The sequence below is a fragment of the Bacillus sp. FJAT-27001 genome (assembly GCF_019039175.1).
GTDB lineage: Bacteria > Bacillota > Bacilli > Bacillales > Bacillaceae > Bacillus > Bacillus velezensis.
The window spans coordinates 110,180-340,865 of record NZ_JAHOAA010000002.1; the positions used below are offsets into that span (position 1 = coordinate 110,180).

Sequence of the window (230,686 nt, forward strand, 5' to 3'; positions counted from 1 at the left end):
AACTGGAGCGGCGGGAGTCACTGGAGTGACCGGAGCCACAGGAGATATCGGTCCAACCGGAGCCACCGGAGCCACAGGATCTGGGCTATCAGAATATGCTTATGTGTACAATCTAAGTGCAGAAACGGTAGCTATAGAGGCTCCGGTAATTTTTGACTCAACTGGAATCACTACTGCTGGCATTACACATGCCCCTGGAACAGCTCAAATTATAGTAACCACTCCAGGAGATTACGAGGTCACTTTTTCAGTCTCGGGTGTAGAGCCTAACCAATTCACTTTATTTGTAAATGGAGGGCCGGTGACGAACACAGTTTACGGTTCAGGAGCTGGTACTCAACAGAACAATGGTCAGGCCATAATTACTCTAGCAGCAGGTGACATTCTTACTCTTGTAAATCATACTTCTGCAGCAGCAGTTACTCTTCAAACTTTAGCAGGGGGAACGCAAACAAACGTAAACGCTTCTATTGTTCTCAAAAAATTAAATTAGATAAGTGGTTTAAATCTCCATATTAAACAAGAAATGCGAATGACTTAAAAAAGCTTATAGAGCTTAATATACAGCTTTAGAAGGATGAAGAAATTTAAAATATAAGCAAACTCATCTAATTTTTTTATATAAGGTATTATGGTAATAGGTAATAAACAGGCAGGCGCTTTCCCGCAGGGGAGGGTGCTTTAAATTTAAGGACAAAAGCCTCCAACTGTTAAGCGAGTCAACACAGTAGGAGGCTTTTCTCTTATGGGTGGTACAGCAGCAGTATTCTCTTACAAATCAAATATTCCCAGAAAGTTATGGCAGTATTCGTCTCTCGAGTAATGAAAAAAGTTTTATGTTCTCTGTAAACTGCGTCCGGTAAATCTCGGGATAAACGATTGGCGGTTAACGACTGAGTACGGGGGCAGTTTAGAAAGAATATGATTGGAGGGATTACATAAAATAATTAGTCAAGCCTTAGAGGAATTAGGAAAGAATGTGAGGTGTGCGGCTGAAAGGGTGCCCAATCTCAACCCTGTTATTATCCATAAAAAAGACATGGCAGCGCAACTACAGGAATTCAGTTCGGATTTAGGCTTGTCAGCAGATCTCCATCATTGCCTAGATAAAAAGGTAAAGAACTTATTAACGGCGTATATGGCTCACAAACGGCATATGCAATCCATGATTCCTGACGGCATTTAGGGTTAAAACAAAAGCAAAGCGCGAATCTCTACTAAACAGTTACTTTAGGACTTCTCAAAAAGGAACTCCTATTAAAGGGAGCAGGGTTAATTTTCAAATTGTTTAAATAAAAGTAAAAATATAGTATGTTAGACCAGAAAACAAATGAAGGAGGATTTGTATGAGGTTGTTAAAAAACTCAATCTGTTTACTTGTCGCAACTCTATTGTTTGCTATTGGATTTTCGCCGCAAACGAAAGCAACACAAGAGCACTCGTTTGGATTAGCAAAACCAGTAACCTTTGAAGAAAAAGAAACTTTAACAGTAAATAAGAATGGAGTGGCTAAGAGCAATAATAATGGCCAGGCTTCCGTCATTAAGGAGGCACGACAACTTGCCAAACAGGATAGCCACAATGAAATAACCTATAAGAGCCCCTTAGCTAAAGAAGAAAACAACATTGTTAATGTGCCAGTCGTTGAGAAAAAAGAAGAGAAAGCGCACACTAAAGCAGCTAGCTTAGTTACGATGTCCTACACAACAATATATGACCCCAACAAAAAATCCACACAACCACAATTAAAATAGCAAGCATAGTTGGCGAAAAGCCTATAGTCATTGAAGCCAGAAACGATTTATATGAAAGTAACACTTATAGCGGAAAATATGGAAGGGTTTTTCTCCATAACAGAGAATTTTTAGGAAAAGACATTAAAGTAGGTAAATCATATTCAAAGTCGTATTATCCTAAAAAGACAAAGTTGATCCAAAGTGGAATTGGAGTTGATTCGATATTCACCATGTGCTTCCGCTAAAGTATGGGGAAAAAATAACTTTAATAATTTGTATCCTCTCCCTCGTGATATGCACCAAAATCTATTAAATCCTTGGTGGGATAAATATTAATAAGTAAGAGGTGGCTCAATGGCAGTTTTTGTTGAAAAAACGCTCCAAGGTCTAAAAGAATTAATTGATGAAAAAGGCCGCTTAAAAATTTTAGGGAATGAAGGAACTCTTTTAGAGACAGAATGTACTTTCTCTAAAGGTGCAACAGATCTGGAGATTGAGAGTTTTGAGAAGAAAATAAAAGTCTCACTTCCTGAAGATTATAAAACCTTTTTAAAATTGCATAACGGAGCCAGAATATTTGATTTGTTGATTTACGGTGAGAATGTGGGTGGGGGTTTGCATATTCTTAATTTAGAAGAGATTGAAAAGTATATGCAAAATGGTTTTTAGAGCCTCAGTTTATTCCTGTCGCACATCTGTTAGACGGATGTTATTTGTTAATTCACAAAACCAAAATGCCAGAGATCCAAACTATTTATGGTTCCGCGGATTTATTGAATATGAACCCATGAAACTTAATTTTGAGATATTTTTAGATAGGTATATTTTGTCTCAAGGATCAAGTTTTTGGGAATGGAATATCTATACTGCTGAGAATTATTATAGGACTCACCAGGGTGATGAGGATTAACCTTTCCTACAGTTGGGTTGGTTCATTTTTACTATTAGACTTCGATTTGAACTTTTAAAAATAGGTTTAATTTAGGAGACGAACCGATTAATTGGTGTATAGAGGATTTATAAAAAGCGCAGATACTCTGCGCTTTTTTATTTAAGTATTTTCCGAATCATTCGCAGCCCGTTTTTGGAAGAAGGATAACGGAAAGCGAAGTCGAAGCGGTTCGTTTGTTTGACGACGCTTTTTTTGTGCGTAAACGTGTTAAAGCTGTCAAATCCGTGATAGCTGCCGATGCCGCTTTCCCCGACGCCGCCGAATGGCAAATACGGCGTCGCAACATGCATTAACGTATCATTGATACAGCCTCCGCCAAACGACAGGTTCTCTAAAACAGCGCGCTCAGTTTCTTTGTTTGTGGTGAAGAGATACAGGGCGAGCGGCTTTGGGCGCGATTGGACTTTCTCGATGACTTCATCGATATCGCCGTATGTAAACAGCGGAAGAATCGGCCCGAAAATCTCCTCCTGCATCACTGGAGAGTCATCCCTCACTTGATCTAGAATCGTCGGCGCTATTTTGTGGTGATCAGGATTAAATTGTCCGCCTGTAAGCGGGACGCCATCATTCAGAAAGCTGAGCAGCCGCTGATAGTGGCGTTCACTGACGATTTTGCCGTACTGCGGATTTTGTTCAGGCTGAGGGCCGTAAAATTCGCTGATCGCACGCTTCATTTCTTCTGTGAGCTTCATTTTGATATCTTGGTGGACAAATAAATAATCCGGTGCGATGCAGGTTTGCCCTGCATTTGTAAATTTCCCGAAGATAATGCGTTTGGCGGCAAGCTGTATATCAGCATCCTTATGGACAATGCAGGGACTTTTGCCGCCGAGCTCCAAGGTAACGGGAATTAATTGTTTGGCGGCGGCCTCCATGACGATTTTTCCCACGGCAACGCTTCCAGTGAAGAAAATATAGTCAAAGGGCTGCTGTAATAACACAGTGCTGACGTCGGGCCCGCCCTCCGCCATAGCGACATAGTCACTAGGAAAAACGCTGCTGATGAGTTTGGAAAGAACAGCGGAAACCGCCGGCGTATATTCTGACGGTTTGAGAACGACCGTGTTTCCCGCTGCAATGGCTCCAATCAACGGAGAAAGCGCCAGCTGCAAGGGATAGTTCCAGGGCGCAATCACCAAAACGGTTCCATATGGCTCAGGGATAATTATGCTTTTCGAGCCTAGGTGAGTCAGAGGCGTTTTGACTCGTTTCGGTTTGACCCATTTTCCCAGCCGCTTCATCACAAAACTGATTTCCTCCAGTACAATTCCGATTTCTGTCGTGTACGACTCCTGTTCGGATTTGTGGAGATCCTGATAGAGAGCGGCTGTTATATCGGCTTCTTGTGTTTTGATGGCTTGTTTCAGCTTTTGCAGCATGTTCAGTCTCGATTCTAGCTGTCTCGTATGCCCCGCCGCAAAATAGGCTTTGTGTTTGCTGACGATAGAGGGGATGCTGTTCATTCAGTCGCTCCTTTTTTGTAAGGTATGATGATTCATTATGTAAAAAATCGCTTCTGCTTGTCAAATGGGTTTTTCTAATGTACATGTAGCTGAAAAGCCAGTTGGCACATAAAAAAAGCCCCTGTCCGGGGCTTTTTTTAATAAAGAGAGGGAGCATCTGTCCATTATTCTGACAGCCCAAAAGAAAAACCCCGGAAACATTGTCATCACAACATGTCCGGGGTTTAATCCAATGCTCTTTAAAGAGCGTTTTACTTAACGGGAGTAGAACTCAACGATAAGCGCTTCGTTAATTTCCGGAGCAAGCTCAGAGCGCTCTGGAAGACGAGTGAATGTACCTTCAAGCTTTTCAGCGTCGAAAGTAAGGTACTCAGGAACGAAGTTGTTTACTTCTACAGATTCTTTGATGATAGAAAGGTTTCTTGATTTTTCGCGAACACCGATTGTTTGACCAGGTTTTACTTGGTAAGACGGAATGTCAACGCGGCTTCCGTCAACAAGGATGTGACCGTGGTTAACTAATTGGCGAGCTTGACGGCGAGTGCGTGCAAGACCGAGCTTGTACACAACGTTATCAAGACGTGCATCTAAAAGAATCATGAAGTTTTCGCCGTGTTTACCAGTCATTTTTGCAGCTTTGTCAAACAATGTGCGGAATTGACGTTCGTTTACACCGTACATGTGACGAAGTTTTTGCTTTTCTTGCAATTGCAAACCGTATTCTGATAGTTTTTTACGCTGTCCCGGACCGTGGGGGCCTGGTGCGTAAGGGCGTTTTTCTAATTCTTTACCTGTACCGCTAAGAGAGATTCCTAAACGGCGAGACAGTTTCCAAGATGGACCTGTATAGCGAGCCATAATGTGACTCCTCCTTTGGTTTTATTTTGTGGAAAATAAAAACCGTCTGTTCGATCCGACCGTGCACATTTTGTTTTCATGTATCCTCGCTCCAGCAGCAGAGAGTTACACGATACACCTTAAAGCTAAGGAACAAAATGCAAACACAGAAGCTGAACAAAAAGGCTGCAATATTTCACACAAAGAACATTATATGATTTTTCCCCACCGCCGTCAACCATTTCTCCATGAAGAGTGCCGGTTTATGATATAATGTACAAAAATGAGTAGTACATGTTTAGGTGATAAAAATGAAAAAACAAACAATTGATGAAGTGACGGCCTTTCATCAGAAAATGCTTTCTTTTTTCTTAACGAAATCTGAATCCGTCTCATTATCCGACTCGCTGTTATGGCTGGCCTCAGCTCTAGAATCCTGCTTTACATCTCTTTCATTGACCCTTTCACCGGCAGAATCAACACGTTTCACCATAAAAACAGAAGATGAACCGCATTATGCTCCGCTGAAAGAGAGTGACGGCCGTTTTATGATCAGGAATCAGACCTCCGGCAGATCCTTTTATCTGTGCTCGGAAGGCGGGCTGCCGATCCCGGAATCATTGCCTGAGATCGTTACTCAGTTTATTAATCAATCTGTGAGACAAAGCGGGCTGTTTGACAAAACGAAGCATCAGCGGAAAATTCACAGAATGACAGAAATGTTCCATTCGCTTTTGGACCAAAATGAGGTTTTGGAAAAACTGCAGGCAAGTTTGAGTACGGCTTTCCGGTCTTTCCGTTTTTCACTGTTTATCACGCAGGATCAGGATACGGACAGACAGCTTCCCGCAAAAGAATTACATATGGACGGAAAAGATGCCGATCCGTCTGCCCTGAAGGTTTATTTATCGGGGAGACTGCTCAGAAAAGGCAGGTCATCTGCTTATCTGCCGATCAAAGGCCAGCAGGGGACTTACGGGGTTCTGAAGACGGAGGGGCTGCAGGATGCTGTTCTTTCGTGCAGTACTCTCAGTGAAATGCTGCTGCTTGCGGGCGCAGCGGGAAAAGCATTTGAAAATGCGCAGCTCTATGAGCAATCGAAGAAAAGCATTGCGAATCTGGAGCTCATTAATGAAACATCGCGCCAGCTGAATCAGCGCCTCAGACTCACTGATACGATGCGGGAGCTCGCCGCCATTATGACCCAATCGTTTCATGCGGAAGAAGTGGCTTTTTTTCATATTGATCATTTTGAGACGCAAAATCTGCTTCCGGGACATACCGCTTTTTTTAAGACAGAACGTGCGAACCCCTATATCAGCATTGTGAAAGAAAAGCTGTTCGAGGGAGAAAAGGGCGTGTTTATCGGCAGCGGAAAGACTGTATTCGGCGAAAACGGTTTCGGCTCGCTGATGGCGGTGCCGATGATCGAAAATGACACCGTCTTCGGGTTCGCGATTTTATTGAAAAAGGATTTGTATGCTTTTACGTTTGAAATGTATAAACTTTTTCAAGCGCTCATTCACCATGCGACATTGGCGGTTACGAACTCCATGCTGCGCGACAGGCTTGAGCATCTTGTTCAGACAGACCAGCTGACGGAGCTGTATTCAAGAACCTATCTGGATGAGAAAATTCAATACAGCATGAAAATTCATAAACGGGGTGTATTCATCCTCGTTGATATCGATAATTTCAAAAATATTAATGATACATACGGTCATCAAACGGGAGATTCGATCCTGATTCAGGTGGCCTCCGTTATGAAGAACCATATTCGTGAGCATGATGTCGCTGCGAGGTGGGGGGGCGAGGAGCTGGCTGTCTATCTGCCGAATATCAACGTGTCATCCGGAGAACGCATCGCTAAAAGGCTGGTTCGCGCCATCCGGGAAAATACCGAGCCGCGCGTGACGATTTCCTGCGGCGTTTCCTGCTGGTCAAAGACCGGCCCGATGCCGTTGAAATTGCTCGTTCAGCAAGCGGATGAGGCGCTTTATATCGCCAAACGGAACGGCAAAAACCGGCTGATCATCCATCAAAACAGCACGACGACATAAAAAAGGAGCCGACCTGCCGGCCGGGCTCCTTTTTTTATCCTAATCGTTTTTCAAGCGTTTCAACAAACTTTGCTAAATAGGTTTCATCCGTTTCATCAAAACGGTTTTTCACGGGGCTGTCAATGTCCAGCACACCGATCACTTCACCGTTTACGCGGATCGGGAGAACGATTTCTGACTGGGAAGCCGCGTCACAGGCGATATGTCCCGGGAACGCATTCACATCGGCAATCCGCTGCACGTCGCCATTAGAGTAGGCAGTGCCGCATACGCCTCTGCCGAACGGAATGCGCACACAGGCAGGAAGTCCTTGAAACGGTCCGAGCACGAGCTCGCCCTCTTTAGCGAAGTAAAACCCCGCCCAGTTGACTTCATGTAATGAATGGTATAAAAGCGCTGACGCATTCGCGTAATTTGCGATCGCATCCGTTTCATCTTCTGTCATGGCTTCGAGCTGTTTAAGCAGAAGCTGATAACTTTTTTCTTTATCTCCGGATTGTTTTTCGACATGAAACATGGAAAACCCTCACTTTTTCTATAATATCAAACAAAGTTCCGGCCGTTCTGCCGGCATTTGTCGAGAAGTTCTTACAGGAACGGCGCCTTTCTGCTTGAATTGTTACACATAAAGGGGTGAGCCGTATGAAAGTAAGCACCAAAGACAAAATTATTAACGCCGCTGTCCAGCTGTTTAACCAAAAAGGTTATTCCGGCACGTCCGTCCGTGAAATCGCAAAGTCAGCTGATGTAAATGTTGCGCACATCTCCTACTATTTTAAAGGGAAAGGCGGATTAATGGAACATTTAGTTTCCGAGTTTTACGAAGGCTATACTGAAGCGCTGGAAAAAGCCGCCGTCAGTATGAACGGTGAAGACGCGCAGGAACGCATCCTGCGGGTGATTTTCGATATTTTATCCTATCAGCACGATAACCGTCAATTAACGCGGTTTGTATACCGGGAAGTGACGATTGATTCCGTGCTTATCAGGGAAATTATGTCTACTTACTTAATGAAAGAAAAATATATTTTCCAGCTGGTGATTGAAGAAGGGCAGTCACGCCATAGACGGCTGACGCTGCCCGTGCCGCATTTTATTCTGCAATTGAAATCCCTCTTGATGATGCCGTATCTCCAGCCTCAATATATTACGGAGGTGCTCTATATGCAGCCTCATGAGCCGTACTTTTATAAAAGGTATTTTGAAGAGGTGAAGATCTGGATCGAAAGCGTGTTCCGACGGCCTGATGCGGCGCTTATGAAGTAATGATGTTTTTGTACGTTTCGTAGGAACTGCCGACATCTTCCGCTTGATGGGCGTCCGACCCGAATATGAGCGGGATTTTTTTTTGCTTCGCCGTCTCAGCCATCCAATCCTCCATGTATACTTCCCCGGCAAACTTCTTTCTGAGCCCGGATGTATTCACATCCAGCTCCATTCCGTGTTCTTTCACGGCGTCAAGACAGCGGGCCGCAAGCTCTCTTATTTGAGGTGACATGCTATAAGGGAAAAGGCGCACGAATTTTTTGACGAGCGTGATATGGCCGACCCGTTTTGGCTTAAAGGGGCCGAGCGGTGTTACAATGGAAGAATACACAGTTTCATAGTATTGTTCATATACGGCTTCAACGCTTCCGAAGCGGTCGGCAAGCTGCTGAAAGGCGTGCTCGTCAAAATCGAGGCATATATAAGACGGGCCGGTCTTCAAAAAATGAACGGATAAAATGCCGTCATCCAGTGAGGGGCCGTACGTGTTCAGAAACGCCGCAGTTTCCTCTTCATACCCTGTGATAAAATCGGTTTCTAGCCCAGTCAGAATGCTGATTTGTCCATCGTATTCCTTTTTCAGCTGTGACAGCCGCTCCAAATAAACCTCCATCTGTCTGAGATCCATCGCGCTGTCCTGAAGCGGTACGGGATCTTGAAATGACGGAGGAAGGGGGGCGTGCTCTGTAAATGTGATCGAGTCAAAGCCTCTTTCCAGGGCCTTTTCGACATATTGTTTCAGCGCATCCTTCGAGCCGTGAGGGCAAAAAGGGGTGTGGATATGAGCGTCTCGTTTTTCCATTTGTGTCACTCCATTAAAAAATTGCAGAATCCTGCCGAAATTATGCAAAAAGTTTTTGATTTCTGGTCAAAAAATGTTGGTTACATGGTATCATAATAACAATGAAAACGACAGATTTTCTCAATACATATATTGAAATCTTTCTGAATACATAAAACACCCTGACAGATTAAGAGAACAACAAGGGGGCTCATTATGGAGTTAGTCATCGGATTATTGGTTATACTGCTCGCGCTCTTTGCGGCGGGCTACTTTTTCAGGAAAAAAATTTATACGGAAATTGACCGGCTGGAGTCATGGAAGATTGAAATTTTAAACCGTTCGATAGTGGAAGAAATGTCCAAGATCAAACATCTGAAAATGACCGGAGAGACGGAAGAGTTCTTTGAAAGATGGCGCGAAGAGTGGGATGAAATTGTCACAGCCCATCTGCCGAAAGTAGAAGAGCTCCTTTATGATGCCGAAGAGAACGCCGACAAATATCGGTTTAAAAAAGCGAATCAGGTGCTTGTCCACATCGACGACCTCCTCACTGCTGCCGAATCAAATATAGAAGGCATACTGCGTGAGATCAGCGACCTTGTGACGAGCGAGGAAAAAAGCCGCGGAGAGATTGAACAGGTGCGTGAGCGGTATTCAAAAGCGCGGAAAAACCTTCTGGCGTACAGCCATCTCTACGGAGAGCTTTATAACAGCCTGGAGACGGATCTCGACGAAATCTGGAGCGGCATAAAAGAGTTCGAAGAAGAGACGGAAAGCGGCAATTACATCAAAGCGAGAAAAGTGCTGCTTGAACAGGACCGCAGACTGGATCAGCTTCAGACATACATAGATGACGTTCCGAAACTGCTTGCGGACTGTAAACAGACCGTGCCGAACCAAATTGCCAAGCTGAAAGACGGCTACCGGGAAATGACGGAAAAAGGCTACAAATTGGAGCATATTCAAATCGAAAAAGAGCTGGAGACCCTCACAAATCAATTGAAACGGGCCGAAAACGCGCTTTTAGAAGAATTGGATGTCGACGAAGCGTCCGCCATCCTTCAGCTGATTGATGAAACCATTCAATCGATGTATGAACAGCTGGAAGGCGAAGTGGAAGCCGGACAGTCCGTATTAAGCAAAATGCCTGAGCTGATCATCGCGTATGAGAAGCTTGAGGAAGAAAAAGACCGCACAAAAACCGAAACGGAGCTCGTCAAGGAAAGCTATCAGCTGACGGCGGGAGAAATCGGCAGACAGCATGCCTTCGAAAAACAGCTGGAAACGATCGGCCGGCTCCTTGAGCAGGCGAGAGAAAAGCTTGACGGCGAGCATGTAGCTTACTCGCTGCTGATTGAAGAAGTCGAGGCCATCGAAAAGCAGATGGAAGAGGCTCAGAAAGAACATGCCGAATACCGTGAAAATCTGCAGGCGCTCAGAAAAGAAGAACTGCAGGCGCGGGAAACGCTGATGCATCTTCGGAAAACCATTTCTGACACGGCCCGAATGCTGCAAAAAAGCAACGTGCCGGGAATTCCTGAACAAGTCAAGGACAAGCTCGAGACGGCAAATCATCATATAGAAGAAACCGTCAGCCAATTGGAAGAGCTGCCGCTGAACATGGAGGAAGCCGCCAAACATCTGGCTGAAGCCGAAAAGGTGGTTGAGGAAGTCAGTGAAGAGGCGGAAGATCTTGTGATTCAGGTGAAGCTGATTGAGCGGATCATCCAGTACGGCAACCGCTTCCGAAGCCAGAATCATATTTTATCCGAACAGCTGAAAGAAGCGGAACGGCTGTTTTATGCTTACCGCTATAATGAAGCTTATGAGATGGCGGCAGATGCTGTTGAAAAAGCAGCTCCCGGCGCCGTGAAAAAAATTAAAGCTGATCAATCTGCTTCATAGACGCATAAGCAAAAACTGCACCCTGATGGAAATCAGAGGTGCAGTTTTTTAGTTTCTCACGGAATATAAAAAGCGCCTGCGGCTGATATACATCAAACCGCAGGCGCTGAATGTTACGATTTTGCTTTATTTAATTCGATGGGCGGGCTGGTAAAAAATGTGATGATGCAGCCGATGATCGCTCCGGCAATGCCCGGAAGCACCCAGCCGATTCCCATGCTGTAAAGCGGAAGATTTGCGTTTAAGAATGAATCTAATGATCCGAGCGGAATGCCGGCTGCCTTCAAACCGTCCAGGATACTGAACAGCCCCGTTCCGATCAGGCAGGCGATATAGACTTCGCGTCTTTCCTTGAACATTTTATCAATAAAGGAAAGGACGATAATGACAATCGCCAGCGGGTAAATGGCTGATAAAATAGGAACTGAAAATGCAATAATTTCAGCAAGTCCGAAATTTGAAATCGCCAGGCTGAAGAGCGTGACAATCGTCACCACCATTTTGTATGATAAAGCGGGAATCAATTTTGAAAAATATTCGCCGCAAGATGTGACAAGCCCGATGCTTGTCGTTAAACACGCAACGGTGATGGCGGCGCCGAGAACGATGTTTCCCAGTGAACCGAACAGGTAATCAGATGAAGCTGATAAAATCTTTGCGCCTTCGCCGAGCGGCCCCACAGCGTCCGTGCTTGTCGCTCCCAAATAGGCCAAAGATAAATAAATGAATGTCAAACCTGCCGCTGCAATCAGACCCGCTTTAATACAAGCGGCGGCGAGCGCTTTACGCTGGGTGACGCCCCTGCTTTTAACAGCGTTGACGACAACGACGCCGAAGACGATTGAGGCGAGCGCATCCATTGTTTTATAGCCTTCCAAAAATCCTTTGAACACCGGCGTTCCGGAATATGCCTGATGTACGGCGCCCAGCCCGCCCATCGGAGTGACAATGGCTTTTACGACGATGATTAAAATAATACCGAATTTAATAGGAGTCAAAATCTTTCCGACTCTGTCCACGATTTTGGACGGGTTAAGAGCTAAATAATACGTAATAGAAAAAAAGATCAACGTGAAAACAAATAAAGATAATCTTTCCGGAATGCCGCTTAAAAACGGAACTGCACCGATTTCATATGAAACGGTTCCGGTTCTCGGAATCGCGAAAAGCGGCCCGATTGATAAATAAAGCACAACGGTGAAAATAGTCCCGAATACCGGATGAGCTTTATCGGCAAGCCCTTTCGCGTCTTTGCCCGTTAATGCGATGGCGATAATACCCAAAAGCGGCAGACCAACGCCGGTCAGTAAGAAACCGCCCATCGCTTTCCAGACATTATGCCCCGCCGCTTGCCCGAGCTCCGGCGGATATATCATATTTCCTGCCCCGAAAAAAAGTGCGAAAAGCATGAAACCGATAATAACGGTATCTTTGACAGGTAGTGAGTGTTTCATAAAAATCCTCCTAAATACTATGTTGAAATATTCTGTCAATTAATTGTCAGATAATATAACAAAACGAACATTACTTATTATATGGCAATGTACAGAGAAGTCAATACTCGATTTATTGCGAATTTATATTTACTTTTGTTATGGTAGCATAAATATCATACGATGTACCGTTTTCATTAAAGGAGTAAAAAAAATGATATATTTAGACAACAGCTCAACGACCGAGCCGTATGAAGAGGTATTGGATGTGTACAAACAGACGAGCAGCCGTTATTTCGGCAATCCTTCGTCTCTGCACCGGTTAGGAACTGAGACGGAACAGCTCCTTGAAGCGGCCGCTCAGCAAATAAAAAAAACCTTGCGTTTAAAAAATTATGATATTGTATTTACATCAGGCGCGACTGAAGCGAATAACGCTGCGTTAAAGGGAGCAGCCTGGGCAAACATGAGTAAAGGAAGACATATCATTGCTTCGGCGATTGAGCATCCTTCTGTGACGGAGACGCTTGATCAGCTGACAGAGCTGTTCGGCTTTGAAGTCACATATCTTCCGGCCGATCAAAACGGCTTCGTTTCTTTGAAAGACGTCAAATCGGCTATCAGGCCGGATACGATAATCGTCAGCGTCATGCATGTCAATAACGAAGTCGGCTCCATTCAGCCCGTAAAGGAAATCGGCGGGTTTTTAAAGCAGCACCGGAATATTCTGTTTCATGTTGATCATGTGCAGGGCATTCATAAAGTTCCCCTGTCTATAGAAGAAGCGGGCATTGACCTTTGCACCGTTTCAGGGCATAAGTTTCACGGCTTAAAAGGGACCGGAGCGCTTATCGTCAAAAAAGGAACGCGGCTCATTCCGCTTATAACAGGCGGCTCGCAGCAAAAAGGCGTCCGCGCCGGAACGGAACACACGGCAGGCGCCGTTTCCCTTGCGAAAGCGATCAATCTTTCCGCGCGTGACATGAACGAGCAGCTTTCTTCCGTGGAGGCTGCCAAGAATGCGCTCATGGAAAGGCTGAGCGGGACGGACGGGGTCGTCATCAACACCCCCGCTGAAAGCAGCGCGCCGCATATCATTAATTTTTCCGTTCCGGGCGTGAAGGCGGAAGTGCTGCTGCACATGCTTGAGGAAAAAGGAATATATGTCTCCACAACCGCGGCATGTTCGGCAAGAGAGCACAAACCGAGCCGTGTTCTTCTGCAAATGAATAAAGGCGAACAGATTGCATCAAGCAGCATAAGAGTCAGCCTGAACTTCAGCCATACGGCTGACATCACGGAGCCGTTTATGGCCGCGCTGGTGCCGGCTGTTCAAAAACTAAAAAAAATGATGAGGTAGCATATGAATTACGATCATATTTTAATCCGTTTTGGTGAAATATCCACAAAAGGAAAAAACAGACGCAGTTTTATTGAAAGATTAAAACAGAATATCCGCCTGGTATTAAAGGATTATAAAAAAGTAAAATACTTTTCAAACCGGGACCGGATGTCAATTACACTTAATGGAGAAAACCCGGAGGAAATTTGTTCCTTATTAAAGAATATATTCGGCATTCAAAGCTTTAGTCTCGCAATTAAATGCGAAAGCAAGCTGGAAGACATTAAAAAAACGGCTTTAGCCGCGATAGAAGGCGAATATAAACCGGGGAATACGTTTAAGGTCGAGACCAAACGGGCTTACAAACAGTTTGAATTAGATACGAATGCGATGAACGCTGAAATCGGCGGCCATATTTTGAAAAACACGGATGGATTAACCGTCGATGTGAAACATCCCGATATTCCGCTTCGGATTGAAATCAGGGAGGAAGCGACATTCCTGACGATTCGCAACGAAAAAGGCGCCGGAGGCCTTCCTGTCGGTTCCGCGGGTAAAGCGATGCTGATGCTTTCCGGCGGTTTTGACAGTCCGGTCGCCGGTTTTTACGCGATGAAACGGGGATTATCAGTTGAAGCCGTACATTTCTTCAGTCCGCCGTATACGAGTGAACGGGCAAAGCAGAAAGTCATGGATCTCGCGGGATGCCTCGCGAAGTTCGGCGGCAGTATGACACTTCATATCGTGCCGTTTACAAAGACGCAGGAACTCATCCAAAAACAAATCCCGGAGAACTATACGATGACGGCGACGCGGCGTCTTATGCTGCAAATCGCGGACAGAATCAGAGAAGAACGGAAAGCGCTCGCGATCATTACGGGAGAAAGCCTCGGGCAGGTAGCGAGCCAGACGCTTGAAAGCATGTATGCGATCAATGCGGTGACGGCAACGCCGATTTTGCGCCCTTTAATCGGAATGGACAAAACAGAAATCATCGAGAAATCAAAAGAAATCGGCACTTATGAAACAAGCATTCAGCCGTTTGAGGACTGCTGCACCATCTTTACGCCGCCAAGTCCGAAAACACGCCCGAAAAAAGAAAAAATCGAGCACTTCGAAAGCTTCGTTGATTTTGAACCGCTGATTGCAGAGGCGGCCGCCGGCATCGAAACCATCACTGTTTACTCAGAGCAGGAAGCTCACGATAAGTTTGCCGGCCTGTTTTAAAACTGTATACAATTACCAAAGTTTTTTTGAATGAAGACATGTGTTTTATCACATTCTATACTCACAAGGAGGTGATACACATGTCACAACAATCAAACAGCGGAAACAGCAACCAGCTTTTAGTGCCAGGCGCTGCTCAAGCTATCGACCAAATGAAGTATGAAATCGCTTCTGAATTCGGTGTAAACCTTGGACCGGAAACAACTTCTCGCGCCAACGGTTCTGTCGGTGGAGAAATCACAAAACGTCTTGTCTCTTTTGCTCAGCAAAGCATGGGCGGAAGCAGCCAGCAGCAGTTTTAATCACAACTTCACATAATGGCTAAGAGAGCGGGGAATTCCCCGCTCTTTTTTCATGAGTATAGATAGAAGGCGGGAAGCAATTTATGCATATTTTTATTGTAATGGCCTATGTTTATGTATAATGGGGAAAGAAAGTGAGGAGTTGTTCGTGTTAAAACGAGAAGATTTAATCGCCCCAAAGAACTATAACCTTGTAAATGAAATCGAAAAGTTCAGCCGTTCCAAAGAGAAGAACGCGCTTATTTGGGAAGATCAAACAGGCGGCAAGAAAGTCTGGACGTATGAAAAATTGATGGAAGAAACGAATAAAATCGGAGCCCGCCTGAAAGGTCTCGGATTTGAAAAAGGCGATAAGCTGATTGTCATGGTTCCGAGAGTGCTTGAAGCGTATGCCGTTTATTTAGCGATCTTAAAAGCGGGGATGGTCGTCATTCCTTGCTCGGAAATGCTGCGCGCCAAAGACCTTGAATACCGGATCAAACACGCCGAAGTGAAAGGCGCTATCGTTTATCCTTCATTTATAAACGCGTTTGACGAGGTGAATACCGAACAGCTGGTGACATTGTCAATCGGTGAAAATGATGCCGGCTGGAAAAACCTCCTAACGATTGAAGCGGATGGAGACAGTTTTCAAACAGCTGATACAACAAGAGAAGACATGGCGTTTTTGTCCTATACTTCAGGCACGACCGGCCAGCCTAAAGGCGTTGTACATACACACGGCTGGGCCTTTGCCCATTTAAAAACATCAGCCGGTGCATGGCTGGATATTTCTGAAGACGATACAGTGTGGGCCACCGCGGCGCCCGGCTGGCAGAAATGGGTGTGGAGCCCGCTGCTCGCAATTCTGGGAAGCGGCGCGACAGGAGTCATTTATCACGGCAGATTCAGCGCCAAGACGTATTTAGAGCTGCTGGAGCGCCATCAAGTAAATGTCTTCTGCTGTACCCCGACGGAATACCGCCTGATGGCAAAAGTGGAGGAGTTGGACAAATATGATCTTTCTGCCCTTCACAGCGCAGTTTCTGCGGGTGAGCCATTAAACCGGGAAGTCATTGACGTATTCCGGAAGCATTTCGGCATTAAAGTGAGAGACGGATACGGCCAAACGGAGAGCACCCTGTTAGTCGGCGTCCTGAAGGATATGGATATTAAGCCGGGAAGCATGGGCAAACCGACCCCTGGAAATCAAGTGGAGATTATAAACGATAAAGGCGAAATATGCGAAACAGGCGAAACGGGCGATATCGCCGTGCATCTGAGCACACCGGCCTTATTCAAGGAATATTATAAAGATCCCGAAAGAACGAAAAAGCAGATTCGCGGAGATTACTTTCTTACAGGAGACCGCGCGAAAAAAGACGAGGACGGCTACTTTTGGTTTGAGAGCCGCAATGATGACATCATCGTCAGCTCCGGATATACAATCGGGCCTTTTGAAGTAGAGGACGCGCTCGTGAAGCATCCGGAAGTGAAAGAATGTGCCGTCGTGGCGAGCCCGGATGAAATCAGAGGTTCAATCGTAAAAGCCTATGTCGTTTTACAAGACGATGAAAAGCGCAGTGATGAACTTGTCAAAGAACTGCAAAACCACGTAAAAACGATTACGGCGCCTTACAAATATCCGAGAGAAATTGAGTTTGTCGAAAGCCTGCCGAAAACGGCGTCCGCAAAAATCAGACGTGTGGAGCTGAGACAGCGTGAAGAACGGCTGAAGGCTGATAAAAAAGCATAATACAGGATAAAGGGTGAGCGGGGATGAAAGCGATTTGGCACGGCGGCACCATCTATACAATGCTGGACAAGAATCATGTCACTGAAGCCATTTATACCGAAGAAGGCGTCGTCAGGCAGACGGGCAGCTTCCGGGAGCTCCAAGGAACATACGGTTCGCCTGATACGGAGGAAATCGATTTACATGGGGCTGTCATGTTCCCGGGGTTTACGGACAGTCATATGCATTTAATCGGACACGGGGAAAAACAGCTTCGCCTCGATTTGTCGCAGCTGACGTCAAAAGAAGCGATACTGCGGGCCGCAAAAGAAGCAGAGCGTGAATTGGAAGATGGCGAATGGCTGATCGGCGAAGGCTGGGATGAAAATCTGTTTGAACAGCCGGATTACGTCACGAAGCATGACCTTGACCCGCTCTTTCCCGACCGCCCCGTCCTGCTGAAGCGGGTATGCCGGCACGCCGCGGCGGTTAATTCGGCCGCATTGCGCGCGGCGGGAATTACAAACGAAACACCTGATCCAAACGGCGGGATTATCGTCCGGGACGGCACCGGTCCGACAGGCCTCCTGCTGGATAAAGCCCAAGAGCTTGTGACACAGGCCCTGCCGCCCGTCTCACTTCACTATGTCAAACGCGCGCTTCAAACGGCGATTACGGACTGCTGGTCAAAAGGCCTGACCGGCGGGCATTCAGAAGATCTGGCATACTACGGAGACGCGTCCGTTCCCGTTGCCGCGTACGAGTCATTAACCGGCAGCGGCCTTTATCCTTTTCGCGCCCATCTGCTCGTACATCACGAAGCCGTCGACAGCTGGAGCGCTCTGGATAAATCGACCGGACCTTATTTGGAATACGGAGCGATGAAAATTTTTGCTGACGGTGCGCTCGGAGGCAGAACCGCTCTATTGAAAAAGCCTTACCATGATGATCCGTCTGTTTCCGGCGTTCAGGTGCATGATGACGAAACACTTGCCGCTCTTGTTTATAAAGCGAGAGAGAAAGGGATGGAGATCGCCGTGCACGCGATTGGCGACCTTGCATTTGAAAAGGTGCTGGATGTTATCGAAAGATACCCGGCAAAGCCCGGACAGCTAGACAGGCTCATTCATGCGCAAGTATTAGATGACGGATTGATTGAAAGAGCCGCCCGGCTGCCGATCGGACTTGATCTTCAGCCGCATTTTGTGGCCAGTGATTTTCCGTGGGTGATTGACAGGCTCGGAGAAGAGCGGATGAAAACGGCTTTCGCCTGGAAAACACTGCTGTCAAAAGGGCTGCTGTGCGCCGGAGGTTCAGATGCCCCGATTGAGCCGGCCGATCCGCTTCTGGGCATTCAATCGGCTGTGCTCCGTACAAGCAAACAGCACCCGGAAGGTCCGGCCTATTATGAAAAAGAGTGTCTGACCGTGTGCGAAGCCATTCAGCTTTACACGGAGGGAAGCGCGGCCATCATCCATAAAGAACATAGCCGCGGACGGATCGCCCCCGGCTATGATGCCGACTTTACCGTACTCAGCGGTGATCCGTTCAGGACGGACCCGAAAAAGCTTCATGAATTGGAAGCTGTCAAAACCGTCGTCGGCGGCCGTATCGTATATGAAAAAGAGGACAGGCAGTGATGCCCGTCCTCTTTTTTTATGATAAAAATGATCGCTTTACTTTTTCCCAGAAAGAATTGTCTTTCAGTTTCACCGTTTTGATTTTTTTATCGGATAGTCTAATCTCAACCTTTTTGACATTCCGCGTGCTGAGCGCTTCATTATCAAGCCCGATAATCGGATGCTCATTGCCGCCTTGCACCACCTGCAGTGTCAGCTTCCGGTCTGAGCTTAAAATAAACGGAGATCCGAGTGTACGGTATGTGTTGTTGTTCAACGACGCCAGTTCGGATACCTGCATGCAGGAAATCAAAGGATCAACAACGGCGCCTGAAACAGATTTATTGTAGGCAGTGCTGCCCGTCGGGGTGGAAATGATCATCCCGTCTCCTCTGAACGTCTCAAAATGAAGATCATCAATTAACACATCCATCACAAACGTTTTAATAATGCTTGAACGGATGGAAACCTCGTTTAAACAGTGAAAATGATTGCTGCCGTCCACCGTTACGTGAATGAGCGGGTATTTTCTGACCTCAAGCTGTTCCGCGGTCATGCTGGCCGCCATTTTTTCAGGATCATCGCTGTGAAAATCACAGTACAAATGGGCTTTCCCTTTTTTAGCGATGCCGACATACAGGCAGTCATCACGGAATCCGGTTTTTCTGACGGCTTGCAGAAATGAGCCGTCGCTGCCGATGCTGGCGATAATTCCGGCATCCTCCGGTTGAGCCGCAACTGTAAAACCGTGCGATTCAGCAAGCTGCTTCAAAGAGCTGACTTGTTCTTTTGTTTCGTTGTTTTGTTTGTGAAAAAAATAAACATTGCGGCGAAGATCGGTCATATCCCCATTCCCCTTTGCTGTCATATTTACGTTTTTCTCCCAGCAGGTATTGTGTTAAAATACCTGTGGCAATAGTGTAACATGTTTCCTGTTTATCCGTTAAGGGAAAGCGCTTCATGAAAAAAATGAATCTTTTTTTACGGGGGAACGTACGAATATTGACAGAAAAGGAGGAGAACAAATGAATGCAAAAAGATGGATTGCGCTCGTCATCGCGCTCGGCATTTTCGGCGTATCAGTCATTGCAAGTGTGACCGTCGGGGTGCTGAAGAATATCGGAGATACAGGGTCTGACTTTGCATCACTGACAGATGACACAGAGGAAGTGACGCTGGATAAGGGCAGCCCCGGCAGTAAAATCGCCGTGCTTGAAGTGGACGGCACGATTGAGGATAACGGCGGGTCCGCTGGCCTGCTCAGCTCAGGCGGGTATGATCACAGATTATTTTTAAAACAGGTTGAGCGTGCGAAAGAAGACAAAAGCGTCAAAGGAATTGTGCTGAAAATCAATTCCCCTGGCGGAGGCGTGTACGAAAGCGCGGAAATACATAAAAAACTGGAAGAACTAAAGAAAGAAACCAAGAAACCGATTTATGTATCCATGGGCTCCATGGCGGCATCGGGAGGCTACTATATTTCAACGGCCGCCGATAAAATCTATGCTTCACCGGAAACGCTCACGGGTTCACTGGGCGTCATCATGGAAAGCGTCAATTATTCCAAGCTCGCCGATGAACTCGGCATCAAGTTTGAAACCATTAAAAGCGGCGCGCATAAAGACATCATGTCCCCGACCCGCGACATGACGAAGGAAGAAAGAAAGATCATGCAGACAATGGTCAACGATTCTTATGAAGGATTTGTCAATGTCATTTCAAACGGCCGGCACATGTCAAAAGCGGATGTGAAAAAAATTGCCGACGGCCGTGTTTACGACGGCAGACAAGCGAAAAAAATCGGCCTCGTTGATGAGCTCGGTTTTTACGATGATACGATCAGCGCGATGAAAAAGGACCATAAAAATATGAAAAACGCTTCAGTCATCACATACGAGGAAGGATTCGGATTAGGCTCGCTCTTTTCCATGAGCGCAGCGAAAATGTTTAAAAGCGAAATTGATTTTCTGAATATGAAAGAACTCATTTCGCAATCCGGTTCGCCGCGGATGATGTATCTCTATGCAAAGTAGGGGGGAAGAAAGAATGGACGCGACTTACGAAGGCTTTCACGGCAAAGAAGAGGAAGCCGAACAACAGAGGGCGCCCGAGCAGGCATATGCGGGCTTTTGGATCAGGTTTTGGGCGTTTCTTCTTGATTGGCTGGTGGTCTGGGGACTTAACCATCTCATCGTTTCACCGATTTTCACGCTGATGAAGCTCCCGGCAACAAGCGGAATGTTTACAATCTCAGCTTATTCCGTCACAACCCTGATCGTCTACCTCGCCTATTTTGTGTTCATGACGAAATGGTTTCATCAGACACTCGGCAAGATGGTCTTCGGGTTAAAGGTCACTTCTTTGACGCCCGGAAAGCCGCTGACTTGGAGCACCGTCATTTTCAGAGAAGCGGTGGGGCGTTATATCGATAAAATCTGGATTCTCTATATCGTCATTGCGTTTACGCCCAAAAAGCAGGGCATTCATGATCTGATCGCCGACACAACGGTGATTCACGAAGCGCTGTACCGCAAATAAAAGCAGTAAACCCGGAATAAACGTCCGGGTTTATTTTTTTTGGTTTTGGCGATAATGCTGCTAAGGAAGTGAAGCTTATGGGATATGCCGCAGCAGCTGTTATTCTCATTCTCATTTTGGCCTGGCTGCTCATGAGGATGAAAATCCACCTGACTTTCGAATATCTTCACGATAAAGATAACGACAAACTGACGTTTAAAATCTCGGCCTTATACGGGCTGATCCGTATTAAAAAAACGCTGCCCGTCATTAAAGTAAACAGCGAAGACGCGTCAATTGATGTCAAACAGGACACAAAATCAGAAATGAAAGGTCAGAAAAAAGAGAAGAAAAAAATCACATATGAAGATGTCAAACAGAGCATTCACAGAATAGAAATGATTCTGCACCAAGTCTTTCAGATGCGCCAAATCGCCGCTTCATTTCTTGCGGGAGTCCGTGTTACGAAGTTCGAATGGGTGACGGTTATCGGAATAAAGGACGCCGCCGTTACTGGAATCGCCGCCGGCGGATTGTGGGCCGTAAAGGGAGGACTTACGGCGATGCTGTATGATCATCTGCGTTTCATACATAAACCGGTGTGCGAAGTCATTCCGTCTTTTCAAGTGCCTGCATCCAAGACGCATTTGCAGTGTATATTCTTTTTTCGTTTTGGACATCTTATAGGTGCAGCTTTCAAATTGCTCAAATACGGGCGGAACGGACTTTCTATCATACGAAAGAAACAGCCGGTTCCGGTTGCTTCAAAGAATGATTCATCAGTTTAAGGAGGAGCGCATATGGCAGACCATCCCATTCAAGGTTTAATGAAAACCGCTATGGAAAATTTAAAAGAAATGATTGACGTGAATACAATCATCGGCGATCCTGTTGAAACGCCTGACGGCAGCGTAATCTTAACGGTTTCAAAGGTCGGCTTCGGATTTGCGGCGGGCGGAAGCGAGTTTGGAGGAAAGCCGGCTGAAAAAAGAACCGATGATGATGAAAGAAAAGAGCAGAAGCTCCCGTTCGGCGGCGGAAGCGGCGGCGGAGTATCCATTACGCCGATTGCGTTTCTGATTGTCGGAACAAACGGCGTGCGCATGCTTCATTTAGACGAAAACACCCATCTGATTGATAAACTGTTAGACTCCGCGCCTCAAACGATTGAACGCATCCAGCATATGTTTAAAAAGAATGAAAAAGGCCGGAACCAAAAAAGAACGGATATCGATTTATAACAGAAAAGTTAACTGCCGCCCGCAGTTAGCTTTTTTTACGATGCGGCATAACCTTTGCAGTTTGCATAAAACTCGACTATGATAGAGCTATACATAGATAAAGGGAGGAATCAGAATGGCTGAAATTACATTTAAAGGCGGAGCCGTGACGCTGATCGGACAAGAAGTGAAACCGGGGGACCAAGCTCCTGACTTCACGGTTCTGACAAACGGATTAGAAGAGAAGACATTAGCAGATATGAAAGGGAAAGTAACGATCATATCCGTTATTCCTTCCATTGACACAGGCGTATGTGACGCGCAGACACGCCGCTTCAACGAAGAAGCCGCAAAACTCGGTGATGTGAACGTTTATACAATCAGCGCCGACCTTCCGTTTGCACAAGCGCGCTGGTGCGGAGCGAACGGAATTGATAAAGTTGAAACATTATCGGATCATAAAGAGATGTCATTTGGTGAAGCATTCGGTGTTTATATCAAAGAACTTCGTCTTTTGGCACGTTCCGTATTCGTCCTTGATCAGGACGGAAAAGTCGTTTACGCGGAATACGTAAGTGAAGCGACAAACCACCCGAATTATGAAAAGCCTATCGAAGCTGCAAAAGCGTTAATCAAGTAAAGAGAGAAAAAGAGCTCCGGGTGCTGCCGCGGAGCTCTTTTCATGGCAAGGAGGAAACAGCATGCAACACGACCATGTCGGTCAGATTTATGAACTTTTAGATGAAGCCGCCCAAGTGATAGCAGAAGGCCTTCAGATTTCTTATATTGAGGGGCTTGCGGAAGCGGGAGAAATGTATTTTCTTGAAAAGGCCGACCAGCTTCCGCTTCAGGAAAAGCAAACCGGCGAGCTTAACAGCCTGCTTGCGAAAGCAGACTTCAGAAAATGGGAGCATGAATGGATCCGCAAGGCGTTCCAGCTCGCCATTTTAAAAGGGCTGAAAGATAAGTCCCATCCGAACAGACAGATGACGCCTGATACGATCGGCATTTTCATCAGTTACCTCGTGAATAAATTTACGGGCGGCCGAAAAGGCCTGACATTGCTGGATCCCGCCTGCGGCACCGGAAATCTTCTGCTGACCGCGGCAAACCAGCTTTCGGACAAAGCGGCAAAAAGCTTCGGCATTGAAATCGACGATGTCCTTCTGAAGATCGCTTATGCTCAGGCGAATCTGCAGGAAAAAGAAATGGAGCTGTTCTGCCAGGACAGTCTTCAGCCGTTATTTATCGAACCGGCCGATGCGGTCATCTGCGATTTGCCGGTCGGCTACTATCCGAATGACGAAGGCGCTGAAGCGTTTGAGCTGAAAGCGGATGAAGGCCACTCTTTTGCTCACCACTTATTTATTGAGCAGAGCGTCAAACATACAAAACCGGGCGGATACTTATTTTTTATGATTCCGAACCATCTGTTTGACAGCGCGCAAAGCGATAAACTGAAGCGGTTTTTTGCGGAAAAAGTGTATATCAACGCCCTTCTTCAGCTGCCGGCTACTATGTTTAAAGACGAAGCGCAGGCAAAGAGCATTTTAATCTTGCAGAAAAAAGGCGAAGACGCAAAGCCGCCGAAACAAGCGCTTTTGGCGAATCTTCCTTCTTTTGCGAACCAGCAGGCGATGCGGGAGATGACGGCAAAATTGGATCAATGGATTCAAAAAGAAAAATAATGGCGAAAAAGCAGTGTGAGATGCAAAATCCCGCGCTGCTTTTGCTTTTTAAAATGAATGGAAATCAGGAAGATAACACAAATTAAGGAAAGAAAATAACATTCCGTAAGGCCGTGCCGTCCATTTGGCACAAATGAAATTTATCAGAAAATATCGACTTCATATTGTAAACGGTACCAATGTGGATGTTGACTTGAAATGCTGAGTTGACAATGTTTAAATGGAAAAGTCAGATATTTTTTGGACTGCAGTTATGGTCTGGGAAAAAAGAACGAACAAACGAAGAAGAATTTTGATAGGAGCGTCATTTATGTCTAAAATTATTGCAATTAACGCAGGAAGCTCATCTTTAAAATTTCAGTTATTCGAAATGCCTTCAGAAAAGGTGCTAACAAAAGGTTTAGTAGAACGGATCGGTATCGCCGACAGCGTTTTCACAATCTCTGTTAACGGCGAAAAAAATACAGAAGTGACAGATATTCCGGATCATGCGGTTGCGGTGAAGATGCTGCTTCACAAGCTGACTGAATTCGGTATTATAAAGGATTTAAATGAAATTGACGGAATCGGCCACCGTGTGGTTCACGGCGGAGAAAAATTCAGCGATTCTGTTTTGCTTACGGATGAAACAATCCGTGAGATTGAAGAGATTTCAGAACTAGCGCCGCTTCACAACCCGGCTAACATCGTCGGCATTAAAGCCTTTAAAGAAGTGCTTCCGAATGTGCCTGCGGTTGCAGTGTTTGATACGGCGTTCCACCAAACGATGCCTGAACAATCTTACCTGTACAGCCTACCGTACGAATACTACGAGAAATACGGCATTCGCAAATACGGTTTCCACGGCACATCTCATAAATACGTGACACAGCGCGCAGCTGAGCTTCTCGGCCGCCCGCTTGAAGATTTGCGTCTGATTTCCTGCCACCTCGGTAACGGCGCAAGTATCGCGGCGGTAGAAGGCGGAAAATCCATTGATACGTCAATGGGCTTCACACCGCTTGCGGGTGTTGCGATGGGAACACGTTCAGGAAACATCGACCCTGCATTGATTCCGTACATTATGGAAAAAACGGATCAGACGGCAGATGAAGTATTAAATACGTTAAATAAAAAGAGCGGACTGCTTGGCGTATCCGGTTTCTCCAGCGACCTTCGCGATATCGTGGAAGCTTCAAAAGAAGGAAACGAAAGAGCGGAAACGGCTCTTGAAGTGTTTGCAAGCAGAATCCATAAATACATCGGTTCTTACGCTGCGAGAATGAGCGGCGTTGACGCGATTATTTTCACTGCGGGTATCGGTGAAAACAGCGTTGAAGTCAGAGAACGCGTGCTTCGCGGCTTAGAATTCATGGGTGTATATTGGGATCCTGCGCTGAACAACGTGCGCGGCGAGGAAGCGTTTATCAGCTACCCTCACTCTCCTGTCAAAGTCATGATCATTCCGACTGACGAAGAGGTCATGATCGCACGCGACGTTGTCCGCCTTGCACAGTAATGATCAAAAAAAGCACATCCTTTTAGGGTGTGCTTTTTTATTGAATGCCCCAGGATCAAACGTTACGATATGTTTAATACATAAACGATGAGGTGAAGCAATGAGTGTGCATGAACATAAACAAGAAGCCCCGTCAGCCGTGCGCTGCAAGGTGATCACAGTCAGCGACACGAGAACGAAAGAAACCGACAAAAGCGGGCGCGTCATGATGGACTTCCTCAGGGAAGCGGGATTTGAAACGGTCGCTTATGACATTGTTAAAGATGAAAAAGATGAATTGCAGAAAGCCGTTTTATCCGGCTGTATGGATGAATATACAGATGCGGTGCTGTTAAACGGAGGGACGGGCATTGCCGAAAGGGATGTCACAATTGAAGCGGTCACGCCGCTGTTTTCAAAAGAACTTCCGGGATTCGGCGAGCTGTTCCGCATGCTGAGCTATACGGAGGACATCGGTTCCGCCGCCATTTTGTCCAGAGCGGCAGCGGGTGTGATCCAAAATACCGCAGTCTTCTGCACGCCCGGCTCCTCAGGCGCCGTAAAGCTTGCAATGAGTAAACTGATTATTCCTGAACTGCCCCATGTGCTCCGGGAAATCCGAAAAGATTTATAAATGTATAAAAAGGCTCTGCTCCGCTCAAAAAATTGGGTGGGGTTTTTTTTATAAAAGGCTTGAAAAAACAGAATTTACTTGTTACAGTGTATACATACAAAATGCATTTTTATTAATTAAAACTAATTTTTATACAAAAGGGAGCTTTTAACATGGCAGAACAAAAAAAGGTTGTATTGGCATACTCAGGAGGTCTTGATACTTCTGTAGCGATAAAATGGCTGCAAGAACAGGGATACGATGTTGTTGCCTGCTGCTTAGACGTAGGGGAAGGAAAGGATTTGGCATTCGTTCAGCAAAAAGCGCTGGAAGTAGGCGCCGTAAATTCCTATGTGATTGATGCGAAAGAAGAATTCGCCCGGGAGTACGCGCTCATTTCTATGCAGGCCCATACAATGTATGAAGGCAAGTATCCGCTCGTATCTGCACTATCCCGTCCGTTAATCGCGAAAAAACTCGTTGAAGTCGCGGAAAAGGAAAACGCGGTGGCCGTAGCGCACGGCTGCACGGGAAAAGGCAACGATCAGGTGCGTTTCGAAGTATCCATTAAATCATTAAATCCTGATCTGGAGGTCATTGCTCCGGTCCGTGAGTGGCAATGGTCGCGTGAAGAAGAAATTGAATATGCTGCAAGCCGCGGCATACCGATTCCGATCAATCTTGACAGCCCGTATTCCATCGACCAGAACCTATGGGGACGCGCCAATGAATGCGGTATATTAGAAGATCCGTGGGCGGCGCCGCCTGAAGGGGCATATGACCTGACAGCATCTCTTGAAAACACGCCGGACGTTCCGGAAATCATCGAAATCGCATTTGAAGCCGGTGTTCCGGTTTCAATCGACGGCGTAACCTATCCGCTCGCTGATTTAATTCTCAAGCTGAACGAGACTGCCGGAAAACACGGCATCGGCCGGATTGACCATGTGGAAAACCGCCTGGTCGGCATTAAGTCCCGTGAAGTTTATGAGTGCCCGGGCGCCATGACTTTGATTACGGCTCACAAAGAGCTTGAGGATCTGACTTTAGTGAAAGAAGTGGCCCATTTCAAACCGGCAATTGAACAAAAACTGTCTGAAATCATCTATAACGGTTTATGGTTCTCGCCGTTAAAAGACGCGCTGCTTGCATTCCTGAAAGAAACTCAAAAACACGTCACCGGCGTCGTACGCGTCAAGCTGTTTAAAGGCCATGCCATTGTAGAAGGACGTAAGTCGGAATATTCACTCTATGATGAAAAACTTGCGACATATACAAAAGACGATGCTTTTGACCATCACGCGGCAATCGGTTTCATTGAGCTTTGGGGGCTGCCGACAAAAGTAAACAGCATTGTGAAAAAGAAGGAGCAGATTGAAGCATGAAGAAGCTTTGGGGAGGCCGTTTTCAAAAAACACCGGAAAAGTGGGTCGATGAGTTCGGCGCATCCATCACGTTCGACCAAAACTTAGTCAAAGAGGATATTACAGGGTCTCTCGCTCATGCGGCAATGCTGAAAAAATGCGGCATTCTGACGGAAGAAGAAGAAGGCGCCATCCGACAGGGGCTGCAGACCCTCCTGCAAAAAGCAGAGGAAGGAACGCTTGAATTCTCTGTTGATTATGAAGATATCCATTTGAATATTGAAAAAATGCTGATCGAAGAAATCGGACCGCTAGGCGGCAAGCTCCATACCGGCAGAAGCCGGAATGACCAGGTGGCGACCGACATGCATTTGTATTTGAAAGATCATGTCTCACATATCATCGTGCTGATTGAACAGTTCCAAAAAGCGCTGATCGAAAAAGCGGAGGCCAATGTCGAGACCATTCTGCCGGGGTACACCCATTTGCAGCGGGCTCAGCCGATTTCTTTCGCCCACCATCTGCTTGCTTATTTTTGGATGCTTGAACGGGATAAAGAGCGTTTTCGCGATGCTATGAAGCGGATTAACATATCGCCGCTCGGATGCGGGGCGCTTGCCGGAACCACGTTTCCGATAGACCGTAACTATTCGGCGGAGCTGCTCGGTTTTGACTCCATTTATGAGAACAGTCTTGACGGAGTCAGTGACAGAGATTTTATTCTCGAGTTTTTAAGCGGCAGCAGCATGCTGATGATGCACCTTTCGCGTTTATCAGAAGAAATCATTCTATGGTGCTCGCAGGAATTCAGATTCATTGAACTGGATGATACGTATGCGACGGGAAGCAGCATGATGCCGCAGAAGAAAAACCCCGACATGGCGGAGCTGATCCGCGGTAAAACCGGACGCGTATACGGTGATATGATGGGGCTTTTCACGATTATGAAAGGGCTCCCGCTCGCTTACAACAAAGACCTGCAGGAAGATAAAGAAGGCATGTTTGACACGGTGAAAACCGTTGAAGGCAGCCTTCAGATTTTCACGGGCATGATTGAAACGATGAAAGTAAACAAAGACATCATGAAACAAGCGACAAAACAAGATTTTTCAAACGCGACGGAACTTGCCGATTATTTAGCTAAAAAAGGCATGCCGTTCAGAGAAGCGCATGAAGTGGTCGGCAAGCTTGTGTACAGATGCATTGAAAAAGGAATCTATTTAAGTGATATGGCATTTGAAGAATTCCTTCAAGCCAGCAGTCTCTTTGAAGAAGATATCTATACCGTGCTCGATCCGCATCATGCAGTTGAAAAAAGAATGAGCGCCGGCGGAACGGGTTTTCAGCAGGTAGAACAGGCGCTCGTAAAAGCAAAAGCCTGCGCCGGCATTTAATTTGCTGAAATTTCCTTCATATTTTCCCGGCATATCAGACACCCTACATCTATAAAGATGGGAGGTAGAAGGAATGCGCAAAGAACAAGACCGTTACATCTATGATGAAAAAGAAAGTGAAGAAACGGCCAGGCTCATCTCAGAGGCATACGAAAGCGGTTATGTCGGCATGGAGGAAGCCTCTGCTCCTTCAGAAAATTAAGCTGTCTGTAAAGACGGCTTTTTTTTTCGTGCGGACGAAGTGCAAAAAAGTGATATTGCCGTTTGTTTATAGTAAAGTAGAGGGAGAAACGTCTTGATTTTATTGAAGCGGCAACGTTGCCTGGGGAGGGTATTCAATGTGCGACATGCTCTAATCACTGCCGGTACAAAGGGATTGGGCCGAAAAGTGACTGAAATGCTTCTGGAAAAAGGCTTTTCTGTCACAGTGAATTACAGACAAGACGAAGAAGCGGTCGCCTGTCTGAAGGCGGATTATCCCGGGTGCCATGACAGATTGCAATTCGTTAAGGGCGATGTAACCCGGAAAGAAGATCTCATGCGGATCGCCGATGCAGCCCTTCAGCGGTTTGGAAGGATTGACATACTGATTAACAATGCCGGACCGTACATATTTGAGCGCAAAAAGCTTGCCGATTACTCCGATGACGAATGGTATGGCATGCTTGAAGGGAATTTAAGCGCCGTTTTCCATCTGTTTAAAGCGGTTATCCCGGTCATGAGACAGCAGCGGTTCGGCCGGATTATTACATACGGTTTTCAAGGAGCGGACCATGCCCCCGGCTGGCTTCACCGTTCCGCTTTCGGAGCGGCTAAAGTCGGATTGGCTTCGTTAACGAAAACCATTGCGATTGAAGAAGCTGAATCAGGCATTACGGCCAATATGGTCTGCCCGGGTGATATTGTAGGAGATATGAAAGAAGCGTCTATAGAGGAAGCAAGACGGAAAATCGGCAAAGAAAAGACGCCGATCGGCAGGTCCGGAACCGGAGAGGACATTGCGAGAATCATCGCCTTTTTATGTGAAGAAGATTCCGATCTTGTAACCGGAACGGTCATTGAAGCAACAGGCGGGCTGAATGTGATTAACAGGCATCAATCCCTGTAAGTTTTTTCGTTTGTCAAAAAGGGAACTTAATAAATATTAATTTTTTATGAGGTGAAAACGATGAAAGTGACTTATCACGGACATTCTGTCATTCAAGTGGAAACGAAAACCCATAACATTATTTTTGATCCGTTTCTGACCGGAAACAGTCTGACAAATTTGAAACCGGAAGAAGTGAAAGCTGATGTCATCCTGCTTACTCACGGACACAATGACCATGTCGGAGATACAGAGCAGATCGCTAAACAAAACGATGCGCTCGTCATTGCGCCGAATGAGCTGGCTGTTTATCTCGGCTTTAAAGGTTTAAAGGTCCACCCGATGCATATCGGCGGGGCGCGCCAATTTGATTTCGGTAAAGTGAAACTGACACAGGCATTCCACGGATCGGCGGTCACTGATGAAGAAAACAAAACCATTACGTACACGGGGATGCCGGCCGGGATTTTATTGACGATTGACGGCAAAACGATTTTCCACGCCGGGGACACGGCGCTGTTCTCTGATATGAAACTGATCGGGGAACTGAATCACATTGACTTGGCGTTTCTGCCGATCGGCGATAACTTTACCATGGGCCCTGAAGACGCGAAACTCGCGGCTGAATGGCTGAGAGCGAAACAGGTCGTTCCCGTTCATTACAATACATTTCCTGTCATTGAACAGGACCCTGACGCTTTCGCCGAAAGTCTGCCCGGAGGCGTCGGCAAAGTCATGGCGGTCGGCGAGACCATTGAGCTTGCCTGACATATGTGTCAAAGACCTTCTGAATCAAGCATTCAGAAGGTCTTTTTGTGATGCCGCCTTTTTTCGGGCGTCTCATTGCGAATGAATCCCCCGTACCCTTATAATAAAAGCAGAAGACTGTCCTTAGAGGTGAAACGCTTGGCAACAAAGCATGAACAAATCCTATCATACATAGATTCGCTTCCTGTCGGTGAAAAAATTTCGGTCAGAAGAATTGCGAAAGAAATGAAAGTCAGTGAAGGAACGGCTTACAGAGCCATTAAGGAAGCCGAGAACAAAGGATTCGTTTCCACTATTGAACGTGTGGGGACCATCCGGATTGAACAGAAGAAAAAAGAAAATATTGAAAAGCTGACATACGCCGAGGTCGTCAATGTGATAGACGGCCAGGTGCTCGGCGGAAAAGCCGGTCTGCATAAAACGTTGAATAAGTTTGTGATCGGCGCGATGGAGCTTGACGCGATGATGCGTTATACGGCGGCGGGGAACCTGTTAATCGTCGGGAACCGAATCAACGCCCACCGCCAGGCGCTTGAAGCGGGCGCGGCTGTTTTGGTAACGGGAGGGTTTAATACCGACGACAGCATTATCGAGCTGGCCGATATGCTTGAGCTTCCGATTCTCTCCACGAGTTACGATACCTTTACGGTAGCCGCGATGATCAACCGGGCGATCTATGATCAGCTCATAAAAAAAGAGATTGTGCTCGTGGAAGACATTTTGACGCCCGCAGATCGGACAGTGACGCTGTCCCCTAAGGATAAGCTGGAGAAATGGTACGAAAAAAACTATGAAACCGGACACGGCCGCTTCCCGGTGATCGATCAGCAGATGAAAATCCACGGAATCCTCACATCGAAAGATATCGCGGGGCATGACCGGTCAGTTCCTATTGAAAAAGTAATGACCAAAAACCCTGTCACGGTGATCGGGAAAACATCTGTCGCCTCAGCGGCTCAAATGATGGTTTGGGAAGGAATTGAAGTGCTTCCGGTGACAGACGGGCATCACAAACTGATCGGAATGATCAGCCGCCAGGATGTCTTAAAAGCGCTTCAAATGGTTCAAAAGCAGCCTCAGGTCGGGGAAAAGCTGGATGATATTGTTTCAAGGGGATTTAAAGAAGAGGAAGATGACAAAACGCCGGCCGTTTATCAATATGAAGTCACGCCGCAAATGACCAATCAGCTCGGCACGATTTCTTACGGGGTGTTTACGACGATTTTAACCCAGGCCGCCAGCCGATTTTTACGCTCCCGCAAACGCGGCGAGCTGGTCATTGAAAGCATTACAATTTTCTTCCTGAAGCCCGTACAGATGGAGTCGGTCATTGAAGTGAAACCGCGCATTTTAGAGGCGGGCCGGAAATTCGGGAAAATGGAAGTGGAAGTGTCAAGCCAAAGCGGCATCGTTTCAAAAGCGATGCTCATGGTGCAGCTGATGGAGAGAAGTTAAGGGACGCACCCGGGTCCCTTGGCATTCATTATGCGTGGTCCCTCTCCGCTTCCTTTGCATGGATGGGCTCATAATGCTTATAGGCTTTATACCCGGCCCATGCGCTGCCTGCTCCGATTAAAATGAAGACGCCGCCGATGACCAGGGTCAGGACGGAGTGAAACAGAATCATTTGGTTTACTCCGTACAAAAACACCAGCGCGCCTAATGCCATACTTGATTTAGCCGAAAAACATTCCTTCTCCAGCGCCCGTTTCGTCTGGATTCCTTTTACTTTGTAATACACGTAAAAGCAGGCAGAAAGCCCGATGAGAAAAACAAAAACCAGCATAAATGAAATCCTCCATTATATGAGTTTGCAAAACCGTTTATACCGTTGCTGAAAGATTTTCCTTTTCCATGGATAAAGAGTATGATTAAATGAATAAAAACGAAAAGGAGAAAACGATGAAATCCGAACTGATCAGAACCATATCATTATATGACACCATTATCTTACATAGACATGTGAGGCCTGACCCGGACGCCTACGGTTCACAGTGCGGCCTTACGGAAATCCTGCGGGAAACGTATCCCGAAAAAAATATTTTTGCCGTCGGACAGCCTGAGCCGTCCTTGTCTTTTTTATATTCCCTCGATAAGGTGGATGACGAAACCTATAAAGATGCTCTTGTCATCGTGTGCGACACCGCAAACCAAGGCAGGGTCGACGATCAGCGCTACCATTCCGGCGCAAAGCTCATGAAAATAGACCACCATCCAAATGAAGATCCGTATGGCGATCTGTTATGGGTCGATACGAATGCAAGCTCCGTAAGCGAAATGATCTATGAGCTGTACCTGGAAGGAAAGCAGCACGGCTGGAAACTGAATACGAAAGCAGCTGAGCTGATCTACGCGGGTATCGTCGGTGATACGGGGCGCTTCTTATTCCCGAACACCACAAAAAAGACATTAAAATACGCGGGAGAGCTCATTGAGTTCCCATTTTCATCGTCAGAGCTGTTCAATCAATTGTATGAAACAAAATTAAATGTGGTGAAGCTTAACGGCTTTATTTATCAAAATGTGTCACTGTCTGAAAACGGCGTCGCTTCCGTGTTCATTAAAAAAGACATTTTGGAGACATATGGAACCACCGCTTCTGAAGCGTCGCAGCTTGTCGGAACACTCGGAAATATTTCGGGTATCCGCGCTTGGGTGTTTTTCGTAGAAGAAGACGATCAAATCAGAGTCCGGTTCCGTTCAAAAGGTCCGGTCATCAACGGAATTGCCCGGAAATACAATGGCGGCGGACATCCGCTTGCGGCCGGCGCATCCATCTTCAGCTGGGATGAAACCGATCAGATTCTTGCTGATCTGGAAGAGGTATGTAACGAACACAAGTAGAGGGGAGACCCTCTTTCTTAGTGTTCATCTGTCACGGGGATGAACCAGCAGCCGAAATCAGTCAGGTCTTCGTAGACGCGGAGATTACAGATTTGGAGTTCTTTTTTTATGAGGGAAGCGAGTGTGTCTGTTTCTGCATATGCGGAATAGCCTTGTCTGATTCGGGCTGCATGATCTTTTGCCAAGCGTCGTTCACTAAAAACCTCCATTTTCCCTTCCTCCCTTCAGAATCATTGAAAATGTCTCATCTACAGTTTATAAAAAAGCGGAGAAAAAAGCGACAGATCTATGGAAAATTTTTAAAAATGACATAATTACGTCGCAAAAGAAATATGAATTTCGACAGACAATCTCGTATAAATCGTCAGTTCCTTTACTTCAGCTTTAAATTCCTTCTCATTTATGGTGTATATTTTGTTTTCGATCGTCCGTTTTAAAAGCTCCTTTGTTTTATACACGCTTTCAATATCTTTTGTGATGACTTCAGAAATATTATCTTTCACTTGTTCCTCAAATTTCATCTTGTCAGGCTGGGCGATTCTGTATTTTTCCCCATTGATCAGCTTCACATCAACACTTTGGATGAGAAGTCTTTGCTTATTATCCTCATTTAATTTATGAAGATCCTTCTGATAGATGGAGATTTGGTTTTTTAAATCCCGCGCGTGCTCACGCTGCTTTTCAATTAACGTCACTTGTTCTTCCTGAAACGTTCCGTATGTAAACAGAAAGAACAGCCAGCTGACGATGGCTCCGCACATCATTCCCGCGAAAAAACGCTGCCATCCCGGTTTTTTATAATACTCGGGAATTCTCATGATGACATATTCTCCTGGGTCAGCCATGAAATGATCAGCCAGCCGGTCTGCGCGCCGCCCATTGCTGAAATAATTAAAAGAAGCTGTTTGAAGATGTCGCGCGTGTTGCCTTCGAACAGCCCCCGCTCGAAACTGTATACCGCGTCAAATGTTCCCCCGATGGCCGCGACAAGCGCCCAGATCTTCAGTCTGTTCGCCAATTTTGTGATCGCCGTCAGCGGAGGCTCGCCTGATAAATAAGCTCCGAGGCCGCCGATCAGCGCGCCGCCGAGCAACACACCGAGGGCGATAAAATAACTGCTGATGAAATTCGCCATAAATCCGGCTTCCTGATCCATATATACACCACCTCACTTTTCTATCATATTGAGCGAAACGGACAAGTATGATGATGAGTCAAAAAAGAACATTTGTTTCTTAAGAAAACCCGTCTTATAATGTAGAAAGGCAAAATGAACGTATGGGAAAGGAGTGGCGGCATTGTCTTTTGTTCACCTGCAAGTACATAGCGGCTACAGTCTGTTAAACAGCGCCGCTTCTGTAAAAGAGCTTGTTACACAAGCGAAGGAACTCGGATATTCATCATTGGCGCTGACGGACGAAAATGTGATGTACGGCGCCATTGAGTTTTATAAAGCATGCAAATCAAACGGAATGAAGCCGATTATCGGTCTGACGGCTTCTATATACACGGACGATACGGAGCTTGAAGCACACCCGCTCATTCTTTTAGCAGAGACAAACACCGGATATCAGAACCTGGTGAAAATCTCAAGTGCGCTGCAATCCATGGCAAAGGGCGGCATGAAGCGAAAATGGATGAAGAGCTATCATGAGGGGCTGATCGCCATTACGCCCGGTGAAAACGGCTACATTGAAAGCCTGCTTCAAGCCGGGAAGTTTGAAGAAGCGGTCCGGGCTGCCGAAGGATTCCGGGAGCTGTTCGGAGACGGCCGTTTTTATTTAGGGTACCAGCCGTTTAAAGGACATGAGACGTTATCAGAAGAGATTCTCCGCCTGTCAGCCGAGACGGAAATCGCTGTCTGCGCTGCGGGGGATGTCCGATATATCAAGAAAGAAGATCAAGATGCGTACCGCTGTCTGTGCGCTATTAAAGCCGGAGAGAAGTGGGAGGATCAGAGCGGGAATCTGCCGGACTTATACTTGAGGACGCCTGAAGAAATGGCAGAGCTTTACACGCAGCATCCGGAAGCGATTGAAGCAGCCGCGCGTATCGCCCGGCAATGCCGGGTCGATGTCAGCCTCGGACAGACACAGCTTCCGTCTTTTCCGGCGCCGGACGGCAAATCAGCTGATGACTATTTAGCGGAGATCTGTCATGAGGGGCTGCGCCTCCGTTTCGGCACTCCTGATGAGCGCGCTGTCCGCCGGCTTGAATATGAGCTGGACGTCATCAGGCGCATGAAATTCAGTGATTATTTTCTCATCGTATGGGACTTTATGAAGTACGCGCATGAAAAGGGCATTGTGACAGGCCCGGGAAGGGGGTCCGCGGCAGGCTCGCTTGTCGCTTACTCCCTTTTCATTACCGACGTGGATCCGCTTAAACATTCTCTGCTGTTTGAGAGATTTCTTAATCCCGAGCGGATCAGCATGCCGGATATTGATATCGATTTCCCTGATACGAGAAGGGATGAGGTCATTCAGTATGTACAAAATAAGTACGGGGCCATGCACGTCGCCCAGATTATCACCTTCGGGACATTGGCCGCAAAGGCGGCGTTAAGGGATACCGGGAGAGTGTTCGGAATCAGCCCGAAAGAAGCCGACCAGCTTGCCCGCCTGATTCCGTCAAAACCGGGAATGACGCTTGAGGAAGCGAGGCGGCAGTCCGCTCAGCTGAACAGGAGGCTGTCCGAATCCGCCGTTCTTCATAAAGTGTTTCAGATCGCAAGGAAAATTGAAGGTCTTCCGCGGCACACGTCAACACACGCGGCGGGGGTCGTTCTCAGTAAAGAGCCGCTTTCGGAAGTTGTCCCTCTTCAAGAGGGGCATGACGGCGTGTATTTAACGCAGTATGCGATGGATCACTTGGAAGATCTCGGTCTTTTAAAAATGGACTTTTTAGGTTTGCGCAACCTGACGCTTATTGAATCCATTAAAACGATGATTGAAAAAGAGACGAATACGAAAATTGATTTTTCCGAGATTTCTTATCAGGATGAAAAAACGTTCTCACTATTGTCAAACGGTGATACGACGGGTATTTTCCAGCTGGAATCATCAGGAATGAGAAACGTGCTGAAGCGCCTGAAGCCGTCAAGACTGGAAGACATTGTCGCGGTTAACGCGCTTTACAGGCCGGGACCGATGGAAAATATTCCGTTATTTATCGATCGGAAGCACGGGCGGGCGCGTGTGGAAGTGCCGCACGAGGACGTACGAAATATTCTCAGTGACACTTACGGCGTCATCGTCTATCAAGAGCAGATTATGATGATCGCCTCGCGCATGGCAGGGTTTTCATTAGGTGAAGCGGATCTGCTCAGACGGGCTGTCAGCAAAAAGCAAAAGGACATTCTGGACAGAGAGCGAAGCCATTTTGTTGAAGGGTGCTTAAAAAAGGAGTATTCTGTAGTCACTGCAAACGAGGTCTACGATCTGATTGTAAAATTCGCTAACTACGGATTCAACAGAAGCCATGCTGTCGCATACAGCATGATCGGCTATCAGCTCGCCTATTTAAAAGCGCATTATCCGTTATATTTTATGTGCGGGCTGTTGACGAGCGTCATCGGCAATGAGGACAAAATATCGCAATATCTGCATGAAGCGAAGGGGAGCGGGATTCAAGTCCTTCCGCCGTCAATAAACAAAAGCGGTTTTCCGTTTGCGCCGGAAAACGGAGCCGTCAGATACAGTTTGCGGGCCGTTAAAAACGTAGGCGTCTCGGCAGTGAAAGATATTTATAAAGCAAGAACACATAAACCGTTCGAGGATCTTTTCGATTTCTGCTTTCGCGTACCTGCAAAAAGCGTGAATCGGAAAACCATCGAAGCCCTTATATTTTCTGGCGCCATGGACGAATTCAATCAAAATCGCGCCGCCTTGCTGGCCTCCGTTGATGTGGCTTTAGAGCACGCTGAACTTTTTCGTGCAGACGATGACCAAATGGGATTGTTTTTGGAAGAATCGTTCTCCATTAAGCCAAAATATGTAGAGGCTGAGGAATTTCCGCTCGTGGACAAGCTTCGGTTCGAAAAAGAAGCTCTCGGTGTTTATTTCTCAAGCCATCCTTTGTCTGCTTTCAGGGATCTCCTGAAAAAACGGGGGGCGAAAGCGATCACAGCAGCGCGGCAGATGCCGAAGGGGCAGCTGTCAATCGGCGCTTTGCTCGCGGGCATTAAAACGATTCGGACAAAGACAGGTCAGCATATGGCGTTTCTCACATTAAGCGATGAAACGGGAGAAATGGAAGCCGTCGTGTTTCCTGACCAATATAGAAGGCTGTCTCCGCTGTTAGAAGAAGGCGCGCTTTTATTCGCCGCCGGAAAAATGGAAGAGCGTCAGGAGAAGACACAATTCATCATGTCATCCGCCTCTCTTCTTGAGCAGACGGAGGCAGACAGAGCGCCGTCTGTTTACATCAAAATCGAAGGCAGCCGGCACAATCAGGAGTTTTTGGAAAAGATGAAGCGTATTTTACTGGAGCATAAAGGGGAAACCGGCGTTTATCTATATTATGAAAAAGACAAGCAGACGATCAGGCTGCCGGATACTTTTCATATTCAGGCGGACCATCAGGCGTTATACCGTTTAAAAGAGCTGCTGGGCCGCGAAAACGTCGTGTTAAAATAGTGGTAACAATAATCGTTTTGTTATACAATTGAAACAATTGTGCTATCTTATTTAAAGATTCTGAAATTTTTCACCTCCAGCGATTGTACCAGTCTATGCGGCAGAATATGTAACAAAGTACTTAAAAGGAGTGTTTAGAATGTCATTAAGAGAAGAAGCGTTACATTTACACAAAGTAAATCAAGGAAAGCTGGAATCAAAAGCAAAGGTAGAAGTCAGAAACGCAGACGACTTAAGCCTTGCATACTCTCCCGGAGTAGCTGAGCCTTGTAAAGAGATTTATGACGATAAAAACAAAGTATATGATTATACAATGAAGGGGAACATGGTAGCAGTCGTAACAGACGGATCAGCCGTTCTCGGACTCGGTAATATCGGGCCTGAAGCTTCACTTCCGGTCATGGAAGGGAAAGCGGTGCTGTTCAAAAGTTTCGCGGGTGTGGATGCATTCCCGATCGCGCTTGACACAAACGATGTGGACAAAATCATTGACACTGTGAAGCTGCTTGCACCGACATTCGGCGGAGTCAACCTTGAAGATATTGCGGCGCCGAACTGCTTCATTATCGAAGAGCGCCTGAAAAAAGAAACAAACATTCCGGTTTTCCACGATGATCAGCACGGCACTGCCATCGTAACCGTTGCCGGACTTGTAAACGCGCTGAAATTATCAGGAAAATCCATGTCATCCATTAAAGTTGTGGCAAACGGAGCGGGAGCGGCAGGCATCGCGATCATCAAGCTTCTTTACCATTTCGGCGTACGCAACATCGTAATGTGCGACTCTAAAGGGGCGATTTACGAAGGGCGTCCGGCCGGCATGAACGCAGTGAAAAACGAAGTGGCGAAGTTTACAAACCAAGACCGCAACGACGGTTCGCTTCAGGATGTCATTAAAGATGCAGACGTCTTTATCGGCGTATCAGTCGAAGGCGCGCTGACGAAAGAAATGGTGGAAAGCATGGCGAAAGATCCGATTATCTTCGCAATGGCCAACCCGAATCCGGAAATCATGCCTGAAGACGCGCGCGCAGCCGGCGCAAGCGTAATCGGAACAGGCCGTTCTGATTTCCCGAACCAGGTCAACAATGTTCTGGCATTCCCTGGAATTTTCCGCGGGGCGCTTGACGTTCGCGCGACTCACATCAACGAAGAAATGAAAATTGCTGCGGTTGAAGCGATTGCTTCCCTTGTTTCAGAGGAAGAATTAAGCGCTGATTATGTCATCCCGGCTCCATTTGACAAACGTGTGGCTCCTGCCGTTGCGAAAGCTGTTGCGAAAGCAGCGATGGAAACGGGCGTCGCCAGAATTACGGTCGATCCTGAGGAAGTGGCTGAAAAAACAAGACAGCTCACGGTTATCGGCGAATAATAACACAAAAATGAAATGGCAGCGCGTTGGAAAAAAACAACGCGCTGCTGTTCAATATACGGACTGCTGGCATTTTTTTAAGGGCAGGTCTTAAAAAAATTTCAGCAGAATCCTTATTTCTTTTGAAAACGCTGACAGATAAGGCTGAACAACGCTTTTTACGGTATGAAATCCGTCCGTTTCCGTCTGTTTTGCAGCAAAAAATGTCGAATGGAGGATGACACCGTTTGACAAAAAAAGTACAATAGTTTCGGTAAAGTTATTATTAAGTCTATCTAATCGGAAGACATGCAGTGAAGAGAACCCTTCACAAAAGGGAGGTAATCATTTGTTAAAGGATATATTCACAAAAAAGAAAAAATATGCTTCCGTGCCGTCTGAGCAGGCAAAACATGATGTTCCGGAAGGCATTATGACAAAGTGCTCCAAATGTAAAAAAATCATGCTCACAAAAGAGTTAGATAAAAACCTGCGCGTCTGCATGAACTGCGGGCACCATTTCCCGATGAATGCAAAGCAGCGCATTGAAAGCCTCCTGGATGAAGAGTCATTCGAAGAATTCAACCAGGGAATGATATCTGAAAACCCGCTCGGTTTCCCGGAATACTTAGAAAAAATCGAAAAAGACCGTGAGAAAACATCGCTGAATGAAGCGGTGGTTACCGGAAAAGGAACCATCAGCGGATTCCCGGCCGTGATCGCGATCATGGATTCAACATTCCGAATGGGCAGCATGGGTTCGGTTGTCGGCGAAAAAATCACGCTTGCAATTGAAAAAGCAAAAGAGGAAAAAGTCCCGTTTATCATCTTTACCGCTTCAGGCGGCGCACGTATGCAGGAGGGGGTCTTAAGCCTTATGCAAATGGCCAAGACAAGCTCTGCATTAAAACTGTTCAGTGAGGAGCAGGGACTGATTATTTCTGTCATGACCCATCCGACGACAGGCGGCGTATCGGCCAGTTTCGCGTCTCTCGGTGATTATAATTTCGCTGAACCGGGCGCCTTGATCGGATTTGCCGGAAGACGTATTATTGAACAGACGATCGGGGAAAAACTGCCGGAAGATTTCCAGACGGCGGAATTTTTATTAAAGCACGGCCAGCTTGATGCGGTGATTCACCGAAACGACATGAAAGACAAACTCGCATTTCTGCTGGACATGCACCAAACAGGAGGTGAGCATGAGTGGCTGCAAGATTAGAATTTGAAAAACCAGTGATTGAACTGCAGACGAAAATCGCCGAACTGAAAAAATTCACCCAAGATTCGGAGATGGATTTAAGCGCTGAAATCGCAAGGCTTGAAGACCGGCTCAGCAAGCTTCAGGATGAGATTTATAAAAACCTGAAGCCGTGGGACAGAGTGCAGATCGCACGCCTTCCCGACCGGCCGACGACGCTTGATTACATTCAATACCTGTTTACCGACTTTTTTGAGTGCCACGGAGACAGAACATACGGAGATGATGCGGCGATTGTCGGCGGAGTCGCCAAATATCACGGCATGCCGGTCACCGTTATCGGACATCAGCGCGGAAAAGACACGAAAGAAAACCTTGTCCGCAATTTCGGGATGCCTCACCCTGAGGGCTACCGCAAAGCGCTTCGTCTCATGAAGCAGGCGGATAAGTTCAACCGCCCGATTATCTGCTTCATCGACACGAAGGGAGCGTACCCGGGTAAAGCGGCGGAGGAGCGGGGACAAAGTGAAGCCATCGCCAAGAACCTGTTCGAGATGGCCGGCCTGACAGTGCCTGTCGTTTGTATCGTCATCGGGGAAGGCGGCAGCGGAGGCGCGCTTGCGTTAGGTGTGGGCAACCGCATGCTGATGCTTGAGAACTCGACGTATTCCGTTATTTCTCCTGAAGGAGCCGCATCCATTTTGTGGAAAGACTCCAGCCTTGCGAAAAAAGCGGCCGAAACCATGAAGATTACTGCGCCCGATTTATTAGAATTAGGAATTATTGATGATATGATTAAAGAAGTGAAGGGCGGAGCTCACCATGATATCAAGCAGCAGGCGGGCTACATTGACGGTATACTTAAAGAAACGTTAAAATCTCTTCTTCAATTGAACGCCGAAGAATTGATCTCACAGCGATATGAAAAATATAAAGCAATCGGGAAAGTTTCGGTTGAGGATCAATATATCGGGGTAAACTGAATAGACGTGAAGCCTATGGCTCACGTTTATTTTTTGTGATTTTTGTGATATTCCTTAAATTTTATTTAAAAACAATTTATTTAATTGTATAATAGGTAAGGTTTCATGGGAGCTCAGGCGTCCCTTTTCATTGTTTTAGGGCAATGATCATGATATGTTTAACATATATATGTTGCTGAGGTGAATAGGAAATGAAGCGTATAGGAGTTTTAACGAGCGGCGGGGATTCCCCGGGTATGAACGCTGCGGTGCGCGCGGTTGTGCGGAAAGCTATCTACCACGACGTCGAAGTGTACGGAATTTATAACGGTTATTCAGGATTAATCAGCGGAAAAATAGAGAAACTGGAGCTTGGTTCGGTCGGTGACATCATCCACCGCGGCGGAACAAAGCTGTATACGGCCAGATGTCCTGAATTCAAAACAGTTGAAGGCCGTGAAAAAGGAATCGAAAATTTAAAGAAACTCGGCATTGAAGGTCTTGTCGTCATCGGCGGAGACGGTTCATACATGGGTGCGAAAAAATTAACGGAACACGGGTTTCCGTGTGTAGGTGTACCGGGTACGATAGATAATGACATCCCGGGAACTGATTTTACGATCGGATTTGATACGGCGTTAAACACCGTAATTGATGCGATTGATAAAATCCGTGACACCGCTACGTCTCATGAGCGTACATACGTTATTGAAGTGATGGGGCGCCATGCGGGCGACATTGCTTTATGGGCAGGTCTTGCAGGCGGAGCGGAATCAATTTTAATTCCTGAAGCGGACTACGATATGCAGGAAATTATCGGCCGTTTGAAGAGAGGGCACGACCGCGGCAAAAAACACAGTATCATCATCGTTGCAGAAGGGGTAGGCAGCGGGGTTGAATTCGGAAAACGCATCGAAGAAGAAACGAACCTTGAAACACGGGTATCCGTTTTAGGGCACATCCAGCGCGGCGGATCTCCAAGCGCTTCTGACCGGGTTCTTGCAAGCCGCCTCGGCGCTTACGCGGTTGAGCTTCTGCTTAAAGGAAAAGGCGGACGCTGCGTAGGTATACAAAACAACAAGCTTGTAGACCATGATATTATAGAAATTTTAGAATCAAAACATACTGTTGAACCAAACATGTATCAGCTTTCAAAAGAACTGTCTATTTAAGGCGGAAGAAGCTGAAGATTTCAGAAGGAAGTGAACGAGTTGAAAAAAACAAAAATCGTTTGTACAATCGGTCCGGCCAGTGAAAGTGTAGAAATGCTGACAAAATTGATGGAAGCGGGTATGAACGTTGCTCGTCTGAATTTTTCACACGGTGATTTCGAAGAGCACGGCGCAAGAATCAAAAACATCAGAGAAGCAAGCAAAAAGCTCGGCAAAAACGTGGGGATTCTCCTCGATACGAAAGGTCCGGAAATCCGCACGCACGATATGGAAAACGGCGCGCTTGAGCTTCAGGCGGGAAATGAAATTATCGTTTCTACGAAACAGGTGCTGGGAACGCTTGAAAAATTCTCAGTTTCTTATGAAGGCCTGGCAGACGACGTGTCAGCAGGGTCTATCATCCTGTTGGATGACGGTTTAATCGGATTGGAAGTGCTAGAATCAAATCCGGAAAAACACGAAATCAAAACAAAAATCTTAAACAGCGGCACGCTGAAAAATAAAAAAGGCGTAAACGTTCCCGGCGTCAGCGTCAACCTTCCCGGAATTACTGAAAAAGACGCCAAAGACATCGTATTCGGTATCGAGCAAGGCGTTGATTTCATCGCTGCGTCATTTGTACGCCGTTCTACGGATGTCCTTGAAATCCGCGAACTGCTTGAAGAGCATAACGCGTCTGACATTCAAATCATTCCTAAGATCGAGAACCAGGAAGGCGTGGACAACCTGGACGCGATCCTGGAAGTATCTGACGGCTTAATGGTAGCGCGCGGAGACCTCGGCGTAGAGATTCCGGCCGAAGAAGTGCCGCTCGTGCAAAAAGAAATGATCAAAAAATGCAACGCGCTCGGCAAACCGGTTATTACTGCGACACAAATGCTTGACAGCATGCAGCGCAACCCTCGTCCGACACGTGCTGAAGCAAGTGACGTTGCCAACGCCATTTTCGACGGCACAGACGCTATCATGCTTTCCGGTGAGACGGCTGCGGGACAATATCCTGTCGAGGCGGTTCAAACAATGTTTAACATCGCCACACGCACGGAAGAATCTCTGAACTACAAAGAAATTCTGTCTAAACGCAGAGATCAGGTCGGCATGACGATTACCGATGCGATCGGCCAATCAGTTGCGCACACGGCGATCAATCTGAGTGCGGCAGCTATCGTTACCCCTACAGAAAGCGGCCATACGGCGCGTATGATCGCGAAATACCGTCCGCAGGCTCCGATTGTAGCCGTTACGGTTAATGAGTCTGTATCACGCAAACTCGGCCTTGTATTCGGTGTATTCCCGGCAAGCGGCCAAAACGCGAATTCAACCGATGAAATGCTTGAAGACGCGGTTCAAAAATCACTTGACAGCGGCATCGTGAAACGCGGTGATCTGATTGTCATTACAGCAGGTTCTGTCGGTGAATCAGGCACGACGAATCTGATGAAAGTCCACACTGTCGGCAGCGTTATCGCGAAAGGGCAAGGCATCGGACGCAAATCTGCATTCGGTCCGGTCGTTGTTGCAAAAAATGCGAAAGAAGCTGAACAAAAAATGACAGACGGCGCAGTATTGGTTGCTTCAAGCACTGACCGCGACATGATCGCTTCACTTGAAAAAGCATCAGCGCTCATCACTGAAGAAGGCGGTCTGACAAGCCATGCAGCCGTTGTCGGTTTAAGCTTGGGCATTCCGGTTATCGTCGGTCTGGAGAACGCAACTTCAGTTTTAACAGAAGGACAGGTTATCACAGTTGACGCTGCCCGCGGCGCTGTGTATGAAGGCCGCGCCAGCGTTCTTTAAACAGCTTTAAAAAAGAGAGGGGGGTTCTCCCTTCTCTTTTGTCTTTAGGTTGATTTTCCTATTCCCATGCGGGCGGTGACGCGCTTTTAGAAGGGCAGGAGGGCAGAAAAATGAGAGTGTTATTCTTACTGTTTATCGTGTGTCCGGCAATTGAAATCGGTTTGTTTCTGCTGGCGGGAAAATGGCTCGGTATTTTTCCGACCTTCCTTCTCATCATTTTGGCAGGCGTGTTAGGCGCCTTGGTGGCAAAAAGACAGGGAACCGATGTGTATCATCGGGTGATGCGCGACCTGCAGCACGGCAAAATGCCGGGGGAAGCGCTTCTTGACGGAATATGCGTCTTTTTTGGAGGCCTGCTTTTGATGCTTCCGGGTTTTCTGTCCGATATTGCAGGGGCCTGTCTTCTGATTCCGTTCACTCGGAACCGCATGAAGCCGCTTTTGTTCAAATGGCTGAGAGGAATGTCAAAAAACAAGCGGATCATTATCAAATAAAAACGGCAGCCTTCTTACAGGGCTGCTGTTTTTATTTGGACTGAACAGTAATATAGGCCCATATTTCTTTTAAAGCGCCCGTTGTGATAAAGGCCTGAATGAAAACGAGCAGCGCGGGCCCCGCAGCCAGTCCTAAAATTCCGAACAATTTAAAGCCGGCAAACAGAGCGATTAAGGTCGCAAGCGGATCAAGTCCGATTGACTTGCTTAAAATTTTCGGCTCCGTCAGCTGGCGCTGGATAAGAACCACAATATATAAAACACCGAGACCGATCGCTTGAGGAAGCTGACCGGCAATGGCCAAATACATAATCCAGGGAACAAAGACCGACCCGGCGCCGAGATACGGGAGCAGGTCCACCAGGCCGATAAAAAAGGCGATGGTTGCCGCATGCTCAATCCCTAAAAGAAAAAGTCCGATAAAGACAATGATCATCGTGAAAAGTATGAGCACGGCCTGCGCCTTAATGAAACCTGCCATCGCTTTTTTCAGCTCTCCCGATACGGCCTTGGCGTTTGCCGAAACCCGTTCCGGAAGAATGGAATAAAGCAGCGCCTTCAGCTTATGCCAGTCCTTTGTCATAAAAAAAGTCGCCAGCATTGCGAAAATGAAGACGGCAGCTGTATTGGGAAGGAAGGCAATCCATTTCGGCACCAGCTCCAAAAGATGTGAAAGCATCAGCCCCGCATTTTTAGCGGCTGTATCACCGAGGGTCTGAATATGCGTCACGATGGATGCCTGCTGATTGGTTTCAAGCCCGTTAAATAAGACGGTCAGCTCGTGGTACAATGGCTGAATGCGGGAAGTGAACAGCTCTTCGCAATACGTCATAAAGGCGCTGATATGGGGAGGGAGCGTTTTGGCCAGATAGGCGGTTCCCGAAATGATTTCCGCAACGAGAAATGTCGCCGCGCCGAGAAGAATAAGCAAAAAGAAGACCAGGACAATGACTGTATTGACTGACCGGGGCAGCCCCGTCAGTTTGTCCAGCCAGTCAACAACGGGAATGATCGCTGATGACAGAATAAGGGCGATCAGAAACGGATAAGTTAACGGAAATGAGGCGTAACCGGCCGCTAAAGCGCCGCCGGCCGCAGCGAGTACAAACAGCGCGCGGAAAAAAACAGTTGCATAGTGCGGATTCACATCGATCCTCCTCTCGATGGCACGTCCTATTACATTAGTTTATTCGTCAAAAAAAAGGATATGAATACAGATATGATGAAAGAGGGTGCTTTCAGGATGTTTACACAAGCGAATTTATTTTTACTATTATTGCTGGCCATCGCATTGATAGCCAAAAATCAGTCATTGCTTTTTGCCGTCGGCTTTCTCATTGTGATAAAAGCTGTCGGTCTTGATCAGAAACTATTTCCGGTTATTCAGTCAAAAGGCATCAACTGGGGGGTCACCGTCATTACAATCGCCGTTTTAGTGCCGATTGCCACAGGTGATATCGGTTTTAAACAGCTCGGAGAAGCGATGAAATCATATTATGCGTGGATCGCTCTCGGTGCCGGGATCGCGGTTGCCTTAATCGCCAAAAACGGTCTCACCTTATTGGAAAACGACCCTCATATTACAACGGCGCTGGTCATCGGCACGATACTTGCCGTCGCGCTTTTCGGAGGCGTCGCCGTAGGCCCGTTAATCGGCGCCGGAATCGCCTACTTGGCCATGCAAATCGTTAAAATATTCACTTCGTAAAGTAAAAAAGCGGCGTAAAGCTGCTTTTTTTGTGGAGAAAATTAGAGTTTGCACTTGCGCATTTTGTAGTTCAGACAAATGCCATTTACATTATTCCGATGAATGAAGCGGCTTACCATGTAACAAAGAGCTTCGGGATTGACGGCGCACATGGAGCGAAAACAGCGATTGCAGTAGATTAAAAGCTGATGGGATTTATGGGCCTGATACCAAAGCAAAACTTGAAGTGTTGTTAAAATAAGCGGAGACCCTTTCCTTCAATTTGAAAGTTTGTTAAATTTATAATGAGAATGAAAAAACACAATTCGGTTGGTAGTCCGGATGCATGATTTAAAATGTCAGTAACCTTCCCCTCCTCGGGATGTCCATCATTCTTCAGTAAATTTAGGAGGAGGGAATCGTTATGAAATTAACGGTTTACTACGATGGTCAGCTTTGGGTAGGAGTCATTGAAGTTGTGAATGACGGGAAATTAAGAGCAATTCGTCATTTGTTTGGACAAGAGCCAAAGGATTCAGAAATAATGCATTTTGTTAATAATCAACTTTTACAGACTCTCTCCCACACTGAACAAGAAGGGGTTTGTGTTAAAGCAAAATCTAAGAAATTAAACCCAAAAAGATTGCAACGACAAGCTTCTAAAGAGATGAAAAATATCGGGATATCAACTAAGGCACAAAAAGCGATAAAACAGGAGCTTGAAGCAAGAAAAGAAAAGAAAAAACAACTGAATAGAAAACAAAGAGAAAAAATAAAGGAACAAAAATATTTAATCAGAAAACAAAAAGCAAAAGAAAAGCATAGGGGAAAATAGTTGGAGAGCCCGATGAAGCCCTTCGATTGAAAAGTTGAGCGGCATCAGTTAGTTTCTTCGGACTGATTTAGAGAAAAAGAAGTATAAGTCAGAGCCCTTCTCGAGATGAGGAGGGTTTTTCTGCCATTTATTTAAATTCACTTATATCAGTAAATGAGTCAGTTTCAATTGATGAACGGTTTGATGAGGATATTTACAGCCCGAAAACAGCGCAAATGCAGTCAAACGATTCCAGTCCATGTGCGTGGAGCCAACTAAAACCAAGACATGGATTTCTGAAGCTGATCCGAACATTGATTCAGTCGAGTAAACAAAATAACCCTCTTCTCCGGTAAAGAAGGGGGTTAAATTTGCGGTGAAGTTGTCGCGCCTGTCCTTTTAAAGTCTCCTCCAAAACTCCCCCAAGTGAAAACATGAGAATACATGGTTTTACAAAGCGCCTGAAAGCAAGCGATTAAATTTATCAACGCAAAACCTTGATATATAGGGCTTTTAAAACATTTTTAGTTAAAAGTCTACAAATTAATCAGATTATTGTTTATAATAAGAATAGGCTTAAACTTAAATAAGCTTATAAGAATTTGTTATGTTCCTCTATAAGCATATCGGTTATGTAACCGCAATCAGTGAAATGTAAGCATTTTCTTGAAGGGGAAAGGGATTGTTTGCATGACTCATTTTAAGTAAGCCGTATGTTTTATATACTCTTTAAAGGGGAATTTTGATTGAAAAGGAGAGGTTGAATATGACAGCAACACGCGGTCTTGAAGGGGTTGTAGCAACAACATCATCTGTAAGCTCTATTATCGACGATACCCTTACATATGTAGGGTACGATATTGACGACTTGACAGAGAATGCAAGTTTTGAAGAAATCATTTATTTGCTGTGGCATCTGCGCCTGCCGAATAAAACGGAACTTGCTGAACTGAAAAAACAGCTTGCGAAAGAAGCTGCCGTTCCACAAGAAATCATTGAGCACTTCAAATCATATCCCCTCAATAACGTACATCCAATGGCTGCGCTCCGGACGGCGATTTCATTACTCGGTCTGACTGACAGTGAAGCCGATGTTATGAATCCGGAAGCGAACTACAGAAAAGCCATCCGTCTGCAGGCGAAAGTGCCGGGCATTGTCGCCGCTTTCTCAAGAATCCGCAAAGGACTTGATCCTGTTGAACCGAAGGAAGAGTACGGAATCGCGGAGAACTTCCTTTACACCTTAAACGGTGAAGAGCCTTCTCCGATCGAAGTGGAAGCGTTTAACAAAGCGCTCATTCTTCATGCGGATCATGAGCTGAACGCATCAACATTTACGGCGAGAGTATGTGTCGCCACCTTATCTGATATTTACTCAGGCATCACTGCCGCCATCGGCGCTTTAAAAGGACCGCTTCACGGCGGAGCCAATGAAGCCGTCATGAAAATGCTGACAGAAATCGGCGAAGTGGAAAACGCCGAGCCTTATATCCGCAGCAAAATGGAGAAAAAGGAAAAAGTAATGGGCTTCGGACACCGTGTGTATAAGCATGGAGACCCGCGCGCCAAACACTTAAAAGAAATGAGCAAACGCCTGACGAATCTGACGGGGGAAAGCAAATGGTATGAGATGTCAATCCGTGTCGAAGAAATCGTGACGTCGGAGAAAAAACTCCCGCCTAACGTTGATTTCTATTCCGCATCTGTATACCACAGTCTCGGCATTGATCACGATCTGTTCACGCCGATCTTTGCGGTCAGCAGAATGTCAGGATGGATCGCCCATATTCTTGAACAGTACGATAACAACCGCCTCATCCGCCCGCGCGCTGATTACACGGGTCCGGATAAGCAGACTTTTGTTCCGATTGATGAAAGAGCCTGATCAAACGGGAGGCTGGTGATTTTCATGTCGTTAGCCTCTTGTTAATCAAGCCCGGATTGGTTTACAATTTTGATAGAATCTTGAGAAAAGTCATTTTATTTTCTATACAAGAAAAATAAAATGTTTTCTAAATATGAATTACATACTGGGAGGTAATATTGTGTCACAAGGTGAAAAAATTACAGTCTCTAATGGAGTATTAAACGTACCAAATAATCCGATTATCCCGTTTATTGAAGGCGACGGCACAGGCCCTGATATTTGGAACGCCGCTTCTAAAGTATTGGAAGCCGCTGTTGAAAAAGCATATAAAGGCGAGAAAAAAATCACGTGGAAAGAAGTTTATGCCGGTGAAAAGGCTTATAATAAAACAGGTGAGTGGCTTCCTGCCGAAACGCTGGAAGACATCAGAGAGTACTTCATCGCCATCAAGGGTCCTCTGACGACACCGGTCGGCGGCGGTATCCGTTCTCTGAACGTGGCGCTCAGACAGGAGCTTGATTTGTTTACGTGCCTGCGCCCTGTCAGATATTTCACGGGAGTGCCTTCTCCGGTCAAACGACCTGAAGATACGGATATGGTCATTTTCCGCGAGAATACGGAAGATATTTATGCCGGAATTGAGTATGCGAAAGGTTCTGAAGAGGTTGAAAAGCTGATCAGCTTCCTGCAAAATGAAATGGGTGTTAACAAAATCCGTTTCCCTGAAACGTCAGGAATCGGCATCAAACCTGTTTCTGAAGAAGGCACAAGCCGCTTAGTCAGAGCTGCCATTGAGTATGCGATCGAAAACGGCCGTAAGTCTGTCACGCTTGTCCACAAAGGAAACATCATGAAGTTCACTGAAGGGGCATTTAAAAACTGGGGCTACGAGCTTGCCGAAAGAGAATACGGAGATAAAGTATTCACTTGGGCAGAATATGACCGCATTGTCGAAAAAGACGGAAAAGAAGCGGCTGATAAAGCGCAGAGCGACGCGGAAGCGGCAGGAAAAATCATCGTCAAAGACAGCATCGCTGATATTTTCCTTCAGCAGATCTTAACCCGTCCGAGCGAATTCGACGTCGTGGCGACAATGAACTTAAACGGAGACTATATCTCTGATGCGCTTGCCGCTCAGGTAGGCGGAATCGGAATCGCGCCGGGAGCGAACATCAACTATGAAACAGGGCATGCGATTTTCGAAGCGACTCACGGAACGGCTCCTAAATATGCCGGCCTTGACAAAGTCAACCCGTCATCCGTCATCCTTTCAGGAGTGCTTCTTCTTGAACACCTGAACTGGAATGAGGCTGCTGACTTGATCATTAAATCTATGGAAAAAACGATTGCTTCAAAAGTAGTAACGTACGATTTTGCTAGATTAATGGACGGCGCAACTGAAGTGAAATGTTCAGAGTTTGGTGAAGAGCTAATCAAAAACATGGACTGAACCTAAAGCAGACTTCTAATGAAGCCAAAAAAGGAGAAGAGAATCATGGGAAAAACACGCAGTAAAGTTTCTGTTATCGGAGCAGGATTTACGGGAGCGACAACAGCCTTTCTTACAGCTCAAAAAGAGCTTGCGGACGTTGTGCTCGTTGATATTCCGCAATTAGAAAACCCGACAAAAGGAAAAGCGCTAGACATGCTCGAAGCAAGTCCGGTCCAAGGATTTGACGCGAAAATCACAGGCACGTCCAACTACGAGGACACAGCCGGTTCTGATATCGTCGTCATCACAGCCGGAATTGCGAGAAAACCGGGCATGAGCCGTGATGATCTCGTATCTACAAACGAAAAAATCATGAGAAGCGTCACACGTGAGATCGTGAAATATTCTCCTGACTGCATTATCGTTGTATTGACAAACCCTGTTGATGCGATGACATATGCGGTGTACAAAGAATCAGGCTTCCCGAAAGAACGCGTCATCGGACAATCCGGAGTGCTTGACACTGCACGATTCAGAACATTCGTCGCTGAAGAATTAAACCTGTCTGTAAAAGATGTGACCGGTTTTGTTCTTGGCGGACACGGTGACGACATGGTTCCTCTCGTCCGTTATTCCTATGCGGGCGGCATTCCGCTTGAAACGCTTATCCCGAAAGACCGTCTTGATGCGATTGTAGAACGTACAAGAAAAGGCGGCGGGGAAATCGTCAACCTTCTCGGCAACGGAAGCGCCTACTACGCGCCTGCTGCATCACTGACTGAAATGGTAGAAGCCATTTTGAAAGATCAGCGCCGCGTGCTTCCGACCATCGCTTACTTAGAAGGCGAATACGGTCATGAAGGCATTTACTTAGGCGTACCGACGATTATCGGAGGAAACGGCCTAGAGCAAATCATCGAGCTTGAACTGACAGACTATGAAAAAGCGCAGCTGAGTAAATCAGTTGAATCTGTCAAAAATGTGATGAAAGTATTGTCATAAGAAAAAAGGGAAGGCTTCCGAATCAGAAGCCTTCCTCTTTTTACAATTAATGAAAGCGTTTTCTTTTTCCCTGAGCGATCCTTTCTCTGAAAATGATCAAAAAGGCGAATTGTCTGAACGGGCAGTATTGGATAAAATGAAATCATAAAGTGATATGCAGCACATAAAATAGAGAAAATTGGATGTCGGGGAAAATAGACAGCGGAGGGCGCAGCATGAACAAAAAAATTTTAGTTGTAGATGATGAACAATCTATCGTTACTCTTTTACAGTATAATCTGGAACGGTCCGGCTATGATGTCATTACCGCATCAGACGGAGAAGAGGCTCTGGAGCTGGCAGAGAATGAAAATCCGGATTTAATCGTACTGGATGTCATGCTGCCGAAAGTGGACGGAATCGACGTCTGTAAGCAGCTCAGACAGCAGAAAATGATGGTCCCGATCTTGATGCTGACAGCAAAAGATGAGGAGTTTGATAAAGTGCTGGGACTGGAGCTCGGAGCGGATGATTACATGACAAAGCCGTTCAGTCCGCGGGAAGTCACTGCGCGGGTGAAAGCCATTTTAAGAAGGGCTGACATTTCTTCGCTGTCACAAGGCAGAGAAGAGGAAAAGGACGGGCAGATCCTCATCGGCGAGCTGAAAATTCTTCCGGAGCATTACGAAGCGTACTTCAAGTCAGAACAGCTGGAATTGACGCCTAAAGAATTTGAACTGCTTCTGTATTTGGGAAAACATAAGGGAAGAGTGCTGACGAGAGATCTTCTGCTGAGCGCGGTCTGGAACTATGATTTTGCCGGGGACACCCGGATTGTTGACGTTCATATCAGTCATCTGCGCGACAAAATCGAATCAAACACCAAAAAACCCATCTATATTAAAACAATCAGAGGTTTGGGGTATAAACTGGAGGAGCCAAAAATGAATGAATAAAGTCCGTGTGCGTCTGTTCGCTTTACTCGTTGTATGTATCATATTGGTTTTCAGTGTTCTCGGCCTTTTTTTACAGCAGCTTATTTCTTCATCCGCTGAAGAAAGAACGGCGGATCAGCTGAAAAAGGAATCGGTATACATAGCGGGCCTTCTTGACGCCGGCAGAATCGGCAATAAAAGCAATGAAACGGTAATCCGTGACGCCGGCCGCACCCTCGGTATAAACGTCGCCGTGCTCAACGAGAAGGGTGACGCCGTATACCATTCCGGCAGTCGTGCTGATGATTCAGCCGTAAAGGAGTTCATTTCTCACAATAAAAGTGAGGAAGCCGTACAGTCGAAAAGCAAAGTCATCCGCGGCACTGCCGTAAAAAATGACGCCGGGAAAATTGCGGGGTATGTACTCGTTTCCTCTGAGATCAACGGCGGTTCAAGCGTTACCGGAGAAATGTGGGGCATGCTGGCAGCAAGTCTTTGTACCGCTTTTATCATTATCGTTTTCTTTTATACAAACATGACGTCCCGTTACAAAAAATCAATCGACGCCGCGACAAAAGTGGCGACGGAGCTGTCCAAGGGGAATTATGACGCCCGCTCCTACAGCGGTTACGCAAGGCGGTCGGACCGTCTCGGGCGTGCGATGAACAGCCTGGCGGTCGATTTAATGGAAATGACGAGAACGCAGGATATGCAGCGCGATCGTCTGTTAACCGTCATTGAAAATATCGGATCCGGTTTGATTTTAATAGACGGGAGAGGTTTTATCAATCTCGTGAACCGGTCATACACGAAGCAGTTTCATACAAAGCCTGAACGTCTGCTTCGGCGCCTTTACCATGATGCGTTTGAACATGAGGAGATCATTCGGCTTGTCGAAGACATTTTTATGACGGAGACGAAAAAATGCCAGCTGCTCAGACTTCCCATCAACATTGAGCGGCGCTACTTTGAAGTTGACGGCGTTCCGATCATGGGCCCTGACGATGAATGGAAGGGCATCGTCCTCGTCTTTCACGATATGACGGAAATTAAAAAATTGGAGCAGATGAGAAAGGACTTCGTCGCCAATGTCTCCCATGAACTGAAAACACCGATCACCTCGATTAAAGGCTTTACGGAAACACTGTTAGACGGAGCGATGAAAGACGAAAAGGCGCTTTCAGACTTTCTGTCTATCATTCTGAAAGAAAGTGAGCGGCTCCAATCTCTCGTGCAGGATTTACTGGATTTATCCAAGATGGAGCAGCAAAACTTTACGATGCGCGTAGAGTCCTTTGACGCCGCAAAAATCCTCCATGAAATCGAAGCCCTTTTACAGCATAAGGCTGAGGAAAAAGGCATCAGTTTTCAGCTCGATCTTCCGGAGGAGCCGATTTTTGTGATGGGTGATGTGCACAGGCTGAAGCAGGTATTCCTGAATCTGGCGAACAACGCTTTAACCTACACGCCTGAAAAAGGGACGGTGGCGATTTCGGTAAATGTGAAAGAAACCGCTGTCGATATCAAAGTGTCCGATACGGGAATCGGCATTCAGAAGGAAGAGATTCCGCGGATATTTGAGAGATTCTACCGCGTGGATAAAGACAGAAGCCGCAACTCGGGAGGAACCGGGCTCGGTCTTGCCATCGTAAAGCACTTAATAGAAGCCCATGAAGGTAAAATCGAGGTCACAAGCGAGCCGGGACAGGGGACTGTATTTACCGTGACGCTGAAGCGGCAGCCGGAAGCGTGATCAGCTTTACAAAGGATTAACAATTTCTTCATGACCTGTTAAACCTATCTTGTTAGGATGTAACAGAACCCCTTCATCCAAGGAGCCAATTTTGACGGCGGGAACGTGTTTTCTTGTTCCCGTCCTTTTTTGCGTTTTCACGGGGTTCGCTCATTTTCCTTTCAAATTGAACTTTGTTAAAATAAGAGAAGCTGTGAGATTAAAAAATAGAGGAATGACGAGCTTTTGCTCTTAGGAGGATATTGAATGACGGAACGAAAAAAATTAGTGCTTGTCGACGGAAACAGTCTGGCGTACCGAGCGTTTTTTGCATTGCCGCTTTTAAGCAATGAAAAAGGCATCCATACAAATGCCGTATACGGGTTTGCGATGATTTTAATGAAAATGCTGGAAGATGAAAAGCCGACCCACATGCTGGTGGCTTTTGATGCGGGGAAAACCACTTTCCGCCACAGCACGTTTAAAGAATATAAAGGCGGAAGACAAAAAACGCCGCCGGAGCTTTCAGAACAGATGCCGTTCATCCGCGAGCTCCTTGATGCCTATAACATCAGCCGCTACGAGCTTCCTGAATATGAAGCGGACGATATTATCGGCACCCTTGCTGTATCTGCTGAAAAAGAAGGCTTCGAAGTAAAGGTAGTTTCGGGGGACAAGGACTTAACCCAGCTTGCAACCGGGAAAACGACCGTTGCCATTACGAGAAAAGGCATTACTGACGTGGAAGATTACACGCCGGAGCACGTGCAAGAAAAGTACGGTCTGACCCCTTTGCAAATCATTGATATGAAGGGATTAATGGGGGATTCATCCGATAACATACCGGGCGTCCCCGGCGTCGGAGAAAAAACCGCGATTAAGCTCTTAAAGCAGTTCCATTCGGTTGAGAAACTGCTTGATTCCATTGATGAAGTCAGCGGAAAAAAATTAAAAGAAAAGCTTGAAGAATACAAGGAACAAGCCCTGATGAGCAAAGAGCTGGCGACGATTATGACAAATGCGCCGATTGAAGTCAAGCCCGAAGATTTAGGTTACCAAGGGTTTGACCGTGAACAAGTTGTTGCCATTTTTAAAGACCTGGGTTTTAATACGCTTCTTGAGCGGCTCGGTGAAGAAAGCGGGGAAACGGCGGAAGAAAATTTTGAAGACATCAATGTCGAAACGGCAGAAGAAATCACCGAAGATATGCTCGTTTCGCCGTCCGCTTTGGTCGTCGAACAAATCGGTGATAACTATCACGAAGAACCGATCCTCGGCTTTTCCATCGTGAATGAAACAGGTCTTTATTATATTCCGAAAGAAATCGCCATTCAGTCTGAAGCTTTTAAATCTTGGGCTGAAGATGAATCGATGAAAAAGTGGGTGTTCGACAGCAAACGTTCCGTCGTCGCTTTGCGCTGGCAGGGAATTGAGCTGAAGGGAACGGAATTTGACGCGCTTCTTGCTGCCTACATTATAAACCCGGGCAATTCGTACGACGATGTCGCGAGCGTAGCGAAAGAATACGGGCTGAATATCGTTTCAAAAGATGAAGCGGTATACGGAAAAGGCGCAAAGCGCGCCGTTCCGGCTGAAAAAGAGCTTGCCGATCATCTCGCGCGGAAAGCGTCTGCTGTTAACAGCCTCCGTGACAAACTGCTCGACGCTTTGGAAGAAAATAATCAGCTTGAATTATATGAAGATCTCGAACTCCCGCTTGCGCTTATTCTCGGAGAAATGGAATCAATGGGCGTCAAAGTGGATGTTGAAAGACTGAAGCGAATGGGCGAAGAGCTTAAGGCGAAGCTGAAAGAATATGAAGAAAAAATCCATGACATCGCCGGTGAGCCGTTTAACATCAATTCACCAAAACAGCTCGGCGTCATTCTGTTTGAAAAGCTCGGCCTGCCGCCAGTAAAGAAAACAAAAACAGGCTATTCCACTTCAGCTGATGTGCTTGAGAAGCTCGCAGACAAACATGATATCGTCGCGCACATTCTGCAATACAGACAAATCGGCAAGCTTCAATCGACTTATATAGAAGGGCTGCTGAAGGTCACGCGCAAGGATTCTCATAAGGTGCATACACGATTCAATCAGGCGTTGACTCAAACCGGACGCCTCAGCTCAACGGATCCGAACCTGCAAAATATTCCGATCCGGCTGGAGGAAGGGCGGAAAATCCGTCAGGCTTTCGTACCGTCCGAACCGGACTGGCTTATTTTCGCCGCCGATTATTCACAAATTGAATTAAGGGTGCTTGCGCATATTTCAAAAGATGAAAATCTGATCGAAGCGTTTACGAATGACATGGACATTCACACAAAAACCGCCATGGACGTATTTCATGTCAGTGAAGATGAAGTGACACAAGCGATGCGCCGCCAGGCAAAGGCCGTCAATTTCGGCATTGTTTACGGCATCAGTGATTACGGGCTGTCACAAAACCTCGGCATCACCCGGAAAGAAGCGGGCGCTTTTATAGACCGCTATTTGGAGAGCTTCCCGGGCGTCAAGGCGTATATGGAAGAGTCGGTGCAGGAAGCGAAGCAAAAAGGATATGTCACGACACTTATGCAGCGCCGCCGCTATATTCCTGAGCTGACCAGCCGCAACTTCAACCTGCGGAGCTTTGCGGAACGGACGGCCATGAATACGCCGATTCAGGGAAGCGCCGCCGATATTATTAAAAAAGCCATGATTGACATGGCAGCTGAGCTGAAAGAAAAAAACCTGAAGGCGCGACTGCTGCTTCAGGTGCACGATGAATTGATTTTTGAAGCGCCTAAGGAAGAAATTGAAATATTAGAGAAGCTGGTTCCTGAAGTGATGGAGCATGCTTTGGCATTAGACGTGCCGCTGAAGGCGGATTATGCTTCAGGGCCGTCTTGGTACGATGCAAAATAAACAGAGAAAAAGGAAGTGATGATTGTGCCGGAATTACCAGAAGTTGAAACGGTCCGGCGCACTCTGACCGGTCTTGTGAAGGGGAAAACGATTGAATCGGCGGATATCAGATGGCCGAATATCATCAAAAAACCCGCCGAGCCGGAGGAATTCGCGCGGCAGATTGCAGGAGAAACGATCCGATCCATCGGAAGAAGGGGAAAGTTTTTGCTTTTCCATCTGGATCATTATGTCATGGTGTCCCACCTGCGGATGGAGGGGAAATACGGTCTTCATCAGGCCGATGAGCCTGACGATAAACATGTGCACGTCGTGTTTCACATGACGGACGGAACACAGCTCCGCTACCGGGATGTCCGGAAATTCGGCACGATGCATTTGTTTGCGCCGGGAGAGGAATTGAATGCATTACCGCTTTCACAGCTCGGGCCCGAACCCGATGATGAAGCATTTACCGCTGCTTATTTAAAAGAGCGGCTTGTAAAAACGAACCGCGCGGTGAAAACAGCCCTGCTCGACCAAAAAGCGGTCGTCGGCCTCGGCAATATTTATGTCGATGAAGCTTTATTCCGGGCGCGTATTCATCCTGAGACAAAAGCGAACAGTCTGTCAGACGGGCAGATAAAAACGCTTCATACAGAAATTAAAGACACCCTTCAGGAAGCGATTGACGCGGGCGGGAGCACCGTCCGGTCTTATATCAATTCTCAAGGGGAGATCGGAATGTTTCAGCTCAAACATTACGTATACGGCAAAAAGGATGAACCGTGCAAAACGTGCGGCACGATGATTTCTAAAATCGTGGTCGGCGGAAGGGGTACGCATTTTTGCGCCCGCTGCCAAAAAAAATCATAAACTGAAGCGGTTCAAGCAGGCGGCAGCAGAATGACTTTTTTCTAACACAGTTGATGACCTTTCTCCATATATATATTGTGATTCACCCAATAGGCATATGTCACAATTGCCGATCAAGAGAAAGGGAGAAACGGATATGGAGATTGTTTCTTTGCTGCTTTTGGCTTTTGCTGTCAGCTTGGACAGTTTTTCAGTCGGGTTTACGTATGGTTTGAGAAAAATGAAAATCCCGTTCAAAGCGATTGCCGTGATCGCTTGCTGTTCAGCCTCTGTGATGTTTATATCCATGCTGATCGGCCATTTTCTGACAAAGATTTTTCCCGTATCCGTCACGGAAAAACTGGGCGGGCTGATCTTAATCGGAATCGGGGCATGGGTCATCTGGCAATTTTTTAAACCGGCTAAAGAGCCGGATTACTTATTGCATGAAAAAACGCTACTTAATCTTGAAGTGAAATCGCTCGGCATCGTCATTCATATTTTGAAAAAACCGACCAGCGCCGATATTGATCAATCCGGAACCATTAACGGAGTCGAGGCGCTTCTGCTCGGTATCGCCTTATCCATTGACGCGTTTGGCGCCGGGCTGGGAGCGGCCATTCTCGGCTTTTCTCCGGTTATGATGAGCGTGACTGTCGGGCTGATGAGCTCGCTGTTTGTTTCACTCGGCATAAACTCGGGGCATTTGCTTTCAAGATGGAATTGGATAGATAAAATGACATTTTTGCCGGGAGTCCTGCTGATTATCATCGGGATTTGGAAAATGTAAGAAGGAGTGGGCTTTTTGAGCTTGGTCATCGGTTTAACGGGAGGCATCGCAAGCGGCAAAAGCACGGTAGCGCGTATGCTGATCGACAAAAAAATAACAGTCATTGATGCGGATGTCATCGCAAAACAGGCGGTGGAAAAAGGAATGCCGGCTTACGGACAAATTGTGGAAGCATTCGGAAAAGACATCCTGCTGGAAAACGGCGATATTGACAGAAAAAAACTCGGTTCTATCGTTTTCACGGACGAACAGAAGCGTCTGATGCTGAATCAGATCGTTCATCCGGCGGTGCGTGCGGAAATGCTCAAACAGCGAGATGAAGCCGTTGCGAGAAAAGAGCGGTTCGTCGTTTTGGATATACCGCTTTTGTATGAAAGCGGGCTTGATTATCTTGTCGGCAAGGTGCTCGTCGTCACCGTACCGGCAGACATTCAGCTTAAACGGCTGATAGAGCGGAATTCCCTTACAGAAGAAGAAGCGATGAGCCGGATAACGTCGCAAATGCCTTTAGCGGATAAAACAAAAAAAGCTGACGCCGTCATTGATAACAGCGGCAGTCTTGAATATACAAAGCACCAGCTTGAGGAAGTATTGAGCGGCTGGGCATAAACAAACACCGTTCGGAAAGCCGAACGGTGTTTTTCTGGTTAAAAATCAAAATTGTCAGGATCAGGACCGACACGGAGATTTTCGTTCAGATCATCAATCCGCTTCATATCGTCAGCTGACAGTTCGAAATCAAAGACATTTGCATTTTCTTCAATACGGTGTTTTTTCGTTGATTTCGGAATGGTGATGACACCGTTTTGCAAATCCCAGCGCAAAATCACTTGGGCGGCTGATTTGCCGTACTTCTCAGCGATTTCCTGTAAGACGGTGTGATCAAGCAGCTGACCTTGCATCAATGGCGACCACGCTTCAAGCTGAATGCCTTGTTCAGTGCAGAAAGCAAGCAGTTCTTTCTGTGTCAGACGAGGATGGTACTCCACCTGGTTGATCATCGGCTTGATTTCCGTCTCTTTCATGAGATGTTTCAGATGGTGAATTTGGAAATTGCTGACCCCGATCGCCTTAATGCGTCCATCCCTGTAGAGGGTTTCGAGCGCCCGCCACGCATCGATGTACTTTCCTTCGACAGGCCAATGGATCAAATATAAATCCAAATAATCTAAACCGAGTTTTTCTAAGCTTGTGTCAAACGCTTTTAACGTTTCTTCATATCCTAAATCGGCATTCCACACTTTTGACGTGACAAAAATGTCTTCACGTTTTAATCCCGCTTCTTGCAGCCCTTGGCGGATGCCTTCGCCGACACCTTCTTCATTTCCGTAAATCGCGGCGGTATCAACGCTACGATAGCCGTGCACCAATGCCGTTTTCACCGCGTTGACGAGTTCCGCGCCTTCCTCTACTTTGAAAACTCCGATGCCGAACCAAGGCATCTCTACTCCGTTATGCAATGTTGCTTTTGCTTGTAAATGTGTTGTCATGTATATATTCCTCCTATTAGTTGTCTGTTGAAACAATCAAAATGCGCTGAAGAAAAACTCACCTCCTTTCAAGGGCAGTGCGATCCCGCTTTTCAAGCTTCCTGCTCCATCCGGTTAATACGACCGCGCTGAGCACCATCAGCGCCCCGATCCAAGCGGTATGAATGATTCCGATTGAGTCTGTAATGATTCCGCCGGCAAACGAGCCGATCGCGATTCCGGCATTAAATGCCGCGATATTTAAGGCTGATGCTGTATCAACGGCGCTTGGCGCAAAACGTTCACTCAGCATCACGACATATACCTGAAGCCCCGGCACATTCATAAACGCCAACAGCCCCATGAAAATAATGGTGATCAGCCCAGCTGTTTTAAACGGCGCGGTAAAAGTCAGAACAAACAGCACAGCAGCCTGGACAATGAACATATAAAACAAGGCTTTCAGCGGATTTCGGTTTGATAAACGGCCGCCAATCATGTTTCCGATGGCAATCGCAATTCCGTAAATGAGCAGGATGGCCGCGACGGTTTCTTTCTGAAAACCGGTTACCTCCTGAAGAAGCGGAGATAAATACGTAAACACGACAAACGTTCCGCCGTAGCCTAACGCGGTAATGATAAATAAAAGCAATAACCGGCCGTTTGTGACGAGTTTGACCTGCTCGGCAAATGCGGTTTTCGTCCCTTTGCGCAAATGTGACGGAACGAGAAGCGCGTTTGTGAGGAATGCGATGATTCCTACTGCCACAATGACGGCAAATGCGATTCTCCATCCGAATTGCTGGCCGAGATAGGTGCCGAATGGAACGCCGGTCACCGTAGCCACCGTCAGCCCCGTAAACATGATAGAAATCGCGCTTGCTCTTTTATGCTCCGGCACGATATTGGCGGCGATTGTTGCCCCGATTGACATGAAAATGCCATGGGAAAAAGCCGAAATGACCCGTGCCGCCAGTAAGACGCCGATTGAGGAAGCGCTCGCTGCGAGTGTATTTCCGGCGATAAAAATTAACATCACCCAGAGCAGCAGCGTTTTCCGCGACATGCCGGATGTGAGAGACGTTAAAACCGGCGCGCCGAATGTCACGCCCAGAGCATACATGGAAACGGTAAGTCCCGCCGTTGTCACAGGTATATGCAGATCTTGAGATATAAGCGGCAGCAGCCCGACGCTGATAAATTCGGTTGTGCCGATCGCAAAAGCGCTGACGGCTAATGCCAGCAGCGCTGGTAAATAGCTTTGGCGATGTGAAGACATCTGTTTTCCTCCTTGAACGATAATGTATGGTTGAAATGATGCCGGGTAAACGATATAAGTATAAGAGTACATTCCTTTTCAGCCGGCAAATGTCATTATGATCGATAGAAGTGTCATTGAAAAGAACGTACTTTTAAGTGCCATAGGCACTTTTTAGTTCCTATAGATGAGGAGGAATTACCGTTGCTGAAGAAAAAATACAATATATCCGTAGAGGCGGCGCTTGAAGTGATCGGCGGAAAATGGAAGTGTGTGATCCTCTGCCACCTCATGCGCGGAAAAAAACGGACAAGCGAATTGAAGCGGCTTATGCCGGACATCACCCAGAAGATGCTGACACAGCAATTGCGGGAGCTGGAAGCTGACGGCGTCATCAACCGGATCGTGTACAATCAGGTGCCGCCGAAAGTTGAATACGAGCTGAGTGAATACGGGCACAGTCTGGAAAGAATTTTAAACGCGCTGTGCGACTGGGGCGCGATGCATATTGCTAAACGGTACGGCGAGGTGTCTTCCGTTTTAGAGGACAGCATTTTAAATGACAAATTTAAAGAACCGGGACAAATATAAGAAAAAAGCAGGCAGCCTGAGACGCTGATCCTGCTTTTTTTATGGAAGAAAGATCATTTTATATGCAAAAAAACCGATTGAACAACATATTGATCGGTATAAGGGTGGATTTTTATCAAGTTGTACTGGCGGATTTCTTTTAATGTGTTATACTATATATAAATAAAGGTAAATTAGAGTGGCATATTAAAAAGGGGTGACCTGAGCATGAAGGTAAAAGTAGCAATCAACGGGTTTGGAAGAATCGGAAGAATGGTGTTCAGAAAAGCAATGGAAGATGATCAAATTCAAATAACAGCCATTAATGCAAGCTATCCCCCGGAAACGCTTGCTCATTTGATAAAGTATGACACAATTCACGGCAAATACGATCAAGAAGTTGAGACCTCCGACGACAGCCTGATCGTCAACGGAAAACATATTATGCTGTTCAATCGCCGGGACCCGAGAGAGCTTCCGTGGAAAGAATGCGGAATAGACATCGTCGTAGAGGCAACGGGGAAATTTAACTCAAAAGAAAAAGCGATGAGCCATATTGAAGCAGGGGCGAAAAAAGTCATTTTAACGGCTCCGGGCAAAAATGAAGACGTTACCATTGTCATGGGAGTAAATGAAGAGCAGTTCAATCCCGATGAACATGTCATTATTTCAAATGCATCCTGCACGACAAACTGTCTTGCGCCGGTCGTCAAAGTGCTTGATCAGGAATTCGGGATTGAAAGCGGCCTGATGACGACTGTTCACGCTTACACGAATGATCAAAAAAATATCGACAATCCGCATAAAGATCTGCGGAGGGCGAGAGCGTGCGGAGAATCCATCATTCCGACTTCTACTGGCGCCGCCAAAGCGCTGTCGCTCGTGCTGCCTCATTTGAAAGGAAAACTTCACGGTCTCGCTTTGCGTGTTCCCGTTCCGAATGTGTCATTAGTGGACCTTGTCTGCGATCTGAAAACAGATGTGTCGGCCGAGCAAGTGAACGCCGCTTTCCAAAGAGCCGCAAAAACGTCGATGTACGGAATTCTTGATTATTCGGATGAGCCGCTCGTTTCTTCGGATTATAATACGAATTCACACTCTGCGATCATCGACGGTCTGACAACGATGGTGATGGAAGACCGAAAAGTAAAGGTGCTCGCCTGGTATGACAATGAATGGGGATATTCCTGCCGGGTCGTTGATCTTATCCGTCACGTCGCCGCGCGAATGAAACACCCGTCAGCTGTGTAGACTAAAGATCATGGACATTTGTTAGAAAAAAACCCTTAACGGCATATTCGCAAAAAACACACCTTGCAAAATAAACTTAAACACAGTATACTATCTTTCGTGAACTTCTTGCTCGTGACTGCTTCGGAATTACTTAAAGGGTTAGGACCTCTCCGGACTAACTTTCCCCCGTGGTAAATGGCCGGGTCAGTTCTCGGAAATTCACTTTTTTAATTCTTGTTAAGGGGGGTCCATGATTATGGAAACAATGGGGCGTCACGTCATCTCCGAGCTGTGGGGATGCGATTTTGATAAGCTCAATGACATGGATTTTATTGAAAAAACGTTTGTAAATGCTGCTTTGAAATCAGGAGCTGAAGTGCGCGAGGTCGCATTTCACAAATTTGCACCGCAAGGCGTAAGCGGAGTCGTTATTATCTCTGAGTCACATTTAACGATTCACAGTTTTCCTGAACACGGATATGCAAGCATTGATGTTTATACTTGTGGAGACCTGGATCCTAATGTGGCTGCGGATTACATTGCGGACGCATTACATGCAGATACAAGAGAAAACATTGAAATACCGCGAGGAATGGGGCCTGTACAGATTAAACAGGCACAAGCGAAAGTACTGTAATTTTCAAAACGCAAACACAAGGGAGCTAAGCTGAAAAAGCCATTACGCGCTTTGAAGCTGATGCTCCTTTTCTAATGTAAAAAAACAGCATTGCTTTTTCTTTAAGCATTTTTTTTGTAAAATAGAAAAGATAAGGCCGGTCTATCGGCTCTCCCAACAAATAGGCTCATCCTAGAAACGTTGGCGGGCATTTACCGGAAGCTTGCGAACCGCATTACAGCAACGAAACAGATGGGAGCTGATCCAATTTGAAATGTCCTTCATGCCAGCACAACGGTTCCCGCGTACTTGATTCACGGCCTGCGGACGAAGGGAAATCAATCCGCAGAAGGCGGGAATGCGAAGCCTGCCATTACCGCTTCACTACATTTGAGAAGTTTGAAGAGATGCCTCTGATCGTCGTGAAAAAAGAAGGCGTCCGGGAAGAATTCAGCCGTGAAAAAATGCTGCGCGGGTTAATTAAAGCTTGTGAAAAAAGGCCCGTTCCTTTAAAAACATTGGAAGACATGTGCTTTGACATTGAAAAAGAGCTGAGAAACCAAGGTGTATCTGAAGTCAAAAGCGAACTTGTCGGAGAAATGGTAATGGACCGTCTGGCGAAAATCGATGAGGTGTCTTATGTCCGCTTTGCCTCCGTCTACCGGCAGTTTAAGGATATAAACGTGTTTATCGATGAATTGAAAGATTTAATAAAGAAAGAACGCTGAGAGAGCTAAGAGATTGTGTCTGGCTCTTTTCTCATGAGCAAAATTGGCATTTGATAGATCGCAGAAACGGTGTAAAATGAGAGTAGAAACATATCGGAAGGTTTGAGAATCATGGCTGACTATTGGAATGACGTATTACCTGTAGATCCTTATACGGTCAAAAGCCGTTCGCTTCTTCAGGATGTCGACAGACAGGTTTTGACACATCTGTACCAGCCGCTGATCGGTTCTTTTGCATTCTCCCTTTATATGAGCTTATGGGGGGAGCTTGAGCAGAACCGCTTGTGGGGAGCGGAATCCACGCACAGGCAGCTGATGGGCATGATGCAGTCAAATTTAAAAAAGATTCATCATGAACAGGGAAAGCTTGAAGGAATCGGGCTGCTGAAAGTGTATATCCGGGAGTCCGAGCAAAAAGAGCGGATGTTTATTTATGAGCTGCTGCCCCCGCTCAGACCGAATGATTTTTTTGAAGACGGCATGCTGAATGTCTTTCTTTATAACAGAGTCGGTAAAACGAAATACCAGCAGCTGAGACAATTTTACACGCACCCTTCCGTCGGCGCGGGCGCAAGGGAAATTACCCGTCCGTTTAATCACGCCTTTGCCTCTTTTCAGCCGAGTGAATGGAAAATGACGCCTGATATGGAAGAGGCGATGAAGCTCCCCGAGGACTATGAGACGGCGTCTGTCGGACAAGCGCCTTCCTATACGGTGACGGAAGAAGTATTTGATTTTGAGCTTTTCATGGCGGGACTGTCAGAAACGATGATACCGCGTAAATCAATCACGCAGGACGTGCGGGAGAGCATTAAAAAGCTTTCATATTTATACGGAATAGATCCTATCTCCATGCAGCACGTCGTCATGACCGCAATTAATGAACAGGATACGATAACGGCCGAAGCGCTGAGGAAAGCGGCCAGCGACTGGTACCAAATTGAAAGAAGCGGTAAGCTTCCGGAACTGATTGATAAAACACAGCCTGTCACTTTGAGAGAAAACCGGACGGAAAAGGACGATTCATTGAACGGCGAACTCATTGCACAGCTTGAGACCATATCACCGAGAAAGCTTCTTCAGGACATTGCGGACGGGACCGAGCCGTCAAAAGCCGACTTGCAGATTATCGCCGATATTATGTTCGAACAAAAGCTTGAGCCCGGCGTCACCAATGTGCTGATTTATTATGTCATGCTGAAAACGGATATGAAGCTGTCCAAAAACTATATCCAAAAAATCGCCGCCCACTGGGCCAGAAAGAAAGTCAAAACGGTACGGGAAGCAATGAAGCTCGCAATAGAAGAGCACAGGCAATATCTTGATTGGGCGGACGGCAAAACAAACGGCGCGGCGCGCGGTAAAAAAACCGTCCGGGAAGAAAAGCGCCCTGATTGGATGAAAGAAGAAGAAACCGGGAAGAAACAAGAACAGCCGGCTCTTTCCGCGCAGGATCTTGAAGAACAGAAGAAAAAAATGATGGAAGAAATGAAAAAACTGAAAAAATACTCTGCCTATTGAGACAGAGAAGCGGGGTGATATTGAATGGAACCGATCAGCCGATCCTTAGAAGGCGTGACGAAAAGACCTGACTTTCAAAAACGCCTGGAACGAATGCAGCAGCAAGTCATGGCCGACGAAGACGTCCAGGCTTTTTTGAAGGAACAGAAAGATGTAATCAATCAAAGCATGATTGACAGAGGGTTAAATAAACTGTACGAATTCGTTCAGCAAAGCAAACAGTGCGCCTTCTGTTCGAAAGACAGCCGGACGAACAGCCTGCTTGAAGGCTATCATCCGAAGCTTGTGATCAACGGGCGTTCCATCGATATTGAATATTACGAATGTCCGGAAAAGAGAAAGCTCGACCGCCAGAAAAGGCAAAAGTCCCTGATGAAGAGCATGTATATCCAGCAGGATCTTCTCGGCGCGACGTTTCAGCAGATCGACATTACCGATCCGAGCAGACTCGGCATCTTCCAGCATGTGACGGATTTTCTGAAGAGCTATAATGAAACGGGAAAAGGCAAAGGGCTGTACCTGTACGGAAAATTCGGAATCGGAAAGACATTTATTTTAGCCGCCATTGCCAACGAACTGGCGGAAAAAGAGTATTCATCAATGATCGTATATGTTCCCGAATTTGTCAGAGAGCTGAAAAACTCGCTCCAGGATCAGTCGTTGGAGGCGAAACTGAATATGGTAAAAACGACGCCCGTACTGATGCTTGATGACATCGGAGCGGAGTCAATGACAAGCTGGGTCAGAGATGAGGTCATCGGCACCGTGCTTCAGCACAGAATGAGCCAGCAGCTTCCCACTTTCTTCTCGTCTAATTTCTCACCTGACGAGCTGAAGCATCATTTTACGTATTCACAGCGGGGAGAAAAGGAAGAAGTAAAAGCGGCAAGACTGATGGAGCGGATTTTATATTTGGCTTCGCCCGTCCGTCTTGACGGGGAAAACCGCCGCCGTTCATGATGCCGGCGTCCAATGGGAAGGATTTGAGGGAATGAGGAATAAGAAGGCTGTCACTTGGGCTGCGGCTGCGGCGGGAGCGGGCCTTTTGCTGTGGGCAAACCGCAAATATCTGAATCTGTCGCCTAAGGAGATACGGCTGTGGGTGTTATCGTTCGGTGTTTTTGCGCCGCTTGTGTTTATCGGAATTTCCATCGTCAGGCCTTTTGTGCTGTTTCCCGTATCAATCGTTTCCGTCGCCGGAGGATTGGCGTTCGGCCCGTTTTTCGGCACCGTGTATACGCTGGCGGGCTCAATGGGCGCTGCCGCCGCGTCTTTTTTTGCGGCGGGGCTGTTTGCCTTTAATGAGAAAAGCCGTCATGGAAAAATGGAAGCCATTCAAAAGCAGATGAAAACCAATGGCTTCTTTTATATTTTTATCCTGCGTATTCTGCCTGTTAACTTTGATGTGATCAGCTATGCCGCGGGCCTATCGAAAGTCAGGCCGATGACGTATTTTTTGGCGACCGCAGCGGGCATCATTCCGGGGACGATCGTCCTGAATGTGCTCGGCGCGAGCTTTATGTCCGGAAATGTGCTGACCGTACTCGGCGTGATCTGTCTTTACATCGTATTTTTATCGCTTCCCGTTATATTTAAAAAGAAGGTGCGCCATTTGTTCGGCGGTGAAAGCTAACCTTTACGTCTATTTTAAAAACATCCCCCATATACTTGTAACAGATGCCGTAAGGGGGGACAAATATGCTTGAAGTGATCTTTGAAGATGACCATGATACCGCCGCTTTTTTACATCTCATTCAGCAATCGGACGACCGGAGACATTTTATTGTCCGTGAAGGCATAAAAAAAGTCGGAATCGCAAGGTCTGAAACGGCTTTTTGCGTTCAGCGCTTTATTGAGCCGATACTTGTCAGGTTTTTTTTGGAATGCAAAGAAGACGAGCATATGCTTTCGCTTATTGAGGATGCATACTGCTTCACCGATCAGGATGAACAGCAGCAAATCCTTCAGCTTGCACACAGCATTATGGAAGGAGAGCTTGATGATCATCCGTTCGAGCCGAAGAAAGAGCCGCGCACACAGTTTATTTCAGATGCGCTCCAGACGATTTCACTTGATGCGGGTGTTTTTTCCGTGCGTTCGTTTCAGACGTTCCGGCTCGGCAGGTATTATGAGCGGCTCAGAGAATACGCGGAGGCTGCGATAGATGAATATCGGATGGAACAGGAATATCAAAACTTTATCCAGTCTCTGAGAGATTATGTGACATCCAATCCGCCGCGGATGAAGAAAGTCCGCATCGTACATGACCAAGCTTTTACGCTGTGGGAGCTGCGCTATTTGTCAGAACGGGAACAGAAAAAATACATAGACAGACGGTTTGTGCGGGAGCACCCGATGTATATAGATTCCCATCTCCTTGCGCCGCTGATCTCCATTGCGCCTGAGACGGTAGAACTGTATACGGACAAACCGGAGCATATGATGTCCAGAACGATTCAAAACGTGTTTCAGGAGAGGGTGCGCCTTTTTCCGCTGGGCGCATTTGCAGCCGAGAAGACGGAAGGATAGCCGCACGGACGGCCTTGTGTAAGCGGCAGGGCTGTCTGTGCGAAATCAGACGGAAAACCGAGTTGCATTTTTCTCACAGACATTTTATAATACATAAAAGATTAATGATTGCTACACGTATTGATAAGGACATGAAGCATTGATACCGGCTTTATAAGAGAGGAGAGCCTAGGCTGAAAGCTTTCCAGCTATGGGTCATTGTCTTTACCGCCTTTGAACTTCAGCTGTGAACGCCGGAAGAAGCGCCAGTAATAGCTGACGGGAACTCCCGTTACAGAGTTTAGAGCCGCAGGTGCCGAAACAATCGGCCGCGCGGAAAAAAGGGTGGAACCACGATTCCGTTTATTTAACCTCGTCCCTTTCATAGGGGGCGGGGTTTTTGATTTGCATAAAAAAAGGAGTGACGAAGATGTCAGATATGATCAACATCACATTTCCGGACGGAGCGGTAAAGGAATTTCCGAAAGGAACAACAACAGAAGATATCGCGGCATCCATCAGTCCGGGATTAAAGAAAAAGTCTTTAGCCGGAAAACTGAACGGACAGGAAATTGATTTAAGAACACCGATTCAAGAGGATGGTGCCGTAGAAATCATTACAGAAGGCACAGAAGAAGGTTTGAACATCATGCGGCACAGCACGGCGCATTTATTGGCCCAGGCGATAAAACGCATTTATAAAGATGTGAAATTCGGAGTCGGCCCCGTCATTGAAAACGGGTTCTATTATGACATTGAAATGGAGCAGGCGCTGACGCCGGATGACCTTCCGAAGATTGAAAAAGAAATGAAACGCATCGTCGGTGAAAATCTGCCGATTATCCGAAAAGAAGTGAGCCGTGATGAAGCAAAAGCCATGTTTGCGGAAATCGGCGATAATCTGAAGCTTGAACTGCTGGATGCCATCCCTGAAGACGAAACGGTCTCCATTTATGAGCAGGGCGAATTTTTTGACCTGTGCCGCGGCGTGCACGTGCCGTCTACAGGCAAAATTAAAGAATTTAAGCTGCTGAGCCTTGCGGGCGCATACTGGCGCGGCGACAGCAAAAACCAAATGCTTCAGCGCATTTACGGCACGGCCTTCTTTAAAAAGGATGACTTGAAAGAGCATTTGCGGATGCTTGAAGAAGCGAAAGAGCGTGACCACCGAAAACTGGGCAAAGAATTAAAATTGTTCGCCAACTCTCAAAAAGTCGGACAAGGCCTGCCGCTCTGGCTGCCGAAAGGCGCAACCATCCGCCGCGTGATCGAGCGCTACATTGTGGATAAAGAGCTGAGCCTCGGTTATGAGCACGTCTATACGCCTGTTCTCGGAAGCAAAGACCTGTACGAAACATCGGGCCACTGGGAACATTATCAGGAAGGCATGTTCCCGCCGATGGAAATGGACAATGAAACACTCGTGCTCCGTCCGATGAACTGTCCTCACCATATGATGATTTACAAACAGGACATTCACAGCTACCGAGAGCTTCCGATCCGCATCGCAGAGCTGGGAACGATGCATCGTTATGAAATGTCCGGGGCGCTTTCAGGTCTTCAGCGCGTACGCGGCATGACGTTAAATGACGCGCACATTTTCGTCCGCCCTGACCAGATTAAAGAAGAATTCATCCGCACGGTCCGTTTGATTCAAGACGTATACGAAGACTTCGGCCTGAGTGATTACACATTCCGCCTGTCTTACCGCGATCCTGAAGACACGGAAAAATATTTTGATGATGATGAGATGTGGAACAAAGCGCAATCCATGCTGAAGGCGGCAATGGACGAAATCGGCCATGACTACTATGAAGCGGAAGGCGAAGCGGCGTTTTACGGCCCTAAGCTTGACGTGCAGGTGAAAACGGCGATCGGCAAAGAAGAGACATTGTCAACTGTACAGCTTGACTTCCTTCTTCCGGAACGCTTTGATCTCACTTACGTCGGAGAAGACGGCAAACAGCACCGTCCTGTCGTTATTCACCGCGGCGTCGTGTCAACGATGGAGCGTTTCGTTGCTTTCTTAATCGAAGAGCACAAAGGCGCCCTTCCGACATGGCTTGCGCCGGTGCAATTCCAAGTCATTCCTGTATCACCGTCCGTGCATCTTGATTATGCGAAAAAAGTGCAGGAGCGCCTGCAGCGTGAAGGCCTGCGTGTCGAGCTTGACAGCCGGGATGAGAAAATCGGCTATAAAATCCGTGAAGCGCAAATGCAAAAAATCCCGTACATGCTTGTGGTCGGTGACCAAGAAGCGGAAAACGGCGCGGTAAACGTCCGGAAATACGGCGAGCAGAAATCAGAAACCGTCTCATTGGACGATTTTGTGAAAAAGGCTGTAGCCGAAGCGAAAAAATAACCGGAAATACAAAAACCCCGTTCATTCAGAATGGGGTTTTTTTGCGTATAAAATTATCTTTCTTTTTGTTTCTCTATAATCGCAAACAGCTCGTGAAGATCGCTGATCACGTAATCAGGCGCAATGTCCGTATCATTTTTCTTTTGCGTCCGGTTTACCCAGACTGTCGTAATGCCTGCCCGTTTCGCTCCCAATATATCAGTATTGAGGTTATCTCCGACCATAATGGCGTCTTCTTTTTTCAGGTTCAGGAGGCCGAGGCAATGTTCGAATATGGAGGCGTCGGGTTTCCCTTTTCCGAAAGCGCCTGAGATGACGATTTCATTAAAATAAGGCGCGAGCTCAGGAACGCCGGCGAGTTTTTCTTTCTGCAGGCTGGGATCGCCGTTTGTCAGCAGAAGCAATTCATAAACACCTTTCAGCTTATCAAGCACCGCAAACGTTTCATCATACACGTACGGACGCTGTCTGCGTTCCGCCGCGAAAAACTCCGCCAAATATTCGCCGTAAGCCGCATCTTCTATACCGACGCTTTTTAAGCCGTTCGTCCAGGCGTTTCGTCTGTATTCCGGCGCTATCCGATTCAGCTGTTTAAATCCTTCGCTGACCGGCTCGGAAAAATTCGCCCATAATCCTTCAAACGGATTAATGCCGATCATGACCGTATAAGGATAGGTTTCGTATGACATATACAATTCCCGTGCCGCTTTCCGAACCGCATCTTCAAATGTATGCGGGTCAAGGCCATATTTTTTTTCCGCTTGTAAACATGTTTCCCTGAATGTTGTTCTGACGCTTTTTTCATCCCATAACAGTGTATCGTCCAAATCAAAAAATACGGCTTTCATGATCTTCTCCTCTTTGTTATATTCTGAAACTCTCTGCCGCAAGGCTCCCGTTTATTCTACAATAGATATATAGACTGTGAAAGATTTGTTTTCAGATGATTTGAAAAAAACAGGCAGGTTTGTGTCAGATTCTGTCTCAGGCTCTAAAACGTGATAAAATAAAATTTGAAAGAACAGGTGAAAAGTATGCTGCATTTGATCATCATGATGCTGGAAAGAGTCGGAATTATCGTCATATTGGGATTTGTTCTGGCTCATACCAGATTGTTCAGACAGGCGCTCCAGCAGCCTGAGAGCTATAAAGGCAAAGCGGTGCTGATTTCAATTTTCTCGCTGTTCAGTATCATCAGCAACTATACGGGAATAGAAATTCAGCGGAATACAATCATGAATAATGACTGGGTGTTTCAAATTAATCCGTCCGGTTCAATTGCCAATACAAGAATTATGGGCGTTGAAATCGGCGGACTCTTAGGCGGCCCGTATGTGGGGATCGGCGTCGGCATACTGGCCGGCCTGCATCGTTTATCACTCGGCGGCGCGACCGCAGTCAGCTGTGCCGTCTCATCCGTTTTAGCGGGCATTTTGTCCGGCTGGATCGGACGGTATTTCAGAAAACGCTATGCGATGCCGACACCGCGGGTGGCCGCGCTTGTCGGACTCGGAATGGAATCGCTGCAAATGCTGCTCATCCTCTTGATGGCCAAGCCGTTTTCTGATGCTTGGACGCTTGTGAGCATCATCGGCATCCCGATGATATTGGTAAACGGGTCAGGGACTTTTATTTTTCTTTCGATCATTCAGTCGATTATCCGGAAGGAAGAACGGGCGAGAGCCCTTGAAACCCACAGGGTGCTGATGATTGCCGATCAGACGCTTCCGTTTTTCCGCCAGGGGCTGAATGAAAGCTCATGCAAAAGCGTCGCCGCCATCATTCACAGGCAAACAGGAACGGACGCGGTATCGCTTACGGATAACGAAAAGATTTTGGCGCACGTCGGCGCGGGTGCCGACCATCATATTCCGTCTGAAAGCCTGATCACCGGATTGTCAAAACGCGTCATTAAAACGGGTCATATTATGAAAGCGACATCGAAGGAAGAAATTGAATGCACGCACGATCCCTGTCCGCTGCATGCGGCGATCGTATTGCCGCTGACGTCAAACGGCAAAACGATCGGGACGTTGAAAATGTACTTTAAAAGCCCGTCAGGTTTAAGCCGGGTTGAAGAAGAGCTTGCAGAAGGACTCGCCATGCTGTTTTCCACCCAGCTTGAACTCGGCGAGGCGGAACTGCAGAGCAAATTGCTGAAAGACGCAGAAATAAAGGCGCTTCAGGCACAGGTCAATCCGCATTTTCTGTTTAATGCGATCAATACGATTTCTGCTCTTTGCCGTACGGATGTGGAAAAAACCCGAAAGCTTCTGCTGCAGCTGAGCGTCTATTTCCGTTCCAATCTGCAGGGGGCAAGGCAGCTGCTCATCCCGCTTTCTAAAGAACTGAACCATCTGCAGGCGTATTTATCATTGGAGCAGGCCCGTTTTCCCGGGAAATATAAAATCAGTCTTGAAATCGAACGCGGTTTGGAGGACATCGAAATTCCTCCTTTTGTGCTGCAGATTCTCGTCGAAAATGCGCTCCGCCATGCATTTTCAAGAAAGCAGGACAGCTGTGCCGTCAATGTCAGCGTGGTATCCGCCGGTCAGTCGGTTTTAATGCGGGTTGGAGATAACGGGCGGGGAATTGATCCGGAATTGCTGTCCGTGCTCGGAAACCGTCCGCTCCCGTCTAAAGAAGGGACGGGAACCGCGCTTTACAATTTAAATCAGCGGCTGATCGGGCTGTTCGGCCCCAAAGCAGCCCTGCGATTGGAAAGTGAGGCCGGCAAAGGTACGGACGTATCTTTTGAGCTGCCTTTGAAACTGATGACTAAAGGAGAAGAACATGCTGAAGGTGTTAATCGTTGATGATGAAATGCTGGCAAGAGATGAATTAGCTTATTTGCTGAAACGGACGAATGAAGTAAGTGACATAAACGAAGCTGAAAATATTGAATCCGCTTTTGACAGTATGATGGATCAAAAACCGGATCTGCTGTTTTTGGACGTTGATTTGTCAGGAGAAAACGGATTTGACATTGCCAAACGGCTGAAAAACATGAAAAATCCGCCGGCCGTCGTTTTTGCGACGGCGTATGACCAATTTGCTTTAAAAGCCTTTGAAGTCGACGCGCTCGATTATTTAACGAAGCCTTTTGATGAAGAAAGAGTGCGCCAGACGATCAGAAAGTTTAAAAGAGTGAAGCGGGACAGGGCAGGAGCCGTCTCAGAGCAGCCGTCCGCAGCCGGAGCGCATAAACTGGCTGTATCAGCCGGTGAATCTATTGTCATTTTAGATACGAAGGACATTATTTTCGCCGGCATGGAGGACGGACACGTTTCCGTTAAAACGTTTGCCGCGTCTTATTCCGTTCATGAAACTTTGGCGGTCATTGAGAAAAAACTGCCTGATACGGGTTTCTTGAGAGTGCACCGCGCGTTCATCGTGAATACGGAGCATATTACGGAAATTCATCCGTGGTTTAATTCGACGTACAATCTTATCTTAAAAGACGGCTCTAAAATTCCCGTCAGCCGTACATACGCCAAGGACTTAAAAAAGCTGCTTCATATTATATGAGGCGGCTTTTGCATTTCAGCAGCCGTTTTTTGCATTTCAGAATGAATATTCAGCCGTTTGTTATGAAAGCGCTTTAAAAGTCGATTTCTTTTTTATAATGGACCTAACAAAGAGAAAGAGGTGAAGAAAATGAGTGCGAAAAAAGTGTACGGATTTCTGACACAAGCATTTATTTTTGCCGTGATTATGCTCATATCTAATGGGATTGCAGCGATTGTCCCCATTCCTATACCCGCTTCCGTAGTAGGTTTGGTGTTATTATTTGTCCTCTTATGCCTGAAAGTGATTAAGCTTGAACAAGTAGAAACGCTGGGAACATCATTAACGTCACTGATCGGATTTTTATTTGTCCCGTCGGGCATCTCCGTGATGAATTCACTTGGCGTCATGCAGCAGTACGGCGTGCAGATCGCACTCGTCATCTTACTCGCTACCATCATTCTGTTAGGGGCGACGGGCCTTTTTTCTCAGCTGATCTTGTCTGTCAGCCAAAAACGTCAGAAGGCAGCTCCTGAAAAACAAACGGTGCGCCGTTCCAATCAGGAAAAAGAACTTGTGCAGCATTAGGAGGGAAATCGGATGAGTCCATATTTCGGTATTGTCGTTTCACTTGCGGCCTTTGGCATCGGCACGTATTTATTTAAAAAAACGAGAGGCTTTTTCCTCTTCACCCCGCTGTTTGTCGCGATGGTGCTTGGAATCCTTTTTCTGAAGCTCGGCGGTTTTTCATATGAAGATTATAAAAGCGGGGGAGACATTATTAAATTCTTCCTGGAGCCCGCGACGATCGCTTTTGCGATCCCTTTATACAAACAGCGTGACAAACTGAAAAAATACTGGTGGCAGATCATGTCTTCTATCATTGTCGGCTCTATCTGCTCAGTCACGATTGTCTATTTGATCGCAAAAGGCATTCATCTTGACGCGGCCGTTATGAAAAGCATGCTTCCGCAGGCGGCGACAACGGCAATTGCCCTTCCGCTGTCAAAAGGAATCGGAGGCATCACCGACATCACCGCTTTCGCCGTTATTTTCAACGCCGTTATCGTCTATGCTCTGGGCGCTCTATTCTTAAAATTGTTTAAAGTGAAACACCCAATCTCTAAGGGACTGGCTCTCGGCACATCCGGACACGCACTCGGTGTTGCGGTCGGTATTGAGATGGGGGAAGTAGAAGCGGCAATGGCAAGTATCGCGGTTGTCGTCGTAGGAGTGGTGACGGTGCTGGTCATTCCGGTATTCGTTCAGCTCATCGGAGGATAAACCCGGGTCATAGACCCGGGTTTTTTTATTGTGTTGGCACGTCCGCGTGCGGCAAAGAACGAAATTTCACATTTTTCCTTGCGCTCGCCCCGGCATCGTGTTAAAATGAAAAAGTTGATCCGGAGAAGTCATTCTTGACTAATGATCCGGTATTGTGTAGAATAGTTATTGAATTGAATATAAATCACAAGCAGAGGCACCCGCTTCTCACCTGATTGACACATTCATGTAGTTGGCAGGTTGACCGTACATTTTTATTTATGCAGATGTTCGTAGTGTGGGTGTGTTGTCATGCCCGCACTTTTTGTTTGCCTGCAGAATGCAGTCAACAAGCGTTGTGAATCAATTCGAAGAAACTATGGAGGTGGCTCATTATTAGCAAAGATCAATTGGTTAATGAGGGTATCCGTGCACGTGAAGTTCGTCTGATCGGACAAAATGGCGATCAGCTCGGCATCAAGTCCCGTCAGGAAGCACTTGAAATCGCCGGCCGCGCAAATCTTGACCTTGTGTTAGTTGCAGCAAATGCAAAACCGCCTGTCTGCCGCATCATGGACTACGGTAAGTTCAGATTCGAGCAGCAGAAAAAGGACAAAGAAGCACGCAAAAATCAAAAAATCATTAACTTAAAAGAAGTTAGATTAAGTCCGACGATCGATGAGCATGACTTTAACACGAAATTGCGCAATGCGATTAAATTCCTTGAAAAAGGCGATAAAGTGAAAGCTTCTATCCGCTTTAAAGGGCGCGCAATCACTCATAAAGAAATCGGCCAGCGCGTATTGGACCGTTTCTCTGAAGCATGTGCGGAAGTTGCGACAGTCGAAACAAAACCAAAAATGGACGGCCGCAGCATGTTCTTAATGCTCGCGCCGAAAAACGAAAAGCAATAAGGAGGAAATCCCATGCCAAAAATGAAAACTCACCGCGGATCTGCTAAACGTTTTAAAAAGACAGGTTCTGGGAAGTTAAAACGTTCTCATGCATACACAAGTCACTTATTCGCCAACAAATCCCAAAAGCAAAAGCGTAAGCTTCGCAAGGGTGCTATTGTGAGCGCAGGAGACTTCAAACGCATTAAACAACAGCTTGCCAACATCAAGTAATCGGACAAGGAACAATTAGGAGGGAAATCTAATGCCAAGAGTAAAAGGCGGAACTGTTACACGTAAGCGTCGTAAAAAGGTTCTTAAATTAGCAAAAGGTTATTTCGGTTCAAAACATACATTATACAAAGTAGCAAACCAGCAGGTCATGAAATCAGGAAACTATGCATTCCGTGACCGCCGTCAGAAAAAACGTGATTTCCGTAAGCTTTGGATCACTCGTATCAACGCTGCTGCACGTATGAACGGTCTTTCTTACAGCCGTTTAATGCACGGTCTTAAGCTTTCAGGCATCGAAGTAAACCGCAAAATGCTTGCTGATCTTGCTGTAAACGATCTTACTGCTTTCAATCAGCTTGCCGATGCTGCTAAAGCTCAGTTAGACAAGTAAGTTGAAAAAGCCGCTCTCTTTCCGGGAGCGGTTTTTTTACGTAAAGGGTGACAATCATGGCTCTCCTCATTTACGCCGTGTTGATAAACGGATACGGCTTTTGGATCATGGGCGCTGATAAAAGAAGAGCAAAGGCGCACAGGTGGAGAATATCAGAGAAACGAATATGGCTCACAGCCGCCATGTTCGGCTCACTCGGCGTATGGATCGGCATGCGCACCTTCAGGCATAAAACGAAACACAAATCCTTTTTATACGGGGTGCCGCTGCTTTTTCTCACTGAAGCCGCCCTTGTGCTGATGTATTTGGTGTATAAAACATAAAAAGCAGGAGAGCTTATCGCTCGCCTGCTTTTTTCGCTTTTTTGATGGGCTGGTCCCAATCAATCTTGCAATTCGGATACCGCTCCAATACCTTTTTTTCGACTTCTTCAAAATCACCTGCAGAAAAGCGGTTCAGCTTTTCCGGATTTTCGGTCCATACAAATATCGTATGAATAAACAGCGGATGATCTTTGGAAGGGATATGCTTTTCTCCTTCAAAGAGCACTCCTTTATAAGTAAGCTGGAGATTTTTTCGCGTGTTTTTCTGTTCGTCAATAAAATAAAAATTCTCTTTTGATTGCGCCAGTCTGAGCCTTCTTTTCGGGTTTGCGTAGAATTTGACGCCCATGTAAATAAAATAAATAAGAAGTGCAAGCAAGACAATCCTCAATACTGTAATGGCCATATGTGTGAAGGCACCTCCTCACCTTTGTCATGATCTGATGTAATACGAAAAACAAAACAAAAGGTTTCATTTTTTTAAAAGAAATAGATAAAAACATTTACCCGTTTTTCAGGCGAATTAATCGTATGCTTCAGCATTGGTTTTGTATAATAAGAAGGGTAGTGAAAAAAAGGAGGTTTATTGATGACAAAATTAGATGAAACGCTCACCATGCTGAAAGCGTTAACGGATGCAAAAGGGATACCGGGAAATGAGAGAGAAGTAAGACAAGTGATGAAATCATACATAGAACCATTTGCCGATGATGTCACAACAGACCGGCTGGGAAGCTTAATCGCCAAAAAAACCGGCAAAGAAAACGGTCCGAAAATCATGATCTCAGGGCATTTAGACGAAGTCGGTTTTATGGTGACGCAAATCACTGATAAAGGCTTTCTCCGCTTTCAAACCGTCGGCGGCTGGTGGTCTCAGGTCATGCTGGCCCAGCGCGTCACCGTCGTGACAAAAAAAGGGGACATCACGGGGATCATCGGTTCGAAACCGCCTCACATTCTGCCTCCTGACGCCAGAAAAAAAGCCGCCGATATTAAAGAGATGTTCATCGATATCGGGGCGTCCAGCCGTGAAGAAGCAATGGAATGGGGCGTTCTTCCGGGTGACCAGATTGTGCCGTATTTTGAATTTACAGTGATGAACAATGAAAAACATTTATTGGCGAAAGCATGGGACAACCGTATCGGCTGCGCGATTGCCATCGATGTATTAAAAAATCTGAAAAACAGTGATCACCCGAATGAAGTATACGGGGTCGGAACGGTTCAGGAAGAAGTCGGGCTTCGCGGGGCGAAAACAGCGGCACATACGATTCAGCCTGATATCGCGTTCGGTGTGGATGTCGGAATTGCCGGAGATACACCGGGAATTTCTGAAAAAGAGGCGCAAAGCAAAATCGGCGAAGGGCCGCAAATTATTCTGTATGACGCGTCAATGGTATCTCACAAAGGGCTGCGCGACCTTGTCGTGAACACGGCGGAAGAAGCGGGAATTCCGTATCAATTCGATTCCATTGCCGGAGGGGGCACGGATTCAGGTTCCATTCATTTAACCGCAAACGGAGTGCCAGCGCTGTCCATTACGATCGCGACGCGCTACATTCACACTCATGCCGCTATTTTGCATCGGGATGATTATGAGAATACGGTAAAATTGATCACAGAAGTGATTAAAAAATTAGACCGGGAAACGGTTGACCGTATTACTTATCAATAAAGATACGGAAGAATCTGCTTTTTTTAAGCAGATTCTTTTTTTTGTCTGTACAAATATAAGCCATGCGTCTACAATAAGAGAAGACATAGAAAAATCTGACAACATGTTTTTGAAAGCGCTTTAAAAAAAGGGGGAGGGTTTACAAATGAAAAACAGATTCAGACGCATGATCCGCTTTTCATGCGCAGCCGTTACAGCCGGTCTGCTGCTGATGTCTTCATCTCCGGCATCTGCCGCGTTTTGGGGGGCATCAAATGAATTGCTTCACGATCCGACAATGGCGAAGGAAGGAAACACGTGGTACGCTTTCGGAACCGGTTTGGAAGGGGAGAGGGGGCTTCGCGTCTTAAAGGCGGGCAGCGGCGGCGTATGGACCGTTCAGAAATCAATCTTTACTTCCCCGCTGTCATGGTGGGGCAATTATGTGCCGAATTACGGGCTGAATCAATGGGCCCCCGATGTTCAATATTTTAACGGAAAGTATTGGCTGTATTATGCCGTTTCTTCATTCGGCAAAAATACCTCCGCGATCGGTCTTGCATCATCTACAAGCCTCAGTTCGGGAAACTGGAAGGACGAAGGGCTCGTCATCCGTTCAACAAGCGCCGATAACTACAATGCAATTGATCCGGAGCTGACAATTGATAAAGACGGAAACCCTTGGCTTGCCTTCGGTTCTTTTTGGAGCGGCATTAAGCTGACAAAGCTTGATAAAAATACAATGAAACCGACGGGATCACTTTATTCCATCGCTGCCAGACCGAATAACGGCGGAGCTTTGGAAGCGCCGGCCATCACCTACCAGAACGGCTACTATTACTTAATGGTGTCGTTTGATAAATGCTGTTCAGGCGTGAATAGTACGTACAAAATCGCTTATGGAAGATCCAAAAGCATCACCGGACCATATCTCGATAAAACCGGGAAAAGCATGTCAGAAGGCGGAGGGACGATTCTTGACTCCGGCAATGACCGCTGGAAAGGCCCGGGCGGTCAAGACATTGTGAACGGGAATATTTTAGTGCGTCATGCGTATGATGCCGAAAACAGCGGAATTCCGAAGATGCTCATCAATGATATCGATTGGAGTTCAGGCTGGCCTTCCTATTAATTGATCAGCCGGGCATGTGTGTCCGGCTTTTTTACTTGCAATAAAAGATTGACAGTTTGATTCCTCCTTAACTATAATAAAATTGTTCGTACAAATAAAAGGATAAGAGTTTTGTGGTTTATATTCATACGTATATTTTTAAAAATGCAAGCGCTTTATTTTGATAGGAAGGGGAAATGAATGTGCTTCAGAACAAAGAATATGAATTTTGGTTTGTAACGGGAAGCCAGCACTTATACGGAGAGGAAACGCTGCAGCTTGTCAATAAACACGCAAAGGGAATATGTGACGGCCTCAGCGGGGTGTCATCAAGATACAAGATCAGGCATAAACCGGTTGTCACGTCATCTGAAACGATCAGAGAGGTTTTGCGGGAAGCGCAGTATCAAGAAAACTGTGCCGGGGTCGTGACATGGATGCATACATTTTCCCCTGCGAAAATGTGGATTGAAGGTCTTTCCGCTTTTCAAAAGCCGATGCTTCATCTTCATACCCAGTATCATCGCGACATCCCGTGGGAAACGATTGATATGGACTTTATGAACAGCAACCAATCCGCTCACGGAGACCGGGAATACGGATATATCCAGTCAAGAATGGGGCAGACGAGAAAAGTCATCGTAGGCTATTGGGATGATGAGGAAGTCAAACATGACATTTCGCAATGGATGAACACGGCTGCCGCCTGGAATGAAAGCAGGAATATTAAAGTAGCCCGGTTCGGCGACAATATGCGGAATGTGGCGGTCACTGACGGAGACAAAGTCGGCGCCCACATCCAATTCGGCTGGCAGGTTGACGGGTACGGAATCGGCGATCTTACCGAGGTGATGAACAACGTCACCGACGCAGAAATTGAGGCGCTTTATGAGGAATACGACAAATTGTATGTCATCAGCGGCGAAACAAAACGGGATGAAGCAAAAGTTGCTTCCATTAAAGAACAGGCGAAAATTGAACTCGGATTAACGGCCTTTCTCGAACGGGGCGGATATACAGCGTTTTCGACCTCCTTTGAAGTTTTGCACGGAATGAAGCAGCTTCCGGGTCTTGCCGTTCAGCGTCTCATGGAGAAAGGTTACGGATTTGCCGGCGAAGGCGATTGGAAAACGGCTGCCCTTGTGCGAATGATGAAAATAATGGCGGACGGAGAACAAACCTCCTTCATGGAAGATTATACGTACCATTTTGAACCGGGGCGTGCGATGATTCTCGGATCACATATGCTTGAAGTATGTCCGACGATCGCCCTTGATCAGCCGAAAATCGAAGTCCATCCTCTCTCAATCGGAGGGAAGGAAGATCCGGCCCGGTTGGTCTTTAACGGAATCGGCGGTTCAGCCATCATCGCCAGCATCATTGATATCGGCGGGCGATTCCGTCTCATTCTGAATGAAGCGGAAGGCAGGGAAATTGATCATGATATGCCGAATCTCCCTGTGGCGCGGGTGCTGTGGAAGCCGGAGCCATCGCTGAAAACAGCTGCAGAAGCATGGATTTTGGCGGGAGGCGCCCACCATACTTGTATGTCCTTCCGGCTTACGGCTGAACAGATGCTTGACTGGGCTGAGATGGCAGGCATTGAAAGCATCTTTATTTCCCGCAATACCGAAATACATGAGCTGAAAAAAGAGCTGAAATGGAATGACGTATTATACCGGCTGGGAGGGAATTGATATGGCGTATACGATTGGTGTTGATTTCGGCACATTGTCCGGCCGGGCGGTGCTTGTCAATGTCCGCACGGGCGAAGAAATCGCGTCTGCGGTAAAAGAATATACTCATGCCGTCATCGACCGCACGCTGCCGAAGACGGGTGAAAAACTCCCTCGGGACTGGGCGCTTCAGCATCCTGCCGATTATATCGAAGTTCTGGAAACGGCGATTCCGAACCTGCTTCAAGAGGCGGGCGCTGATCCAAAAGACGTGATCGGCATAGGAATTGATTTTACCGCCTGCACGATTTTGCCGATAGACGGTGCGGGGCAGCCGCTTTGTATGCTGCCGGAATTTGAACGGGAGCCCCACAGTTATGTGAAGCTGTGGAAGCATCATGCGGCTCAAAAACATGCAGACCGTTTGAACACGATTGCCGAAGACACAAAAGAAACATTCCTTAAAAGATACGGCGGTAAAATTTCTTCTGAATGGATGATCCCGAAAATCATGCAAATCGCGGAAGAAGCGCCGCATATATACAAGGCGGCAGATCGGATTGTGGAAGCGGCAGACTGGATCGTCTATCAATTGTGCGGTTCATTGAAGCGAAGCAACTGCACGGCCGGCTACAAAGCAATCTGGAATGAGGAGACGGGGTATCCGCCGGATCATTTTTTTGAAAAGCTCAACCCGTTAATGAAAACGATTACAAAAGATAAATTAAGCGGCACCATTTATTCAGTCGGGGAAAAGGCAGGAGGTTTGACCGAAAAAATGGCGGAGCTGACCGGGCTTCTGCCGGGGACGGCCGTTGCCGTCGCCAATGTCGACGCCCACGTGTCAGTGCCCGCGGTCGGTATTACAGAGCCGGGGAAAATGCTGATGATTATGGGAACGTCTACCTGCCATGTGCTGCTCGGCGAGGAAGAACATATCGTCCCCGGTATGTGCGGGGTCGTCAATAACGGCATCTTGCCCGGATATGCGGGATATGAAGCGGGACAGTCCTGTGTCGGCGACCACTTTGAATGGTTCGTCAAAACGTGCGTTCCGAGAGACTATGAGAAGGAAGCTGAGGATAAACACATAGACATTCACGAGCTGCTCAGCAAAAAAGCAGCTGAACTTGTTCCGGGGGAAAGCGGCCTTCTCGCGCTTGACTGGTGGAACGGAAACCGGTCAACCTTGGTGGACGCCGATTTGACGGGCATGATGCTCGGCATGACGCTGCACACGAAGCCGGAAGAAATCTACAGGGCATTGATTGAAGCGACGGCGTTCGGAACGAGGATGATTATCGAAACGTTTCGGGAAAACGGCGTTCCGGTCGAGGAGCTTTACGCAGCCGGAGGAATCGCCGAAAAAAATCCGTTTGTCATGCAGATTTATGCAGACGTCACAAATATGGACATTCAATTATCCGGGTCTCCGCAGGCGCCGGCACTGGGCTCCGCGATTTTCGGAGCGCTCGCCGCGGGACGGGAAAACGGGGGATACTCCAATATTGCTGAAGCATGTGCGCATATGGGGAAATTAAAAGACGGCTCTTATGTCCCGGATCGAAAAAGAGCTGAGATTTATGACAGCTTATATGCGGAATATAAAGAGCTCGTTCACTACTTCGGCAAAGAAAACAATGTCATGAAACGCCTGAAAGCCATTAAAAACCGTGATTTTGCGAAAGGGGGGAGCCGCCATGCTTGAAGCGTTAAAAGAAGAAGTGCTCGCCGCCAATCTGAAGCTTGAGGAACATAACCTTGTCACGTTTACATGGGGGAATGTCAGCGGCATTGACAGAGAGAGCGGGAGAATCGTCATTAAACCGAGCGGTGTCGATTACAGTGAGCTGACCGCTGACAAACTGGTCGTCCTGAATGAGGACGGAGACATTCTCGAAGGCTCGCTGAAACCGTCTTCTGACACGCCGACCCATCTTTATCTGTATAAAGCGTTTCCGGCTATCGGCGGAATCGTTCATACGCACTCCCGCTGGGCGACGAGCTGGGCGCAGTCCGGAAGAGACATACCCGCTCTCGGAACGACTCACGCGGATTACTTTGAAAGCGCTATACCTTGCACGAGGGAAATGTATGAAGAAGAAATTGTGAAAGAATACGAATATCATACAGGCAAAGTCATAGCCGAAACTTTTCAAAACGAACCGTATGAACAAAATCCGGGTGTCCTCGTCCACAGCCACGGCCCGTTCTGCTGGGGAACGGACGCGCTGAATGCCCTGCATAACGCCGTTGTGCTCGAAACGGTAGCGGAAATGGCCTACCATTCGCTTATGCTGAACAAACAGCTCAGTCCGATCGACAGAGTGCTGCATGATAAGCATTTTTACAGAAAACACGGGGCGAATGCTTATTATGGCCAAACTTGACGCAGCCGGGTTTCTGATTGATTTAGACGGAACCGTATTCAGGGGGCGGGAGCTGATTGACGGCGCAAAAGAAGCCGTTCATACCCTTCAGTCACTGGGCAAAGCCGTTGTCTTTTTAAGCAACCGCGGCAATCTATCAAGAGCAATGTGCCGAAAGAAACTGCTGGGTGCCGGTATCCGCACGGATGAACGGAGCATCGTGCTGTCCTCCAGTGTGACGGCATCATTTTTAAAGAAGCATTATCCTTTGTCAAAGGCGTGGGTGTTAGGAGAAAAAGGGCTGACTGATGAACTCGCTTTAGCGGGTGTCGCCCTGGCGCAAAACCCGCAGGCGGCAGACTGGCTTGTCATCTCCCTGCATGAAACCGTCACCTATGAGGATCTGAATCTCGCTTTTAAGGCGGCTTCCTCCGGCGCGCGCATCATCGCCACGAACCGGGACCGCTCCTTTCCGAATGAAGGCGGCCATGCCATGGACGTCGCGGGAATGATCGGGGCCATTGAAGCATCCGCCGGAGCAAAAACGGAGCTTGTCATCGGCAAACCGTCTTGGCTGATGGCTGAGGCGGCATGTGAAGCGCTCGGACTTCCCCCTGAGGAATGCGCCATTATCGGAGACAGCCTCGAATCAGATATCGCAATGGGCAGCCTGTACGGGATGAAAAGCGTATTGGTTCTGACGGGGTCGGCCAAACTTGGGGAGCCCCGTCTATATGAACCTGACATCGTCCTTGATTCTATTAAAGACCTGACAGAATTAGCGAAGGAGGGAATCCTTTTATGAAACGTTCTCCTGAGGACATTCAATCCGAGTTTGACAAGGAAGGGGCCAGCCGCTCACCGATTCAAATAGAAGATATCGTGATCGGGGCGAATGCAAAAGAAGAGCTTCTCAGATTTCTGCAAAAAAAATGCTGGAATCATCCGGTCATCGTCTGTGACCGGAACACGTACGAGGCGGCGGGGCGTCTGCTTGCGGACGAATTGAGGGCAGGCGGGATCAAAGCGTCAAAAGTCATTATTCCGGAGCATGAAGCCGGGGCCGCCGCGGCTGATGAGAGGACATTGGTCTATACGCTGATCAATCTCGCGGAAGAGACGGATGTCATCATTGCGGCCGGTTCAGGAACGATTCACGACATTACGCGGTTTGCCGCCTGCCAGCGCGGATTGCCGTTTATCTCATTCCCCACCGCTCCGTCAGTCGACGGTTTTACGTCGGCGGGAGCGCCGCTCATATTAAACGGAATCAAAACGACGATTCAAACGAAAGCGCCGATCGCCTTATTTGCGGATACGAATGTATTAAAAGAAGCGCCCCGTTCAATGACAGCCGCGGGCTTCGGAGACATGCTCGGAAAAATAACATCGCTGGCAGATTGGGAGATTTCCCGCAGGCTTGCGGGTGAGCCGTACTCAGAAGCCGGGGCGAAGCTTGTGAAAGACGCGCTTTGGCAGTGCATTGATCACCGCGCTGCCATTGCCATGGGAACGGAGGCCGGCATTCAGATGCTGATGGAAGCGCTGATCGTTTCGGGTCTTGTCATGCTTGCGCTTGACCACTCCCGCCCCGCCTCAGGAGGAGAACATCACATCTCGCATTGGATTGAGATGGAAATGCTGAAGGCAAAACAGCCTCCGATTCTCCATGGTGCGAAGGTCGGCTGTGCGTGCGCGGTGCTGAGTGATATTTACAAAGAACTGGCTTGTCACGAAAAGCTTGCTGAACTGCCGCCGCACTTTCGCGAGGCGATTCAATCTGCATATGAAGGGCTTCCCGACGGCAAGACAATTGCCGGGTGGCTCGCATCTGCGGGAGGTCCCGCCTGTTTCGATGAGATCGGTGTAAAACAGGACCTTGTCAGCGATGCGCTTAAGCATGCGCACACACTGAGAGACCGTTATACCGGTTTAACCATCATAAATGAAAATGCAGCGCTCTTTGCACATCATTTGCATCAATAGCCGCACAGCCTAAAGTGGAAGGGGTAATGACATGAAAAAAACGACCGCTGTATGTTTGGTGCTGATGATGCTCTTCTTGTTTACCGCCGGCTGTTCACAAAAACGGACTGCCGGCCGGCCGGGAGAAACAGAGCTGACGTTTTGGACGTTTAACGGTCTGCACGAACAGTTTTATCAGGAAATGGTCAAAGAATGGAATCAGAAATATCCGGATCGCAAAATCAAGCTGAATACCGTTGTTTATCCTTATGGACAAATGCATGATAATTTATCGGTTTCGCTGATCGCGGGTGAGGGGCTTCCCGATATAGCCGACGTGGAATTAAGCCGGTTCTCGAACTTTCTGAAGGGGAAGGATATCCCGCTTGCCGATCTGACGCCGCTGATTGAACAAGACCGCGATAAGTTTGTGGAAGCGCGTCTGGCCTTATACAGCAAAAACGGAAAATTGTACGGCCTTGATACACATGTGGGGACGACCGTCATGTTTTACAACATGGATATCATGAAAAAAGCGGGCGTTGATCCCGCCTCCATTAAAACATGGGAAGATTACCGGCGGGCAGGGAAAAAAGTGCGTGAAGCCGCTGGGAAACCGATGGGAACGGTTGAAACAAACGACTCCGCCACATTTCTATCCATGATTTCGCAGCAAGGGTCAGGCTACTACAGCAAAAACGGAAAATTGATTCTGAACAGCAAGACGAATACAGACACACTGAATTATGTAAAGGACATGGTAAATGATAAAACCCTTCTGCCGGCTCCCGGCGGCGGCCATCACAGCGAAGAATACTACGGTTTTATGAATCAGGGCGGGGCAGCCTCAGTGCTGATGCCCATTTGGTACATGGGACGGTTTATCGATTATATGCCTGATTTAAAAGGAAAAATGGCGATTTACCCTATGCCGGCCTGGAAAGAAGGCGGTGACAGATCAGCGGGTTTAGGCGGAACAGCCACCGTCGTGCCGAAGCAGGCTGAACATCTGAAGCTCGCGAAAGAATTTCTCGGTTTTGCGAAAGGTTCGAAGGAAGGGAATATAAAGCTTTGGACGGTGCTCGGCTTTGACCCGCTCCGCTGGGACGTGTGGGATTCAAAAGAATTGAAGGAGAAAAACAAGTACACGGATTTCTTCCGGAACGGTACGTCAATTTTTTCCTCGCTCCTTGAAATAAAAGATGAGATCAATCCGATTTATCTGTATGAAGACTTCTCTAAAGCGGCTGATCTCGTTGTCAGACAAGTGCTGTTCGATGCGCTGAAGACGCAGGAAAAAACACCTAAGGAAGCCTTGGACGAGGCGGCAGAGCAATTAGAGAAATAGGAGAAGCCGTCCTATTTAACAGTGAAAGCGGGGGAGCTTTTATGAGACCTGTAAAGACAGAGACAGCGCAAACCGTTTCTGCAGTCCGGAAGAAGCCGCGCCGGCGCAATGTGCTGTATTCAAAAAAAGCGGCGCCTTATCTTTTTACGGCGCCATTTATCATTTCGTTTCTCGTTTTCTTTTTGTATCCGATTATCAGCGTGTTTATCATGAGCTTTCAACGGATACTGCCGGGAGAAATTACATTTGTCGGGTTTTCCAATTATACCGCTCTTCTTAATCCAACCTTTTATACGGCATTATTTAACACATTGGAATATACCTTCTGGACGCTGATCGTGCTGATTCCGGTGCCGCTTCTTTTGGCGGTGATTCTGAATTCGAAGCTCGTCAGGTTCAGAAATGTGTTTAAATCGGCTCTGTTTGTACCGGCTTTAACATCGACGATCGTAGCGGGGATTATTTTCCGTCTGATGTTCGGAGAAATGAATACGTCGCTTGCAAACGAGCTGATGATGAAGCTTGGCGCATCACCCCAAAACTGGCTCAACAACAAAGGTACCGGCATGTTTTTAATGGTGCTGCTTGCGTCATGGAGGTGGATGGGGATTAACATTCTTTACTTTCTGGCGGGATTGCAAAACGTGCCGAAAGAATTGTATGAAGCGGCTGAAATTGACGGGGCGAGCACGTGGAAAAAGTTCCGGCATATTACCCTTCCATTTTTAAAGCCGGTGTCCGTTTATGTGTTAACGATCAGTATTATCGGCGGTTTCAGAATGTTTGAGGAAAGCTATGTGCTTTGGCAGAATAATTCCCCGGGCAATATCGGCCTCACGCTTGTCGGTTATTTATATCAGCAGGGGCTTGCATACAACGAAATGGGGTACGGGGCCGCAATCGGAATTGTCCTTTTGCTTGTCATCTTACTAGTCAGTCTTGTTTCACTGAAACTGTCCGGTTCGTTTAAAGGGGAGGGATAAGCGGTGCGTAACAATCACATGTTTTCCGTGTACAGAGTCGCGTTTACCTTGTTTTTTATCATGCTGAGCCTGTTGTATATCTTTCCGATGATCTGTCTATTGCTCGGTTCTTTAAAGCCGTCATCTGAGCTGATGCGTATCGGGCTGAATCTGCGCCTTGATCCGGATGTGATGAGCCTTGATAACTACACCTATTTGTTCAACGGGGGGAGCATTTATTTCAAATGGTTTTTTAACAGCCTGCTGCTCGGCGTTCTCACCACGGTTCTCACGCTGTTTTTTTCCTCTTTGATCGGCTACGGACTCGGTGTCTACGAATTTAAAGGCAGAAATATTATTTTCGTTCTTGTGCTGATCATTATGATGGTGCCTCTTGAAGTGATGATGCTCCCGTTGTTCAAATTGACGGTGGGTCTTCATTTGATCGATTCTTATACGGGAGTGATTCTGCCGTTTATTGTGTCACCTGTCGCCGTGTTCTTTTTCCGGCAATATGCGCTCGGACTTCCGAAGGATCTGCTTGATTCAGCGAGAATGGACGGCTGCACCGAATTCGGCATTTTTTTCAGAATTATGGCGCCGCTCATGAAACCGGCATTCGGGGCAATGATCATTCTTCAATCTTTAAACAGCTGGAATAACTTTTTATGGCCGCTGATCGTGCTTCGGTCGAAAGAAATGTTTACGCTTCCAATCGGACTTTCAGGGCTGCTGAGTCCGTACGGCAACAACTATGACATGCTGATTTCCGGGTCCGTTTTTGCGATACTGCCGGTGATCATCATATTCTTGTTTTTCCAAAAATACTTCATTTCCGGCCTCACAGTAGGCGGAGTGAAGGGATAGAGAGAGGGAGGAAATATAATGAAAAAAGCGGGGATTACAGCAGATAAAGAATATATCATCGGTGAAGTGGACAAACGGATGTACGGATCATTTATAGAACATATGGGCCGGGCGGTGTATGAAGGCATTTATGAGCCCGGACACCCGAAAGCCGACAAGGACGGCTTCAGAACAGACGTGCAGGAGTTAATCAAGGAATTGCAAGTGCCGTTCATCCGCTATCCGGGAGGGAATTTTCTCTCGGGCTACAATTGGGAAGACGGCGTCGGGCCGGTGAAGGACCGCCCGCGGAGGCTAGATTTGGCATGGCAGACGACAGAAACGAACGAAGTAGGGACGAATGAATTTTTAACGTGGGCGAAAAAAGTGAACGCCGAAGTGAATATGGCGGTCAATCTCGGGACGAGAGGGATCGATGCCGCCCGGAACCTCGTCGAATACTGCAACCATCCTGAAGGGTCATACTGGAGCGACTTACGAAAATCGCACGGATATGAAAAACCTTACGGCATCAAAACATGGTGCTTAGGAAATGAGATGGACGGCCCTTGGCAGATCGGTCATAAAACGGCGCATGAATACGGACGGCTCGCCGCTGAAACGGCAAAGGTGATGAAATGGACGGACCCGACGATCGAATTGGTGGCTTGCGGAAGCTCAAACAGCGGCATGCCGTCCTTCATTGAGTGGGAGGCCGAGGTGCTTGAGCATACGTACGAGCATGTGGATTACATCTCACTGCATACGTATTACGGCAACCATGAAAATGATCTTGAGAACTATTTGGCGAAGTCGATGGATTTAGACCATTTTATTAAATCCGTCACAGCCGTATGTGATTATATGAAAGCGAAAAAACGCAGCAAAAAAACGATTCACCTTTCTTTAGATGAATGGAATGTGTGGTATCACTCAAATGAAGCGGATAAAAAAGTGGAGCCATGGATTACGGCCCGGCCGATTCTTGAAGACATCTACAATTTTGAAGATGCGCTGTTGATCGGTTCACTGCTGATCACCATGCTGCAGCATGCGGACAGACTAAAGATCGCCTGTCTCGCCCAGCTTGTCAACGTGATTGCGCCTATCATGACTGAAAAGGGCGGAGAAGCATGGAGGCAGCCGATCTTTTACCCTTACATGCACGCCTCTGTCTACGGGAGAGGGACTTCGATGAAGCTGCTGATTACCTCCCCGAAATACGACTCGGCGGACTTTACGGATGTGCCGTATGTTGATGCCGCGGCCGTTTACCATGAAGAGGATGAAGCACTGACCATTTTTGCCGTCAACAAAAGCAAGGAACTGATGGAAACGGAGATCAAACTGAGAGGGTTTGAAGATTACCGCATCATTGAGCATATCGTGCTGGAGCATCACGATATGAAAGCGACCAATCAAAAAAACAGAAATGAAGTCACGCCTCACTCCAACGGGACGTCTTCCGCAAACGCCGAAGGAATAACGGCTCATTTTAAGCCGCTGTCCTGGAATGTCATCCGTTTATCAGGAAAATAGCGTTCCGAAAAGCCGGGCTTAGTCGCCGGCTTTTTTTTACGCAAAAATCATCTACTGTTATCTGATAATTGTGATAATATTTAGAAAAAGAGAAAAGGGGCTGGGATTAAATGAATGCGATTACAATCGTCATAGCGTCTATATGTATTCTGGCGATCGCCTATCGGCTTTACGGTACCTTTATGATGGTCAAAGTATTAAAAATCAATGATCAGACACCGACTCCGGCCCATGTGCTTGAGGATGGGAAAGATTATGTGCCGACGAATAAGTGGGTGTCATTCGGCCACCACTTCGCGGCAATCGCCGCTGCCGGCCCGCTTGTCGGACCGATTCTGGCAGCTCAGTTCGGCTATCTGCCCGGGCTTTTATGGCTGTTAATCGGGGCGGTGATCGGAGGAGCCGTGCACGATATTGTCGTATTGTTTGCATCAATGCGGAAAAACGGGAAAACGCTTTCTGAAGTCGCCAAAGAAGAGCTTGGCCCGGTGGCGGGCTTTTGCACGGGTCTTTCCATGCTGTTTATCATTACGATCACGATGGCGGGTCTGTCCATGGTTGTGCTGCACGCGCTTGAGAAAAACCCGTGGGGAACGTTTGCGGTGGGGATTACGATTCCGATCGCGATGGGGGTCGGCCTCTACTATAAAAAAACGGGCAATCTCAAACTCGCATCAACTGTCGGGTTTCTTTTGTTAATGGCCGGTGTTGTCATCGGGCCGTGGCTGCAGACAACGGCTCTCGGGGACATGCTGACACTGGATGCGAAAACGCTTGCAGTGGCGCTTCCTGTCTATGCGTTTTTCGCCGCGGCGCTTCCGGTTTGGCTTTTGCTGGCTCCGCGTGACTATTTAAGCAGTTTTATGAAAATCGGGGTTTTTGCCGCTTTGATCGCAGGCGTCTTTTTCGTCAATCCCGCCATTAAATTTCCGGCCGTAACGGAGTTTATTCACGGCGGAGGGCCGGTGATCGCGGGTCCTGTCTGGCCGTTTATTTCAATAACGATTGCCTGCGGCGCCATTTCGGGCTTTCATGCATTTGTCGGTTCCGGCACAACGCCGAAAATGCTGGATAAATGGAGTGATATAAAGCCGGTTGCTTTCGGAGCGATGCTTGTGGAATGTCTCGTCGGAATTATGGCGCTCATTGCAGCTGCCGCTCTTGAGCCCGCCGACTATTTTGCTATTAACAGCACGCCTGAAATATTCCGCACCCTCGGGATGAATGTCGTCCATCTGCCTGAATTGAGTAAAGAAATCGGGCTCAGTCTGGAAGGAAGAACGGGCGGCGCTGTTACGCTTGCCGTCGGAATGACGTATATCTTTACGGAGATTCCGTTTTTCAGTCATTTGGCTTCATACTTTTTTCAATTCGTCATTATGTTTGAAGCGGTGTTTATTTTAACGGCGATTGATGCGGGAACCCGTGTCGCCCGGTACTTGATTCAAGAGTTTTTCGGAGAGGTCTATAAGCCGCTGAAAAAAACAGACTGGCTGCCGGGCTCGATTTTCTCAAGCGCGCTCGCCTGCCTGCTGTGGGGCTATCTTCTGTATTCGGGCGACATCAGCTCCATTTGGGCGCTGTTCGGCGTATCCAATCAGCTTATGGCGTCTGTCGGCTTAATTATCGGTGCGACCGTCGTATTAAAAATAGCGGATAAGCGGCGCTATATGCTGACATGCCTGATTCCTCTCGCTTATTTGTACGTGACCGTCAACTATGCGGGTTATTGGATGGTGCGGTATGTGTATTTGAACCCCGAAGCGGCGGGATACAACGTGCTGAATGGCGTTTTATCCATTATCATGCTCATTCTCGGGCTTGTGATTATCATTGCGGCTGTGAAAAAATGGGCGAATGTATGGCGTGATCCGAGTGCCAGACTGGAAGCTTCAATACCCGGATAAATCCGCGGCCGTCCGAACATTGCAGCATCATAAAAAAAGCAGAGAGCCGATCGGTCTCTCTGCTTTCATCTTATGACAAATCCGCCGCTTCCAAAAGGTAATCCGCCAAATGAACCGCGCGGACACGGCCTGTTAATCCTTCGCGTAAAATGCCGAGCTGCATTTGCAGAAGGCATCCGGGATTGGCTGTCACGATGACGGCCGCCTCCGTTTTTCCGGCGGCTTTCATCTTACTGTCTAATATTTTCATAGACATCTCCGACTCTGTTATATTATAAATTCCCGCCGACCCGCAGCAGCTGTCGGCCTTTTCCATTTCTCTGTACTCAGCCCCTTTAATGCTTTTCAAAAGCGTGCGCGGTTCCTCTGACGTATGCATCACATTGCGGAGATGGCAGGAGTCCTGATATGTGACGATATGAGGAGACTGCGCCCGCAGGTTTTTTTGATGGAACTTCAGATCAACCAGTACGGATGAAAAGTCTTTGAGCTTCCGGACGAATTGTCCGGCACGTTCCGCCCATCCAGGTTCATCTTTCAGTAAATGCGGATATTCCTGAAGAAAGGCGCCGCATCCGCCGGCGTTTGTAATGATATAATCAGCGTCAAGCGCCTCAAAAGCCGCGATATTCCGCTTGGCCAGTTCTTTTCCCATCTCTTTTTCTCCGCTGTGCCCGTGAAGCGCGCCGCAGCACGCCTGGCCGTCCGGAACCGCGATTTCACACCCGGCCGCCTGTAAAAGCGCCGTTGTCGCATGATTTGTCGCTAAAAACATCGTATCCATTAAGCAGCCCGAGAAAAAAGCGGCCCGTTTTTGGACGGGACCCGCGGCAGGAAGAAAACGCGGCCTTTCCTTCATGTCTTTCCGTTTCGGGGCGGGCGGGAGCACTTGTTCCATTGTGCGCAGATGTTCAGGCAAAACGCGCAGCATACCGGTTTTTCTGACGGCGGTCTGCAGTCCCGATCTTTGGTATATTCCGAGAAGATTCACGGCTGTCTGCATGCGGTTTTGATGAGGGAAAAGCCCGGTGAAGGCGGCTTTCCGCAAGAGGCGCACGCCCGGCTTATGTTTTTTATTTTGATGAATGATATCCCTCGCTTCTTCAAGCAGCTGTCCGTAATTGACCCCTGCCGGACAAACGGGCTCGCATGCCCGGCATCCGAGACACAGCGAAAGTGAGCGCTCGACATCTTCATCCGGCTCGATCAGTCCGTCAGTGACGGCTTTCATCAGGGCGATCCGGCCGCGCGGCGAATGGGATTCTTGAAATCCCGATTCAATATAGGTCGGACAGGAAGGAAGGCAGAAGCCGCAGCGCATACAGTTCAGCAATTCACCTTCATCCATGCGGTTTTTGAATTCTGTTTGAATTTGTTGCTGCTCTTTAGCCGTTGTCATTTCATCACCACCACGCGTTTCCTTGATGAATTGGCGAATATTTTTCCCGGATTCAGCAGATTTTGGGGATCAAGCGCTTGTTTGATCGCTTTCATGGCGGTGATGCCTTCTGTTTTCAGCTTCATTTCTAAATACGGCGCTTTTACGATGCCGACCCCGTGTTCACCCGTTATCGTCCCGCCCAGCTCAATCGCTTTTTCAAAAATGGCGGCAAAAGCTTTTTCGACACGTTCCATCTCCTCTGTATTTCGGATATCGGTGGTGCACGTCGGATGCAGGTTGCCGTCTCCGGCATGGCCGAATGTGCAGATGGACAGGCCGTATGTTTCTGCAATCTCGTTAATGGCTTTGACCATGCTGGCAATTTGTGATCTCGGCACGGTCGCATCTTCCAGAATCGTTGTCGGTTTCAGCCGGGCAAGGGCTGATAATGCGGACCGTCTGGCCTCTGTAAGCGCGAATGCCTCTTCCTCGGTTTCAGCCGTTTGGACGGATACGGCGGCTCCGTTTTTACAAATCGCTTCGATTTTTTCCATATCTCGTCTGACCGTGTCGATGTCACCGTCCTGTTCGATCAGCAGCACCGCTTTTGCGTCGGTCGGAAGCCCGATCTTGGCGTAATCTTCAATGACCTGCAGTGTCGGCTGATCCAGAAATTCGAGTGTCGCCGGAATGATTTTTTCAGCGATGATGGCAGAAACCGATTCCGCAGCCGCTTCAATATGTTCATAGAGTGCAAGCAGCGTTTTTTTCGTTTCCGGCTTCGGAACCAGCTTTAAAGTCGCTTCCGTCACAACGCCGAGCGTCCCTTCTGATCCGACGAAAAGCCGGGTCAGATCATAACCGGCGACATCCTTTGTCAGCTTTCCTCCTGTGCGGATGATATCGCCTGAAGCCAATACGGCTTCAAGGCCGAGGACATAATCCCGGGTGACGCCGTACTTCAAACCGCGCAGCCCGCCGGAATTTTCATTAATATTCCCGCCGATTGTCGATATTTTCATGCTGCTCGGATCAGGCGGATAAAATAAACCTTTTTGTTCAACCGCACGGATCATATCTTGCGTAATCACGCCCGGCTGGACGGTTGCCGTCAAATTTTCTTCATCGATTTCAAGAATGCGGTTCATATGTTTGAATAAAAGCACAAGCCCGCCTTCAGACGGACATGTGCCGCCGCACAAGTTTGTGCCTGAACCCCTCGGCACGATCGGAATGTCATGCCTGCTGCAAATCGTTAATATACGGGACACGTCATTCGCACTGCGGGGGGCGATTACCGCATCCGGCATGGCTTGCAGCTGAGGAGCCGCATCATAAGAATACACAAGACGGCCCGCCGCCGAATCATCATAATTCTCCTTCCCGACCGTCCGGATGAACGCTTCTTTTGCCTCTCGTGAAATCATGTTCTCCCAACCTCCCTGATAAGAAAAGCGTTTTCATTTAATTGTAAAGAAAAACGATTCCGCACACTATGGAGAAACGTATGAAAAATGATGATATGATTACGTGCTTTTTGTATGTTGATCTAAAAAACGCAGCGCCAAATAAAAAGCCGTTATGTCTTCAGGGCGGTCCAGCTTCATATTTGTCAGTGATTCCAGTTTGGAAAGACGGTAGCGCAATGTATTGATATGAATATGCATGTCGTCGGCGGTGCGCTTTAACGATAATTGCCGGTCAAAAAAGGCGCGCAGCGTATCCAGAAGTTCTTCCCGGCCGAGTACATGCTCGAGAACCCGCCGTGAAAATTCCGACCTCGTGCGGGGTGTGATATCGGCAAGACACATATCCAGTTTTAAATCTTCTTCAAAGACGGCCTGCTTGTCACCGATTCCGGCTGAAAGTGCTTTATCTGCCTGTTCGTATGATTCCGTGAGGCGCTCTCCCGGAACGATCCGTCCGATGCCGGCGGTGACAGGCTGCCCAAAAACGACGCCGATCTTTTTAATGAGCTGTGTTTTGGAACCCGAATTTGCTTCATGATTAATGAGAATGCGTTCATTTCCCCAGCGGACAAACAGGTCTTCAGGGCATTCGTACTGCCAGAGCCGCCCGAGCTCCTCCGCTTTATATTGCTCATAACGGCCTTGAATGAGTATGATCCGGCGGTATGCGTGAAGGTCTGCGCCGATGAGCTTTGCTTTTTCTAAAAAGCCCGGAGACCATTCTTTCAGCTGCAGCCAATCAACCATAAAGGATTCAAGCATTCTCGCTCGCCACTGCGCTTCTTCCATATGGCGCGTTTCTTTAATAAACAGCTCCGTCATTTTTCTGAGCAATTCTCCGAAAGGCAGGATATCGTCAGGGTCTCCTGTCAGGCCGAATACTCCGATCACTTCATGGCCTGAAAAAACGGGGAGGTTCAGTCCTGCTTTTACGCCCTCGAGCCGTTTTTCATCTTCTTTCGTAATGATGACATTCCGTTTTTCGCGCGCGCAGATCAGTGCGCCTTCATGAAACCATCCGGCGCGCGCCTCGTTGGTGCCCGCGATGATTATCCCTTTTGTATCGGCAATAATCACTTCGCGGCTGTACATATGTTTGACTTCGGCAATCAATTTCTTTGCCAGTTCCGGCTGTAACTGCATGGCGATCCCCCTCGCCATTATTATACAAAAAAAACCGGGTGTCCCATCACCCGGTTCATGCTTATTGCGCAGGTTTTAATCCGCCTTCAAGTGTTTTGAGCATTTCATTTTTTTCTGAGTCTGACGCATGCTGCCAAAGAACTTCGAATAAGACGCCGAGGCCCGGAAGCATTTTTTCTTCACCGCTTTGGATGGCGTCAACGATCGTATGCTCCAGCTGATCCTGGTTATTGCCGGTTACATTGGCAATAACGGCGTTGCGTAAATTAAGATCCATTACAACCGCTCCTTTTTCTGAATGTGATACGCATATTCTTACCGCGCACGCGGTTTATTATGTGCTGTTCTTAAGATATAATAACAACATGCATGAAAAAAGGAGAGCACAGACATAAAGTGAAACGAATCGACTCTGCAAAAAACCAAAAAGTGAAGGACTGGAAAAAACTTCACACAAAAAAAGAGAGACTTAAAACGAATACATTTCTGATAGAAGGAGAGCATCTGGCAGAAGAAGCGCTCAAATCAAAGGGAACGGTAAAAGAAATTCTCGTAAACGATGAGAGCGCCATCCCGGCCGATCTGGACATGAGCATTCCGTGCTACGTGCTGAGCGAAGACGCGTTTTCAGCCGTGACGGAAACAGAAACGCCGCAGCGGATCGCCGCGGTCTGCCATATGCCGGATAAGCAGCCTGATCAGCTGAAGCGGCTGCTTCTGATTGATGCCGTGCAGGACCCGGGGAATTTAGGAACAATGATCAGAACGGCAGATGCGGCGGGAATCGACGCCGTTGTCCTTGGTGAGGGAACAGCAGACCCGTACAATGGAAAAACGCTGCGTTCAGCACAAGGTTCTCATTTTCATATTCCCATTTTGAAACGTCCGCTTGATGAGTTTACCGCTGAGCTGAAATCACAAGGCGTCGCGATCTACGGCACGGCGCTTGAAAACGGTGCGGCTTATCAAAGTGTGAAGCCTGAAGAATCGTTCGCGTTAATCGTCGGGAACGAGGGGGCGGGAGTGGACGCCGGCCTTCTGCAAAAAACCGATCTCAACCTGTACGTTCCGCTGTACGGACAGGCGGAATCGCTGAATGTGGCGGTAGCGGCCGCCATCCTCGTTTATCATCTCAGAGGATAGGTTGCGAAAAGCCTTGGATTTCACTATAATAGATAGCAATAATGTAAAAACCGTGACAGAGGACGTCAATTTTTGCACACACTGCCTTCCAGGGAGAAAATGCCGCTGACTGAGAGCATTTTTATCGCAGCACAAAAATTGATTTTCACCTCTCGAGTTGTCACCGGGACCGCGCCAAACGCGCGTAAAGGTGAACCGGAACGATCGTTTCCGTTATGTCAATGAAGCTGTCGGCAGATGAAGTCTGCCTTAAAAAGGGTGGTACCGCGGCCACAACTCGTCCCTTCTCTCAAGGGGCGGGTTTTTTTGTTTTCTGAAAAAGGCATAGAATGGTTTGGTTTACATAAAAGGAGGATGCATGATGGAAGAGAAGCTTAAACAGCTCGAACTGGAAGCTGCAGAAAAAGTAGAAGCGGCGGGTTCATTAAAAGAAGTTAACGACATTCGGGTGCAATATCTCGGAAAAAAAGGGCCGATTACAGAAGTTCTCCGCGGCATGGGCAAACTGTCCGCCGAAGAGCGCCCGAAAATGGGAGCGCTCGCCAATGAAGTGAGAGAGCGCATTGCAGCAGCCATTACGGCGAAAAATGAACAGCTTGAACAAGAAGAAATGAATAAAAAACTCAGCAGCCAGACGATTGACGTCACGTTGCCGGGCAGTCAGGTAAACATCGGCGGACGCCATCCGCTGACGGTCGTTATTGAAGAAATTGAAGATTTATTTATCGGCATGGGATATACCGTCGAAGAAGGCCCTGAAGTGGAAACGGATTATTACAACTTTGAGGCGCTGAACCTGCCGAAGGAACATCCGGCCCGCGACATGCAGGACAGCTTTTACATTACAGAAGAAATGCTGATGAGAACGCAGACGTCACCGGTGCAGACGCGCACGATGGAAAAGCATAAAGGAAAAGGCCCCGTCAAAATCATTTGTCCCGGTAAAGTGTATCGCCGCGACAACGATGACGCGACACATTCCCATCAGTTCATGCAGATTGAGGGTCTCGTCGTCGACCGCAAAATCAGCATGAGCGACCTGAAAGGCACGCTTGAATTGGTCGCCAAAAAAATGTTCGGCCAAGATCGTGAAATCAGGCTCCGTCCGAGCTTTTTCCCATTCACAGAGCCTTCTGTCGAGGTGGATGTGACCTGCTTTAAGTGCGGCGGACAAGGCTGCTCCGTCTGCAAAAAAACAGGCTGGATCGAAATTCTCGGCGCCGGCATGGTTCACCCGAACGTGCTGAAGATGGCTGGATTCAATCCTGAGGAATACCAGGGTTTTGCTTTCGGAATGGGTGTGGAGCGTATCGCGATGCTGAAATACGGCATTGAAGATATCCGCCATTTTTATACCAATGATGTCAGATTCATTTCGCAGTTTAAACAGGCGTAAGAGGAGGATACACATGTTTGTTTCTTATAAATGGTTAGAAGATTACGTTGACTTGCAGGGAATCGACCCGGCCGTGCTTGCAGAAAAAATTACGAGAGCCGGTATTGAAGTTGAGGGTATCGAGTATAAAGGGGAGGGCGTAAAAGGCGTTGTCATCGGACACGTGCTTGAGCGCGAACAGCACCCGAATGCCGACAAACTCAACAAATGCCTTGTTGATATCGGTGCGGAGGAACCCGTGCAGATTATCTGCGGCGCCCCGAATGTTGATAAAGGACAGAAGGTTGCCGTTGCAACGGTCGGAGCCGTGCTTCCCGGCAATTTCAAAATTAAAAAAGCCAAGCTGCGCGGCGAAGCGTCTCACGGCATGATCTGTTCCCTTCAGGAGCTCGGCATTGAAAGCAAGCTCGTGGCGAAAGAATATGCGGAAGGCATTTTCGTTTTTCCGAATGATGCTGAAACGGGAGCTGACGCAATGGTGGCCCTTCAGCTTGATGATGCGATTTTAGAATTGGGTTTAACGCCGAACCGCGCCGACGCGATGAACATGCTAGGCGTGGCTTATGAAGTTGCGGCTATCCTCGGCGCAGAGGTAAAGCTTCCGGAGGCTTCATATGAAAAAGCGGCAGAAAAAGCGGCGGATGCTGTTTCCGTTAAGGTTGAAGATACGCAGGCCAATCCGCATTATGCCGCAAAAATCATTAAAAACGTCAAAATCGGCCCGTCACCGCTTTGGATGCAGACGAAGCTGATGAATGCAGGCATCCGCCCGCATAACAACGTCGTGGACATTACAAACTTCGTCCTCCTTGAGTACGGACAGCCGCTTCACGCTTTCGATTACGACCGGTTCGGTTCAAAAGAGGTCGTCGTCAGAAAAGCGGCAGAAAACGAAACCATCGTAACGCTGGATGAACAAGAGCGAAAGCTGTCAAGCAGCCATTTGGTCATCACAAACGGAAAAAAAGCGCAAGCCGTTGCGGGAGTCATGGGCGGAGCTGAGTCTGAAGTCCGTGAAGACACCACTGCGATTTTACTGGAGGCCGCTTATTTCGACGGACAGACCGTCCGCAAAGCGTCGAGAGACCTCGGATTGAGAAGCGAAGCGAGCGCCAGATATGAAAAAGGCATTGATCCGGCCCGCGTTTTGCTGGCGGCTGAACGGGCCTGCAGTCTCATTCAGGCATATGCCGGCGGAGAAGTGCTCTCAGGCACGGTTGAAGAAAACCATCTGAAAATTGAAGCAAACAATATTCACGTGTCTGTTGAAAAAGTGAACGCCGTGCTCGGCATGACAATCGCTAAAGAAGAAATCATCAGCATTTACAAGCGCCTCGGGTTTGCAGTCGGTGAAGCTGAAGACGTTCTCGTCGTAACGGTGCCGTCGCGCCGCGGAGATATTAGAATAGAAGAAGACCTGATTGAAGAAGCGGCGAGATTGTACGGGTATGACAATATTCCGTCCACGCTTCCGGAAACGGCCGGCACGACAGGCGGCTTGACACCGTATCAGGCAAAACGCCGGAAAGTGAGACGTTTCCTTGAAGGAGCGGGTCTTTCACAAGCGACCACTTATTCATTAACGAATGATAAAAAAGCGGCCGCTTTTGCGATCGAAAAATCATTCAACACGATGCTTGCTCTGCCGATGAGCGAAGAAAGAAGCATTCTCAGACACAGCCTCGTGCCGAATCTTCTTGAAGCCGTTTCATACAATCTGGCCAGACAGACTGATTCCGTTGCTTTATATGAAACGGGTTCTGTATTTCTGACGAAAGAAGAAAACACAAAACCGGTTGAAAAAGAACGGGTTGCCGGAGCTGTAACCGGATTGTGGCGCAAAAATTTATGGCAGGGTGAGAAAAAGCCGGTTGATTTCTTCGTCGCCAAAGGAATCGTTGAAGGCCTGCTGCATCAATTGAATGTGTCAGACCGGGTTGAATTTGTCCAGTCAGAACGCAAAAACATGCATCCCGGCCGGACGGCAAACATTCTGTTGAACGGTTCGCTTGCCGGATTTATCGGCCAGGTGCATCCGGCAATGGAAAAAGAGCTGGATATCAAAGAAACGTATGTGTTCGAGCTTGATCTGCACGCGCTTCTGACCGAGGAAACAGAACCTGTCGTGTATACGCCGATTCCGAAGTACCCGTCCGTCACGCGCGACATTGCGCTTGTGGCAGATAAAACCGTTACAAGCGGACAGCTTGAAGCCGTGATCAAAGAAGCCGGCGGCGCGCTGCTGAAAGAAGTCACCGTGTTTGATGTGTACGAAGGTGAGCATATGGAAGAAGGCAAAAAATCCGTCGCCTTCTCGCTCCAATATGTTAACCCTGAACAAACATTGACAGAAGAAGAAGTGACAAAAGTTCATGAAAACGTGCTGAAAGCGCTGGAAGAAACGTATCAGGCCGTATTAAGAGGATAAAGAAAAAGCTTGCAGATCACTCTGCAAGCTTTTTTATTATGACCGCTTCCGTTCAACAAGGCGTTTCGCTTTTTGCGTATTGGCAAAATGAAGTTTGGTGAACGTTCTGAGCGCACCTTCTCCCTTATTGATGATCAGCTTGGCGGCAGCTTCATCGACATGCGGCCCCGCGCCTTTCGGAATCGTCATCCCAGCCTCACGGGAAAGCTTATCCATTTCAATTAAGAAAGAATATCGCGCAATGATAGAGGCTGCGGCGACGGAAAGATGTATGCTTTCCGCTTTCGTGCTGAAAAACGTTTTTTCTTTTACGATATCCCGTCCGGAAAGATGCTTAAAATAAATGCCGGGCTCTGCGAATTGGTCAATCAGAATCGCTTCCGGTTTAACGCCGTTCATTTTTCTCAGCAGATTGGAAATCGCCTGATTATGAAGGAGCGCCTTCATTTTTCCTTGGCTCATGCCTTTTTCCTGCATCTGATTGTATTTTTCGTTTTTTAACACAAGCAGGCTGTAAGGAATGGTTTTAATTAACAGTTTGGCGATTTCAATAATCTGCGGATCTTTTAAATCCTTCGAATCCTTCACACCGAGTTCTTTCATTAAAGAAAGCTTTGATTTGTCGGCGTAGGCGCAGGCAACCGTTATCGGCCCGAAGTAATCGCCTGTTCCGACTTCATCAGAGCCGATCACTGACATGGAGGCAATGCCCGCCGGGGGAGCGTAAAGCGGGTCGGCCGCTTTTTTGACGGTTTTCTTTGCTTTCGGCGCCTCAGCCGTTCCCCAGCGGGCCGCTTCTGTGCCGGCGTTTTTTCCTTGAAAGAGAACCTTGCCCGAGCGGTAGGCTGTAATGGTACAGCCCGGAGGCTTGGCCTGGAAGACGGCGCCCTGCGGAACGGCGGGAGTAAGGGAGCCGGCATAGGATTGTTTCATTTGTTCCATAGCGGAAGCGGATACTTTTATAACAGAATGGGACACGATATAATCTCCTTTTTTGGCACTTTTCACTGTATATACCAGTGTATCATAACAGCCCGAGGCTCGTCTTTCCATTCAAACGATAATCGTGGTATGATAGGAACTAGGATTCTCGCGGAATGGAGGAGAAACGTTGTCTGACGGCAAAAAAACCAAAACGACAGTAAACATTTACGGCCAGCACTTCACCATTATCGGGGAAGAAAGCAAAGCGCACATGCGCCATGTGGCCGGAGTGGTTGATGATAAAATGAGAGAAATCAACGAGAAAAATCCATATCTTGATATAAATAAGCTCGCTGTATTGACTGCGGTCAATGTCGTGCATGATTATATGAAACTGCAAGAAAAATATGAAATACTGGAGCGGCAGCTTAAAGAAAAGGAATGAACACCATATGATAGATATCATCATCTTAGTTTTGCTCTTAATGGGCACATTGCTTGGATTAAAAAGAGGATTTATCCTCCAATTTATATATTTAACGAGTTTCATCCTCTCGATTGCGTTTGCGGCGCTTTTTTACAAAAATCTGGCCCCGCATCTGAGCTTTATACCCGCGCCTGATTTTTCCGGCGGGCAGGCGGCTCTGTCTTTTATTAAAGGAAACGTAGAGACGGCTTATTACAACGCGATCGCGTTTGTCATTTTGTTTATCATCGCAAAGATTCTGCTCCGGATTATCGGAGCGGCGCTTAATATCATCGCCGGCATTCCGGTCATTAAACAGATCAACAAACTGCTGGGCGGGGTGCTCGGATTTCTGGAAGTCTATTTATTTGCGTTTATCCTGTTATACGTCGCATCCGTACTGCCGGTAAGCGCGCTTCAGGATATGCTCGCACAATCGACGCTTGCAAATATCATCACACATCATACGCCGTATCTGTCAGGGCTCCTGCAAGAACTGTGGGCCCAGTACGGGGCATAAAAAACTTCTCTTGACCGGAGAAGTTTTTTTCAAGCTCTGCGTCAGTTGTGCCGGAGGAGAAAAATTTGTATGATGAGAAGCAGGAAACGACTGGGGGTTAACAGTATGCATAAAAAAGATATCATCAGGCTGCTTGAAACGATTGCGGTCTATATGGAACTGAAAGGGGACAACCCGTTTAAAATATCAGCCTTCCGAAAAGCGGCAGCGGCGCTTGAGCAGGATGACCGCAGCCTGTCGGAAATCGACGACATGATGTCTTTATCCGGAATCGGAAAAGGCACCTACGGCGTCATTCGTGAATATATGCAGGAAGGTGTGTCCGGCACGCTTCTCCAATTGCAGAAAGAAGTTCCGGAAGGCTTGGTTCCTCTTTTGAAGCTTCCGGGCCTCGGCGGCAAAAAAATCGCCAAGCTGTATCAGGAACTGGGCGTTCATGACGCGGAATCGCTGAAAGAAGCATGCGAGCAGCAAAAAGTACAGGGGCTCGCCGGTTTCGGCAAAAAAACGGAGGAGAAAATCCTCCAGGCTCTCGGAGAAGCCGGAAAACAGCCGGAACGGTTTCCGATCGGCTATGCGCTCAGCATTGCTTCAGTAATTGAAGAACATTTGGCCCGGCTGACGGATATTCAGAAATATTCCCGGGCCGGCAGTCTCAGAAGAGCGCGGGAAACCGTAAAAGATCTCGATTACATTATCGCTACAGATCATCCGGAGGCTGTCAGAGAACAGCTTCTTTCCCTCCCAAACGTAAAAGACGTGATAGCGAGCGGGGATACAAAAGTATCAGTCATCCTGACCTTTGAATATGAGACGAGTGTGGATTTCCGGCTTGTGACAGAGGAACAGTTTGCCACCACACTGCATCATTTTACCGGTTCTAAAGATCACAACATTAAAATGCGCCAGCTGGCGAAAGAGCGCGGTGAACGGATCAGTGAATACGGAGTAGAAACCATAGAAACGGGAGACGTCAAAACATTCCCGAGCGAAGAAGCGTTTTACGCCCACTTCGGTCTGCCGTTTATTCCTCCTGAGCTCAGAGAAAGCGGTCAGGAGGTCGACACGTACCGGGAAGAAACGGATCTTGTGGAGCATAAAGCGATAAAAGGCGATCTCCACATGCACTCAGCCTGGAGTGACGGCGCTTTTTCCATCAGAGAAATGGCAGAAGCGTGTATGGCAAAAGGCTATCAGTACATGGCGATCACCGACCATTCCCAATATTTAAAGGTAGCCAACGGGTTAACGGCCGAACGGCTCAAAAAACAGGCGGAAGAAATTGACGCGTTAAATGCTGAATTTGAAAATTTTCATATTTTTAAAGGCGTAGAAATGGACATTCTCCCCGACGGTTCGCTTGATTATGATGACAGTGTTCTGTCGGAAATGGATCTTGTCATCGCATCTATTCATTCAAGCTTCAGCCAGCCGGAGCATGTCATTATGAAACGGCTTGAACAGGCGCTGACGAATAAGCACGTGGACATTATCGCCCACCCGACGGGACGCCTGATCGGCAGACGGGCCGGCTATGAAGTCGACATCGACATGCTGATTGAACTCGCCGCCAAAACAAATACGGCGCTTGAACTGAATGCAAACCCCGCGCGCCTTGATTTACGGACTGAGCATCTGATCAAAGCAAATGAAAAAGGCGTGACTTTGGTCATTAATACCGATGCCCATAATATCGAGATGCTCGATGATATGAAAACGGGCGTGACCGCTGCGCGCAAAGGGTGGACGGAGACAAAACATGTGTTAAACGCCCGGCCGCTACACGAGGTCAAAGCATTTCTGACGCGCAATGATTAAGTAAGGAGGATCACAAAACCGTGCAGCAAAAAGTGTTATCATCACTTGAATTTCATAAAGTAAAAGAACAGATTACCGCACATGCCGCCTCATCGCTCGGCCGGGAGAAGCTTCTGCAGCTGAAACCTTTGACGGATCTCTCAGACATCCAAAAACAGCTGGATGAAGTCGAAGAAGCATCCGCGGTCATGCGCTTGAGAGGCCATGCTCCGTTCGGCGGCCTGACTGACATAAGATCCGCTTTACGGCGGGCGGAAATCGGCAGTGTGCTGACGCCGGCGGAATTTACCGAATTGTCCGGGCTGCTGTATGCCGTTAAACAAATGAAGCACTTTATCAGCCAAATGACAGAAGACGGCGTCAGCATTCCGCTGATACAGGCCCATGCAGAAGAACTGATTACATTGGGCGATTTGGAAAGGGAGATTAACTCCTGCATTGATGATCACGGCGAAGTGCTTGATCATGCATCCCCCGCTTTAAGGGGAATCCGCACGCAGCTCAGGACACTTGAATCAAGAGTCAGAGACCGGCTTGAATCGATGCTGCGTTCATCTTCCGCTTCTAAAATGCTGTCTGACACCATCGTTACGATTCGGAATGACCGCTTTGTCATCCCGGTCAAACAGGAATACAGATCAAGCTACGGCGGAATTGTCCACGATACATCTTCATCCGGTGCGACACTGTTTATTGAACCGCAGGCGATCGTAGATATGAACAACTCGCTTCAGCAGGCGAAAGTAAAAGAAAAACAGGAAATCGAACGGATTCTCCGGATGCTGACGGAGCATACGGCTGAACACACACAAGAAATCGCTCAAGATGTGGAAGTGCTGCAGACACTGGATTTCATTTTCGCCAAAGCGAGATACGCAAAAGCAATGAAGGCGACAAAACCACTCATGAACGGAGACGGTTTTATCCGGCTGAAAAAAGCGCGCCATCCGCTGCTGCCCCAAGATCAAGTCGTGGCCAACGATATTGAACTGGGCGGAGATTACTCAACGATCGTTATCACGGGACCGAATACGGGCGGTAAAACCGTTACGTTAAAAACACTCGGGCTGCTGACGATAATGGCGCAGGCAGGATTGCACATACCGGCTGATGAGGGATCGGAAGCAGCAGTATTTGACAATGTGTTTGCCGATATCGGCGATGAACAGTCGATCGAACAAAGTCTGAGTACGTTCTCATCCCACATGGTCAATATCGTCAATATTTTAAAAGACGTGTCTGAAAACAGTCTTGTGCTGTTTGATGAACTCGGTGCCGGAACAGATCCGCAGGAAGGAGCGGCGCTTGCCATGAGCATCCTTGACGAAGTTCACCGGACAAACGCCAGAGTGCTTGCGACAACCCATTATCCGGAACTGAAAGCATACGGATATAACAGACAAGGCGTCATGAATGCCAGCGTTGAATTTGACATTGAAACGCTTTCGCCTACCTATAAGCTTCTGATCGGAGTGCCGGGCCGAAGCAACGCATTTGAAATCTCAAGACGCCTTGGGCTTCCGGAGCATATCATCGGCCAGGCGAAGTCAGAAATGACCGCCGAACATAACGAAGTCGATCTGATGATCGCATCGCTTGAAAAAAGCAAAAAAAGAGCGGATGAAGAGCTTTCTGAAACCGAATCAATCAGAAAAGAAGCAGAAAAACTGCACAAAGAACTTCAGCAGCAAATCATTGAGCTAAACGCCCAAAAAGATAAAATGATGGAAGAAGCCGAGCAGAAAGCTGCGGAAAAACTGGAAGCCGCCGCAAATGAAGCCGAACAGATCATCCGCGAGCTCAGGTCTATCAAGCAAGAACACAGATCCTTTAAGGAACACGAGCTGATTGACGCCAAAAAACGTCTCGGAGACGCGATGCCGGCTTTTGAAAAATCAAAGCAGCCGGAAAGAAAAACAGAGAAAAAACGCGAGCTGAAGCCGGGCGACGAAGTAAAGGTGCTCACATTCGGACAAAAAGGGGCACTGCTTGAGAAAACCGGCGAGAAAGAATGGAACGTCCAAATCGGCATCCTCAAAATGAAGGTGAAGGAAAAAGATCTTGAGTTTCTCAAATCGGCTCCTGAACCGAAAAAAGAAAAAGCAATCACCGCCGTAAAAGGGAAGGATTATCACGTATCCCTTGAACTTGATCTCAGGGGAGAGCGTTACGAAAACGCCCTCAGCCGCGTCGAAAAATATTTAGATGACGCGGTGCTTGCCGGCTATCCGAGAGTGTCCATCATTCACGGAAAAGGCACGGGCGCCCTCCGAAAAGGGGTGCAGGATCTTCTGAAAAACCACCGCAGCGTGAAAAGCTCGCGGTTCGGGGAAGCGGGAGAAGGAGGATCAGGCGTAACGATTGTCGAACTAAAATAAAAAGGGAGTAAACGTCATGAATGCTTTTTGGGAAAATGAGCTTGTTGAAATCGCGGCTTATTACAGTGTAGCCGTCTTGTGTCTCGTCATTTTTCTGACCGTGTTTGAATTGGTGACATCCTATAAAAACTGGGTGGAAATCCAAAAAGGCAATCTTGCGGTGGCAATGGCGACCGGAGGGAAAATTCTCGGTATCGCGAATGTCTTTCAGCACAGCATCGCCCAGCATAATTCGCTTTTGCAAATGATCGGCTGGGGCGTATACGGATTTATTATGCTTTTAATCAGCTATTTTATCTTTGAATTTCTGACGCCCCGGTTTAAAATTGATAAAGAAATTGAAAAAGATAACAGAGCTGTCGGCTTTATTTCATTTGTCATCTCAGTCGGCCTGTCATTCGTGGTGGCCGCCGGGATTTAAGGGGACGGGGAAAAATGGAGAAGCTTGCGAAAGTGCTGCTGTCGGCAGCGGGAATTTTTCTGTTCATCGGACTTATTTATCTGGTCATGACATCTTAATACTGAAAAAAGGCTGCCGAACTAGAATCGGCGGCCTTTTTTATTGAGAATACCAGTTTATGCAGGCCGTATCAGAGCAAATGACGGCTTCCCAACTCATGGCGCGGATGACAGACGGCATGTCTTGATCTTCCATGAGAAAGAGTGTCGTAAAAGAATCATATATGCTCATAAAAGCGGCGCGCCGTTTTTCGTCGGCAATGATCATGTCAGCCCGCAGCAATCCGCATACATCCGAAGCCGCCGTTTGATTGAGTGAAAATATGCCTTTCTCTTCGACAGGCTCATAATAAGTGCAGCGCTTTATGCCTTTTGAACGGAACACATCCAAAAGTCCCGGTATCAAAAATGGCGAAGTGACATCATCGCTCGGCAAGTACAGATCGGGATGATGAAGCCGATTTAACAGCTCGGCGGATTCAGGATGTGCATATTCATCCCGAAGTGCCATGACAGCGCTCATAAGCGCAAGCGCTGTCTCTTTTTCAGAGCGCAATCCGCAAACGGTCATGACGGATTTCCAGGAAACGGGTCTGCCCATCGCGATGATCTCCTCATCACTCGGATATATATGTTCATAAGGCCGTTTGCGCTTTTGCTCTTCCCACCCATCAGGCATCCGGACAAAGGGATGAAGCAAAAAGGCGGCCGACGTAAACGGCTTCGGCAGCTGGCGCAGGATAGGAACTCCTTCTTCAAAATGCAGCGTTTCCAGCAAGCTCAACACCTCCTGAAACTCGAAATTTCACATGAAACGCTTTCCCATTCCAATCACCCTTCTGCTATAATAATAGCGTATAGGAAAACAGAAGGGAGAGGTATTATGCAGTCTGAAAAGCCATGGCTTTCTCAATATCCCGAAGAGATTCCGCATGAGCTTGAATTTACCGATCAAACCCTGCCATCCAATCTGACAAACTCCGCAGCTCAATTCCCGAACCATACCGCCATTTATTTTCTCGGAAAAAAACTCACATTTCAAGACGTTCTCACAGATTCATTAAAGCTAGCCGCTTTTTTACGCAAAACAGGCCTGAAAAAAGGTGACAGAGCCGCCATTATGCTGCCCAATTGTCCGCAGTCGGTCATCGCTTTTTACGGCGTATTGTTTGCCGGGGGCATTGTCGTTCAGACCAATCCTCTCTACACGGAACACGAGCTTGAGTATCAGCTGAAAGACAGTGCGCCGCGCGTGATCATCACCCTTGATATGCTGTTTCCGAAGGTGATAAAAATGAAAACGTTATCAATCGTCGAACGCATTATTACAACAAGTATAAAAGACTTTTTGCCGTTTCCGAAAAATATGCTGTATACGCTCACGCAAAAACAACAGGTGCATATTGATTATGACGGCTGCGAACAAATTCACAAATTAGCGGATATTTTAAAAAACGAAAGCGCGGAGGAGGCAGAGCCATTTGATATTGACCCTGCGCATGACATCGCCGTGCTTCAATACACGGGCGGAACAACCGGCTATCCGAAAGGCGTCATGCTCACACACCGGAACATTCAGGCTAATACAGAAATGTGCGCCGCCTGGATGTACAAAATGAAAAAGGGAGCCGAAAAGGTGCTCGGCATCGTGCCTTTTTTTCATGTGTACGGATTGACCGCCGTGCTCAATTTTTCCATTATGCAGGGATGTGAAATGATCCTTCTTCCTAAATTTAATCCTTTGGATACTCTGAAAACAATCGACAGGCTGAAGCCGACGGTTTTTCCCGGGGCACCGACGATTTACATCGGGCTGTTGCATCACCCGGAGCTGAATAAGTATGATTTGTCCTCCATTGAAAGCTGTCCGAGCGGTTCAGCGGCGCTGCCGGTTGAGGTCAAACAGAAATTTGAAAAAGTGACCGGAGGAAAGCTTGTGGAAGGCTACGGATTATCCGAAGCATCACCGGTTACCCATTCAAACTTCATTTGGGGAAAAAATAAACCCGGCAGCATCGGCTGTCCCTGGCCCAATACCGATGCCGGAATCTATTCAGAAGAAAAAGGCGGGCTTGCGGGGCCGTATGAGCACGGCGAGCTGATCGTAAAAGGCCCTCAGATCATGAAAGGATACTGGAATAAGCAGGAGGAGACGGCGCGTGTCATCAGAGACGGCTGGCTGTTTACCGGAGATATGGGATATATGGATGAGGAAGGATTTTTCTACATCGCCGACAGGAAAAAAGACATCATCATTGCCGGCGGATACAACATTTACCCCCGGGAGGTGGAGGAGGCGCTTTATGAGCATGAAGCCGTTCAGGAAATCGTCGTAGCGGGCGTCCCTGATTCCTACAGAGGGGAAACGGTGAAAGCATTTATCGTTTTGAAAAAAGGTGCCGAGGCCGATGCCGATGAGCTTGATGCGTTTGCAAGAGAGCGGCTTGCGCCGTACAAAGTCCCGAAGCTTTACGAATTCAGAAAAGAGCTTCCGAAAACGGCCGTCGGAAAAATATTAAGAAGGCGTTTAGTCGAAGAGGAAGATGCTTCCCGTGAAAACAAGGTGCCTTAAAAGAAAAACTTGACAAAATCCGGATTCCTTTTTATCATGAAGTTATGAATGAATAGTCATTCATTTATCGAAGGAAGGAACGATGACATTGAACCAAAAACGGCCAAAGTATATGCAGATTATTGATGCAGCAGTAGAAGTCATAGCGGAAAACGGCTATCACCAATCACAGGTGTCCAAAATCGCCAAGCAGGCCGGCGTTGCGGACGGCACCATCTATTTATATTTCAAAAACAAAGAGGATATACTCATTTCTCTTTTTAAAGAAAAGATGGGCCAGTTCATTGAACGCATGGAAGAAGAAGTGAAAGAAAAAACGACGGCAAAAGAAAAACTCGCCCTCGTTATTAAGCAGCATTTCACACTGCTCGGCAATGACCGCCACCTCGCGATTGTGACCCAGCTTGAGCTCAGACAGTCAAATATCAAGCTGCGCCTGAAAATCAATGATATTTTAAAAGGATATTTAAACATGCTGGACACCATTTTGACCGAAGGAATCAAGTCGGGGGAATGGAAAGACAATCTCGACGTCCGCCTCGCCCGGCAGATGATATTCGGGACGATAGATGAAACAGTGACAACATGGGTGATGAACGATCAGAAATATGATCTTCCGGATTTGTCAGACAAGGTATTGGAGCTGTTGGTGTCAGGAATTCATCAAAACTAAAGGGGGTTGACGGATGAACAGCCTTTCGATGGCGGTAGAACAATCTGTTGCGGTGATCACCATTAATCATCAGCCGGCCAACGCGCTGTCCGGTGCGGTTTTAGACGAGTTGTCCGGTCTGTTCGACCGGTGTGAAACAGATGACAGCGTCAGAAGCATCATCATTCGCGGTGAGGGGAAATTTTTCTCGGCGGGCGCCGATATAAAGGAATTTACGTCGCTTGAAAATCTTGAGCAATCTTCTGCCATGGCGGATAAAGGCCAGCAGCTGATGGAAAGAATTGAAGGGTTTCCGAAGCCCGTTATCGCAGCGATTCACGGCGCTGCGCTCGGAGGCGGTCTTGAGCTAGCCATGGCCTGCCATATCAGAATCGCTACATTAGATGCAAAGCTCGGCCTGCCCGAGCTGAATCTCGGCATTATTCCGGGCTTTGCCGGGACGCAGCGGCTTCCCCGGTACGTCGGTACGGCGAAAGCGCTTGAAATGATCGGCACTTCAGAACCTGTGTCCGGAGAAGAAGCGCTCAGCCTCGGGCTTGTCACGATAGGCGCCGAACATGAGGAAGAGCTGCTGAAAAAGGCGAAAACGCTCGCGGGCAAGTTTGCGGAAAAAAGCCCGCAGTCGATGGCTTCTCTGCTTGAGCTCCTTTATTCAAATAAGATCTATTCTTATGACGGCGGCTTAAAGCTTGAAGCAAAGCGCTTTGGGGAAGCATTTGCATCAGATGACGCAAAAGAAGGCATTCAGGCATTTCTCGAAAAAAGAAAGCCTCAATTCGGTGGGCGAAGATAAAGGGGATAAGATTATGAATCTATTTGTACTGATGAAACGGACGTTTGACACAGAAGAGAAAATCGTCATTGAAGCAGGAAAGATTCAGGAGGACGGAGCCGAATTTATTATTAATCCGTATGATGAATACGCCATTGAAGAAGCCATTCAGCTGAAGGAAGAGCACGGCGGAACCGTTACCGCCGTAACCGTCGGCGGAGAAGATGCGGAGAAAGAACTGAGAACCGCCCTTGCGATGGGCTGTGACCAGGCGGTGTTAATCAATATTGAAGATGATCTGAGCGATCCTGACCAATACTCCATTTCAACTATCTTATATCATTATTTCAAGGACCGGGAATATGATCTGATTCTCGGCGGAAATGTCGCGATTGACGGCGGTTCAGGCCAAGTGGCTCCAAGGCTTGCCGAACTGCTGAACATTCCTTGCGTCACAACGATCACAAAACTGACAATCAGCGGCGATGAAGCTGTGGCAGAGAAAGACAATGAAGGGGATACCGAAATCATTAAAACCTCACTTCCTTTAGTCATCACGGCACAGCAAGGCTTAAACGAGCCGCGCTATCCGTCGCTTCCGGGCATTATGAAGGCGAAGAAAAAACCGCTGGAAGAACTTGAGCTCGATGATCTCGACATTGATGAAGATGATGCCGCACCGAAGCTCAAAACGATCGAACGTTTTCTGCCGCCGCAAAAAGAAGCGGGCAGACTGATCGAAGGAGAAGCCGCTGAGCAGGCGAAAGAGCTTGTGTCACTGCTGAGAAAAGAAGCCAAAGTCGTATAAACCGATATTAAAGAAACTGGGGGATGTCAGAATGGGAAAAAAAGTGATCGTACTCGGAGAAATTCGTGACGGCGCCTTACGGAACGTCACCTTTGAAGCCATAGCCGCAGGCAAAACCATTTCCGGCGGAGGAGATGTCATCGGCGTGCTGATGGGAAAAGGCGCAGCTGATGCAGCACCAGAACTCATTCAGTACGGCGCAGACAAAGTATTTACGGCCGATTCGCCGGGGCTTTCTCAGTATACGGCGGACGGATATGCCGCGGTTCTCGGGGATTTGATCGAAAATGAAAAGCCTGATGCGGTCATTTTCGGCCACACTTCTATGGGAAAAGATTTGTCACCTAAGCTTGCGGCCCGGTTTGAAACGGGGCTGATTTCAGACAGCACGGATGTAAGCGTTACCGGAGACAACATCGTTTTTACAAGACCGATCTATTCCGGCAAAGCCTTTGAACAGGTGATTTCAACTGATCCGTTCATTTTGGCGACGATTCGTCCGAATAATATTCAGGCATTAGAAAAAGACGCGAGCCGGACGGGTGATATCGAAGAGCTTGCGGCGCCTCCGGCAGATTTGCGGACGGTCATTGAAGAAGTAGTCAAAAAAACGGCGGACGGCGTGGATTTATCAGAAGCGAAAATTATCGTAGCAGGCGGCCGCGGTGTAAAAAGCAAAGATGGATTTGAACCGTTAAAAGAACTTGCCGAGGTGCTCGGAGCAGCGGTGGGCGCTTCACGCGGCGCGTGTGACGCGGACTATTGCGATTATTCTCTTCAAATCGGCCAGACGGGAAAAGTCGTCACGCCGGATTTGTATATCGCCTGCGGCATTTCCGGAGCGATTCAGCACTTGGCGGGCATGTCAAACAGTAAGGTCATTGTTGCCATTAACAAAGACCCGGAAGCGGAAATATTTAAAATAGCGGACTACGGAATTGTCGGCGATTTGTTCGAAGTGGTTCCGCTTCTGACGCAGGAATTTAAAAATGCCAATATTCATTCATAATCATAAACCCTCTGGCTTATTTGTCAGAGGGTTTTAATTTGTGTTAATTGGTTCGTACAAATTAAAGGTTGATAAAATAAGAGATTGACATGTACGAACCAATATAATAAGCTTTTGTAAAGCGCTTACAAACTTATCCATTCAGCATACATCCCAGATACATAGATCGGCTTTAGTGCTTTCATTCTTATTAAGGGAAAGGAATGATCAAGTTTGTCTCACAATACGGCAGTTATTCAAACTGATATCACACGGGGAACCATTAATAAAAACATATACGGACATTTCGCGGAACACCTGGGAAGAGGCATATATGAGGGCATCTGGGTCGGAAAAGATTCCGATATTCCGAATACCGGCGGGGTCAGGACGGATGTCGCCGCCGCCCTCAAACAGCTTCAGATTCCCGTCCTCAGATGGCCGGGCGGCTGTTTTGCAGATGAATACCATTGGGCAAACGGCGTAGGGAAACGCAAAACCATGCTGAATACCCATTGGGGCGGGACGATTGATTCCAATGAATTCGGCACGCACGAGTTTATGATGCTTTGTGAACTGCTCGGCTGCGAACCGTACATCGCCGGAAACGTCGGCAGCGGAACGATTAAAGAAATGGCTGATTGGATTGAATACATGACGTTTGAAGCGGGCACGCCGATGTCCGACTGGAGAAAAGAAAACGGGCGGGAAAAACCGTGGAAGCTGACATATTTCGGAATAGGGAATGAGAACTGGGGCTGCGGCGGAAACATGCATCCTGAGTATTATGCCGACCTTTACAGAAACTTTCAAACCTATGTCCGCAATTACAGCGGCAATGAAATCTATAAAATTGCCGGCGGCGCGAATGTCGACGATTACCGCTGGACTGAAACTTTAATGAAAAAAGCCGCTGATCTCATGGACGGGCTGAGCCTGCATTATTACACAATACCGGGCGACTTCTGGAAGGGGAAAGGATCAGCGACGGAGTTTACGGAAGATGAATGGTTCATCACGATGAAAAAAGCGGCGCATATGGATGAATTGATCACAAGGCACAGCGCCATCATGGATCAGTACGATCCCGAAAAAAGAGTCGGGCTGATCATTGATGAATGGGGCACGTGGCTTGATCCTGAGCCAGGCACGAATCCGGGCTTTCTGTATCAGCAGAATACGATCCGCGACGCCCTTGTCGCAGCCACGCATTTTCACATTTTTCATCAGCACGCAGACCGCGTACAGATGGCCAATATCGCGCAAACCGTCAACGTGCTTCAGGCAATGATCCTGACAGAAGGGAAAGACATGCTGCTGACGCCGACGTATCATGTGTTTGATATGTTTAAGGTGCATCAGGACGCTTCTCTTTTGGCGACAGAAACAAAAGCAGCCGGGTACGAATGGAATGACGGCCGGCTCCCGCAAGTCAGCATTTCAGCGTCCAAACAGCAAAACGGAGACATACATATCAGCCTTTGCAATATCGATCATCTGCACAAAGCTGATGTGAAGATTGAACTGCGGGGCATGAAAAAGGCAGGGAAGCCTTCGGGAACGATTCTGCACGCGGAAAAAATGAATGCCCATAATACATTCAGCAGTCCGGAAAACGTCAAACCTAAGCCGTTTTCCGGGTTTTCTCAAAAGGGCGGAAAACTTGAGGCGGAGCTTCCTCCGATGGCGGTTGTACTAATCACGCTGCCTGCGAATCCATCTTAAGTTTTGAACGCCTGCCGCCCGGTTATAATACACTGTATAAATAAGATTATTTTCGGCGGGATCGGGAGAAAATAATATAAGCATTAAATTAGCATGAACGAATGGGAGATGCTATACTAAAAATCATCATTTGACAATTGGAGGAATAACAAATGGCTATCGTAAAAGCAACTGATCAATCGTTCTCAGCTGAAACAAGTGAAGGTGTCGTATTGGCTGATTTCTGGGCTCCTTGGTGCGGACCTTGTAAAATGATCGCGCCCGTTCTTGAAGAGCTTGATCAAGAAATGGGAGACAAACTGAAAATCGTCAAAATCGACGTGGATGAAAACCAAGAAACTGCCGGTAAATACGGCGTCATGAGCATCCCGACACTTCTCGTATTGAAAGACGGAGAAGTCGTTGAAACATCTGTCGGTTTCAAACCGAAAGAAGCTCTTGAAGAGCTTGTAAACAAACATCTGTAAGCCGAAAGCTTCCGTTACGGCAGGGCGATTCCTTTGAAAGGGAATCGCCTTTTTTGATCTTCCAAAAGCTGAGAATGGAGAAAAACAAATGTTCGTGATACACTGAATGGACACGAGAAATGAATGTAAGGAAGGGTAACGTATGAATAAACAACTGAAAGAAAAGCTGGCCCTCCTTCCCGATCAGCCGGGCTGTTATTTAATGAAAGACCGTCAAAAAACAGTCATCTACGTGGGGAAAGCGAAAGTCTTGAAAAACAGGGTGCGATCTTATTTCACCGGTTCTCACGACGCAAAAACCCAACGGCTTGTGTCGGAGATTGAGGACTTTGAATATATCGTGACTTCCTCCAATCTTGAAGCGCTTATTTTGGAAATGAATCTGATTAAAAAATACGATCCGAAATACAATGTCATGCTGAAAGATGATAAAACCTATCCCTTTATTAAAATCACCCATGAACGCCATCCGCGGCTGATTGTCACCCGGAATGTCAAAAAAGACAAAGGACGCTATTTCGGCCCGTATCCGAATGTGCAGGCGGCGCGGGAAACGAAAAAACTGCTGGACCGCCTTTACCCGCTCAGGAAATGCTCAAAGCTTCCGGACCGCGTCTGTCTCTATTATCATCTCGGACAATGCCTCGCCCCATGTGTAAAGGATATATCTGAGGAGACAAACCGCGAGATTGTTGAAGACATCACCCGTTTTTTAAAGGGAGGGCATAACGAAATCAAAAAAGAGCTCGAAGCGAAAATGGCAGAAGCGGCGGAAAAGCTTGAATTTGAACGGGCTAAAGAATTCCGCGACCAGCTTGCTCACATCGAATCGACGATGGAGAAGCAAAAAATGACCATGAATGACCTTCTGGACCGCGATGTGTTTGCATATGCCTACGATAAAGGCTGGATGTGCGTCCAAGTCTTTTTCATACGCCAAGGAAAACTGATCGAACGCGACGTCAGCATGTTTCCGATGTATCAGGAAGCGGATGAAGAATTTCTGACCTTCATCGGCCAGTTCTACTCTAAAAACAATCACTTTCTGCCTAAGGAAATTCTGGTGCCTGACAGCGTTGACAGGGACATGATCACCGAACTGTTGGAAACCGCCGTGCATCAGCCGAAAAAAGGCCCGAAAAAAGAGCTGCTTTTGCTTGCGCACAAAAATGCGAAAATCGCTCTGCGGGAAAAATTCTCGTTAATCGAGCGGGATGAGGAACGGTCAATCGGTGCAGCCGAACGGCTTGGCGAAGCGCTGAATATTTACACGCCGCATCGGATTGAAGCGTTTGACAACTCCAATATTCAAGGCACAAACCCCGTATCGGCCATGATTGTCTTTATTGACGGAAAACCGAATAAAAAGGAATACCGCAAATATAAAATTAAAACCGTAACAGGGCCTGATGATTACGGCTCAATGAGGGAAGTCGTCAGAAGAAGATACACGAGGGTGCTTCGCGAAAATCTTCCGCTGCCGGATTTAATCATCATTGACGGCGGAAAAGGGCAGATTAACGCGGCGCGCGACGTGCTCGAGAATGAGCTCGGCCTTGATGTCCCGGTAGCGGGATTGGCGAAAGATGATAAACACCGAACATCCAACCTTTTGATCGGCGACCCGCTTGAACCGGTGTTTCTGGAGCGGAACAGCCAAGAGTTTTACCTGCTTCAGCGTATTCAGGACGAAGTTCACCGTTTTGCGATCAGCTTTCACAGACAGATCCGGGGAAAAAGCGTCTTTCAATCCGTTCTGGATGATATCCCCGGAATCGGTGAAAAACGCAAAAAAATGCTCTTAAAACATTTCGGATCTGTCAAAAAGATGAAGGAAGCAAGCCTTGACGATATCAAAAAAGCGGGTGTGCCGGCCGCGGCGGCCCAGCTGCTGTTTGAAAAATTAAAAAAATAGTATTGTGCTTTTCTGAAAAATCTGCTAGAATGTGAACTAATTTCATAAGATCGTGTTATATGGTGAAGATAGAGGTGCGAACTTCAATAGTAAGCCTTTGGAGAATGATGGATTCTGCGAAAAAGGCTGAAAGGGGAGCGTCGCCGAAGTGTATCACATCCCATCGGTGTGATTCGCTGGCCTTGCATTAAATAAATGTAAGGCTGTCAAGAATTCATTTTCTTGGAGGGCTATCTCGTTGTTCATAATCAATCGTAATGATATGAAAAAGCAATGAGAGCTATTCCTCTCATTGCTTTTTTTATTGTGGACAAAACGCTCTTTTCTCCTCACCCGCACGAACCAAAATGTAAAGGGTGGTCTAGTATGGGTCTTATCGTACAAAAATTCGGAGGCACTTCCGTCGGCTCTGCCGAAAAAATTCAAAATGCCGCAAATCGCGCCATTGCTGAAAAGCAAAAAGGCCATGATGTCGTAGTCGTCGTTTCGGCAATGGGAAAATCAACCGACGCGCTCGTTAACCTCGCGGCTGAAATCACATCTGAACCAAGCAGACGCGAGATGGATATGCTTTTGTCTACGGGAGAGCAGGTCACGATTTCGCTTTTGGCCATGGCGCTTCAGGAAAAAGGATATGACGCCGTCTCTTATACGGGCTGGCAGGCGGGTGTCCGCACGGAAGCCGTTCACGGCAATGCGAGAATTACGGATATTGATATCACGGCGATTCGTTCGCAGCTTGCAGAAGGCAGGATTACAGTCGTTGCCGGTTTTCAGGGCGTAACGGAAGACGGAGGCATCACGACGCTCGGACGGGGCGGTTCCGATACGACGGCGGTCGCTCTTGCCGCAGCGCTGGAAGCGGATAAATGCGACATTTATACAGATGTTCCGGGCGTATTTACGACAGATCCGCGGTATGTCCGGTCAGCGAGAAAACTGGCGGGAATCTCTTATGATGAAATGCTGGAGCTTGCAAATCTCGGAGCGGGTGTTCTTCACCCGCGGGCGGTTGAGTTCGCGAAAAACTACCAAGTGCCTTTGGAAGTGCGGTCAAGCACGGAACATGAAGCGGGAACATTAATTGAGGAGGAATCATCAATGGAGCAGAATTTAATCGTCAGAGGAATTGCATTTGAAGACCAGATCACAAGGGTGTCCGTTACGGGCCTGACAAGCGGACTGACTACTCTTTCAACAATCTTCACCGCGCTGGCAAAACGAAACATCAACGTTGACATTATTATTCAGACACAGTCGGACGATGGGGAAGCGGATATTTCTTTCTCAGTGAAAACGGAAGATGCCGCGCAAACGGTCGCCGTGCTTGAAGAATATAAAAACGCGCTTGACTATGAAAAAATTGAAACCGAAAGAAAACTGGCGAAAGTCTCCATTGTCGGGTCGGGCATGGTTTCAAATCCCGGCGTCGCCGCGGACATGTTTGCCGTACTGGCGGAAAAAAATGTACAAGTCAAAATGGTGAGCACATCTGAAATAAAAGTATCAGCGGTTGTCAGCGAAAATGATATGGTGAAAGCGGTCGAAGCGCTTCATGATGCGTTTGAGCTTTCTAAACAGCCGTCTGCTGTGTAAACGGGCAGGCAAAAAGGCGGGACTTGGAGTCACCGCCTTTTTTCAATTATACAGGGTCCTTCATATCCCATTTTACAGTCAGGACGACTTTATCCGCTCTCTTTTTTACCTGTTCATAAGATTCTGCGATCTGATCGTTCATCAATTGAATCTGTTCGGCTATAAAACCGGCTTCAAGCTGAAAACAAGGCTCTTTCTGATGTTTGAGTCTGCTGGATACGAGCGGTCCTTCCAGTTCAAATTCCAGTTCTTGTTTTTTTGATCCTGCGTTTGTCAAAGTTCCCCAGCCGGCTTTTTCAAAAAAGGCGGGGATTTCTTCCCACGATTGAAGAGGAAATTTGCGGGCGAGGCGTTTTCCCGCCCAATACATCATCGATGAATACTCCGGGCCGAGGATATCCGGAAGCACGATTTCCCGGATTAATTCGTAGCCGTATGCGCTGACGTCGAGTTCAGTTAAAGGTTCTAAAGCTGCTTCATAATTATTCTTCATATTATGTATTCCCCTCTCTCCTTCGTTTATTATAGCTTAAACAGGGGGGAGGATTACAGGATGATCCTATAAAACACGCGAAAAAATGTGAGAAAGATATCGCAGGAAAATAAAATTTTCCCTCCAGATAATCAATTCCGAAAATTATAATTTATGTACACGTTTTCTTGACGCCCTTTTGAGGGAGGAGTAAAATGAAATTGTCAATAAATTTTAATAAAGTGCTTACAATTGAAACGAAGTGGGGGCAGAGATTTTAGTACATTTCGCACTTAAATCAAACAGGGGGTAAAGTAATGTCTGGGAACAGAGAGTTTTATTTTCGAAGATTGCATTCCTTGCTCGGTGTTATTCCGGTCGGCATCTTTTTGATCCAGCATTTAGTCGTCAACCAATTTGCCGCAAGGGGAGCGGATGCGTTTAACAAGGCGGCCGGCTTTATGGACAGTCTGCCGTTCAGGTATGCGTTAGAAATTTTTATTATTTTCTTACCTTTAATTTATCATGCGGTTTACGGTGTGTACATAGCATTTACTGCGAAAAACAACGCTGGCCACTACAGTTATTTCAGAAACTGGATGTTTGTGCTTCAGCGTGTCACTGGTATTCTCACCCTTATTTTCGTCAGCTGGCATGTATGGCAGACGCGGATTGCCGCGCAGATGGGCGCTGAAGTCAACTTCGATATGATGGCGAATATTTTGAGCTCGCCGTTTATGCTCGGTTTTTACATTGTAGGCGTTTTATCGGTCATTTTTCACTTTTCAAACGGCTTATGGTCTTTTGCGGTCACATGGGGGATCACGGTCACGCCGCGTTCTCAAAGAATTTCGACTTACGTGACGCTGATTATATTTTTAGCGCTTTCATACGTAGGTTTAAAAGCGATTTTTGCGTTTGTGTAAGAGAACTAGATTACTAGAGGGAGAGGGGCTATCATGAGTCAATCAAGCATTATCGTAGTCGGCGGGGGTCTTGCCGGCCTCATGGCAACAATTAAAGCAGCGGAATCAGGCACGGCCGTTAAATTGTTTTCCATCGTTCCGGTCAAACGCTCTCACTCGGTCTGCGCGCAGGGCGGGATAAACGGAGCTGTCAACACAAAAGGGGAAGGAGACTCTCCGTTTGAGCATTTTGATGACACGGTATACGGAGGCGACTTTTTGGCAAACCAGCCTCCTGTAAAAGCGATGTGTGAAGCGGCGCCGTCCATTATCCACTTATTGGACCGCATGGGGGTTATGTTTAACAGAACGCCGGAAGGGCTCTTGGACTTCCGCCGTTTCGGGGGTACACAGCATCACAGAACCGCATACGCGGGAGCGACGACGGGTCAGCAGCTTCTTTACGCACTGGACGAGCAGGTGCGCAGATATGAAGTGGCGGGTCTCGTCACAAAATACGAAGGCTGGGAATTCCTCGGCGCCGTTCTTGACGATGAGCGCACGTGCCGCGGTATCGTAGCCCAAAATCTGACCAATATGCAAATCGAGTCATTCCGTTCTGACGCCGTTATTATGGCGACGGGAGGTCCCGGAATCGTATTCGGCAAATCAACAAACAGCATGATCAACACGGGATCTGCCGCATCAATCGTTTATCAGCAGGGCGCTTATTATGCAAACGGCGAATTTATCCAAATTCACCCGACAGCAATCCCGGGGGACGATAAACTGCGTCTGATGAGTGAATCGGCGCGCGGCGAGGGCGGAAGAGTCTGGACGTATAAAGACGGAAAACCTTGGTACTTCCTTGAGGAAAAATATCCGGCTTACGGAAACCTCGTGCCGCGGGATATTGCGACACGTGAAATCTTTGACGTGTGCGTGAATCAGAAACTCGGCATCAACGGAGAAAACATGGTGTATCTCGATCTGTCGCACAAAGATCCGAAAGAGCTCGACGTTAAGCTTGGCGGCATTATCGAAATCTATGAAAAATTCATGGGCGATGACCCGCGCAAGCTTCCGATGAAAATTTTCCCTGCCGTTCACTATTCAATGGGCGGACTGTGGGTTGATTATGATCAGATGACAAGCATCCGCGGACTGTTCGCAGCGGGGGAATGTGATTATTCAATGCACGGAGGAAACCGTTTAGGGGCGAACTCTCTGCTTTCCGCCATCTACGGAGGAATGGTGGCCGGACCAAATGCGGTGAAATATGTTTCCGGACTTGAAACATCAGCGGAAGACCTGCCTTCTTCATTATTTGATTCCTATGTGAAAAAAGAAGAAGAAAAATGGGCCGATATTATGAAGATGGACGGCGACGAAAATGCCTACGTGCTTCACCGTGAGCTCGGAGAATGGATGACGGCCAACGTCACGGTGGTCCGCCACAACGACAAGCTTTTGAAAACGGATGACAAAATCCAAGAGCTGATGGAACGCTTTAAGAAAATCAATATCAACGATACGACAAAATGGAGCAACCAAGGGGCGATGTTCACCCGCCAGTTCTCCAATATGCTTCAGCTTGCCAGAGTCATCACGCTCGGCGCATATAACCGAAATGAAAGCCGGGGAGCGCACTATAAACCGGATTTCCCTGAAAGAAATGACGATGAGTGGCTCAAAACGACGATGGCTAAACATGCCGGTCCGTTTGAAGCTCCGGAATTTGAATATCAGGATGTCGATGTATCACTGATTGCGCCCCGTAAACGCGACTACTCGAAGAAGAAGGTGGCGAAATAATCATGAGTGAGAAAAAGATACGGTTTATCATTACACGTCAGGATACGCCCGAAAGCGCGCCATACGATGAAGAATTCGAAATCAATTACCGCCCGAACCTGAACGTGATTTCCGCCCTGATGGAAATCCGCAGAAATCCCGTGAATGCAAAAGGAGAGAAAACCACTCCGGTCGCATGGGACATGAACTGTCTTGAAGAAGTATGCGGCGCCTGCTCCATGGTCATCAACGGAAGACCGCGCCAGTCATGTACGGCGCTGATTGATAAGCTGGAACAGCCGATCCGTCTGAAGCCGATGAAAACATTCCCGGTTGTCCGTGACCTTCAGGTTGACCGCAGCAGAATGTTTGATTCACTGAAAAAAGTGAAAGCATGGGTGCCGATTGACGGAACTTACGATTTGGGGCCGGGGCCGAGAATGCCGGAAAAACGCCGCCAGTGGGCATATGAATTGTCTAAATGCATGACATGCGGCGTCTGCCTCGAAGCCTGCCCGAACGTCAACAGCAAGTCGAAATTCATGGGGCCTGCCCCGATGTCGCAAGTTCGTCTGTTTAACGCCCATCCGACGGGCGCGATGAACAAAGCAGAACGTTTAGAAGCGTTAATGACAGACGGCGGCCTCGGAGATTGCGGGAATTCACAAAACTGTGTTCAATCCTGCCCGAAAGGCATTCCGCTTACGACTTCAATCGCCGCTTTGAACAGAGATACCAATTTACAAGCATTCCGTAATTTCTTCGGAAGCGACAGAGTATAAGAAAGAGAAAAAGAGCCTCTTCCGCACGGGAGAGGTTTTTTTATAAGGAGCTGAAGGTGATGAAACAACCGCAATATATTGATGTCCCGTTTGAAGAATGGAGACAGTCGTTTTCTTTCTTTACTGAAGTATCGGTTCGTTTTTCAGAAACGGATATGTTCGGCCATATGAATAATGTAACCCCTTTCATCTATTTTGAAGAAGCGCGGATCGCTTATTTCAAACAGCGAGGCATAACGGCGCAAAACTCGGAAACGATGACGGTCGTCGCAAGCCAGCAGTGCGACTATATGCGTCAGGTGATGCCGTATGAAAATCTGCGGATTTATGTGAAAGCAAGCGCTGCCGGAAATGCGTCCGTCACCCTTCATTACCTTGGAGAAAATGAGTCGGGCCTGCCGTGCTTTACAGGTTCCGTCGTTATGGTTCAAGTGTCGAAGAAAAGCGGCAAAGCGGTCAGCTGGACGGAGCGGGAGAAAGGCATTCTGCTCGCCTGAACGGATAACTATTTCTCTAAGAGACGTCACCTCCGAAGCGCCCTTTACATATGATATCTTGACTATATAAACCCATTCGTTTCAGATTCGCTCTCACCTTAGCAAGGAGGGTTACAATACTTGAAGGAGAAAGATTTTCAATCAAAGCCGCTGCTGACCAAAAGAGAAAGAGAAGTATTCGAATTGCTCGTTCAAGACAAGACAACAAAGGAAATTGCAAGCGAGCTATTTATCAGTGAAAAAACTGTACGGAATCACATTTCAAATGCCATGCAGAAGTTAGGTGTGAAAGGGCGTTCGCAAGCTGTTGTCGAGCTTCTTAGAATGGGTGAGCTAGAGCTCTGATTCTTGCCGGTTTTCCTTCTTTTCGAGAAGGAGCCGGTTATTTGCGTTGGCGCCCGGGCTGATGGGCATGCGGTGAAAATCCCGGTTTTTCCTTTTTCTCCGTCAGTCTTGCATTTTCTTAAAAAAAGAAGGAAAATAGACACGGAGCGCATAGCCCAGAAAGATCCTTGAGTGAGGGATGGACAAATGACATCAAAATCTGTAGAGCATGTTGCGGATATCGAAAAATCACTCCGCCATATCGCTGCGATCATTAAACAAAAAGGAAGAGAAATCCTTAACCAATATGCAATTACACCGCCGCAATTCGTGGGGCTTCAATGGCTTTATGAATTGGGGGATATGACAATAGGCGAATTATCAGGCAAAATGTATTTGGCTTGCAGCACGACGACGGATCTGATAGACCGCATGGAAAAAAATAAGCTTGTCGAGCGGGTGAAAGACCCGGCTGACAGACGGGTCGTCAGAATTCATCTTCTCGCTGAAGGAGAGCGCATTATCCAAGAAGTGATTTTGAAAAGACAGGCTTATTTGCGGGATATGTTTGCGACATTTTCCGAAGAAGAAACAGCCGCTTTCGAAAAATCATTATTGAAACTGCAGCATGAAATGAAAAGAAAATGAGGCGATTTTGTTGGAACAGCCGATAGGAGTCATTGATTCCGGGGTTGGCGGGTTAACCGTTGCTAAGGAAATCATGAGACAGCTACCGAAGGAAAATATCATCTATGTGGGAGATACAAAACGCTGCCCGTACGGCCCGCGTCCTGAAGAAGAAGTTCTTCAATACACGTGGGAAATGACCGATTACCTGCTGGAAAACCACCATATCAAAATGCTCGTGATCGCCTGCAATACGGCCACGGCCATTGCCTTGGAGGATATTCAGCGCAAAACGGATATTCCGGTTGTCGGCGTCATTCAGCCGGGTGCGAGAACGGCGATAAAGGTCACGAAAAATCAGCATATCGGCGTCATCGGCACGGTCAATACCATTAAAAGCAGAGCGTATGAGCAGGCGCTGCTCGGATTAAACGCAGAACTTCAAGTTAAGAACACGGCTTGTCCGCTGCTCGTGCCGTTTGTGGAAAGCGGACGGTTTCTTCAGGAATCAGCGGAGGAAGCGGTTGAAGCATCGCTTGAGCCTTTAAAAGGTACATCAATTGACACCTTGATTTTAGGATGTACGCATTATCCGATTTTAAAAGATCCGATTCAGAACTATATGGGAGAGCATGTGAAAATCATTTCCTCCGGAGACGAGACGGCGAGAGAAGTGAGCACCATCTTGTCTTATAAAGGTTTGTTAAACCAATCGAAACATGCACCGGAGCATCAATTTCTTACAACGGGAGAGCGGAACGGTTTCGCAAAAATTGCCGAAGACTGGTTCGGCCACGAAATCGGCCATGTCGAGTGCATCTCCCTTCAAGAGCCGGTCAGAAAATAAATCAAAAAAACCCGCTGTTTACGGCGGGTTTTTTTGCGCTTCCCGGTCTATTTCCCGGACAGGGCTCGTATACATCATAGTACAAACAGCCTTAGGAGGGAAAAGTATGCTGAAAAAAGGACCTGCAGTCATTGCTGCAACATGTCTTACTTCGGCTTTTGTGTTATCTGGATGCGGTTTGTTTCAATCCGATAAAACAGCCGGGGAAATTGACCCGCCTCAAGACATTTCATATGTAAAGGATGAAGCGGGAATTCAGGCAAAACCAAAGCAGTCAGAGAAAAACGGCACTTCTAAAGCCGACCAGCCGGCCAATACAGTCATGCGAGAGCTGTATCTGATTGATAAAAACGGCTATGTCGCAGCACAGACACTGCCTCTTCCGAACAGTGAGGGAACCGCAAAGCAGGCCCTTGAGTATTTGGTTCAGGGAGGGCCTGTGTCAGAAATCCTGCCGAACGGCTTCAGAGCTGTGCTCCCTGCGGATACGACGGTAAATGTCGATATTAAAAAAGACGGCACTGCCGTCGCTGATTTTTCGAAGGAATTTAAAAACTATAAAAAAGAAGACGAACAAAAAATCCTGCAATCGATTACATGGACGCTTACCCAATTCAGCTCAATAGATAAAGTTAAAATCAGAATCAACGGGCACGAACTGAAAGAAATGCCTGTGGGCGGCACTCCGATTACGGGCGATTTAAGCAGAAAAGACGGGATTAATATTGAAACGGCCGGAGTGAATGATCTGACAGACACCCATCCGCTGACTGTCTATTATCTGGCGGAAACAGAGACAAGCGAATACTACGTGCCTGTCACAAAGCGGATTGACAATTCGGAAACAAATGACATCACCGCTGCCGTTGAACAGCTCGCCGACGGACCGGGCAAAGCAAGCGGGCTTTTGACGGACTTTAATAACGATGTTAAGCTTCTCGGCAAGCCGAAAGTAAAAGACGGCCAGGTTACACTGGACTTTAACAGCTCCATTTACGGAAGCGCCGACGAAAAAACAAAAATGGTATCATCGGGCGTACTGGACAGCATCGTTCTCACGTTAACCGAACAGCCGTCGATTAAAAGTGTTTCTATAAAAGTAAACGGAAAATCAGAACTGGTGAATGAAAAAGGAGAATCCCTTTCAAAACCTGTTTCGAGGCCGTCACAAGTGAATACGGGTAGTTTTTAATTTGCGATTTTTGATATACTAGTAAAAAAGAGGTTAGCGTTCCGGCTGCCTCTTTCTTTATTCACAATCCGGAACAAAAGGTTTATGTACATATAATCGGAGGTAAAATATGAGACACGACGGAAGACAGCACGATGAGCTGCGCCCTATCACATTTGATTTGGATTTTATCACTCACCCGGAAGGCTCTGTTTTAATTACAGCGGGAAATACGAAGGTCATCTGTAATGCATCTGTGGAAGACCGGGTGCCGCCATTTTTACGCGGCGGAGGAAAAGGCTGGATCACAGCGGAATACAGCATGCTTCCCCGCGCGACGAATCAAAGAACGATAAGAGAATCTTCAAAAGGAAAGGTCTCCGGCAGAACGATGGAAATTCAGCGGCTGATCGGGCGCGCGCTCCGGGCCGTCGTTGATTTGGAGAAGCTTGGCGAACGCACGATCTGGATCGACTGTGACGTCATTCAAGCTGACGGCGGAACAAGAACGGCTTCCATTACCGGCGCCTTCTTGGCAATGGCCATTGCGATCGGCAAACTCGTAAAAAGCGGCGTTATCAAAACCTCTCCTGTGACAGATTATCTCGCGGCCATTTCTGTCGGGATGGATAAAGAAGAAGGCCTTCTTTTGGATCTGAATTATGAAGAGGATTCGGCGGCTGAAGTCGACATGAATATCATCATGACGGGAAGCGGACGTTTTGTAGAGCTTCAAGGGACGGGCGAAGAAGCCACATTCTCCCGTGAAGATTTAAACGGACTGTTAAGTCTTGCCGAAAAAGGAATCCAGACGCTTATTCAAAAGCAAAAAGAAGTGCTGGCAGAAACATTGCCTGAACTGAAATAAGAAAGAGAGGCCTGATCAGCGTGAAAGAAGCCATTATTGCGACACACAATCAGGGAAAAGTGAAAGAATTCAAGGAAATACTCGAACCGAAAGGCTACAGCGTCTCTTCTTTGGCGGAAATCGGATTTACGGAAGAAATTGAAGAAACCGGACATACCTTTGAAGAAAACGCCATCTTAAAAGCGGAAGCCGTGGCAAAAGCCGTCAACAAAATGGTCATTGCAGACGACTCCGGTTTATCGGTGGACAACCTTGGAGGCAGACCGGGCGTTTATTCAGCCCGTTATGCCGGAGAAGCAAAAGATGATAAAGCGAATATGGACAAGGTGCTGTCAGAATTAAAAGGCATCGAAAAAGAGCAGCGCACGGCCCGTTTCCGCTGCGCCCTTGCCGTCAGCATGCCGGGGCAGGAAACAAAAACGGTCGAAGGTCATGTTGAAGGGTATATTGCGGAAGGACCCGAGGGGGATAACGGGTTCGGCTATGATCCCATTTTTATTGTAAAAGATAAAGATAAAACCATGGCCCAGCTGACAAGCGCTGAGAAAAACAAAATCAGCCACAGGGCTGAGGCGCTCAAGAAACTGTCAAAGCTGCTTGATTCATAAGGGGGAGCGTATGCAATGAAAGTGCTGATAATAAGTGACAGTCACGGCCTTGAAGACGAGCTGGAGACGATTGCAAAGCGGCACGAAGACGAAGCGGATCTGATGATTCATTGCGGTGATTCAGAGCTTGACGCCGCACATCCGGCGCTTACGCCGTTTCACACGGTAAAAGGCAATTGCGACTTTGGCGGCGGGTTTCAGGATGAACTTCTTCTGGACGCAGGTTCAAAGAAAATTCTGGCCGTTCACGGGCATCTTCACGGCATTAAACAGTCACTTTTAACTGTTTTTTACCGGGCGGAAGAGCTTGGGGCGGATATCGTCTGCTTCGGCCATTCACATATTGCCGGGAGTGAAGAGCTTCGGGGCAAGCTTTTGATTAATCCGGGCAGCATCCGTCTTCCGAGAGTCCGCAATGTGAAAAGCTATGCCATTCTTACTCTTACAGAAAGAGAAGGCGCCGTGACATTTTACGATGAAACGGGTCGGGAATTGAAGGACTTTGGGAATACAATCAGTTTTTAACAAGTGATGGGGGAGATTTCATTCTTCCCCATCAAAAGTTTTAAAAAAATATTGACTTATGATTTGAACCTGTATATAATAAATCTTGTCGCTGATACATAAAGCAAAAGCTGTCCCAGTAGCTCAGCTGGATAGAGCAACGGCCTTCTAAGCCGTCGGTCGGGAGTTCGAATCTCTCCTGGGACGTATAAAAAAAGAGCTGGTGACATCAGAGTGAAAACTGATGCCGCTGGCCTTTTTTATCGGATGACTATATTGTCAATTCGCTGATATCATGGTAAAATGATCAGCAGAACAATTTGATTTTCATGTCCCAGTAGCTCAGCCGGATAGAGCAACGGCCTTCTAAGCCGTCGGTCGGGAGTTCGAATCTCTCCTGGGACGTATAAAAAACCTCAAGCCCTGACAATGGGTTTGAGGTTTTTTTGTATTTTATTTTTTATTTTACGAAACAAAAGTTTCGTATTTGATGAAAATTGTAAAGTGATTTTAATATAAATGAAACTTAATGTAATATTTATCGTAATAAATATATGTATAAAGATACTTAAGGCGCCCTTGAGTGATAAATTATCTAATTTCTATCATACATTTTGTCAATGAATGATAGAAAGACAGCAGGAGGAATTAGCTTTTGAAGTACGCATTTGCATATAAAAATCACAATATAGAAACGATCTTTTGCGGAAAAGACGAGCTGTTTGAGGAACTGAAGCAATTTTTAATCACTCAATGCGGTTTAATCATCGTTGAGGTTTCAAGGGCTGATTACTATACGGAGCAGGAAATGAATCAGTGGAATGACCGTTATACTCTGTGAATAAGAAAAGAAACCGGCCGTGGGAGGCCGGTTTTTGTATCATCTGAATCCGCTCGGAGCGCTGAAGCCCCCGGCATGGCCGCTGAAACCGCCCCCGAGCGCGCCGGGATGGGCCCCTGCGCCGAGGCTTCCGCCGACGTCACTGAAGGTTTGGCCGTAGTACCCGGATGTATAAGGGTACGGAACGAATTGCTGTCCGGCGAATGACAGCGTGCTTTGCGGGGTCTGCTGTCCGTATCCGGATGACGGGAATCCCTGCTGAAAAGAAGGGCCGCCTTGATATGGAGCTGTATGCATCGGGGCCGGGGGATAATAAGACTGCGGCGGTAAGACCGGTAAAGGCGGAAATCCAGGAGGCAGGCCCTGCATGCCTGATAACATCTTATTCATGACATCACTCATTTCTTACGAGATAAGAACAGTGTATGCGTATGTCTGTAGAAAGAGCCTGTTCAATCGAACGGAATATCTGACAAGCATGCCGGAAGGACAGAGAAAAATCGTGTAATAAAATGTGACATATTCGTATATGAACGGAAAAATTTCATGTAATCTTGAGAGATTAATAAAAAATGATAAAAACTTTTAATATTTACAGATCCCTTTGTACCAGTAATGAAAGCGTATACAAAGTAGATTGATTAATCTAAATTGTCTAATAATTATAAAAATGCTGTTGACACTGTCTGCAAACGGGCGTAATATGAGTTCAAACAAAAATAAATAAATGATTCACGCTAAAAAGAAAAATCATAAAACACTGAAAAAACAAACAAGTGAAGGTTCTTTTTTAATAAAAGAGCTGCCATAATAAAAAGCGCAGAAGAGGATAAGTAGCTTTGCTGAAGTTTTTCACAGAGAGCCGGTAACGCTGAGAGCCGGTAAAACAAATCAAAGTGAACTCCCCTCAGAGTGCCGGTCTGAAATGTAAAGAGTAGGACTCGGCCGAGTGAACACAATGTTTACTCGTTATCAAAACGGATAATCATTATCCATGAGACGGTCTGCATATGACCGTAAACAAGGGTGGTACCGCGGAAAGCAAAGCCTTTTCGCCCCTTTTGGCTATCGCATGAAATGCTTGGCTGAATGTGGGTGGGAAGGCTTTTTTATTTGCGTCAGCCGGCGCTGCGTTTTATGAATTGGATTTTAGAAGGGAACATTGAAAAGGAGGAACTGAAAATGGGCACAAATGTACAGGCGGATTCTTTGTCTGCCGAATGTACAAAAACAATGAACGGGGCTCTGATGCTGATTGAATCATTAAAGAAAGAAAATGTCGAGATGATCTTCGGCTATCCGGGGGGAGCTGTCCTTCCGATTTACGATAAACTGTATCAATCAGGATTGGTTCACATCCTGCCCCGCCACGAGCAAGGCGCGATTCATGCGGCAGAAGGGTATGCGAGAGTCTCCGGAAAGCCGGGGGTTGTGATTGCTACTTCCGGACCCGGAGCGACAAATTTAGTTACCGGTCTTGCGGATGCGATGATAGATTCATTGCCGCTCGTAGTGTTTACCGGTCAGGTGGCCACTTCGGTCATCGGCAGCGACGCTTTCCAGGAAGCCGACATTTTAGGAATTACGATGCCGATTACGAAACACAGCTACCAAGTCCGCCGTCCGGAAGATCTCCCCCGTGTGATTAAAGAGGCGTTCCATATCGCCACGACGGGAAGACCGGGCCCGGTATTAATTGATATACCGAAGGATGTCGCAGCATTTGAAGGAGAGTTCAGATATGATCACGAGATCAGCCTTCCGGGTTATCAGCCTGTAAAAGAGCCTAACTATCTGCAGATCCGAAAGCTCGTGGAAGCTGTCAGCAGTGCGAAAAAGCCGGTTATTTTAGCCGGAGCGGGTGTTTTGCACGGTAAAGCTTCAGAAGATTTAAAAAATTATGTCGAACAGCAGCAAATTCCGGTAGCGCACACGCTTCTCGGTCTGGGCGGTTTCCCGGCAGACCATCCTCTTTTTCTGGGAATGGCGGGGATGCACGGCACATACACAGCGAATATGGCGCTTTACCACTGTGACTTGTTGATCAGCATCGGAGCGCGGTTCGATGATCGCGTGACCGGAAATCTGAAGCATTTTGCAAAGTCGGCCAAAGTGGCGCATATCGATATTGATCCTGCTGAAATCGGAAAAATTATCGAAACGCAGATTCCGGTGGTCGGCGACAGTAAAATCGTCCTTCAGGAATTATTGAAGCAAAACGGAAAACAGGGACAGACAGAGGAATGGAAACAGCAGCTTTCAGAATGGAAAGAAGAATATCCGCTTTGGTATACAGACAACAGAGAAGAGGGCTTGAAACCCCAAAAGCTGATTGAGTATATTCACCAATTCACAAACGGTGAGGCGATTGTGGCGACGGATGTCGGCCAGCACCAGATGTGGGCGGCTCAGTTTTATCCTTTCCGAAAGGCTGATAAGTGGGTGACCTCGGGGGGACTCGGCACAATGGGCTTCGGCCTTCCGGCGGCTATCGGAGCGCAGCTGGCCGATCGTAACGCCACGGTCGTTGCCATCCTCGGAGACGGCGGTTTTCAGATGACCCTTCAGGAATTAGATGTCATCCGACAGCTGAATCTTCCCGTCAAAGTGGTTATCTTGAACAACGAATGTCTGGGCATGGTCAGACAGTGGCAGGAAATCTTCTATGAAGAGCGCTATTCTGAATCCAAATTCTCGGCGCAGCCTGACTTTGTCAAATTGTCAGAAGCCTACGGCATTAAAGGCGTCCGGATTTCATCGGAGGAAGAGGCGGAAGAAGAGCTTAAAAAGGTGCTTTCATCAAAAGAACCGGCCGTTATTGACGTCCGGGTCGCCAAAAGCGAGAAAGTATTCCCGATGATTGCGCCGGGTAAAGGACTTCATGAAATGGTGGGGGTGAAACCTTGAAACGCATTATCACATTAACGGTGGTCAACCGCTCGGGAGTATTAAACCGGATCACCGGCCTGTTTACAAAAAGACACTATAATATCGAAAGCATCACTGTAGGCCACACGGAAACAAGCGGTGTTTCAAGGATTACATTTGTCGTCCATGTGGAAGGCGAAAATGACGTAGAGCAGCTGACAAAGCAGCTTAACAAACAAATTGACGTCCTGAAAGTGACGGATATTACAAACCAATCGATTGTACAGCGTGAGCTGGCATTAATCAAAGTTGTTTCCGCACCGTCGGCCAGAACGGAAATCAATGGAATCATTGAGCCGTTCAGAGCTTCCGTCGTTGATGTCTCAAGAGACAGCATCGTCGTTCAGGTTACCGGCGAATCTAATAAAATCGAAGCGCTCATAGAGCTTCTCAAACCTTACGGCATTAAAGAAATCGCGAGAACGGGCACAACGGCTTTTGCGAGGGGAACCCAGCAGAAGACGTCATCCAATAAAACAATTTCAATTGTATAACACAAAAAAGGGAGAGATTAAAATGGTAAAAGTATATTATAACGGTGATATCAAAGAGAACGTATTGGCAGGTAAAAAAGTAGCGATTATCGGTTACGGTTCACAAGGTCACGCACATGCGCTGAACTTAAAAGAAAGCGGAATTGATGTCATTGTCGGCGTCAGACAAGGAAAATCATTTACACAGGCCCAAGAAGACGGTCATCAAGTCTTTTCGGTAAGAGAAGCGGCTGCCCAGGCTGATATCATTATGGTTCTTCTTCCGGATGAACAGCAGCAAAAAGTATATGAAGCTGAAATCAAAGATGAATTGACGGCGGGCAAGTCATTGGTATTCGCACACGGATTTAACGTCCATTTCCATCAGATCGTGCCTCCTGCTGATGTGGATGTATTCCTTGTCGCCCCTAAAGGACCGGGACACCTTGTCAGAAGAACATATGAACAAGGCGCGGGCGTACCGGCATTGTTTGCCATCTACCAGGATGTATCAGGCGAAGCGAAAGATACGGCTCTTGCTTATGCAAAAGGAATCGGCGGAGCGCGTGCGGGCGTTCTTGAAACAACATTTAAGGAAGAAACGGAAACGGATTTGTTCGGTGAGCAGGCTGTTCTGTGCGGAGGTTTAACGGCGCTTGTCAAAGCGGGTTTTGAAACGCTGACAGAAGCCGGCTACCAGCCTGAACTCGCATACTTCGAGTGTCTGCACGAACTGAAGTTGATCGTAGACTTGATGTATGAAGAAGGATTGGCGGGCATGAGATACTCTATCTCCGATACGGCTCAATGGGGAGATTTTGTCTCAGGGCCGCGCGTAGTCGATGCAAAGGTAAAAGAATCGATGAAACAAGTATTAACAGATATTCAAAACGGTACATTCGCGAAAGAATGGATCGTGGAAAACCAAGTGAACCGTCCTCGCTTCAATGCGATCAATGCAAGTGAAAACGAGCATCAGATTGAAAAGGTCGGCAGACAGCTTCGTGAAATGATGCCGTTTGTCAAACAAGGCAAAAAGAAGGAAGCGGTGGTCTCCGTTGCGCAAAATTAATGTTTTCGACACGACCCTTCGTGACGGTGAACAATCCCCCGGGGTCAACCTCAATTCCCGGGAGAAACTGGCGATAGCCAAGCAGCTTGAAAGACTCGGGGTGGATATTATTGAAGCGGGATTTCCCGCTTCATCCCGAGGTGATTTTTTAGCCGTGCAGGAAATCGCAAGAACGATTAAAAATTGTTCGGTAACAGGGCTTGCCCGATCTGTCAAAGGTGACATCGACGCAGCCTGGGAAGCGCTGAAAGACGGGGCCAGCCCGCGGATTCACATCTTTATCGCCACCTCTGACATTCATCTGAAGCATAAGCTGAAAATGACGCGGGAAGAGGTTAAGGAAAAAGCGGTTGAAATGGTGAAGTATGCAAAAGAACGCTTTCCGATCGTTCAATGGTCAGCAGAAGACGCATGCCGCACCGAACTTCCGTTTCTGGCTGAAATCGTTGAAGAAGTGATTGATGCCGGCGCGAGCGTCATCAACCTGCCGGACACTGTAGGTTACCTGACGCCGGCTGAATACGGAAACATCTTTAAATATATGAAGGAACACGTTCCGAATATCAGCCGGGTAAAGCTATCAGCCCATTGCCACGATGATCTCGGAATGGCGGTTGCCAACTCACTTTCGGCAATTGAGAACGGCGCTGATCAAATTGAATGCGCCATTAACGGCATAGGAGAAAGAGCCGGGAACGCCGCGCTAGAGGAAATCGCCGTTGCGCTTCATGTCAGAAATGACGCGCATCAAGCCGATTCATCTCTCAATCTTCATGAATTGAAGCGGACGAGTGATCTTGTCAGCAAACTGACGGGTATGGCAGTTCCCCGCAACAAAGCAATCGTCGGAGATAACGCTTTCGCACATGAGTCCGGCATTCACCAAGACGGTTTCCTGAAAGAAAAATCAACATATGAAATCATTTCACCGGAACTTGTCGGCGTGACTGCTGATGCACTTGTACTCGGAAAGCATTCCGGGCGCCACGCGTTCAAAGACCGCCTGAATACGCTTGGATTCCAGTTTGATAGTGATGAAATCAATAAATATTTTACGATGTTTAAAGAACTGACCGCAAAGAAAAAAGAAATCACTGATGATGACTTGATTTCTCTTATTTTAGAAGAAAAAGTGACAGACAAAAAAATCGGCTATGAATTTTTGTCTCTGCAAGTGCATTACGGGACGTCTCAGGTGCCGACTGCAACAGTCTCTTTAAAAAATCAGGAAAACGAACAGCTGATGCAAGAGGCGGCAACGGGGGCGGGCAGCGTAGAAGCCGTTTATAATACGCTCGGGCGCTGCATCGATAAAAATATTGAACTGACAGACTACCGCATCCAATCCAACCGGAAAGGCGAAGACGCGCTGGCTCAAGTTTTTGTCAGAGTGACCGTGAACGGAAAAGAAACATCAGGGCGGGGAATCGCGCAGGATGTTCTGGAAGCTTCTGCTAAAGCTTATCTGAACGCCGTGAACCGGCAATTGGTGCTGGATTGCAATATAGACGGATTAAAGAGACAGACTGCGGTCGGCTCGTAATAGAAAGGAGAACGTTTGATTTGAAAAAACGCATTGCTTTGCTTCCCGGTGACGGAATCGGACCGGAAGTGGCGGAATCAGCGGCAGATGTATTGAAAAGCGTTGCCGAACAATTCGGACATGAATTTGAATTTGAAAACGGACTGATCGGGGGAGCGGCCATTGACGCCCATCAAAACTCCCTTCCTGAGGAGACGGTGGCTCTTTGTGAAAGATCCGACGCCATCCTGCTCGGGGCAGTCGGCGGGCCGAAATGGGACCAAAATCCTCCGGAGCTCAGACCGGAAAAAGGCCTGCTCGGCATCAGAAAAAAACTCGGCCTGTTTGCCAATCTGCGTCCCGTGACCGTATTTGAAAGCTTGTCTGAGGCGTCTCCGCTGAAAAAAGAATATATCAGCGGCGTCGACTTTGTAATCGTCAGGGAACTGACGGGCGGCCTCTACTTTGGAGAACCGAGCAGACAGTATGTCAATGAAGCGGGAGAAAAGGAAGCGGTCGATACCCTTTTTTATAAGAAAGAAGAAATCGCACGCGTTGTAAGAGAAGCTTTTAAGATGGCTGCCGGCAGAAAAGGAAAAGTGACGTCCGTTGATAAGGCGAATGTGCTTTCTTCAAGCAGGCTTTGGCGGGAAACAGCGGATGAAATCGCAAAAGAATTTCCTGATGTGACGCTTGAACATATGCTTGTCGATAATGCCGCGATGCAGCTCATCTACGCTCCGAGCCAGTTTGACGTCATCGTAACTGAGAATATGTTCGGCGATATTTTAAGCGATGAAGCCTCCATGCTGACAGGCTCGCTCGGCATGCTGCCGTCAGCCAGCTTATCAAGTTCAGGTCTTCACTTGTTTGAACCCGTGCATGGATCTGCGCCTGACATCGCCGGTAAAGGGATGGCCAATCCGTTTGCGGCGATTTTATCAGCGGCGATGCTTTTGAGAACATCTTTCGGGCTTGAAAACGAAGCGCAGGCGGTGGAAAAAGCGGTCGCAAAGGTGCTTGCAGATGGCAGCCGTACACGTGATATCGCCCGGGACGGCCAATATGCCGGAACGCATGACATTACTGAAAAAGTAAAAGCCGCATTAGCCGGCTCGAATACAAAATCTATAGTGTGACGCTTTAAAGAAAGCGGTCTTAGTTCATAGGTAGAGGGAGGAAACAAAGATGATGCCTCGAACAATCATCGAAAAGATTTGGGATCGGCATGTTGTAAAAAGCGGTGAAGGAAAACCCGACCTTCTCTATATTGATCTGCACCTAATTCATGAGGTGACGTCTCCTCAGGCGTTTGAAGGGTTAAGGCAGAAGGGAAGAAAGGTCAGACGGCCGCAGAACACATTCGCGACGATGGACCACAATATTCCGACCGTCAACCGTTTTGACATTAAAGATGAAGTCGCAAAGCGCCAAGTAACCGCGCTTGAACGGAATTGCGAGGAGTTCGGCGTCCGTCTTGCGGATCTACACAGCGCAGACCAGGGAATCGTTCACGTAGTCGGGCCTGAGCTTGGTCTGACACTACCGGGGAAAACGATCGTTTGCGGAGACAGCCATACATCGACTCACGGCGCGTTCGGAGCGCTTGCCTTCGGTATCGGCACAAGTGAGGTGGAACATGTTCTTTCCACTCAGACATTGTGGCAGCAGCGGCCGAAAACGCTTGAAATCCGCGTTGACGGAACGCTCCAAAAAGGAGTGACCGCGAAGGATGTCATCTTGTCGGTCATCGGAAAATACGGGGTGAAATTCGGTACCGGATATGTCATTGAATACACCGGGGAAGTATTCAGAAACATGTCTATGGACGAACGCATGACCGTCTGCAATATGTCAATAGAAGCGGGAGCACGGGCGGGACTGATCGCTCCTGATGACACGACGATTGAATATTGTAAAAACCGTAAATACGCGCCAAAAGGCGAGGAATTTGAAAAAGCCGCCGCAGAATGGAAAGCGTTAAAAACCGATCCGGGCGCCGTATACGATCATTCCATCGTGTTAGACGGCAGCGAGATTTCTCCAATGGTAACATGGGGCGTCAATCCCGGCATGGTTCTTCCGGTCGATGCCCAAATACCGGCGCCGGAAACGATTGATTCTGAAGACGGTAAAAAAGAAGCCATCCGCGCATACGAATACATGGGAATCTCACCGAATCAAAAAATTGAAGATATTAAAGTCGAGCATGTGTTTATCGGCTCCTGTACAAATTCGCGGATGACCGATCTTCGCCAGGCTGCGGATATGATCAAAGGCCGAAAAGTCGCCGACAGCGTCAGAGCCATTGTGGTGCCGGGTTCTCAAAGCGTGAAACAGCAGGCCGAAGAAGAAGGGCTGCACCGCGTGTTTCTCGAGGCCGGATTTGAATGGAGAGAATCAGGCTGCAGCATGTGCCTCAGTATGAACAATGATGTTGTGCCTGAAGGGGAACGATGCGCTTCCACTTCCAACCGCAACTTCGAAGGCAGACAGGGAAAAGGCGCGAGAACACACCTTGTCAGTCCGGCGATGGCGGCAATGGCAGCCATTCACGGGCATTTCGTCGATGTAAGAAAGTTTTATCAAGAAAAAACAGTTGTGTAAGGAGTGCGCGAAAAGATGGAACCTTTAAAAACGCATACGGGAAAAGCGGCCGTCTTAAACCGGATCAACGTCGATACGGACCAGATTATTCCGAAACAGTTTTTGAAAAGAATTGAAAGAACCGGATACGGCAGATTCGCGTTTTTTGATTGGAGATACCTTGAGAACGGTGAGCCTGATCCTGAATTTGAGTTAAACCGCAAAGTCTATGAAGGCGCGTCCATATTAATTGCCGGAGAGAATTTCGGCTGCGGGTCATCCCGTGAGCACGCTCCTTGGGCGCTGGATGATTACGGCTTCAAAATCATCATTGCTCCGTCATTTGCCGATATTTTTCATCAAAACTGTTTTAAAAACGGTATGCTTCCCATCCGTATGCCGTATGATCAGTGGAAAAAACTCGCCGGTCAATATGAAAATCAGTCTCTTAACATGACGGTTGATTTGGAAAACCAGCTCATTCACGACAGTGAAGGCAAAGAGATTTCATTTGAAGTCGATCCTCACTGGAAGGAAATGCTGATAAACGGCTATGATGAAATTTCATTAACGCTTCTGCTGGAGGACGACATTCAGCAGTTTGAATCGAAAAGAAGTTCATGGCTTCAAGCCTGAAAAAAGCCGCCCGGCATCTGTCCGGCGGCTTTTTTTACCGTGCGCACCATCCTTTCTTGTGTTTCCTGACGCGTGTTGATACACTTGAACAAAATAGCGCCTGAAAGGAAATAAAGTATGACGCATGACAAGAAAAAAGCTGATATCATTCCTTTCCCCCGTCTGAAAGAACGCTTGGTTGATAAAGGGATGGCCGCCATGAAGGATAAACAGTATCAGGAGGCCCTCGAACTGTTTTCAGAGGCGGTAAGCCACGGCGATACCGAGTCCGACGTGCATTTAGGCATGGCGATTTGTTTTCTGGAACTCGGGGAATTGGAAGAAGCAAAACAAGTTTGCGAGAAAATGCTGAATGAAGGGTACGGCCATTATTTCACCGTACTGCAGGTGTACATGACCATTTTAATTCAGCTGAAACAATATGAAGAAGTCAAAAGCACAATTGAAGCTGTGCTGGAAGAAAACCAGCTGCCCGCAGAAAGTGCGGAGCAATTCTACCGGCTGCTCGAATTCAGCCGCAAAATGACCGATCCCGACCAGCAGGATGAAGCGTGGGAGGAGGAATACGAGGACATTCTTGATGCGGAAAAAGTGCTGAACAGCCCCGCTGAACAAATGAATCTGATTCATTCTCTCAAAGACCGCAATATTGCAAAATACACGGGTCTCTTAAAAACGATTCTTCAAGATCCGGGCGCTCATCCTCTTATCAAGACGATGATTTTGACGCTGATGGCGGACCATGACTACAGCAAGCCGGTCCATATTACAAAATTCGGCGATTCAATGACCGCGGTTCCGAGTGAAACGGTTCAGCCTGATGCGGCTCCGGTTTTGCATCGCGTTCTCCGGGTGCTTGATGAAACGCTCGGCAATGAAAACCCTACATTATACGCTGCCGTCGAGGAGCTGTGGAGAAGGCATCTGTACGTCCTGCACCCTTTTATGCCGAAGTTTTTGAACGCAGATTTATGGGCGGCGGCGCTTCATAAGGTCGGTTACGAGATGCACGGCATTGACATTGAGCCGGAGGAACTTCACATGATGTACGAGTTTGACAGCCGCGAACTTGAAGAAGCCTGCACGATGATTAAGGATATTGAAGAAATTTCTTATTTGTAAATCACACCATATAGTTGAAAGCGGTAGGCGTTATGTTATAATATAGTGGTTGTATTTATGTATAGCGGTTTAACTGAAATGAGAATTACGGTTGGACAGGCTGCCAGTTCATTACATAATGATTCTGATTCAAGCGGTTTTTTCTTTGACAAAGCCGCGGATTGCTTTAGAATGGAAGACCGACACAACCTGAATAGATTTTTGGAGGGAAACACATGTCTGTAAAATGGGAAAAACAAGAAGGCAACGAAGGCGTATTAACGGTTGAAGTTGACGCGGATACGTTCAAAACAGCTCTTGATGATGCATTTAAAAAAGTAGTAAAACAGGTTTCTATTCCTGGATTCCGCAAAGGGAAAGTTCCCCGCGGTTTATTCGAACAGCGTTTCGGCGTTGAAGCTCTTTACCAGGATGCTTTAGATATTTTACTTCCTGTAGAATACCCTAAAGCGGTTGAAGAAGCCGGCATCGAACCTGTAGACCGCCCTGAAATCGATGTTGAAAAAATCGAAAAAGGCGAAAGCTTGATTTTCACTGCAAAAGTGACTGTAAAACCGGAAGTGAAACTTGGCGACTACAAAGGCTTAGGAATCGAAAAAGATGACACTGCCGTTACTGACGAAGATGTACAAAACGAACTTAAAGCTCTTCAAGAGCGTCAGGCTGAGCTTGTCGTGAAAGAAGAAGGCGCTGTTGAAAACGGCGATACAGTCGTTCTTGACTTCGAAGGTTTCGTTGACGGCGAAGCGTTTGAAGGCGGAAAAGCTGAGAACTACTCACTTGAAGTAGGATCAGGTTCATTCATCCCGGGCTTCGAAGAGCAGTTAACAGGCCTTGAAGCAGGCGCTGAAAAGGATGTTGAAGTAACATTCCCTGAAGAGTACCACGCTGAAGAGCTTGCCGGAAAACCAGCTGTTTTCAAAGTGAAAATTCATGAAATCAAAGCGAAAGAGCTTCCTGAGCTTGACGACGAATTCGCAAAAGACATTGACGAAGAAGTTGAAACGCTTGCTGAATTAACTGAGAAAACAAAAAAACGCCTTGAAGAAGCAAAAGAAAACGAAGCTGACGCTAAATTGCGTGAAGAGCTTGTTCTGAAAGCATCTGAAAACGCTGAAGCTGATGTTCCTCAAGCGATGATCGACACTGAGCTTGACCGCATGCTGAAAGAATTCGAACAGCGTCTGCAAATGCAAGGCATGAACCTTGAGCTTTACACTCAATTCTCAGGCCAAGATGAAAACGCGTTAAAAGAGCAAATGAAAGAAGATGCCGCAAAACGCGTAAAATCAAACCTGACTCTTGAAGCGATCGCTCAAGCTGAAAACCTTGAAGTAACGGACGAAGAAGTTGAAGCTGAGCTGACTAAAATGGCTGAAGCTTACAACATGCCGGTTGAAAACATTAAGCAGGCAATCGGTTCAACTGACGCGATGAAAGAAGATTTAAAAGTTCGAAAAGCAATTGATTTTCTTGTAGAAAACCGTTAATATGGTTCATAATAATAGACATAATAAAACAGGGCGCGATTAATTCGTGCCTTGTTTTGTACAATTATGATATAACTCTTTTTCTTGGGGCAAGATAGTCATTGCCGGGCTGTTTTTCGTCATACATATAGAATGTGCAAGTGCGAAACACATTGTTACCGTCTTACTGGAAAGTATGGTAAAATGCAATACATACTCGATCGTAGCAAGAACCGTTTTCTTTTGCCCTTCAGGTAAAAGAAAAAGTGAGACAAGATTAAGGGGTGAAAGAATGTTTAAATTCAACGAGGAAAAAGGACAATTGAAATGCTCGTTCTGCGGAAAAACGCAAGATCAGGTTCGTAAGCTGGTTGCAGGACCGGGTGTATATATATGCGACGAATGTATTGAGCTCTGTACAGAAATCGTAGAGGAAGAGCTTGGTACGGAAGAAGAAGTCGAATTTAAAGACGTTCCGAAGCCGCAGGAAATCCGTGAGATTCTGAATGAATATGTCATCGGACAGGATCAGGCGAAGAAATCACTTGCGGTTGCGGTATACAACCATTACAAACGCATCAACTCCAACAGTAAAGTGGATGATGTCGAGCTTTCTAAAAGTAATATTTCTTTAATCGGACCGACTGGAAGCGGGAAAACACTTCTTGCCCAGACGCTTGCGCGTATTCTGAACGTGCCGTTTGCGATCGCGGACGCTACATCTCTGACTGAAGCCGGATATGTCGGTGAGGACGTGGAAAACATCCTCCTCAAGCTGATTCAGGCAGCAGATTATGATGTGGAAAAAGCAGAAAAAGGCATTATTTATATCGATGAAATCGATAAAGTAGCGCGAAAATCTGAAAACCCGTCCATTACACGCGACGTATCAGGCGAAGGCGTTCAGCAGGCGCTGCTGAAAATTCTTGAAGGAACGGTTGCAAGCGTGCCGCCTCAAGGAGGACGCAAACATCCTCATCAGGAATTCATCCAGATCGATACGACGAACATCCTGTTCATTTGCGGCGGTGCATTTGACGGCATCGAACAAATCATCAAACGCCGTCTCGGACAAAAAGTCATCGGCTTCGGCTCTGATAATAAAGCGGCAGACCTGGAAAAAGAAGAACTGCTTTCTAAAGTTCTTCCGGAAGACTTGCTCCGTTTCGGTCTGATTCCTGAATTCATCGGCCGTCTTCCTGTCATTGCAAGCCTTGAGCAGCTTGACGAAACGGCACTGGTTGAAATTCTGACTAAACCGAAAAACGCACTCGTCAAACAATACAAGAAAATGTTAGAACTTGATGATGTCGAGCTTGAATTTGAAGACGAGGCATTATCTGAAATTGCGAAAAAAGCGATCGAGCGTAAAACAGGCGCACGCGGCCTGCGTTCTATCATTGAAGGCATCATGCTTGACGTCATGTTTGATCTGCCGTCCCGCGATGATATTGAAAAATGTGTCATTACCGGAGCGACAGTCGCAGACGGTGAAGCACCGCGTCTTGTATTAAAAGACGGCACAGTTGTCGGCCAAGATAAAACATCAGCATAACATGACAAAACCTCCTGACCCGAATTGATCAGGAGGTTTTTTTTCTTGTCCTGACCCTTCTGAAAATGTTTATTCCGGGCTTTGCTGGGAGATACTAGCGGACAGAGGAATGAATTGGATACATAAATCGTTTTTTCAGGAGGGACCAGCATGAGTTGGACAGGGATCGCATTATTTGTACAGCTGTTTTTCGGAATAGTCATCGGATTATATTTTTGGAATCTGCTCAAAAACCAGCGTACACAAAAAGTGACGATAGATAAAGAATCAAAAAAAGAAATGGAACAGCTGCGCAAAATGCGCGCCATCAGTTTATCAGAACCTTTATCAGAAAAGGTGCGGCCGAAAAGCTTTCAGGACATTGTCGGCCAGGAAGACGGAATTAAAGCGTTAAAAGCAGCGCTTTGCGGACCGAACCCGCAGCACGTCATTATTTACGGTCCTCCGGGAGTTGGTAAAACGGCTGCGGCGCGGCTGGTATTGGAAGAAGCGAAAAAACATAAACAGTCACCGTTTCAAAAGCAGGCTGTTTTTGTTGAACTTGATGCGACGACCGCGCGGTTTGATGAACGGGGGATTGCCGATCCGCTTATCGGTTCAGTGCATGATCCGATTTATCAGGGAGCGGGAGCGATGGGCCAGGCAGGCATTCCGCAGCCGAAACAGGGGGCTGTGACCCATGCTCACGGCGGGGTATTGTTTATTGATGAAATCGGCGAGCTTCATCCGATTCAGATGAATAAAATGCTGAAGGTGCTTGAAGATCGAAAAGTATTTTTAGACAGTGCGTATTACAGTGAAGAAAATACGCAAATACCGAATCACATTCATGATATTTTTCAAAATGGGCTTCCGGCAGATTTCCGTTTGATCGGAGCGACAACGAGAATGCCGAATGAAATTCCGCCGGCCATCCGTTCGCGCTGTCTTGAAGTATTTTTCCGCGAGCTGGAAAAGGATGAACTTAAAATCGTTGCGAAAAAAGCAGCCGACAAAATTCAGAAAGAGATTTCTGACGAAGCTCTCAGTGTGCTGACCACATATACGAGAAACGGACGTGAAGCCGTCAATATGATCCAGATCGCCGCCGGCATGGCGGTGACTGAGGACAGAAAAGAAATTACGACAGAAGATATAGAATGGGTTGTTCATTCCAGTCAGCTTACACCTAAAAATGAGCAGAAAATCGCCGATGAACCGCAAGTCGGCATCGTGAACGGACTTGCCGTCTACGGGCCGAACAGCGGCGCATTGCTGGAAATCGAAGTGAATGTCACACCTGCGCAGGACAAAGGAAGCCTGAATATCACGGGAATTGCAGAGGAAGAAAGTATCGGCAGCCAATCGAAGTCGATCCGCCGCAAAAGCATGGCAAAGGGATCTGTGGAAAATGTTCTGACGGTTCTGCGCACAATGGGCATCAAACCTTCAGACTATGACATTCACGTGAATTTTCCGGGCGGAGGCCCGATTGACGGACCTTCAGCAGGTATCGCGATGGCCGCGGGGATTTTTTCCGCGATTCACCGCATCCCGATCGACCATACGGTGGCGATGACGGGAGAAATCAGCCTGACGGGGCTTGTCAAACCGATCGGCGGCGTCATTCCGAAAATTAAAGCCGCAAAACAGGCCGGAGCAAAAACGGTCATTATCCCATATGAAAATCAGCAGTCCATTCTGAAACGAATAGACGGAATCACCATTAAAGCGGTAAAAACGTTCCAGGAAGTGCTGGACGTCATATTGGTTGACCCTCCTTCAGAACAAAAACCGTTTGATATCCAAATGAATAAAGAATCCGTATAAACCCCATTTTTATAATGGGGTTTTTTTATGGAGGACATCTTTTCCTTTTTCAGAACAGAAAGAAAGGGTATACTACGAAGAGACTGTTTTATATACAGGGCAGGCGGATAAGCCGATTAAAGCCCGATCCCGGAATTGTACAACGATGAAAAAGTTGTATTATAATGGTTCATACTAAAGTCACGGAGGTGTCAGTCACATGGCAGAAGATACAAAACGCAGCATCCCGCTCCTCCCTTTAAGAGGCTTATTGGTATACCCGACAATGGTTTTACATTTAGATGTAGGCCGTGACAAGTCGGTTCAGGCTCTTGAACAGGCAATGATGCATGATCATATGATTTTTTTAGCCACTCAGCAGGATATTTCGATAGACGAACCGGGTGAAGAGGATATTTTCGCCGTCGGCACTTATACAAAAATTAAACAGATGCTGAAGCTGCCCAACGGTACGATCAGAGTGCTCGTAGAAGGAATTAAGCGGGCGCAGATCCTTGAATACACCGAGCTCGAAGATTATACTTCGGTCGATATACAGCTGATGCAAGAGGATGATTCAAAAGACGTGGAAGACGAAGCGCTTATGCGGACGCTGCTGGACCATTTTGACCAGTACATAAAAATTTCTAAAAAAATCTCCGCAGAAACGTATGCGGCTGTGACTGATATTGAAGAGCCCGGCAGAATGGCGGATATCGTCGCTTCTCATCTCCCGCTGAAATTAAAGGACAAGCAGGACATTTTAGAAACGGCGGATATTAAAGAACGTCTGAATAAGGTCATCCGTTCCATTCATAATGAAAAAGAAGTGCTGGAGATTGAGAAAAAAATCGGTCAGCGCGTCAAACGTTCGATGGAACGCACTCAAAAGGAATACTACTTGCGTGAACAGATGAAAGCCATTCAGAAGGAGCTTGGCGACAAAGAAGGAAAAACCGGCGAAGTTCAGTCGCTCACGGAAAAGATAGAAGAAGCAGGCATGCCCGAGCGTGTCAAAGAAACGGCGCTTAAGGAATTAAGCCGTTACGAAAAAGTGCCGTCAAGCTCAGCGGAAAGCTCTGTTATCCGCAACTATATTGACTGGCTCATCGCCCTTCCGTGGTCGGATGAAACAGAAGATAAACTTGATATTAAAAAAGCCGGGGAAATCTTAGATAAAGAGCACCACGGCTTAGAGAAAGTGAAAGAGCGGATTTTGGAGTATTTGGCCGTGAAACAGCTGACGAAAACGCTGAAAGGGCCGATTCTTTGTCTGGCCGGACCTCCGGGAGTCGGTAAAACATCTCTTGCAAAATCAATCAGTACGAGCATGGGGCGCCGTTTTGTGAGAATTTCACTGGGCGGAGTGCGCGATGAGTCTGAAATCCGCGGGCACCGGCGTACATACGTCGGAGCGATGCCGGGCCGTATTATACAGGGGATGAAAAAAGCCGGCAAACAAAATCCGGTCTTTCTCCTGGATGAGATCGACAAAATGTCGTCTGATTTCAGAGGCGATCCTTCTTCGGCGATGCTTGAGGTGCTGGATCCGGAACAAAACAGCACATTCAGCGACCACTATATTGAAGAGACGTTCGATTTATCGAAAGTGCTGTTTATCGCGACTGCGAATAACCTTGCTTCCATACCGGGACCTCTCAGAGACAGAATGGAGATTATCAGCCTGTCAGGCTACACTGAAAACGAAAAGCTGGAGATCGTGAAGGACCACCTGCTTCCGAAACAAATCAAAGAGCACGGGCTCACAAAGAGCAACCTGCAGATTCGGGACCAGGCGATTACGGACATCATCCGCTACTACACGAGGGAAGCCGGCGTGAGAACGCTTGAACGCCAGATTGCCGCCATTTGCCGAAAGGCTGCAAAAGCCATTGTGTCTGAGGAGAGAAAACGCATTACCGTTACAGAGAAAAATCTGGCCGACTATCTCGGAAAACGGATATTCAGATACGGACAGGCGGAAACCGAAGATCAAATCGGGGTTGTCACGGGGCTTGCGTATACGACGGTCGGCGGAGATACGCTGTCAATCGAAGTGTCATTGTCACCGGGAAAAGGAAAGCTGATTCTGACCGGGAAGCTTGGAGATGTCATGCGGGAATCAGCGCAGGCCGCTTTCAGTTATGTCCGCTCGAAAGCGGAACAGTTCGGAATCGATCCGAAATTCCATGAGAAGTATGACATTCATATCCATGTCCCTGAAGGAGCGGTGCCGAAAGACGGCCCTTCTGCCGGAATTACGATGGCCACGGCGCTCGTTTCAGCATTAACGGACCGTGCGGTAAAACGCGAAGTCGGTATGACGGGAGAAATTACGCTGCGGGGCCGCGTGCTTCCGATCGGCGGACTGAAAGAAAAGGCGCTCGGCGCGCACAGAGCGGGCCTGACCACTATTATTGCGCCTAAAGATAACGAAAAAGATATAGAGGATATTCCAGAAAGCGTCAGAGAAGGACTGAAGTTTATATTCGTTTCTCACCTGGATGACGTTTTGGAACATGCCTTAGTAGGAGAGAAGAAATGAAAGTCACAAAGTCAGAAATCGTGATCAGCGCGGTCAAACCCGAACAGTACCCTGATGGGGGGCTTCCGGAAATCGCGCTGGCGGGAAGATCAAATGTAGGAAAGTCATCTTTTATCAATTCATTAATCAATCGGAAAAACTTGGCCAGAACGTCATCAAAACCGGGGAAAACACAGACCTTAAACTTTTACATCATCAATGATGAATTGCATTTTGTCGACGTTCCCGGGTACGGATTTGCGAAAGTTTCCAAAAGCGAGCGGGAAGCATGGGGGAGAATGATTGAAACCTATATGACGACCCGCGAAGAGCTGAAAGCCTGCGTGCAGATTGTCGACCTCAGGCACGCGCCGTCTGCTGAAGACGTGAACATGTATGAATTCCTGAAGTATTACGGCATTCCCGTCATCGTTATCGCGACAAAAGCGGATAAGATTCCAAAAGGAAAATGGGACAAGCACTTAAAGGTTGTCAAACAGACGCTTGATATGGATCCTGAAGACGAGCTGATTTTATTTTCCTCTGAAACGAAAAAAGGCAAAGATGAAGCATGGGGAGCCATTAAAAAAATGATCAGCCGGTAATGAAAAACCCAAAACGCAGTGCGTTTTGGGTTTTATCGTATAGTTTTGTTCCGCTTGATAAACAATAATAAAAGGCTGATTCCGATGAAAACATACGGCCAGTATGTTTTGAAGTGTTCCGTCGGAATATGGACGGACTCCAGCCACGCCGTAATTTGTTTAAAGAAGTATAAAAAGAGGGAAAAACCAATCATGGCAACCGCTTCGTATACATATTCTTTTCTGGCTGCCGCAAATAAGGAGAATCCGAAGACGAAGAGAATCATTTCAAAATCTCCCGGCCACCATGAGAGCTCAGGTTTGGTGAAAAAGTGTAAACCTATGCCGAAAAGAAGCATGCCGATCAGGACGTGAGGCCCGGCCGCTTCCTTTTTGCCCTGATACAAGAGCGCAGCGCCCAAAAGCATAAGGAGCACCGGCCATTCCCCCTGATTCGCAAACAGGTGAACCTGTCCGCTCTGAAGCCATGCGAATAATGAAGCGGCAAGCAGAAGTCCCGGTAATAAAATTGATGTTTTTTTCATCCTGTCACCTACCCGCAGTAAAGGATTTTTAGTATGATGATTACAGTGGAAACGAGCTTTTTATACTATAGCATAACATTTTTGAAATCTGTTCACATTTTCCCGAAGAAACTATGTTATAATTATTATAAATAATAAATTCTATGTTAGAATGATTATAAATAAATTGCGATGTACGGGGGTGCATGAAAGCGATGCATATTCTTGTTGTGGGAGTAGATTATAAATCCGCCCCTATTGAAATACGCGAAAAAATAAGTTTTCAGCCGGATGAGCTTGCAGAAGCGATGCTCCGTTTAAAAGGAGAAAAAAGTGTTCTTGAAAACATTATCGTGTCAACCTGCAACCGCACCGAAATATATGCGGTGGTCGACCAGCTTCATACCGGCCGTTATTATATAAAGACATTTTTATCCGAATGGTTCTCGCTGCCGAAAGAAGAGCTGTCTCCGTTTCTGAAATTTTATGAGAGCGACGCGGCGATCGAGCATTTATTCCGTGTGGCATGCGGCTTGGATTCCATGGTCATCGGAGAAACGCAAATACTCGGCCAGGTCCGCTCGAGCTTTAAAACGGCGCAGGCCGAAAAGACGATCGGCACCATTTTCAATGAGCTGTTTAAACAGGCGGTGACCGTCGGCAAACGCACGCATGCTGAAACCGATATCGGCGCCAATGCCGTTTCCGTCAGTTACGCCGCCGTTGAACTCGCGAAAAAAATCTTCGGCTCATTGTCAAATAAGCACATTTTGATTCTCGGTGCGGGAAAAATGGGCGAGCTTGCCGCAGAAAACCTGCACGGTCAGGGCATCGGCAAAGTAACGGTCATCAACAGAACGTTTTTGAAGGCAAAAGCGCTTGCTGACCGTTTCTCCGGAGAAGCGCGCAGCTTAAACCAGCTTGAACATGCACTTGCTGAAGCTGATATTTTAATCAGTTCGACAGGCGCAAGTGATTTCGTCGTGTCTAAAGAAATGATGGAGAGAGCGGGCAGACAGCGGAAAGGCCGTCCGTTATTTATGGTGGATATCGCTGTGCCGCGAGACCTCGATCCGGCGCTGAACGATCTTGAAGGTGTTTTTCTGTACGATATTGATGACCTTGAAGGAATCGTTGAAGCCAACTTACAAGAACGCCGTGAAACCGCTGAAAAAGTCGAGCTGTTTATTGAAGCGGCAATTGTTGAGTTTAAGCAGTGGCTTAATACGCTCGGCGTTGTGCCGGTCATTTCGGCGCTGCGTGAAAAGGCGCTGTCCATCCAGTCCGATACGATGCAGAGCATTGAGCGCAAGCTGCCTCATCTGACGGTAAGAGAGAAAAAACTTCTCAGCAAACATACGAAAAGCATCATTAACCAAATGCTGCGCGACCCGATTCTGAAAGCGAAAGAGCTTGCGGCTGAAGCGGATTCAGATGAAAAGCTGAAGCTGTTTATGCAGATATTCGATATTGAGGAAGAGGCCGGCCGCCAGCTGGACAAAAGCCTGGGTAACCGCCAGACGGTTCATTCGTTTCAAAAGGCAGAAGCAAAAACGGGCTTACGTCCGCTTGTAAGTGAGTGAGGGCTGTATGATTGATACAGCAATGGCAAGACTTAATGAAGCGACAATTGTTATTTATGCAGTAAGCGTCCTTTTTTACTTTATAGATTTTCTTCAACACAACCGGAAGGCTGGGAAAATGGCCTTCTGGTTGCTTTCTATTGTCTGGACTCTGCAAACCGTCTATCTTTCTTATTTCATGTGGCAGACGGGCAGATTTCCGGTCTTGAATATTACAGAGGCCCTTTACTTTTATGCGTGGGTGCTTGTCACGCTCTCACTTGTGGTCACGCAGATTCTGCGCGTTGATTTTATCGTGTTTTTCACGAATGTCATCGGTTTCTCGATGATTGCGATCCATACGTTTTCACCGACGGATCAGCATTCGGCCGCTTTTTCCGGCCAGCTGGTCTCAGAGCTTTTGGTCATTCATATTACAATGGCGATTCTGTCTTACGGCGCTTTTTCCCTTTCTTTTGTCTTTTCGCTTCTTTATCAGTTTCAATATTCTTTATTAAAGAAGAAAAAGTGGGGAAAATGGCTGTTGAGAATTGAAGATTTGTCAAAACTTGATTATATGGCTTACGTTTTAAATGTCATCGGGGTTCCGATGCTGCTGTTGAGCCTGATATTAGGCGTGATCTGGGCGTATGTGTCGCTGGAAACGCTGTACTGGTTTGATTCAAAAGTGCTCGGTTCGTTTATTGTGCTGCTTTTATACAGCTACTATTTATATATCAGAATGATTAAGGAACTGCAGGGAAAAGTGGCGGCGTTATGGAATTCAGCATGTTTTCTCGTGCTGATGATTAATTACTTCCTGCTCGGAAGCCTGTCGCAATTCCATTGGTTCAGTTAACGCACGCGCCCAAACAGATTCGGGAGGAAAGAAAATGAGAACGATTAAGGTAGGTTCCAGACGGAGCAAACTGGCTATGACCCAGACAAAATGGGTGATTAACAAACTGAAGGAATTGAACCCTTCCTATAACTTTGAAATCCGGGAGATTGTCACAAAAGGCGACCGCATCCTTGATGTTACACTGTCAAAAGTGGGCGGCAAAGGTTTGTTTGTCAAAGAGATTGAACAGGCGCTGCTGCATCAGGAGATTGATATGGCGGTTCACAGCATGAAAGACATGCCCGCCGTTTTGCCTGAGGGTCTTGTCATAGGCTGCATACCGAAACGTGAGGATCCGCGTGATGCGCTGATTTCAAAGGGGCATCAAAAGCTGGACGACATAAAAGAAGGAGGCATCATCGGCACCAGCAGTTTAAGAAGAAGCGCCCAGATTCTTGCTGAACGCCCAGATCTTACAATTAAGTGGATCAGAGGCAATATTGATACGAGACTTCAAAAGCTTGAAACGGAAGATTACGATGCTATTATTTTAGCGGCTGCGGGACTTTCGAGAATGGGCTGGAAAGATGATGTCGTATCTGAATTTCTCGAACCGGACCGCTGTCTGCCTGCGGTCGGCCAAGGCGCTCTTGCCATTGAATGCAGAGAGTCGGATGAGGAGCTTTTGAAGCTGTTTGCGCAATTTACCGATGAGTATACGCAGCGCACGGTGGCAGCCGAACGGGCTTTCTTACACGCGATGGAAGGCGGCTGCCAAGTGCCGATAGCCGGGTATGCGTCCGTCAATGACCGGGATGAGGTTGAATTGGTCGGTCTTGTCGCGTCTCCGGACGGAAAGACGATTTATAAAGAAACAGCGGCGGGACATGATCCGGAAGAAATCGGAAAACGCTGTGCGGCGATGATGTCTGAAAAAGGAGCCAAAGCACTAATCGACAGCGTGAAACAGGAGCTCGATCAGGATGGCAAATGACCTTCCTTTACAAGGAAAGACCGTGCTTGTCACTCGGAACAAAAGACAGGCCGCACCGTTCCGAAAAAAAGTGGAGGCGCTCGGCGGAACGGCTGTTTCCGCTTCGCTGATCGCTTTTCAGGAAGCGCTCCCGGATGAATGTGCGGACAGTCTGCGGGAAGACCTTTCTGAGCCGGGCTGGCTTGTGTTTACAAGCGTAAACGGTGTCCGGTTCTTTTTTTCCTATCTTGATCGTCACGGTCTTGCGCTTTCGGGACGGAAAAAAATCGCAGCCGTCGGTGAAAAGACTGCGCGCGCCCTGAAAGAGCGGGGAGCCCGGACGGATGCGATGCCTGACGAGTATGTGGCGGAATGTCTGGCTGATACTTTAAAACGGCACGCATCAGCTGCCGAACCCATTTCAGTGATAAAGGGCAATTTATCACGCGATGTCATAAAAGCGGAGCTTGAGCCGCTTGGCTATCAAATAAGGGAATGGGTGTTATACAATACCATTCAGGATGAAAAAGGCATGGACGAGCTGAGACGGGCTGCATCCCGCTCTCATTTTGATTTTATTACGTTTACCAGCTCATCGGCGGTGCATACGTTTATGCACGCGGTCGGAGACGGAGAAAAAGCGTGGGAAAACAGCGGTGCGAGCTATATCAGCATCGGCCCTTTGACAGAGAAAGCGCTCTTGGAATACGGGATCTCATCCCATGTGCCTGAGACTTATACGATTGAAGGCATGCTGGACGTCATGTGCAGCATGTCGGGAAAGGATTGATAATGATGAATCAAACATTTAACAGACACCGCCGTTTGCGCGCGAACGCTGCGATGAGAGATTTAGTAAAAGAAACACGTCTTCACCCCTCAGATTTTATTTACCCGTTATTTGTCGTTGAAGGACTCGAAGGAAAAAAAGAAGTTCCTTCCATGCCGGGGGTTTATCATGTATCACTCGATTTGTTAAAGGATGAAATGGCTGAGCTGATATCGCTCGGCATTAAGTCGGTCATCGTTTTCGGCGTGCCGGAAGAAAAAGACGCCTGCGGAACCCAGGCTTTTCACGATCACGGCATTGTGCAGAAAGGGATTGCTGAAATTAAAAAGCATTATCCTGAAATGATCGTAATCGCTGATACGTGTCTCTGTGAATACACGGATCACGGCCATTGCGGGGTCGTGAAAGACGGAGAAATCCTCAATGACGAGTCGCTTGAACTGCTGGCTCAGACAGCCGTCAGCCAGGCCAAAGCCGGCGCTGACATCATCGCTCCTTCAAATATGATGGACGGTTTTGTCACAGTGATCAGGGAAGCGCTCGACAAAGAAGGATTCACGAATATTCCGATCATGTCTTATGCCGTAAAATATTCAAGTGAATTTTACGGTCCGTTCCGCGACGCGGCTGACAGCACGCCGCAGTTCGGAGACCGAAAAACATATCAGATGGATCCGGCCAACCGCTTGGAAGCGCTCCGTGAGGCTGAATCAGACGCGGCAGAAGGCGCTGACTTTTTAATCGTCAAACCGTCTATGTCATACTTAGATATTATGCGTGATGTGAAAAACCGCCATCACCTGCCGCTGGTCGCATATAATGTGAGCGGGGAGTATTCCATGGTGAAAGCGGCAGCCCAAAACGGCTGGATTAAAGAAAAAGAAATGGTGCTGGAAATTTTAACGAGCATGAAACGTGCAGGAGCCGATCTGATTATGACGTATCATGCAAAAGACGCAGCAAAATGGCTTGCTGAGTAACGATTTCATTTGACGGGAGCTGAGGCAGATGAGAAGCTATGAAAAATCAAAAGCCGCTTTTAAAGAAGCGCAGAAACTGATGCCGGGCGGAGTGAACAGCCCGGTGCGCGCGTTTAAATCAGTCGATATGGATCCGATTTTTATGCAGCGCGGAAAAGGATCGAAAATATTTGATATTGACGGCAATGAATATATCGACTACGTCCTGAGCTGGGGGCCGCTCATTTTGGGTCACACGAACGACCGGGTCGTTGAAAGCCTGAAAAAAGTAGCCGAGAACGGGACAAGTTTCGGAGCATCTACTGAGGTGGAAAACGAACTGGCCAAATTGGTCATTGACCGTGTGCCGTCTGTTGAAATCGTACGGATGGTCAGCTCCGGCACAGAGGCGACAATGAGCGCCCTGCGTCTGGCAAGAGGATATACCGGCCGAAACAAAATTTTGAAATTCGAAGGCTGTTACCACGGCCATGGTGATTCACTGCTGATCAAAGCGGGATCCGGGGTGGCGACACTCGGCCTTCCGGACAGCCCGGGCGTGCCGGAAGGAATAGCAATGAATACGATTACCGTTCCATACAACGACTTGGAAAGCGTTGCACTCGCATTTCGGGAGTACGGTGAAGATATTGCCGGGGTCATTGTTGAACCGGTAGCAGGCAATATGGGCGTTGTTCCGCCGCAGGAAGGCTTTTTACAAGGACTTCGCGACATGACGGAACAGTATGGCGCGCTGCTCATTTTTGATGAGGTCATGACCGGTTTTCGCGTGGATTATAACTGTGCGCAAGGGTATTTCGGCGTGACGCCTGACTTAACGTGTCTCGGCAAAGTCATCGGCGGCGGTCTTCCTGTCGGTGCGTATGGCGGAAAAGCTGACATTATGGAACGAATCGCGCCGAGCGGTCCGATCTACCAGGCGGGAACATTGTCAGGAAATCCGCTTGCCATGACAGCGGGACTTGAGACGTTACAGCAGCTCACACCTGAATCTTACCAAGAATTTGTGAAAAAAGGCGATATGCTTGAAGAAGGCATTTCAAAAGCAGCTGAAACACATGGCATTCCGCACACGTTTAACCGGGCGGGTTCAATGATCGGATTCTTTTTCACCAATGAGCCTGTCATTAACTATGAAGCAGCCAAATCATCTGATTTAAAGCTGTTTGCTAAATATTATAAAGGGATGGCTGATGCAGGCGTATTTCTGCCGCCGTCTCAATTTGAAGGATTGTTTCTCTCCACTGCACATACAATGGAGGATATTGAAAAAACCATTCAAGCCGCTGAGAAAGTGTTCCAGGCGATCAGCCGCTGATACAGAAAAGCCGATGCAAGCAAGACTTGTATCGGCTTTTTTCAATGCCTCCATTATCATATTTTTCCGGATTGCGGCATACACCTTTAGTGACATCTAATTGTATGGATTAGATGAAAGGAGGATATGAACTTGCCGCATAATCACCGATTGCAATTTTCTGTTGAAGAATCAATCTGTTTCCAAAAAGGACAGGAAGTTTCTGAATTACTTTCGATTTCATTAGACCCTGACATCAGGGTGCAGGAAGTAAATGATTATGTCTCAATTAAAGGCTCATTAGAACTTACTGGCGAGTACAACATAGATCACAGCAGTCATTTTGAAGAGCTTGACAGGGAGCTGAGGCATGTAGAGGAAGTGAGGGCGAGGGAGGATGGCACGGCCGAGCTCATTCATTGTTTCCCGGTGGACATCACGATTCCGAAAAATAAAGTGAGCCACCTCAATGATGTTTTCGTATTTATCGATGCCTTTGATTATCAGCTGACGGATTCAAGGATCTTAACCATTCAGGCTGATTTGGCAATTGAAGGGCTGCTTGAGGAATCCGAGCCAAAAGAGCCGGAGATCCCTCTGTACGTGGCACCTGAATTTGCCAGAGAAGAAATGATCAATCTTGCCGGACATCATTCGGAGGACGAAAACGAACCAGAATTAATGATACGCCATGAGCCTGAAATACCTTTGACTGTGTCAAAAGAAGCAGCACAAGAAACCGAGAAGAACGAGGAAGAAACCCCGCCTTTACTCAGGCAGGAGGAAGAAGAGCAGGAAACTGCCTCTATTCTGAGGGAACGGGAAGAAGAAGAGCAGGAAACTGTCCCGATTCTGAGGGAGCGGGAAGAAGAAGAGCAGGAAGCTGCCCCGATTCTGAGAGAGCAGGAAGAAGAAGAGCAGGAAGCAGCCCCGATTCTGAGGGAACGGGAAGAAGAAGAGCAGGAAGCTGCCCCGATTTTGAGGGAGCACAAAGAAGAAGAGGAAGAAACTGCCCCGATTCTGAGGGAGCAGGAAGAAGAAGAGAAAGAAACTGCCCCGATTCTGAGGGAGCGGGAAGAAGAAGAGCAGGAGACTGCCCCGATTTTGAGGGAGCAGGAAGAAGAAGAGCAGGAGACTGCCCCGATTCTGAGGGAGCGGGAAGAAGAAGAGCAGGAGACCGCCCCGGTTCTGAGGGAGCAGGAAGAGGTGCCGAAACCTGTTTCCTTTACTGAGCCTCCTCCTCCCGTTTCTTTCCAACACGAAGAAGAGCCGGAAGAAGCTGAGGAGCCTGCAATCATGTCGTCTGTGAGGAATGAACCTGTATTTGAGGATGATTCAGCAGAAGTGCAGGAAGAGCCAAAAGATGATAACGAGCCGGTTTTCCCTGCGTTCACTCTGACTCCGCATGCAGAAAAACCAAAAATTGCGGAACAGCCCTTCCTTCAAAAAGAAGAGCAGCCAGAGGCCGAGCCGCTTCTCCGTCAGAGTGATCATGAGGCGGCAGAAGACGAAGATGAGCCTGCGGTTTTTCAAGAAGAGCAGGCGCCCGTTTATCGCGAGTTCGTTCCGGAACGGCAGGAAGAGGAGTTTTACAGCGCTCCTAAGCTGCTTGAAGAAGAGGCTCATGATGAAGAAGGGTTTGAAATTGAGGTAAGGAAGATGGCGCAGCCGGAGGAGGAAACCGGAAAGCCTCTCGATTTGTCTTTTCAGTTTTCCAAACTGCCGCCTGAGGAGCCGGCGCAAGCTGAACCGCCTGAGCCGCTTAAGTCTGAAAGAAAGAATGAAGAAGCGGCACCGGGAACCGAGCAGAAGGAAAATGACAACTCTCATTACTTGACAAAATTATTTACAAGGGAAGAAGAAAAGTTTTCAAGAATGAAAATTTGTATCGTACAGCAGCAAGATACTATCGACCGGGTGTGTGAACGATATGACATAACATCCCAGCAGCTCATCAGAACGAATGCTTTATCGTTTGATGACGAGCTTGAAGAAGGTCAGCTTCTGTATATACCTGAATATAATAACAGCCATGCGTAAGCACAAAGAGGCCGTAAAAATGTGGTGAATGGAATGGAAGCAGTCCAATCAGTGCTTCAGGAATACGGGCTGGCGGCTGAGTATATTGAGCCTGTCAGCCCGCATGTTTGGAAGGTCTACTCAAACTACGGCATTTTTGCTTTGAAACAGCTCAAGCCGGCCCGCAGCAGTGAATTTACGGATCTTATGATTGAGATTGAGGAGAAAGGCTACCGATCATTTGTGCCGATCTGCCGCACGTATGCCGGCGATTTTTTTGCGGGAAGACAGACGGAGAATTCTTATTATTTAATGCCTTGGCTTCAGTACGATCAGGAAGAGGAACGGGATCAAAAACATGTTTACCTTTTTAAAGAGGTCGCGAAGCTCCATTCTGCGACTGTGCGGGACATCCAAATCCGGACTGAAGATATCAGCGGCTTTTATGAAGCAACGAAAAGAGATTGGGAAAATGATAAGCTTGTCTATGAACAATTCGCCGACCGGGCGGAAAAAGAGTGGTATCTTTCACCTTTTGAACTGCAGGCTGTTACGTATCTTACAGAAACGGTTTCCGCCGTCAATTTCGCTCTGGAACGTCTGGAAGAATGGTTTGACGCGGCAAAGGATCATGACAAGACGAGAACGGTGATCAACCACGGCAGCTTATCGAGCCGCCACTTTCTGTATAATGATGCGGGATCGGGCTTTTTCACGAATTTCGAGAAAGCTGCGCTGGGCCCTCCGCAAAATGACCTGCTCGGCTTTTACTCCAGAATGTTCAGAAGCTATCCGAAAGCATGCCCGGAGTGTCTGGACTGGTTTTATACGTATCACAAATCATTCCCGCTCCGTGAAGCGGAAATCAGCCTGTTTCTCAGCTATATGGCTTATCCGTCCGCCATGTACAAAGTGCTGAAACGGTATCAGACCGGCCAAAGGGGCTCTGAAAAAGAAGAGTGCACGCAATTATTAAGAGCGTTTTGGCAGATGAAAAATGTTGAGCCTTTTCTCATGAAGGTTCATCAGATTGAGCGGGAGAAAAAAATAAAAGCGGAAAACGAGTCCTCTTCATAACGGGACTCGTTTTTTTATATCCATTCCAAATGCAGGGCGCACGCTAAAAACAGCAGGATGGCAAGCAGCAGGACATCAAAAGTCGTCGGAAAGAAAATCGTCCTGATCCCCTGAAAGATCGTAATCGGGATAATGACTTGCACGGATACAAGGCGGACCTGTCTGGCCCACTGGGGGAGCGAATAAGAATTGAATTTTTTTCTCACGGGCAATTCCTCCTCACATTCGCCTTTCTATGTATCGTATGTAAGGGAAAGGGCGGGGTGCATGCCCATTTATGTATGACGGCAGCGGTTTTTGGAAAAGATGATTGACGAATCAAAAACACTTTTACTATAATAAAGAACATAATAAATAAGATCATGAGCTGATATAAATACACCTGCTTTGAACGGGAAGAGTACAAGAAAGACGCATGAAGAGAGAGAAGCTACTGTGCTGAAAGGCTTCTTATGCTGTCTCATTGGAAGGTCGCCCGGGAGCATAATTTCTTGAACATACAGTAGAGAAATTCGGGCCGCACCCGTTATCCGTTTAAGTGCATGAACAAATCTGTTCATGAAAAAAGGTGGTACCGCGAAAGAGCTTTTCGTCCTTTATCAGGATGAAGGCTCTTTTTTAGTTGCTCAGCCATTTCTAAACATGCTGGAGGGTTATCATGGATACAAACGAACAAACAATGCCGACAAAATATGATCCGTCTGCGATTGAAAAAGGCCGCTATGATTTTTGGCTGAAAGGAAAATATTTTGAAGCGGGCGGCGATCAAACGAAACAGCCGTATTCTGTCGTCATTCCGCCGCCGAACGTGACGGGCAGGCTGCACCTCGGACATGCGTGGGATACGACGCTGCAAGATATCGTTACGCGTATGAAACGCATGCAGGGCTATGACGTGCTCTGGCTTCCGGGCATGGACCACGCCGGCATCGCCACTCAGGCAAAAGTCGAAGCGAAACTCCGCGAACAGGGCACAAGCCGTTATGATCTCGGCCGTGAAAAGTTTTTAGAAGAAACGTGGAAGTGGAAGGAAGAGTATGCTGATTTCATCCGCAGCCAATGGGCCAAGATGGGACTCGGACTCGATTATTCACGTGAACGTTTCACTCTTGATGAAGGGCTGAACAAAGCCGTGCGGGAAGTATTCGTCAAGTTGTACGAGAAAGGCTTGATTTACAGAGGCGAATATATCATCAACTGGGACCCTGCCACAAAAACGGCTTTATCCGATATTGAAGTGATTTACAAAGACGTACAGGGCGCGTTTTATCATTTGCGCTACCCGTTAGCAGACGGTTCAGGCTCAATTGAAATCGCGACCACCCGTCCGGAAACGATGCTTGGCGACACGGCTGTCGCGGTTCATCCTGAAGATGAGCGCTACAAGCACTTAATCGGCAAAACGGTGATTCTGCCGATTACAAACCGCGAAATTCCGATCGTCGGCGATGATTATGTTGATATGGAATTCGGATCAGGCGCCGTTAAAATCACGCCTGCCCATGACCCGAATGACTTTGAACTCGGAAACCGCCACAATTTAGAGCGGATTCTCGTCATGAATGAAGACGGAACAATGAATGAAAAAGCGCTGCAATATAACGGCATGGACCGGTTTGAATGCCGCAAAAAACTCGTCAAAGATCTTCAGGAATCCGGTGTTCTCTTTAAAATCGAAGACCATATGCATTCTGTCGGACATAGTGAGAGAAGCGGCGCCGTTGTTGAGCCGTACCTGTCCACACAATGGTTTGTCAAAATGCAGCCGCTGGCCGATGCTGCGGTTGACCTTCAGTCAAAAGAAGAGAAAGTTCACTTCGTTCCAGACCGTTTCGAGAAAACGTACCTGCATTGGATGGAAAATATCCGTGATTGGTGTATTTCCCGTCAGCTGTGGTGGGGCCACCGCATCCCGGCTTGGTATCATAAAGAAACAAAAGAAGTGTACGTCGGCCTTGAGGCGCCTGAGGACAGTGAAAATTGGGAACAGGATTCAGACGTGCTTGATACATGGTTCAGCTCCGCGCTTTGGCCGTTTTCTACAATGGGCTGGCCTGATGAAAACGCTGAAGACTTTAAGCGGTATTACTCAACCGATGTTCTTGTAACGGGATATGACATCATTTTCTTCTGGGTATCCCGGATGATTTTCCAAGGTCTTGAGTTTACCGGCGAGCGTCCGTTCAAAGCCGTGCTGATTCACGGCTTAATCCGTGACGAGCAGGGCAGAAAAATGAGTAAATCCCTTGGGAACGGCGTGGACCCGATGGATGTCATCGACAAGTACGGAGCGGATTCCCTGCGCTATTTCCTGGCAACCGGAAGTTCACCGGGACAGGATCTCCGTTTCAGCTATGAAAAAGTGGAATCCACATGGAATTTCGCAAATAAAATTTGGAACGCCTCCCGTTTTGCATTAATGAACATGGACGGCATGACGTATGACGAGCTTGATCTGTCCGGTGAAAAATCAGTTGCTGATAAGTGGATCCTCACAAGACTGAATGAAACGATAGAAGACGTAACACAGCTTGCGGATCGTTATGAATTCGGCGAAGTCGGACGCCACCTGTACAACTTTATCTGGGACGATGTGTGCGACTGGTATATCGAAATGGCGAAGCTTCCGCTGTACGGGGAAGATGAAGCGGCGAAGAAAACAACCCGTTCTGTTCTGGCATACGTGCTTGACCAGACGATGCGTCTTCTTCACCCGTTTATGCCATTCTTAACGGAAGAAATCTGGCAGCACCTTCCTCATGAAGGCGAGTCAATCACGATCAGCTCTTGGCCGGTTCCGGTGCCGGAGCATACGGATAAAGAGGCAGCGGCGGATATGAAACTGCTCGTTGAATTAATCCGTTCTGTCCGCAATATCCGGAGCGAAGTCAACACGCCGATGAGCAAGCAGGTTGAGCTTTATATTAAAACAGCTACCGAAGACATTGCCGGCCGCCTTGAGAAGAACCGTTCTTACGTTGAGCGCTTTACGAATCCGAGCACGCTGAAAATCGGGACGGATATCACTGCGGCAGACAAAGCGATGACAGCGGTCGTCACCGGAGCGGAAGTCATTCTGCCGCTTGAAGGGCTGATTAACATTGATGAGGAGATCGCCCGTCTGCAAAAAGAATTCGACAAGCTGACAAAAGAGGTCGAACGCGTTCAGAAAAAACTCGGCAACGAAGGATTCATTAAAAAAGCTCCTGAGCATGTCATTGAAGAAGAACGCGGAAAAGAGAAAGACTACACGGCAAAACGCGAAGCTGTCCGGCAGCGGATTGCAGAGCTGAAAGGCTGATAAAACAGCGGGGCGGTTTCCTAAGAAACCGCCTTGTCGTATAAAAGAGGGGATTTCATTGTTTAATACGTACAAAGAAGCGATCAGCTGGATTCATGGCAGACTCAAGTTCGGCGTTAAGCCGGGCCTTCTCCGTATGGAAAAGCTGATGGAAAAACTGGAACACCCGGAAAAGAACATTCGCGCCATTCATGTGGCGGGCACAAACGGCAAAGGATCAACCGTCGCTTTTATCCGTTCCGTGCTTCAAGAAGCCGGTTATAAAGTCGGCACGTTCACATCGCCTTACATCATTACGTTTAATGAGCGTATCAGCGTCAACGGCACGCCGATTTCTGATGAGGAATGGAGAACGCTCGTTAATGACATAAAACCGATAGTCGATGAGCTTGATAAGACCGATGCCGGAACGGTGACAGAATTTGAAATCATTACAGCGTGTGCATTTTTATATTTTGCGAAGCGGGCTGATATCGATTTTGTCATTTTTGAAGCGGGGCTCGGCGGCACATTTGATTCAACCAATATTGTGAATCCGCTCCTGTCGGTCATTACAAGTATCGGACATGACCATATGGCGATTTTAGGCAATACCATCGAGGAGATCGCCGGGCAGAAAGCCGGTATCATTAAAAATTCCATTCCGGTCATTACGGGCGTCAATCAGCCGGAAGCACTCGGCGTTATTGAAGCGGAAGCCGAAAAAAAGCAGGCTCCGTATCAGTCACTATATAAAACGTGCAGACTGTTTAATGAAGCGGCGCTTCCTTCCGGTGAAAGCTTTTCGCTGGAAACGGAAACGAAATGCTATGAAAACATTCAAACGTCGCTGATCGGCATTCACCAAAGACAGAATGCGGCATTGGCGATATTGGCCGCTGAATGGCTGAATCGCATGGAAGCCGCAGCCATTTCTGAAGAAGCGATACGAAACGGCCTGAAAAAAGCATCGTGGCCGGGCCGGTTTGAACGTCTTCAAAGCCGCCCTTTAGTGTTTGCGGACGGCGCGCATAACGAAGAGGGCGTTGAAACGCTGACAGAAACGATCCGGCAGCGCTTTGCCGGTAAAAACGTCCATGTCGTATTCAGCGCATTAAAAGACAAACCGTATCAGGAAATGATTAAAAAGCTTGAAACCGAAGCGGATTCCATTCACTTTGTATCATTTGACTTTCCGCGTGCTTCAAGCGCCGAAGCCCTTTATAACGCAAGCAGTCTAGCGGATAAGAGCTTCGATGAGAACCCGGACAGTGTGAAAGAATGGATAGAACAAAAAGACGGGGCGGATGATGTCATCATCATTACCGGCTCCTTATATTTTATTTCCGAAATGAGAAAGCGGCTTATCTGACAGCCCCTCGGATGCCCGGCGGACCATTTTACGGTTTTGCCGGGTGTTTTTATGCTGAAAATATATTTTCAGCCATTTCAGTCATGGTGTTTTTCTTTGCTATAATCTGAGCCAGATTGATAGTAAAGGTGTGGTCTGAGTGCTTTTGATTCTGTTTTTTCTCGGCTTGATTTTCGGTTCTTTTTTTTATACAGCAGCGTGCCGTATCCCGCTGCGAATCTCGGTTATTTCGCCGCGTTCAGCCTGTTCGTTTTGCCGCTTGCCGCTCTCCTGGGGGGAGCTTGTGCCCGTCGTTTCCTATATTCTGCAAAGAGGCAGATGCAGAAACTGCCGTGCAAAGCTGTCGGTTATGTATCCGGCGGCGGAATGCTGGACGGCGTGTTTATTCACGGCTGCAGGCATTCATTTCGGTTTCTCAAAAGAACTGTTAGTCGCGCTGTTATTTCTGTCTCTGCTCATGATTGTTACCGTGACGGATCTGCAATATATGCTGATTCCTGACAAGGTTCTGCTGTTTTTTCTTCCGCTTTTTATCGCCGGCCGTATGTTTTCTCCGCTGGATTCATGGTATGCAGGGTTTGCCGGAGCCGTTTGCGGATTTTTTCTGCTTGTTTTTATCATGTTTGTCAGTAAAGGAGGCATCGGCGCAGGTGATGTGAAACTGTTTGGGGTGATCGGCCTGACGCTCGGCGTGAAGCTCGTGCTCATTGCATTCTTTCTTTCCGTTATGATCGGAGCCGTATACGGTATGTGCGCCGCAGCCCGGGGCAGGCTTGGTAAAAAGCAGCCATTTCCGTTTGCGCCGGCCATCTCAGCCGGGAGCGCTTTGAGTTATTTATACGGTGAAGAGCTGTTTTCGTTTTACATCAAGCTCGCTTCAGGCGGGGCTTGAAAAATTTGGCGAACGTTTTTTGGACAAGACGACAAAAGTCTTGTTCTTTTTTTTTTCGCCTATGCTAAAGTGTGAACCATGATCAGTTCAAAGTACGGCCAAGACGAATGCAAGGGGGAAGAGACGTTGAAAAAAAGGAAGAGCAAAAAGCACAGCAACGCAAAAAACAATGCCCTTAAAGTAACCATTAACGGACAAGAAGAAACGATGTATGGACAAGAAGATGTGAAAGAAGGCGGGGAGAAAACCGTCACATTTTCAAATTGGGAAGAAACAAAAAAGGCGGAGCAGGAGACCGCTGCATCCCATGAAGATCCGAAAGAAGAAGATTTCAATTGGGATCATGAGAAGAATTCTGAGGTATTTGAAGATGACCCGAAAGTCGTTCCGCCATACCAGAAGAAAAAAAACGGCCCTCATTTTCCGAAAACAAAGCAGCCGTCTTCTCCAGTTAAAAAAGCGGTCACGACAATTGCTGTTGCGGCTGTTTTAGGCACCGGGCTCGGCCTTGTCGCCTTAAATATGTCGGGAAGTAAAGAAGCCTCCGCTCCAGCATCAGCTGACAAAGGTTCACAAGGGCAGACGGCGAAAGCGGGAGATGTTTCTAAAGACAAATCTGAAACAGCCGGCACAGGAGATGCGGAATCTTCAGAGGGAAACTATAAAACATATGCGGTGCAGGCCGGAAAATTTTCATCAGAAAAAGGAGCGCAAACCCTTGTTGACCAGCTGACTGAAAAAGGATACTCGGCCGTCTCTCTGGCTAAAGAAGACGGATACACATACGTGATCGCCGGGCTTGCAGCGGAAAAAAGCCTATCACAGCAATTGGGTCAGACACTGATAGACCATGATTTTGAGGCTTGGGGCGGAAAAGAGCTCAGCTTTGCGGTCGATTCAGGACTGGAAGACTCTTTTAAACAAGCATCTGAGCTCTCCGCCAAAGCGATTACCGGCAAAGATCTTTCAAAAACGGAAGTGGCTGAAGCGGCAAAAGCGGCAGACGGTGCAGACGCCGCTGACAAAAAGCAGAAAGAGGCCGTGCTTCAAGCGCTGAAAGAACTGGAAACGCCGGGTTCAGAATCCGGCTGGAAAGCCCAAAAAGAGCTTTTAAGTGTTGTAAAATAGTATCTCATTCCCCGTCATCCGGCGGGATTTTTTATTTTGTCATCAAAAAGTTATTTTTCTGAAATTGTGGTTGCCCGTTTGATTTGGTAGGATAGACAAGTATCTTTTTTTCTTAAGCAAACCCTGAAAGGATGACAATCATGACAAAACGCTTAATACTCGCATCACAATCTCCGCGAAGAAAAGAACTCCTTACTCTTCTTCAGATTCCTTACAGCATTATTGCAAGCCGCACAGAAGAAAAATTAAATCGAAACCTTTCGCCGGAAGAAAACGTCCAATGTTTGGCCGAGCAAAAAGCCGGTGCTGTATTGGCCGAAAATCCCGATGCAGTCGTTATCGGGGCTGACACGATGGTGTGCATAGACGGCGAATGCCTCGGCAAACCGCATGACAGAGAAGAAGCGGCACACATGCTGCGGAGGCTTTCCGGCCGAAGCCATCAAGTCATTACGGCGGTCAGCATTCAGACGCATGACCGGAAAGAAACGTTCTGTGACACGACGGAAGTGACGTTTTGGCCGCTCAGTGAAGACGACATACAGCTCTACATTGAAACAAAAGAACCGATGGATAAAGCAGGTGCATACGGCATCCAAGGAAAAGGCGCGCTTTTAGTGAAAAAAATAGACGGTGATTTTTATTCTGTCGTCGGGCTTCCTGTCGCTAAAACAATGAGAGCCTTGAAAGAATTTAATATAAAAGCTTGATGTTCAAACCGGGAAGGGGAACAAGGAGGGGTTGATCATCCGTGATCTGCCGTTAAAATTAAGAGATTTCCCCGAAAAAGAAAAACCGAGAGAGCGGCTTCTGCACTTCGGAGCCGAACATCTCTCTAACAATGAATTGCTCGCCATCCTGCTGAGGACGGGAACGAAACATGAGTCCGTCATGAACCTCGCTCACCGGCTGCTGCGGACGTTTGACGGGCTGCGACTGTTAAAAGGCGCCTCTGCCCAGGAGCTTTCCAGCATTCCGGGAATCGGCACGGTGAAAGCCGTTCAGATTCTTGCCGCAATTGAGCTGGGGAGCCGCATTCATAAGACATCCGCCGGGGAGCATTGCGTCATCCGCTCTCCGGAAGACGGGGCGAAGTATGTGATGGAGGATATGCGCTTTTTATCCCAGGAGCATTTTGTCTGTTTATATTTAAATACCAAAAATCAAGTCATTCATAAACGCACCGTTTTTATCGGAAGTCTGAATTCATCTATTGTCCACCCGCGGGAGGTGTTTAAAGAAGCTTTCAAACGATCCGCCGCGTCCTTCATTTGTGTTCACAATCATCCTTCAGGAGATCCTACACCGAGCAGGGAAGATATAGAGGTAACCAGGCGGCTTTTTGAGTGCGGAAATTTAATCGGCATCGAGCTGCTGGATCATTTGGTCATTGGTGACAAAAAATTTGTGAGTTTAAAGGAAAAAGGATATTTGTAACACTTTTTTTTTCGTTGATTTAAGATATAATAGATTTTATGAGTTTTTCCCTTTAGGGTATTTTTGCTTTAAGAAAGGAAGATACATACATATGTTCGGAATTGGTACAAGAGACCTTGGTATAGATTTGGGAACCGCGAATACGCTTGTGTTTGTTAAAGGAAAAGGAATCGTAGTGAGAGAGCCGTCTGTCGTTGCTCTGCAAACGGATACGAAGTCCATCGTTGCGGTCGGTAACGATGCGAAAAACATGATCGGAAGAACTCCGGGCAACGTGGTCGCGCTCCGTCCGATGAAAGACGGCGTTATCGCTGACTATGAAACAACTGCGACAATGATGAAATACTACATTAATCAGGCTGTGAAAAATAAAGGATTGTTTGCGAGAAAGCCTTACGTTATGGTGTGTGTGCCGTCAGGTATTACGGCCGTTGAAGAACGGGCGGTCATCGATGCGACAAGACAAGCGGGCGCACGTGACGCTTATCCGATTGAAGAACCGTTTGCGGCAGCAATCGGCGCGAATCTTCCGGTATGGGAGCCGACGGGCAGCATGGTCGTTGATATCGGCGGCGGAACAACTGAAGTGGCGATCATTTCTTTAGGCGGCATTGTCACGTCTCAGTCAATCCGCGTAGCCGGTGACGAAATGGACGACTCAATCATCAGCTATATCAGAAAAACATATAATCTGATGATCGGTGACCGTACGGCGGAAGCTATTAAAATGGAAATCGGTTCAGCAGAAACCGGTGAAGAAAATGCGTCAATGGAAATCCGCGGCCGCGATCTTCTGACAGGTCTGCCGAAAACGATCGAAATCACGGGAACGGAAATTGCAAATGCACTGCGTGATACAGTTCTCTCAATCGTTGACGCGGTGAAGAGCACGCTTGAAAAAACACCGCCTGAGCTGGCCGCTGATATTATGGACAGAGGTATTGTATTAACAGGGGGAGGCGCCCTGCTCCGCAATCTCGACAAAGTCATCAGCGACGAAACGAAAATGCCTGTTCTTATCGCTGAAGATCCGCTGGATTGTGTTGCGATCGGCACTGGAAAAGCACTGGAGCACATCCATCTTTTCAAAGGAAAAACAAGATAATCAGGAGTTAAATAGAAGAGGTGTATCACGATGCCGAACAAACGGTTAATGCTATTACTTCTGTGTATTATCATATTGGTGGCTATGATTGGATTCTCGCTGAAGAACGGCCGTAATACCACCTGGCCTGAAAAGCTGATCGGTGATACGACGGGAGTATTTCAAAACATTTTTCACACGCCTGCCGAATATTTTGCAGGGTTCTTCGGGGACATAAAAGACCTGAAAAACACGTACAAGGAAAACGAACGCTTAAGACAAAAGCTGGACGGACAGACACAATATGAAGCGAAGCTCCAAGAACTCAAAGATGAAAACAAGAAGCTGCGTGATGAACTCGGGCATGTCAAATCAATTTCCGACTATGATCCGATTTTAGCGACCGTTATCGCCAGAAACCCTGATCAATGGTACAAGCAGATCATGATCAATAAGGGAACGAAGCAGAAAGTGGCCAAAGACATGGCTGTCACGAACGAAAAGGGTGCGCTGGTCGGAAAGATCAAAAGCAGCGGACTCAACAGTTTCACATCCGCCGTTCAGCTGCTGAGCGATGTTGACCGCAATAACAGAGTGGCCACCAAAATCTCCGGCAAAAAGGGCAGCAAAGGCTACGGTTTAATTGAAGGGTATGATAAAAAGAAACAGACTCTGAAAATGACCATCCTTGAGCCGGATGAAAAACGTGAAGTGAAAAAAGGTGACCTCGTGGAGACATCCGGAACGGGCGGCGTATTTCCTCAAGGGCTGACGGTTGGGGAAGTGACCGATGTAGAATCAGATGCTTACGGCCTGACGAAAATCGCTTACGTGAAACCGGCTGCCGACCTGTACGATCTTGACCATGTCATCGTCGTGAACCGAAGCGTAGCAACAGGGGAGGAAGGATCGTGAAACGTTTCCTTCTCCCTTTGATTATGATTTTGGTCTTTTGTGCGGAAAGCATCTATACGGATCTGGTGCGTTTTCCTTTCGTTTCCGTCGAGCAGCAGGTCGTTCCGCATTTTCTTTTGCTTGCGCTGATTTTTATGTCCGCTTATATCAACCAAAAGCATGCGGTGATCTACGGTTTGATTTTCGGATTTCTTTATGACATCAATTATACGGGTGTTTTAGGCGTTTATATGTTTGGTTTTGCCGGTTTATGCTATCTGGCGGCCAAAGCGTTTAAAGTGCTGCAGACAAACGCCCTGATGGTCATTCTGGTTGCGGTGCTGAGCGTATGTGTGCTTGAATTTTACGTCTACGGCATTCAGACGTTAATCCGCAGCGGCACAATGACATTTAACGATTTTGTCATTCAGAGGTTCTTGCCGACCGCTTTGCTGAATATTGCGGGAGCCGTTATATTAGTCCTGCCCTTCAGGCTGTTTTATATAAGTCTGAAGAAAGAATTAAGAGATGAGTAAAAAGGATTTTATCTTTTTTTGACGAAAAGAGTATGTTGTTGAGGTGAACATTGATGAAGACCAAAAAGCAGCAATATGTAACAATAAAAGGAACAAAAAACGGCTTAACATTGCATCTGGATGATGCGTGTTCTTTTGATGAGCTTCTCGATGGTCTTCAAAACATGCTGTCGATTGAACAATATACTGATGGCAAAGGCCAAAAAATCAGTGTTCATATTAAACTCGGGCATCGGTATCTGTATCAGGAACAGGCAGAGCAGCTGACTGATCTGATCGCGTCAAAGAAAGATTTAGTCGTGCATTCAATTGACAGTGAAGTCATCGCCAAAGAAGAAGCGCAGCGGATGAAAGAGGAGCAGGAAATTGTTTCTGTTTCCAAAATCGTCCGTTCGGGCCAGGTGCTTCACGTGACGGGAGATTTGCTTTTAATCGGAGATGTGAATCCCGGCGGTACGATCAGAGCCGGAGGAAATATATTTGTTCTCGGTTCATTAAAAGGGATTGCCCACGCGGGTTATAACGGAAATAACCGGGCTGTGATCGCCGCATCAGAAATGATGCCGACACAATTGAGGATCAATCACGTGTTAAATCGCTCCCCAGACCACATTCAAAAAGGGAACGACATGGAATGTGCTTATTTAGATACTGACGGAAATATGGTCATTGAACGCCTTCAGCAATTGGCTCATTTAAGACCTGATCTAACAAGGCTTGAGGGAGGAATGTGAAATTGGGTGAGGCTATCGTAATAACTTCGGGAAAAGGCGGAGTAGGTAAAACAACAACATCTGCAAACCTCGGTACCGCCTTAGCCATTTTAGGGAAGCGCGTCTGTTTGGTAGACACAGATATCGGACTGCGCAACCTTGATGTCGTAATGGGTCTTGAAAACAGAATTATTTACGACTTAGTAGATGTAATTGAAGGCAGATGCAAGACGCATCAGGCGCTTGTCAAAGACAAACGTTTTGATGATCTGCTTCATTTAATGCCGGCTGCCCAGACAAGCGACAAGACGGCTGTTGTCCCTGAGCAGATCAAATCGCTTGTGCAGGAGCTTAAGCAGGAATTTGATTATGTCATTATTGATTGTCCGGCCGGAATTGAACAAGGCTATAAAAATGCCGTCTCCGGAGCTGATAAGGCGATTGTTGTGACGACGCCGGAAATATCAGCGGTGCGGGACGCTGACCGCATTATCGGACTTTTGGAGCAGGAAGATATCGAACCGCCGCGCCTTATCGTGAACCGCATCAGAAATCATCTGGTGAAAAACGGTGACACGATGGATGTGGATGAAGTTGTTCATCATCTGTCTATTGATCTCCTCGGAATCGTTGCTGACGATGATGAAGTGATCAGGGCTTCAAATATCGGCGAACCGATTGCCATGAATTCCAAAAACCGCGCCAGCATTGCGTACCGCAATATCGCCCGGCGCATTTTAGGAGAATCCGTTCCTTTGCAGGTGCTTGAAGAGCAGCAAAAAGGGATGATGGCGAAAATCAAGTCATTTTTCGGCGTGCGTTCATAATATATACCAGAATACAAAGATCTGATGAAGCCCAGCTTATCAGGTCTTTTTTGTTTTTCAAGAGCGCATATTTGCAATGGACAAGACATAGGATGTACAAACCCAACGATTGCAAAGGATGATGGCGATGAGTCACAGAGCTGATGAAATTAGAAAAAGACTGGCCAAAAGAAGAAAACAGCGGCCTGAATCAAAACGGACTTTCGTTCAAAACGCCCAAACGCAGAATTTTCCCGCGTGGCAGACGGTCAAGGAGCAGGAAAAGCACAAGCTTCTACCGGACTACGAATATCAAACGGAACACCCGCCCGAATTTAACGGACGGCATCCATTGATCAGTGCTCATTCTATTATTTTAAAATGCCTGCTGGCCGCCTGTCTCGTACTGATCTCCGCTATTGCCTATAAAACTGACAAACAGCCGCTGAGTCAGATCAAACCGGCGATCGCACAAACCTTTCAAAAAGAATTTCAGTTTGCTGCCGTAAGCAATTGGTTCGTATCTTCCTTCGGAAACCCGCTCGCTTTTCTTACGCCGGGAACGAAAAAGAAGGACGGTCAGGTGGCGGTCAGTCAGGATATGGCCGTTCCTGCCGCGGGGAAAATCCAGCAGGACTTTCAAAATAACGGAGAAGGCGTCGTCGTCGAAACCGCCAGCGAAGCCATTGACAGCGTAAAAGAAGGCTACATTATGGAAGTGAGCAAAGATAAAAAAACAGGACTGACGGTGAAGGTGCAGCACGCCGACAATACCAGCAGCATTTACGGCCGGCTAAAAGATGTTAATGTTTCATTGTACGACTTTGTCGATAAAGGGAAAAAGATCGGTTCGATCAAGCTCAACGATAAAAGTAAAGGCCAGTACTATTTCGCGATCCAGGATGGCGATAAATTCATAGATCCGATCCAGGTGATCACATTTGATGAATAAATGGCTCATCCTCCTTTTTAAAATTCATGTCCATCCTTTTCTTTGGATTATCATGGGGCTTGGTCTTATGACGGGGCACATCAAAGCGCTGCTGTGTCTTTTGCTGGTCGTATCCGTTCATGAGCTGGGGCATGCTGCTCTGGCTGTGTTTTTTTCGTGGCGCATTAAACGCATCTTTCTGCTCCCTTTCGGCGGGACGGTTGAGGTGGAGGAGCACGGAAACCGGCCGCTTAAAGAGGAATTCGCGGTCATTCTGGCGGGCCCGCTTCAGCATGTGTGGCTTCAGGCGGCAGCCTGGCTCTTTTTCATGTCAGGCTTTGCAAGTGAGCAGACATTTGAGATGTTTACCTTTTATAATCTCTCCATTCTTTTCATCAATCTTTTGCCGATCTGGCCGCTTGACGGCGGAAAGTTCGTGTTTTTATACTTCTCTAAACAAATGGCTTTTCAAAAAGCGCATCTCCTCAGCCTGCAGACATCGGCCGTTTCCGCGCTTTTGCTCTGCTGCTGGATTGTGCTGGCCGTCCCCCTTCAGGTCAGCGCATGGGTGCTGTTCGTCTTTCTCGCCGCTTCTTTATGGGATGAATACCGGAAGCGGCATTATATTCAGCTGAGGTTTCTTTTGGAGAGATACTACGGCAAAAACCGCGATGTCGCCATGCTGCATCCTTTGACGGTCGCGGCCGATGCCAAAGTAAAGCATGTCATGGCCGAATTCAAACGGGGATGCAAGCACCCCATTATCGTTGAAAAAGCCGGCGAAAAGCTCAGCCAGCTCGATGAAAATGAAGTGCTTCATGCGTATTTTGCCGATAAACGGACAGATTCCTCTATGGAAGACCTGCTGCTGCCTTACTAGAAATAGATTGACATATCCTTTTGGTTCTGATATATTTTTTAATGTTATGGATGTAGCACCAATGCTACAACCGCTCGGGACAGGTGATAAGAGCTTTAAAGCCCCCTGTTGCTGGCGAGTCTTAGTCTAATAGGAGGTGCAGAGAATGTACGCAATCATTAAAACAGGCGGAAAACAAATCAAAGTTGAAGAAGGTCAAACTGTTTACATCGAAAAACTTGCTGCTGAAGCAGGTGAAACAGTGACGTTTGAAGACGTATTGTTTGTTGGCGGAGACAGCGTGAAAGTCGGCAACCCAACAGTTGCAGGCGCGACAGTTACAGCTAAAGTTGAAAAACAAGGCCGTGCGAAAAAAATCACTGTTTTCCGTTACAAGCCAAAGAAAAATGTTCATAAAAAACAAGGTCATCGTCAGCCTTATACTAAATTGACAATCGAAAAAATCAACGCGTAAGCATGATTGAGGCAACAATTCGAAGATCCCGGAATGACGGGGGCATATTGTCCTTTGAAATGACGGGACATGCCGATTTTGCTGAACATGGACGAGATCTCGTATGCGCCGGGGTCACGGCTGTCGTTTTCGGAGCGGTCAATGCGGTTATCGCGCTGGCTCCTCTCGAACCGATTCTTGATATAGGCGAGGACGGGGGTTATTTCTACTTTGAATTCCCTGAAGCCGCTGATCAGGAAGCTTTGCAAAAAGCGCAGCTGCTGATTGAAGGCATGATTGTTTCTCTTGAAACGATCGAGCGGGATTACAGTGAACACTTACGGTTGACTGCAAACCAAATATAGGAGGTGAGTTACATGCTTAGATTAGATCTTCAGTTTTTCGCTTCTAAAAAAGGTGTAGGTTCTACAAAGAACGGACGTGACTCTGAATCTAAACGTTTAGGCGCTAAACGTGCAGACGGTCAATTCGTAACAGGCGGATCTATCCTTTACCGTCAACGCGGAACGAAAATCTACCCAGGTGAAAACGTGGGCCGCGGAGGAGATGACACTCTTTTTGCTAAAATCGACGGAACTGTTAAATTCGAACGTTTCGGCCGTGACCGCAAAAAAGTGAGCGTATATCCTGTAGCTCAATAATGACACAAAAAACTCCGGTCGTTGACTGGAGTTTTTTTTGCAGTAAGCGGAGTAACATCAAGAATGAAAAGCAGAGGATGCGTGAGTGAACCCCGCCTTGAATGAGGACATCAGCTTCCCATACCCACTGGATATGTTCCCCAAGCAGTGATACCAAAAATGTTTCTGCCTGGCATCCGCATTGTATGCGATCCGAAAAAGGAACATGATGAACCAGGAAAAACAAGTGTTTTTTTAACAAAGCCTTCTCTGTTATAATTCATAGTACACACTTATCAAGACTCCTAAAAAGAAATTAAACGATTGGGAGTGCGAAAATGAAGGATGTATCGAAGAAACAAGAAGAACCTGTAAGCGATGCGGCTCTGATCAATGAGCTGATCCAATTAATGGGCCATTTCCGTCATGATTGGATGAATAAGCTGCAGCTGATAAAAGGAAACTTAAGTTTGCAGAAGTATGACAGGGTCGTTGAAATTATTGACGAAATGGTCATAGATGCAAAGCACGAATCAAAGCTCTCAAACCTGAAAACCCCGCACTTGGCGTTTGACTTTCTTACATTTAATTGGAAGTCCCGTTATATGAGGCTCGAATACGAAGTGCTCGGAGAAATTAAAGATTTATCGGCATATGATCAAAAGCTGTCGAACCTGATGAGAAAACTGTTTCATCTGTTCGGTCTGGCGGTAAACAATGAAAGTGAAAATCATCTGACCGTATCGCTGCAGACGGATCACCCTGACAGACAGCTTATTGTATATCTCGATTTTCATGGAACGATTGCAAATGCAGATGTGTTTGATGAATTTCGCAAATCCCGGCATGAGGACTTTGATGTCATGCAATTTGAGCTGACCGGCCATGAATGTGTGGCCGAAATTGGAATGAACTAGCGGTTTTTTACGGTTTAGAACGGAGGATATTATGTTTGTAGATCAGGTGAAAGTATATGTAAAAGGCGGCGACGGCGGTAACGGAATGGTTGCGTTCCGCCGTGAAAAATATGTGCCGAAAGGCGGGCCTGCCGGCGGTGACGGAGGTAATGGAGGCGACGTCGTTTTTGAGGTTGATGAAGGACTGCGCACGCTCATGGACTTCCGGTACCAGCGGCATTTCAAAGCGATACGCGGCGAGCACGGCATGTCTAAAAACCAGCACGGCAGAAATGCGGACGATATGGTTGTTAAAGTTCCGCCCGGCACAGTCGTAACGGATGACGATACAAAACAGGTCATTGCCGATCTGACTGAGCACGGGCAGCGTGCCGTCATCGCAAAAGGCGGACGCGGCGGACGCGGAAATACCCGCTTTGCGACACCGGCCAACCCGGCACCGCAGCTGTCAGAGCACGGAGAGCCCGGAAAAGAGCGCTATATCGTGCTTGAACTGAAAGTGCTTGCAGACGTAGGTCTCGTCGGCTTCCCGAGCGTCGGAAAATCTACGCTTCTGTCTGTCGTTTCATCGGCAAAGCCGAAAATCGCCGATTATCATTTTACAACGCTTGTTCCGAATCTGGGCATGGTGGAAACGGATGACGGAAGAAGCTTCGTCATGGCGGATCTGCCCGGCCTGATTGAAGGAGCGCACGAAGGAGTCGGCTTAGGCCACCAATTTCTCCGCCATATCGAACGGACGCGCGTCATCGTTCACGTCATTGACATGTCAGCGATGGAAGGCCGTGATCCGTATGAGGATTATGTCACCATTAATCAGGAGCTCAGTGAATATAATCTGCGGCTGACGGAGCGTCCGCAAATTATCGTTGCGAATAAAATGGACATGCCCGAAGCGGCTGAAAATCTTAAAGCGTTTAAAGAAAAGCTTCAGGATGACCATCCTGTCTTCCCGATCAGCGCTGTGACGAGAGAAGGGCTCCGCGATCTTCTGTTTGAAGTCGCCAACCAGCTGGAAACAACGCCTGAATTCCCGCTGTATGATGAAGAAGAACTGGCGGAAAACCGCGTAATGTACACGATGGAAGATGAAGAAATTCCATTTAACATTACCCGTGATCCGGACGGCGCGTTTGTGCTTTCAGGTGACAGCCTGGAACGCCTCTTTAAAATGACTGATTTTTCCCGTGACGAATCCGTCAAGCGTTTTGCAAGACAGATGCGCGGTATGGGCGTTGATGAAGCGCTCAGAGAACGCGGTGCTAAAGACGGCGATATCATCCGGCTTCTGGAATTTGAATTTGAATTTATTGATTAAAAAAACGGAGAGCTTGCAATGCAGGCTCTCTGATGTAAAAGGGAGGGGTGCAGGTGAAAGAAGAGACATTTTATTTAGTGCGTGAAGACGTTCTGCCTGATGCGATGCGAAAAACCCTTGAAGTCAAAAAGCTGCTCGACAGAAAAAAGGCTGAATCGGTTGCAGATGCTGTGCAGAAAGTTGATTTAAGCAGAAGCGCTTTTTACAAATACCGAGATGCGGTTTTCCCTTTTTACACGATGGTTAAAGAACAAATAATCACACTTTTCTTTCATTTGGAGGATCGGTCAGGCGCGTTATCCCAGCTATTGCAGGCGGTGGCTGACTCAGGAAGCAACGTGCTTTCCATTCACCAGACGATTCCGCTTCAGGGCAGGGCGAATGTCACGCTCTCAATCAGTACGTCCGCAATGGAAGAAAACATTCATACGTTAATGAATAAACTGAGAAAATTTGATTTTATAGAAAAAGTTGAGATCTTAGGGTCAGGCGCGTAAGGAGAGAAGAGACATGAAAGTCGGTTATTTAGGGCCAGAAGCCACATTTACACATCTAGCAGTCAGTTCCTGCTTTCAAAACAGCGTGACACAAGCACCTTATCAAACAATACCGGCATGCATGGATGCGGCGGTTGCGGGAGAAGTTGATCTTGCATTTGTTCCTTTGGAAAACGCGCTGGAAGGCTCGGTTAACTTAACGATTGACTATTTGATTCATGAGCAGCCTCTTGCGATCGTGGGGGAAATGACGCTGCCGATTCACCAGCATCTGCTCGTTCACCCTTCGAGAGAAAATGAGTGGAAAAAACTTGAGAAAATTTATTCTCATTCCCATGCGATTGCGCAATGCCACAAATTTCTTCACCGGCATTTTTCGTCCGTTCCTTATGAGTATGCGAAGTCAACAGGTGCGGCTGCTAAGTATGTCAGTGAGCATTCGGACCTTCCGATCGGCGTGATTGCAAATGAAATGGCCGCCGCTACATACGGATTGAGCATCGTGAAGCGGGATATACAGGATTATCAGGACAACCACACGAGATTTGTCATTCTTTCGCCTGAAAAAGACGTCTCATTCGAAGTGAATGCGAAACTGTCTTCACGGCCGAAAACGACGATGATGGTAACGCTTCCCCAAGATGACCAATCAGGTGCGCTGCACAGGGTGCTGTCCGCTTTTTCATGGAGAAACCTGAATTTATCAAAGATCGAATCGCGGCCGACAAAAACGGGTCTCGGCAACTATTTCTTTATTATTGATATTGAACAGGCGATGGATCAGGTTCTCATTCCCGGTGCCGTTCAAGAGATGGAAGCCCTCGGCTGCCGGGTCAAGCTTCTGGGAACATATCAATCCTATTCGAGATAAAAAAAGCCCTTCAGGGGGCTTTTTTTTAATCTTTTATTAAAATACCCGCGTCGTCCAGCGCTTGGCAGGCTTGGTCAATCCGCTCTTTTGTCGGGGCGCTTAACGTATGGAGGTGCACGCCTCCGGTCAGCTGTGAAAGGTAAGCGGCATTTGTCGAGTTAATGTGATCCATGAATTGTTTGACTTCTTTCCGTGTACTGACTCTTATGGCGGCGGTTAAATCGCCGTATACGGGGTGTTCAATTATGACGTCCTTTATGGTGACGCCTTCATCGACAATAAGTGCAAGCTCTTCTTCCGTCCGCTCCGGGCCGTGCAGACAGGCGACAATCCGTTCGGCATTTTTTTCGCCGCCGGCATTCATGCTGATGTATAAGTAGCCTTGGCTCGTCGCGATAATCGGCTCGTTTTTTGCTTTCAAAAGCGATATGTCCTGCACGATCACCTGTCTTGAGACATTTGCTTTTTTGGCCAATTCGCCTCCTGTTAATGGCGAGCCGGCTTCTTTCAGCCAATGAAGCAGCATGTCGCGTCTTTTCTCCCCAGTAAGCTTCGTTCCTTCTGTCAAATTGCTGATTCTCCTTTCTTTTGCTCCCATAGCGCCGTAAATGTATGTATCAGCATATCGAGCTGTTCACATGTTGTTTCGTTTCCGAATGAGATCCGGAAAAACTGCCGCGCTTCCCGTTCGGTTTTTCTCAGCGCCTTCATAGCTGAAGAAGGGCCGTGGCTGCCGGCGGAACATGCGCTCCCGGTTGAGATGCAAATATCGTTACGATTACATTCTAACATAATATATTGTCCTTCAAAGGAGTGAAAAAAACACCCGACAATGTGGGGCAGGCATTCACCGCCGGTTTCTTCCTCTGAAAATGAAATGGGGAGGCCTTGACGCCGAATTTGGTCATACAAATAATTCCTCAGCCTGTCAGCATGCTCACGGTGTTCCTCCATATGTTTCACTGCATACTCCGCAGCAGCGGTAAAAGCGCCGATGGCCGGCACATTCACCGTACCGGGCCTGAACCCGTTTTCATGCACGGTATGCGGATAAACCGGGTTCCAGCTGACACCGGGCCGAATGTAAACAGCCCCGGTGCCTTTCGGGCCGTATACTTTATGACCGGAGACGGAAAGGGCGTCGATTCCCGCCTGATCCGCATCAATCGGCAGTTTGCCGAAACTTTGAACACAATCGCAATGCAGCAAAATGTTTCTCTGGTGAAGAAAAGCGGCCAGACGATTCACAGGCTGGATGAGGCCGGTTTCTGAATTGGCGTGCTGTATGGAAACGAGCCCCGTGTCAGGACGGATATGAGCCGCCAGTATGTCCTCGGTTATAAGGCCGTTTTCGTCAGGATATATGATGGTGACATCAATTCCACGGTCAGCTAAAAACGCAGCGGCATTATGGATCGAATGGTGTTCCATTGCGGTCGTAATAAAATGTTTTTTGTGATCGGGCAGGCCGTGCAGCAATGATTGGACGGCCAGGATGTTCGCTTCCGTTCCGCCGCTTGTAAAGTAAATGCCGTCTGCCGCTCCGCCGATCAATTTGCCTGCAGAATGTCTGCAATATTCCAGCACGTCCGCCGCTCTTCCTCCGGCGTCATGAAGGCTGCTTGCATTGCCGTATACCTCTGTGCTGAGATGCTGAAAGACTTTCGCGGCTTCTTTGCTTAAAGGCGCTCCCGCCGCGTAATCAAGATAAATCATACAGCCCGTCTCCTATCCGTTTATGTTAAAAAAAGCTTGAGTTTATTTTATCGTTGTGTAAATATAGGTGTCAAGACAGGTGTAAATAACAGGAGGGTGATGTATGTCTGAAAAAACAATTATCGTCATTGGTTCGGGGACGGCGGCCCTTGCCTGTGCTTCCTCATTTCCTCCGTCATACCAAGTGACCGTCATCACAAAAAGAAACGTAACGAACAGCAATTCGCATTATGCTCAAGGCGGGATTGCTGTTTCATACGCAAAAGATGACTCGATAGAATCCCATGTGAACGATACACTGTATGCGGGATGCGGACACAATGACGTGACAGCCGTGCGGCATTTGCTGAAAAGCGGACAGAGCATGATAAACAGGCTGATAGAAGGCCATTTCCCTTTTGATACGAAGTCGGACGGAACGTTTTGTCTCGGCAGGGAAGGCGCTCATTCCAAAAGGAGGATTCTGCACGCCGGGGGAGATGCGACCGGCCGGATGTTGGTTGAGTTTCTGGTTCAGCAGCTGAGGGACGGCATACGGATCATTGAACAAGAGACGGTTGTTGATCTGCTGATTGAACACGGACGATGCGCAGGCGTTGCCGTAAAGGATGCTTCAGGGACTGTTTCTTACAGAAGAGCGGATTGTGTAGTGCTTGCATCAGGCGGCTGCGGCAGTCTGTACCAATATCACACAAATGATTCCGCCATAACGGGAGACGGCATCGCTCTTGCCTTCCGCGCTGGAGCTGAGATCACGGATATGGAGTTCACCCAGTTCCACCCGACCCTCCTTGTGAAAAACGGGACTGTGTACGGCCTGATTTCTGAAGCAGTGAGAGGAGAAGGCGGATATTTAGCGGATCGCTTCGGGCGCAGGATCATGGCTGGCAGACACGCGCTTGAAGATTTGGCGCCCCGGGATGTGGTTTCACGGGCGATTTATGAAGAAATGATGAAAGAGAATCCTGTTTTTATAAATTGCAGCCGAATAGCCGATTTTAACAAACGTTTTCCGACCATAACAGGTATTTGTCAAACAGCCGGTGTTGATCTTGAAAGCGGGATTCCCGTAGCACCCGGAATGCATTTTTTAATGGGCGGAGTAAAAGCCGATACCTGGGGGAAAACGTCCGTGCCTGATTTGTACGCCATAGGCGAGACCTCCTGCACAGGATTGCACGGGGCGAACCGCCTTGCGAGCAACTCACTGCTGGAAGCGCTGGCAAGCGGGAAACGATGTGCTGAACATATCATTCAAACACCGTTAAACGGAAGATATAAAAAAACCCCGAAGAAATCTGACGTCATCTTACAAGTGCCGGACACAACGCTTCATGTGCTCCAAGCCAAAATGACAACCGGAGCGGGCATCGTCAGGGAAAAAGAAAACATGCAGGCGCTGGCATCCTGGCTTAACAACGTATCTGTGCGTCATATAAATGTGAAGGATATCACAATAGAACAAGCCGAGCTATCCTGCCTATGGAAGACTGCGCAACTTGTTGTGACCTCTGCCCGTATTCGGGAAGAAAGCAGGGGGGCTCATTTTCGCGCTGATTTTCCCGGGACGGAGAAAGAGTGGCACGGAAAACAAATCATTCATTCAACATCTGGAACAGTTATCAGAAAAAACGAAAGGATTGGGGAACTATGGACATTCTGCAGCTGAAACAAATGCTGACTCATTTTTTTCAGGAAGATATCGGAACGGGTGATGCGACGTCACAAGCGATTTTTTCTTATCAGCAATGTAAAGCGCGAATCATCGCAAAAACAGACGGCGTGTTTGCCGGAGAAGCCGTTATCCGTGAAGGATGGAAGCTTTTACACGATGATATCCGCATCCGCTCCCTGAAAAAAGACGGAGAACGGATGAAAAAAGGAGACGTGCTCGCTGAAATAGAAGGCCAGGCGGCGGCTCTTCTTACGGGGGAGCGGGTCATTCTGAATCTCATACAAAGAATGTCAGGCATTGCGACAATGACGGATGAGGCCAAAAGGCGTCTTGATGATCCGACTATCAAGCTTTGTGATACGAGAAAAACGACACCCGGGCTCAGAATGCTGGAAAAATACGCCGTTCGGGTCGGAGGCGGCTTTAATCATCGCTTCGGCTTATATGACGGCATCATGATAAAAGATAATCATATTGCCGCCTGCGGATCGATAAGGGCGGCCATGGAGCGGGCAAGAAAAACGGCGGGGCAGATGCTTGCGGTGGAAGTCGAAATCGAATCCGAACAGCAGCTGCTCGAGGCAATAGAAGCGGGTGCAGACGTTATTATGTTTGACAACTGTCCGCCTGAGTCCGTCCGGCGTTTTGCAGGTATGACACCGGGCCATATCAAAACGGAAGCATCCGGAGGCATAACGCTCGACACGTTGCCCGCTTATAAAGGAACGGGGGTCCAATATATTTCACTCGGATTTCTGACTCATTCAGTAAAAAGCGCCGACATCAGCATGGATGTTGAGGCTGCGGAACAGGGGGATTTTTAAGATGTCTATTTTTGACGTGCTAACTGCATCAGCCGAAATGATGCCGAGCCATTATAAAGACATGAGCACAGGAGAAATGGAAAAGCGGGTCGCCGCCATTAAACGGGCTTTCGGAAAGCGCCTGTTCATTCCGGGGCATCACTATCAAAAAGACGAAGTAATACAATTCGCCGATACGGCAGGTGACTCTCTGCAGCTTGCTCAAGTGGCAGAAAAAAATAAAGAGGCGGAATATATTGTGTTTTGCGGCGTGCATTTTATGGCGGAAACCGCTGATATGCTGACTGATGATAACCAAACCGTCATTTTGCCCGACATGCGCGCCGGATGCTCGATGGCTGATATGGCAGATATTCAGCAGACGGACAAAGCATGGCAAGAGCTTCAAGAACTGTACGGTAACACCATCATTCCGTTAACATATGTTAACTCGACGGCGGAAATTAAAGCATTCGTCGGACGGCACGGAGGAGCGACCGTCACCTCTTCGAATGCCCGGAGTGTGCTGAAATGGGCTTTTAAACAAAAAGAGAGAATTTTATTTTTGCCGGATCAGCATTTAGGCAGAAATACGGCCTATGACCTCGGCATTCCGCTGACAGAAATGGCTGTATGGGACCCGGTGCAGAACCGATTGCTTACTGACCATCCGGAAAACATTAAGGTTATCCTTTGGAAAGGGCATTGCTCCGTACACGAAAAGTTTACAGCGGAAAATATTTCTCAGCTGCGGCAGCGGGATTCCGGCATCCGCATTATCGTTCATCCGGAATGTTCGCGGGAAGTGGTCTCGCTCAGTGACGACAGCGGGTCTACCAAATACATTATTGATACGATCGAACAGGCTGAACCGGGAAGCAAATGGGCGATCGGCACGGAAATGAATCTTGTTCAGCGCCTCATTCACTTGCATCCGGATAAACAGATTGAATCATTGAATCCCGATATGTGTCCGTGTCTGACAATGAACAGAATCGACCTGCCGCATTTATTGTGGTCGCTTGAGCAGCTTGAAAAAGGCGAGCCGAAAGGTGTCATTAAAGTTCCGGAAGCGGTTCGGACAGAAGCGCTTCGTGCTTTGAACAGAATGCTGAGTCATACGTAATTATAAAAATTCCCCTCCTTCCCAAAATTTTTTATCATCATGCCCAGTCCATCGGCATATAGTGTGAAGAAACGTATTGTAATGACAAATGTACCGTTCACGTTTTGTGCATAGGAGGGGAAAACGTTGAAAATTCATATCGTTCAAAAAGGCGATTCGCTCTGGAAAATAGCTGAAAAATACGGAGTTGATCTTGAAGAGTTAAAAAAACTGAATCATCAGCTTAGCAATCCAGACTTAATTATGCCTGGAATGAAGATAAAGGTGCCTTCAGAAGCCGTTCCGGTCAGAAAAGAACCTAAGGCCGGCTTCGGAACGTCTGCGCATAAGCATGAGCATCCATATGCCAAAGAAAAACCGAAATCAGTTGTGGACATTGAAGACACCATACCGGAAGAACCAAAGCCGTCAATTCCGTATGTGCCGCCAATCCCTGAAAAGCATGAAAATGTGCTGCCGGAAGCTGATATGAACCAATATTACCCGTCCAATCAGCTGTTTCAGCCGTGGTCGCCTCCTAAGCCGGAGGAACCGGTGACACATTTTGTCGAGCCGAAAGAAAAAGAGCATGACAATAACATTCCACAACAGGAGGAAATGATCAACATGGAAAACGCGAATTACCCGAATATGCCAAAGGCGCCTGAAGCCGGAAAGATGGAAGAAGAAAACGCCGCTTATCATCTGCCGAACATGCCAAACATTCCGAATGTCCCGTTTCCGAATATGCCGGCCGTTGAACCGTCTTTTATGCATTACCCGATGCCGTGCATGCCTTGTCCTTGTCCGGTTCCGGTGACACCGATGCTGCCGGGTTCGGGACTATGCCATCCGTGCTTCCCGGTAGGCGGAGGTTTCGGCGGTTTTGGAGGAGGTTTTGGAGGCTTTCCGGTCATGCCGATGCCGTTACCGTACGGATTCCATCATCCGGGATTTGGGCCGCAAGCGGGTTACGGTGAATATGAAAACCAGGCCCATGAAAATGCAGAGCATTATGATGGTTCTGCATCTGGTTTCGGCGGTGCTCCGTACGGTCAAATGCCGTATTACGGCGGATATTCGTCACATTACGCAAACGCGCCTCATCATGATGGAAAATATAAGGATGATGATTGCGGCTGCCATGATTCACATCATCACCACCACCATCACCACGGTTCACATCACCATCACGCAAATATGCCTGTGCAGCCGTATCCGAATATGGGTGCAAACGCCGGATATTTTATGCCTTACGGCGGAGCAAATCCCAATACCGCGCCGAATCAGCCGAGTCCAAATCAAGTATTCGGACGGCCGGAGGAAGAAGAAGATTAATGTTTCGGGACGATGTATGTCGTTCCTTTTTTTATGTCCAACTGAGGAATGGACATAACTGACAAGCTTAAACCCGCCGCCCGCCGCACATCCTAAACATGAGCGGAAAACGCTCAAACAGCGATGAATCCACGGGGGGTTTTTCCATTGGGTAAAAAACTGATGACGATCGCGGGCGTTTTAGCCGTGACGGCAAGCTTAACGGCATGCGGAGCAAATAATGCCATGAATGACGGACGCTACAATCAGTCAACACGTCCGGTCGGATATTATTCGAATGATAATGGTAACGGCAGAGGCCAGTACGGAATGGATCATCAAGGACCCGTTTCTGAAATGATGGAAAACCGAAACGGCCGTCATAATACGACAAACGTGTCCGACCAGTACGCGCCTAATGACGGGGTTCCGTTAACGACGGACGGCACATATAACGGCCGAAATGTCAATACGCCGCCGGCAGCAATGTCTTATAATGGGTATGACAACGCCGAAAACATCAGGTTGGCGGCAAAAGTTGCAAACCGCGTGAAAAAAGTAAACGGCGTACAGGATAGTCAGGTCATCGTGACTGACACGAGAGTCGTCATTGCCGTCAGAACAAATCATCCTTTTACGAAAAATGATGATAAACATGTCAAACATGCGGCCAAAAAATTCGCGGACGGCCGTACAATTCAAGTGTTTACCGACAACGCTACTTTTACAAAGCTGCAAGACATGAACAGAAACAGCCGTTAAACGGGACTGCCGGATGATTTCATCCGGCAGTATTTTTATGGATAAAGCTTCATCATTTCTTTACATATTCTTAAAACGCTCTTTATATTGCGGTGTTAACATAAAAGTAATAAAACGTAACGGAGGGGCCGGAATGAAAAAAACGGAGCATGACAAAAGCCGCGGAGCAAAAACTGTGTATCTGACCGTAAGGGGATACCGGCTCAAACTGACGCCCGGACAAATGAAACTGATTTCAGCCGGCCGGGCATAATCATCGCAGCAGCCCTCATTTAGAGAGCTGCTTTTTTTCGGCTGAAACAGACAAATGAAAGAAAACGGTTAAGCACCGGCATCTTTGGTCAAACTAGCATCAAGAGTTTGATTGAATAAAGAGGTGTTATTGGTGAAACGAATTTGCGGTGCTCGTCTATTGTTTATGCTTATCTTATCGGCTGCAGCCCTGATTTGCGGAGGAAAAGGCGCATACGGGGCGGAGGTCGAGCATTACGGGCCGCTTCGGGTGCACGTCCAGCTGGAAAAGGTCTATCTTGACGGTGATGTCGGCATTGAACATACGGATGAAACCGTTTTGGCGATGGAGGATTTTTGGGCCGCATATGCGGGCTGGACGCTCGTTGAGCAGAAAAAAGGCTTCGTCCTTTTCCGTAAGCATGTTGATGACATTTCTCCGCTCAGTAAGGTTAACGGTTATATCGGCGTCACGGACGGGGGCGTCATCTCCACTTTTCACGGCCGTCCCGGATCGCTGGCCGAGCCGATTCAATCTTTCTTCCAGATTGATATAGAAAGACTGGAAAGCCGATTGCAAAAGCACTTGGAACACGGCATACCGTACAGGACAAAAGCGGAGTTTGAGAGCGTGATCGATCATATTAAGACTTACAGCGGCTGACTTTGACGCAAGACATGTGACACATGTCTTTTTTTTCTGAATGGAAGGTGTCAAAGCGAACATACGTTAACTTTTCTATAAGACTTTGGCTGTTTTTGTGTTACAATGATAAGCAGTCAAAGAGGTGAATAGGTGTGATTGAATTCGTGAAGGGGACGATTGATTATGTATCTCCCCAATACATCGTGATTGAAAACGGCGGAATCGGCTATCAGGTCTTCACTCCGAATCCGTTTATTTATAAGGTAAGCAATCAAGAGACCATTTTTACGTATCATCATATAAAAGAAGATGCCTTTTCTTTGTACGGTTTTTCAACCCGGGAAGAAAAAGCGCTTTTCACAAAGCTGCTGAACGTCACCGGCATCGGGCCGAAAGGGGCGCTCGCCATCCTCGGCTCCGGTGATCCCGGAGCCGTCATCGAAGCGATCGAACAGGAAGATGAAGCCTTTTTGGTGAAATTTCCGGGTGTGGGCAAAAAAACGGCGCGGCAGATTATTCTTGATTTGAAAGGCAAACTGGCCGACGTCGTGCCTGAAATGATTGACAACCTGTTCAATCATGAAGCGCGCATTGAAAAACAAGAGGCTGAAACGGCGCTTGACGAGGCGCTTGAAGCGCTCCGGGTTCTCGGCTACGCCGAAAAAGAAATTAAAAAAGTGCTTCCTCACTTAAAAGAGGAAACGGCGCTTTCAACAGATCAATATGTGAAAAAAGCATTGCAAAAATTATTAAAGTAAGGTGATGTTCATGGATGAACGGCTCGTTTCAAGTGAAGCAGACAGCCATGAATCAATAATCGAGCAAAGCCTCAGGCCGCAGAATCTCGCCCAGTATATCGGCCAAAAGAAGGTGAAAGAAAATCTGCGCGTGTTTATCGATGCGGCGAAAATGAGGCAGGAAACGCTGGACCACGTTCTTTTATACGGGCCTCCGGGTCTCGGGAAAACAACGCTTGCGTCTATCGTGGCCAATGAGATGGGTGTGGAGATGCGGACGACGTCAGGTCCCGCCATCGAAAGACCGGGGGATTTGGCAGCCATTTTGACGGCGCTCGAACCAGGGGATGTGCTGTTTATAGACGAAATTCACAGGCTGAACCGCTCAATTGAGGAAGTGCTGTACCCGGCGATGGAGGATTTCTGCCTTGATATTGTCATTGGAAAAGGCCCGTCCGCCCGCTCCGTCCGTCTCGACCTTCCCCCTTTTACGCTTGTAGGAGCGACGACAAGGGTCGGATTATTGACCGCACCGCTCAGAGACCGGTTCGGGGTGCTGTCGCGCCTTGAATACTATACGCAGGAAGAGCTGACAGATATCGTGTCAAGAACGGCTGACGTTTTTGAAGTGGATATCGAAAAAGCCCCGGCTCTGGAAATCGCCAGACGGTCAAGGGGAACGCCGCGGGTTGCAAACCGTCTGCTCAGAAGGGTGAGAGATTTTGCCCAGGTGCTCGGCGACAGCCGCATCACGGAAGAAATCGCTCACGACGCGCTCGAACGTCTTCAAGTCGATGCGCTCGGCCTTGACCATATCGACCATAAGCTGCTGATGGGCATGATCGAAAAATTCAGCGGCGGTCCCGTCGGCCTTGATACGATTTCCGCGACAATCGGCGAAGAACCGCATACAATAGAGGATGTGTACGAACCGTATCTGCTGCAGATCGGATTTCTTCAGAGGACGCCGAGGGGACGGGTCGTGACGCCGGCTGTGTATGAACATTTTCGATTGGAGGCGCCCGCCCGTGACTGACTTTCCGAAGGTTCTCATGGTTCTCGGTGCCGTTTTGCTTATTGCCGGCGCAGTCTGGCACTTTGTCGGAAGGCTGCCCGGAGATATTTTCGTTAAGAAGGGAAATGTTACATTTTTCTTCCCCGTTGTCACTTGTATTGTGATCAGTGTGATACTATCCATTCTGCTTAATTTTTTCGGCAGAATGAAATAACAATAGACAGAATAAAGGTGAAATGATGAAAGTCGATTTATTTGATTTTGAACTGCCTGAACGCCTCATTGCCCAAGTGCCGCTTAAAGAGCGTGACGCATCGCGGCTGATGGTGCTCGACAAACAGACGGGCGGGCTGACGGACAGTTCATTTAAAGAGATTGTAAGCTTTTTTAATGAAGGGGATTGCCTCGTCTTGAACAATACCCGTGTGCTGCCTGCAAGATTATTCGGCACAAAAGAAGATACGGGAGCGAAAGTGGAGCTTCTGTTATTAAAACAGGAAGAAAATGATACATGGGAAACGCTCGTAAAGCCGGCGAAACGCGTAAAAAAAGGAACGGTCCTGACATTTGGCGACGGCCGGCTGACAGCGGTCTGCACAGAGGAGCTTGATCACGGAGGCAGAAAAATAGAATTCCGGTATGACGGGATTTTTTACGAAGTGCTTGAATCACTTGGTGAAATGCCGCTGCCTCCTTATATTAAAGAGCAGCTTGATGATAAAGAACGGTATCAGACCGTCTTTTCAAAAGAAATCGGATCTGCCGCAGCTCCGACGGCCGGACTTCATTTTACGGAAGAGATTCTGGACGAGCTGAAGCAAAAAGGTGTGCGGATTGAATTTATCACACTTCATGTGGGACTCGGCACATTCCGCCCGGTCAGTGCGGATGATGTGGAAGAGCATAACATGCACGCGGAATTTTATGAAATGACGGAAGAAACCGCCGCCTCTTTAAACGAGGTCAGAAAGGCGGGAGGGCGCATTGTGTCGGTCGGGACGACATCAACGCGCACCCTGGAAACCATTGCCGGCGAGCATGACGGCGTATTTACAGCTTCAAGCGGCTGGACGTCCATCTTCATTTATCCGGGATATGAATTTAAGGCGATTGACGGCATGATCACCAATTTTCATCTGCCGAAATCTTCCCTTATCATGCTCGTTTCTGCGCTTGCCGGCAGAGAGCATGTTCTTTCCGCCTACCGTCATGCGGTAGAAGAGGAATATCGTTTCTTCAGCTTTGGCGACGCCATGCTGATTATCTAATTTGAATGACAGGAGGCCTCATACAAAGTGGCTGAACAACCGATACGTTATGAATTTATAAAGGAATGCAAACAAACGGGAGCGCGCCTGGGCAGAGTCCATACGCCCCACGGCTCCTTTGAGACGCCTGTATTTATGCCGGTCGGCACGCTTGCTACGGTAAAGACGATGTCTCCGGACGAGCTGAAATCTATGGATGCGGGCATTATTTTAAGCAATACGTACCATTTATGGCTCCGCCCGGGACACGACATTGTAAAAGAAGCGGGCGGGCTTCATAAGTTTATGAACTGGGACCGCGCGATTTTAACGGATTCCGGCGGTTTTCAGGTCTTTTCATTGAGCAAGTTTCGTAATATAGAAGAAGAAGGCGTTCATTTCCGCAATCACTTAAACGGAGACAAGCTGTTTTTATCTCCGGAAAAAGCGATGGAAATTCAAAACGCCCTCGGCTCTGATATCATGATGGCGTTTGATGAGTGTCCGCCGTATCCGGCAGAGTATGATTACATGAAACGCTCTGTGGAACGGACCAGCCGCTGGGCGGAACGCTGCCTGGAGGCGCACGGGCGCTCAGATGAGCAGGGGCTGTTCGGAATCGTACAGGGCGGAGAATACGAAGATCTGCGGACACAAAGTGCAAAAGACTTGGTTTCGCTTGATTTTCCGGGTTATGCCATAGGCGGATTATCTGTCGGCGAGCCGAAGCACGTCATGAACCGAGTGCTTGAGTTTACAACTCCGCTTTTACCGAAGGACAAGCCGAGATATTTAATGGGTGTGGGTTCACCGGATGCCTTAATTGACGGCGCCATCCGCGGCGTGGATATGTTTGACTGCGTACTGCCGACCCGGATTGCCCGAAACGGCACGGTGTTTACGAATGAAGGGCGTCTGAATATGAAAAACGCCAAATATGAGCGTGATTTCCGTCCGATTGATGAAGAGTGCAGCTGCCATACATGCAAAAATTACTCCCGCGCTTACATCAGACATTTGATCCGCTGTAATGAAACGTTTGGAATTCGATTAACAACTTACCATAACCTTCATTTTCTGTTACACTTAATGGAGCAGGTCAGACAAGCCATCCGGGAGGATCGTCTTGGTGATTTCCGAGAAGAGTTCTTTGAGCGTTACGGCTATAATAAGCCAAATGCGAAAAGCTTCTAAATAAAACCATTCTTGAAGGGAGGGAAACAGATGGGTACTTTAGGCACAATCGTTCCTATTATTTTAATGTTTGCAGTGCTTTATTTCCTGCTCATCCGTCCGCAGCAAAAGCAGCAGAAGGCCGTACGCCAGATGCAGGAAGAGCTGAAAAAAGGGGATACAGTGGTGACAATCGGAGGATTGCACGGCACTGTAGATTCAATTGATGAAAGCAAGGTCGTCATTAAAACAGGTGATAACACCCGTTTAACATTTGACCGCCGCGCAATCAGAGAAGCTTCCGCTGAATAACAGCGAAGCTCATACATACAAAAAAAGAGCGGAGAATCCGCTCTTTTTTTATTACGCTGATCTGCTTCCTTTCAAATTCACTCCGAAAATGCCGCCCAGCATGCTGACTCCCAAAAAGCCGAGATGAAACAAAAGCTGACCGGATGTAAACGTTTTTCCGAACCCTAAATATTGAAACAGCAAGATGATTAATGAAAAACAGACGGCGGTTAACGCTCCGATCATCCAGCCTTTTTCCTTCGCTTTGCCGCCCGATATAAAACCTCCCGCAAATAAAGAAAGAAAAGAAAGCGCGGTGATCAGCCAGCTGAAAGATGATTCTTCCATTGAGGTAACTGTCAGTAAAAGCGAAATCGCCAAACTCGTAAGAAGCATCACCGCAAAGATAGCCACTAAGCCGTACAAGACGCCTCTTCCCACTTGTTTCGTTTCTTCCATTTTTATCTCCTCTCCGCCCTGCGGCCTGATATATGACAAGCCGGAGCCCGTCTTTTTCTAAATGTATTCTCTGAATGTTCGAATTAGACGTAAATGCATGATGTTCAGCCCGTTTCTTACATAATTCAGAGCCGATGGCAAATGCTATGACCGTTGGAGGTGCGATATGGAAGATATTTTCATTATTACGTTTCGTACGATTGTGCTTTATTTTATCATTCTTGTGATTTTCAGACTGATGGGAAAACGGGAAATCGGAGAACTGAGCATTTTAGACCTTGTCGTCTCCATTATGATTGCCGAGATTGCCGTATTGGCAATTGAAAATGTAAAAGATAAGCTTTTGCATACGATTGTGCCGATTGTCGTTTTAATGATTATTCAAGTAAGCCTTGCTTTTATTTCGCTCAAAAGCCAAAAAATACGGCAGCTGCTTGACGGAAAACCCACCATTATTATTAAACAGGGAAAAATTGATGAACGGGCGATGAGATCGCAGCGCTACAATTTTGACGATCTTCTTATGCAGCTGAGGGAGAATAACATCGATAGAATCTCTGACGTGTCATATGCCATTTTGGAGTCTTCAGGCAAACTGTCGATCGTCAAAAAGAAAAACAATAAGGATAAGCAGATGGAAACATCGCTTATCGTTGACGGGGTCATTCAGAACGAGCATCTGGACAGAATCGGGAAAGATAAACACTGGCTCGAAAAAAATTTAGCAAAAAGAGGATATCGCGATCTTTCGGTTATATCATTCTGCACGTTTACGGACGGCGCTTTTTTTATTGATCTTAAAGATGAAAAAGGGGAGCCATGAATCGGTTTCACCGCGTCACGAACTTGCCGATGACCGGAATCCGGATCAGCTCTTCCCTTTTAATCAGCCTGAATAACAGAAGAAGCGCTATATACAAAATCGCGGTCATTGCAATCCAGCCTGTGAGATTAACAGCCTCTGACCCTGAAAAATGAACGGCGTGTTTGATGATGCGGCTGACATAGCCGCAAATGAATATGACGGCAAAACAGAGCGCGTATTCTTTTATTTTAATGCTGATCGGAAGCACCTTGCTTACGGTGGCCGCATGCAGCAGGGTGACAAGGACCATCCCCGTTACAATCGCAAGTGCGGCGCCCATGATGCCCAAGGAAGGCCTGGTCGCCAAAACAAAAATTAGACCAGTTTTGACAGCGGCGCCGATAAAACTGTTCATCATGGCGGCCCCGGCTAAATTGAGAGCCTGCAGCACCGCCTGAAGGGGCCCCTGAAAATAGTAAAGCAGAAAAAACGGCGCCATCACTTTAACAAATACCGCCGCATTAGTTGATCCGTACATGACGGACATCAGTTCATCAGCGAAAGAGAATAAAATAACCACCGAAATGCCTCCGCTTAAAAGACACAGCCGCATCGCCTGTTCCAGACGGTATTCGACAACTTGCAGCTTTTTTTGCTCCATTCCTTCACTGATCGCAGGAACAAGTGCCGTTGACAGAGAATAGGTTATAAAGCTGGGCAGCGTCAAAACCGTCATGGCAAATCCGGTCAGCTCCCCGTACTGGCTGGTGGCGGCAGCGGTGGCCACTCCTGCAATCGCAAGGCTTTGCGCGACGACAATAGGTTCAAAAAACCAAGATAAATTTCCGATGAAGCGGCTTCCGGTTGTTGGGAGCGACACGCTCATCAGCTGGCGGAAGGTTTCTTTTCCATTTGCGATCGACTTGAAAAATTGTTTTCTGATTCTGATTGTTTTATTTGCTTTAAAACAAATGAATAAATAAATAAGAGAGGCAAGCTCCCCGATGACAGACGAAATCATGGCTCCGGCTGCGGCATATTCAATCCCGTACGGCAGAAACACCGTCGTGCAGACTGCGACAAGTGAAATCCGCACGATCTGCTCAAGCACTTGGGAAAACGCCAGCGGGTTCATATTCTGCCTTCCCTGAAAGTAACCGCGCAGCACGCTGGAGATCGCGATAATCGGCACGACGGGCGTAATCGCCAGAAGCGGGTAAACCGTGCGCTGATCCGTCAGCATCGTTTCGGACATAATCGGCGCAAAGCATAAAAACAGCGGCGTGAAGATGAGACTTAATATCCCGGTTACGGTAAGCGACATCACTAAAATGTGTTTCATTTTCTGCCGGTCCCCCCGCGCGCTTGCTTCAGCGACAAGTTTGCTGATGGCAACGGGGAGGCCGAATTGAGTCAAAGTGGTGGCCAAGAAAAATGTCGGGGCAGCCATCATGTATAAACCGACCCCTTCTTCACCGATAAACCGGGCGATAACCACCCGGTTGACAAAGCCGAGCATTCTCGTAATCATCCCGGCTGCGATGAGAATAAGAGTGCCCCTTAAAAAAGTCTGTTTTGCCATTTTATAAACCCCTGCCTTCTCAAACTACCTGGAATCATATACAATAAAGATATGCGCCGATGTCGTCCGAGCATGACAAGTCTTCGAGAAAAATGGAAAAAGGAGCGAGCGCCCAGTGGAGAAACATCCCGCCGAAATGTACAAAGATCATTTGCGGCCTTTCTTGTACAGTAAACTTGAAGAGTTCAAAATCCTCGGATACGATGATGTTGAGCACGAGAGTTTATGGTCATACTTAATACATAAAAAGTGGAAACAGAAAAAGGAACTGCCGCTGCATGAATTGGCCGGTCATATTTTATCAGTTAAAATTGGCGATTTTATGAACTATGCAACCGTTGAAGCTTTTAAGTCGTCTAATTGGCTGGAAAGCGATGAGGGTCAGGAAGCTTTAGATGAACTGCTGAGATAATGATTTGACGGCATAGGTTTAAGGAGGAAATACATAATGAAAAAAGGACGCTTGATTGCGTTTTTCCTGATCGTATTATTGATCGGCACAGGGCTGGGGTATTTTACAAAACCGGCTGCCAATAATATTACGTTAGGATTGGATTTACGCGGCGGGTTTGAAGTTCTGTACGATGTGCAGCCCGTCAAAAAAGGCGATAAAATCACAAAAGACGTGCTCGTCAGCACGGTGCAGGCGCTGAACCGCCGGGCTAACGTTCTCGGCGTAAGCGAGCCGAATATTCAGATTGAAGGAAATAACCGCATCCGCGTACAGCTGGCGGGCGTCACGAATCAGAACAGGGCGCGCGAAATTCTGTCAACGGAAGCGCAGCTCTCGTTCAGGGATACGAATGATAAAGAGTTGTTAAACGGCTCTGATCTCGTGGAAAACGGCGCGAAGCAAACCTTTGATCCGACGACGAACGAACCGATTGTCAGCGTTAAGCTGAAGGATGCGGATAAGTTCGGCGAAGTGACGAAAAAAGTCAAGAAAATGGCGCCTAATAATCAGCTTGTGATCTGGCTTGATTACCAAAAAGGCGATTCTTTTAAAAAAGAAGTCGGCAAAAAACATCCGAAATATGTATCCGCTCCGAATGTGAGCCAGGAATTAAACACGAAGGATGTCACAATTGAAGGCCAGTTTACCGTTCAAAAAGCGAAGGACTTGGCCAATATTTTAAACGCGGGCGCGCTGCCTGTGAAACTGACCGAAAAATACTCTACTTCAGTAGGGGCGCAATTCGGACAGCAGGCTTTGCATGATACGGTAGAGGCCGGCATCATCGGTATTGCAATTGTTTTCTTATTTATGCTGCTTTATTACAGACTGCCTGGACTCATAGCGGTAATTACGCTTTCTGTATACGTGTATATTACGCTTCAAGTGTTTGACTGGATGCAGGCGGTGCTGACGCTTCCGGGTATTGCGGCGCTCATTTTGGGTGTCGGGATGGCGGTTGACGCCAACATCATCACCTATGAACGGATAAAAGAAGAATTGAAACTCGGCAAATCCGTCCGCTCAGCTTTCCGTTCAGGGAACAGACGTTCATTCGCGACGATTTTCGATGCGAACATTACAACGATCATCGCAGCGGTCGTGCTCTTTATTTTCGGGACAAGCTCTGTAAAAGGGTTTGCGACGATGCTGATTTTGTCAATTCTGACAAGCTTTATTACAGCTGTCTTCCTTTCAAGATTCCTGCTCTCCCTTCTCGTGGAAAGCAGATGGCTTGACCGGAAAAAAGGCTGGTTCGGCGTCAAGAAAAAACACATTATGGATATTCAGAAGACCGACGAAAATACTGAACCGCATACGGCATTCCAAAAATGGGATTTCACGAGCAAGCGAAAATATTTCTTTATTTTCTCAAGCGCTGTAACCATTGCGGGAATTATCATCTTACTGGTCTTTAAACTCAACCTGGGAATCGATTTTGCAAGCGGCGCGCGGATTGACGTGCAGAGCAATCATTCTTTGACGGCGCATCAGGTTGAAAAAGATTTTGATTCTCTCGGCATGGAGCCGGAAAACATCGTGCTTTCTGGTAAAGAGAACCATGTTGCCGCGGCCCGGTTTGTCGGAGAGCCATCTAAAGAAAAAATCGCTGAAATCAAAACGTACTTTAAGGACAAATACGGATCTGAACCGAACGTCAGCACGGTATCGCCGACAGTCGGAAAAGAACTGGCCCGTAATGCTTTATATGCTGTCGCCATTGCATCAATCGGCATCATTATTTACGTATCAATACGTTTCGAGTACAGAATGGCTATCGCCGCGATTGTATCCCTGCTGTATGACGCTTTCTTTATCGTCGCGTTTTTCAGCATTACAAGGCTGGAGGTTGACGTAACCTTTATCGCCGCTATTCTCACCATAATCGGTTACTCGATAAATGATACGATCGTTACATTTGACCGGATACGTGAGCAGATGAAAAAACGCAAGCCGAAGTCATTTGCCGATCTGGAACATATCGTGAATCTGAGCTTGCAGCAAACCTTTACACGTTCGATCAATACGGTCTTGACCGTTGTGATTGTTGTCGTCGTGCTGCTCATTTTGGGCTCATCGTCAATTACAAACTTCTCCGTCGCCTTATTGGTCGGTTTATTGACGGGCGTTTATTCCTCTCTTTACATCGCCGCGCAGCTGTGGCTTGTATGGAAAGGTAAAGAATTTAAAGGGAAAAAATCAATCGAAGAGTAAAATGGGAACAGGCTGTCTTCCGGAAGGCAGCCTGTTTTTTTAGGCCGCATTGAACTTAAAACCTGCATTTGCTATAATGACATACGCTTACATAATCAATCATCATTGTAAAAACATGTAGGAGGGTTCTTATGAACGTTCGTGAGTCGGAGCTTCCGGGCATCGGCCAGAAAGTAGAAGTCATTACGAAAAATCACGATAAAATCAGTATTATTCTTCATGATGACGGCAGAAAAGAGCTCTATTACTTCGATGAGAATGATCATGACGAATGCTTGGCATCCGTTGAATTTAACGACGAAGAGGCGAGGCAGATTTCCGCTATTTTAGGCGGGATGACGTATAAGCCGAAAGCGCTGGAATCTGTGGAAGTTGCGCTTGATGACCTCGTCATTGAGTGGTTTAAAGCCGAATCTCATGCACCGGCTGTCAGCCGTACAATCGGAGATTTGGAGATCAAGAAACATTACAACGTCCAGATTATTGCGATCGTAAAGAAAAACCGGCAAAAACAGCTGAGCCCCGGCATTGATACCGTAATTGAAGAAGGGGACACCCTCGTCATATCGGGAGAAAGAAGCGGACTGAAAAAGCTGGTCCGCGAGCAATTAACGGCTCGGATTTCCTGAGACCGGGGTTTACTCCCGGGGAAATGGGGGAAAAGATAAGAATGAACAATTGGGGGCAGACGCATGAATAAACAATGGACTATTATATTCGCTTTACTATTTACTTTGATTGTCGCCATCTTTGCTGTCATTAACGTGCGGGCGGTTGAGGTTGATTATCTGTTCGGAACCGCTGAATGGCCGCTGATTTTAGTCATTTTAGGCTCTGTGTTAATGGGAGCGCTGATCGTGTTTTCAGCCGGTATCTTTCAAGTGATGAAGCTGAAGCGCGAAATTAAAATCCTGCGGAAAGAAAACAGATCTGCGGCTGAATTGACGGATGATTCGGACGGCAAAAAAACAGCCGCGCCGCCGGAAGAAATGCTTGAAGAGAAAAAAGGATCAGAATAACATTTGAAACCCCTCAGTCCGCTCTAGTATAATAGGGTGGTTGAGGGGTGAATTTATGTTAGCGTCAAAAATGCGCTGGGAAATCCAGCAGCCGGATCAGGAAAAAGTCAAATCACTCACAGAACAATTGGACATAACACCTCTTGTGGCATCACTGCTTGTAAAAAGAGGTTTTGATACTGCCGAAAGCGCAAGGCTGTTTTTACATACAAAGGATGCAGACTTTTATGACCCGTATGAATTAAAGGGAATGCGGGAAGCAGTTGATCGGATAAAACTGGCGGTTTCTCAAGGGGAACCGATTATGATTTACGGAGATTACGATGCAGACGGCGTTACAAGCACGTCGGTGATGCTGACGGCACTGAGACAGCTGTCGGCGGACGTTGACTTTTATATTCCCGACCGTTTCACAGAAGGCTACGGCCCGAATGAACAAGCTTTCCGCTCCATAAAAGAGCGGGGATTTTCGCTGATCATTACAGTGGATACGGGAATCGCCGCCGTCCATGAAGCTGAAGTCGCAAAAGAGCTGGGCTTAGACGTCATTATTACCGACCACCATGAGCCGGGACCCGAGCTTCCTGACGTATTTGCGATCATCCACCCGAAGCAGCCGGGATGCGGCTATCCGTTTAAAGAATTGGCCGGCGTCGGTGTGGCGTTTAAGCTTGCCCACGCGCTTACGGGTTCTTTGCCGGAAGCTATGCTGGACTTGGCGGCAATCGGTACGGTTGCAGATCTGGTGCCTCTTCATGATGAAAACAGATTAATTGCGTCACTCGGAATCGAAAGGCTTAGGACGACAAATCGGCCGGGCCTCAAAGCCCTGATTAAGCTTTCCGGCGGAGATATCGGACAAGCTGATGAGGAAACGATCGGATTTCAGGTCGCGCCGAGGCTCAATGCAGTCGGAAGAATAGAACAGGCCGATCCCGCCGTCCATCTGCTGATGACCGAAGATCAGTTTGAAGCGGAGGAACTGGCTTCGGATATTGACCGGCTGAATAAAGAGCGGCAGAAAATGGTGAAAACCATGACCGAAGAGGCTGTTGAAATGGTTCAGCAGCAAGGCGGAAACCCGTCTGCCATTGTAGTGGCAAAAGCCGGCTGGAATCCGGGAGTCGTCGGTATTGTCGCATCGAAGCTGACTGAACGTTTTTACCGTCCCGCTGTTGTGCTTGGGATAGATGAGGAGCAGGGAATCGCTAAAGGGTCGGCGCGAAGCATCAGAGGCTTCAACCTGTTTACGAGCCTTTCACAGTGCAGAGACATTCTTCCTCATTTCGGCGGGCATCCGATGGCGGCAGGAATGACGTTGAAGGCTGAAGATGTGGCGGAATTAAGGGACAGGCTGAATCAAATGGCTGAAGAAACCCTTACGGAAGAGGATTTTATTCCCGTTCAGGAGGTTGATCTTGTGTGCGGCGTTGAAGACATAACCGTTGAAAGCATTACAGAATTGAATATGCTGTCGCCGTTCGGCATGCTTAACCCTAAACCGCATGTGATGGTGAAAAATGCCGTGCTTGATGAAGTTCGCCTGATCGGAGCGAATAAAAACCACGTGAAAATGACGGTGAAAAGTGATTCCGCCGTCCTTGACTGCGTCGGCTTTAACAAAGGAGAGCTTGAAGCCGGAATTGTCCCCGGATCAACGATTTCCATTGTCGGCGAGATGTCCATTAATGAATGGAACAACAGAAAGAAGCCCCAGCTGATGATTAAAGACGCTGCGGTGCCGGAATGGCAGCTTTTTGATATCAGGGGCAAGCGGACGTGGGAAGACACGGTCACCGCGCTGCCGAAGGAAAAACGGGTGCTCATCAGCTTTAACGAAAAAACCGCTCAGAAGCTCCGTGCAAAAGAGCTGTCGGGCGAGCTGGCCGGGATCACATCGGAATCCGAGGCGGAAGCTCTCCAGCTTGACGGAAAATATGCCGTTTTTCTGGATGTGCCGCCGTCAGCGGATCGCCTGCAGCATTTGCTTGACGGAAAGAAGCCGGAACGGATTTATTTTGTTTTTATCAATCATGAAGAACATTTCCTGTCCTCATTTCCATCGCGAAATGATTTCAAGTGGTTTTACGCATTTCTCTTGAAAAGGGGCGCTTTTGACTTCGGCAAGCATGGTTCAGAGCTTGCGAGACATAGAGGATGGTCAATTGACACAATCAATTTCATGACAAAGGTGTTTTTTGATCTCGGTTTTGTTAAAATAGAAGATGGTGTGCTGTCTGTCGTGAGCGGCGCGAAAAAACGCGACCTGGCAGATTCGCAAACCTATCAGGTAAAACAGCAGCTGATGGAATTAGACCAGAAGCTCAATTATTCCGCAGCCCATGAGCTGAAGGAATGGCTGAATAAGCTGATGAACCAAGGTTCAGAAGCTTATGAAAGTACGAGGAGGACATAGAACAGATGGATCTTAAAAAATACGTAACAATTGTGCCCGATTACCCGAAAGAAGGCGTACAATTTAAAGATATTACGACATTGATGGACAAAGGCGACGTATACCGTTACGCCACTGACCAAATTGTTGAATATGCAAAGGAAAAAGAAATTGATTTAGTTGTCGGGCCTGAAGCGCGCGGCTTTATTATCGGCTGTCCGGTTGCATACGCTCTCGGAGTCGGCTTTGCCCCGGTTCGGAAAGAAGGAAAACTTCCGCGTGAGGTCATTAAAGTCGATTACGGTTTGGAGTACGGAAAAGACGTACTGACGATTCATAAAGATGCGATTCTGCCGGGACAGCGCGTGCTGATTACTGATGATTTGCTGGCAACAGGCGGCACGATCGAAGCAACGATTAAGCTAGTCGAAGAACTGGGCGGCGTCGTAGCCGGTATTGCGTTCTTAATCGAGCTGTCTTACCTTGACGGCAGAGACAAGCTTGACGATTACGATATTTTAACATTAATGAAATATTAACCGCATATGGAAAAAAGCACTCGTGTCAGGGTGCTTTTTTCCTATTATTTCATCATCCTGACAGATTCTTTAGGTGTTTTGAACTTCTGCCCTTTACATCTCTCGTTTTTTTCTTGATAATAAACTAATACAGTTTACATTTAAAAAAGGTGATTCCATGGCGAACGAACAAGTATTGACTGCCGAGCAAGTAATAGATAAAGCGCGCACTTATCTGCCGGAGGAGCAGATTGCGTTTGTTGAGAAAGCTTACCTGTATGCGCAAAACGCGCATCGCGAACAGTACCGCAAATCAGGTGAGCCGTACATCATTCATCCGATTCAGGTGGCGGGGATCCTCGTCGATCTGGAAATGGACCCTTCCACAATTGCGGGCGGATTTCTGCATGACGTGGTAGAGGACACGGATGTCACCCTCGACGACCTGAAGGAAGCATTTTCTGAAGAAGTGGCGATGCTTGTCGACGGCGTGACGAAGCTCGGTAAAATTAAGTATAAATCTCAAGAGGAGCAGCAGGCGGAAAACCATCGAAAAATGTTTGTCGCTATGGCTCAGGATATCAGAGTCATATTGATCAAGCTGGCGGATCGCCTTCACAATATGCGGACGTTAAAGCATCTTCCGCAGGAAAAGCAGCGGAGAATTTCAAATGAGACGCTGGAAATTTTCGCTCCGCTGGCCCATCGGCTCGGGATTTCTAAAATCAAATGGGAGCTGGAAGACACCGCTCTCCGTTATTTGAATCCTCAGCAATATTACAGAATCGTCAACCTCATGAAGAAAAAGCGCGCGGAACGCGAACTTTATGTCGAAGAGGTTGTCAATGAAGTGAAAAAACGCGTCGAAGAAGTGAATATCAAAGCGGACTTTTCAGGACGTCCGAAGCACATCTACAGCATTTACCGCAAGATGGCGCTGCAAAATAAACAGTTCAATGAAATATATGATCTGCTCGCCGTCCGTATTCTTGTCGGAAGCATTAAAGACTGCTACGCCGTCCTCGGCATTATTCATACGTGCTGGAAGCCGATGCCGGGCAGATTCAAAGATTATATTGCAATGCCTAAGCCGAATATGTATCAGTCCCTGCATACGACCGTAATCGGGCCTAAAGGCGATCCGCTGGAAGTGCAGATCAGAACATTTGAGATGCATGAGATCGCTGAATACGGGGTGGCCGCACACTGGGCATATAAAGAAGGCAAGGCTGCAAACGAAGAAGCGACATTTGAGAAAAAACTGTCCTGGTTCCGTGAAATTCTGGAATTCCAAAACGAGTCTACCGATGCGGAAGAATTTATGGAATCGCTGAAAATCGATCTGTTTTCTGACATGGTATACGTATTTACGCCAAAAGGCGATGTCATTGAACTGCCGTCAGGCTCTGTGCCGATTGATTTTTCCTACAGGATCCACTCGGAGATCGGCAACAAAACAATCGGGGCGAAAGTGAACGGAAAAATGGTGACGCTTGACCATAAGCTCCGGACGGGCGACATCGTCGAGATTCTGACGTCCAAGCATTCATACGGTCCGAGTCAAGACTGGGTCAAACTGGCGCAGACGTCCCAGGCGAAACACAAAATCCGCCAATTCTTTAAGAAACAGCGCCGTGAAGAAAACGTCGAAAAAGGCCGTGAGCTTGTCGAGAAAGAAATTAAAAATCTTGATTTTGAAGTGAAAGATGTTTTAACACTCGAAAATCTTCAAAAAGTTGCCGACAAGTTCAATTTCTCAAATGAAGAGGATATGTACGCGGCGGTCGGGTATAACGGCATTACCGCTCTTCAGGTGGCCAACAGGCTCACCGAAAAAGAACGGAAGCTGCGTGACCAGGAAGAGCAGGAAAAAATCGTTCAGGAAGTCACTTCCGAGCCGAAACATTATCCGCAAGGGAGAAAACGGGAAGCGGGTGTGCGCGTAAAAGGCATTGACAACCTTCTCGTCCGCTTGTCGAAATGCTGCAACCCGGTGCCGGGCGACCATATTGTCGGTTTTATTACAAAAGGGCGCGGTGTATCCGTTCACCGGGATGACTGTCCGAACGTCAAAACGAATGAAGCGCAGGAACGTCTGATCCCCGTTGAATGGGAGCATGAATCACAGGTTCAAAGACGCAAAGAATATAACGTTGAGATTGAGATTTTGGGGTATGACCGTCTCGGGCTTTTAAATGAGGTGCTCCAAGCCGTAAATGAAACGAAAACCAACATCTCCTCTGTCTCCGGCAAATCCGACCGCAATAAAGTCGCTACGATTCATATGGCGATTTTTATTCAAAACATCAATCATCTGCATAAAGTGGTCGAGCGGATTAAGCAGATCAGAGACATCTATTCAGTCCGCCGGGTAATGAACTAAAAGGAGCGCTTGCTATGAAATTAGTTGTTCAGCGTGTAACAGAAGCGAGTGTGACGGTTGACGGCGCTGTTGCCGGCCGGATCGGACCCGGCATTATGGCGCTTGTCGGCATCACTCATGAAGATACAGAAGAAGATGCCGCTTACTTGGCGGATAAAATCGTGAATCTTCGGATTTTTGATGATGAAAGCGGCAAGATGAATTTATCGCTTTTGGATACGGGCGGGGAGATTTTATCCGTTTCCCAGTTTACGCTTTACGGCGAAACGAAGAAAGGGAGACGCCCGAATTTTATGAATGCGGCTAAACCGGATCAGGCTGTGCTCCTTTATGAAAAGTGGAACGAACTCCTTCGGGAAAAAGGAGTCAAAGTGGAAACCGGAATATTCGGAGCCATGATGGATGTTCAGCTGACGAATTCCGGGCCGATTACATTGATTATGGATTCTAAACAATAAAAAAGCTGCCGTTCGGCAGCTTTTTTTATGATTGAAAATAATGTTCCAATCCGCTTTCAATTCCGTCTGTCACTTTTTCCTGATAAGAGCCGCTATGTATGATTGTTTCTTCTTGCGGTTGACTGAGATAGCCGAGCTCATACAGCATGGCAGGCTGTTTATTTTCCCTCAGGACATAATAATCGCCAAACAGAACGCCGCGATCCGGGATAGGGGAACGCTTCACTACTTCAGAATGGACGTCTGAGGCAAGCTGGCGATCCTTAGACGGACTGTAATAATAAGCCGTGCTTCCCCGTGTTGACGTATCGGCATAGCTGTCATAGTGAATGCTGATAAAGGCATCCGCATTCCGGTAATGAGAGGTTGAAACCCTAGCCTGCAGGCTGATAAAAGTATCATCCTGTCTGGTGATATACACGTTTGCACCGGCCGCCCGCAATTTTTGGGCCAGCAGCTTAGCGGTTTTAATGGTTGCGTTTTTCTCAAACTTTCCGGAGTAGCCGATCGTTCCGCTGTCTTTTCCTCCGTGTCCGGGATCAACGACGATCGTTTTGTTTTTAAGTGAGCCGGTGCCGCCTGACGTGTCGGGAGAAGGTGCTTCACCTGTTTCCTCACCGCTTTTTGACGTTTGTACGACCCAGTTTGCCACATATGCGGTTTGTCCGTTTTCAAGCCGGACTTCATACCATTTGCCGCTTGAGCCGACAATCGGGTAGGCTGCGCCTTTATCTGCTCTTTTTACGATAGAAGCGGAAGTCGAGGCCGAGCTCCTTAAGTTGGTGCCGCCGTAAACAATATACGCTTTTTTCGAGGAGCCTGAGCCCGCAGAACCGTCCCCCGAGCCGGATGCGCTGTCCGATGAGTCAGAATCCTTTATGATGTAGTGGCTTGCTGCCCAGCCTTTTTGCCCGTTTGCTTCAATTTTCAGCCAGCCGTGGTCTTCACTTAAGATGGAAACCTTTGTTCCGCGTGATAATTTAGTCATAATCGCTGAATCATGTGACGCTGCACTTCTGACATTCAATGAAGAAACGCCGACAGTCCCGTTTTTTGACCCGCTTCGGGCGGAAGTGGCTTTCGTATCCGATCCGCCGCTGTCCGCGGTGACGTATTCGGAAGAAACCCATCCGGTTGTGCCTTGATAAGAAATGTTCACCCATCCGCTGTTCTTGTCCAGCACGGATGCATGTGCGCCTTGCGGAAGTTTGCCGATGACTTCATATGATGTCCCCGGGCCTTTTCTGATGCGGAGGTCAGGATCGGTGGAAGTGACCGTTCCGCTTGTTGCGGATGAATGGTCTGCTCCTCCGGCTGTTTTTGATATCAGCCAGGAAACGACCCATCCGGTTTTACCGGGGCTCAGCTGAAGCTGCACCCAGTCTCCCTCTTCTTTAGCGATCGGGTATCTTTCCCCTTTTTTTACTTCAGCCTTAATTCCATAGCTCAGGCCGGGACCGCCTCTGACATTGATCTTGTCTGTCGCGATGACCGCTTCTCCCTCTGCGGCGATTGCGGTGTGGAATGACGGAAGAAGCGCTGTGATGATGACGCCGCATAAAATAAGAGCAAGAGTTCTCTTCTTCATGGCTGTCCTCCTTTCTGAACTAACTAAAATACATTCTTGTATAATATCGTATTTTCCTTGCTGAATGTTAAATAAAAATAAAATGGTTTGTTTATACTAGTCATAAATACAGCGAAAAGGTGTGCAAATCATGAAATATCAACCAAAAATGGGACGCGCGCTGCACGATGCGGAAGGAAATCTGCACTTCAGTGATCAGAGCGATAGAGAAAAGGCGGGTTTTCTTGAAGAGACGGCGACGGAGTTCGGTCTTTTATCGAAAGGTGCGGTCGCAAGGAAAAACAGACGGAATAAAACTTGACAGGGGAGTGCAATCCCATTATTATAATAGAAATTGATGTACATAAGTCATGATAACGATTTTGAACCGATAATGGAGAAGAGTAGGTCAGAATGCATGGAGAAGAGAGGAACCGTCCCGGGCTGAAAGCGGATCCGCACTGCATCTTTCTCGAAACAACACTCCGGAGGTTCCCTGCTGAACGCTTTTGCAAGTCATTAGGCAGCGGACGTGAACCTGCGTTAAAGGTCAGAGCGGGGATGCTTCGGCATTCCAACTAGGGTGGCACCACGGGTATAACTCTCGTCCCTACTATACATGTATAGTAGGAGCGGGAGTTTTTTTATTTGAAGAAAGACATTAAGGAGGCCTGTAACATGGCATATCACATTCCAAGAGGCACACAGGACATACTGCCGGGTGAATCAGACAGATGGCAGTTCGTCGAACAAATTATGAGGGAGACGTGCCGCACTTATCAATATAAAGAAATCCGCACGCCGATCTTCGAACATACGGAATTGTTCGCAAGAGGCGTCGGTGAGTCTACAGATATCGTGCAGAAAGAAATGTACACGTTTGAAGACCGTAAAGGGAGAAGCCTGACGCTTCGGCCGGAAGGAACGGCCGCCGCAGTCCGCGCGTTCAATGAAAATAAATTATTTGCGAACCCGGTGCAGCCGACGAAGCTTTATTATGTCGGACCGATGTTCCGTTACGAACGTCCGCAGACGGGGCGTTTCCGCCAATTCTATCAATTCGGAATTGAAGCGATCGGCTCCAAAGATCCGGCCGTGGATGCAGAAGTCATTGCGCTTGCGATGAGTATTTACCGTAAAGCCGGTTTGAAACATGTCAAGCTTGTGCTGAACAGCCTTGGTGACCAGGAGAGCCGCAAATCCTACCGGGAAGCGCTCGTCAAACATTTTGAACCGCGCATCGCAGAGTTTTGCTCAGACTGCCAGTCGCGCCTGCACACAAACCCGCTCAGAATTCTTGACTGCAAGAAAGACAGAGAGCATGAACTGATGAAAACGGCTCCGTCCATTCTTGATTACTTAAATGAAGAATCAGCCGCTTATTTTGAGAAAGTAAAACAATACTTAAACGATCTCGGCATCCCGTTCGAAATAGATCCGAACCTTGTCAGAGGGCTTGATTATTATAACCATACCGCTTTTGAAATTATGAGCAATGCCGAAGGATTCGGAGCGATTACAACCCTTGCCGGCGGGGGCCGCTATGACGGGCTTGTTGAACAGATCGGCGGACCTGAAGCGCCGGGTATCGGATTTGCGATGAGCATCGAACGTCTGCTGGCAGCCATTGACGCTGAGAAAACAGAGCTTCCCGTCAATCAGGGGATTGACTGCTACATCGTGACGCTCGGAGAAAAAGCGAAGGATTATTCCGTTTCCCTCGTGTACAAACTGAGAGAAGCGGGCATCTCAAGTGAAATCGATTATGAAAATAAAAAGATGAAGGGCCAATTTAAAACAGCTGACCGTCTCGGCGCACGTTTTATTGCGATTTTAGGGGAAGATGAGCTTGCCCAAAATAAAATCAATGTAAAAGATGCGGAAACAGGAGAGCAGCGTGAAGTGGTGTTAGACGAGCTGATACAAGTGTTAAAGGCAGATCAAAAGCAGTGAAGGAGAGGAACGCTATGTTTGGAAGAACATATTATTGTGGCGAGATAACTGAAAAAGCGATTGGCGAAACCGTCAAACTGAAAGGGTGGGTGCAGAAGCGGCGCGATCTCGGCGGCTTGATTTTCATTGATTTGCGCGACCGCTCGGGTATTGTGCAAGTCGTGTTCAACCCTGACGTATCGAAGGAAGCCCTTGCCGCAGCGGAAGCAATCAGAAACGAATATGTGCTTGATATCGAAGGCACGGTTTCTGCCCGTGAAGAAGGCACGGTGAATCCCAACCTGAAAACCGGTAAAATTGAAATCAAAGCTGAAGCGGTGACGGTGCTCAGTACGGCGAAAACGCCTCCGTTTCCGATCAGTGACCAGGCGGCTGACGTTTCTGAAGACGTCCGGTTAAAACACCGCTATTTGGATTTGCGCCGCCCGGCGATGTTTCAAACATTGCAAATGCGCCACCAAGTCACAAAATCCATCCGCCATTTCTTGGATGAAAACGGATTTCTTGATATTGAAACACCGATTTTAACAAAAAGCTCTCCCGAAGGCGCCCGTGATTACTTAGTGCCGAGCCGGGTGCATGAAGGAGAATTTTACGCCCTTCCGCAATCGCCGCAGATTTTTAAACAGCTTCTGATGGTGTCGGGCTTTGAACGGTATTATCAAGTGGCCCGCTGCTTCCGCGATGAAGACTTGCGTGCCGACCGCCAGCCGGAATTTACGCAGATTGATATCGAAATGTCCTTTATGAGTCAAGAGGACATCATGGCTCTGGCGGAAGAGATGATGGCGAAAGTCATGCTTGAAACAAAAGGTGTTGAAGTACCGCTTCCGCTTCCGCGAATGACATATGAAGAAGCGATGAACAGCTACGGTTCCGACAAGCCTGACACCCGCTTCGGCATGCTGCTGACGGACGTGTCAGACATAGTGAAAGATACTGAATTTAAGGTGTTCTCATCAGCCGTGGCAAACGGCGGCGTTGTAAAAGCGATCAATGTCAAAGGCGCTGCCGGCGACTATTCCAGAAAAGATATCGATGCGCTCGGCGTTTTTGCCGGAAATTACGGCGCGAAAGGTCTCGCTTGGGTGAAAGTTGAAGCCGACGGCGTAAAAGGCCCGATTGCGAAATTCTTTGATGAAGAGAAGCAGGCAAAACTGGCTGAAGCGCTTGATGCTTCTGAAGGCGATCTGCTCCTGTTCGGCGCTGATAAGTTTGAGGTTGTGGCCCAATCCCTCGGCGCGCTTCGCTTAAAGCTCGGCAAAGAACGCGGCCTGATTGACGAAAGCCTCTTCAACTTCCTGTGGGTTGTGGACTGGCCGTTACTGGAGCATGACGAGGAAGAAGGCCGTTTCTATGCGGCTCACCATCCGTTTACAATGCCTGTCCGTGAAGATCTTGACCTGATTGAAACGGCGCCTGAAGATATGAAAGCGCAGGCTTACGACCTTGTCTTAAACGGCTATGAACTCGGCGGAGGCTCAATCCGTATTTTTGAAAAAGACGTTCAGGAAAAAATGTTCGGGCTTCTCGGCTTTACAAAAGAAGAAGCGGAGGAGGAGTTCGGATACCTTCTTGAAGCCTTTGAATACGGCGCCCCTCCGCACGGCGGAATCGCGCTCGGCTTAGACCGGTTGGTTATGCTTCTTGCAGGCCGCACAAACTTAAGAGATACGATCGCTTTCCCGAAAACGGCAAGCGCAAGCTGCCTTCTTACGGAAGCGCCCGGCGAAGTGAGCGACGCCCAGCTTGAAGAACTTCACCTTTCTGTCAAAAGAAAAGTGAAACAGTAAAGATCAGCAGTTTGTTTCTTGAAAATCAAAATCTGCTGTGATATGATTTTGACAAGTTAAATAAAGTCCTGATGTGTTAGTTGTACACCTAGTTTTGACCGAACATTTTTTTGATTTGGGAGCCCGCATTTTTAAATGGCGTACATGCCTCTTTTCATTCGTTAAGAGGACTTACAAGATTTAAAAAAGGGCACCCACCTGCTGAGAGCGGGTTCAAAACGAAGGAAAGCTGCAACGGCACAATTGGGACTTTATTTTTTGTGCGCTAAAACCAGCGGCTTTTTGACAAGCCGAGTTTATAAAACCAGAATGTGGAGTGAGGTTCTTGTTACATCAGTTTTCCAGAAATGAGCTAGCGATTGGAAAAGAAGGGCTGGACACGTTAAAAAACAGCACGGTGGCCGTTCTCGGCGTCGGCGGAGTCGGTTCATTCGCAGCCGAAGCATTGGCGAGGTCCGGAGTGGGGCGGATCGTGCTTGTCGATAAAGATGATGTTGACATTACAAACGTAAACCGCCAGCTGCATGCGCTCTTGTCGACGGTGGGACAGCCGAAAACAGACTTGATGAAAGAGCGGATCGCGGATATTAATCCGGATTGCGATGTCGTCGCCTTAAAAATGTTTTATACGGAAGAGACGTATGAGCAGTTCTTTGAGCATCCGCTCGATTACGTCATTGATGCGTCGGATACGATTCATTATAAAATTCATCTGATGAAAGAATGTCTGAAACGGAATGTTCCGCTGATTTCAAGCATGGGAGCGGCGAATAAAACAGACCCGACACGCTTTCAGATTGCTGATATTTCAAAAACCCATACCGATCCGATTGCCAAAGTTGTCCGCACAAGGCTTCGTAAAGAGGGCGTTAAAAAAGGCGTACAGGTCATTTTTTCTGATGAAAGCCCGATCGTCATCCGTGAAGACGTCAGAAAAGAAGTCGGGAATGATGAAGCGAAAATCCGCAAAGCGCAAATGCCGCCGTCTTCCAACGCCTGGGTTCCGTCAGTGGCCGGTCTGATTATGGGCGGACATGTTGTCATGGAGCTCTTAAAGGACATCGACATTAAACGGGTTAAAGATAAATAAAAAGAAAAACAGCCTTCTTCAGGAAAGGCTGTTTTTTTATTTGAATCCGCCGTTTACACGAAAGATTTTGGCTGGTATCAAAAAAGACAAGAACACATAGGGTGTCCTTGTCCGGTTATTTTTTCTGCTTCATCAGTTTTTCATACACTTGCTTTATGGCGGCTTCAAATTTCCCCGTTTGTTTCGGTTTATAGTATTGCTTGTTTTTTAACGGATCAGGCAAATATTGCTGTTCGACCCATCCGTTCTCGAAATCGTGAGGATATTGATAGCCGATCCCGCGTCCGAGCTCTTGGGCCCCTTTATAGTGGGCGTCTTTTAAATGTTTCGGCACATCGCCGATTTTACCCGTCCTGATGTCTTTGAGCGCCTCATCAACGGCTGAGATGGCGGAGTTTGATTTTGGCGAGAGGCATAATTCGATTACCGCATTGGCCAGCGGAATTCTCGCTTCCGGAAAGCCGATCCGTTCTGCGGTCTGAATCGCGCTCAGCACCCGGGGGCCTGCCTGCGGGCTTGCGAGGCCGATATCTTCATAGGCGATCACGAGAAGCCTTCTTGATATGCTTTCAAGGTCGCCGGCTTCGATCAGACGGGCCAGATAATGAAGGGCGGCGTTTGCGTCCGAGCCTCGGATCGATTTTTGGAAGGCGGATAAGACGTCATAATGCGCATCGCCGTTTTTATCATGAGTATAGCTTTTTTTCTGCAGACATTCTTCCGCTGTTTCCCGTGTAATCCGGATCGTGCCGTCGCTTGATTCCTTTGTGGAGAGCACGGCAAGCTCCAGTGCGTTCAAAGCGGAACGGACGTCTCCTCCGCACCCTTGTGCGAAATGATCCATCGCGTCGTCGTCCACCGAAACGCTGTAGGAGCCGAGTCCCCGGTGTTCATCTGTGAGCGCTCTTTTCAATGCCTGCTTGATCAGATCGGGTGTTAACGGTTCAAGCTCAAATATCTGGGTCCGGCTTCTGATGGCGGGATTAATGGCATGATAAGGATTGGCGGTCGTCGCGCCGATTAAAATAATCATGCCGTTTTCTAAATAGGGCAGCAGAAAATCCTGCTTTCCCTTATCAAGCCTGTGCACTTCATCAAGGATTAAAATGACCTGGCCTGACATTTTCGCTTCCTGTACGACAATCTCCATGTCTTTTTTATTATGAATGACGGCATTCAATTTCCTGAATGCGATGCTTGTCGATCCTGCGATCGCTGTGGCGATGGACGTTTTTCCGATGCCCGGCGGTCCGTACAGGATCATGGATGATAAGTGCTTTGCACGCACCATTCTGCCGATGATTTTATCTTCTTTGACCAAATGTTCCTGGCCGATAATGTCTTCGATATTGGCAGGCCGCATCCGATACGCCAATGGTTTCATGAACATCTCTCCTTACATATACAGGGTAACGGAAAACGGACGATTAGAAAAGCGAATTGCGGCGGGCCCCGTGTTTCAATGAAAATTAGGATAAGTTATGTTATAATAACAGTTGGTCTATAAGATACTAAACAGATTATTCATATCCATTTACTTGTATAAATTAACAATTAGAATTGACTGGGGTGTTCATATTGAAAATATCGACAAAGGGAAGATACGGGCTCACCATTATGATTGAATTGGCGAAAAAGCACGGAGACGGTCCGACGTCGCTCAAAAGCATCGCCCAAACAAACAGCCTTTCTGAGCATTACTTGGAACAGCTTGTATCACCGCTGAGAAACGCCGGACTCGTAAAAAGCATCAGAGGCGCTTACGGGGGTTACGTGCTCGGGGGCCAGCCTGAAGAGATAACGGCCGGAGATATTATCAGAGTGCTGGAAGGGCCGATCAGCCCGGTAGAAGTGCTTGAGGATGAAGAGCCTGCCAAGCGGGAGTTATGGATCCGCATCCGCGACGCTGTAAAAGACGTGCTGGACAGCACGACGTTAGAAGACCTTGCGAGCTACACGGACGGCGAGCAGGAAGCTTATATGTTCTATATTTAAACCAGAGGTGTACAGACAATGGAACGGATTTATTTAGATCATGCCGCGACTTCCCCGATGGATGAGCGTGTGCTCGAAGAAATGAAGCCCCATTTCTTCGGCAGTTTCGGCAACCCGTCAAGCATTCATTCATTCGGGAGAGAATCCCGGAAATGGGTCGATGAAGCGAGAGCGGACATCGCGCGCGAAATCAGTGCGAAAGAACAGGAAATTATTTTCACAAGCGGCGGCACGGAGGCTGATAATTTAGCGATTTTCGGAACGGCTGCCGCCCGGAAGAATGAAGGTAAGCATATCATTACGACCGCTATTGAGCATCATGCTGTATTGCACGCCTGCGAAAAGCTGGAAGAAGACGGCTTTGAGGTGACATACCTCATCCCCGGCCCTTCAGGACGGATCAGTGCAAATCAGGTGAAAGAAGCGCTCCGTGATGATACAATCCTTGTTACCGTCATGTATGGCAATAACGAAGTCGGTACCATTCAGCCGATTGACGAAATCGGAGAGCTGTTAAGCGGGCATCAGGCCTATTTTCACACAGATGCCGTCCAGGCATTCGGTTATATGCCGATTGACGTGAAAAAAAGCAGAATTGACATGCTGTCTGTTTCCGGTCACAAGCTTAACGGGCCTAAAGGGACAGGCTTTTTATATGTAAATCAAGAGGTGAAGCTGTCACCGATTCTTCTCGGGGGAGAGCAGGAACGAAAGCGCCGCGCGGGGACGGAAAATGTACCGGGCATCGCCGGCTTAAAAGAAGCGGTCGTCCTTTCAAACCGTGAGAGGGAAGAGAAAACAGCGAAGTATAAGGAGTTTAAGAACATCATCATGAGCACGCTGGAAAAATCCGGCGTCACAGCGGAGGTGAACGGAGATGCCGAGAAATGCCTGCCTCATATTTTAAACCTTTACTTTCCCGGTGTGCCGGTGGAAGCGCTGCTGGTCAATCTTGACATGGAAGGCATTGCCGTCTCCAGCGGATCTGCTTGTACGGCAGGATCCGTTCTTCCGTCCCATGTGCTTACGGCCATGTTCGGAAGTGAGAGCGGCAGACTGACTTCGTCAATCCGCCTCAGCTTCGGCCTCGGCAATACGGCGGAACAAATCGAAACAGCCGCCGAAAAGCTTGCCGCCGTCGTTAAACGGCTTGCTTAAAACGGCGGACTTACGTTTTTAATGGAGTGAATGCAAATGGAAAAACGGCCGGAGGATACAAGAGTCGTAGTCGGCATGTCCGGCGGCGTGGACTCTTCCGTGGCGGCCCTTCTGCTGAAGGAGCAGGGCTACGATGTAATCGGAATCTTTATGAAAAACTGGGATGATACGGACGAAAACGGTTATTGCACGGCGACGGAAGATTATGAAGACGTCATCCGGGTCTGCAACCAGATCGGAATTCCGTATTATGCCGTCAATTTTGAGAAGCAATATTGGGAAAAGGTATTTCAATATTTCCTTGATGAATATAAAGCCGGAAGAACCCCCAATCCGGATGTCATGTGCAATAAAGAAATTAAGTTTAAGGCTTTCTTGGATCATGCTCTGTCACTCGGCGCGGATTATCTTGCGACGGGCCATTACGCCCGCGTGGACAGAAGCGCAGGTACAGTGCGCATGCTCCGCGGTCTGGATGAAAACAAGGACCAGACTTATTTTCTGAATCAGCTCAATCAGGAACAGCTCAGCAAAGTCATGTTCCCGATCGGTGATCTGCAAAAAAGCCGCGTGCGGGAAATCGCCAAAGAAGCGGAACTTGCGACAGCTGCGAAAAAAGACAGCACGGGAATCTGCTTTATCGGCGAACGCAACTTCAAAACGTTTCTCAGCCAATATCTCCCCGCTCAGCCGGGCGATATGATGACAATGGACGGAGAAGTAAAAGGGCGTCATGACGGTCTGATGTATTATACTATCGGACAGCGCCACGGTCTTGGAATCGGCGGAAGCGGCGAGCCGTGGTTCGCCGTCGGTAAAGATCTTGAAAAAAACATTCTGTATGTTGATCAAGGATTCCATAATCCGCTTCTGTATTCCGATAAGATCACGGCGACAAATGTCAGCTGGACGCGTCCCGGTCTGATGGACGGCGGCGAAATGACATGCACGGCGAAATTCCGCTACCGTCAGGAAGATCACAAAGTAACGGTGAAAATGACGGGTGATGATGAAGCGGAAGTCATTTTTGACGGGCAGGTACGCGCCGTTACGCCGGGACAAGCCGTCGTTTTTTATGACGGAGAAGAGTGCCTCGGCGGCGGAACGATAGATGACGTTTATAAAGACGGAACAAAACTGTGGTACGTATAATACATGTAAAAAACCTCAACTCGCATGTTGGGGTTTTTTAGCGAAAGGAAGTTAAAAATGGATTATAATAAAATCGGGATTGACGCCATGCAGGAGGGCGATTTTGAAAAAGCGGCGGAGGCTTTTACGAAAGCGATTGAGGAAAACGGTCAAGATCCGGTGCCGTATATCAACTTCGCAAATCTGCTTTCTTCTGTGAACGAACTCGAACGGGCGCTTGCATTCTATAACAGAGCCCTCGAATTGGACAATTCGGCGGCAGCCGCTTATTACGGTGCGGGAAACGTATATGTGATGAAAGAATCGTTTTCCGAAGCGAAGGATATGTTTGAAAAAGCGCTTCGCTCCGGAATGGAAAACGGAGATTTGTTTTATATGCTGGGGACCGTTCTCGTTAAATTAGAGCGGCCGAAGCTTGCACTGCCATATTTGCAGCGTGCCGTTGAATTAAATGAAAATGACACGGAAGCACGCTTCCAGTTCGGAATGTGCCTCGCAAACGAAGAAATGCTGGATGAAGCTCTGGCGCAGTTTGAGACGGTGATCGAGCAGGACCCAAGCCACGCGGACGCATTTTATAATGCCGGGGTCGCTTACGCGTACAAAGAAAATCGTGAAAAGGCGCTTGAGATGCTGGAAGGCGCAATCGGCATACAGCCTGATCATATGCTTGCGCTTCATGCGAAACAGCTTATCACCCAGTCATAACAAAAGGAGGGAAGGCTCGTGGATCAGCTGAACATCGAAGAACAGCCGTATGTAAAAGGCGTCATTCATACGGTCATTTATCACAATGACACCAACCTGTATACAGTGCTGAAAGTCAAGGTTGCAGAAACGTCTGAGGCGATCGAAGACAAGGTCGTATCCGTAACGGGCTACTTCCCTCTGCTGCAAGAAGATGAGACCTACACATTTTACGGAAAAACCGCCACGCATCCTAAGTTCGGCCTGCAATTTCAGGCTGAGCACTTTAAAAAAGAAATTCCGACCACAAAAGAAGGGATCATTCACTATTTATCAAGTGATCTGTTTGAAGGAATCGGAAAAAAAACGGCGGAAGAAATCGTCAAAAAGCTCGGAGACGGCGCGCTCAATAAAATTCTGACGGATGCGTCGGTGCTTTACGATGTGCCGAAAATGTCGAAAAAGAAAGCGGATAAGCTTGCCGGAGAGCTGCAGCGGCATCAGGGGCTTGAGCAGATTATGATCTCTCTGAACCAATACGGTTTCGGGCCCCAGCTATCCATGAAAATATATCAGGCCTACGAAACGGAAACACTGGAGAAAATTCAGGAAAATCCTTATCAGCTTGTAAAAGACGTTGAAGGCATCGGCTTTGTGAAAGCTGACGAGCTGGGCGGAAAAATGGGTCTGTCAGGAAACCACCCGGAGCGGATCAAAGCGGCTATCTTATATACAATTGAATCGACCTGTCTTTCAGAGGGCCATACGTACATAGAAACAAAGCAGCTGATAATCAATACGCAAACGCTCCTGAATCAGTCAGCTGAAGGCGGCCGCGTCACGGAAATGGATGCGGCTGACGGCATCATCGCCCTCGGAGAGAGTAAGGATATCGTCATAGAAGGAGAACGCTGCTATTTTCCGTCCTTGTTTTACGCCGAACAAAATGTCGCAAAACGCGTGCTCGACATTGCGGCTCAGACGGAGTATGCCGATCAATTTCCTGAATCGGAATTTCTGCTTGCACTCGGTGAACTGGAAGAACGGATGAATGTTCAATACGCACCAAGCCAAAAGGATGCCATTCAAAAAGCGCTGTCTTCACCGATGCTTTTACTGACCGGAGGACCCGGGACGGGGAAAACGACCGTTATTAAAGGAATCGTGGAATTATACAGTGAACTGCACGGAGTATCGCTTGACCCCGGTGATTATAAAAAAGACGAGGCGTTCCCGGTGCTGCTTGCCGCGCCGACGGGAAGAGCCGCAAAACGGATGAGCGAATCTACGGGTCTGCCGGCTGTTACGATACACAGGCTGCTCGGCTGGAATGGCGCTGAAGGCTTTACCTACAATGAAGATCAGCCGATAGAAGGGAAACTGATCATTATAGACGAAGCGAGTATGCTCGATATCTGGCTCGCCAGCCATTTGTTTAAGGCGCTTCCTAAGCACATTCAGCTCATTGTCGTCGGTGATGAAGACCAGCTTCCTTCAGTAGGACCGGGGCAGGTGCTCAGAGACCTTTTGGCTTCTGAGGTGCTGCCAACCGTGCGCCTGACAGATATTTACCGTCAGGCTGAAGGATCATCCATTGTGGAACTTGCGCATGATATGAAAAAAGGACTGCTTCCAAAGGGGCTGACCGCGCCGACAAAGGACCGCTCATTTATCCGCTGTAATTCTTCACAGATTAAAGAAGTCGTGGATCAGGTCGTCTCGAACGCGTTAAAAAAGGGGTATACCTCCAGGGATATTCAAGTGCTTGCCCCGATGTACAGGGGAAAAGCGGGAATTAACGAGCTGAATATGCTTCTTCAAGACATCATGAATCCGCCGAAAGAAAAAAGGCGGGAGCTGAAATTCGGTGATGTCGTCTACAGGACGGGCGATAAAATATTACAGCTTGTCAACCAGCCGGAAAACAATGTGTTTAACGGCGATATCGGCGAAATCGTATCCATTTTTTATGCCAAAGAAAATACGGAAAAAGAAGACATGGTCGTCGTCTCGTTTGACGGCAATGAAATCACCTTTACGAAAAAGGATTTCAGCCAGTTTACCCACGCGTACTGCTGTTCCATTCATAAGTCGCAGGGGAGCGAATTCCCGATTGTCGTCCTGCCTGTCGTCAAAGGCTACTATCGAATGCTCAGGAGAAATCTGCTTTATACCGCCATAACAAGGGCGAAAAAATTTCTGATTCTTTGCGGAGAAGAAGAAGCGCTTGAATGGGGCGTCAAAAACAATGATGCCACCGTCAGACAGACGTCACTTAAAAACAGGCTCACAGAGCAGACTGAAGAGATGGATGCAGAACTGGCCGCCCTGCAAAAAGAGCTGCCGTTCAGTGTATATGATGCGAACATCGGAATGGAAGGCATCACGCCGTTTGACTTTATGGAAGAAAAAGCGTAAATAAAACCCAGAGCATAAACATGCGCCGGGTTTTCGCCTGTGGAAGTCATTTCAAAGTATGCTGCCCGGCTTCTTGGCAAAACCTATACGTGTTCAACAAAAGGTGGTTGATCACACTTTGAGAACATGCCATGCAGCTGAAGGACGAACAGTATATGACGAAAACACCGGGCGCAGTCTCGGGATGATATCGGATGTATGTTTCTCTCTGGACGGCCGGTTTCTCGGTTTCGTGCTGGAGCAGAAACGCCTGTTTCACAACCGCCATCTTTTTTTAGAGGCAAGTGATATAAAAGAGATGGATCAAGAAGCCGTAGCTGCCGGTCATGCTCATTTGCAGCCTTTGCCGAAGAGCTGTTTCACCTTTGAACAGATTAAGATGCAGCCGGTGAAATCGCCTGATGGTGAAATGTTCGGTTTGCTGGAAGATGTATACTTTTGTTTGGACAGGGGCATAATCGTAGCATATGAACTCTCGGACGGCTTCTTTTCAGATCTGGCTGGCAGACGCCAAGTGCGCCGCGCCGCCGATACGCTTATTGAAGCGGGGAAAGAAGGCATCGTCCTGAACGGATAAGAGGTGTAGTCTGTGCTTGTATGTCCGAACTGCAAAAGTAAAGATATCGGCAAAATCGGCGTAAACCAATACTATTGCTGGGGCTGCTTCATTGAGCTGACGGTAGCCAAAGGCAAAATTGCGACACATCAAGTAGAGGAAGACGGCACGTTAAGCAGTCTTGATGATTTGTTTTCTGAAGACGAACGCAGTATCAATTTTTAAAGTTGAAAGGAGATACGCGCGATGGGCAGAACAATGACCTCTCTGTTGGCTTTAGGAGCTGGAGCCGTTATGTATCGTATGGCTTCTCAGTCCGATATGCTGAATAAAAAAGGTATGAAACGGATGAGAAGACGAGTCATGAAAATGTTTTAAGCAGAAAAAAGGATACTTCTCCGGAAGTATCCTTTTTACGTTTGTCTCGCTTCCAGCCGTCTGGCTGCGAGAGACAGGCTGTAATTGACCGCGAAATACATCAGGGCCGCCAGCAGAAAGATCGGGAAAAAGTACCCTCCGTCAGCGCTTTGTCCGTTTAAAATCTGCGCGTTATGAATCAGTTCGGGCAGAGCGATGACGACCGCAAGTGACGTATCCTTTAATAAAGAAATAAACTGGCTCACAATCGGAGGAACCATACGCCTGAGCGCCTGCGGCATGACGATGAGAAAAAGAGTCTGCGTGTACGTCAGTCCTGAAGAACGCGCCGCTTCAAGCTGTCCTTTGTCAACGGATTGCAAACCGCTTCTGATGATTTCTGACAGCATGGCCGATTCAAAAATCGTAAGCGCCGTGATGGCGGCCGCGGTAATTTCCAGCTTGACCCCGATTTCCGGAAGGGCAAAAAACGTAAAGAAAATGATTAATAACAGCGGCAGGTTGCGGATGGTTTCCACAATGGCCGCTATAATGCCCGAGACGATAGGAATTTTCGCATAGCGCAAAGTGCCGGCGGCAAGCCCGAAAATAAAACTCAGGACAATGGAGATCAGCGCAACATAAAGTGTGACCAAAAAGCCGTCCCATAAAAACAGCAGATGGTCAGGTGTATAGGCGCCGCTAAAATCCATGTTTTTCACTCTCCTTCTCTAATAACTCTTTCCGAGACGTCTTTCCAAATAGTGAACCCCGATGCTGAGCGGGATCGTTACTATCAAATAAAAAAGCGCGACGAAAATATAGACATCAAACACGACAAGAGTGCTTGAGGAAACGAGATCCGCCTGATACATCAAATCGAGTCCCGCCACCACTCCGAGTATTGATGAGTTTTTGACAAGGTTGAGAAATTGGTTTCCGAGCGGGGGAATCACGATCTTTACGGCCTGAGGAAGAATGACGTATCTCATCGCCTGACTGTAGGTGAAGCCTGACGATCTGGCCGCTTCCATCTGCCCTTTGGAGACAGTCTGAATTCCGGCTCTGATGGCTTCTGCGATAAAGGCCGACGTGTATATCGTCAGCGCAATCGTTCCCGCCTGAAAGCCGTCCAATCTCAGCCCAGCGTTCGGAAGTCCGAAATAAAAAACGAATGTGATGAGGAGAAGCGGGATGTTGCGGATAAATTCCACATACGCAGTGCCGATCCATTGAAGGGGTTTGAAAGCCGTGATTCTCATGACTGCGATCAGAACGCCCAGCGCAAAGCTGCCTGCCAGCGCGATGAAGCTCGCAAGCAATGTGTGCAGGAAACCGTCCATATACATATCGAAGTTTTCCGTTAAAATTGAAAAGTTCATCTATGTCACTCCTTATAAAACGGGGATGAGCATGCCTGCTCATCCCGCGGTCCTTTCTATTTTGCCGGTTCTTCTTTAATCCATTTTTTATAGATTTTTTCGTACCTGCCGTCGGCTTTCATTTTTTTCAAAGAGGCGTTGATTTCCTTGATGAGTCCGGATTGGCCTTTTTTGACGGCGATTCCGTAAGGTTCATCGGTGAAGGTTTCGCCTGTCAGCTGATATTGTTTATTTTCATCTGCCATGCCGTATAAAATCGCATTATCGGTTGTGAGCGCATCTCCCTGTCCCGCTTTAAGCGCAGTGAACGCTTCGGCGTAATTTTCAAATTCCAGCACTGAGGCGTCAGGCGCTTTTTCTCTGATGTTTTGTGAGGAAGTAGAGCCTTTTACCGCCAATACTTTTGAGCCTTTTCCCAGGTCTTCGGTGCTTTTGATGCTGCTTCCTTTTTTGACGAGCAGGGATTGCCCGGCTTCAAAATAAACATCTGAGAAATCAACTTCTTTTTTCCGCTCATCCGTTATCGTCATCGTGGCGGTGATGGCATCGATATCGCCGTTTTGCAGCATCGGAATTCTCGTTTTTGATGTCACTTCTTTAAATTCCGCTTTCTTCTCATCCCCCAGAATATCTTTTGCGAGCTGTTTTGAGATATCAATATCGAAGCCTTCAATATCACCGGAGCTTGGGTTTTTCAGCCCGAATAACCTCGTGTCGGTTTTGACGCCGAAGATGATTTTGTCTCTGTCTTTAATAGAGGCTAACGTGTCTTTTCCCGTTCCTTTTGAATCTCCGGACGTTTCTTTCCCTCCGCAGGCGGCCAGCATAAAGACGGCCAGCAGTGATATCAATCCGAATGACAGCCATTTTGTTACGCGTGACATAAGCACTCCTCCGTTTCTTTTCAGTGATTTAAAATACGGCTTAAGAATAAACGCGCCCTCTCTTCACGGGGGCTTTCGTAAAATTCAGCCGGTGCAGCTTCTTCTAAGATGGCTCCGCCGTCGATAAACACGATGCGGTCCGCCACTTCTTTTGCGAATCCCATTTCATGTGTGACGACTGCCATGGTCATGCCTTCCTTTGCGAGTGTTTTCATGACATCCAGCACTTCCCCGATCATTTCCGGGTCAAGCGCGGATGTGGGTTCATCAAACAGCATAATTTCGGGCTTCATCGCAAGCCCCCTGGCGATGGCGACACGCTGCTGCTGGCCGCCCGAAAGCTGTGAAGGATAAGCGTCCGCTTTTTCCGGTATACCGACTTTTTTCAAATAGTATAAGGCCGTTTCTTTTGCTTCTTCTTTTGATTGCTTAAGCACTTTGATCGGTGCGAGCATGATGTTTTGCAGAACGGTTTTGTGCGGGTACAGATGAAAATGCTGGAACACCATGCCGATATTGCGGCGGACCTTATTTATATCCGTTTTCTTGTCATGGATGGAGACGCCGTTTACCGTTAAGGCGCCTCCATCAACTGTTTCCAGCTGATTAATGCAGCGGAGAAGCGTGCTTTTTCCCGATCCTGAAGGTCCGATGATAACGACGACTTCCCCTTTTTTAATGTGCAGATTAATGTTTTTCAGCACGTGGAAATGTCCGTAGTGCTTATTTACATCCTGAAATGAAATCATGGCCATCCTCCTTAAAAAAACATGAGTCATATTGACTGGACAGTTTTTGAAATCCTTTAACACATTACGATGGTTATACAGATTTTTATGAATATTATTTAGATTATTTCGTAATTTCTGATAATTTTTTCCGTCAAGAGGTCTGCGTCATAAGGCGGAGTTTATGAAACGGGAATAATTCCGGCTTTCTGTCAAAAGATAAAGCAAGAGGTGAAACGTCATGCTTCAAAAACCGCTGCAGCTCTTAATGTGGACGGCTGTATGTCTGCTCGTTTTGTTAACAGTGTATGTCTTTTGCATGCTCGATATGTTATGGTCTCCCATTTGGCTTGTTATAAAATCTCTCTTTATTCCTATATTCATCGCAGTATTTATTGCTTATCTTTTACTTCCGATTACTGAATGGCTTCATAGAAAAGGGATGCCTAGAACTTTAAGCCTGCTTCTGATTTATTGCCTGTTTTTCGGCGGAATCGGCTGGGGGGTTTATAAAGGGGTTCCTGTTTTAATTGAACAGCTGCAGGATCTGTCTGAGAGCATTCCCGGTCTTGCCAAAAACTACAACAGCATGCTGAAGCATCTGCATAATCACACGGATCATTGGCCTGACGGCATGCACCATCGAATGGACAAAATGATTCAGCAGACAGAAACGTTTCTTGCCGGCACGATTGAAAGCACGATCAGAAGCATCCGTTTCGTGCTTGATTATATCCTGATCGCGGCGACGATTCCTTTTCTCGTGTTCTATATGGTGAAGGATATAGACGTCATGAAAAAGACAGTCTGGTATTTGACGCCGAAGTCCTGGAGAAAAAGGGGGAGTGAATTTCTGCGGGATGTGGACGACTCTCTCGGTGATTACATCCGCGGTCAGCTTCTCGTTTGTTTTTTGCTCGGGCTAATAGCCGGCGTTTCATTTTGGCTGTTCGGGCTTCCTTACCCGCTGATTTTGGGCCTTGCCATCGGGATTACGAATGTCATCCCGTATTTCGGTCCGTTTATCGGCGCTGTACCGGCGCTGCTCCTTGCGCTGGCGATTTCTGCTAAAGCTGTGATCATCGTAATCGTCACGATTTTTATTCTGCAATTTATAGAAGGAAACATTTTGAGCCCGCTTATTGTCGGGCGCAGTCTCAGAATGCACCCCGTCGTGATCATGCTGGCGCTCCTTGCCGGAGGAGAGCTCGCGGGCATTCCCGGCATGATTCTCGCTGTTCCGGCGGCAGCCGTTTTAAAAGTGACGGCCATACACTTTTTGCGGATCAGGACGGAACATTGACATTCGGGTTCTGCTTGTCTATAATTTCGAGTAGAATACATACGAATCTCGAGTGACGGATATGAGTACGCCGAAGCCCTGTTTAAGAGAGAAGCTCCGATACGCTGAAAGGAGCTTCAGCAGAAGATCGGCCGAAGCTAATCCTGAGTGCAGTTAAAGGCTGCCGCAGTCCTGCGTTACGGGATGAAAGGTGACAGGCCTTTTTCGGCCTGTAATCAGGGTGGTACCGCGAGACAGCTCTCGTCCCTGTGTGAACGCATGGTTTGCATAGGGAGAGAGCTTTTTTGCTGTCGCAAAAGAGAATTTCGGGTAGTGATAAGGAGGAATATAGATGAAACACTTAACTTCTGCTGAAGTGCGTCAAATGTTTTTAGATTTCTTTAAAGAAAAAGGCCATGCCGTTGAACCGAGCGCCTCATTGGTTCCGCATGAAGATCCGTCTTTATTATGGATCAACAGCGGCGTTGCGACGCTGAAAAAATACTTTGACGGCCGCGTTGTGCCGGAGAATCCGAGAATTGTAAACGCGCAAAAATCAATTCGAACAAATGATATTGAAAATGTGGGGAAAACGGCGCGCCACCACACGTTCTTTGAGATGCTCGGAAACTTTTCCATCGGTGATTATTTTAAAGAAGAAGCGATCACGTGGGCATGGGAGTTTTTAACGAGCGAAAAGTGGATCGGCTTTGATCCGGAGCTGCTGTCTGTAACGGTTCACCCTGAGGATGAAGAAGCTTATACGCTATGGGCGGAAAAAATCGGCGTTCCGGAAGAAAGAATCATCCGTCTGGAAGGGAACTTCTGGGATATCGGCGAAGGCCCGAGCGGACCGAATACGGAAATTTTCTATGACCGCGGCGAGAAATACGGCAATGACCCGTCAGATTCTGAATTGTATCCGGGCGGCGAAAATGATCGCTATCTTGAAGTATGGAACCTGGTATTCTCAGAGTTCAACCACAACCCGGACGGCACGTACACACCGCTTCCGAAGAAAAACATTGATACGGGCATGGGGCTTGAACGGATGGTCTCCGTGATTCAGGATGTCCCGACAAACTTTGACACTGATTTGTTTATGCCGATTATTGAAGCAACAGAGCGCATTTCCGGAGATGCTTACGGAAAGGATGCAGTGAAGGATACGGCCTTTAAAGTGATCGCCGATCATATCAGAACGGTCGCATTTGCGGTAAGCGACGGAGCTCTGCCGTCAAATGAAGGGCGCGGGTATGTACTGAGACGCCTCTTGCGCCGGGCAGTGCGATACGCGAAAACCATCGGTATCAGCCGTCCGTTTATGTACGAACTAGTACCGACTGTTGCAGGAATTATGGACGCTTTCTATCCGGAGGTGAAAGAAAAGCAAGAGTTTATCGCCAAAGTCATCAAAACGGAGGAAGAGCGCTTCCACGAAACATTAAACGAAGGTCTGGCCATTTTATCCGACGTGATAAAGAAAGAGAAGGAAAAAGGCAGCGGCATCATCTCCGGAAAAGACGTATTCAAACTGTACGATACGTACGGATTCCCGGTTGAATTGACGGAGGAATACGCGGAAGATGAGCAAATGACGGTTGACCATAAAGGCTTTGAAGCCGAAATGGAAAAACAGCGTGAACGGGCGAGAAATGCGCGCCAAGATGTAGGAAGCATGCAGGTTCAGGGCGGCGCATTGCGCGACATTACCGCAGAAAGCACATTTGTCGGCTACAGTGCCGTAAAAGCTGAAGCGAAGGTGATCGAGCTTCTTCATGACGGGCAATTAATCAGCGAGGCGCATGAAGGGGATACCGTCCAAATCCTTCTTGACAAAACGCCTTTCTATGCTGAAAGCGGCGGACAGATCGGTGACAGAGGAGTGCTGAGAAGCGAGCAGGCTGTCGTAACCATTAAAGACGTGAAAAAAGCTCCGAACGGTCAGCATGTACACGAAGGCACGGTGGCTAGCGGCACGATTCAAAAAGGCGCAAGCGTGACGGCTGAAGTTGAAGATCAAATGAGAAGCGGCGTGGTGAAAAACCATACGGCAACCCACCTCCTGCACCAGGCGCTGAAAGACGTTCTCGGCACACATGTCAACCAAGCGGGTTCACTCGTTACCGAAAATCGCCTGCGTTTTGACTTCTCTCATTTCGGTCAAGTGACGAAAGAAGAACTTGAACGCATTGAAGGAATCGTCAACGAAAAAATCTGGGAGAGCATTCCGGTAGCGATTGATTTGAAACCGATCAATGAAGCGAAAGAAATGGGCGCGATGGCCCTGTTCGGCGAGAAATACGGCGATATTGTCCGCGTCGTACAAGTCGGAGATTACAGCCTTGAGCTTTGCGGCGGATGCCATGTCACGAATACGGCTGAAATCGGCCTGTTTAAAATCGTATCCGAATCAGGGATCGGCGCAGGGACGCGAAGAATTGAAGCCGTAACAGGAAAAGGCGCTTATCAGGAAATGAACAGCCAGCTCAGCCTTCTGCAGCACGCTGCGGACGAGCTGAAATCAAACGTAAAAGACGTACCGAAGCGAATTCAGTCTCTTCAAGCGGAGCTGAAGGAAGCGCAAAGAGAAAATGAATCATTGCTCAGCAAACTCGGCAATGTGGAAGCCGGAGCCATTCTGTCTAAAGTAAAAGACATCGGCGGCGTAAAAGTGCTGGCTGAAAAAGTAAATGCGAAAGACATGAACCACCTTCGCACTATGGTGGATGATCTGAAAGCGAAGCTCGGTTCTGCGGTCATCATTCTCGGCGCCGTGCAAAATGAGAAAGTCAACCTTTCAGCAGGCGTGACGAAAGACCTGATCGAAAAAGGTCTTCATGCCGGCAAAATGGTCAAACAAGCGGCTGAAGTCTGCGGAGGCGGAGGCGGAGGCCGTCCGGACATGGCGCAGGCCGGCGGAAAGCAGCCTGAAAAATTGGAAGAGGCGCTCGCATCTGCGGAAGATTGGATAAAATCCGTTTTATAATCCTTTCAACTAGTGTAGAATGATGATAAGATGAGGACCTCAGGCTGAACTTTGCCTGCGAATTTGGGAAAGAGGTGCAAAACGGTGAGCTCGTTTGATAAAACGATGAAATTTAATTTCTCCGATGATTCTGCTGAAACAAACGTCGAAGAAGTGCTGATTACGGTATATGATGCGCTTCAGGAAAAGGGGTACAATCCTATCAACCAGATTGTCGGATACTTGCTGTCTGGAGATCCTGCATACATTCCTAGGCATCGCGACGCCCGGAACTTAATTCGCAAACTGGAACGTGACGAATTAATCGAGGAATTGGTAAAATCCTATCTAGAACAGCATAAAGAGGCGTAAATACATTCATGAGAATATTGGGACTTGATCTTGGAACGAAAACACTCGGCGTAGCTTTAAGCGATGAAATGGGCTGGACCGCTCAAGGCATTGAGACGATAAAAATAAACGAGGCTGAAGGAGATTACGGTCTGGACCGTTTATCCGAGCTGATGAAAGACTATAATGTAGAGAAGATCGTGCTCGGTTTTCCGAAAAACATGAACGGGACGATCGGTCCGAGAGGCGAAGCCAGCCAAACATTTGCGAAACTGCTTGAAACAGCGTACAATGTCCCTGTTGTGCTGTGGGACGAGCGTCTGACGACGATGGCGGCTGAAAAAATGCTGATCGCGGCTGACGTCAGCAGGCAAAAACGAAAAAAAGTCATTGATAAAATGGCGGCTGTCATGATCCTTCAAGGATATCTGGACAGTTTAAACTAAGAGGTGAAAAAAATGGAACACGGCGAAAAACACATTACAATTGTCGATGATCAAGGCAACGAACAGCTTTGCGAAGTGCTGTTCACATTTGAAAACGACACATTCAACAAATCTTACGTACTTTATTATCCGATTGATGCTCAAGACGATGATGAAATCGAAATTCACGCTTCAAGCTTCGAACCGAACGAAAACGGTGAAGACGGCGAACTGATGCCGATTGAAACCGATGAAGAGTGGGAAATGATCGAAGAAACGCTGAACACGTTTTTAGCGGAAGAAGACGAAGAATAAAATGAACGGAAAAAGCCGGAGCGCATATGCGCTTCGGCTTTTTTTTGTAATAAATTGCCGAATGCACATGAATCATGTAGTATAAGAGCTGTTGGGAGGAAAATACTTGTATGAATATCAATCAGACTAAACATTCATTTCCGCGTAAAAACAAAAAAACGACGATAATACTGTCCTCCGTGATCGCTCTGCTTATCATCATTTGCGGTGCTTTTTTCTATGGAAAATCTCTGCTGTCTCCGGTTGACAAAGGCAGCAAAACGGCAGTCAATATTAATATTCCGAGCGGTTCTTCCGTTTCGGCAATCGCTGAAATTCTTGAGGATCAGCATGTCATCAAGAGCAAAAAAGCATTTCAGCTGTATGTGAAGTATAAAGGCGCTTCCGGGTTTCAGGCGGGATTTTACCACCTGAATAAAGGAATGGATGCGGATGCGATTATCAAAAAACTGACCGCGGGATCAACGGGATATGCCTTTCAGATCTCCGTTCCTGAAGGAAAACAGCTTACACAGATTGCGGATGCGATCGCAAAAGAAACATCATATTCAAAAGAAGAGATCATGGCGAAACTGGATGACAAAACATTCATCGGCAAACTGAAGAAACAGTTTCCTGATACGATAACGGACGCACTTTCAAACAAGAAGCTCAAGCATCCGCTCGAAGGCTATCTGTATCCGGCCACATATCCGTTTAATGATCCGGATGCATCGCTTGACACGATTTTGACGGCAATGGTTCAGGAAACAAACACCCGTATCGAAACGTATAAATCTGAACTGGAAAAAAAGAAACTTTCCGTTCATAACGCGCTGACGATGGCATCGCTTATTGAAGAAGAAGCCACCGCCAAAGCCGACCGTCACAAAATCGCCAGCGTTTTTTACAACAGGCTCGAAGAAAAAATGCCGCTGCAGACTGACCCGACGGTATTATATGCGGCCGGTAAGCATAAAAGCCGGGTCTACTACAAAGACCTGAAAATTGATTCTCCGTTTAATACGTATAAACATAAGGGGCTGCCGCCGGGACCGATTGCAAATGCCGGTGATTCATCATGGGAAGCGGCTCTCCGCCCTGACAAAACGGATTATCTCTATTTCCTTGCAAAATCAAACGGCGAGGTCGTTTTCACCAAAACATTAAAAGACCATAATAAAGCGAAGGAAAAGTATATTTCCAAAAAAGACAGCGAATAAAAGGAGGGCAAAAGCTCTCCTTTTATTCCATTCTGAAAGGTTTTATGATAAAATATATCGGGTTGTTTACTTATGGATAAAGAAGTGTCTTAAGAGAGTGTCCCCGCGGATTCGTCAGGGGCACTCCTTTTTAGAACGGAGGCTGTTTGCCGTGAATGATCGGTATGAACAAATAAACGAGTATATAAACGCGATGCTGAAGCCTCGGCCTGATAAAGTGAAAAAGCTTGAAGCCTATGCAAAAGAGCACCATGTTCCGATTATGGAAGAAGCGGGCATTGAAGTGCTGCTTCAAATGCTGTCGATTCAACAGGCGAAAAACATTTTGGAAATCGGCGCGGCAATCGGATATTCCGCCATACGGATGGCGCTTGAGCTTCCGGATGCGAATATTTACACGATTGAACGGGACGACAAACGCTATGAAGAAGCTGTGAACAATATAAAAGACTTTGAAATGGAAAACCGGATTCACGTAATGCACGGGGATGCGCTGGATCTTTCTGAGTCTGTCCGTGTCACGGCTCCTTATGATGCCATTTTTATCGACGCGGCCAAAGGCCAGTACACGAACTTTTTTGAGCTCTATGAACCGATGCTTGCGCCGGATGGAGTCATTTTTACGGACAATGTTCTGTTTAAAGGGCTGGTGGCACAAAATCACTCGGACATTGAGCCGAAAAGAAGACGGAAGCTTGTTGAAAAAATTGATCAATATAACCAATGGCTGATGGACCGGCCTGACTATCAAACGGTCATACTGCCGGTCGGAGACGGCATCGCCATCAGTAAAAAGAAGAGGTGAAGGATCATGAAAAAACCTGAACTTTTGGTGACTCCGACTTCTGTACAGGATATTCTTCCGCTCATTCAAGCGGGCGCAACGGCCCTGTTGGTCGGAGAACAGAGATACGGCCTGAGACTGGCCGGTGAATTTTCAAGAGAAGATATAAAAGAAGCCGTAAAGACAGCTCATCAGGAAGGCGCGAAAGTGTACGCCGCCGTCAATGCTATTTTTCACAACGAAAAAGTGGACGAGCTGAACGGCTATCTTGCCTTTTTGCAGGAGGCCGGCGTTGATGCGGCTGTTTTCGGTGACCCGGCCGTTTTAATGGCGGCGCGTGAAGCGGCTCCCGAGCTTAAACTGCATTGGAGCACGGAAACAACGGGAACCAACTACTATTCCTGCAATTACTGGGGACGCAAAGGCGCACGGCGGGCAGTGCTGGCTAAGGAATTAAATATGGACAGCATCATTGACATAAAAGAAAACGCCGAAGTGGAAATTGAAATTCAAATCCACGGCATGACGTGCATGTTCCAATCGAAGCGTTCTTTAGTGGGCCATTACTTCGAATACCAAGGTAAAGTCATGGACATCGAACAGAAGAAAAAAGAAGCGGGGATGTTTCTGCATGACAAGGAACGGGGCAATAAATACCCGATTTTTGAAGATGAAAACGGCACGCACATCATGAGCCCGAACGATGTGTGCATGATTGATGAATTAGAGGACCTGATGGACGCCGGCATCGATTCTTTCAAAATCGACGGAGTTTTGAAGTCTCCTGAATACTTAACTGAAGTGACCCGCATGTACAGAGAAGCAATCGATTTGTGCTTCGAAAGCCGAGAGACATACGAAGAGAAAAAAGAGAGCTGGATAGAGCGGATTGAAAGCATTCAGCCTGTGAACAGAAGCATCGACACAGGATTCTTCTTTAAAGAAACGGTCTATTAAAAAGGAGGGTGCAACGGATGACAGCCGTAAATCAAACCATTTCCAAAGTCGTAAACGGAAAACGCGTCATTACGAAAAAACCTGAACTCCTTGCTCCGGCAGGAAACCTTGAAAAATTAAAAATTGCCGTTCATTACGGAGCGGACGCGGTTTTTATCGGAGGACAGGAATACGGACTCCGCTCAAATGCGGATAACTTCTCAATAGAAGAAATTGCAGAGGGCGTAGAATTTGCCAAAAAATACGGGGCAAAAATATATGTGACAACAAACATTTTCGCCCATAATGAAAATATGGACGGTCTGGAAGAATACTTAAAAGCGTTGGGAGACGCAAAAGTTGCCGGAATTATCGTCGCTGATCCGCTGATTATTGAAACATGCCGGAGAGTGGCCCCGGACGTAGAAATTCACCTCAGCACACAGCAGTCCCTTTCCAACTGGAAAGCGGTGCAGTTCTGGAAAGAAGAAGGGCTTGACCGCGTGGTGCTTGCCCGTGAAACGAGCGGACTGGAAATTAAAGAAATGAAGGAAAAGGTGGATATTGAAATTGAAACCTTTATCCACGGCGCCATGTGTATCGCTTATTCAGGCCGATGCGTGCTGAGCAATCACATGACGGCCCGGGATTCCAACCGCGGCGGCTGCTGTCAGTCCTGCCGCTGGGATTATGACCTGTATCAGACAGACGGTGCAAACGCGGTCGCGCTCTATGACGAAGAAGACGCTCCGTTTGCGATGAGCCCGAAAGATTTAAAATTAATTGAATCCATTCCGCAAATGATCGAGATGGGCATCGACAGCCTGAAAATTGAAGGCCGGATGAAATCGATTCATTACGTTGCGACGGTTGTCAGCGTGTATCGCAAAGTCATCGACGCATACTGCGCTGATCCTGAAAACTTTGTCATTCAAAAAGAATGGCTGGATGAGCTGGACAAATGTGCAAACCGGGATACCGCGCCTGCTTTCTTTGAAGGCACGCCCGGGTATGAAGAGCAGATGTTCGGCGAACACGGAAAGAAAACAACATTTGATTTTGCCGGTCTCGTGCTCGCGTATAACGAGGAAACTCAAATGGTGACGCTCCAGCAGCGCAATTTCTTTAAACAAGGTGACGAAGTGGAATTTTTCGGTCCTGAAATCGACAATTTCACATTCACAATCGGCACTATTTGGGACGAAGACGGAAACGAGCTTGATGCTGCCCGCCATCCCCTGCAAATCGTTACATTTAAAGTAGACAAAAAGATTTATCCGAGCAACATGATGAGAAAGGGGAAGTAATCACCAATGGGTAAGAGTCCTGTAGTTATAGGCATCGCAGGAGGTTCCGGATCAGGAAAAACAAGCGTCACCCGTTCCATCTATGAACAGTTTAAAGGACACTCGATTTTAATGATCCAGCAAGACCTTTATTATAAAGACCAAAGCCATCTTCCGTTTGAAGAAAGGCTGAACACAAACTATGATCACCCGCTCGCATTTGATAATGACTATTTAATCGAGCATATTCAAGAGCTTTTGAATTACCGGCCGATAGAAAAGCCGATTTATGATTATAAACTGCATACGCGTTCTGAGGAAACCATTCCGGTTGAGCCGAAGGATGTCATTATTCTGGAAGGCATTCTCGTTCTCGAAGATAAAAGACTTCGCGACCTCATGGATATGAAACTTTATGTCGACACGGACGCGGATCTCCGTATCATCAGACGGATTATGAGAGATATTAACGAAAGAGGCCGTTCAATCGATTCTGTCATTGAGCAGTATGTGTCCGTCGTCAGACCGATGCACAATCAGTTTGTTGAACCGACGAAACGCTACGCGGACATCATTATTCCGGAAGGCGGGCAAAACCACGTCGCGATTGATCTGATGGTCACGAAGATTCAAACGATCCTTGAACAAAATGCAATTTTGTAATACCATAGCATAGACATAAATAACTCAGACCATATTATGTATAGGCTGGAAGGGA

Annotated in this window: 221 protein-coding genes, 2 tRNA genes, 1 other RNA gene, 2 pseudogenes, 1 riboswitch and 6 other annotated features; of the genes and pseudogenes, 191 read left to right on the forward strand and 35 right to left on the reverse strand. The window is 47.4% G+C overall.

What is annotated here, in order from left to right; all coding sequences use genetic code 11:
• The 3 genes and pseudogenes from BGM27_RS05275 to BGM27_RS05285 form a co-directional block, all read left to right on the forward strand.
• Positions 1 to 493, forward strand: a 493-nt coding sequence (locus BGM27_RS05275) for a BclA C-terminal domain-containing protein (RefSeq protein ID WP_217031213.1), incomplete at its 5' end; no start/stop codon positions are given.
• Between the two features lie 853 nt (positions 494 to 1,346).
• Entirely contained in the window at positions 1,347 to 1,754 is a 408-nt protein-coding gene (locus BGM27_RS05280) for a hypothetical protein (RefSeq protein WP_007408033.1), read from the forward strand.
• 336 nt (positions 1,755 to 2,090) lie between these two features.
• A pseudogene (locus tag BGM27_RS05285) lies at positions 2,091 to 2,646 on the forward strand (SMI1/KNR4 family protein).
• 137 nt (positions 2,647 to 2,783) lie between these two features.
• Here the strand turns inward: BGM27_RS05285 and BGM27_RS05290 are convergent.
• Together BGM27_RS05290 and rpsD are read right to left on the reverse strand one after the other, a co-directional pair.
• Positions 2,784 to 4,154, reverse strand: coding sequence for an aldehyde dehydrogenase (locus BGM27_RS05290; RefSeq protein ID WP_007408035.1), 1,371 nt, complete (start codon positions 4,152 to 4,154; stop codon positions 2,784 to 2,786).
• Positions 4,155 to 4,409: 255 nt separating this feature from the next.
• Positions 4,410 to 5,012: a 30S ribosomal protein S4 gene (gene rpsD / locus BGM27_RS05295; RefSeq protein WP_003152406.1), complete on the reverse strand. Its 603-nt coding sequence runs from the start codon at positions 5,010 to 5,012 to the stop codon at positions 4,410 to 4,412.
• A gap of 290 nt (positions 5,013 to 5,302) precedes the next feature.
• Between rpsD and BGM27_RS05300 the strand changes: the two genes are divergently transcribed.
• A complete protein-coding gene (locus BGM27_RS05300; RefSeq protein WP_007408036.1) occupies positions 5,303 to 7,051 on the forward strand; it encodes a sensor domain-containing diguanylate cyclase in 1,749 nt (582 codons plus the stop codon).
• Positions 7,052 to 7,085: 34 nt separating this feature from the next.
• Here the strand turns inward: BGM27_RS05300 and BGM27_RS05305 are convergent, their stop codons facing one another.
• A complete protein-coding gene (locus BGM27_RS05305; protein WP_007408037.1) occupies positions 7,086 to 7,568 on the reverse strand; it encodes a GAF domain-containing protein in 483 nt (160 codons plus the stop codon).
• A 125-nt stretch (positions 7,569 to 7,693) separates the two neighbouring features.
• On the opposite strand from BGM27_RS05305, the gene refZ reads away from it, so the two are divergent.
• The gene (gene refZ, locus BGM27_RS05310) at positions 7,694 to 8,317 is read left to right on the forward strand and encodes a forespore capture DNA-binding protein RefZ (RefSeq protein ID WP_007408038.1); all 624 of its coding nucleotides are present in this window, start codon (positions 7,694 to 7,696) and stop codon (positions 8,315 to 8,317) included.
• On the opposite strand, the gene hisJ is transcribed toward refZ, so the two are convergent.
• Positions 8,307 to 9,119 carry a histidinol-phosphatase HisJ gene (hisJ, locus tag BGM27_RS05315; protein WP_020954270.1) on the reverse strand — a complete coding sequence of 271 codons (813 nt, stop codon included), beginning with the start codon at positions 9,117 to 9,119 and terminating at the stop codon, positions 8,307 to 8,309. The two genes, refZ and hisJ, sit on opposite strands and share 11 nt — an antisense overlap.
• 195 nt (positions 9,120 to 9,314) lie before the next feature.
• Here hisJ and ezrA point away from each other — a divergent pair, with 195 nt between their 5' ends.
• The gene (gene ezrA / locus BGM27_RS05320; RefSeq protein WP_007408039.1) at positions 9,315 to 11,006 is read left to right on the forward strand and encodes a septation ring formation regulator EzrA; all 1,692 of its coding nucleotides are present in this window, start codon (positions 9,315 to 9,317) and stop codon (positions 11,004 to 11,006) included.
• Positions 11,007 to 11,119: 113 nt separating this feature from the next.
• On the opposite strand, the gene brnQ is transcribed toward ezrA, so the two are convergent.
• Positions 11,120 to 12,460: a branched-chain amino acid transport system II carrier protein gene (brnQ, locus tag BGM27_RS05325; protein WP_007408040.1), complete on the reverse strand. Its 1,341-nt coding sequence runs from the start codon at positions 12,458 to 12,460 to the stop codon at positions 11,120 to 11,122.
• 193 nt (positions 12,461 to 12,653) lie between these two features.
• Here brnQ and BGM27_RS05330 point away from each other — a divergent pair, with 193 nt between their 5' ends.
• The 5 genes from BGM27_RS05330 (at position 12,654) to BGM27_RS05350 (ending at position 18,664) form a co-directional block, all read left to right on the forward strand.
• On the forward strand, positions 12,654 to 13,799 hold the full coding sequence (locus tag BGM27_RS05330; RefSeq protein ID WP_007408041.1) for a cysteine desulfurase family protein: 1,146 nt from the start codon (positions 12,654 to 12,656) through the stop codon (positions 13,797 to 13,799).
• Between the two features lie 3 nt (positions 13,800 to 13,802).
• Complete coding sequence (gene thiI, locus BGM27_RS05335) at positions 13,803 to 15,008, forward strand: tRNA uracil 4-sulfurtransferase ThiI (RefSeq protein WP_007408042.1); 1,206 nt, start codon at positions 13,803 to 13,805, stop codon at positions 15,006 to 15,008.
• An 80-nt stretch (positions 15,009 to 15,088) separates the two neighbouring features.
• On the forward strand, positions 15,089 to 15,310 hold the full coding sequence (locus tag BGM27_RS05340) for an alpha/beta-type small acid-soluble spore protein (RefSeq protein WP_007408043.1): 222 nt from the start codon (positions 15,089 to 15,091) through the stop codon (positions 15,308 to 15,310).
• A 148-nt stretch (positions 15,311 to 15,458) separates the two neighbouring features.
• Positions 15,459 to 17,045, forward strand: a complete 1,587-nt coding sequence (gene mbcS / locus BGM27_RS05345; protein ID WP_007408044.1) for an acyl-CoA synthetase MbcS — start codon at positions 15,459 to 15,461, stop codon at positions 17,043 to 17,045.
• A 23-nt stretch (positions 17,046 to 17,068) separates the two neighbouring features.
• On the forward strand, positions 17,069 to 18,664 hold the full coding sequence (locus tag BGM27_RS05350) for an amidohydrolase (RefSeq protein WP_007408045.1): 1,596 nt from the start codon (positions 17,069 to 17,071) through the stop codon (positions 18,662 to 18,664).
• 16 nt (positions 18,665 to 18,680) lie between these two features.
• On the opposite strand, the gene BGM27_RS05355 is transcribed toward BGM27_RS05350, so the two are convergent.
• The gene (locus BGM27_RS05355) at positions 18,681 to 19,487 is read right to left on the reverse strand and encodes an NAD kinase (protein WP_007408046.1); all 807 of its coding nucleotides are present in this window, start codon (positions 19,485 to 19,487) and stop codon (positions 18,681 to 18,683) included.
• 181 nt (positions 19,488 to 19,668) lie between these two features.
• On the opposite strand from BGM27_RS05355, the gene sppA reads away from it, so the two are divergent.
• The 14 genes from sppA (at position 19,669) to BGM27_RS05420 (ending at position 32,226) form a co-directional block, all read left to right on the forward strand.
• Positions 19,669 to 20,676 (forward strand): signal peptide peptidase SppA, encoded by a 1,008-nt coding sequence (gene sppA, locus BGM27_RS05360; RefSeq protein WP_020954268.1) that lies wholly within the window; start codon positions 19,669 to 19,671, stop codon positions 20,674 to 20,676.
• Between the two features lie 13 nt (positions 20,677 to 20,689).
• Positions 20,690 to 21,181: an RDD family protein gene (locus BGM27_RS05365; protein WP_007408048.1), complete on the forward strand. Its 492-nt coding sequence runs from the start codon at positions 20,690 to 20,692 to the stop codon at positions 21,179 to 21,181.
• A 77-nt stretch (positions 21,182 to 21,258) separates the two neighbouring features.
• Positions 21,259 to 21,948 (forward strand): DUF2953 domain-containing protein, encoded by a 690-nt coding sequence (locus tag BGM27_RS05370; RefSeq protein WP_007408049.1) that lies wholly within the window; start codon positions 21,259 to 21,261, stop codon positions 21,946 to 21,948.
• 12 nt (positions 21,949 to 21,960) lie between these two features.
• Positions 21,961 to 22,401 carry a GerW family sporulation protein gene (gene ytfJ, locus BGM27_RS05375; protein WP_003152423.1) on the forward strand — a complete coding sequence of 147 codons (441 nt, stop codon included), beginning with the start codon at positions 21,961 to 21,963 and terminating at the stop codon, positions 22,399 to 22,401.
• Positions 22,402 to 22,516: 115 nt separating this feature from the next.
• Positions 22,517 to 23,020, forward strand: a complete 504-nt coding sequence (tpx, locus tag BGM27_RS05380) for a thiol peroxidase (protein WP_007408050.1) — start codon at positions 22,517 to 22,519, stop codon at positions 23,018 to 23,020.
• A 61-nt stretch (positions 23,021 to 23,081) separates the two neighbouring features.
• The gene (locus BGM27_RS05385) at positions 23,082 to 24,068 is read left to right on the forward strand and encodes a class I SAM-dependent methyltransferase (RefSeq protein WP_007408051.1); all 987 of its coding nucleotides are present in this window, start codon (positions 23,082 to 23,084) and stop codon (positions 24,066 to 24,068) included.
• Between the two features lie 310 nt (positions 24,069 to 24,378).
• The gene (locus BGM27_RS05390) at positions 24,379 to 25,566 is read left to right on the forward strand and encodes an acetate kinase (protein ID WP_007408053.1); all 1,188 of its coding nucleotides are present in this window, start codon (positions 24,379 to 24,381) and stop codon (positions 25,564 to 25,566) included.
• A 100-nt stretch (positions 25,567 to 25,666) separates the two neighbouring features.
• Positions 25,667 to 26,179: a MogA/MoaB family molybdenum cofactor biosynthesis protein gene (locus BGM27_RS05395; RefSeq protein WP_007408054.1), complete on the forward strand. Its 513-nt coding sequence runs from the start codon at positions 25,667 to 25,669 to the stop codon at positions 26,177 to 26,179.
• A 152-nt stretch (positions 26,180 to 26,331) separates the two neighbouring features.
• On the forward strand, positions 26,332 to 27,543 hold the full coding sequence (locus BGM27_RS05400; protein ID WP_003152428.1) for an argininosuccinate synthase: 1,212 nt from the start codon (positions 26,332 to 26,334) through the stop codon (positions 27,541 to 27,543).
• On the forward strand, positions 27,540 to 28,916 hold the full coding sequence (argH, locus tag BGM27_RS05405) for an argininosuccinate lyase (protein WP_007408055.1): 1,377 nt from the start codon (positions 27,540 to 27,542) through the stop codon (positions 28,914 to 28,916). The genes BGM27_RS05400 and argH overlap by 4 nt, the downstream gene beginning before the upstream one ends.
• Positions 28,917 to 28,989: 73 nt before the next feature.
• The gene (locus BGM27_RS20725; RefSeq protein WP_007408056.1) at positions 28,990 to 29,118 is read left to right on the forward strand and encodes a hypothetical protein; all 129 of its coding nucleotides are present in this window, start codon (positions 28,990 to 28,992) and stop codon (positions 29,116 to 29,118) included.
• Positions 29,119 to 29,256: 138 nt separating this feature from the next.
• Positions 29,257 to 30,024 (forward strand): SDR family oxidoreductase, encoded by a 768-nt coding sequence (locus BGM27_RS05410; RefSeq protein ID WP_003152431.1) that lies wholly within the window; start codon positions 29,257 to 29,259, stop codon positions 30,022 to 30,024.
• 60 nt (positions 30,025 to 30,084) lie between these two features.
• Positions 30,085 to 30,771, forward strand: coding sequence for a metal-dependent hydrolase (locus tag BGM27_RS05415; RefSeq protein WP_007408057.1), 687 nt, complete (start codon positions 30,085 to 30,087; stop codon positions 30,769 to 30,771).
• A gap of 138 nt (positions 30,772 to 30,909) precedes the next feature.
• Complete coding sequence (locus BGM27_RS05420) at positions 30,910 to 32,226, forward strand: CBS domain-containing protein (protein ID WP_007408058.1); 1,317 nt, start codon at positions 30,910 to 30,912, stop codon at positions 32,224 to 32,226.
• A 28-nt stretch (positions 32,227 to 32,254) separates the two neighbouring features.
• On the opposite strand, the gene BGM27_RS05425 is transcribed toward BGM27_RS05420, so the two are convergent.
• Positions 32,255 to 32,557, reverse strand: a complete 303-nt coding sequence (locus BGM27_RS05425) for a YtpI family protein (RefSeq protein ID WP_007408059.1) — start codon at positions 32,555 to 32,557, stop codon at positions 32,255 to 32,257.
• Between the two features lie 116 nt (positions 32,558 to 32,673).
• On the opposite strand from BGM27_RS05425, the gene BGM27_RS05430 reads away from it, so the two are divergent.
• Positions 32,674 to 33,615 carry a DHH family phosphoesterase gene (locus BGM27_RS05430; RefSeq protein WP_007408060.1) on the forward strand — a complete coding sequence of 314 codons (942 nt, stop codon included), beginning with the start codon at positions 32,674 to 32,676 and terminating at the stop codon, positions 33,613 to 33,615.
• A gap of 17 nt (positions 33,616 to 33,632) precedes the next feature.
• Here BGM27_RS05430 and BGM27_RS05435 read toward each other — a convergent pair whose 3' ends face one another.
• The 3 genes from BGM27_RS05435 to ytrH form a co-directional block, all read right to left on the reverse strand.
• On the reverse strand, positions 33,633 to 33,824 hold the full coding sequence (locus tag BGM27_RS05435; protein ID WP_007408061.1) for a YtzJ family protein: 192 nt from the start codon (positions 33,822 to 33,824) through the stop codon (positions 33,633 to 33,635).
• A 105-nt stretch (positions 33,825 to 33,929) separates the two neighbouring features.
• Positions 33,930 to 34,433, reverse strand: coding sequence for a sporulation membrane protein YtrI (gene ytrI, locus BGM27_RS05440; RefSeq protein WP_007408062.1), 504 nt, complete (start codon positions 34,431 to 34,433; stop codon positions 33,930 to 33,932).
• Positions 34,430 to 34,771: a sporulation membrane protein YtrH gene (gene ytrH, locus BGM27_RS05445; protein WP_003152438.1), complete on the reverse strand. Its 342-nt coding sequence runs from the start codon at positions 34,769 to 34,771 to the stop codon at positions 34,430 to 34,432. The genes ytrI and ytrH overlap by 4 nt, the downstream gene beginning before the upstream one ends.
• 142 nt (positions 34,772 to 34,913) lie before the next feature.
• On the opposite strand from ytrH, the gene dnaE reads away from it, so the two are divergent.
• The 7 genes from dnaE (at position 34,914) to BGM27_RS05480 (ending at position 45,229) form a co-directional block, all read left to right on the forward strand.
• Complete coding sequence (gene dnaE, locus BGM27_RS05450; protein ID WP_007408063.1) at positions 34,914 to 38,252, forward strand: DNA polymerase III subunit alpha; 3,339 nt, start codon at positions 34,914 to 34,916, stop codon at positions 38,250 to 38,252.
• Between the two features lie 139 nt (positions 38,253 to 38,391).
• Positions 38,392 to 39,624 (forward strand): NADP-dependent malic enzyme, encoded by a 1,233-nt coding sequence (ystJ, locus tag BGM27_RS05455; protein ID WP_007408064.1) that lies wholly within the window; start codon positions 38,392 to 38,394, stop codon positions 39,622 to 39,624.
• A gap of 328 nt (positions 39,625 to 39,952) precedes the next feature.
• A complete protein-coding gene (gene accD / locus BGM27_RS05460; protein ID WP_007408066.1) occupies positions 39,953 to 40,825 on the forward strand; it encodes an acetyl-CoA carboxylase, carboxyltransferase subunit beta in 873 nt (290 codons plus the stop codon).
• Positions 40,810 to 41,787 (forward strand): acetyl-CoA carboxylase carboxyl transferase subunit alpha, encoded by a 978-nt coding sequence (gene accA, locus BGM27_RS05465; protein ID WP_007408067.1) that lies wholly within the window; start codon positions 40,810 to 40,812, stop codon positions 41,785 to 41,787. The genes accD and accA overlap by 16 nt, the downstream gene beginning before the upstream one ends.
• Positions 41,788 to 41,978: 191 nt before the next feature.
• A complete protein-coding gene (gene pfkA, locus BGM27_RS05470) occupies positions 41,979 to 42,938 on the forward strand; it encodes a 6-phosphofructokinase (protein ID WP_007408068.1) in 960 nt (319 codons plus the stop codon).
• 39 nt (positions 42,939 to 42,977) lie between these two features.
• Positions 42,978 to 44,735 (forward strand): pyruvate kinase, encoded by a 1,758-nt coding sequence (gene pyk / locus BGM27_RS05475; RefSeq protein ID WP_007408069.1) that lies wholly within the window; start codon positions 42,978 to 42,980, stop codon positions 44,733 to 44,735.
• Positions 44,736 to 44,845: 110 nt separating this feature from the next.
• Positions 44,846 to 45,229, forward strand: coding sequence for an FxsA family protein (locus tag BGM27_RS05480; RefSeq protein WP_007408070.1), 384 nt, complete (start codon positions 44,846 to 44,848; stop codon positions 45,227 to 45,229).
• Positions 45,230 to 45,260: 31 nt separating this feature from the next.
• Here BGM27_RS05480 and ytvI read toward each other — a convergent pair whose 3' ends face one another.
• The gene (gene ytvI / locus BGM27_RS05485) at positions 45,261 to 46,376 is read right to left on the reverse strand and encodes a sporulation integral membrane protein YtvI (RefSeq protein WP_007408071.1); all 1,116 of its coding nucleotides are present in this window, start codon (positions 46,374 to 46,376) and stop codon (positions 45,261 to 45,263) included.
• Positions 46,377 to 46,472: 96 nt separating this feature from the next.
• Here ytvI and BGM27_RS05490 point away from each other — a divergent pair, with 96 nt between their 5' ends.
• The 12 genes and pseudogenes from BGM27_RS05490 (at position 46,473) to coaE (ending at position 59,817) form a co-directional block, all read left to right on the forward strand.
• The gene (locus tag BGM27_RS05490) at positions 46,473 to 46,937 is read left to right on the forward strand and encodes a DUF441 domain-containing protein (RefSeq protein WP_007408072.1); all 465 of its coding nucleotides are present in this window, start codon (positions 46,473 to 46,475) and stop codon (positions 46,935 to 46,937) included.
• Positions 46,938 to 47,017: 80 nt separating this feature from the next.
• Positions 47,018 to 47,178: pseudogene (locus tag BGM27_RS05495) on the forward strand (peptidoglycan-binding domain-containing protein); the annotation flags it as partial.
• 162 nt (positions 47,179 to 47,340) lie between these two features.
• On the forward strand, positions 47,341 to 47,751 hold the full coding sequence (locus BGM27_RS05500; RefSeq protein ID WP_007408074.1) for a YjdF family protein: 411 nt from the start codon (positions 47,341 to 47,343) through the stop codon (positions 47,749 to 47,751).
• A gap of 745 nt (positions 47,752 to 48,496) precedes the next feature.
• Positions 48,497 to 49,615, forward strand: a complete 1,119-nt coding sequence (gene citZ / locus BGM27_RS05505; protein ID WP_003152453.1) for a citrate synthase — start codon at positions 48,497 to 48,499, stop codon at positions 49,613 to 49,615.
• Between the two features lie 160 nt (positions 49,616 to 49,775).
• The gene (gene icd, locus BGM27_RS05510; RefSeq protein WP_007408075.1) at positions 49,776 to 51,047 is read left to right on the forward strand and encodes an NADP-dependent isocitrate dehydrogenase; all 1,272 of its coding nucleotides are present in this window, start codon (positions 49,776 to 49,778) and stop codon (positions 51,045 to 51,047) included.
• A gap of 45 nt (positions 51,048 to 51,092) precedes the next feature.
• Complete coding sequence (gene mdh, locus BGM27_RS05515) at positions 51,093 to 52,031, forward strand: malate dehydrogenase (protein WP_003152455.1); 939 nt, start codon at positions 51,093 to 51,095, stop codon at positions 52,029 to 52,031.
• Positions 52,032 to 52,246: 215 nt separating this feature from the next.
• Positions 52,247 to 52,966 (forward strand): response regulator transcription factor, encoded by a 720-nt coding sequence (locus BGM27_RS05520; protein ID WP_003152457.1) that lies wholly within the window; start codon positions 52,247 to 52,249, stop codon positions 52,964 to 52,966.
• Positions 52,959 to 54,698, forward strand: a complete 1,740-nt coding sequence (pnpS, locus tag BGM27_RS05525) for a two-component system histidine kinase PnpS (protein ID WP_020954265.1) — start codon at positions 52,959 to 52,961, stop codon at positions 54,696 to 54,698. Before BGM27_RS05520 ends, pnpS begins: the two co-directional genes overlap by 8 nt.
• A gap of 246 nt (positions 54,699 to 54,944) precedes the next feature.
• Complete coding sequence (gene polA, locus BGM27_RS05530; RefSeq protein WP_007408077.1) at positions 54,945 to 57,584, forward strand: DNA polymerase I; 2,640 nt, start codon at positions 54,945 to 54,947, stop codon at positions 57,582 to 57,584.
• Between the two features lie 24 nt (positions 57,585 to 57,608).
• A complete protein-coding gene (gene mutM / locus BGM27_RS05535) occupies positions 57,609 to 58,439 on the forward strand; it encodes a DNA-formamidopyrimidine glycosylase (protein WP_007408078.1) in 831 nt (276 codons plus the stop codon).
• A gap of 136 nt (positions 58,440 to 58,575) precedes the next feature.
• On the forward strand, positions 58,576 to 59,208 hold the full coding sequence (gene ytaF / locus BGM27_RS05540) for a sporulation membrane protein YtaF (RefSeq protein WP_007408079.1): 633 nt from the start codon (positions 58,576 to 58,578) through the stop codon (positions 59,206 to 59,208).
• A gap of 15 nt (positions 59,209 to 59,223) precedes the next feature.
• The gene (gene coaE / locus BGM27_RS05545; protein WP_007408080.1) at positions 59,224 to 59,817 is read left to right on the forward strand and encodes a dephospho-CoA kinase; all 594 of its coding nucleotides are present in this window, start codon (positions 59,224 to 59,226) and stop codon (positions 59,815 to 59,817) included.
• Positions 59,818 to 59,855: 38 nt separating this feature from the next.
• On the opposite strand, the gene BGM27_RS05550 is transcribed toward coaE, so the two are convergent.
• Together BGM27_RS05550 and BGM27_RS05555 are read right to left on the reverse strand one after the other, a co-directional pair.
• Entirely contained in the window at positions 59,856 to 60,698 is an 843-nt protein-coding gene (locus BGM27_RS05550) for an aldo/keto reductase (RefSeq protein ID WP_007408081.1), read from the reverse strand.
• A gap of 58 nt (positions 60,699 to 60,756) precedes the next feature.
• Positions 60,757 to 61,956, reverse strand: coding sequence for an MFS transporter (locus BGM27_RS05555; RefSeq protein ID WP_007408082.1), 1,200 nt, complete (start codon positions 61,954 to 61,956; stop codon positions 60,757 to 60,759).
• Positions 61,957 to 62,139: 183 nt separating this feature from the next.
• Here BGM27_RS05555 and BGM27_RS05560 point away from each other — a divergent pair, with 183 nt between their 5' ends.
• From BGM27_RS05560 to thrS, 9 genes are all read left to right on the forward strand, one after another.
• Positions 62,140 to 62,526 (forward strand): winged helix-turn-helix transcriptional regulator, encoded by a 387-nt coding sequence (locus tag BGM27_RS05560; protein ID WP_003152469.1) that lies wholly within the window; start codon positions 62,140 to 62,142, stop codon positions 62,524 to 62,526.
• Positions 62,527 to 62,733: 207 nt separating this feature from the next.
• The gene (locus BGM27_RS05565) at positions 62,734 to 63,756 is read left to right on the forward strand and encodes a glyceraldehyde-3-phosphate dehydrogenase (protein ID WP_007408083.1); all 1,023 of its coding nucleotides are present in this window, start codon (positions 62,734 to 62,736) and stop codon (positions 63,754 to 63,756) included.
• A 238-nt stretch (positions 63,757 to 63,994) separates the two neighbouring features.
• The gene (speD, locus tag BGM27_RS05570; protein WP_003152471.1) at positions 63,995 to 64,375 is read left to right on the forward strand and encodes an adenosylmethionine decarboxylase; all 381 of its coding nucleotides are present in this window, start codon (positions 63,995 to 63,997) and stop codon (positions 64,373 to 64,375) included.
• Positions 64,376 to 64,623: 248 nt separating this feature from the next.
• Entirely contained in the window at positions 64,624 to 65,082 is a 459-nt protein-coding gene (nrdR, locus tag BGM27_RS05575) for a transcriptional regulator NrdR (protein ID WP_003152473.1), read from the forward strand.
• 111 nt (positions 65,083 to 65,193) lie between these two features.
• Positions 65,194 to 66,603: a replicative helicase loading/DNA remodeling protein DnaB gene (gene dnaB / locus BGM27_RS05580; protein WP_007408084.1), complete on the forward strand. Its 1,410-nt coding sequence runs from the start codon at positions 65,194 to 65,196 to the stop codon at positions 66,601 to 66,603.
• 24 nt (positions 66,604 to 66,627) lie between these two features.
• Positions 66,628 to 67,563: a primosomal protein DnaI gene (dnaI, locus tag BGM27_RS05585; RefSeq protein WP_007408085.1), complete on the forward strand. Its 936-nt coding sequence runs from the start codon at positions 66,628 to 66,630 to the stop codon at positions 67,561 to 67,563.
• Between the two features lie 31 nt (positions 67,564 to 67,594).
• Positions 67,595 to 68,236 carry a TVP38/TMEM64 family protein gene (locus BGM27_RS05590; RefSeq protein WP_007408086.1) on the forward strand — a complete coding sequence of 214 codons (642 nt, stop codon included), beginning with the start codon at positions 67,595 to 67,597 and terminating at the stop codon, positions 68,234 to 68,236.
• 65 nt (positions 68,237 to 68,301) lie between these two features.
• Positions 68,302 to 69,132: a putative sporulation protein YtxC gene (gene ytxC / locus BGM27_RS05595; protein ID WP_007408087.1), complete on the forward strand. Its 831-nt coding sequence runs from the start codon at positions 68,302 to 68,304 to the stop codon at positions 69,130 to 69,132.
• A gap of 409 nt (positions 69,133 to 69,541) precedes the next feature.
• Entirely contained in the window at positions 69,542 to 71,473 is a 1,932-nt protein-coding gene (gene thrS / locus BGM27_RS05600) for a threonine--tRNA ligase (protein ID WP_007408088.1), read from the forward strand.
• 53 nt (positions 71,474 to 71,526) lie between these two features.
• On the opposite strand, the gene BGM27_RS05605 is transcribed toward thrS, so the two are convergent.
• Entirely contained in the window at positions 71,527 to 72,321 is a 795-nt protein-coding gene (locus tag BGM27_RS05605) for an HAD family hydrolase (protein ID WP_007408089.1), read from the reverse strand.
• Positions 72,322 to 72,507: 186 nt separating this feature from the next.
• On the opposite strand from BGM27_RS05605, the gene BGM27_RS05610 reads away from it, so the two are divergent.
• From BGM27_RS05610 to BGM27_RS05645, 8 genes are all read left to right on the forward strand, one after another.
• Positions 72,508 to 74,289, forward strand: a complete 1,782-nt coding sequence (locus BGM27_RS05610) for a sensor histidine kinase (RefSeq protein WP_007408090.1) — start codon at positions 72,508 to 72,510, stop codon at positions 74,287 to 74,289.
• On the forward strand, positions 74,267 to 75,001 hold the full coding sequence (locus BGM27_RS05615) for a LytR/AlgR family response regulator transcription factor (RefSeq protein WP_007408091.1): 735 nt from the start codon (positions 74,267 to 74,269) through the stop codon (positions 74,999 to 75,001). The genes BGM27_RS05610 and BGM27_RS05615 overlap by 23 nt, the downstream gene beginning before the upstream one ends.
• A 129-nt stretch (positions 75,002 to 75,130) precedes the next feature.
• A complete protein-coding gene (lrgA, locus tag BGM27_RS05620; protein ID WP_007408092.1) occupies positions 75,131 to 75,568 on the forward strand; it encodes an antiholin-like murein hydrolase modulator LrgA in 438 nt (145 codons plus the stop codon).
• Between the two features lie 12 nt (positions 75,569 to 75,580).
• Positions 75,581 to 76,264, forward strand: coding sequence for an antiholin-like protein LrgB (gene lrgB / locus BGM27_RS05625; RefSeq protein WP_007408093.1), 684 nt, complete (start codon positions 75,581 to 75,583; stop codon positions 76,262 to 76,264).
• Positions 76,265 to 76,446: 182 nt separating this feature from the next.
• Positions 76,447 to 76,577 (forward strand) — a sequence feature (ribosomal protein L20 leader region).
• A 58-nt stretch (positions 76,578 to 76,635) separates the two neighbouring features.
• Positions 76,636 to 77,157, forward strand: coding sequence for a translation initiation factor IF-3 (gene infC / locus BGM27_RS05630; RefSeq protein ID WP_071543361.1), 522 nt, complete (start codon positions 76,636 to 76,638; stop codon positions 77,155 to 77,157).
• 12 nt (positions 77,158 to 77,169) lie between these two features.
• On the forward strand, positions 77,170 to 77,370 hold the full coding sequence (rpmI, locus tag BGM27_RS05635) for a 50S ribosomal protein L35 (RefSeq protein WP_003152493.1): 201 nt from the start codon (positions 77,170 to 77,172) through the stop codon (positions 77,368 to 77,370).
• Between the two features lie 31 nt (positions 77,371 to 77,401).
• Entirely contained in the window at positions 77,402 to 77,761 is a 360-nt protein-coding gene (gene rplT, locus BGM27_RS05640) for a 50S ribosomal protein L20 (RefSeq protein WP_003152495.1), read from the forward strand.
• A gap of 56 nt (positions 77,762 to 77,817) precedes the next feature.
• Entirely contained in the window at positions 77,818 to 78,084 is a 267-nt protein-coding gene (locus BGM27_RS05645; protein ID WP_007408094.1) for a DUF1294 domain-containing protein, read from the forward strand.
• Positions 78,085 to 78,097: 13 nt separating this feature from the next.
• On the opposite strand, the gene BGM27_RS05650 is transcribed toward BGM27_RS05645, so the two are convergent.
• Positions 78,098 to 78,490, reverse strand: coding sequence for a hypothetical protein (locus BGM27_RS05650; protein ID WP_007408095.1), 393 nt, complete (start codon positions 78,488 to 78,490; stop codon positions 78,098 to 78,100).
• A 183-nt stretch (positions 78,491 to 78,673) separates the two neighbouring features.
• Between BGM27_RS05650 and BGM27_RS05655 the strand changes: the two genes are divergently transcribed.
• The 12 genes from BGM27_RS05655 (at position 78,674) to cstA (ending at position 93,461) form a co-directional block, all read left to right on the forward strand.
• Positions 78,674 to 79,759: a M42 family metallopeptidase gene (locus BGM27_RS05655; RefSeq protein WP_007408096.1), complete on the forward strand. Its 1,086-nt coding sequence runs from the start codon at positions 78,674 to 78,676 to the stop codon at positions 79,757 to 79,759.
• 145 nt (positions 79,760 to 79,904) lie between these two features.
• A complete protein-coding gene (gene abnA, locus BGM27_RS05660) occupies positions 79,905 to 80,870 on the forward strand; it encodes an arabinan endo-1,5-alpha-L-arabinosidase AbnA (RefSeq protein ID WP_007408098.1) in 966 nt (321 codons plus the stop codon).
• A gap of 182 nt (positions 80,871 to 81,052) precedes the next feature.
• On the forward strand, positions 81,053 to 82,546 hold the full coding sequence (gene araA, locus BGM27_RS05665; protein ID WP_007408099.1) for an L-arabinose isomerase: 1,494 nt from the start codon (positions 81,053 to 81,055) through the stop codon (positions 82,544 to 82,546).
• A gap of 1 nt (position 82,547) precedes the next feature.
• Positions 82,548 to 84,233: a ribulokinase gene (araB, locus tag BGM27_RS05670; protein ID WP_007408100.1), complete on the forward strand. Its 1,686-nt coding sequence runs from the start codon at positions 82,548 to 82,550 to the stop codon at positions 84,231 to 84,233.
• A complete protein-coding gene (araD, locus tag BGM27_RS05675; RefSeq protein WP_007408101.1) occupies positions 84,226 to 84,915 on the forward strand; it encodes an L-ribulose-5-phosphate 4-epimerase in 690 nt (229 codons plus the stop codon). Before araB ends, araD begins: the two co-directional genes overlap by 8 nt.
• Positions 84,893 to 85,699 carry a sugar-phosphatase AraL gene (locus BGM27_RS05680; RefSeq protein WP_376936968.1) on the forward strand — a complete coding sequence of 269 codons (807 nt, stop codon included), beginning with the start codon at positions 84,893 to 84,895 and terminating at the stop codon, positions 85,697 to 85,699. The genes araD and BGM27_RS05680 overlap by 23 nt, the downstream gene beginning before the upstream one ends.
• Positions 85,696 to 86,880 (forward strand): sn-glycerol-1-phosphate dehydrogenase, encoded by a 1,185-nt coding sequence (locus tag BGM27_RS05685; RefSeq protein WP_007408103.1) that lies wholly within the window; start codon positions 85,696 to 85,698, stop codon positions 86,878 to 86,880. Before BGM27_RS05680 ends, BGM27_RS05685 begins: the two co-directional genes overlap by 4 nt.
• Positions 86,881 to 86,911: 31 nt before the next feature.
• Positions 86,912 to 88,207, forward strand: coding sequence for an arabinooligosaccharides ABC transporter substrate-binding protein AraN (gene araN / locus BGM27_RS05690; RefSeq protein WP_007408104.1), 1,296 nt, complete (start codon positions 86,912 to 86,914; stop codon positions 88,205 to 88,207).
• Between the two features lie 41 nt (positions 88,208 to 88,248).
• Positions 88,249 to 89,190, forward strand: a complete 942-nt coding sequence (araP, locus tag BGM27_RS05695; RefSeq protein ID WP_007408105.1) for an arabinooligosaccharides ABC transporter permease AraP — start codon at positions 88,249 to 88,251, stop codon at positions 89,188 to 89,190.
• Between the two features lie 18 nt (positions 89,191 to 89,208).
• The gene (gene araQ, locus BGM27_RS05700) at positions 89,209 to 90,036 is read left to right on the forward strand and encodes an arabinooligosaccharides ABC transporter permease AraQ (RefSeq protein WP_007612991.1); all 828 of its coding nucleotides are present in this window, start codon (positions 89,209 to 89,211) and stop codon (positions 90,034 to 90,036) included.
• 18 nt (positions 90,037 to 90,054) lie between these two features.
• The gene (gene arfA, locus BGM27_RS05705; protein ID WP_007408106.1) at positions 90,055 to 91,554 is read left to right on the forward strand and encodes an arabinosylfuranosidase ArfA; all 1,500 of its coding nucleotides are present in this window, start codon (positions 90,055 to 90,057) and stop codon (positions 91,552 to 91,554) included.
• A 110-nt stretch (positions 91,555 to 91,664) separates the two neighbouring features.
• Positions 91,665 to 93,461 (forward strand): carbon starvation protein CstA, encoded by a 1,797-nt coding sequence (gene cstA / locus BGM27_RS05710; protein WP_007408107.1) that lies wholly within the window; start codon positions 91,665 to 91,667, stop codon positions 93,459 to 93,461.
• Between the two features lie 70 nt (positions 93,462 to 93,531).
• Here cstA and BGM27_RS05715 read toward each other — a convergent pair whose 3' ends face one another.
• The 4 genes from BGM27_RS05715 to sspI form a co-directional block, all read right to left on the reverse strand.
• The gene (locus BGM27_RS05715; RefSeq protein WP_007408108.1) at positions 93,532 to 94,860 is read right to left on the reverse strand and encodes a (Fe-S)-binding protein; all 1,329 of its coding nucleotides are present in this window, start codon (positions 94,858 to 94,860) and stop codon (positions 93,532 to 93,534) included.
• Complete coding sequence (glcD, locus tag BGM27_RS05720) at positions 94,857 to 96,269, reverse strand: glycolate oxidase subunit GlcD (protein ID WP_007408109.1); 1,413 nt, start codon at positions 96,267 to 96,269, stop codon at positions 94,857 to 94,859. Before glcD ends, BGM27_RS05715 begins: the two co-directional genes overlap by 4 nt.
• Before the next feature lie 99 nt (positions 96,270 to 96,368).
• Positions 96,369 to 97,454: a CdaR family transcriptional regulator gene (locus BGM27_RS05725; protein WP_007408110.1), complete on the reverse strand. Its 1,086-nt coding sequence runs from the start codon at positions 97,452 to 97,454 to the stop codon at positions 96,369 to 96,371.
• 61 nt (positions 97,455 to 97,515) lie between these two features.
• Positions 97,516 to 97,731: a small acid-soluble spore protein SspI gene (sspI, locus tag BGM27_RS05730; protein WP_003152527.1), complete on the reverse strand. Its 216-nt coding sequence runs from the start codon at positions 97,729 to 97,731 to the stop codon at positions 97,516 to 97,518.
• A 119-nt stretch (positions 97,732 to 97,850) separates the two neighbouring features.
• On the opposite strand from sspI, the gene BGM27_RS05735 reads away from it, so the two are divergent.
• The 3 genes from BGM27_RS05735 (at position 97,851) to pheT (ending at position 102,421) form a co-directional block, all read left to right on the forward strand.
• Complete coding sequence (locus BGM27_RS05735) at positions 97,851 to 98,597, forward strand: TrmH family RNA methyltransferase (protein ID WP_007408111.1); 747 nt, start codon at positions 97,851 to 97,853, stop codon at positions 98,595 to 98,597.
• 361 nt (positions 98,598 to 98,958) lie between these two features.
• Positions 98,959 to 99,993, forward strand: coding sequence for a phenylalanine--tRNA ligase subunit alpha (pheS, locus tag BGM27_RS05740; RefSeq protein WP_003152530.1), 1,035 nt, complete (start codon positions 98,959 to 98,961; stop codon positions 99,991 to 99,993).
• Positions 99,994 to 100,006: 13 nt separating this feature from the next.
• Entirely contained in the window at positions 100,007 to 102,421 is a 2,415-nt protein-coding gene (pheT, locus tag BGM27_RS05745) for a phenylalanine--tRNA ligase subunit beta (protein WP_007408112.1), read from the forward strand.
• A 36-nt stretch (positions 102,422 to 102,457) separates the two neighbouring features.
• Here pheT and rnhC read toward each other — a convergent pair whose 3' ends face one another.
• Positions 102,458 to 103,399, reverse strand: a complete 942-nt coding sequence (rnhC, locus tag BGM27_RS05750) for a ribonuclease HIII (protein ID WP_007408113.1) — start codon at positions 103,397 to 103,399, stop codon at positions 102,458 to 102,460.
• 133 nt (positions 103,400 to 103,532) lie between these two features.
• On the opposite strand from rnhC, the gene zapA reads away from it, so the two are divergent.
• From zapA to BGM27_RS05775, 5 genes are all read left to right on the forward strand, one after another.
• On the forward strand, positions 103,533 to 103,790 hold the full coding sequence (gene zapA, locus BGM27_RS05755; RefSeq protein ID WP_007408114.1) for a cell division protein ZapA: 258 nt from the start codon (positions 103,533 to 103,535) through the stop codon (positions 103,788 to 103,790).
• Positions 103,791 to 103,797: 7 nt separating this feature from the next.
• A complete protein-coding gene (locus tag BGM27_RS05760; protein ID WP_003152534.1) occupies positions 103,798 to 104,331 on the forward strand; it encodes a CvpA family protein in 534 nt (177 codons plus the stop codon).
• 105 nt (positions 104,332 to 104,436) lie between these two features.
• Positions 104,437 to 106,149 carry a DNA polymerase/3'-5' exonuclease PolX gene (gene polX, locus BGM27_RS05765; protein ID WP_007408115.1) on the forward strand — a complete coding sequence of 571 codons (1,713 nt, stop codon included), beginning with the start codon at positions 104,437 to 104,439 and terminating at the stop codon, positions 106,147 to 106,149.
• A 20-nt stretch (positions 106,150 to 106,169) separates the two neighbouring features.
• Positions 106,170 to 108,527 carry an endonuclease MutS2 gene (locus tag BGM27_RS05770; protein ID WP_007408116.1) on the forward strand — a complete coding sequence of 786 codons (2,358 nt, stop codon included), beginning with the start codon at positions 106,170 to 106,172 and terminating at the stop codon, positions 108,525 to 108,527.
• A gap of 16 nt (positions 108,528 to 108,543) precedes the next feature.
• A complete protein-coding gene (locus BGM27_RS05775) occupies positions 108,544 to 108,948 on the forward strand; it encodes a DUF350 domain-containing protein (RefSeq protein ID WP_003152541.1) in 405 nt (134 codons plus the stop codon).
• A 138-nt stretch (positions 108,949 to 109,086) separates the two neighbouring features.
• On the opposite strand, the gene BGM27_RS05780 is transcribed toward BGM27_RS05775, so the two are convergent.
• Complete coding sequence (locus BGM27_RS05780) at positions 109,087 to 109,764, reverse strand: DUF2711 family protein (protein ID WP_007408117.1); 678 nt, start codon at positions 109,762 to 109,764, stop codon at positions 109,087 to 109,089.
• Positions 109,765 to 109,869: 105 nt separating this feature from the next.
• Between BGM27_RS05780 and BGM27_RS05785 the strand changes: the two genes are divergently transcribed.
• From BGM27_RS05785 to BGM27_RS05825, 9 genes are all read left to right on the forward strand, one after another.
• Entirely contained in the window at positions 109,870 to 111,558 is a 1,689-nt protein-coding gene (locus BGM27_RS05785; protein WP_007408118.1) for an AMP-binding protein, read from the forward strand.
• Positions 111,559 to 111,646: 88 nt separating this feature from the next.
• Positions 111,647 to 112,231: a fatty acid metabolism transcriptional regulator FadR gene (locus BGM27_RS05790; RefSeq protein WP_007408119.1), complete on the forward strand. Its 585-nt coding sequence runs from the start codon at positions 111,647 to 111,649 to the stop codon at positions 112,229 to 112,231.
• Between the two features lie 13 nt (positions 112,232 to 112,244).
• On the forward strand, positions 112,245 to 113,024 hold the full coding sequence (locus BGM27_RS05795) for an enoyl-CoA hydratase (protein WP_015240332.1): 780 nt from the start codon (positions 112,245 to 112,247) through the stop codon (positions 113,022 to 113,024).
• A gap of 13 nt (positions 113,025 to 113,037) precedes the next feature.
• On the forward strand, positions 113,038 to 113,811 hold the full coding sequence (locus BGM27_RS05800; protein WP_007408121.1) for an electron transfer flavoprotein subunit beta/FixA family protein: 774 nt from the start codon (positions 113,038 to 113,040) through the stop codon (positions 113,809 to 113,811).
• A gap of 31 nt (positions 113,812 to 113,842) precedes the next feature.
• Positions 113,843 to 114,820: an electron transfer flavoprotein subunit alpha/FixB family protein gene (locus tag BGM27_RS05805; protein ID WP_020954260.1), complete on the forward strand. Its 978-nt coding sequence runs from the start codon at positions 113,843 to 113,845 to the stop codon at positions 114,818 to 114,820.
• A 213-nt stretch (positions 114,821 to 115,033) separates the two neighbouring features.
• Positions 115,034 to 116,524 carry an alpha-N-arabinofuranosidase gene (locus tag BGM27_RS05810; protein ID WP_020954259.1) on the forward strand — a complete coding sequence of 497 codons (1,491 nt, stop codon included), beginning with the start codon at positions 115,034 to 115,036 and terminating at the stop codon, positions 116,522 to 116,524.
• A 152-nt stretch (positions 116,525 to 116,676) separates the two neighbouring features.
• Positions 116,677 to 116,991, forward strand: coding sequence for a thioredoxin (gene trxA / locus BGM27_RS05815; protein WP_003152560.1), 315 nt, complete (start codon positions 116,677 to 116,679; stop codon positions 116,989 to 116,991).
• Between the two features lie 142 nt (positions 116,992 to 117,133).
• On the forward strand, positions 117,134 to 118,906 hold the full coding sequence (gene uvrC, locus BGM27_RS05820) for an excinuclease ABC subunit UvrC (protein WP_007408126.1): 1,773 nt from the start codon (positions 117,134 to 117,136) through the stop codon (positions 118,904 to 118,906).
• A 61-nt stretch (positions 118,907 to 118,967) separates the two neighbouring features.
• A riboswitch (Lysine riboswitch) is annotated at positions 118,968 to 119,147 on the forward strand.
• A gap of 125 nt (positions 119,148 to 119,272) precedes the next feature.
• Entirely contained in the window at positions 119,273 to 120,502 is a 1,230-nt protein-coding gene (locus tag BGM27_RS05825; protein WP_007408127.1) for an aspartate kinase, read from the forward strand.
• A gap of 46 nt (positions 120,503 to 120,548) precedes the next feature.
• On the opposite strand, the gene BGM27_RS05830 is transcribed toward BGM27_RS05825, so the two are convergent.
• The gene (locus BGM27_RS05830; RefSeq protein ID WP_007408128.1) at positions 120,549 to 120,995 is read right to left on the reverse strand and encodes a YslB family protein; all 447 of its coding nucleotides are present in this window, start codon (positions 120,993 to 120,995) and stop codon (positions 120,549 to 120,551) included.
• A gap of 296 nt (positions 120,996 to 121,291) precedes the next feature.
• Between BGM27_RS05830 and sdhC the strand changes: the two genes are divergently transcribed.
• The 14 genes from sdhC (at position 121,292) to BGM27_RS05900 (ending at position 130,742) form a co-directional block, all read left to right on the forward strand.
• Positions 121,292 to 121,900 (forward strand): succinate dehydrogenase cytochrome B558, encoded by a 609-nt coding sequence (gene sdhC, locus BGM27_RS05835; protein ID WP_003152571.1) that lies wholly within the window; start codon positions 121,292 to 121,294, stop codon positions 121,898 to 121,900.
• 33 nt (positions 121,901 to 121,933) lie between these two features.
• Positions 121,934 to 123,694 carry a succinate dehydrogenase flavoprotein subunit gene (gene sdhA, locus BGM27_RS05840; RefSeq protein ID WP_007408129.1) on the forward strand — a complete coding sequence of 587 codons (1,761 nt, stop codon included), beginning with the start codon at positions 121,934 to 121,936 and terminating at the stop codon, positions 123,692 to 123,694.
• A gap of 2 nt (positions 123,695 to 123,696) precedes the next feature.
• Complete coding sequence (gene sdhB / locus BGM27_RS05845; protein ID WP_003152575.1) at positions 123,697 to 124,455, forward strand: succinate dehydrogenase iron-sulfur subunit; 759 nt, start codon at positions 123,697 to 123,699, stop codon at positions 124,453 to 124,455.
• 59 nt (positions 124,456 to 124,514) lie between these two features.
• Entirely contained in the window at positions 124,515 to 124,952 is a 438-nt protein-coding gene (locus tag BGM27_RS05850; RefSeq protein WP_007408130.1) for an acyl-CoA thioesterase, read from the forward strand.
• Positions 124,953 to 125,072: 120 nt separating this feature from the next.
• A complete protein-coding gene (gene gerE, locus BGM27_RS05855) occupies positions 125,073 to 125,297 on the forward strand; it encodes a spore germination transcription factor GerE (RefSeq protein ID WP_003152579.1) in 225 nt (74 codons plus the stop codon).
• A gap of 186 nt (positions 125,298 to 125,483) precedes the next feature.
• The gene (locus tag BGM27_RS05860; RefSeq protein WP_003152580.1) at positions 125,484 to 125,924 is read left to right on the forward strand and encodes a MarR family winged helix-turn-helix transcriptional regulator; all 441 of its coding nucleotides are present in this window, start codon (positions 125,484 to 125,486) and stop codon (positions 125,922 to 125,924) included.
• Positions 125,925 to 125,931: 7 nt separating this feature from the next.
• A complete protein-coding gene (gene racE / locus BGM27_RS05865; protein ID WP_108724798.1) occupies positions 125,932 to 126,750 on the forward strand; it encodes a glutamate racemase in 819 nt (272 codons plus the stop codon).
• A 106-nt stretch (positions 126,751 to 126,856) separates the two neighbouring features.
• Positions 126,857 to 127,942, forward strand: a complete 1,086-nt coding sequence (locus BGM27_RS05870) for a GerMN domain-containing protein (RefSeq protein WP_007408133.1) — start codon at positions 126,857 to 126,859, stop codon at positions 127,940 to 127,942.
• A gap of 109 nt (positions 127,943 to 128,051) precedes the next feature.
• Complete coding sequence (gene rph / locus BGM27_RS05875; protein WP_007408134.1) at positions 128,052 to 128,789, forward strand: ribonuclease PH; 738 nt, start codon at positions 128,052 to 128,054, stop codon at positions 128,787 to 128,789.
• Positions 128,790 to 128,800: 11 nt separating this feature from the next.
• The gene (locus BGM27_RS05880) at positions 128,801 to 129,397 is read left to right on the forward strand and encodes an XTP/dITP diphosphatase (protein ID WP_088005422.1); all 597 of its coding nucleotides are present in this window, start codon (positions 128,801 to 128,803) and stop codon (positions 129,395 to 129,397) included.
• 15 nt (positions 129,398 to 129,412) lie between these two features.
• Positions 129,413 to 129,922 carry a YfcE family phosphodiesterase gene (locus BGM27_RS05885; protein ID WP_007408135.1) on the forward strand — a complete coding sequence of 170 codons (510 nt, stop codon included), beginning with the start codon at positions 129,413 to 129,415 and terminating at the stop codon, positions 129,920 to 129,922.
• A gap of 112 nt (positions 129,923 to 130,034) precedes the next feature.
• Positions 130,035 to 130,108: transfer RNA gene (locus tag BGM27_RS05890), tRNA-Arg, on the forward strand.
• Between the two features lie 124 nt (positions 130,109 to 130,232).
• A tRNA-Arg gene (locus BGM27_RS05895) sits at positions 130,233 to 130,306 on the forward strand.
• Between the two features lie 250 nt (positions 130,307 to 130,556).
• Entirely contained in the window at positions 130,557 to 130,742 is a 186-nt protein-coding gene (locus tag BGM27_RS05900; protein ID WP_007408136.1) for a hypothetical protein, read from the forward strand.
• 39 nt (positions 130,743 to 130,781) lie between these two features.
• Here the strand turns inward: BGM27_RS05900 and BGM27_RS05905 are convergent, their stop codons facing one another.
• Complete coding sequence (locus BGM27_RS05905; RefSeq protein ID WP_020954258.1) at positions 130,782 to 131,132, reverse strand: hypothetical protein; 351 nt, start codon at positions 131,130 to 131,132, stop codon at positions 130,782 to 130,784.
• A 421-nt stretch (positions 131,133 to 131,553) separates the two neighbouring features.
• Positions 131,554 to 131,805: a binding site (T-box leader), on the forward strand.
• 119 nt (positions 131,806 to 131,924) lie between these two features.
• Here BGM27_RS05905 and ilvB point away from each other — a divergent pair.
• From ilvB to yihA, 13 genes are all read left to right on the forward strand, one after another.
• Positions 131,925 to 133,649 carry an acetolactate synthase large subunit gene (ilvB, locus tag BGM27_RS05910; RefSeq protein ID WP_007408140.1) on the forward strand — a complete coding sequence of 575 codons (1,725 nt, stop codon included), beginning with the start codon at positions 131,925 to 131,927 and terminating at the stop codon, positions 133,647 to 133,649.
• Positions 133,646 to 134,164, forward strand: a complete 519-nt coding sequence (gene ilvN, locus BGM27_RS05915; RefSeq protein ID WP_007408141.1) for an acetolactate synthase small subunit — start codon at positions 133,646 to 133,648, stop codon at positions 134,162 to 134,164. The genes ilvB and ilvN overlap by 4 nt, the downstream gene beginning before the upstream one ends.
• 22 nt (positions 134,165 to 134,186) lie before the next feature.
• Positions 134,187 to 135,215 (forward strand): ketol-acid reductoisomerase, encoded by a 1,029-nt coding sequence (gene ilvC, locus BGM27_RS05920; protein ID WP_007408142.1) that lies wholly within the window; start codon positions 134,187 to 134,189, stop codon positions 135,213 to 135,215.
• Entirely contained in the window at positions 135,202 to 136,758 is a 1,557-nt protein-coding gene (locus tag BGM27_RS05925; protein ID WP_007408143.1) for a 2-isopropylmalate synthase, read from the forward strand. The genes ilvC and BGM27_RS05925 overlap by 14 nt, the downstream gene beginning before the upstream one ends.
• A gap of 20 nt (positions 136,759 to 136,778) precedes the next feature.
• Positions 136,779 to 137,876, forward strand: coding sequence for a 3-isopropylmalate dehydrogenase (gene leuB, locus BGM27_RS05930; protein WP_007408144.1), 1,098 nt, complete (start codon positions 136,779 to 136,781; stop codon positions 137,874 to 137,876).
• 49 nt (positions 137,877 to 137,925) lie between these two features.
• Positions 137,926 to 139,344 (forward strand): 3-isopropylmalate dehydratase large subunit, encoded by a 1,419-nt coding sequence (leuC, locus tag BGM27_RS05935; protein ID WP_007408145.1) that lies wholly within the window; start codon positions 137,926 to 137,928, stop codon positions 139,342 to 139,344.
• Positions 139,345 to 139,359: 15 nt separating this feature from the next.
• Positions 139,360 to 139,959 carry a 3-isopropylmalate dehydratase small subunit gene (leuD, locus tag BGM27_RS05940; RefSeq protein ID WP_007408146.1) on the forward strand — a complete coding sequence of 200 codons (600 nt, stop codon included), beginning with the start codon at positions 139,360 to 139,362 and terminating at the stop codon, positions 139,957 to 139,959.
• A 117-nt stretch (positions 139,960 to 140,076) separates the two neighbouring features.
• Complete coding sequence (gene ddcA, locus BGM27_RS05945; protein ID WP_007408147.1) at positions 140,077 to 141,081, forward strand: DNA damage checkpoint antagonist DdcA; 1,005 nt, start codon at positions 140,077 to 140,079, stop codon at positions 141,079 to 141,081.
• Positions 141,082 to 141,296: 215 nt separating this feature from the next.
• On the forward strand, positions 141,297 to 142,571 hold the full coding sequence (gene tig / locus BGM27_RS05950; protein ID WP_007408148.1) for a trigger factor: 1,275 nt from the start codon (positions 141,297 to 141,299) through the stop codon (positions 142,569 to 142,571).
• A gap of 271 nt (positions 142,572 to 142,842) precedes the next feature.
• On the forward strand, positions 142,843 to 144,105 hold the full coding sequence (clpX, locus tag BGM27_RS05955; RefSeq protein ID WP_007408149.1) for an ATP-dependent protease ATP-binding subunit ClpX: 1,263 nt from the start codon (positions 142,843 to 142,845) through the stop codon (positions 144,103 to 144,105).
• A gap of 150 nt (positions 144,106 to 144,255) precedes the next feature.
• Positions 144,256 to 145,914 (forward strand): ATP-dependent protease LonB, encoded by a 1,659-nt coding sequence (lonB, locus tag BGM27_RS05960; RefSeq protein ID WP_012118116.1) that lies wholly within the window; start codon positions 144,256 to 144,258, stop codon positions 145,912 to 145,914.
• Positions 145,915 to 146,113: 199 nt separating this feature from the next.
• On the forward strand, positions 146,114 to 148,438 hold the full coding sequence (gene lon / locus BGM27_RS05965; RefSeq protein ID WP_007408151.1) for an endopeptidase La: 2,325 nt from the start codon (positions 146,114 to 146,116) through the stop codon (positions 148,436 to 148,438).
• Complete coding sequence (gene yihA / locus BGM27_RS05970) at positions 148,435 to 149,022, forward strand: ribosome biogenesis GTP-binding protein YihA/YsxC (RefSeq protein WP_003152626.1); 588 nt, start codon at positions 148,435 to 148,437, stop codon at positions 149,020 to 149,022. The genes lon and yihA overlap by 4 nt, the downstream gene beginning before the upstream one ends.
• 32 nt (positions 149,023 to 149,054) lie before the next feature.
• Here the strand turns inward: yihA and BGM27_RS05975 are convergent, their stop codons facing one another.
• Entirely contained in the window at positions 149,055 to 149,546 is a 492-nt protein-coding gene (locus BGM27_RS05975) for a hypothetical protein (RefSeq protein ID WP_007408152.1), read from the reverse strand.
• Between the two features lie 194 nt (positions 149,547 to 149,740).
• On the opposite strand from BGM27_RS05975, the gene hemA reads away from it, so the two are divergent.
• The 8 genes from hemA (at position 149,741) to ysxE (ending at position 159,064) form a co-directional block, all read left to right on the forward strand.
• Positions 149,741 to 151,108 carry a glutamyl-tRNA reductase gene (hemA, locus tag BGM27_RS05980; RefSeq protein ID WP_007408153.1) on the forward strand — a complete coding sequence of 456 codons (1,368 nt, stop codon included), beginning with the start codon at positions 149,741 to 149,743 and terminating at the stop codon, positions 151,106 to 151,108.
• 7 nt (positions 151,109 to 151,115) lie between these two features.
• Positions 151,116 to 151,946 carry a cytochrome c biogenesis protein gene (locus BGM27_RS05985; protein WP_007408154.1) on the forward strand — a complete coding sequence of 277 codons (831 nt, stop codon included), beginning with the start codon at positions 151,116 to 151,118 and terminating at the stop codon, positions 151,944 to 151,946.
• Between the two features lie 34 nt (positions 151,947 to 151,980).
• On the forward strand, positions 151,981 to 152,922 hold the full coding sequence (hemC, locus tag BGM27_RS05990) for a hydroxymethylbilane synthase (RefSeq protein WP_007408155.1): 942 nt from the start codon (positions 151,981 to 151,983) through the stop codon (positions 152,920 to 152,922).
• Positions 152,912 to 153,691, forward strand: coding sequence for a uroporphyrinogen-III synthase (locus BGM27_RS05995; protein ID WP_007408156.1), 780 nt, complete (start codon positions 152,912 to 152,914; stop codon positions 153,689 to 153,691). Before hemC ends, BGM27_RS05995 begins: the two co-directional genes overlap by 11 nt.
• Before the next feature lie 5 nt (positions 153,692 to 153,696).
• Positions 153,697 to 154,671: a porphobilinogen synthase gene (gene hemB / locus BGM27_RS06000; RefSeq protein ID WP_015240312.1), complete on the forward strand. Its 975-nt coding sequence runs from the start codon at positions 153,697 to 153,699 to the stop codon at positions 154,669 to 154,671.
• A gap of 28 nt (positions 154,672 to 154,699) precedes the next feature.
• On the forward strand, positions 154,700 to 155,989 hold the full coding sequence (gene hemL, locus BGM27_RS06005) for a glutamate-1-semialdehyde 2,1-aminomutase (RefSeq protein WP_007408158.1): 1,290 nt from the start codon (positions 154,700 to 154,702) through the stop codon (positions 155,987 to 155,989).
• A gap of 132 nt (positions 155,990 to 156,121) precedes the next feature.
• Entirely contained in the window at positions 156,122 to 158,008 is a 1,887-nt protein-coding gene (locus BGM27_RS06010) for a LysM peptidoglycan-binding domain-containing protein (RefSeq protein ID WP_020954255.1), read from the forward strand.
• 33 nt (positions 158,009 to 158,041) lie between these two features.
• Positions 158,042 to 159,064, forward strand: coding sequence for a spore coat protein YsxE (gene ysxE / locus BGM27_RS06015; protein ID WP_007408159.1), 1,023 nt, complete (start codon positions 158,042 to 158,044; stop codon positions 159,062 to 159,064).
• 14 nt (positions 159,065 to 159,078) lie between these two features.
• Here ysxE and BGM27_RS06020 read toward each other — a convergent pair whose 3' ends face one another.
• Positions 159,079 to 159,270: a hypothetical protein gene (locus BGM27_RS06020; protein WP_003152639.1), complete on the reverse strand. Its 192-nt coding sequence runs from the start codon at positions 159,268 to 159,270 to the stop codon at positions 159,079 to 159,081.
• A 172-nt stretch (positions 159,271 to 159,442) separates the two neighbouring features.
• Positions 159,443 to 159,664, forward strand: a binding site (T-box leader).
• A 58-nt stretch (positions 159,665 to 159,722) separates the two neighbouring features.
• Here BGM27_RS06020 and BGM27_RS06025 point away from each other — a divergent pair.
• From BGM27_RS06025 to pheA, 20 genes are all read left to right on the forward strand, one after another.
• Complete coding sequence (locus BGM27_RS06025) at positions 159,723 to 162,365, forward strand: valine--tRNA ligase (RefSeq protein ID WP_007408160.1); 2,643 nt, start codon at positions 159,723 to 159,725, stop codon at positions 162,363 to 162,365.
• A gap of 58 nt (positions 162,366 to 162,423) precedes the next feature.
• Positions 162,424 to 163,716 (forward strand): bifunctional folylpolyglutamate synthase/dihydrofolate synthase, encoded by a 1,293-nt coding sequence (locus tag BGM27_RS06030; RefSeq protein WP_007408161.1) that lies wholly within the window; start codon positions 162,424 to 162,426, stop codon positions 163,714 to 163,716.
• Positions 163,717 to 163,855: 139 nt separating this feature from the next.
• Entirely contained in the window at positions 163,856 to 164,608 is a 753-nt protein-coding gene (locus BGM27_RS06035) for a prepilin peptidase (protein WP_007408162.1), read from the forward strand.
• 126 nt (positions 164,609 to 164,734) lie between these two features.
• Positions 164,735 to 165,736 carry an SPOR domain-containing protein gene (locus tag BGM27_RS06040; protein WP_007408163.1) on the forward strand — a complete coding sequence of 334 codons (1,002 nt, stop codon included), beginning with the start codon at positions 164,735 to 164,737 and terminating at the stop codon, positions 165,734 to 165,736.
• Between the two features lie 140 nt (positions 165,737 to 165,876).
• Complete coding sequence (locus BGM27_RS06045) at positions 165,877 to 166,446, forward strand: Maf family protein (RefSeq protein WP_007408164.1); 570 nt, start codon at positions 165,877 to 165,879, stop codon at positions 166,444 to 166,446.
• A 31-nt stretch (positions 166,447 to 166,477) separates the two neighbouring features.
• Entirely contained in the window at positions 166,478 to 167,173 is a 696-nt protein-coding gene (gene radC / locus BGM27_RS06050) for a RadC family protein (protein ID WP_007408165.1), read from the forward strand.
• Between the two features lie 91 nt (positions 167,174 to 167,264).
• A complete protein-coding gene (gene mreB / locus BGM27_RS06055) occupies positions 167,265 to 168,278 on the forward strand; it encodes a cell shape-determining protein MreB (RefSeq protein WP_003152647.1) in 1,014 nt (337 codons plus the stop codon).
• A gap of 30 nt (positions 168,279 to 168,308) precedes the next feature.
• Positions 168,309 to 169,172: a rod shape-determining protein MreC gene (gene mreC, locus BGM27_RS06060; protein ID WP_007408166.1), complete on the forward strand. Its 864-nt coding sequence runs from the start codon at positions 168,309 to 168,311 to the stop codon at positions 169,170 to 169,172.
• Complete coding sequence (mreD, locus tag BGM27_RS06065) at positions 169,169 to 169,687, forward strand: rod shape-determining protein MreD (RefSeq protein WP_007408167.1); 519 nt, start codon at positions 169,169 to 169,171, stop codon at positions 169,685 to 169,687. The genes mreC and mreD overlap by 4 nt, the downstream gene beginning before the upstream one ends.
• A gap of 53 nt (positions 169,688 to 169,740) precedes the next feature.
• Complete coding sequence (minC, locus tag BGM27_RS06070) at positions 169,741 to 170,421, forward strand: septum site-determining protein MinC (protein WP_003152653.1); 681 nt, start codon at positions 169,741 to 169,743, stop codon at positions 170,419 to 170,421.
• Positions 170,422 to 170,423: 2 nt separating this feature from the next.
• Positions 170,424 to 171,227, forward strand: coding sequence for a septum site-determining protein MinD (minD, locus tag BGM27_RS06075; RefSeq protein WP_003152655.1), 804 nt, complete (start codon positions 170,424 to 170,426; stop codon positions 171,225 to 171,227).
• A 127-nt stretch (positions 171,228 to 171,354) separates the two neighbouring features.
• Positions 171,355 to 172,158, forward strand: coding sequence for a M23 family metallopeptidase (locus BGM27_RS06080; protein ID WP_007408168.1), 804 nt, complete (start codon positions 171,355 to 171,357; stop codon positions 172,156 to 172,158).
• Positions 172,151 to 173,017, forward strand: a complete 867-nt coding sequence (locus tag BGM27_RS06085) for a M50 family metallopeptidase (RefSeq protein ID WP_007408169.1) — start codon at positions 172,151 to 172,153, stop codon at positions 173,015 to 173,017. Before BGM27_RS06080 ends, BGM27_RS06085 begins: the two co-directional genes overlap by 8 nt.
• A gap of 58 nt (positions 173,018 to 173,075) precedes the next feature.
• Positions 173,076 to 173,149: a sequence feature (ribosomal protein L21 leader region), on the forward strand.
• Positions 173,150 to 173,162: 13 nt separating this feature from the next.
• Positions 173,163 to 173,471, forward strand: a complete 309-nt coding sequence (gene rplU / locus BGM27_RS06090; protein WP_003152660.1) for a 50S ribosomal protein L21 — start codon at positions 173,163 to 173,165, stop codon at positions 173,469 to 173,471.
• 2 nt (positions 173,472 to 173,473) lie between these two features.
• Entirely contained in the window at positions 173,474 to 173,815 is a 342-nt protein-coding gene (locus tag BGM27_RS06095; RefSeq protein ID WP_012118103.1) for a ribosomal-processing cysteine protease Prp, read from the forward strand.
• Between the two features lie 12 nt (positions 173,816 to 173,827).
• Positions 173,828 to 174,112: a 50S ribosomal protein L27 gene (rpmA, locus tag BGM27_RS06100; RefSeq protein ID WP_003152662.1), complete on the forward strand. Its 285-nt coding sequence runs from the start codon at positions 173,828 to 173,830 to the stop codon at positions 174,110 to 174,112.
• Positions 174,113 to 174,429: 317 nt separating this feature from the next.
• On the forward strand, positions 174,430 to 175,008 hold the full coding sequence (locus tag BGM27_RS06105; RefSeq protein WP_007408171.1) for a sporulation initiation phosphotransferase B: 579 nt from the start codon (positions 174,430 to 174,432) through the stop codon (positions 175,006 to 175,008).
• A 31-nt stretch (positions 175,009 to 175,039) separates the two neighbouring features.
• Positions 175,040 to 176,326, forward strand: a complete 1,287-nt coding sequence (gene obgE, locus BGM27_RS06110; protein ID WP_007408172.1) for a GTPase ObgE — start codon at positions 175,040 to 175,042, stop codon at positions 176,324 to 176,326.
• 53 nt (positions 176,327 to 176,379) lie between these two features.
• Positions 176,380 to 176,823 carry a transcriptional regulator ThrR gene (gene thrR, locus BGM27_RS06115; protein ID WP_007408173.1) on the forward strand — a complete coding sequence of 148 codons (444 nt, stop codon included), beginning with the start codon at positions 176,380 to 176,382 and terminating at the stop codon, positions 176,821 to 176,823.
• Positions 176,824 to 176,836: 13 nt separating this feature from the next.
• The gene (pheA, locus tag BGM27_RS06120) at positions 176,837 to 177,694 is read left to right on the forward strand and encodes a prephenate dehydratase (protein ID WP_007408174.1); all 858 of its coding nucleotides are present in this window, start codon (positions 176,837 to 176,839) and stop codon (positions 177,692 to 177,694) included.
• Between the two features lie 25 nt (positions 177,695 to 177,719).
• Here pheA and BGM27_RS06125 read toward each other — a convergent pair whose 3' ends face one another.
• Both BGM27_RS06125 and BGM27_RS06130 read right to left on the reverse strand, forming a co-directional pair.
• Positions 177,720 to 178,262, reverse strand: a complete 543-nt coding sequence (locus BGM27_RS06125) for a transcription repressor NadR (RefSeq protein WP_012118101.1) — start codon at positions 178,260 to 178,262, stop codon at positions 177,720 to 177,722.
• Entirely contained in the window at positions 178,259 to 179,410 is a 1,152-nt protein-coding gene (locus tag BGM27_RS06130; protein WP_007408177.1) for an IscS subfamily cysteine desulfurase, read from the reverse strand. Before BGM27_RS06130 ends, BGM27_RS06125 begins: the two co-directional genes overlap by 4 nt.
• A 103-nt stretch (positions 179,411 to 179,513) precedes the next feature.
• On the opposite strand from BGM27_RS06130, the gene nadB reads away from it, so the two are divergent.
• From nadB to yajC, 13 genes are all read left to right on the forward strand, one after another.
• Positions 179,514 to 181,079, forward strand: coding sequence for an L-aspartate oxidase (nadB, locus tag BGM27_RS06135; RefSeq protein ID WP_007408178.1), 1,566 nt, complete (start codon positions 179,514 to 179,516; stop codon positions 181,077 to 181,079).
• The gene (gene nadC / locus BGM27_RS06140; protein WP_007408179.1) at positions 181,061 to 181,909 is read left to right on the forward strand and encodes a carboxylating nicotinate-nucleotide diphosphorylase; all 849 of its coding nucleotides are present in this window, start codon (positions 181,061 to 181,063) and stop codon (positions 181,907 to 181,909) included. Before nadB ends, nadC begins: the two co-directional genes overlap by 19 nt.
• A 1-nt stretch (position 181,910) precedes the next feature.
• Positions 181,911 to 183,014 (forward strand): quinolinate synthase NadA, encoded by a 1,104-nt coding sequence (nadA, locus tag BGM27_RS06145; protein ID WP_007408180.1) that lies wholly within the window; start codon positions 181,911 to 181,913, stop codon positions 183,012 to 183,014.
• 126 nt (positions 183,015 to 183,140) lie between these two features.
• Positions 183,141 to 184,331 carry a SafA/ExsA family spore coat assembly protein gene (gene safA, locus BGM27_RS06150; RefSeq protein WP_007408181.1) on the forward strand — a complete coding sequence of 397 codons (1,191 nt, stop codon included), beginning with the start codon at positions 183,141 to 183,143 and terminating at the stop codon, positions 184,329 to 184,331.
• A gap of 147 nt (positions 184,332 to 184,478) precedes the next feature.
• Positions 184,479 to 185,072: a YhcN/YlaJ family sporulation lipoprotein gene (locus BGM27_RS06155; protein WP_020954253.1), complete on the forward strand. Its 594-nt coding sequence runs from the start codon at positions 184,479 to 184,481 to the stop codon at positions 185,070 to 185,072.
• 133 nt (positions 185,073 to 185,205) lie between these two features.
• A complete protein-coding gene (locus BGM27_RS20875) occupies positions 185,206 to 185,325 on the forward strand; it encodes a hypothetical protein (protein ID WP_007612850.1) in 120 nt (39 codons plus the stop codon).
• Between the two features lie 132 nt (positions 185,326 to 185,457).
• Positions 185,458 to 185,967: an intercompartmental signaling factor BofC gene (locus tag BGM27_RS06165; RefSeq protein WP_007408184.1), complete on the forward strand. Its 510-nt coding sequence runs from the start codon at positions 185,458 to 185,460 to the stop codon at positions 185,965 to 185,967.
• Positions 185,968 to 186,101: 134 nt separating this feature from the next.
• Positions 186,102 to 186,707: a Holliday junction branch migration protein RuvA gene (gene ruvA / locus BGM27_RS06170; protein WP_003152683.1), complete on the forward strand. Its 606-nt coding sequence runs from the start codon at positions 186,102 to 186,104 to the stop codon at positions 186,705 to 186,707.
• Positions 186,708 to 186,717: 10 nt separating this feature from the next.
• Positions 186,718 to 187,722: a Holliday junction branch migration DNA helicase RuvB gene (ruvB, locus tag BGM27_RS06175; RefSeq protein WP_007408185.1), complete on the forward strand. Its 1,005-nt coding sequence runs from the start codon at positions 186,718 to 186,720 to the stop codon at positions 187,720 to 187,722.
• Complete coding sequence (locus tag BGM27_RS06180) at positions 187,715 to 187,915, forward strand: DUF2905 domain-containing protein (protein WP_003152687.1); 201 nt, start codon at positions 187,715 to 187,717, stop codon at positions 187,913 to 187,915. Before ruvB ends, BGM27_RS06180 begins: the two co-directional genes overlap by 8 nt.
• Positions 187,916 to 187,940: 25 nt before the next feature.
• Positions 187,941 to 188,969: a tRNA preQ1(34) S-adenosylmethionine ribosyltransferase-isomerase QueA gene (gene queA / locus BGM27_RS06185; protein ID WP_003152692.1), complete on the forward strand. Its 1,029-nt coding sequence runs from the start codon at positions 187,941 to 187,943 to the stop codon at positions 188,967 to 188,969.
• Positions 188,970 to 188,996: 27 nt separating this feature from the next.
• Positions 188,997 to 190,142: a tRNA guanosine(34) transglycosylase Tgt gene (gene tgt, locus BGM27_RS06190; protein WP_007408186.1), complete on the forward strand. Its 1,146-nt coding sequence runs from the start codon at positions 188,997 to 188,999 to the stop codon at positions 190,140 to 190,142.
• 30 nt (positions 190,143 to 190,172) lie between these two features.
• A complete protein-coding gene (gene yajC / locus BGM27_RS06195; RefSeq protein WP_007408187.1) occupies positions 190,173 to 190,433 on the forward strand; it encodes a preprotein translocase subunit YajC in 261 nt (86 codons plus the stop codon).
• 51 nt (positions 190,434 to 190,484) lie between these two features.
• On the opposite strand, the gene BGM27_RS06200 is transcribed toward yajC, so the two are convergent.
• Positions 190,485 to 190,871, reverse strand: coding sequence for a TIGR04086 family membrane protein (locus tag BGM27_RS06200; RefSeq protein WP_003152697.1), 387 nt, complete (start codon positions 190,869 to 190,871; stop codon positions 190,485 to 190,487).
• Positions 190,872 to 191,037: 166 nt separating this feature from the next.
• Here BGM27_RS06200 and BGM27_RS06205 point away from each other — a divergent pair, with 166 nt between their 5' ends.
• Positions 191,038 to 191,694 (forward strand): DUF421 domain-containing protein, encoded by a 657-nt coding sequence (locus tag BGM27_RS06205; RefSeq protein ID WP_003152699.1) that lies wholly within the window; start codon positions 191,038 to 191,040, stop codon positions 191,692 to 191,694.
• A 7-nt stretch (positions 191,695 to 191,701) separates the two neighbouring features.
• On the opposite strand, the gene spoVB is transcribed toward BGM27_RS06205, so the two are convergent.
• Positions 191,702 to 193,258: a stage V sporulation protein B gene (gene spoVB, locus BGM27_RS06210; protein WP_007408188.1), complete on the reverse strand. Its 1,557-nt coding sequence runs from the start codon at positions 193,256 to 193,258 to the stop codon at positions 191,702 to 191,704.
• A 115-nt stretch (positions 193,259 to 193,373) separates the two neighbouring features.
• Between spoVB and BGM27_RS06215 the strand changes: the two genes are divergently transcribed.
• The 8 genes from BGM27_RS06215 to dtd all read left to right on the forward strand — a co-directional run bounded on the left by BGM27_RS06215 (position 193,374) and on the right by dtd (position 202,699).
• Positions 193,374 to 193,670 carry a post-transcriptional regulator gene (locus BGM27_RS06215; RefSeq protein WP_007408189.1) on the forward strand — a complete coding sequence of 99 codons (297 nt, stop codon included), beginning with the start codon at positions 193,374 to 193,376 and terminating at the stop codon, positions 193,668 to 193,670.
• Between the two features lie 36 nt (positions 193,671 to 193,706).
• The gene (secDF, locus tag BGM27_RS06220; RefSeq protein ID WP_007408190.1) at positions 193,707 to 195,926 is read left to right on the forward strand and encodes a protein translocase subunit SecDF; all 2,220 of its coding nucleotides are present in this window, start codon (positions 193,707 to 193,709) and stop codon (positions 195,924 to 195,926) included.
• Between the two features lie 131 nt (positions 195,927 to 196,057).
• The gene (locus BGM27_RS06225) at positions 196,058 to 196,555 is read left to right on the forward strand and encodes a cation:proton antiporter regulatory subunit (protein ID WP_012118088.1); all 498 of its coding nucleotides are present in this window, start codon (positions 196,058 to 196,060) and stop codon (positions 196,553 to 196,555) included.
• 63 nt (positions 196,556 to 196,618) lie between these two features.
• On the forward strand, positions 196,619 to 196,945 hold the full coding sequence (locus BGM27_RS06230; protein ID WP_007408192.1) for a LapA family protein: 327 nt from the start codon (positions 196,619 to 196,621) through the stop codon (positions 196,943 to 196,945).
• A gap of 55 nt (positions 196,946 to 197,000) precedes the next feature.
• On the forward strand, positions 197,001 to 199,361 hold the full coding sequence (recJ, locus tag BGM27_RS06235; protein WP_007408193.1) for a single-stranded-DNA-specific exonuclease RecJ: 2,361 nt from the start codon (positions 197,001 to 197,003) through the stop codon (positions 199,359 to 199,361).
• Positions 199,362 to 199,366: 5 nt separating this feature from the next.
• A complete protein-coding gene (locus BGM27_RS06240; RefSeq protein WP_003152714.1) occupies positions 199,367 to 199,879 on the forward strand; it encodes an adenine phosphoribosyltransferase in 513 nt (170 codons plus the stop codon).
• 157 nt (positions 199,880 to 200,036) lie between these two features.
• Positions 200,037 to 202,241 (forward strand): GTP diphosphokinase, encoded by a 2,205-nt coding sequence (gene relA, locus BGM27_RS06245; protein WP_003152716.1) that lies wholly within the window; start codon positions 200,037 to 200,039, stop codon positions 202,239 to 202,241.
• A 14-nt stretch (positions 202,242 to 202,255) separates the two neighbouring features.
• Positions 202,256 to 202,699, forward strand: a complete 444-nt coding sequence (gene dtd, locus BGM27_RS06250) for a D-aminoacyl-tRNA deacylase (protein ID WP_007408194.1) — start codon at positions 202,256 to 202,258, stop codon at positions 202,697 to 202,699.
• Positions 202,700 to 202,724: 25 nt separating this feature from the next.
• On the opposite strand, the gene BGM27_RS06255 is transcribed toward dtd, so the two are convergent.
• Entirely contained in the window at positions 202,725 to 204,287 is a 1,563-nt protein-coding gene (locus tag BGM27_RS06255) for an N-acetylmuramoyl-L-alanine amidase family protein (protein ID WP_020954252.1), read from the reverse strand.
• 130 nt (positions 204,288 to 204,417) lie between these two features.
• Here BGM27_RS06255 and BGM27_RS06260 point away from each other — a divergent pair, with 130 nt between their 5' ends.
• The 5 genes from BGM27_RS06260 to BGM27_RS06280 all read left to right on the forward strand — a co-directional run bounded on the left by BGM27_RS06260 (position 204,418) and on the right by BGM27_RS06280 (position 209,102).
• The gene (locus BGM27_RS06260) at positions 204,418 to 204,588 is read left to right on the forward strand and encodes a YrzK family protein (RefSeq protein WP_007408196.1); all 171 of its coding nucleotides are present in this window, start codon (positions 204,418 to 204,420) and stop codon (positions 204,586 to 204,588) included.
• Between the two features lie 60 nt (positions 204,589 to 204,648).
• Positions 204,649 to 204,881: a binding site (T-box leader), on the forward strand.
• A gap of 63 nt (positions 204,882 to 204,944) precedes the next feature.
• The gene (gene hisS, locus BGM27_RS06265) at positions 204,945 to 206,219 is read left to right on the forward strand and encodes a histidine--tRNA ligase (RefSeq protein ID WP_007408198.1); all 1,275 of its coding nucleotides are present in this window, start codon (positions 204,945 to 204,947) and stop codon (positions 206,217 to 206,219) included.
• A 14-nt stretch (positions 206,220 to 206,233) separates the two neighbouring features.
• Positions 206,234 to 208,012, forward strand: a complete 1,779-nt coding sequence (aspS, locus tag BGM27_RS06270) for an aspartate--tRNA ligase (RefSeq protein WP_007408199.1) — start codon at positions 206,234 to 206,236, stop codon at positions 208,010 to 208,012.
• Positions 208,013 to 208,074: 62 nt separating this feature from the next.
• A non-coding RNA gene (gene ssrS / locus BGM27_RS06275) (6S RNA) lies at positions 208,075 to 208,266 on the forward strand.
• Between the two features lie 71 nt (positions 208,267 to 208,337).
• The gene (locus tag BGM27_RS06280; RefSeq protein WP_007408200.1) at positions 208,338 to 209,102 is read left to right on the forward strand and encodes a tRNA threonylcarbamoyladenosine dehydratase; all 765 of its coding nucleotides are present in this window, start codon (positions 208,338 to 208,340) and stop codon (positions 209,100 to 209,102) included.
• A 115-nt stretch (positions 209,103 to 209,217) separates the two neighbouring features.
• Here the strand turns inward: BGM27_RS06280 and BGM27_RS06285 are convergent, their stop codons facing one another.
• Positions 209,218 to 210,486 carry a replication-associated recombination protein A gene (locus BGM27_RS06285; protein WP_003152729.1) on the reverse strand — a complete coding sequence of 423 codons (1,269 nt, stop codon included), beginning with the start codon at positions 210,484 to 210,486 and terminating at the stop codon, positions 209,218 to 209,220.
• Between the two features lie 194 nt (positions 210,487 to 210,680).
• Here BGM27_RS06285 and cymR point away from each other — a divergent pair, with 194 nt between their 5' ends.
• The 8 genes from cymR (at position 210,681) to BGM27_RS06325 (ending at position 217,446) form a co-directional block, all read left to right on the forward strand.
• Positions 210,681 to 211,097, forward strand: a complete 417-nt coding sequence (gene cymR, locus BGM27_RS06290) for a cysteine metabolism transcriptional regulator CymR (protein WP_003152730.1) — start codon at positions 210,681 to 210,683, stop codon at positions 211,095 to 211,097.
• A gap of 18 nt (positions 211,098 to 211,115) precedes the next feature.
• Positions 211,116 to 212,255: a cysteine desulfurase family protein gene (locus BGM27_RS06295; RefSeq protein ID WP_007408201.1), complete on the forward strand. Its 1,140-nt coding sequence runs from the start codon at positions 211,116 to 211,118 to the stop codon at positions 212,253 to 212,255.
• A gap of 36 nt (positions 212,256 to 212,291) precedes the next feature.
• On the forward strand, positions 212,292 to 213,407 hold the full coding sequence (gene mnmA, locus BGM27_RS06300; RefSeq protein WP_007408202.1) for a tRNA 2-thiouridine(34) synthase MnmA: 1,116 nt from the start codon (positions 212,292 to 212,294) through the stop codon (positions 213,405 to 213,407).
• An 87-nt stretch (positions 213,408 to 213,494) separates the two neighbouring features.
• On the forward strand, positions 213,495 to 214,115 hold the full coding sequence (locus BGM27_RS06305; RefSeq protein WP_088461189.1) for a tetratricopeptide repeat protein: 621 nt from the start codon (positions 213,495 to 213,497) through the stop codon (positions 214,113 to 214,115).
• 18 nt (positions 214,116 to 214,133) lie between these two features.
• On the forward strand, positions 214,134 to 216,512 hold the full coding sequence (gene recD2 / locus BGM27_RS06310) for an SF1B family DNA helicase RecD2 (protein ID WP_007408204.1): 2,379 nt from the start codon (positions 214,134 to 214,136) through the stop codon (positions 216,510 to 216,512).
• 118 nt (positions 216,513 to 216,630) lie between these two features.
• Positions 216,631 to 217,089 carry a PRC-barrel domain-containing protein gene (locus BGM27_RS06315; RefSeq protein ID WP_007408205.1) on the forward strand — a complete coding sequence of 153 codons (459 nt, stop codon included), beginning with the start codon at positions 216,631 to 216,633 and terminating at the stop codon, positions 217,087 to 217,089.
• Positions 217,090 to 217,101: 12 nt separating this feature from the next.
• A complete protein-coding gene (locus BGM27_RS06320; RefSeq protein WP_003152738.1) occupies positions 217,102 to 217,293 on the forward strand; it encodes a hypothetical protein in 192 nt (63 codons plus the stop codon).
• A gap of 21 nt (positions 217,294 to 217,314) precedes the next feature.
• Positions 217,315 to 217,446 (forward strand): YrzQ family protein, encoded by a 132-nt coding sequence (locus BGM27_RS06325; RefSeq protein WP_003152741.1) that lies wholly within the window; start codon positions 217,315 to 217,317, stop codon positions 217,444 to 217,446.
• A 35-nt stretch (positions 217,447 to 217,481) separates the two neighbouring features.
• Here BGM27_RS06325 and BGM27_RS06330 read toward each other — a convergent pair whose 3' ends face one another.
• From BGM27_RS06330 to BGM27_RS06345, 4 genes are read right to left on the reverse strand one after another with little or no spacing between them, the layout of a single operon-like run.
• Positions 217,482 to 218,138 (reverse strand): amino acid ABC transporter permease, encoded by a 657-nt coding sequence (locus tag BGM27_RS06330; RefSeq protein WP_007408206.1) that lies wholly within the window; start codon positions 218,136 to 218,138, stop codon positions 217,482 to 217,484.
• 18 nt (positions 218,139 to 218,156) lie between these two features.
• The gene (locus tag BGM27_RS06335) at positions 218,157 to 218,807 is read right to left on the reverse strand and encodes an amino acid ABC transporter permease (RefSeq protein WP_007408207.1); all 651 of its coding nucleotides are present in this window, start codon (positions 218,805 to 218,807) and stop codon (positions 218,157 to 218,159) included.
• Positions 218,808 to 218,863: 56 nt separating this feature from the next.
• Positions 218,864 to 219,691, reverse strand: coding sequence for a transporter substrate-binding domain-containing protein (locus BGM27_RS06340; RefSeq protein ID WP_007408208.1), 828 nt, complete (start codon positions 219,689 to 219,691; stop codon positions 218,864 to 218,866).
• A 20-nt stretch (positions 219,692 to 219,711) separates the two neighbouring features.
• Positions 219,712 to 220,440, reverse strand: a complete 729-nt coding sequence (locus tag BGM27_RS06345; protein ID WP_007408209.1) for an amino acid ABC transporter ATP-binding protein — start codon at positions 220,438 to 220,440, stop codon at positions 219,712 to 219,714.
• Positions 220,441 to 220,660: 220 nt separating this feature from the next.
• Here BGM27_RS06345 and BGM27_RS06350 point away from each other — a divergent pair, with 220 nt between their 5' ends.
• The 10 genes from BGM27_RS06350 (at position 220,661) to udk (ending at position 230,631) form a co-directional block, all read left to right on the forward strand.
• Positions 220,661 to 221,722, forward strand: coding sequence for an AI-2E family transporter (locus BGM27_RS06350; protein WP_007408210.1), 1,062 nt, complete (start codon positions 220,661 to 220,663; stop codon positions 221,720 to 221,722).
• Between the two features lie 43 nt (positions 221,723 to 221,765).
• Positions 221,766 to 221,973: a binding site (T-box leader), on the forward strand.
• An 80-nt stretch (positions 221,974 to 222,053) separates the two neighbouring features.
• Complete coding sequence (alaS, locus tag BGM27_RS06355) at positions 222,054 to 224,690, forward strand: alanine--tRNA ligase (RefSeq protein WP_007408211.1); 2,637 nt, start codon at positions 222,054 to 222,056, stop codon at positions 224,688 to 224,690.
• Between the two features lie 84 nt (positions 224,691 to 224,774).
• On the forward strand, positions 224,775 to 225,041 hold the full coding sequence (locus BGM27_RS06360) for an IreB family regulatory phosphoprotein (protein ID WP_003152749.1): 267 nt from the start codon (positions 224,775 to 224,777) through the stop codon (positions 225,039 to 225,041).
• 8 nt (positions 225,042 to 225,049) lie between these two features.
• On the forward strand, positions 225,050 to 225,466 hold the full coding sequence (gene ruvX / locus BGM27_RS06365; RefSeq protein WP_003152750.1) for a Holliday junction resolvase RuvX: 417 nt from the start codon (positions 225,050 to 225,052) through the stop codon (positions 225,464 to 225,466).
• Positions 225,467 to 225,478: 12 nt separating this feature from the next.
• Positions 225,479 to 225,760 carry a DUF1292 domain-containing protein gene (locus BGM27_RS06370; RefSeq protein WP_003152751.1) on the forward strand — a complete coding sequence of 94 codons (282 nt, stop codon included), beginning with the start codon at positions 225,479 to 225,481 and terminating at the stop codon, positions 225,758 to 225,760.
• A gap of 110 nt (positions 225,761 to 225,870) precedes the next feature.
• The gene (gene mltG, locus BGM27_RS06375; RefSeq protein ID WP_007408212.1) at positions 225,871 to 226,962 is read left to right on the forward strand and encodes an endolytic transglycosylase MltG; all 1,092 of its coding nucleotides are present in this window, start codon (positions 225,871 to 225,873) and stop codon (positions 226,960 to 226,962) included.
• A gap of 151 nt (positions 226,963 to 227,113) precedes the next feature.
• Positions 227,114 to 227,767, forward strand: a complete 654-nt coding sequence (locus BGM27_RS06380) for an O-methyltransferase (protein WP_007408213.1) — start codon at positions 227,114 to 227,116, stop codon at positions 227,765 to 227,767.
• Between the two features lie 6 nt (positions 227,768 to 227,773).
• Positions 227,774 to 228,703, forward strand: coding sequence for a peptidase U32 family protein (locus BGM27_RS06385; RefSeq protein WP_007408214.1), 930 nt, complete (start codon positions 227,774 to 227,776; stop codon positions 228,701 to 228,703).
• A 17-nt stretch (positions 228,704 to 228,720) separates the two neighbouring features.
• Positions 228,721 to 229,989 carry a peptidase U32 family protein gene (locus BGM27_RS06390; RefSeq protein ID WP_003152759.1) on the forward strand — a complete coding sequence of 423 codons (1,269 nt, stop codon included), beginning with the start codon at positions 228,721 to 228,723 and terminating at the stop codon, positions 229,987 to 229,989.
• A 6-nt stretch (positions 229,990 to 229,995) separates the two neighbouring features.
• A complete protein-coding gene (gene udk, locus BGM27_RS06395) occupies positions 229,996 to 230,631 on the forward strand; it encodes a uridine kinase (protein ID WP_003152763.1) in 636 nt (211 codons plus the stop codon).
• Positions 230,632 to 230,686 lie beyond the last annotated feature (55 nt).

Coding starts and splice junctions, on each gene's coding strand:
- nadC (WP_007408179.1), top strand. CDS start 181,061: ATGGACATTCTGCAGCTGAAACAAATGCTGACTCATTTTTTTCAGGAA.
- BGM27_RS05305 (WP_007408037.1), bottom strand. CDS start 7,568: ATGTTTCATGTCGAAAAACAATCCGGAGATAAAGAAAAAAGTTATCAG.
- BGM27_RS05850 (WP_007408130.1), top strand. CDS start 124,515: ATGAAACAACCGCAATATATTGATGTCCCGTTTGAAGAATGGAGACAG.
- ruvX (WP_003152750.1), top strand. CDS start 225,050: ATGAGAATATTGGGACTTGATCTTGGAACGAAAACACTCGGCGTAGCT.
- tig (WP_007408148.1), top strand. CDS start 141,297: ATGTCTGTAAAATGGGAAAAACAAGAAGGCAACGAAGGCGTATTAACG.
- BGM27_RS06295 (WP_007408201.1), top strand. CDS start 211,116: ATGGAACGGATTTATTTAGATCATGCCGCGACTTCCCCGATGGATGAG.
- BGM27_RS05870 (WP_007408133.1), top strand. CDS start 126,857: ATGCTGAAAAAAGGACCTGCAGTCATTGCTGCAACATGTCTTACTTCG.
- BGM27_RS05280 (WP_007408033.1), top strand. CDS start 1,347: ATGAGGTTGTTAAAAAACTCAATCTGTTTACTTGTCGCAACTCTATTG.
- BGM27_RS06350 (WP_007408210.1), top strand. CDS start 220,661: ATGCTTCAAAAACCGCTGCAGCTCTTAATGTGGACGGCTGTATGTCTG.
- BGM27_RS06205 (WP_003152699.1), top strand. CDS start 191,038: ATGGAAGATATTTTCATTATTACGTTTCGTACGATTGTGCTTTATTTT.
- BGM27_RS06230 (WP_007408192.1), top strand. CDS start 196,619: ATGAATAAACAATGGACTATTATATTCGCTTTACTATTTACTTTGATT.
- ddcA (WP_007408147.1), top strand. CDS start 140,077: ATGACGCATGACAAGAAAAAAGCTGATATCATTCCTTTCCCCCGTCTG.
- ytxC (WP_007408087.1), top strand. CDS start 68,302: ATGCTTGAAGTGATCTTTGAAGATGACCATGATACCGCCGCTTTTTTA.
- sppA (WP_020954268.1), top strand. CDS start 19,669: ATGAATGCAAAAAGATGGATTGCGCTCGTCATCGCGCTCGGCATTTTC.
- ezrA (WP_007408039.1), top strand. CDS start 9,315: ATGGAGTTAGTCATCGGATTATTGGTTATACTGCTCGCGCTCTTTGCG.
- BGM27_RS06240 (WP_003152714.1), top strand. CDS start 199,367: ATGGATCTTAAAAAATACGTAACAATTGTGCCCGATTACCCGAAAGAA.
- ysxE (WP_007408159.1), top strand. CDS start 158,042: ATGGAAGCAGTCCAATCAGTGCTTCAGGAATACGGGCTGGCGGCTGAG.
- BGM27_RS05290 (WP_007408035.1), bottom strand. CDS start 4,154: ATGAACAGCATCCCCTCTATCGTCAGCAAACACAAAGCCTATTTTGCG.
- sspI (WP_003152527.1), bottom strand. CDS start 97,731: ATGGATCTTAATTTACGCAACGCCGTTATTGCCAATGTAACCGGCAAT.
- BGM27_RS06305 (WP_088461189.1), top strand. CDS start 213,495: ATGCAGGAGGGCGATTTTGAAAAAGCGGCGGAGGCTTTTACGAAAGCG.
- BGM27_RS05975 (WP_007408152.1), bottom strand. CDS start 149,546: ATGAAAAAAACATCAATTTTATTACCGGGACTTCTGCTTGCCGCTTCA.
- rplU (WP_003152660.1), top strand. CDS start 173,163: ATGTACGCAATCATTAAAACAGGCGGAAAACAAATCAAAGTTGAAGAA.
- leuC (WP_007408145.1), top strand. CDS start 137,926: ATGATGCCTCGAACAATCATCGAAAAGATTTGGGATCGGCATGTTGTA.
- BGM27_RS05650 (WP_007408095.1), bottom strand. CDS start 78,490: ATGGCCATTACAGTATTGAGGATTGTCTTGCTTGCACTTCTTATTTAT.
- BGM27_RS05415 (WP_007408057.1), top strand. CDS start 30,085: ATGAAAGTGACTTATCACGGACATTCTGTCATTCAAGTGGAAACGAAA.
- BGM27_RS06025 (WP_007408160.1), top strand. CDS start 159,723: ATGGATACAAACGAACAAACAATGCCGACAAAATATGATCCGTCTGCG.
- BGM27_RS05645 (WP_007408094.1), top strand. CDS start 77,818: ATGGCTCTCCTCATTTACGCCGTGTTGATAAACGGATACGGCTTTTGG.
- uvrC (WP_007408126.1), top strand. CDS start 117,134: ATGAATAAACAACTGAAAGAAAAGCTGGCCCTCCTTCCCGATCAGCCG.
- relA (WP_003152716.1), top strand. CDS start 200,037: ATGGCGAACGAACAAGTATTGACTGCCGAGCAAGTAATAGATAAAGCG.
- cstA (WP_007408107.1), top strand. CDS start 91,665: ATGAATGCGATTACAATCGTCATAGCGTCTATATGTATTCTGGCGATC.
- yihA (WP_003152626.1), top strand. CDS start 148,435: ATGAAAGTCACAAAGTCAGAAATCGTGATCAGCGCGGTCAAACCCGAA.
- minC (WP_003152653.1), top strand. CDS start 169,741: ATGAAGACCAAAAAGCAGCAATATGTAACAATAAAAGGAACAAAAAAC.
- rpmA (WP_003152662.1), top strand. CDS start 173,828: ATGCTTAGATTAGATCTTCAGTTTTTCGCTTCTAAAAAAGGTGTAGGT.
- BGM27_RS05785 (WP_007408118.1), top strand. CDS start 109,870: ATGCAGTCTGAAAAGCCATGGCTTTCTCAATATCCCGAAGAGATTCCG.
- BGM27_RS05430 (WP_007408060.1), top strand. CDS start 32,674: ATGAAATCCGAACTGATCAGAACCATATCATTATATGACACCATTATC.
- BGM27_RS05905 (WP_020954258.1), bottom strand. CDS start 131,132: ATGAATAAGATGTTATCAGGCATGCAGGGCCTGCCTCCTGGATTTCCG.
- nadB (WP_007408178.1), top strand. CDS start 179,514: ATGTCTGAAAAAACAATTATCGTCATTGGTTCGGGGACGGCGGCCCTT.
- recJ (WP_007408193.1), top strand. CDS start 197,001: ATGTTAGCGTCAAAAATGCGCTGGGAAATCCAGCAGCCGGATCAGGAA.
- secDF (WP_007408190.1), top strand. CDS start 193,707: ATGAAAAAAGGACGCTTGATTGCGTTTTTCCTGATCGTATTATTGATC.
- BGM27_RS06045 (WP_007408164.1), top strand. CDS start 165,877: ATGACAAAACGCTTAATACTCGCATCACAATCTCCGCGAAGAAAAGAA.
- trxA (WP_003152560.1), top strand. CDS start 116,677: ATGGCTATCGTAAAAGCAACTGATCAATCGTTCTCAGCTGAAACAAGT.
- BGM27_RS05400 (WP_003152428.1), top strand. CDS start 26,332: ATGGCAGAACAAAAAAAGGTTGTATTGGCATACTCAGGAGGTCTTGAT.
- mreC (WP_007408166.1), top strand. CDS start 168,309: ATGCCGAACAAACGGTTAATGCTATTACTTCTGTGTATTATCATATTG.
- hemB (WP_015240312.1), top strand. CDS start 153,697: ATGAATCAAACATTTAACAGACACCGCCGTTTGCGCGCGAACGCTGCG.
- BGM27_RS05340 (WP_007408043.1), top strand. CDS start 15,089: ATGTCACAACAATCAAACAGCGGAAACAGCAACCAGCTTTTAGTGCCA.
- pfkA (WP_007408068.1), top strand. CDS start 41,979: ATGAAGCGTATAGGAGTTTTAACGAGCGGCGGGGATTCCCCGGGTATG.
- BGM27_RS05300 (WP_007408036.1), top strand. CDS start 5,303: ATGAAAAAACAAACAATTGATGAAGTGACGGCCTTTCATCAGAAAATG.
- BGM27_RS05655 (WP_007408096.1), top strand. CDS start 78,674: ATGACAAAATTAGATGAAACGCTCACCATGCTGAAAGCGTTAACGGAT.
- BGM27_RS06105 (WP_007408171.1), top strand. CDS start 174,430: ATGAAGGATGTATCGAAGAAACAAGAAGAACCTGTAAGCGATGCGGCT.
- ytrI (WP_007408062.1), bottom strand. CDS start 34,433: ATGAGAATTCCCGAGTATTATAAAAAACCGGGATGGCAGCGTTTTTTC.
- yajC (WP_007408187.1), top strand. CDS start 190,173: ATGGGTACTTTAGGCACAATCGTTCCTATTATTTTAATGTTTGCAGTG.
- BGM27_RS05615 (WP_007408091.1), top strand. CDS start 74,267: ATGCTGAAGGTGTTAATCGTTGATGATGAAATGCTGGCAAGAGATGAA.
- BGM27_RS06080 (WP_007408168.1), top strand. CDS start 171,355: ATGAGTCACAGAGCTGATGAAATTAGAAAAAGACTGGCCAAAAGAAGA.
- sdhC (WP_003152571.1), top strand. CDS start 121,292: ATGTCTGGGAACAGAGAGTTTTATTTTCGAAGATTGCATTCCTTGCTC.
- hisJ (WP_020954270.1), bottom strand. CDS start 9,119: ATGGAAAAACGAGACGCTCATATCCACACCCCTTTTTGCCCTCACGGC.
- dnaI (WP_007408085.1), top strand. CDS start 66,628: ATGGAACCGATCAGCCGATCCTTAGAAGGCGTGACGAAAAGACCTGAC.
- lrgA (WP_007408092.1), top strand. CDS start 75,131: ATGAGTGCGAAAAAAGTGTACGGATTTCTGACACAAGCATTTATTTTT.
- brnQ (WP_007408040.1), bottom strand. CDS start 12,460: ATGAAACACTCACTACCTGTCAAAGATACCGTTATTATCGGTTTCATG.
- BGM27_RS20725 (WP_007408056.1), top strand. CDS start 28,990: ATGCGCAAAGAACAAGACCGTTACATCTATGATGAAAAAGAAAGTGAA.
- BGM27_RS05385 (WP_007408051.1), top strand. CDS start 23,082: ATGCAACACGACCATGTCGGTCAGATTTATGAACTTTTAGATGAAGCC.
- pheS (WP_003152530.1), top strand. CDS start 98,959: ATGGAAGAGAAGCTTAAACAGCTCGAACTGGAAGCTGCAGAAAAAGTA.
- sdhA (WP_007408129.1), top strand. CDS start 121,934: ATGAGTCAATCAAGCATTATCGTAGTCGGCGGGGGTCTTGCCGGCCTC.
- rph (WP_007408134.1), top strand. CDS start 128,052: ATGAGACACGACGGAAGACAGCACGATGAGCTGCGCCCTATCACATTT.
- BGM27_RS05480 (WP_007408070.1), top strand. CDS start 44,846: ATGAGAGTGTTATTCTTACTGTTTATCGTGTGTCCGGCAATTGAAATC.
- ilvB (WP_007408140.1), top strand. CDS start 131,925: ATGGGCACAAATGTACAGGCGGATTCTTTGTCTGCCGAATGTACAAAA.
- speD (WP_003152471.1), top strand. CDS start 63,995: ATGGAAACAATGGGGCGTCACGTCATCTCCGAGCTGTGGGGATGCGAT.
- tpx (WP_007408050.1), top strand. CDS start 22,517: ATGGCTGAAATTACATTTAAAGGCGGAGCCGTGACGCTGATCGGACAA.
- araQ (WP_007612991.1), top strand. CDS start 89,209: ATGTTTTCCGTGTACAGAGTCGCGTTTACCTTGTTTTTTATCATGCTG.
- BGM27_RS05795 (WP_015240332.1), top strand. CDS start 112,245: ATGAACAGCCTTTCGATGGCGGTAGAACAATCTGTTGCGGTGATCACC.
- araB (WP_007408100.1), top strand. CDS start 82,548: ATGGCGTATACGATTGGTGTTGATTTCGGCACATTGTCCGGCCGGGCG.
- BGM27_RS05610 (WP_007408090.1), top strand. CDS start 72,508: ATGCTGCATTTGATCATCATGATGCTGGAAAGAGTCGGAATTATCGTC.
- BGM27_RS05775 (WP_003152541.1), top strand. CDS start 108,544: ATGAATGCTTTTTGGGAAAATGAGCTTGTTGAAATCGCGGCTTATTAC.
- clpX (WP_007408149.1), top strand. CDS start 142,843: ATGTTTAAATTCAACGAGGAAAAAGGACAATTGAAATGCTCGTTCTGC.
- polA (WP_007408077.1), top strand. CDS start 54,945: ATGACGGAACGAAAAAAATTAGTGCTTGTCGACGGAAACAGTCTGGCG.
- BGM27_RS06255 (WP_020954252.1), bottom strand. CDS start 204,287: ATGAAGAAGAGAACTCTTGCTCTTATTTTATGCGGCGTCATCATCACA.
- BGM27_RS06200 (WP_003152697.1), bottom strand. CDS start 190,871: ATGGAAGAAACGAAACAAGTGGGAAGAGGCGTCTTGTACGGCTTAGTG.
- BGM27_RS05860 (WP_003152580.1), top strand. CDS start 125,484: ATGACATCAAAATCTGTAGAGCATGTTGCGGATATCGAAAAATCACTC.
- BGM27_RS05395 (WP_007408054.1), top strand. CDS start 25,667: ATGAGTGTGCATGAACATAAACAAGAAGCCCCGTCAGCCGTGCGCTGC.
- ystJ (WP_007408064.1), top strand. CDS start 38,392: ATGTCATTAAGAGAAGAAGCGTTACATTTACACAAAGTAAATCAAGGA.
- mltG (WP_007408212.1), top strand. CDS start 225,871: ATGAATATCAATCAGACTAAACATTCATTTCCGCGTAAAAACAAAAAA.
- pnpS (WP_020954265.1), top strand. CDS start 52,959: ATGAATAAAGTCCGTGTGCGTCTGTTCGCTTTACTCGTTGTATGTATC.
- leuD (WP_007408146.1), top strand. CDS start 139,360: ATGGAACCTTTAAAAACGCATACGGGAAAAGCGGCCGTCTTAAACCGG.
- BGM27_RS05715 (WP_007408108.1), bottom strand. CDS start 94,860: ATGACAACGGCTAAAGAGCAGCAACAAATTCAAACAGAATTCAAAAAC.
- lon (WP_007408151.1), top strand. CDS start 146,114: ATGGCAGAAGATACAAAACGCAGCATCCCGCTCCTCCCTTTAAGAGGC.
- BGM27_RS05985 (WP_007408154.1), top strand. CDS start 151,116: ATGATTGATACAGCAATGGCAAGACTTAATGAAGCGACAATTGTTATT.
- hisS (WP_007408198.1), top strand. CDS start 204,945: ATGGCATATCACATTCCAAGAGGCACACAGGACATACTGCCGGGTGAA.
- aspS (WP_007408199.1), top strand. CDS start 206,234: ATGTTTGGAAGAACATATTATTGTGGCGAGATAACTGAAAAAGCGATT.
- thiI (WP_007408042.1), top strand. CDS start 13,803: ATGAATTACGATCATATTTTAATCCGTTTTGGTGAAATATCCACAAAA.
- sdhB (WP_003152575.1), top strand. CDS start 123,697: ATGAGTGAGAAAAAGATACGGTTTATCATTACACGTCAGGATACGCCC.
- queA (WP_003152692.1), top strand. CDS start 187,941: ATGAAAGTCGATTTATTTGATTTTGAACTGCCTGAACGCCTCATTGCC.
- hemA (WP_007408153.1), top strand. CDS start 149,741: ATGCATATTCTTGTTGTGGGAGTAGATTATAAATCCGCCCCTATTGAA.
- BGM27_RS06370 (WP_003152751.1), top strand. CDS start 225,479: ATGGAACACGGCGAAAAACACATTACAATTGTCGATGATCAAGGCAAC.
- BGM27_RS05350 (WP_007408045.1), top strand. CDS start 17,069: ATGAAAGCGATTTGGCACGGCGGCACCATCTATACAATGCTGGACAAG.
- BGM27_RS05435 (WP_007408061.1), bottom strand. CDS start 33,824: ATGGAGGTTTTTAGTGAACGACGCTTGGCAAAAGATCATGCAGCCCGA.
- mdh (WP_003152455.1), top strand. CDS start 51,093: ATGGGAAAAACACGCAGTAAAGTTTCTGTTATCGGAGCAGGATTTACG.
- mnmA (WP_007408202.1), top strand. CDS start 212,292: ATGGAAAAACGGCCGGAGGATACAAGAGTCGTAGTCGGCATGTCCGGC.
- araP (WP_007408105.1), top strand. CDS start 88,249: ATGAGACCTGTAAAGACAGAGACAGCGCAAACCGTTTCTGCAGTCCGG.
- ytaF (WP_007408079.1), top strand. CDS start 58,576: ATGGAGATTGTTTCTTTGCTGCTTTTGGCTTTTGCTGTCAGCTTGGAC.
- BGM27_RS05590 (WP_007408086.1), top strand. CDS start 67,595: ATGAGGAATAAGAAGGCTGTCACTTGGGCTGCGGCTGCGGCGGGAGCG.
- BGM27_RS06340 (WP_007408208.1), bottom strand. CDS start 219,691: ATGTCACGCGTAACAAAATGGCTGTCATTCGGATTGATATCACTGCTG.
- BGM27_RS20875 (WP_007612850.1), top strand. CDS start 185,206: ATGAAAAAAACGGAGCATGACAAAAGCCGCGGAGCAAAAACTGTGTAT.
- BGM27_RS06225 (WP_012118088.1), top strand. CDS start 196,058: ATGAACGTTCGTGAGTCGGAGCTTCCGGGCATCGGCCAGAAAGTAGAA.
- BGM27_RS05800 (WP_007408121.1), top strand. CDS start 113,038: ATGAATCTATTTGTACTGATGAAACGGACGTTTGACACAGAAGAGAAA.
- BGM27_RS06260 (WP_007408196.1), top strand. CDS start 204,418: ATGAAATATCAACCAAAAATGGGACGCGCGCTGCACGATGCGGAAGGA.
- lrgB (WP_007408093.1), top strand. CDS start 75,581: ATGAGTCCATATTTCGGTATTGTCGTTTCACTTGCGGCCTTTGGCATC.
- ilvC (WP_007408142.1), top strand. CDS start 134,187: ATGGTAAAAGTATATTATAACGGTGATATCAAAGAGAACGTATTGGCA.
- abnA (WP_007408098.1), top strand. CDS start 79,905: ATGAAAAACAGATTCAGACGCATGATCCGCTTTTCATGCGCAGCCGTT.
- BGM27_RS06330 (WP_007408206.1), bottom strand. CDS start 218,138: ATGGATTTTAGCGGCGCCTATACACCTGACCATCTGCTGTTTTTATGG.
- BGM27_RS05680 (WP_376936968.1), top strand. CDS start 84,893: ATGCTTATTATGGCCAAACTTGACGCAGCCGGGTTTCTGATTGATTTA.
- polX (WP_007408115.1), top strand. CDS start 104,437: ATGCATAAAAAAGATATCATCAGGCTGCTTGAAACGATTGCGGTCTAT.
- BGM27_RS05830 (WP_007408128.1), bottom strand. CDS start 120,995: ATGAAGAATAATTATGAAGCAGCTTTAGAACCTTTAACTGAACTCGAC.
- BGM27_RS05355 (WP_007408046.1), bottom strand. CDS start 19,487: ATGACCGATCTTCGCCGCAATGTTTATTTTTTTCACAAACAAAACAAC.
- BGM27_RS06285 (WP_003152729.1), bottom strand. CDS start 210,486: ATGAAACCATTGGCGTATCGGATGCGGCCTGCCAATATCGAAGACATT.
- mreB (WP_003152647.1), top strand. CDS start 167,265: ATGTTCGGAATTGGTACAAGAGACCTTGGTATAGATTTGGGAACCGCG.
- BGM27_RS05390 (WP_007408053.1), top strand. CDS start 24,379: ATGTCTAAAATTATTGCAATTAACGCAGGAAGCTCATCTTTAAAATTT.
- glcD (WP_007408109.1), bottom strand. CDS start 96,269: ATGATTTCACGAGAGGCAAAAGAAGCGTTCATCCGGACGGTCGGGAAG.
- hemL (WP_007408158.1), top strand. CDS start 154,700: ATGAGAAGCTATGAAAAATCAAAAGCCGCTTTTAAAGAAGCGCAGAAA.
- ytfJ (WP_003152423.1), top strand. CDS start 21,961: ATGGCAGACCATCCCATTCAAGGTTTAATGAAAACCGCTATGGAAAAT.
- BGM27_RS06130 (WP_007408177.1), bottom strand. CDS start 179,410: ATGATTTATCTTGATTACGCGGCGGGAGCGCCTTTAAGCAAAGAAGCC.
- BGM27_RS06325 (WP_003152741.1), top strand. CDS start 217,315: ATGGGCAGAACAATGACCTCTCTGTTGGCTTTAGGAGCTGGAGCCGTT.
- citZ (WP_003152453.1), top strand. CDS start 48,497: ATGACAGCAACACGCGGTCTTGAAGGGGTTGTAGCAACAACATCATCT.
- BGM27_RS05885 (WP_007408135.1), top strand. CDS start 129,413: ATGAAAGTGCTGATAATAAGTGACAGTCACGGCCTTGAAGACGAGCTG.
- dnaB (WP_007408084.1), top strand. CDS start 65,194: ATGGCTGACTATTGGAATGACGTATTACCTGTAGATCCTTATACGGTC.
- BGM27_RS05490 (WP_007408072.1), top strand. CDS start 46,473: ATGTTTACACAAGCGAATTTATTTTTACTATTATTGCTGGCCATCGCA.
- BGM27_RS05725 (WP_007408110.1), bottom strand. CDS start 97,454: ATGCAGTTACAGCCGGAACTGGCAAAGAAATTGATTGCCGAAGTCAAA.
- BGM27_RS05365 (WP_007408048.1), top strand. CDS start 20,690: ATGGACGCGACTTACGAAGGCTTTCACGGCAAAGAAGAGGAAGCCGAA.
- BGM27_RS05760 (WP_003152534.1), top strand. CDS start 103,798: ATGATAGATATCATCATCTTAGTTTTGCTCTTAATGGGCACATTGCTT.
- nadA (WP_007408180.1), top strand. CDS start 181,911: ATGTCTATTTTTGACGTGCTAACTGCATCAGCCGAAATGATGCCGAGC.
- pheT (WP_007408112.1), top strand. CDS start 100,007: ATGTTTGTTTCTTATAAATGGTTAGAAGATTACGTTGACTTGCAGGGA.
- hemC (WP_007408155.1), top strand. CDS start 151,981: ATGAGAACGATTAAGGTAGGTTCCAGACGGAGCAAACTGGCTATGACC.
- BGM27_RS05555 (WP_007408082.1), bottom strand. CDS start 61,956: ATGTCTTCACATCGCCAAAGCTATTTACCAGCGCTGCTGGCATTAGCC.
- BGM27_RS06390 (WP_003152759.1), top strand. CDS start 228,721: ATGACAGCCGTAAATCAAACCATTTCCAAAGTCGTAAACGGAAAACGC.
- BGM27_RS06385 (WP_007408214.1), top strand. CDS start 227,774: ATGAAAAAACCTGAACTTTTGGTGACTCCGACTTCTGTACAGGATATT.
- BGM27_RS05370 (WP_007408049.1), top strand. CDS start 21,259: ATGGGATATGCCGCAGCAGCTGTTATTCTCATTCTCATTTTGGCCTGG.
- argH (WP_007408055.1), top strand. CDS start 27,540: ATGAAGAAGCTTTGGGGAGGCCGTTTTCAAAAAACACCGGAAAAGTGG.
- ytrH (WP_003152438.1), bottom strand. CDS start 34,771: ATGGATCAGGAAGCCGGATTTATGGCGAATTTCATCAGCAGTTATTTT.
- BGM27_RS06345 (WP_007408209.1), bottom strand. CDS start 220,440: ATGATTTCATTTCAGGATGTAAATAAGCACTACGGACATTTCCACGTG.
- BGM27_RS06095 (WP_012118103.1), top strand. CDS start 173,474: ATGATTGAGGCAACAATTCGAAGATCCCGGAATGACGGGGGCATATTG.
- rpmI (WP_003152493.1), top strand. CDS start 77,170: ATGCCAAAAATGAAAACTCACCGCGGATCTGCTAAACGTTTTAAAAAG.
- BGM27_RS05550 (WP_007408081.1), bottom strand. CDS start 60,698: ATGACAACACATTTACAAGCAAAAGCAACATTGCATAACGGAGTAGAG.
- alaS (WP_007408211.1), top strand. CDS start 222,054: ATGAAACACTTAACTTCTGCTGAAGTGCGTCAAATGTTTTTAGATTTC.
- araN (WP_007408104.1), top strand. CDS start 86,912: ATGAAAAAAACGACCGCTGTATGTTTGGTGCTGATGATGCTCTTCTTG.
- rplT (WP_003152495.1), top strand. CDS start 77,402: ATGCCAAGAGTAAAAGGCGGAACTGTTACACGTAAGCGTCGTAAAAAG.
- lonB (WP_012118116.1), top strand. CDS start 144,256: ATGAGTTGGACAGGGATCGCATTATTTGTACAGCTGTTTTTCGGAATA.
- BGM27_RS05605 (WP_007408089.1), bottom strand. CDS start 72,321: ATGAAAGCCGTATTTTTTGATTTGGACGATACACTGTTATGGGATGAA.
- BGM27_RS06085 (WP_007408169.1), top strand. CDS start 172,151: ATGAATAAATGGCTCATCCTCCTTTTTAAAATTCATGTCCATCCTTTT.
- refZ (WP_007408038.1), top strand. CDS start 7,694: ATGAAAGTAAGCACCAAAGACAAAATTATTAACGCCGCTGTCCAGCTG.
- ruvB (WP_007408185.1), top strand. CDS start 186,718: ATGGATGAACGGCTCGTTTCAAGTGAAGCAGACAGCCATGAATCAATA.
- BGM27_RS05425 (WP_007408059.1), bottom strand. CDS start 32,557: ATGCTGGTTTTTGTTTTTCTCATCGGGCTTTCTGCCTGCTTTTACGTG.
- BGM27_RS05825 (WP_007408127.1), top strand. CDS start 119,273: ATGGGTCTTATCGTACAAAAATTCGGAGGCACTTCCGTCGGCTCTGCC.
- BGM27_RS05565 (WP_007408083.1), top strand. CDS start 62,734: ATGAAGGTAAAAGTAGCAATCAACGGGTTTGGAAGAATCGGAAGAATG.
- pheA (WP_007408174.1), top strand. CDS start 176,837: ATGAAAGTCGGTTATTTAGGGCCAGAAGCCACATTTACACATCTAGCA.
- dtd (WP_007408194.1), top strand. CDS start 202,256: ATGAAATTAGTTGTTCAGCGTGTAACAGAAGCGAGTGTGACGGTTGAC.
- spoVB (WP_007408188.1), bottom strand. CDS start 193,258: ATGGCAAAACAGACTTTTTTAAGGGGCACTCTTATTCTCATCGCAGCC.
- thrS (WP_007408088.1), top strand. CDS start 69,542: ATGTCAGATATGATCAACATCACATTTCCGGACGGAGCGGTAAAGGAA.
- udk (WP_003152763.1), top strand. CDS start 229,996: ATGGGTAAGAGTCCTGTAGTTATAGGCATCGCAGGAGGTTCCGGATCA.
- BGM27_RS05520 (WP_003152457.1), top strand. CDS start 52,247: ATGAACAAAAAAATTTTAGTTGTAGATGATGAACAATCTATCGTTACT.
- araD (WP_007408101.1), top strand. CDS start 84,226: ATGCTTGAAGCGTTAAAAGAAGAAGTGCTCGCCGCCAATCTGAAGCTT.
- BGM27_RS05805 (WP_020954260.1), top strand. CDS start 113,843: ATGGGAAAAAAAGTGATCGTACTCGGAGAAATTCGTGACGGCGCCTTA.
- BGM27_RS06335 (WP_007408207.1), bottom strand. CDS start 218,807: ATGAACTTTTCAATTTTAACGGAAAACTTCGATATGTATATGGACGGT.
- BGM27_RS05685 (WP_007408103.1), top strand. CDS start 85,696: ATGAAACGTTCTCCTGAGGACATTCAATCCGAGTTTGACAAGGAAGGG.
- BGM27_RS05330 (WP_007408041.1), top strand. CDS start 12,654: ATGATATATTTAGACAACAGCTCAACGACCGAGCCGTATGAAGAGGTA.
- rpsD (WP_003152406.1), bottom strand. CDS start 5,012: ATGGCTCGCTATACAGGTCCATCTTGGAAACTGTCTCGCCGTTTAGGA.
- obgE (WP_007408172.1), top strand. CDS start 175,040: ATGTTTGTAGATCAGGTGAAAGTATATGTAAAAGGCGGCGACGGCGGT.
- BGM27_RS05995 (WP_007408156.1), top strand. CDS start 152,912: ATGGCAAATGACCTTCCTTTACAAGGAAAGACCGTGCTTGTCACTCGG.
- arfA (WP_007408106.1), top strand. CDS start 90,055: ATGAAAAAAGCGGGGATTACAGCAGATAAAGAATATATCATCGGTGAA.
- BGM27_RS05500 (WP_007408074.1), top strand. CDS start 47,341: ATGAAATTAACGGTTTACTACGATGGTCAGCTTTGGGTAGGAGTCATT.